Source organism: Pseudomonas sp. PDNC002, assembly GCF_016919445.1.
Taxonomy (GTDB): Bacteria; Pseudomonadota; Gammaproteobacteria; order Pseudomonadales; family Pseudomonadaceae; genus Pseudomonas.
Genome location: NZ_CP070356.1, coordinates 341,946 through 572,631, shown reverse-complemented (window position 1 = coordinate 572,631; position 230,686 = coordinate 341,946). Strand labels below are relative to the sequence as shown.

The following is a 230,686-nucleotide window of genomic DNA, read 5'->3' as shown; positions in this document are numbered from 1 at the left end:
CGCCTTTCTTCTTGCCACGGCCGCCGCGACGGCGGCGTTTGCCGGCGGGCTTATCGCCGTCGGCGGCTTCACCGCTGGCCGGTGCGGCAGCGCTTTGCTGTTCGTCGTCCTGCGACTGCTGCGGCTTGTCGCGATTGCGGTCCTTGCGCTCGCCACGCTTGGCCTTGTCCTTGCGCGGCTGGCGCTGGGACGCTTCCTTGGGCTCGGGCTGCTGGACTTCCGGCAGCACGGTGTCCGGGTCGAAGCCCTGCATGTCGCCATCGGGGATGCGCTGTTTGGTCAGGCGCTCGATGGCCTTGAGCAGCTTGTCCTCGTCCGGCGCCACCAGCGAGATGGCTTCACCGGTGCGACCGGCGCGGCCGGTACGACCGATGCGGTGAACGTAGTCTTCCTCGACGTTGGGCAGCTCATAGTTGACCACGTGGGGCAACTGGTCGATGTCCAGGCCGCGGGCGGCGATGTCGGTAGCGACCAGGATGCGCACTTCGTTGGCCTTGAAGTCGGCCAGGGCCTTGGTGCGCGCGTTCTGGCTCTTGTTGCCGTGGATCGCGGCGGCCGGCAGGCCGTGCTTGCTCAGGTACTCGGCGAGGCGGTTGGCACCGTGCTTGGTACGAGTGAACACCAGCACCTGTTCCCAGGCGCCCACGGTCACCAGGTGCGCCAGCAGGGCGCGCTTCTGTACGGCGGGGATGCGGAACACGCGCTGCTCGATACGCTCGACGGTGGTGTTCGGCGGGGTGACCTCGATCCGCTCCGGGTTGTGCAGGAGCTTGTTGGTGAGGTCGATGATGTCTTTCGAGAAGGTCGCCGAGAACAGCAGGTTCTGGCGCTTGGCCGGCAGCTTGGCGAGGACCTTCTTCACGTCATGGATGAAGCCCATGTCGAGCATGCGGTCGGCTTCGTCGAGGACGAGGATTTCCACGTGGGAGAGATCGACGCTGCCCTGGCCGATCAGGTCGAGCAGGCGACCGGGGCAGGCGACCAGGACGTCGACGCCCTTGGACATGGCCTGGACCTGGGGATTCATGCCGACGCCGCCGAAGATGCAGGCGCTTTTCAGCGGCAGGTCGCGGGCGTAGACCTTGAAGCTGTCATGCACCTGGGCAGCCAGCTCGCGGGTCGGAGTCAGTACCAGTACGCGGGCCTGGCGTGGGCCATGGCGGTGTTCGCGGTCCGGGTGGCCTTCGGGGAACAGGCGTTCGAGTACCGGGAGGGCGAAGCCGCCGGTTTTACCGGTGCCGGTCTGGGCGGCAACCATGAGGTCGCGGCCTTGCAGTACGGCGGGGATGGCGCGTTCCTGGACGGGAGTGGGGCGCGCGTAGCCAGCGGCTTCAACGGCGCCAGCCAGGGCCTCGGAGAGACCGAGGGAAGTAAAGGACATGCGGGGTTCCTGTAGGCCGGCGACCTGCCGGCTCGAGGGCGCGTGATTTCAAGCTCGGGGCGAGCGCTCAGCCTTGGGCTGGAAGCACTCCGCCCACGATACGCCGGCGTTGCGCTGGCCGGGATCGTGGACGGTAAGCCCGGAGCAATGATCCTCAGCGGGGGAGCTTGAGGTTGTTCCAGAGCGCCAGGCTGGGTTCAGCCTGGTTCAGGGTGTAGAAATGCAGACCGGGTGCACCGCCTTCGAGGAGGCGTTCGCACATGTCGGTGATTACCTGCTCGCCAAAGGCCTGGATGCTGGCGATGTCGTCGCCGTAGGCTTCCAGCTGCTTGCGAATCCAACGGGGGATTTCCGCGCCACAGGCGTCGGAGAAGCGGGCCAGTTTGGTGTAGTTGGTGATCGGCATGATACCCGGTACGACCGGAATACTGACACCGAGTTTCTCCGCACGCTCGACAAAATGGAAGTAGCTGTCGGCGTTGAAGAAGTATTGTGTGATGGCAGAGTCGGCGCCGGCTTTGACTTTGCGCACGAAATTGGCGAGATCATCCTCGAAATTGCGCGCTTGCGGGTGAACTTCCGGATAGGCGGCAACTTCGATGTGGAAGTGATCGCCGGTCTCGGTGCGGATGAATTCCACCAGTTCATTGGCGTAGCGCAGCTCGCCGCTGGCCATGCCCATGCCCGAGGGCAGGTCGCCGCGCAGGGCGACGATGCGGCGGATGCCGGCATCCTTGTAGTGGGCGAGCAAGGCCGAGAGCTCGGGCTTGGTGTCGCCGACGCAGGACAGGTGCGGCGCGGTCGGCACCTGTACGTCGCCATCGAGCTGCAGCACGGTGGTCAGGGTGCGGTCGCGGGTGGAGCCACCGGCACCGTAGGTGCAGGAGAAGAAGTCGGGTTTTTTCGCGGCCAGCTGGCGCGCGGTGGCCAGCAGTTTTTCATGGCCGGCTTCGGTCTTGGCGGGGAAGAACTCGAAGCTGAAGCGGCGTTCTTTCTGACTCATGGTCGTTCCTTCGGCGCCGCGTCATCGCGCAACTGCCGGCATGTGCCGTCGACTTCAGAAGTAACGGCGGTAGTTGTCTATCTTCGCGCGCAGTCGCTCGGCGCTGGGCTCGTGCGCATGGCCCAGAGCGGCCAGAATGCGCTGCGACTCCACATGGTATTCGGCGATCTTGCTCCGCGCCCAGGTCGAGGGTGGCGGCTGCAGGTTGGTGATCCGGTCGCACAGCTTGACGATGGCATATTGCGGCGCGCCGGTCGCCAGCCTTTCGAGGTAGGTATCGAAGGGCAGTTTGCCGTCTCCCACCACCTTGCTCAGTCGCTGGACGCCTTGGGCGACGAAATCGCCGAAACGCATCTGCAGTTCCTCGAAGGGCACCGAAGTGTCTTCGAGCACATCATGCAGCAGTGCAATCTGGACGGTTTCCGCCAGGCGCTCGATGGGCGCTTCGCGGTCGGCCGCCATCACTTCGTTGGCCACCATCGCCAGGTGGACCGCGTAGGGCAGCGTCGAGGCGGTCAGCGTCTGTCCGGCGTGCGCGCCTGCGGCGAAGAGCCAGGCCTGGTTGTAGCTGTCCTGCAGGTCCATGCGGTGGTCGTCCAGATGGCAAAGAGGGCAGACGATTGCTCGTCTGCCCTCTGGCACATCAGTAGCGGTAGGTGTCCGGTTTGAACGGGCCTTCCACGGTCACGCCGATGTACTCGGCCTGTTTCGGGGTCAGCTGGGTGACGACGCCACCGAAGCCTTTCACCATCTCCAGGGCCACTTCTTCGTCCAGTTTCTTCGGCAGCACTTCGACGGTCAGACGCTGGGCTTTCTTCTCGGCGGAGAGATCGGCGAACTTCTGCTCGAACAGGAAGATCTGCGCCAGTACCTGGTTGGCGAAGGAGCCGTCCATGATGCGGCTCGGGTGGCCGGTGGCGTTACCCAGGTTCACCAGGCGGCCTTCGGCCAGCAGGATCAGGTAGTCGTCATTGGCCGGATCGAAGTCGCCAGCGCCGGTGCGGTGGATCTTGTGCACCTGCGGCTTGACCTCTTCCCACGCCCAGTTCTTGCGCATGAAGGCGGTGTCGATCTCGTTGTCGAAGTGACCGATGTTGCACACCACGGCGCGCTTCTTCAGCGCTTTCAGCATGCCGGCGTCGCAGACGTTGACGTTGCCGGTGGTGGTGACGATCAGGTCGATCTTGCCCAGCAGAGCGGCGTCAACGCTGGCTTCGGTGCCGTCGTTCAGGCCGTTCTTGTAGGGGGAGACCAGCTCGAAGCCGTCCATGCAGGCCTGCATGGCGCAGATCGGGTCGATCTCGGAGACCTTCACGATCATGCCTTCCTGACGCAGCGACTGGGCGGAGCCCTTGCCCACGTCGCCGTAGCCGATCACCAGGGCTTGCTTGCCGGACAGCAGGTGGTCGGTGCCGCGCTTGATGGCATCGTTCAGGCTGTGACGGCAGCCGTACTTGTTGTCGTTCTTGCTCTTGGTCACAGCGTCGTTGACGTTGATCGCCGGGACTTTCAGGGTGCCGGCCTTGAGCATGTCGAGCAGACGGTGAACGCCGGTGGTGGTTTCCTCGGTCACGCCGTGGATGCGCTCAAGCATCTGCGGGTACTTCTTGTGCAGGATCTCGGTCAGGTCACCACCGTCGTCCAGCACCATGTTGGCGTCCCACGGCTGGCCATCTTTGAGAATGGTCTGCTCGATGCACCACTCGTATTCCTGCTCGGTCTCGCCTTTCCAGGCGAATACCGGGATGCCGGCGGCGGCGATGGCGGCAGCGGCCTGGTCCTGGGTGGAGAAGATGTTGCAGGACGACCAGCGCACTTCGGCGCCCAGGGCGACCAGGGTCTCGATGAGGACGCCGGTCTGGATGGTCATGTGGATGCAGCCCAGGATCTTTGCGCCTTTCAGCGGCTGGCTGGCGGCGTACTTGCGGCGCAGGCCCATCAGAGCCGGCATTTCGGACTCGGCGATGATCAGCTCGCGGCGGCCCCAGGCGGCCAGGGAAATGTCGGCGACTTTGAAGTCGGTGAAACCGGCAGGCGTCATGACAGCGCTCATGCGTAACTCTCCATTCGTTGTCTGCGAATGGGCGCCGTTGATGCGTTTGGCGATCGGCGGCTGCCGACCGTGACGCGCCCCATCCGAGCCTGACAAATCGAAGTGAATCGACCTGCTGCAGCGCCCCTCGGACAGGTGGCGGGAACGACCGGACAGTGCCGGCCGTTATTGAAGCTTGCGGATTATAGCCATGGCGCATGACAAGCCAAAGGCTTTTGGTCGCGTTCGCGCAGTGAGTCGCGGCCGGGATCCCCGTCGCGCCCGCGCCAGGGGCCGTGAAAACCCTGGCGCGGGCGTCGTTGCGGGGATCGGTGGCGTCCGCTGGAGCGGGCGCCGATGGTCAGTTGTAGGGCGCATAAAGCGGAACGCTTTATCCGCCGCTTCTGGCTTCAGAACCGACGGACGGCGGATAACGCTTGAGGCGTTATTCGCCCTACGGGAACGTCAAATCACGCCGCCGTCGCGCAGCTTGCCGATGGCTGCCTGGTCCAGGCCGAGCACGCCTTCGAGGATTTCCTGCGTGTGCTGGCCAAGGGTCGGCGGGGCGTTGCGGTATTCGACCGGGGTCTCGGACAGGCGGATCGGGCTGGCCACCTGCGGCACTGTGCCGGCGAGCGGATGCGGCAGGTCGACGCGCAGGCCGCGGGCGATCACCTGCGGATCGGCGAACACCTGCGCGAGATCGTTGATCGGCCCGCACGGCACGCTGGCCTGTTCCAGCACAGCGATCCACTCGGCGGTGGTACGCATCACGGTGGCCTGGCGGATCAGCGGGATCAGCACCTCGCGGTGCGCCACGCGCGCCTGGTTGGTGGCGAAGCGCTCGTCGGTGGCCCATTCCGGGTGGCCCGCCAGTTCGGCGAACTTGCGGAACTGGCCGTCGTTGCCGACGGTGAGGATCAGGTCACCGTCGGCGGTGGGGAAGTCCTGGTACGGCACGATGTTCGGGTGCGCGTTGCCCAGGCGACGCGGCGGGTTGCCGGTGGTCAGGTAGTTCAGGGTCTGGTTGGCCAGGCAGGCGACCTGCACGTCCAGCAGCGCCATGTCGATGTGCTGGCCAATGCCGCTGACATCGCGGTGGGCGAGGGCGGCGAGGATCGCAGTGGACGAGTAGAGGCCGGTGAGGATATCGGTCAGCGCGACACCCACTTTCACGGGGCCGGCGCCTTCTTCGGCGTCGGAGCGCCCGGTCAGGCTCATCAGGCCGCCCAGGCCCTGAATCATGAAGTCGTAGCCGGCGCGCTTGGCGTAGGGGCCGAACTGGCCGAAGCCGGTGATCGAGCAGTAGATCAGCTTCGGGTTCAGCGCTTTCAGCGACTCGTAGTCCAGGCCGTAGGCTTTCAGGCCGCCAACCTTGAAGTTCTCCAGCACGATGTCGGCCTTGGCGGCGAGCTCGCGCACCAGGCGCTGGCCTTCGGGCTGGGTGAAGTCGATGGTCAGGGACTTCTTGTTGCGGTTCGCTGACAGGTAATACGCCGCTTCGCTGGTGTCGCGGCCATCGGCGTCCTTGAGGAACGGCGGGCCCCAGGCGCGGGTGTCGTCGCCGCTGCCGGGACGCTCGATCTTGATCACTTCCGCGCCGAGGTCGGCGAGGATCTGCCCGGCCCAGGGGCCGGCGAGAACGCGGGAGAGGTCGAGGACACGGATGTGCGAAAGGGCGCCGGACATGCAATCACCTGCAGCTTGGATAGGGGCGGGGAGGACGCGGTGCGGGGACTCCACGGTCCTCCCCGGGGCCTCTCGGGCGAGAGGTAAAGCGTGCGCTGACCCGGGAGGGCCAGCGCGAGGCATTACTTAGAAGAACGCCTGGATGCCGGTCTGGGCGCGGCCGAGGATCAGCGCGTGGACGTCGTGGGTACCTTCGTAGGTGTTGACCACTTCCAGGTTGACCAGGTGGCGGGCCACACCGAACTCGTCGGAGATGCCATTGCCGCCGAGCATGTCGCGGGCCAGGCGGGCGATGTCCAGGGCCTTGCCGCAGCTGTTGCGCTTCATGATCGAAGTGATTTCGACGGCAGCAGTGCCTTCGTCCTTCATCCGGCCCAGGCGCAGGCAGCCTTGCAGGGCGAGGGCGATGTCGGTCTGCATGTCGGCCAGCTTCTTCTGGATCAGCTGGTTGGCAGCCAGCGGGCGGCCGAACTGCTTGCGGTCCAGGGTGTATTGGCGAGCGGTGTGCCAGCAGGCTTCGGCGGCACCCAGGGCACCCCAGGAGATACCGTAGCGGGCGGAGTTCAGGCAGGTGAACGGACCACGCAGGCCGCGCACGTCCGGGAAGGCGTTTTCTTCCGGGCAGAACACGTTGTTCATCACGATCTCGCCGGTGATCGAGGCGCGCAGGCCGACCTTGCCGTGGATCGCCGGGGCGGACAGGCCTTCCCAGCCTTTTTCCAGGACGAAGCCGCGGATCTGGCCTTCGTCATCCTTGGCCCAGACCACGAAGACGTCGGCGATCGGGCTGTTGGTGATCCACATCTTGGCGCCGGTCAGGCGGTAGCCGCCGTCGACTTTCTTGGCGCGGGTGATCATCGAGCCCGGGTCGGAGCCGTGGTCCGGCTCGGTCAGGCCGAAGCAGCCGATGTATTCGCCGCTGGCCAGTTTCGGCAGGTATTTCTGCTTGGTGGCTTCGTTGCCGAATTCGTTGATCGGCACCATCACCAGGGAGGACTGCACGCTCATCATCGAGCGGTAGCCGGAATCGATGCGCTCGACTTCGCGGGCGATCAGGCCGTAGCACACGTAGTTCAGGCCGCTGCCGCCGTATTGTTCGGGGATGGTCGCGCCGAGCAGGCCGGTTTCGCCCATCTCGCGGAAGATCGCAGGGTCGGTCTGCTCGTGGCGGAAGGCTTCCAGCACGCGCGGGGCCAGCTTGTCCTGGGCGAACTGCTGGGCGCTGTCGCGCACCATGCGCTCTTCTTCGGTGAGTTGCTGATCCAGCAGCAGCGGATCTTCCCAGTTGAAGCTTGCTTTGGTCGCCATGGAGAACCTCGAACGCAGACGGTGAATGACCCGCACAAGTCTAGGCGGGCTCGGTGTGGGCCATCCTAGTCAGCCGTCGGGAAGCCGGGCAACCGACTAATTCGCACGCTGTTGTGCTATTTTGTCAATCCGTAATCGCTTGGCTGTTGCTGGATTTTGCCTGTTCGCCTCTATTTCAGGCCTTTTTGGCGATTCCTGCGCATCACGATATTCCGAAGAGGCATTCGATGCGACGCAAGATCCCGACCACCGCGGCGCTGGTCGCCTTCGAGTCCGCCGCCCGTCATGAGAGCTTTACCAAGGCTGCCGACGAGCTGTCGCTGACCCAGAGCGCCATCTGCCGGCAGATCGCCACGCTGGAGGAGTTCCTCGGCGTCGAGCTGTTCCGCCGCTCGCGGCGCGGGGTGAAGCTGACCGAGGCCGGGCTGAATTACAGCCGCCGCGTCGCCCAGCGCCTGGACGCCGTGGAGCGCGACACCCTGGCGGTGATGGGCCAGCAGGGCGGCGGTACCCTGGAACTCGCAGTGGTGCCGACCTTTGCGACGCAATGGCTGCTGCCACGGCTGAAGGACTTCAAGCGCCTGCACCCGGAAGTCACGGTGAACATGACCAACCGCACTCGGCCCTTCCTGTTCGCCGACACCGAGTTCGACGCGGCGCTGTATTTCGGCGACGGCGTGTGGTCCGGCACGGTGGCCAACTTCCTCATGCACGAGAATCCGGTGCCGGTGTGCTCACCGGAATTGCTGGATGGCCGCACCGAGCTGTCCGCCGTGCAGATCGCCGAGTTGCCGCTGATGCAACAGACCACCCGGCCCTACGCCTGGCGCCAGTGGTTCGGTTCGCTCGGGATGAGCGTGGCGCACGACATGAGCGGCACGCGCTACGAGCTGTTCTCCATGCTCGCCCAGGCGGCGATGCACGGCATGGGCGTGGCGCTGATCCCGCCGATGCTGATCCAGCACGAGTTGGCGGATGGGCGGCTTATCGTGCCGATGCAACATGCCTATTTGAGCGAAAATGCCTATTACCTGATGATTCCCGAGCGCAAGGTGGAATCGGCGACCCTGGGCGCTTTCCGCGACTGGCTGGTCGACGAGGCGGCGCAGTACCGCGCCGAAGCCGGGCTCGGCTGAACATCTGCTGCGCGTCGGCATAACTGCGTTGGAAACAGGCTGAAAAATGCTCATTTACAGAACGTAAACTCCGCTTTTTCAGCCTGTTTCCGCCTTGTTCTGCTCTAGCTCGCAAGATGTTGAACAGGTCTGAGTCATGGCAAGTTATCTGGCACCGGCCGGGTCCAGACTTGCATAGCCGGCGGGGCTTTCCCCGTCATCGCGCTCACGAGGCGCAACCTCCCAAGAAGGAGCTTCCATGAATTTCCACACCCGCAAATGGGTCAAGCCTGAAGACCTCAACCCGAACGGCACCCTGTTCGGCGGCAGCCTTCTGAAATGGATCGACGAAGAGGCGGCGATCTACGCCATCATCCAGCTGGGCAACCAGCGCGTGGTCACCAAGTTCATCTCGGAGATCAATTTCGTCAGTTCCGCGCGCCAGGGTGACATCATCGAGCTGGGCATCACCGCCACCGAGTTCGGCCGCACCTCGATCACCCTGACTTGCGAGGTGCGCAACAAGATCACCCGCAAGAGCATCCTCACGGTCGACAAGATGGTCTTCGTGAACATCGGCCCCGATGGCCAACCGGCGCCCCACGGTCGCACCGAGATCAAGTACATCAAGGACCAGTTCAAGGACGACGCCATTCCCCAGCCCTGATGGCTGGCTCGCCAAGGTGATTGCCAGCGTGCCCGGAGCCAAGCCGAACCGCGGCGAAAACCTTTGCATTTGCGTCGATTGAATGTGAGCCTGTGCCCGCCCACGGCGGGCATGGGCCGACGCAAGCTCCCCGCCGATCCAGCAGTGCTCCATTCCCAGAGAATGCCGCTGCAAAACAATGACCGGGGAGAGACCATGCACACCACCTTCGCATCCGCACTGCGCCAACTGGCCGTCGCCACCTGCGCCAGCCTGCTGCTGGCCGGCGCCGCGCACGCCGCCGCGATCAAGGCCGACACCAAGCCTGAGGCCGGCACCTTCAAGATGGGCATGCAGCCCTGGCTGGGCTACGGCCAGTGGTACGTCGCCGAGCAGGCCGGCGCCTTCAAGGCCAACGGCCTGGAGCAGGTCGAGCTGGTCAACTTCACCGAAGACAAGGACATGAACGCCGCCCTGGCCAGCGGCCAGATCGATGGCGGCAACCTCGCTACCCACACCGCCATGGCCATGGTCGCCGCCGGCCTGCCGGTGAAGATCGTCCTGCTGCTGGACCAGAGCACCAGCGCCGACGCGCTGATCGTCGACCCGTCGATCAAGACCCTGACCGACCTCAAGGGCAAGCAGGTCGCCTATGAAGAAGGCACCACCAGCGACATCCTCCTGCACAGCGCCCTGCGCAAGGCCGGCCTGACCATCGCCGACGTGCAGCCGGTGCCGATGCCCGCCGCCAACGCCGGCAGCGCGCTGATCGCCGGCCAGGTCCCGGCCGCCGTCACCTACGAGCCGTACCTGTCCGCCGCCAAGCAGCAGAACCCCAAGGTCAACCTGCTGTACAAGGGCTCGGATGACCCGGGCATCATCAGCGACGTGTTCGTGGTGCGCGACGAGGTGCTGAAGGAGCGTCCCGGCCAGGTGCTGGCGCTGATCAAGAGCTGGGAAGCCGGTCTCAAGCACTACAACGAGAAGAGCGCCGAAGGCCGCGCCGCCATCGCCAAGGGTGTGGGTGCCGACGAGTCCGAACTGACCAGCGCTTTCGACGGCGTGCACTTCTACTCGGTGAAAGAGAACCAGGCCGAGCTGAAGGGCGCCTTCCAGAAGGGCTCGTTCGAGCACATCCAGAAAGCCGCCAGCGAAGCTGGCATCCTGCAGCAACCGGTGACCCCGGCGCAGGCCATCGACGCGCGCTTCGTCGAGGCACTCTGATCCTCTGATGCCTTGATCTTTTGATACATGGCGCGCGCCGGCCCCGAGCCGGCGCGCGTCTTTCTCCGTTCGACGAGCCCGACATGAAAGCCCGCAAATGCAACCCGCTGTTCACCATCGGCAAGCCGATCGCGCAGCGCCATTTCCTGCTTATCGGCGGCGCCGTGTTCGTCCTGCTGGCGCTGCTCTGGTGGCTGGCCGGCGCCAGCGGCGCGGTGCCGAAGATATTCCTGCCGGCGCCCGGCGACGTCTGGGCGCGCATGCTCAAGCTGGCCGCCGATGGCACGCTGTGGTCGGACCTCAAGGTCAGCGTGTACCGTATCGCCGTGGCCTTCCTAGTGTCCTCGGTGATGTCCATCGTGATCGGCGTGTTCGCCGGCTGCTACGGCTTCTGGAAGGCCGCCACCGAGCCGCTGGTGGACTTCGTGCGCTACATGCCGGTGGTCGCCTTCGTCCCGCTGACCATCCTCTGGGCCGGCACCAGTGACTTCCAGAAATTCCTCATCATCTGGATCGGCACCTTCTTCCAGCAGGTGCTGATGGTGATGGACGCGATCAAGCGCGTGCCGGCGGACTTCGTCGGCCTCGGCCGCACCCTCGGCATGCCGGATCGCCGCATCCTCCTGAAGATCGTCCTGCCCAGCGCATTGCCGGGTATCTGGGACGCCCTGCGGATCAGTCTCGGCTGGGCCTGGACCTGGCTGGTGCTGGCCGAGCTGGTGGCCGCGACTTCGGGCCTGGGCTACCGCATCACCGTGTCCCAGCGCTTCTTCCAGACCGACACCATCATCGGCTACATCCTGCTGCTCGGCTTCCTCGGCCTGATCACCGACCAGGCCATGCGCGCTGGCGAGAAGGTCCTGTTCCGCTACAACCGGAGGCGCAACTGATGGCGACTTTGGAAATCTCCGGCCTGAACAAGAGCTTCGCGGTCGGCAAGGAGCGCCGTGAGGTGCTGCGCAACATCGACCTGACGCTGGCGGACAACGAGTTCGTCTCCATCGTCGGCACCTCCGGCTGCGGCAAGAGCACGCTGTTGTCCATCGCTGCCGGCCTGGAAGACTTCGACAGCGGCAGCGTGAAGGTCGACGGCGTGCCGATCACCGGGCCCGGCCTGGACCGTGGCGTGGTGTTCCAGTCCTACACGCTGCTGCCCTGGCTCACTGCGCGGCAGAACGTCGAGTTCGCCCTCAAGGCCGCTGGCCTGTCCCGTGCGCAATGCCGCGAAATCGCCGACGAACACCTGGAGCTGGTGAAGCTGACGAAGTTCGCCGAGGCCTATCCGAACGAGTTGTCCGGCGGCATGAAACAGCGCGTGGCGATTGCCCGCGCACTGTCGTACCGGCCGAAAATCCTGCTGATGGACGAACCCTTCGGCGCGCTGGACGCGATGACCCGCCATCAGATGCAGGAGCTGCTCACGCGCATCTGGGAAACCCACCGGCTGACGGTGATGTTCGTCACCCACGACGTGGAAGAGGCGGTCTACCTGTCTGATCGCATCGTGGTGATGGGGCTCGGGCCGGGGCGGATCAAGACCACCTTCGACGTGAAACTCGGCCGCCCGCGCCACGAGGACATGGCCGCCAGCGCCGAGTTCATCGACCTGCAGCGCCAGGTGCTGCGCTCGATCCGCGAGGAAGAGCAGGGCGTCGCCGCCCTCTGAGGGCTCTGGATTACCAGCGGCCGGAGGCCCCGCCGCCGCCGCTGGAACCACCGCCGCCACGGAAGCCACCGCCACCGCCGCCTCCACGCCCGCCGCGGCCGATCGAGCTGATGATCGTCATGAGCAGTTGCAGCACGCCCATGGTCAGCCACATCGGCGGCAGGAAGAAGATGTACAGCACCAGCGGGATCGAGAAGGCGCCAATCATCTGTTGTTGCAGCGCTTCGGGATTAGCCTCGCTGAACAGCAGCACGCCGGCAGCAATACCGCCGACCAATACGCTGCACAGTAGGTAGCGGCCCATGCTGCGCTGGCGCATCCACGACACCGGCAGCAGCATGCCCAGCAGCGGCACGCCGACCAGCAGGCCCAGCATTGCCGCCAGGCGGGTGGGCGGGATTTCCTCGGCAGCGGTCGCGTTGCGGTTCGAGTAAGCGTCGCTGTAGTTCTCCGCCGGACCGGTTCGAGGCAGCTCGTCATCGGAGCTGTCCGGGGTGGCGGCGTTAACCGGGGGCTCGATCAGCGCGATCAGGCTGTTCACGCCGGCCTGGATACCGCCAGCGAAGTCACCCTTCTGGAAGAAGGGCACGATCTGTTCGCGAATGATCCGCCCGGCCTGCACGTCGGTGATGGTGCCCTCCAGCCCGTAGCCGACTTCGATGCGCAGCGTACGGTCATTCTTGGCGATCACCATCAGTACGCCGTCGTCCACGCCTTTGCGGCCCAGCTTCCACTGCTCGAAGGCGCGCACCGCGTAGTCCTCGATGCTGTCCTCGCCAGTGGTGGGGACTAGAAGTACGGCGATTTGCGCGCCCTTGCGTTGCTCCAGGCCGGCGAGCTGGTTTTCCAGCTGCGTGCGCTGCCCGGCATCGAGCGTCTGGGTGAGGTCGGTGACGCGGGCGCTGAGCGGCGGGATGGCCACCGGCGCCGCCTGCAGCATGACCGCCCAGCACAGCAGCAGGGCGGCCAGCAGCCAACGCGGCAGGGTCATTGCGCGGGTTGCGCCGGCGCGTTGCCGAAGTCCACCTTAGGCGCGGTGGAGATCGCAGCTTCGTTCTCCACGCTGAAGTTGGCCTTGGGCTGGTAGCCGAAGATTTTCGCGGTGATCACCTGCGGGAACTGGCGAATCATCACGTTGTACTCCTGCACCGCTTTCACGTAGCGGCCGCGGGCGACGGTGATGCGGTTCTCGGTGCCTTCGAGCTGGGTCAGCAGGTCCTTGAACAGGCCGTCAGCCTTGAGCTGCGGGTAGTTCTCGGTGACCACCAGCAGGCGCGAGAGCGCCGAGCTGAGTTCGCCCTGGGCCTGCTGGAAGCGCTTCACTGCCGCTTCGTCGCCCAGTTGGTCGGCATTGAGCGTGGTGCTGCCCACCTTGGCGCGGGCCTCGGTCACCTGGGTCAGCACGGCGGCTTCATGGGAGGCGTAGCCCTTCACGGTGCTCACCAGGTTGGGGATGAGGTCGGCGCGACGCTGGTACTGGTTGAGCACTTCCGACCAGGCGGCCTTCACCTGCTCGTCGCCGGCCTGCATGGCGTTGTAGCCGCAGCCGGAGAGGAGGGTGACGAGGATGTAAGCGGTCAGGAACTTGAACAGGCGTGGCATGGCAGGCGCTCGTGCTGGCGAAAAGGCCCAGTCTAGGCCAGTTCCGGCCGATGGGTCATACGGAAGTGTCCGAAACAGCTCACGCTTGCCGGCAACGGGGTGGCTCGGGGTAGAATCATCCTGGTCTATACCAGGAGTTCGTTTTCGTGCTCGCCACTACCCTGGTGCTGCTGGCCGCCCTGCTGCACGCCACCTGGAACACCCTCGTCAAATTCAGCAATGACCGCCTGCTGGTGGTTGCCTGCATGGATATGGTCGGCCTGGCCGCGGCGCTGGTCCTGCTGCCCTGGATCGAGATACCGCCCGCGGAAGTCTGGCCCTGGCTGCTGGCCGCCGTGGCGTTGCAACTGGTCTACCGCGTGTTGCTGATCCAGGCCTACAAGGTCGGCGACCTGGGGCTCGTCTACCCGCTGATGCGCGGCCTGTCACCGCTGGTAGTGCTGGCGCTGACCCTGACATTCGGCGGTGAGCACCTCACCGACAAGCAGATCATTGGCATCCTGCTCATCCCCATCGGCATGCTGTTCCTGCTCAAGGGCGGCGGCGGGTCGAAGCTGCCGTGGATCGCTTTCCCCACTGTGCTGCTGATGGGCTTGTGCATCGGCAGTTACACCTGGACCGACGGCAACGCGCTGAAGCTCTGGCCGCACCCGCTGGACTACCTGGTCTGGCTTTCGCTGCTGTCGGGCCTGCCGTTCCCGCTGGTGGCGCTGTTCGGGCGCACGCGCGCCTTTGCCAAGTTCTGGATCAACGACTGGAAGCTCGGGCTGAGCGTCGGCTTCTGCGTGCTGCTCAGCTACGGGTTGGTGCTCTGGGCCATGCAGCTGGGCTCCATCGCCGAGGCCGCCGCGCTGCGCGAGACCAGCGTGCTGCTGGTGGTGCTGTTTGGCATGCGCTTCCTCAAGGAACCCTTCGGCCTGCCGCGCCTGGCGGCCTGTACGCTCGTTCTTTTTGGCATATTGCTGATGAAGTTGTAGGGGGCTTCCCTTAAGTAGAGAGGGCTATTGGGAGGGGGAGCGTGAGTTGGTAAAAGGCGACTCACCTCCTCAAGCCGAAGGTTTTTCCAGTGCGCTACTTACTCTGTTCGTTCGCTCTGCTGGGCACCATGTCTGCCGCACAGGCTGCCGATGTCGAAGGCTCGGTCGACCATCCACTGATCGGGCGATTTGCCGGAGCGGAAATCGCTCGCTACCAGCAAGTCGATTTCGACGAGGTGTCGCTGCCCAAGGGCAAGATTGGCGATCTGAAAAACCTTCCCGACGATGCCGTGTTGAAGCTGGAAGGGCGGATTACCGCTATTGATTACCGAATCCCTGGGCAAAAGAGCGCGCTGGAAGTGTTGCGCAATTATCAACAGGCGACCGGCGCTAAGGGATTTGAAACGCTTTTCGAATGTCAGGGGTATGACGAGTGCGGGGACTCCGTGACCAACCTGCTGAGGCGGTCTGGGCCCGCAGTGAATTTCGATGCAAACATTTACAGTGACAGCCGACTGATTTTGAGCAAACGCCAAGCCTCGGACGGTGACAGCTATCTGTTGCTGATCGCCAGGCGCAATGTCGACCGAGGGGACACCGAGGTGTTTCAGGAGGTCGTCGATGTCCAGCCGATGGCGCAGAACCAGATCAAGCTCGAAGAGTCCTCCGAGCTGAAAAAAAATCTCGATGCTGCCGGCAGGGTCGCGGTCTATGGCGTGCATTTCGACTCCGGCAAGACTGAGATCAAGCCAGAGTCCAAAGCCACCCTCGAGCAGATCGCCAAACTGCTCAAGGATAATCCGGAGCTGAAGGTCTACATCGTTGGGCACACCGATAACACGGGCTCGCTCGACGGCAATCTCGACCTCTCGAAGCGGCGTGCGGATGCGGTAGTCCAGGCGCTAGGCAGCGGCTACGGTGTTGCTGCCGAGCGCCTTGCGGCCTACGGTGTCGCTTCGCTGTCCCCAGTCGCCAGCAATACCGAAGAAACCGGGCGGACACTCAATCGTCGCGTCGAGATCGTTTTGCGCTGAATCATTGACCGTGCTGTCGCCTCTGCCGGCTGCACGGTCAAGGACGCTTCTGGTTAGAGTGTCTAACCTACGCGCTTCCCCCTCCACGAGATCTGGGCCATGCCAATCGCTTTCTGGTGCGTATTGATCGCGTTCTTCCTGCCCTACGTGGGCACCAGCATCGCCAAGTTCACCGGCGGCGGTTTCGGCCCCCGGCAGAACCATGATCCGCGCACCTTCCTCGCCAGCCTGGAGGGTTACCGCAAGCGCGCCAACGCCTTCCAGATGAACAGCTTCGAAGTGACCCCGGCCTTCGCCGCGGCGGTGATCATCGCCTACGTGGTGAACAACGCCGAGCCCGCCACCATCGACCGCCTGGCCATCGCCTGGGTCACCAGCCGCCTGCTCTATCTGATCTTCTACATCGCCGACCTGGCGATGCTGCGCTCGCTGGCATGGTTCCTCGGCATGGCGCTGATCATCGCGATCTTCGTCGTTTCCGCCTGATCCGACGCTGTCTGAACGGCAGCTGAACGAATGGCGTGGCGCTGCGGCGGATGGCCGCAGCGACCGGCGTGCGGTCTGGATCATTCGGGGAACGGGGCGGATAATCCGGCGCTTCCGTGTCCAGCCGTCCTACAAGAGTCCCCCATGAAGTTGAAGACCCTGCTCGTTCTGCTGCTTGCCGGTACGGCGCTCGCCGGCTGTCATCGCCTGGACCCCAACTCGCCGGAGTACAAGCGCCAGGCGGTGTTCAAGGAAATGCTCAAGACCAGCGAGGACATGGGCGGCATGCTGCGCGGCCGTATTCCCTTCGATGCGGACAAGTTCCGTGCGAACTCGGCCAAGCTGGGTGAACTGGCGGACAAGCCCTGGCAGTACTTCCCGACCACCCAGCCGCCGGCTGACAAGGTGGAAAGCGACGACACCCGCGCCAAGGCGGAAATCTGGCAGCGCCAGCTGGAGTTCCAGGCCGACGCCAAGACCTTCGAGCAGGCCGTCCGCGCCCTGGGCGAAAACACCCGCCAGGTAGCGCCGACGCCTGAGAGCGTGCGCAAGGACTTCGCCGCGGTGGAAGACGCCTGCGAAGCCTGCCACAAGAAATTCCGCGCGCTCTGACGCGCGCGCTTTTGTAGGAGCGGATCTTATCCGCGAAGCTTTCAGACCGATCTATCGATCGGATCGCGGATAAGATCCGCTCCTACAGCGAGACGCTTACTCTTCCAGTTCGCGCTTGGCCTGCTCCAGCTCGGCGCGGGCCTCGGCCAGCTTGTCCTTGCGCTTCTCGATCTTCTCGGCGTCACCCTTGTTCATTGCCTTGCGCAGATCCTTCTCGCGCTGGGCAACTTCCTTCTCGGCATCCAGCACGTTCTGCTTGCGCTCCTGCGTGAGGCTGGCGTCGGTGCAATAGGTCTTCACCTTTTCCAGGGCGGTCTGCAGGCCGGCGACGCGGTTGCCGTTGCCCTGGGCCTTGGCCTGTTCGAGCTGGGTTTCGATGGCGGCGCGCTTGGCGGCACAGCCGGTCAGCGGTTGCCCGGCCGCATCGGCGGCGAGCAGCGGGCTGGCGCAGCCAAGGGCGAGGAGGGCGGCCGTCAGGGCAGAGCTTCGGAACATTTTCGGAATCCTTGGTTACCAAACACTATGACGTTGGAGTCAACGGCTAGAGTTTGCCATGGACGGGCGGCGTAGGGGCTGCCTCAGGACAATTGCCTCAGAACCAGGCCAGGACTCGCAAGGCCCGCCGGGCGGGCAAGGAGAAGCGGTATGCGGGTGGCGATACGGGTCGTGCAGACGCTGATCGCGCTGCTGGTGCTGGCACTGCTGGTCGGCGCCTGGTGGTATGTGCCTGGCGAGCTGAAGCAGTCGCCGGTGCTGACTGGCACCAGCGAGGACGCCTCGGTGCGGCAGGGCGAGCGGCGCCGCAGCTACGTGCTCTATGTGCCGCAGAAGCTGGCCGAACACCCGGCGCTGCTGGTGGTGCTGCACAGCTCGCAGAGCAACGGCCAGCGCATGCGCCGCGACAGCGGCTATCGCTTCGATGCGCTGGCTGACCGCGACGGTTTCCTGGTGCTCTACCCCGATGGATTCGAGGGACACTGGAATGACTGCCGGCGGGTTGCGTCCTACAGCGCCCGCGCGTTGAACATCGACGACGTCGGCTTTCTCTCCGGGATGATCGAGCGTTTGCAGCGCGAGCGCGCGGTGGACCCGGCGCGGGTGTTCGTCGCCGGATACTCCAACGGTGGCCAGATGGCGCTGCGCCTGGCAGCCGAAGCGCCGGACGTGGTGGATGGCGTAGCCGCGGTGGCCGCCAGCCTGCCCACCGCCGACAACGACGCCTGCGCGCCTGCCCGGCAACCCACGGCTGCCCTGTTGATGAACGGCACGCGGGACCCGATCAATCCCTACGCCGGTGGCCGCGTGACCCTGTTCGGCTTCGGCGATCGCGGCAACGTGCTATCCGCCGAAGACTCCGCGACGGCCCTGGCGCGGCGCAATGGACAGAACGGCGAGCCCGTGCAGGATCGCCTCACCGAGGCCGGGCCGGTCTGGACACAGCGGCAACGCTGGGACGCGAGTGGCGGTCCTCCCGTGGAGCTGCTGACGGTGCACGGCGGCGGGCATCTGCTCTCGCAGCCGGTTTACCGGCCGCCACGCCTGCTGGGCCAGGCCGATCCGCAACTGGATGGCCCCGCCGAGATCTGGCGCTTCTTCAGCGACCTGCGGCCCTGAAAGTCCTTCACTCCAGATCGATCACCCGGTAGGGATCGAAGCCGCTGTCCTCGCCCGGATATGCGCCGGGGTTCGCCACCACCCGCGCCTTGCCGATGCGGTAGTCCAGGCACTCGTGCACGTGCCCGTGGATCCAGAGGTCGCAGCGTTCCACCAGATGTTCCAGGTTCGAGGCGAAGGCCGGGGAGAGTGCGTCGCCGACATAGTGCGCCGGGATGGAGCGGGCACTGGGTGCATGGTGGGTGACGATCACCGTAGGGCCGGTGAAGGATTGCGCCAGCTCCGTCTCCAGCCATGCGCACGAGGCTTCGCACTGCTCGCGGCTCATCTCCGGGGTGAACGGCTGGGTGAAGTAGTCCACCGTGTTGAAATCCGGCATCAGTTGGCGGGCCTGCTCGCGGGCCAGTTCCGCCGCGCGTTCGCCGTAGAGCTGGAAGTCGGTCCACAAGGTTGCGCCGAGGAAGCGCACGCCGCCGATCGTCACGGCATCGTTCTGCAGGAAGTGGATATCCAGTGCCCGTGCCAGGTTGCGCATGGCTTGGGTCAGGTCGGCAAGGTCGGAGTGATAGAACTCGTGATTGCCGGCGACGTAGATGATCTCGCTGTCGGGAAACGCTTCGCGGGCCCAGTGCAGACCTTGCAGGTGCTCGTGGATGTCGCCGGCCAGGATCACCACATCGGCTGGCGCCGCCGGCAGCTCGCGGCGACCGTCGGGAAAGTGTTCGTGGTGCAGATCGGAAAGGACACGCAGGCGCATGGTATTGGCTGGCCGGAATGGAGGCGCCCGGGGCAGCAGAGCCCCGCGCTTGACCTGCGTCATGGTATCGCCAGTCCTTGTCCTATTCCCACAAGAAATTAAGGGATGATTCAGAAGAATCCTTCAGCTTCCGTCTGGGCCTGTCGTTTTGGCGCCCCCAAGGAGGACCTATGAAACTCATCTGGATCGTGCTGCTGGCCGTGGCTGCAAGCTTCGGCCTGGCACTCTACATCGACCCGCCAGCCGCGCTGGATATCTGGGTGCTGCGCAAGCAGGCCATTCTCTTCACCGGCGTCGCATCCTTTGCGCTGATGTCGCTGATCATGCTGCTGGCGGTGCGCCCGGTCTGGCTGGAGAAGCCGCTGGACGGCCTCGATCGCATGTACCGCGCACACAAGTGGGCGGGCATTCTCGCCATTGTGCTAGGCCTGCTGCATTACCTGATGGAGCTGGGCGGGCCACTGCTGGCCGAATACATCGCCAAGCCGGCCAAGGGGCCGCGGGTGGAAACCTTCCTCGACGTGTTCCGCGGCTCGGCCAAGGACCTGGGCGAGTGGTCGGCCTGGCTGCTGGCGGCGATGCTGGTCATCACACTCTGGCAGCGCTTCCCCTATCACTTGTGGCGCTATGTCCACAAAACCCTCGCGGTGGTTTACCTGGTGCTCGCCTTCCATGGCGTGGTGCTGGCGCCAGCGGGCTACTGGACGCAGCCGGTCGGCTGGCTGGTGGCGCTCTGCGCGGCGGCGGGCAGCCTGTGCGCGCTCTGGTCGCTGGCGGGGCAGATCGGCCGGCAGCGCACCCATGACGGCGTAGTGGTCGCCGTCGAACGTCCCGGCGATCGCATGCTGGAAGTCACCTGCAAGCTGCAGGGACGATGGCAGCACCGCGCCGGCCAGTTCGCCTTCCTGACCTGCGACCGCCTGGAAGGCCAGCACCCGTTCACCCTTTCCGGGGCCGACCAGGGCAACGGGGAAGTGCGATTCAGCGTGAAGGCGCTGGGCGACTACACCGAGCGCCTGCAGGACAGTCTGAAGGTCGGTGATCCGGTGAAGGTGGAAGGCCCTTACGGACGTTTCGACTTTCGCCGCGACAAGGGCGAGCGGCAGGTCTGGATCGCTGGCGGAATCGGCATCACGCCGTTCCTCGCCTGGCTCGAGTCGCTGCAGGAGCGGTCGGCAGATTGCCCGGACGTGACGCTGCTGTACTGCGTTCGGACACCGTCCGACGCCATCTACGCCGGCCGCTTGCGTGAGCTGTGTGCGACGCTGCCGCGGATCGACCTGCGCGTGCATTACAGCGAGACGGAAGGTCGGCTGCAGTCCGCCCATCTGGAGTTGCAGCCCGGTCCGCAGGGGTGCTGGCCCAGCGTGTGGTTCTGCGGTCCGCAGGGACTCGCCGAGCTGCTGCGCCGCGACCTGCGCCGCCAGGGCATGCCACGCAACCGCTTCCACCAGGAAGCCTTCCAGATGCGCTGAGGCGCTCAGAAGCCAGCGATACCCAGGTCGTGCAACTGATCTCGCAGTTGCGCGACCTGCGGTGCTGTGAAGAAGGCTTCCAGCTGCGCCGCTCGCACCTTGCCGATGCCGGGCCGCTCCTGCCACGCCGAGGCATGACGCGCGGCCAGGGTCGCCCAGTTCTCCCCTGTCGGCAGGGCGTCGGCGGAGGGAGCTCCCAGCGCGCGCAGCCAGGTGGCGAATGGGCGTTGGCGGGCCAGTTGGAACTGCTGGTGAAGATTCGCAGCGCTGCGTTCGCCCAGCCCCGGGAGTTGCGCCAATTGCTCCGGCGTCAATTCCAGCCAGTCGAGCAGGCCCGGCAACAGGCCGGCGTCGTGAAGGCGCCGCCAGGTTCCCGGCCCGACACCGGAAAGTGCCAGCCCCTGCTTGCCGCTCAACCATGCCAGGCGCGCGAGGAACTGGTCTTCGCAGCCGAGGCTGGGTTGCCAGCAGGTCAGGGCGCCGTATTGTCCGTCCGACGGTGCCGGCACCTCGGCGCGTGCCGGTGAGCGCCAGACCACGCCGTCCAGCCGGGGAATGGTCAACCCCGCCAGGGCGATGGCGACCTGGTCGCCGGGGTGGATGTCCAGCTCGCGCCAACGCTTCAGCGAGCCGGCGCTGACCCGCTGGATGTTTCGCCCATCGAGTTCGACCGGCGACAGGAGCAGGACCGGAGTGACCCGGCCAGTACGTCCGACCTTGAATTCGACCCGCCGCACCTCCGCCAGTGCCTGCTGGTGCGGGTACTTCCAGGCAATCGCCCAGCCGGGTGCCTGGGCGCTCCAGGCGCGGCCAGGCGGGCGGCGACCCTGGCGAATGACGATGCCATCGCTGGCGAAGGGCAGTGGTGACCGGTACCAGCGATCGCGCCAGCCGTCGATCATCGCGAAGTCCGATACCGGCTCGGTCAGCCGGGCGCTGTCTTCGAATCCCAATTGCCGCAGTCGTTGCAGGCGTGCGGGCATGTCCAGCGGGCCATCCGGCAGCTCCCAGACGAACAGTCCGATCCGATCGCCGTCCGTGCCGATTGCCTTGCGCGCCATCAGCCCGGCGACCTTGCCGCGCGCACCTTGCCCTCCTTGCCGCGCCTGTACGTGCTCCGGTAGGCGCCAGTACAGCTCGCCCTGCAGAACCAGTTGGCCCTCTGCGCCGGGCAGGCGATCCGGAATCGCCGCGATATGCCGGGCGTTACCGGTCCAGTCCTGACCGGCTGTGCCATCGCCGCGGCTGATTGCCTGGACGAGATGGCCGTTGCGATAGACCAGCGTGACGGCCACGCCGTCGACCTTGGGCTGCACCCACAGATCATCGCGCTGGCCCAACCATTCGCGCACGGCCGCCGCGTCCGGCAGCTTGTCGAGCCCTGTGTGGGCGTAGGGATGGACCGTCGTCCCGGCGCTGCTGGCCAGTGGCGTGTCAGGCGCCGAGGTGGACTGGGGAAAGCAACCGCGCCATTGCTGCAGGCGTTCGCGGGCCTGGTCGTAGAGTTCGTCGGCCACCGCCGAGCGTCCGTCCCGGTGGTAGGTCTCGTCCCAGCGGGCCAACTGGTTCTGCAGTTCGCCAATCTCGTTGGTGGCGCGTTCCGGCGGCCACTGCGGGCAGGCGTTCACGAGGATCGGGCAGTGGAGGAGGGTGGCGAGGATCAGGTGTTTCATGGCGAGCATCCGTGCTGCGAAAGCTCGCAAGGCTAGAAGCCGCAAAGACGCAGTGGCGCTCGAGTCGCTGTGGATTGTTCGGCAATCGGTGTCGGACGCCGGAAATGAAAAAGCCCCGCCGAGGCGGGGCTTTTCCTGCTGCCGGGTCTTACAGACCGGCGGCGTCACGCAGGGCGGCAGCCTTGTCGGTGCGCTCCCAGGTGAAGGCGGTGAAGGTGTCGTCACCGTAGGTCATTTCGAACGGGTTGCGACCGAAGTGGCCGTAGGCCGCGGTCGGCTGGTACATCGGGTGCAGCAGGTCGAGCATCTTGGTGATCGCGTACGGACGCAGGTCGAAGTGCTCGCGGACCAGCTGGATGATCTTGTCATCGCTGATCTTGCCGGTACCGAAGGTGTTGATCGAAATGGAGGTCGGCTGGGCCACGCCGATGGCGTAGGACACCTGGATCTCGCAACGCTCGGCCAGACCGGCGGCGACGATGTTCTTGGCCACGTAGCGGCCGGCGTAGGCGGCGGAGCGGTCGACCTTGGACGGGTCCTTGCCGGAGAACGCGCCACCACCGTGACGGGCCATGCCGCCGTAGGAGTCGACGATGATCTTGCGGCCGGTCAGGCCGCAGTCGCCCACCGGGCCACCGATGACGAAGTTGCCGGTCGGGTTGATGTGGAACTGGGTGTCCTTGTGCAGCAGTTCGGCCGGCAGCACCTGCTTGATGATCAGCTCCATCACGCCTTCGCGCAGGTCCTTGTAGCTGACTTCCGGGTTGTGCTGGGTGGACAGGACGATGGCGTCGATGCCGACGACCTTGCCGCCTTCGTAGCGGCAGGTGACCTGGGACTTGGCATCCGGGCGCAGCCACGGCAGCAGGCCGGACTTGCGGGCCTCGGCCTGGCGCTCGACCAGACGGTGGGAGAAGCAGATCGGCGCGGGCATCAGCACGTCGGTTTCGTTGCTGGCGTAGCCGAACATCAGGCCCTGGTCGCCGGCGCCCTGGTCTTCCGGCTTGGCGCGGTCGACACCCTGGTTGATGTCCACCGACTGCTTGCCGATGATGTTCAGCACGCCGCAGGTGGCGCCGTCGAAGCCGACGTCGGAGCTGTTGTAGCCGATGTCGATGATGACCTTGCGCACCAGCTCTTCCAGGTCGACCCAGGCAGAGGTGGTGACTTCGCCGGCGATGATCGCGACACCGGTCTTCACCAGGGTTTCGCAGGCCACGCGGGCGTATTTGTCCTTGGCGATGATGGCGTCGAGGACCGCGTCGGAAATCTGGTCCGCGATCTTGTCGGGATGGCCTTCGGAGACGGACTCAGAGGTGAAAACAGAGTATTCGCTCATCTAACGGTTCCTATCATTTACCGGTGGGTGAGGACGCTTCGCGAATCCGGTTTGGCGAAGTGCCGCACCTGGATCTGAAAGCCATTTCGTAAACCAATGTACAAACTTTCGCCGGGCGCGAGCCCCGCGGAGTCGGCCCAACGGGCCAGGTCTTCCTGTTCGAAACCCAGCCACAGATCACCGCAGGCCTCACGGGCCCAGCTCTGGTCGTGGCTGCAGAGCTCCGTCACCAGCAGGCTGCCACCGGGTTTCACCAGGTGCGCCAGTTGCTTCAGGGCTTCCGCCGGTGCGGCGAAGTGATGCAGCACCATGTTCAGCACCACGCAGTCCGCCGCGTCGTCGGCGTCCTGCAGGGCGTCGGCCAGCCGCAGCCGGACGTTATTCAAACCTTCGCTGGCGCAACGTTGCCGCGCCATGTCGAGCATCGCCTCGCTGTTGTCCAGCGCGGTGACCGCTTCGAAGCGACGGGCCAGTTCGGGGAGGAATCCACCGTCACCGGGGCCCACTTCCAGCGCCGTGGCGCCAGGGGCGAAGCTCAGGGCATCGAGCAGCGCCAGCACGCTTTCGCGGTATTGCGGCAGTCCTGCGATCAGGTCCTGCGTGGCCTGGAACTTCTCCGCACTGCGGGCGAAATAGTCGCGGCTCACGGCGGCACGCTGGGCATGCACGCCGGTGATTCGTGCGCTGACGTCGTCCGGCAACGCCAGTTCGTCGACCTCGTCGAGCAGCGCGCCGTGCAGCGTTCCACCCAGGCTTTCGCCCTGGGGCAGGGCGCGGCGATAGAAGATCGCGTTGCCTTCGCGGCGGGTGGCGACCAGGCCGGCCTGGGACAGCACCTTGAGGTGATGGCTCATGCCCGACTGGCGGACGCCGAAGATATGCGCCAGCTCGAGTACGCCGAACGAATCGTTGGCCAGGGCGCGCAGCACGTTCAGTCGCAGCGGATCACCGCCGGCCTTGCACAGGGCAGCCAACTGGTCGCAATCGTCGTGGCGGATTTCGGGCAGGCGCAGACTCATAGGTCGCGCAGTCTAGTCGCGGGTTTCGGGGTGGGCAATAGCTGTATCAAAAAGTTTTGATATTGGCTGATGAGTGGTTTTTGACCAGTCGGATGACTCAAGCCGGTGCCTTGCATCAGGCATCTGCCGATCTGTCATTGCCCCGCGGGGGCCGGCTGGGCGAAAATACCGGCCTTTTTTCATTCCCTTCGATCTTTCGAAGCAGCCCCCGCAGGAGATTCAGCGATGCCCAGCCGTCGTGAGCGAGCCAACGCCATCCGTGCACTGAGCATGGATGCCGTGCAGAAAGCCAACAGCGGCCACCCTGGCGCCCCCATGGGTATGGCGGACATCGCCGAAGTGCTCTGGCGTGACTACCTCAAGCACAACCCGAGCAACCCGCAGTGGGCCGACCGCGACCGCTTCGTGCTGTCCAACGGCCACGGCTCGATGCTGATCTACTCGCTGCTGCACCTCACCGGCTACGACGTCACCGTCGATGACCTGAAGAACTTCCGCCAGATGCACTCGCGTACCCCGGGCCACCCGGAGTACGGCTACACCGCCGGCGTCGAGACCACCACCGGTCCGCTGGGCCAGGGCATCGCCAATGCCGTGGGCATGGCGCTGGCCGAAAAAGTGCTGGCCGCGCAGTTCAACCGCGACGGCCACAGCATCGTCGACCACTACACCTACGCCTTCCTGGGCGACGGCTGCATGATGGAGGGCATCTCCCATGAAGTCGCCTCGCTGGCCGGCACCCTGCGTCTGAACAAGCTGGTCGCCTTCTACGACGACAACGGCATCTCCATCGATGGCGAAGTCCACGGCTGGTTCACCGACGACACCCCGAAACGCTTCGAAGCCTACGGCTGGCAGGTGATCCGCAATGTCGACGGCCACGACGCCGACGAGATCAAGACCGCCATCGAAACCGCCCGCAAGAGCGACGCGCCGACCCTGATCTGCTGCAAGACCATCATCGGCTTCGGTTCGCCGAACAAGCAGGGCAAGGAAGAAAGCCACGGCGCCGCCCTGGGCGTCGACGAAGTGGCCGCCACCCGCGCCGCGCTGGGCTGGAACCATGCGCCGTTCGAAATCCCGGCGGACATCTACGCGCAGTGGAGCGCCAAGGACACTGGCGCCACCCGTGAAGCCGAGTGGAACAAGCGCTTCGCCGCCTACCAGGCTGCGCATCCGGAACTGGCCGCCGAGTTCGAGCGCCGCGTCGCCGGTGAGCTGCCGGCCGATTTCGCCGAGAAGGCCGCTGCCTACGTCGCCGATGTCGCCGTGAAGGGCGAGACCATCGCCAGCCGCAAGGCCAGCCAGAACGCCCTGAACGCCTTCGGCCCGCTGCTGCCGGAACTGCTGGGCGGCTCCGCCGACCTCGCCGGTTCCAACCTGACCCTGTGGAAGGGCTGCAAGGGCGTGAGCGCCGACGACGCCAACGGCAACTACCTGTTCTACGGCGTGCGCGAGTTCGGCATGAGCGCCATCATGAACGGCGTGGCCCTGCACGGCGGCTTCATCCCCTACGGTGCGACCTTCCTGATCTTCATGGAATACGCCCGCAACGCAGTGCGCATGTCCGCCCTGATGAAGCAGCGCGTGCTGTACGTGTTCACCCACGACTCCATCGGTCTGGGCGAAGACGGCCCGACCCACCAGCCGATCGAGCAGCTGGCCAGCCTGCGTCTGACCCCGAACCTGGACACCTGGCGCCCGGCTGATGCCGTGGAGTCCGCGGTGGCCTGGAAATACGCCATCGAGCGCGCCGACGGCCCGTCCGCGCTGATCTTCAGCCGCCAGAACCTGCCGCACCAGCCGCGTGACGCCGCCCAGCTGGCCGACGTTGCCCGCGGCGCCTACGTGCTGAAGGACTGCGACGGCGAGCCGGAACTGATCCTGATCGCCACCGGCTCCGAAGTCGGCCTGGCCGTGCAGGCGTTCGACAAGCTCAGCGCCGAAGGCCGCAAGGTCCGCGTGGTCTCCATGCCGTCCACCAGCGTCTTCGACCAGCAGGACGCCGGCTACAAGCAGGCCGTGCTGCCGGTCCAGGTGGCCGCCCGGATCGCCATCGAAGCCGCCCACGCTGACTACTGGTACAAGTACGTCGGCCTGGAAGGTCGCGTCATCGGCATGACCACCTTCGGTGAGTCGGCCCCGGCCCCGGCGCTGTTCGAGCACTTCGGCTTCACCGTCGAGAACGTGCTGGAAGTCGCCGCCGAGCTGCTCGAAGCCTGACGAGCGCCTGAACCTGCCGGGGCCCATCACGCCCCGGCAGCGATCACCAAGGGATAACAATGTCCAAGCGCCCTTACCGAGTTGCCCTCAACGGCTACGGCCGCATCGGCCGCTGCGTGTTCCGTGCCCTGCACGAGCGCGGAGCCAAGGCCGGTTTCTCCATCGTTGCCCTGAACGACCTGGCGGACCTCGCCAGCCTGGAATACCTCACCCGTTTCGACTCCACCCACGGCCGCTTCCCCGGCGAGGTGAGCGTCGCCGATGGCTGCCTGCACGTCGGCGCCGATTGCGTGAAGGTGTTCCGCGAAGCCGAACCCGAGGCCATCGACTGGCGCGCCCTGGACGTCGACCTGGTGCTGGAATGTTCCGGCGTCTACAACACCCGCGCCGATGGCGAACGCTTCCTTGCGGCCGGCGCACCGCGGGTGCTGTTCTCCCAACCGATGGCCAGCGAGGCGGACATCGACGCCACCGTGGTCTTCGGGATCAACCAGCAGGGCCTCTCCGGCGCCGAAACGCTGGTGTCCAACGCCTCCTGCACCACCAACTGCAGCGTGCCGTTGCTCAAGTTGCTGAACGAGGCGGTGGGCATCGAGTACGTCTCGATCACCACCATCCACTCGGCGATGAACGACCAGCCGGTGATCGACGCCTACCACCACGAAGACCTGCGTCGCACGCGCTCGGCCTTCCAGTCGGTGATCCCGGTGTCCACGGGGCTGGCGCGGGGCATCGAACGCCTGCTGCCGGAACTCGCCGGGCGAATCCAGGCCAAAGCCATTCGGGTGCCGACGGTGAACGTCTCGGCCCTGGACATCACCCTGCAGGTCTCCCGCGATACGTCTGCCGAGGAGATCAACCGCGTGCTGCGCCAGGCCGCCACCGAGGGCCCGCTGAAAGGCCTGCTGGCGTACACCGAGCTGCCCCACGCCAGCTGCGATTTCAACCATGACCCACACTCGGCCATCGTCGATGGCAGCCAGACCCGCGTTTCCGGCCCCCGCCTGGTGAACGTGCTGGCCTGGTTCGACAACGAGTGGGGGTTCGCCAACCGCATGCTCGACACTGCAGGGCACTTCCTGCAGGTCGCCGCTACCGAACGTTAATCAAACAGCCCCTACAGGACTGACTGTCATGACCGTGTTGAAGATGACCGACCTCGACCTCCAAGGTAAGCGCGTACTGATCCGCGAAGACCTCAACGTTCCGGTGAAGGACGGTGTGGTCAAGAGCGACGCGCGCATCCTGGCTTCGCTGCCGACCATCAAGCTGGCCCTGGAGAAGGGCGCGGCAGTAATGGTCTGCTCGCACCTGGGCCGCCCGACCGAAGGCGAGTTCTCCGAGGAGAACAGCCTGCAGCCGGTCGCCGATTACCTGTCCAAGGCCCTGGGCCGCGCCGTGCCGCTGGTCAAGGACTACCTGGGTGGCGTCGACGTGAAGCCGCGTGAAGTCGTGCTGTTCGAAAACGTGCGCTTCAACAAGGGCGAGAAAAAGAACGCCGACGAGCTGGCCCAGCAATACGCCGCCCTGTGCGATGTATTCGTCATGGACGCCTTCGGCACCGCCCACCGCGCCGAGGGCTCGACCCACGGGGTGGCCAAGTTCGCCAAGGTCGCCGCGGCCGGCCCACTGCTGGCCGCCGAGCTGGAAGCCCTGGGCAAGGCCCTGGGCAACCCGGCCCGCCCGATGGCGGCCATCGTCGCCGGCTCCAAGGTGTCCACCAAGCTCGACGTGCTGAACAGCCTGGCGCTGATCTGCGACCAACTGATCGTCGGCGGCGGCATCGCCAACACCTTCCTCGCCGCAGCGGGCCACAAAGTCGGCAAGTCGCTGTACGAAGCCGACCTGGTCGACACCGCCAAGGCCATCGCCGCCAAGGTCAGCGTGCCGCTGCCGGTCGACGTCGTAGTCGCCAAGGAATTCGCCGAGACCGCTGTTGCCACCGTCAAGGACATCGCTGACGTGGCTGACGACGACATGATCCTGGATATCGGCCCGAAGACCGCCGCCCAGTTCGCCGAGCTGCTGAAGACCTCCAAGACCATCCTGTGGAACGGTCCGGTCGGCGTGTTCGAGTTCGACCAGTTCGGCGAAGGCACCAAGACCCTGGCCAAGGCCATCGCCGAAGGCTCTGCCTTCAGCATCGCCGGCGGTGGCGACACCCTGGCTGCCATCGACAAGTACGGCATCGGCGAGCAGATCTCCTACATTTCCACCGGTGGTGGCGCCTTCCTCGAGTTCGTCGAGGGCAAGGTCCTGCCGGCCGTGGAAGTGCTGGAACAGCGCGCCAAGGCCTGAGGAGCGCGACGGTAAAGCAAACCTCTCCGGCATCCTCGGGTCTCAAGCCTTGTACGGATGCCAAGGAGAAAGGTCATGCGAGCTGTCACGCCCTTGTTGTCGTTTTGCCTGGTTCTGGTGGGATGCGCCGGTGGCGGCGGTTCTCCCAGTACCTGTGAAGTGATGAGCCCGCCCGCGGTCATGGTGCCTTCTGACCAGAACCGCGAGCGGGTGGAAAGCCAGAGCAGCGGCGATCCGACGCCCGACCAGAAACCAGTGAATTGCCCTTGAGCAACCACTGACCGGTCGGGTTCACGATCCCGTGGTGTCGTCGGCGTGGAAGCGCCGGCGGCACTGGCGTTCCTGTGGCGGGACGGGCAATCTGGTGCATTGGATATCTGGCGGCGCGTCCGCCCGAATGGAGAATCGCCCGATGCTTCGTTATTTCGTCCCCGCGCTGGCGTTCGCGCTGGTGGCAGGCTGCTCCAGCCACTCGTCGCCCGACGGCAAGTCCGCTGAGAAGGGTGGTTGGAACCACTGGGTTTGCGACAGTCAGGCCGAAGTGCTGTGGCGTTATGTCGACCCCAGCAAGGCGGTTGTCGATCTGCGCCTGGGCGAGGATGACGTGGTGCATCACCTGGAGGAGGAACCCGGCGGCTCCGGCGCTTTCTATAGCGACGGGCTGATCGGATTGAGCATCAAAGGCGACCAGGGCCTGGTCTACTGGGTCGAGAGCAACGACCTCATTGGCCGTGGTTGCAAGGCGCGCTGAGCGCCGACTGTCCGGCATCTGCCGGAAGACTTGAACAGCGCCTGCCCCTACGGCAGGCTTTCAAATTATGTAATTGAGCCCGACTTCTGGGAGAAGCGAAAACCATGGCACTCATCAGCATGCGCCAAATGCTGGACCACGCCGCCGAGTTCGGCTACGGCGTTCCGGCTTTCAACGTCAACAACCTCGAGCAGATGCGCGCCATCATGGAAGCGGCCGACAAGACCGATTCTCCGGTGATCGTGCAGGCCTCCGCCGGTGCGCGCAAATACGCCGGTGCGCCTTTCCTGCGCCACCTGATCCTCGCGGCCATCGAAGAGTTCCCGCACATCCCGGTGTGCATGCACCAGGACCACGGCACCAGCCCTGACGTCTGCCAGCGCTCCATCCAGCTGGGCTTCAGCTCGGTAATGATGGACGGCTCGCTGAAGGAAGACGGCAAGACCCCGGCCGACTACGAGTACAACGTCCGCGTGACCCAGCAGACCGTTGCCTTCGCCCACGCCTGCGGCGTATCCGTGGAAGGTGAGCTGGGCTGCCTGGGCTCCCTGGAAACCGGCATGGCCGGCGAAGAAGACGGCGTTGGCGCCGAAGGCGTGCTGGACCACAGCCAGCTGCTGACCGACCCGGAAGAAGCTGCGGACTTCGTCAAGAAGACCCAGGTCGACGCCCTGGCCATCGCCATCGGCACCAGCCACGGCGCCTACAAGTTCACCAAACCGCCGACCGGCGACGTGCTTTCCATCGAGCGCATCAAGGAAATCCACAAGCGTATCCCCAACACCCACCTGGTGATGCACGGCTCCTCCTCGGTGCCGCAAGAGTGGCTGAAGGTGATCAACGAGTTCGGCGGCGACATCAAGGAAACCTACGGTGTGCCGGTCGAGGAAATCGTCGAAGGTATCAAGCACGGCGTGCGCAAGGTCAACATCGACACCGACCTGCGCCTGGCCTCCACCGGCGCCATCCGCCGCATGATGGCCGAGCAGCCGAGCGAGTTCGACCCGCGCAAGTTCTTCGCCAAGACCATCGTCGCCATGCGTGATATCTGCATCGCTCGCTACGAAGCCTTCGGCACCGCCGGCCATGCCTCGAAGATCAAGCCGATCTCCCTGGAAGGCATGTTCCAGCGTTACGCCAAGGGTGAGCTGGTGTCGAAGGTCAACTGATCTCGAGCCAGGTTCCCGCTCTCGCTCTGTTTCTGAAGAGCTGAAGAGCCCCGCCCTGCGGGGCTCTTTCGTATCCGCCAGAAGGAAATCGCCGATGCTGCGTGCCTTGTTTTCCGTCTTGCTGCTGGCGCTTCTCGAGGGTTGCTCGCTGCGCCCGGCACAGCCGCCCGCGCCACCGCCCAAGCCGCCTGTGGAGTTGCCCGTGGACGCGCAGAATTGCCTGACGCACCAGGAGTGCACGCTGAAGACCTCGCGCACCCTGCTGTTCGTCTTCGATTACGCCGAGGCGGGCGCCGCGCTGGTGGAAAATGAAAACCGCGTGCTCAGCACCCCGGAGAAGGCACCGAAGAAGGGCTGGCCGGCGATCCGCATCCAGTTGGCCGATCCGGACGGCGGCCGTTTCGAGTTTTCCAGCGAGTGCCGACAGAAACGCTGTCGTATCAAGGAATCGCGCCTGCTCAGCTGCTACCGTAGTTATCTTGACGGAAACACCTGCCGGTTCCGCTGAGCGCTGGTGCTCGGGCCGGCCGGAATCTGGAGGCACGATGACGGATGTACACGGCAGTGCGCAGGAAGGCTTTTCCCGCGAAGCGAAAACCTACTCCCTCGGTCGGCCCGATTATCCCGAGGAACTGCTGGGCTGGCTCGGCGGAGAGCTGGATATCGGAGCCGGAAAAGAGGTCGTCGACCTCGGTGCCGGCACCGGCAAGTTCACTGCGCTGCTGATGCGCACCGGCGCGCAAGTGACAGCCATCGAGCCGGTGGCGGCGATGCGTGAACAATTGAGCGAGAAACTGCCCGGTGCCAAGGTGCTCCACGGGACCGCCCAGGCCATGCCGCTGGCCGCGCAGAGCATCGATGCACTCACCTGCGCCCAGGCCTTCCACTGGTTTGCCAACGAGCGCTCGCTGCACGAGATCCATCGCGTCCTGCGTCCCGGCGGTCATCTTGGGCTGGTCTGGAACGTGCGCGACGAAAGCGTCGACTGGGTGGTCGAAATGACGCGCATCGTCGAACGCTACGAGGGCAGCACGCCACGCTTCCACACCGGGCTATGGCGCCAGGCCTTTTCCGGCGCGCGCTTCGAGCCGTTGCGCCTGCGCGAATTCAGCTACCAGCACGTGGGGCCGCCGGAGCAGGTGATTGTCGCGCGGGTGCTCTCGGTGAGCTTCATCGCCGCGTTGCCGGAGGAGCAGAAGCAACGTGTCGCCGAACAGTTGCGTGAGCTTATTGCCAGCCACCCGGACCTCAAGGGGCGGAGCGAGGTAGCGGTGCCGTACCGTACCGAGGCGTACAGCACCCGCGCATTAGGGTGAAGCGCGAATGGGGTAGACTGGCGTCCAGTTCATCCGCCAGTCGTTCCCCATGCAGCCGCTTCGCTATCTCCAGGCCTATCCTCCACAGCTCCAGGACCAGGTGCGCCAGCTCATCGAGCAGGACCGCCTCGGCGAGTACCTGGAGCGCCGCTATCCCGGCCGCCACGATGTGCAGAGCGACAAGGCGCTGTACGGCTACGCCATGGACCTCAAGCAGCAGTACATGCGTACCGCGCCGGCGGTGGACAAGGTGCTCTACGACAACAAGCTGGACGTGGTACAGCGGGCGCTTGGCCTGAACACCGCGATCTCTCGCGTGCAGGGCGGCAAGCTCAAGGCGAAGAAGGAAATCCGCGTCGCCTCGCTCTTCAAGGACGCCGCGCCTGAGTTCCTGCAGATGATCGTGGTTCACGAACTGGCGCATCTGAAAGAACGCGATCACAGCAAGGCGTTCTACCAGCTCTGCGAGCACATGTTGCCTGGCTATCACCAGCTGGAGTTCGACCTGCGCGTCTACCTGACCTGGCGCGATCTGCCTCAGTAGTACAGACGCCCCAGGTAGAGCAGGCCGAGGCTCCAGGGCAGCAGAGATGCCAGGCCCAGATAGCGAAGGACGGTGCGCGGCCCGCTCTCTCCGCGGTTCAGCCAATTGATACCCGCCAGCACCAGCGCGTAGAGCGCCAGCCCTGCCAACAGCAGCCGGTATTGCTCCGAGGTGGGGGACACCGGGCCAAGGTGCGTGTGGGTCAGGTGCCAGGCGCAAAGCGTCATCGCCGGTGCGAGCAGCAGGAGCGCTACCGAAACCCTACCCGCCAGGCGAAGCAGGAACGCGATCAGCAGCCCCGCCAGGCCTGCGCTGGCAATCAGCGCGGAGAGAAACTGGTCGAGATACACAAGGTCGGGAGCGGGGGCGAGCTGACGAGGTTGTGCCAGCAGGCGCAGCAGCGGGGCTGCGAGCAGGAGAGCAAGTAGACAGAACAGCCAGCCAAGCAGGATGCGCAGCATAGGGAGGTCCTGGAGACGTTGCTGCGGGAAGCCCCTGACGCGCCGGATGGGGTCGGAGGTCCGGGGTTGTTCGCCGCTGCAAACGTCAGGTTAATCAATGATTTGGCTAAATGCCATGATTTTGTTGAGAATCATTCCTTGGCATTCGTGCGTGAAAAGAAAAGGCCCCTCTACGAGGGGCCTTTTGGTCAGAACAGATCGATCGGCGCTTCTTCCTCCGCCGGCATGCCACTGCCAGGGGCGCTGCCAGGTGCCAGCTCGCTCATGGACGGCGGCGTGTCCTCGTTCTTGAACAGTTCGAAGTAGGCGCCCGGTGTTCCAGGCGGTGCAGCTCGGCCAGTGACCGGGTCGATGCGCAAGCTGACCATGCCGGCTGGCTCGGGCAGCAGGTGCGACGGCTTGTCCTTCAGCGCGGCCCCCATGTAACGCATCCAGATCGGCAATGCGACGTTGCCGCCGTATTCCGCACGACCGAGGCTTTCCGGCTGGTCGAAGCCGACCCAGACGGTGGTCATGTAGTCGGCGTTGAAGCCGGAGAACCAGGCGTCCTTCGATTCGTTGGTCGTGCCGGTCTTGCCGGCCAGGTCGTCGCGCTTGAGCGCCAGGGCCCGGCGACCGGTGCCGCGCTTGATCACGTCCTGCAGCATGCTGGTCATGATGTAGGCGGTGCGGGCGTCGATGACACGCTCGGCGGCGGCCGGCTCGATGGTGGTCTTGGCCTGGCCCGGATCGTCATTGCCGAAGGCGTTGGTGCTGGCCGGCTGGGCTTGTGCCTGGGCGGCCGGGTCCAGTTGCTCGTCATCGTTGGGCACGCGCGGCGGGTTGGCCTGGTAGAGCACCTGGCCGTCGCGGCTTTCGATGCGCTCGACGACATAGGGCGAGACCTTGAACCCGCCATTGGCGAAGACGGTCCAGGCGCTGGCGATCTCCATCGGAGTCAGGGTCGCGGTGCCCAGGGCCATGGACAGGTTCGGCGGCAGGTCATCCTTGTTCAGGCCGAACTTGCTGATGCAATTGCGCGCGCGATCGACGCCCAGCGCCTGCAGGATGCGGATCGACACCATGTTGCGCGACTTGTACAGCGCCTCGCGCATGGGGATCGGGCCGAGGAAGGTGTTGGTGTCGTTCTTCGGCCGCCATACCTTGTCGAGGTATTCGTCGTAGAACACCACCGGGGCGTCGTTGATCAGCGAGGCGGCGGTGAAGCCGTTGTCCAGTGCGCAGCTGTAGATGAACGGCTTGAAGCTGGAGCCGGGCTGACGACGGGCCTGGGTCGCGCGGTTGTAGTTGCTCTGCTCGAAGGAGAAACCGCCGACCAGCGCCATGATCGCGCCGTCCTGCGGATTGAGCGAGACCAGCGCGCTTTGAGCCGCCGGCACCTGGGTCAAGCGCAGCGACCCATCGTCGCGGCGCTGCACACGGATCACATCACCGGCCTGCACCACATCGCTGGGCTGGCTCGGCATGCGGCCCATGCTGTTGTTGCTCAGATAGGGGCGGGCCCACTTCATGCCGTCCCAGCTCAGCGCTTCTTCCTTGCCGTCGCGGGTCATCACCATGGCGCCGCTCTTCTCGACCTGGGTGACGATGGCCGGTTCGAGGCCGCCCAGCGGACGTTGCTGGGCAATGGCCTGGCGCCATGCGTCGCGAGTTTTGCCCGGCAGTCGGGTTTCGGGGCCCCGATAACCGTGGCGCTGATCATAGTCCTGCAGACCTTCGCGCAGGGCGGTGTTCGCGTCTTCCTGCAGATCACTGCGCACGGTGGTGTAGACGCGATAACCCTCGGTGTAGGCGTCCCCGCCGAAGCGTCCGACCAGCTCGGCGCGGGCCATCTCGGCAATGTAGGGGGCGGCCAGTTCCGGTGTCTGGACGTGGTAGGACGCGCCTACGGGCTCCTTGATCGCTGCCTCGTAGCGCGGCTGATCGATGAATCCAAGCTTGAGCATGCGCTCGAGGATCCAGTTACGGCGCTCCAGGCTGCGTGCTGCGTTGGCCAGCGGGTTGTAGCGCGAGGGCGCCTTGGGCAGGCCGGCGATCATCGCCATCTGGGCCAGGCTCAAGTCCTTGATGGATTTGCCGTAATAGACTTGAGCGGCGGCTTCCACGCCATAGGCGCGGTTGCCCAGGTAGATCTTGTTGACGTAGAGCTCGAGGATCTCGTCCTTGGTGAGCGAGCGCTCGATCTGCAGGGCGAGCAATATCTCATTGATCTTGCGGGAGAAACTACGCTCGTTGGTGAGGAAGTAGTTCTTCGCCACCTGCATGGTGATGGTGCTGCCACCGGTTTGGATGTGGCCTGTCTTCAATAATTGCGCGGCAGCACGCATCAGGCTCTTAACGTCGACGCCATAATGGTTGGCGAAATTGTCATCTTCAGCCGATAACAGTGCGTGAGTGAAATCCGGGGGGATTTCAGCAAATCGAATCGGCGTTCGGCGCATCTCGCCAAACTCTGCTATCAATTTGTTATCACTGCTGTACACGCGCAACGGCATCTGCAGCCGCACATTGCGCAAGGCCTCCACGGACGGGAGGTTCGGGCTGAGGTACAGATAGGCGCCGCTGAAACTGAGCAGCAATCCACAAATAATGGTGACGCAGGTCCACCACAAAAACTTCAGCAGGCGCATCGGAAGGTCTTGGATTTCCAGAGAAAAGAAAGAGTTAAGCGGATGGCGCGGTAAAAAGGGAAAAGCTGATCACATTATAAGCAGTTTTTTTGCTGGCGAGCCATTTGCGAAGCTGTCAAGTCTGGTATCTAATGTGGAAAAACATAAATCGTCCGTAAGTCTCGGATGCTGATAGGAAATCAGTCGTGCTAGGGCTCTTCAATAAGAAAGCGAACACGCTGCTGGGGATAGACATCAGTTCGACTTCGGTCAAACTTCTCGAATTGAGCCGCTCTGGAGGCCGCTACAAGGTAGAGGCCTACGCTGTCGAGCCGCTCCCGCCCAATGCAGTGGTAGAAAAGAACATCGCTGAGCTGGAGGGTGTCGGCCAGGCGTTGTCACGCGTGGTCGCCAAGGCGCGGACCCCCGTGAAAACGGCTGCGGTCGCAGTTGCCGGCTCGGCGGTCATCACCAAAACCATCGAGATGGACGGCGGCCTCTCGGACGACGAGCTGGAAAATCAGCTCAAGATCGAAGCCGACCAGTACATCCCCTATCCGCTGGAAGAAGTCGCGATCGACTTCGAAGTCCAGGGTACTTCTGCTCGCAACGCAGACCGCGTTGACGTACTCCTTGCTGCTTGTCGGAAGGAGAACGTCGAGGTTCGCGAGGCGGCACTGGCGCTTGCGGGGCTTACGGCGAAGGTCGTCGACGTTGAGGCCTACGCGCTGGAAAGAGCGTTTAGTCTGCTCGGACAGCAGTTGGGTGGCAATGCCGACGAGCTCACAGTTGCAGTAGTCGACATCGGCGCCACGATGACGACGCTGAGCGTCCTGCACCACGGTCGCACCATCTACACCCGTGAGCAGTTGTTCGGCGGCCGCCAACTCACCGAGGAAATCCAGCGTCGCTACGGCCTGTCGGTCGAGGAAGCCGGACTCGCCAAGAAGCAGGGCGGGCTGCCGGACGACTACGACAGCGAGGTGCTGCAGCCGTTCAAGGACGCCGTAGTCCAGCAAGTGTCGCGCTCCCTCCAGTTCTTCTTCGCAGCCGGTCAGTTCAACGATGTGGACTACATCCTGCTGGCGGGCGGCACCGCGTCGATTCCTGACCTCGATCGCCTGATCCAGCAGAAGATCGGTACTCCGACGCTGGTCGCGAACCCCTTCGCCGATATGGTGCTGAGTGGGAAGGTCAATGCCGGCGCGCTGGCAAGTGACGCGCCCGCGCTGATGATTGCCTGCGGTCTGGCGATGAGGAGTTTCGACTGATGGCACGCATCAACCTATTACCGTGGCGGGAACAGCTGCGGGAGGAGCGCAAGCAGCGCTTCCTGGTGACTCTGGGTGCGGTTTTTCTGGCCTCTGGTGCGCTGGTGTTCCTGGGTGACCAGTACTTCAATTCGGCCATCGAGAACCAGAACGCGCGCAATGATTTCCTGCGCAAGGAAATCGCCGTGCTGGACGCGCGCATCAAGGAAATCAGCGAGCTGAAGACCCGTCGTCAGCAGTTGCTCGAAAGGATGAAGATCATCCAGGACCTGCAGGGTAACCGGCCCATCATCGGTCGCGTGTTCGACCAGTTGGTTCGCACCTTGCCCGATGGCGTCTATTTCACCGAGCTGAAGATGAACGGCAACGCCATCTCCATCTCGGGGGCCGCGGAGTCGAACAACCGCGTATCCAACCTCATGCGTAACCTCGATGCCTCGGAATGGCTGGCTTCGCCGAACCTGACCGAAGTGAAGGCGGTTACCCAGGGAGCCCTGGACCAGGCCAACGTCTTCCAGCTGACCGTCAGGCAGACGCAGCCGGATGAGGACAAGCAGGACGACAAGAAGAACGCAGCGCAAGGAGCCAAGAAATGAGTCTGGCCAGTTCGCTGGAAAGCTTGCGCAAGATCGACATCAACGATCTTGATCTGAACAACATCGGCTCCTGGCCGGCGGCGGTCAAGGTCATCGCCTGCGTACTGTTGCTGATCCTCATGTTGGCGCTTGGTTACAACTTCCACCTCAAGGACCTCGAGGCGCAGCTTGATCAGCAGCGCCAGGAGGAAGTGACGCTCAAGGAGCAGTTCTCGGCCAAAGCCTTCCAGGCGGCGAACCTGGATGCCTACAAGGCGCAGATGAAGGAGATGGAGGAGTCGTTCGGTGCGTTGCTGCGGCAGCTGCCGAGCGATACCGAGGTTCCTGGCCTGCTGGAGGACATCACCCGCACCGGTCTGGGCAGTGGTCTGGAGTTCGAAGAGATCAAGCTGCTGCCGGAATCGGCGCAGCAGTTCTACATCGAGCTGCCGATCCAGATCAGCGTGGTCGGCGGCTATCACGACCTGGCGACCTTCGTGAGTGGCGTGTCCAGCCTGCCGCGGATCGTCACCCTGCATGATTTCGACATCAAGCCCGTGAGCCCCGACAGCACCTCCAAGCTGCGCATGAGTATCCTGGCGAAGACCTACCGCTATAACGACAAGGGCGTGAAAGTGAATGCGCCGGGAGCTGCCAAATGAGGGCTCGGCTGATCATTTGCAGTCTTCTGCTGCTGAGCCTGAACGGATGCGGATCGGGTAGTGATTTCGGCGATCTGCAGGCCTACATGGATGAAGTGCGCGCTCGCCCGAAAGGGGCTATCGAGCCGCTGCCGAAGTTCCAGCCTTATGAAGCCTTCACCTACAGTGCAGCGGCCCTGCGTAGCCCGTTCCAGCCGCCCGTGAAGATCGACCTGGCGGTCAAGCAGAAGGGGAACCGGGTCGTCAAACCCGATGAAACGCGGGTCAAGCAGTTCCTCGAGGGCTTCAACATCGAAACCTTCGAAATGGTCGGTACCTTGGCCAACGAGCAGGGTACGTTCGCGCTGGTGCGCGGTGCAGGAGGGGTGCATCGCGTGCGAGTCGGCGACTATCTGGGGCGCAACGACGGCAAGATCGTTGCGATCAGCGAAGGCAAGATCGACGTGGTCGAAATCGTTCCTGACGGTGAGGGTGGCTGGCTTGAGCGTCCGCGCAGCCTGACTCTCAAGGAACGCTCCTAAGGGCGGGGATGAACATGCATAACAAACAGCAGTCTGCACGACGGAATCAGACGATGAACAGAGTACTTTCTCGCCTGAGCATTTCCCTGCTCGCGGCAGTCTTCGCGCCGGCCCTGTTGGCGGCCAATCTTCAGAGTGTCGATGTGGCGGCGCTTCCGGGCGATCGCGTCGAATTGAAACTGGGCTTCGATGAGCCCATCGCCGCGCCGCGCGGCTACACGATCGAGCAACCGGCGCGAATCGCGCTGGACCTGCCGGGCGTACAGAACAAGCTGGGCAGCAAGAATCGTGAACTGGGTGTGGGCAATGCCCGCAGCCTCACGGTGGTCGAGGCCAAGGACCGTACGCGCCTGATCGTGAACCTGACCACTCTGGTTCCGTACAGCACCCGTTCGGACGGTTCGAACCTTTATATCGTGGTCGGTGGGGCGGGCTCCGCTGCCTCCGCCAACGCGTCGGCGGCGCCGACCTCCTCCGCATCGGTCGCCAGGCCGGCTGCGCCCAAGCCTTACATTCCGGCCGGCAAGGCCATCCGCAATGTTGATTTCCAGCGTGGCGAGCAGGGTGAAGGCAATGTCGTGATCGATCTTTCCGATCCGACCGTCAGCCCCGACATCCAGGAGCAGGGCGGCAAGATCCGTCTCGACTTCCCGCGGACCCAGCTGCCTGACAATCTCCGTGTCCGCCTGGACGTGAAGGATTTCGCGACGCCGGTGCAGTTCGTCAACGCTTCGGCGGCGGGCGACAAGGCCAGCATCACCATCGAACCTACCGGTCTGTACGATTACCTGGTCTATCAGACCGATAATCGCATGACTGTCAGCATCAAGCCGCTGACCCAGGACGATGCCGAGAAGCGCAAGAAGGATAACTTCGCCTACACCGGCGAGAAGCTGTCGCTGAACTTCCAGGACATCGACGTGCGCTCGGTACTGCAGTTGATTGCAGACTTCACCGACCTGAACCTGGTGGCTTCCGACACCGTTCAGGGCAACATCACGCTTCGTCTGCAGAATGTGCCGTGGGACCAGGCGCTGGACCTGGTGCTCAAGACCAAGGGTCTGGACAAGCGCAAGGTGGGCAACGTCCTGCTGGTTGCTCCGGCTGACGAGATCGCGGCGCGTGAGCGCCAGGAGCTGGAGGCGCAGAAGCAGATTTCCGAACTGGCACCGCTGCGTCGCGAGCTGATCCAGGTGAACTACGCCAAGGCCTCCGATATCGCCAAGCTGTTCCAGTCTGTCACTGGCGGCGCTCCGGGTGCTCCGACGGGCGGTCAGGGCGATGTCCGCGGCTCGATTACCGTGGATGATCGGACTAACAGCATCATCGCCTACCAGACTCAGGATCGCCTGGACGAGCTGCGTCGTATCGTTTCTCAGCTGGATATCCCGGTTCGCCAGGTAATGATCGAGGCACGTATCGTCGAAGCCTCCGTCGACTACAGCAAGAGCCTGGGCGTTCGTTGGGGCGGTGCCTTCACCTTCGGTAACTGGGCCGCTTGGGGTAAAGACGGCAACATCGGCACTGGCGGCTCCAACGGTACCAGTTGCGGCCCGTTCGGCGGTGGCGGATGTACGCTACCGACGACCAGCAACTCCCCGACCCCGTCGGTTGACCTGGGTGCTACCAACGCCACTTCCGGCATCGGCATCGGCTTCGTGTCCAACAACGCGATCCTCGACCTGCAGCTCTCTGCGATGGAGAAAGGCGGCAACGGCGAAGTGGTCTCCCAGCCGAAGGTCGTCACCTCCGACAAGGAAACCGCGAAGATCCTGAAGGGTTCGGAAATTCCCTACCAGGAAGCCAGCTCCAGCGGCGCGACCTCGGTATCCTTCAAGGAAGCTGCGCTGTCCCTGGAAGTGACCCCGCAGATCACTCCGGACAACCGCATCATCATGGAAGTGAAGGTCAACAAGGATGAGCCGGACTACGCCAACGCCCTGAACGGCGTGCCGCCGATCAAGAAGAACGAGGTGAACGCCAAGGTGCTGGTCAACGATGGCGAAACCATCGTGATTGGTGGCGTGTTCTCCAACACCCAGACCAAGGCGACCGACAAGGTTCCGTTCCTGGGAGACGTTCCGGTGCTGGGCCGACTGTTCCGTCGTGATTCGGTAACCGACAGCAAGAACGAGCTGCTGGTTTTCCTTACCCCGCGGATCATGAATAATCAGGCCATTGCAGTCGGCCGTTGATCAATGTCGTGTCCAATTTGATTCTGGTAGGCCCGATGGGGGCTGGAAAGAGCACCATCGGGCGTCTTCTCGCCAAAGAGCTTCACCTCGTTTTCAAGGATTCGGATAAAGAGATCGAGCAGCGCTGCGGAGCCAACATCCCCTGGATTTTCGATGTCGAGGGCGAGGCGGGCTTCCGCGAGCGTGAACAATCGATGCTCGCCGAGCTCTGCGCCGAAGGTGGCATGGTCATCGCCACCGGCGGCGGCGCGGTGATGCGTGACGCCAATCGCCTGATCCTCAAGGACGGCGGCAAGGTGATCTATCTGCACGCCTCGGTGGAGCAGCAGATTTCCCGCACGGCGCGCGACAAGAATCGCCCGCTCCTGCAGAAGCCCAATCCGGATCAGATCCTTCGCGATCTGATGCAGATGCGCGATCCGCTTTATCGCGAAATTGCCGATGTGATCATCGAAACCGACGAGCGGCCGCCGCGCCTGGTCGTTCTGGAGATCCTTGAGCGCTTGCGTGAGTTGGAGCGCCATTAACGGCGCTGCAATCTGCGGTATCCTAGTCCCCTTTCTTGCCTGGGGGTTTCATGCGCACACTCAACGTCGATCTGGCCGATCGCAGCTACCCGATCTATATCGGTGAAGGGCTGCTGGACGATCCGCGCTACTTCGAGCCGCACATCCGCGGCCGCCAGGTAGCCATCGTCACCAACGAAACCATCGCGCCGTTGTACCTGGATCGACTGCAGAAGACCCTCTCCGGCTACAAAGTCACTTCGGTCGTGCTGCCCGACGGCGAGGCCTACAAGCAGTGGGAAACCTTGCAACTGATCTTCGACGAGCTGCTCAAGGCGCGTCATGACCGCAAGACCACGCTGATCGCCCTTGGCGGCGGTGTCATCGGCGACATGACCGGTTTCGCCGCAGCCTGTTACCAGCGCGGCGTCGATTTCATCCAGGTGCCGACTACCCTGTTGTCCCAGGTGGATTCCTCTGTCGGTGGCAAGACCGGCATCAACCACCCGCTGGGCAAGAACATGGTCGGGGCGTTCTACCAGCCCCAGGCCGTGGTCATCGACACCGCCACCCTGCTTACCCTGCCGCCCCGCGAGTTGTCCGCAGGCCTGGCGGAAGTCATCAAGTACGGATTCATCTGCGACGAGCCCTTCCTCACCTGGCTGGAAGCGCGCATGGGCGACCTGCTGGCGCTGGAGTCCACCGCGCTGACCGAAGCCATCGAGCGCTCCTGCGCGGCCAAGGCACGCGTAGTCGGCGCCGACGAGAAGGAAACCGGTGTCCGCGCCACGCTGAACCTGGGCCACACTTTCGGCCACGCCATCGAGACCCACATGGGGTACGGCGTCTGGCTGCACGGCGAAGCCGTGGGTGCGGGAACCGTGATGGCACTTGAGATGTCGCATCGGCTGGGATGGTTGACGCGGGGCGAGCGTGATCGTGGCATCCGCCTGCTCGCTGCGGCAAAGCTGCCGGTCGTCCCGCCGCAGGAAATGAATGCCGAGCATTTTCTCGAACACATGGCCGTCGACAAGAAAGTGCTCGATGGCCGTTTGCGTCTGGTCTTGCTCCAAGGGCTGGGGGCCGCGGTCGTGACCGCCGAATTCCCCCGTGAGATTCTGGAAGAAACACTGCGCGCTGACTACCAGGCACTGGTCGGTCAGGCAGGAGAACACTGAGGTCCCATGTCCAGTTTGCATGCCGACGAGGCCTTTCTGGCCCACTACCAGTTCAGTCATGACCCGTTCGCACCGCGGGTTCCCGGCTTCAAGTTCTTCCCCGCCCAGCGCAAGCCGGTGCTGGGCCAACTGCACCACCTGGCTCGCTATAGCCACCTGCTGCTGGCGGTAACCGGCCCGCTGGGCAGCGGCAAGACGCTGCTGCGCCAGGCGCTGGTGGCCAGCACCAACAAGGATGCGGTTTCCAGCGTGGTCATTTCGGGCCGCTCGGTCACCGATGAATCCACCTTGCTGCGCCAACTGGCGCAGGGCCTGGGGATCACCCAGACCAGCATCGAGGCGATTCTGGCCAAGGTCGCGCAACTGGCGATCACCGGCCAGGACGTCTACCTGCTGGTGGACGATGCCGAGCAACTGCGAGACGACGCTCTGGAAGTCCTCCTGCTGCTGGCCGCGGGCAACAGCGAGGCGCGTCTGCATGTCTTCCTGTTCGGCGAGCCGGAAGTGCTGCAGCGCCTGGAGGTGCTGTCCGAAGGCGAGGAGCGCTACCACGCCATCGAGTTGCAGCCCTACAGCGAGGACGAGACGCGCGAATACCTGGCGCAGCGCCTGGAGGGAGCAGGGCAGGGCATCGAGCTGATCTCTGCCGACCTGCTCGCTGACATCCACGAGCAGTCCGGTGGTTGGCCGGGTGCGATCAACCAGACCGCCCGCGACGCAATGATCGAGGCAATGCTGGCTGACCGTGGCGGTGCCCGCAAAGCTGCCGGTCCGAGCTTCAAATTGCCGAAGAAACACCTGGCGATCCTCGGCGTGGTTGCCATTGGCGTCATCGCCGCCTGGTTCATGCAGGGCAAAACCAGCAAGCCGGAAACTGCGACCGGTACTGCCGCGCAATCTTCGTCTCAGCTGCCGCTGGGTGATGGCACGGCCGCGCAGCCAAGCGCGACGCCACAGCCGGATGCCCAGGGCAACGGTCCGTCGGTCGAGTTCGCCGGTTCCAACCAGCCGCTGCCGCTGCCGTTGGTGGGCGAAAGCCAACCGGTGATTCGTGAGCCGCTGGCCCAGGCCGGCGGACAGGAAGATGCCGACGAAGGCGGCATGCCGTCTGCTGCCATCCCGCCGACGGTGACCACCACTGCGCCGCCGGTAACGCCGCTGGCCAACAACGGCCCGAAACCGCTGAATCCGGTGCCGCCGGCGCCGAGCCAGTCCCAACCTGTTGCGCAGCCGGCAACCAAGCCTGCACCGACCCAGGCCGCCACGCCGCGTCCCGAGCCGGTCAAGCCTGCCGCCACTGCGCCGGCCAAGCCGGTTCAGGCCGCCAAACCGGTGGCCAGCAAGCCTGCCACTACCGTTGCCAGCGCCAAGCCCGCCAGCAAGCCCGCAGCGGCAACCGGTGGCAGCGCTGGCGGAAGCAGCTGGTACCAGTCCCAGGCTGGTTCGCGTTACTCCGTGCAGGTGCTGGGCACCGGTTCGGAAGCCAGCGCCAAGGCCTTCATCAGCCAGCAGGGCGGCGGTGACTACCGTTACTTCCGCAAGAACCTGCAAGGCAAGCCGTTCTACGTCGTGACCTATGGCAACTTCGCTGACCGCAATGCCGCCCAGGCCGCGATCAAGAAATTGCCGGCGAAGATCCAGGCCTCCAAGCCCTGGGCGCGTCCCTTCTCCAGCATCCAGCAGGACATCGCCGGAGCGCGCTGAAAGGTCGCACTGTCGCAATACTGAAAAAGCCGAGCCCCATACCCTGGGGCTCGGCTTTTTTATTGGCTTGTTTCTTTTGTCGCATTCTTATAAAAATGCGACATAGGGTGTCAGCAGTGCGTCAAAAAAATTCAGTGACGTCGCTTTCCCCGTGTGTACAATGACCTCCCTTTGCCTATCGGAAACTCGCCGCTTGAGCGGGTAGACAGGCGAAGTGCTTGAAGAGGGTCTGCTGACGTTTCGTCATGGCCAGGGCCGGAACCGCCGCTACGTTGGGTAAGACGTGGCAACTCGCGCGGAACGGTCATTCCAGGTGAACCAGGGGCGTAAGCGGCGCTGCACGATAGATGCGGCCCGAGCCTTTAGGGTGCGCGGGAAACGAGCCTGCACGGCGAAACAGGGCGATGGCGAAACGTCAGCAGACCCTGGAATTTATAAAAGTTTTGCCGGTGAGAGTTCCCTATGAAAGCAGGTCTGTACCATCCTGAGACGTTCAAGGATAACTGCGGATTCGGTCTGATCGCCCATATGACGGGCGAGGCAAGCCACGAACTTCTGCAAACCGCCATCGAAGCACTGACCTGCATGACCCACCGAGGTGGGATCAACGCGGACGGGAAAACCGGGGACGGCTGTGGGCTGCTGATCCAGAAGCCCGACCAGTTCCTGCGCGCCGTGGCCAAGGAATCCTTCGCGACCGAACTGCCCGGCCAATACGCCGTGGGCATGGTCTTCTTCAACCAGGACCCGGTGAAAGCCGAAGCCGCCCGCGCGAACATGAATCGCGAGATCGAGCGCGCCGGCCTGAAGCTGGTCGGCTGGCGCAAGGTGCCGATCGACACCAGCGTCCTGGGTCGCCTGGCGCTGGAGCGCCTGCCGCAGATCGAGCAGGTGTTCATCGGCGGTGAAGGCCTGTCCGACCAGGACTTTGCGGTCAAGCTGTTCAGCTCCCGTCGCCGCTCCTCCGTGGCCAACGCCGAGGACGCCGATCACTACGTCTGCAGCTTCTCGCACAAGACCATCATCTATAAGGGCCTGATGATGCCGGCGGACCTCGCCGCCTTCTATCCGGACCTTTCCGACGAGCGCCTGAAGACCGCCATCTGCGTCTTCCACCAGCGCTTCTCGACCAACACCCTGCCGAAGTGGCCGCTGGCCCAGCCGTTCCGCCTGCTGGCGCACAACGGCGAGATCAACACCATCACCGGCAACCGCAACTGGGCCCAGGCCCGTCGCAGCAAGTTCGCCAACGAGTGGATGCCCGATCTCGACGAGCTCGGCCCGCTGGTCAACCGCGTGGGTTCAGACTCCTCCAGCATGGACAACATGCTGGAGCTGATGGTCACCGGCGGCATGGACATGTTCCGTGGCCTGCGCATGATCATTCCGCCGGCCTGGCAGAACGTCGAGACCATGGACGCCGACCTGCGCGCGTTCTACGAATTCAACTCGCTGCACATGGAGCCGTGGGACGGTCCCGCCGGCGTCGTGCTGACCGACGGCCGCTACGCCGTCTGCCTGCTCGACCGTAACGGTCTGCGCCCGTCGCGCTGGGTTACCACCAAGAACGGCTACATCACCCTCGCCTCGGAAATCGGCGTGTGGGACTACAAGCCCGAGGACGTCATCGCCAAGGGCCGCGTCGGTCCGGGCCAGATCCTCGCGGTGGACACCGAGACCGGCCAGCTGCTGCAGACCGACGACATCGACAACCGTCTGAAGTCGCGCCACCCGTACAAGCAGTGGCTGCGCCAGAGCGCGCTGCGCATCCAGGCTACCCTGGACGATGACCAGGGCGTGGCCAGCTACGACGGCGACCAGCTCAAGCAATACATGAAGATGTTCCAGGTCACCTTCGAGGAGCGTGACCAGGTGCTGCGCCCGCTCGCCGAGCAAGGCCAGGAAGCGGTCGGCTCGATGGGCGACGACACCCCGATGGCGGTGCTGTCCAAGCGTATCCGCTCGCCCTACGACTACTTCCGCCAGGTCTTCGCGCAGGTCACCAACCCGCCGATCGACCCGCTGCGCGAAGCGATCGTGATGTCCCTGGAAACTTGCCTGGGCATCGAGCAGAACATCTTCGAAGAGTCCCCGCACCACGCCAACCAGGCGATCCTCACCAGCCCGGTGATCTCCCCGGCGAAGTGGCGGACCCTGATGAACCTGGAACGCCCGGGCTTCGACCTGCACCACATCGACCTGAACTACGACGAGTCCGTCGGCCTCGAAGCGGCCGTGCGCAACATCGCCGACCAGGCCGAGGAAGCCGTGCGCGCCGGCAAGGTGCTGCTGGTGCTGTCCGACCGTCACATCGCTCCCGGCAAGCTGCCGGTGCACGCGGCCCTGGCCGTTGGCGCCGTACACCACCGCCTGGTGCAGACCGGCTTGCGCTGCGACTCCAACATCCTGGTGGAAACCGCCACTGCCCGTGACCCGCACCACTTCGCGGTGCTGGTGGGCTTCGGTGCGTCCGCGGTCTACCCGTTCCTCGCCTATGAGGTGCTGGCCGACCTGATCCGCACCGGCGAAGTGCTGGGCGACCTCTACGAGGTCTTCAAGTACTACCGCAAGGGCATCTCCAAGGGGATGCTGAAGATCCTGTCGAAGATGGGCATCTCCACCATCGCCTCCTACCGTGGCGCCCAGCTGTTCGAAGCCATCGGCCTGGCCGACGAGGTCACCGGCCTGTGCTTCCCGGGTACCCCGAGCCGCATCCAGGGCGCGCGCTTCCTCGACATCGAGAACGAGCAGAAGCTGCTGGCCGGCGAAGCCTGGAACAGCCGCAAGGCGATCCAGCAGGGTGGCCTGCTGAAGTTTGTCTATGGCGGCGAATACCACGCGTACAACCCGGACGTGGTGAACACTCTGCAGGCCGCCGTGCAGCAGGGCGACTACGCCAAGTTCAAGGAGTACACCGGGCTGGTGGATAGCCGTCCGGTCTCCATGCTGCGCGACTTGCTCAAGGTGAAGACCGTCGACCAGCCGCTGAGCCTGGATGAGATCGAACCGCTGGAGTCCATCTTCAAGCGCTTCGACGCAGCCGGTATCTCCCTCGGCGCGCTGTCGCCGGAGGCCCACGAAGCGCTGGCCGAGGCGATGAACCGCCTGGGCGGCCGCTCCAACTCCGGTGAAGGCGGCGAAGACCCGGCGCGTTACGGCACGCTGAAAAGCTCGAAGATCAAGCAGGTGGCCACCGGCCGCTTTGGCGTGACCCCGGAATACCTGGTCAACGCCGAAGTCCTGCAGATCAAGGTGGCCCAGGGCGCCAAGCCCGGCGAGGGCGGCCAACTGCCCGGCGGCAAGGTCAACGGCCTGATCGCCCGCCTGCGCTACGCAGTCCCCGGCGTGACCCTGATTTCGCCGCCGCCGCACCACGACATCTACTCCATCGAAGACCTCGCCCAGCTGATCTTCGACCTCAAGCAGGTCAACCCGCAGGCGCTGGTCTCGGTGAAGCTGGTGTCCGAACCGGGCGTGGGCACCATCGCCGCCGGCGTGGCCAAGGCCTACGCCGACCTGATCACCATCTCCGGCTACGACGGTGGTACCGGCGCGTCGCCGATCACCTCCATCAAGTACGCCGGTAGCCCGTGGGAGCTGGGCCTCGCCGAGGCGCACCAGACCCTGCGCGGCAACGACCTGCGCGGCAAGGTCCGCGTGCAGACCGACGGCGGCCTGAAGACCGGCCTGGACGTCATCAAGGCGGCCATCCTCGGCGCCGAGAGCTTCGGCTTCGGCACCGCGCCGATGATCGCCCTGGGCTGCAAGTACCTGCGCATCTGCCACCTGAACAACTGCGCCACCGGCGTCGCCACCCAGAACGACAAGCTGCGCAAGGACCACTTCATCGGTACTGTGGACATGGTGGTGAACTTCTTCACCTTCATCGCCAGCGAAACCCGTGAATGGCTGGCCAAGCTCGGCGTGCGCAGCCTGGAAGAGCTGATCGGCCGCACCGACCTGCTGGAAATCCTGCCGGGCGAGACGCCCAAGCAGGGCAACCTCGACCTCACGCCGCTGCTGGGCAGCGACCTGATCCCGGCCGAGAAGCCGCAGTTCTGCGAAGTCGAGAAGAACCCGCCGTTCGACCAGGGCCTGCTGGCCGAGAAGATGGTCGAGCTGGCCCGTGGCGCCATCGAAGGCGCCAAGGGCGGCGAGTACGAACTGGATATCTGCAACTGCGACCGCTCCATCGGCGCGCGGATTTCCGGCGAGATCGCCAAGGTTCACGGCAACCAGGGCATGGCCAAGGCGCCGATCACCTTCCGCTTCAAGGGCACTGCGGGTCAGAGCTTCGGCGTGTGGAACGCCGGCGGCCTGCACCTGTACCTGGAAGGCGACGCCAACGACTACGTGGGCAAGGGCATGACCGGCGGCAAGCTGGTCGTCACCCCGCCCAAGGGCAGCCCGTTCAAGTCGCAGGAGTCGGCCATCGTCGGCAACACCTGCCTGTACGGCGCCACTGGCGGCAAACTGTTCGCCGCCGGTACCGCGGGCGAGCGTTTCGGCGTGCGCAACTCCGGCGCTCATGCCGTGGTTGAAGGCACTGGTGACCACTGCTGCGAGTACATGACCGGCGGTTTCATCTGCGTTCTGGGCAAGACCGGCTACAACTTCGGCTCCGGCATGACCGGTGGCTTTGCTTATGTCCTCGACCTGGACAACACCTTCGTCGACCGCGTGAACCATGAGCTGGTGGAAATCCAGCGGATCAGCGGCGAAGCGATGGAAGCCCAGCGCAGTCACCTGCGCAAAGTGCTGGTCGAGTACGTGGCGGAAACCGCGAGCGAGTGGGGCGCACATCTGCTGGAGAACCTCGACGACTACCTGCGTCGGTTCTGGCTGGTGAAACCGAAGGCCGCCAGCCTCGGTTCCCTGCTGACCAGCACTCGTGCCAACCCGCAATAAGCGCCTGAAGTTTGATGAGGTCTGAAAATGTCTGAACGTCTTAACAATGACTTCCAGTTCATCGAAGTCGGGCGCAAGGATCCGAAGAAGAAGCTTCTTCGCCAGCGCAAGCGCGAGTTCGTGGAAATCTACGACCTGTTCAAGCCGCAGCAGGCGGCTGACCAGGCCCACCGTTGCCTGGGCTGCGGCAACCCGTACTGCGAGTGGAAGTGCCCGGTCCACAACTTCATCCCCAACTGGTTGAAGCTGGTCTCCGAAGGCAACATCCTTGCCGCCGCCGAGCTGTCCCACCAGACCAACACCCTGCCGGAAGTCTGCGGCCGGGTGTGCCCGCAGGATCGCCTGTGCGAAGGCGCCTGCACCCTGAACGACGGCTTCGGCGCGGTCACCATCGGCTCGGTGGAGAAGTACATCACCGACACCGCGTTCGCCATGGGCTGGCGCCCGGACATGTCCAAGGTCAAGCCCACCGGCAAGCGCGTCGCCGTGATCGGCGCGGGCCCGGCCGGCCTGGGCTGTGCCGACGTCCTGGTGCGTAATGGCGTGACCCCGGTGGTGTTCGACAAGAACCCGGAAATTGGCGGCCTGCTGACCTTCGGCATCCCCGAGTTCAAGCTGGAGAAGCAGGTGCTGTCGCGCCGCCGCGAAGTCTTCACCGGCATGGGCATCGAGTTCCGCCTGAACACCGAGATCGGCAAGGACGTGACCATGGAGCAACTGCTCGATGAGTACGATGCTGTGTTCATGGGCATGGGCACCTACACCTACATGAAAGGCGGCTTCCCCGGCGAGGACCTGCCCGGCGTGCACGACGCGCTGGACTTCCTGATCGCCAACGTGAACCGCAACCTGGGCTTCGAGAAGTCGCCGGAAGACTTCGTCGACATGAAGGGCAAGCGCGTCGTGGTACTGGGCGGTGGCGACACCGCAATGGACTGCAACCGCACCTCGATCCGCCAGGGCGCCAAGAGCGTGACCTGCGCGTACCGCCGTGACGAAGAGAACATGCCCGGCTCGCGCAAAGAGGTGAAGAACGCCAAGGAAGAAGGCGTGAAGTTCCTCTTCAACCGCCAGCCCATCGCCATCGTCGGCGAGGACAAGGTGGAAGGCGTGAAGGTGGTCGAGACCCGTCTTGGCGAGCCGGACGCCCGTGGCCGTCGCAGCCCCGAGCCGATCCCGGGTTCCGAGGAAATCATCCCGGCCGAAGCCGTGCTGATCGCCTTCGGCTTCCGCCCGAGCCCGGCGTCGTGGTTCGACCAGCACCAGGTGGAAATCGACAGCCAGGGCCGCGTCATCGCTCCGGCTGCTTCGCAGTTCAAGCACCAGACCAGCAACCCGAAGATCTTCGCCGGCGGCGACATGGTCCGCGGTTCCGACCTGGTGGTGACGGCGATCTTCGAAGGCCGCACGGCTGCCGAAGGTATCCTCGACTACCTCGGCGTCTGATCGTGCCCCGGTAGGGCGAATAAGGCGGAACGCCTTATCCGCCGCGGCGGATAACGCCTCTGGCGTTATGCGCCCTACCAGGCTGACGCAGCGACAAACTGTCGCGATGGACAAAAGGCACGGCACCCGCCGTGCCTTTTCTTTTGGGCTTTGCGAAAATACCCGCACTTTTTTGCCGGATGCCGTTATGACTGCCTTGAAGAACGATCGCTTCCTCCGCGCCCTGCTCAAGCAGCCCGTCGATGTCACCCCCGTCTGGATGATGCGCCAGGCTGGCCGCTACCTGCCGGAGTACCGCGCCACCCGCGCCAAGGCCGGTGACTTCATGAGCCTGTGCATGAACCCGCAGATGGCCTGCGAAGTGACCCTGCAGCCGCTGGACCGTTACCCGCAGCTGGACGCGGCGATCCTCTTCTCCGACATCCTCACCATCCCCGATGCCATGGGGCAGGGCCTGTACTTCGAGACCGGCGAAGGCCCGCGTTTCAAGAAGGTCGTGAGCACCCAGGCCGATATCGACGCCCTGCCGGTCCCCGATCCGGAGAAAGACCTGGGCTACGTGATGGACGCCGTGCGCACCATCCGCCGCGAGCTGAACGGCCGCGTGCCGCTGATCGGCTTCTCCGGCAGCCCCTGGACCCTGGCCACCTACATGGTCGAAGGCGGATCCAGCCGTGACTTCCGCAAGACCAAGGCGATGCTCTACGACAATCCGCAGGCTCTGCACGCTCTGCTGGACAAGCTGGCGCAGTCGGTCACCAGCTACCTCAATGGCCAGATCCTCGCCGGCGCGCAGGCGGTGCAGATCTTCGATTCCTGGGGCGGTGCGCTGTCGGCGGCGGCCTACCAGGAGTTCTCCCTGGCCTACATGCAGAAGATCGTCGACGGCCTGATTCGCGAGCACGAAGGTCGCCGCGTGCCGGTGATCCTCTTCACCAAGGGCGGCGGCCTGTGGCTGGAGTCCATGGCCAATACCGGCGCCGAAGCCCTGGGCCTGGACTGGACCTGCGATATCGGCAGCGCCCGCGCCCGCGTCGGCGACAAGGTTGCCCTGCAGGGCAACATGGACCCGGCGGTGCTCTACGCCAAGCCGGACGCCATCCGTGCCGAAGTCGCGCGTATCCTCGGTGCCTTCGGTAACGGCAATGGCCATGTGTTCAACCTCGGCCACGGCATCACCCCGGAAGTCGACCCGGCCCATGCCGGCGCCTTCTTCGAGGCCGTGCACGAGCTGTCGGCGCAGTACCACTGAGCCTGACGCCGAACTGAAAAAGCCCCGCGTATGCGGGGCTTTTTCGTTTCTCGCTCCGGGGTTCGCGAACATACTCTCCTCCGCTGGGAAGAAGCTGCGATGTTCTTTGTAGGAGCGGACCTTGTCCGCGAAACCGCCCGGCTGCCGCCTGCCGCCTGCCGACGGATCGCGGACAAGGTCCGCTCCTACGAAAGCTCGGTCGCCGGAAACAAAAAAGCCCCGCCATAAGGCGGGGCTTTTCATTCCCTCATGGAGCATCAAGCCCCATCAGAGCGCATCACGCAGCGTCGCCCACCAGGCCGGCGGCGCGCTGGGCCTTGCGGCGGTTGGACACCAGCAGGCCGGAGCAGACGACCACGATGGTCAGCAGCGCGGTGGCGACCACTTCGATGCGGTGGTCCGGGCGGATCAGCATGATGATCAGCGCGGCGCTGATGAACAGGATCACCGCCCAGGTCAGCCAGGGGAAGAACCACATCTTCAGGGTCAGCTGGTGGCCCTGGGCGAGCAGTTTCTTGCGCATGCGCAGCTGCGATACGGCGATCACCAGGTACACCAGCAGGGCGATGGCGCCGGAGCTGGCCAGCAGGAAGTTGAACACTTCAGCCGGGGCCAGGTAGTTGGCGAAGGTGCACAGGAAGGCCATGGCGGTGGACAGCAGCACGGCGTAGATCGGGGTGCGGCTGACGCTGGTCACCTGGGCGATCTTCGGCGCGTCGCCGCGCTTGCTCAGCGAATACATCATGCGCGAAGCGGTATAGAGCGCCGAGTTCAGGCAACTGGTCACCGAGACCAGCACGATGATGTCGACGATCAGCTTGGCGTACGGGATGTGCAGATGCTCCAGCACGGTCTGGTAGGAGCCCATGCTCACCAGACGCGGGTCGTTCCACGGCACCAGGCAGACCACGATCAGGATCGACAGCAGGTAGAACAGCGCGATACGCCAGATCACCGAGTTGGTGGCGCGAGTGATCTGCTGCTCCGGGTCTTTGGACTCGGTGGCAGCGATGGTGACGATTTCCGAACCCATGAAGGAGAACATGGTGGTCAGCAGCGCGGCGAGTACGGCGCCCCAGCCCTTGGGCAGGAAGCCTTCGCTGGTCAGGTGGCTGATGCCGGAGACTTCGCTGTTGGGCGAGAAGCCGAAGATGGCCGCGCAGCCCAGCATGATGAAGGCGATGATCGAGCAGACCTTGATCAGCGCCAGCCAGAACTCGAACTCACCGTAGTTCTTCACGCTGAACAGGTTGGTCACGGTCAGCGCGGAGGTGATCACGAAGGCCAGGACCCAGATCGGCGCGCCAGGGAACCAGGCGTGGATGATCGCCGCGGCGGCGTTGGCTTCCAGCGGGATCACCAGGACCCAGAACCACCAGTACAACCAGCCGATGGTGAAGCCGGCCCAGTGACCGATGGAGCGGTCGGCGTAGGTAGAGAAGGAGCCGCTGTCGGGCTGCGCGACGGCCATCTCGGCCAGCATGCGCATGACCAGTACGACCAGCAGGCCGGCGATCAGATAAGAAACCAGAACGGCCGGACCGGCCTCGGCGATGGCGTGACCCGAGCCCACGAACAGGCCCGCACCAATGGCGCCGGCAATCGAAAGCATCGTGACGTGACGATTTTTCAAGCCCTGGGAGAGCTCGGAAGATGGGGTGCTGCTCATGCTTTACCTACAACTACGGAGGGAATTTCGTACTGCGGGAGTCGAGGTCCGTTTCAGGAATCCAACAAGTCGTTCGAAATAGTAAACGCAAGGATCGCGCCACATTCTGTTACGACTTAAGTCGTAGGTTGGGAATTTATCCTACAACGCCCGCCTGGCAGGCGTTATCTGATCTGAGATTAATGTCTTTGTACGACCGTTCCATGTCGTTTTTAGGTATGAAAATTTTTGCGTGTGTAGAAACTACCCATTTCTGCCGAGTGCGGGGAGATCGCGAGGTAACACTGGCAGCCGCGCCAGGTGCAGGGCCACCAGCAAGCCGATCCCCAGTAGGCTGGCGATAAACAGACCCACGCCGTTCCAGCCATAGTGGTGCCAGAACACCCCGCCGGCGGTCCCGGCGACGCTGGAGCCGACGTAGTAGCTGAACAGGTACAGCGACGAGGCCTGGCCCTTGGCCTTCAAGGCGCGGCGGCCGATCCAGCTGCTGGCCACCGAGTGCGCGCCGAAGAAGCCGAAGGTGAAGATCAGCAGGCCGACCAGTACCAGGGCCAGCGGTTGCAGCAGGGTGATCAGCACGCCGCCGAGCATCAGCGCGATCATCGCCCAGAGCACTTTGCGGCGACCGAGCTTGTCGGCCAGCGAGCCGACCCACGCCGAGCTGTAGATGCCCGACAGGTAGACCAGCGAGAGCACGCCGACAATGGCCTGGCTCAGGTGGTAGGGCTCAGCCAGCAGGCGGTAGCCGATGTAGTTGAACAGGGTGACGAAGGCGCCCATCAGCAGGAAGGCCTCGAGGAACAGCCAGGGCAGGCCGGCATCGCGGAAATGCCCACGGAAGCCTTCGGCCAGCTGGCGCGGCTTGAGCGGCGCCGGGCGGAAGTTCTTCGACTCGGGGAGGATGCGCCAGAACAGCAGCGCCGCGGCCAGGGCGAGCACGCCCAGGGTGGCCAGTGCCACGTGCCAGTTCACATAGTCCACCAGCACGCCGCTGATCAGCCGGCCGCTCATGCCGCCGATGGCATTGCCGCCGATGTACAGCCCCATGGACAGCCCGATGTGCTGCGGGTGGATTTCCTCGGAGAGGTAGGTCATGCCCACTGCGGCCAGGCCGCTGAGCGACAGGCCGAGCAGCGCGCGCATGGCCAGAACGCCGTGCCAGGTCGGCATCAGCGAGCTGCCGATGGTGAACAGGGCGGCGAGGACCAGCGAGGCGACCATGATCGACTTGCGCCCGATGGCGTCGGAGATCGGCCCGGTGACCAGCAGGCCGAAGGCCATGGTGATGGTGGAAATCGACAGCACCAGGCTGCTTTGCGCGGCGCTCAGGCTGAAGGCTTGGGACAGCACCGGCATCATCGGCTGCACGCAGTAGAGCAGGGCGAAGGTGGCGAAGCCGCCGGAGAACAGCGCCAGCGACGTGCGCATGAACGCCGGGGTGCCTTTTTCGATGTAGGTTTCGATTTCTTCGACGACGCGCACTACGTCGCTGTTGGCTTCGCGCGCGCTTTCTCGCAGATCAGGCAGCAGTTCCGCCGGATCGTTGGCGGCAGACGGCTCTGGTGCGACAGACGGCTCGGCCGCCATGGGATGTTCTTCCCGCAAAGCCCGCAGGGCAGGTTGACTCACGACACACCTCAGGTTGGTAACAGCAGGAGGGCCTGGAATGGCGGCAAGGGCCCGCGCGGCCAGGCAGGGAGCAGGTTGGTAGTCGTTATTGGGCTTGTGTGGAAAGGATAAGGAGCGGGCTTTATTATTTCCAATATATTAATCGACACGTTTGATTTGTTTTGCGAATCAAACGTCGGTAATGTCGGTTCAACACCTGGTTCGGGGCTCAACCTATCGCGGACAAGGTCCGCTCCTACCCAAGCACCAGCGCTTCAGCGGGGACACCATGGAACTGCGACACCTGCGTTACTTCATCGCCGTGGCGGAGGAGCTGCATTTTGGCCGTGCCGCCGAGCAACTGGGGATTTCCCAGCCGCCGCTGAGCCAGCAGATCCAGGCGCTGGAGGAAGAGATCGGCGCGCGCCTGCTGGAACGCACCAACCGTCGCGTAGCGCTCACCGAGGCTGGGCGGTTGTTTCTCGACGAAGCGCGGCAGGTCTTGCAGCAGGTGGACCGTGCCGTGCTCCTGGCCCGTCGCGCACACCAGGGTGAGATCGGCGAGCTGAAGGTCGGATTCACCGCTTCGGCGCCTTTTACCTCCAGCATCCCCCGCGCCATCCTGGCGTTCCGCCAGGCCTACCCGGACGTGCACCTGGACCTGCAGGAGCTGAGCAGCGGGCAGGCGGTGCAGGCGTTGCTGGAGGAGCGCGTGCAGGTCGGTCTGATTCGTCCGATCCCGCTGCCGGAAACCCTGGAAGCCGTGGAGCTATTCAGCGAACCGCTGGTGGCCGTGCTGCGCGCCGATCATCCGCTGGCGCAGGCCAGCCAGGAGGGCCTGGAGTTCGCCGCGCTGGCCGACGAGCCCTTCGTGTTCTTCCCGCGCAGCTACGGCACGGGGCTCTACAGCCAGTTGATGGCGTTGTCGCGGCAAGCCGGCTTCAGCCCACGCATCGCCCAGGAGGCGGGCGAGGCCATGACCATCATCGGCCTGGTGGCGGCGGGGCTGGGCGTGTCGATGCTGCCGGCGTCGTTCCGCCGGACGCGGGTGGATGGCGTCGTCTACCGCACCCTGAGCGATCCGGGCGCGACCAGCTCCGTGTGGCTGGTGCGGCGGCGCAATGAGTCGTCACGCCTGGCGCAGTCGTTCTTCGATCTGGTGACCCAGGAGGTCCAGGCCGGCAGGGCCGGCTGAGGGTTCAAGGGCGGAGGCTCGATATCGTAGGGCGCATAAAGCGGAACGCTTTATCCGCCGTTACCCGGAGGGAGGCCGGCGGATAACGCCTGAGGCGTTATGCGCCCTACAGCGAGGGCGCATCGCGGAGGAGGGGCTTACTTGGCGTAGTCCGCCTTCAGCGCAACCCCGGCGATGACCGCACCGGCGTGGCACTCGAACTGCTTGGCGTCCTTGTACTCGTTGCGCTTGTAGTAGCTGACGATGTTGGTCACGGCGGTGGCGCCGGCCTTCTTCGCCGAATCCTGCAGGGTGATCAGCGCCGATTGCAGTGCCCAGCGGCAGGCTTCCTCGTCGCTCTTGTTGAAGGCGTTGGTCTTCTTGTTGGTGATGGCGCCGGACTGGATCACCTTCAGCTTGTCACCAGCCGGGTTGCCCGCCAGGTAGAACTTCACGCTGCCATCGAGCTTACCGGTCTTCACCGCCTCGGCAACGACGTCGTCGAAGGGCAGGTGCAGAGTGGTGTCGCGAGCCTGGCTGATGCCGGGGATGGACGCGCAGAGGGCGAGGGCGAGCAGCCCGAGGGTCTTGCGTTGCATGGATCGACTCCTTGTCGATGGGGGAAATCAGTTGCTCGGCGGGGCGAGGTGCAGGTTCTGCAGGATCTTGTTGTTCAGGATGGCCACCCACTTGTTGTAGTTGCGGTGGATCTGCCCATCTTCCTCGTCCAGGCCGCTGCTGCTGCGCAGCTTGATCGAGTACTGCTGGCTGCTGTACGGAATGCTGATCTCGGCGTGGTGGCGTTCGCGCACGGTGATCGCGGCGTAGATGACGTTGCCGGAATCCTGCTGCACCTCCCACTTCTGTTCTTCCAGGGCGTCGCGGATGGCCGCCTGCACCTGCACCGACGTGCGGTTGCTGTCTGGCGGCAGACTCTGGTCGATGTTCTCCACGGGCTTGGTGGTACAGCCGACGGCCATCACGGTGGCCACACACAGCAGCAGGCTGCGGATCAGTCGGGACATGGCTTGCTCTCCTTGCAGTGTCGTTGGTCAGTAGCGTTGTGCAGCGAAACGGTTCAGCGCCAGCGGCGGAAGATCAACGAGGTGTTGATCCCGCCAAAGGCGAAGTTGTTGTTCATCACGTACTCGTTACTCATCTTGCGCGGCTCGCCCCGCAGGTAATCGAGATCGCCACAGCGCGGGTCGATGTCGTCCAGGTTCAGGGTGTGCACGTAGCGATCGCTGTTCATCATCTCGATGCTGAACCAGGACTCCAGCGCACCGCACGCTCCCAGAGTGTGGCCCAGGAAACTCTTCTGCGAGCTGATCGGCATGCGGCTGCCAAACAGCTCGCTGGTGGCCAGGGTCTCGGCGATGTCGCCCTGCTCGGTGGCAGTACCGTGGCCGTTCACATAACCGATGGCGTCGGCGTGCAGTCCGGCGTCCTCCAGCGCGAGCTCCATCGCCCGGCGCATGGTCGTCTGCTCGGGGCGGGTGGTGTGCTGGCCGTCGGCGTTGCTGCCGAAACCGACGATCTCGGCGTGGATATGCGCGCCACGGGCCAGGGCGTGTTCCAGTTCCTCCAGCACCAACATGCCGGCGCCTTCGCCGATCACCAGGCCATCGCGGCCGCTGTCGTAGGGCCGCGGTGTGCTGTGCGGGGCGTCGTTCTTCAGGCTGGTGGCGTAGAGCGCGTCGAACACCATGGCTTCGGTCGGGCACAGTTCCTCGGCGCCACCGGCGAGCATCAGCGGCAGGCGGCCGAAGCGGATCGCCTCGTAGGCGTAGCCGATGCCCTGGCTGCCGCTGGTGCAGGCGCTGGAGGTCGGGATCACCCGGCCCTTGAGGCCGAAGAAGATGCTGATATTCGCCGCCGTGGTGTGCGGCATCATGCGCACGTAGGAGTTGGCATTGAGGCCGTCGGCCACCGAGTTCAGCAGCATGTTGCCGAACGCCTTGATCTCGTCGGTACTGCCGGTGGACGAGCCGCAGGCCACGCCCATGCGCCCATCGCGGATCGACTCGTCGCCCAGCAGCCCGGCATCGGCCAGCGCGCGCTCGGCGGCGCCCACCGACAGGCGCGAGACGCGGCCCATGCTGCGCAGCTGCTTGCGGGTCCAGTGCTTGGGTACGCTGAAATCCAGCACCGGGCCGGCCAGGCGGGTATTCAGTTCGGTGAAGCGGTCCCAGTCGTCCATGCGGCGGATGCCGCTCTGGTTGGCGCTGAAGTTCGCCTCGATGCTCGCCCAGTCCGAACCCAGGGAGGTGATGCCGGACATGCCGGTGATGACCACGCGCTTCATCAGCACAGCCCTCCGTTGACCGCCAGCACCTGGCGGGTGATGTAGCCGGCCTCGGCCGACATCAGGAAATTCACCGCGCCGGCGACTTCTTCCGGCGTACCCATGCGTTGCGCGGGGATCATCTTGAGGATTTCCTCCACTGGCACCTGCTCGTCGAGCATGGCGGTGTCGATCAGCCCAGGCGCGACGCAGTTCACGGTGATCTTGCGTTTGCCCAGCTCGATGGCCAGCGCCTTGGCCGCGCCGATCACGCCAGCCTTCGAGGCGCTGTAGTTGACCTGGCCGCGGTTGCCGATCAGCCCGGACACAGAGGTGATGCAGACGATGCGCCCCGGCTGGCGGCGGCGGATCATCGGCATGATTACCGGGTGCAGGACGTTGTAGAAACCGTCCAGGTTGGTGCGCAGCACCTGGTCCCAGTCCTCCTCGGTCAGCGCCGGGAAGGCGCCGTCGCGGGTCAGGCCGGCGTTGCATACCACGCCGTAATACGCGCCGTGGGCTTCCACGTCGGCTTCGAGGATGGTGCGCGCGGCCTCGCGGTCGGCCACGTCGAATTGCAGCACGCGGGCGCTGCGGCCCAGCGCCTGGATCTCGGCCTGCGCAGCGTCGGCTTCGGCGCGGCCGCTGCGGCAATGCAGCACGATGTCGTGGCCGGCCTGGGCCAGACGCAGGGCAATGGCGCGGCCGATGCCGCGGCTGGAGCCGGTTACCAGAATGGGGTCAGTCATACGCTTGGCTCTTTCACAGCAGGTTCTTGTAGATAGCTTGCGACCTCTGGCGGGCGGAACACGGTCAGGCGCGCCAGCGCCTTGATGCCCGGCCCTTGCAGATGGCATTCGAAGACACCCATGCCGTTGTCGTCCTGCAGGGTGCGGATGGCATGGATGGTGATTTCGGACCCGGCGGGGAAGCTCGCCACGTCGCACTGGTACTGGCGGGTGCCGAGCAAGAAGCCCAGTTCCACCGGCTCGCCGCGCACGCGCGCCTGGCAGCCGGCATAGGCGGCGACGCTCTGCGCCATCAGCTCCACGCCGACCCAGGCCGGCAGGCTGCCATCGGCCTCGTTGAACAGCCCGCCCGGGCGCACCGTCAGGCGCGTGCGGATGTCTTCGTCGCCGAAGTCGAGCACTTCGTCGATGAGGATCATGTCGCCCGCGTGGGGCAGCAGGGAGGCGATCGGCCAGTCGATCATCGGGTCACTCCAGAATCTTTGCTCATCTCGCCCAGGATCAGGCTGATGTTGTTGCCGCCGAAGGCGAACGAATTGCTCATCAGGTAGCGCGGGCCTTCGGCGGGCAGCCGCGGTGCGTCCTCGCCGACCAGTTGCAGCACCGGCAATTGCGGATCGGCGACGCCATCCCAGCGCTGCGGCGGCAGGCGGTTGTCGGGGTTGTGCTCGCCCAGCAGCAGCCAGCAGAACGCCGCCTCCAGCGCACCGGCGGCGCCGAGGGTATGCCCGGACAGTGGCTTGGTCGAGGAGCACGGCACGCCAGCGGGAAACTCGGCGCTGACGGCGAGGCTTTCCATGGCGTCGTTGTGCGCAGTCGCGGTGCCATGCAGGTTCAGGTAGGCGATCCGGTCGGCCGCCAGTTTCGCTTCGGTGAGCGCCTTGCGCATCGCCTCGCGGGCGCCACGGCCTTCGGGCTCGGGCGCGGAAATATGGTGTGCGTCGGAGCTGGCGCCGGCGCCGAGCAGGGCAATGCGGGACGGCTCGCGAGTCATCAGGAACAGCGCGGCGCCTTCGCCGATGTTGATGCCCTGGCGGTTGGCCGAGAATGGATTGCAGCGTTCGTCAGAGACGGCTTCCAGCGCGCCGAAGCCGTTGAGCGTCAGCTCGCACAGGCTGTCCACGCCGCCACACAGCACCGCGTCGCACTGCCCCAGGTTCAGCAGCCGCCGCGCACTCTGCAGGGCTCGCCCACTGGAGGTGCAGGCAGTTGAAATCACGTAGCTCGGCCCGGCCAGCTCATAGTGTTCGGCGAGGAACACGGCCGGGTCGGACAGCTCCTGATGCGAGTAGTGGAAGCCTTCGGGCAACTGACCGTGCAGGGTGTGATGACGGATGCCCTGGGTGGTTTCCTGGATGCCCGAGGTACTGGTGCCCAGCACTACCGCCACGCGCGCGGCGCCATAGCGCTGGACGGCGGCGCGGATGGCCGGGTCGATCTGTGTCGCGGCGGCCAGCAGCAGGCGGTTGTTGCGGGTGTCGTGGCGCTTGTCGGGAATGGCCGCCATGCGCGCCTTCACCGTGCCGACCGGCAGGCTTCTGCCCGGCACCCAGCCCGCCTGCACCTGCATGCCGGCGGATTCACCGGCGAGCAGCGCGGCGGCCACTTCGCGGCAGTCGTTGCCCAGGGCGCAGATCAGGCCCAGCTCGTTCAGGTAGGTGGCGGTCATGGCGCGGCGCTCTCGGCGTTCAGGGGCGTCACCTGGTAGCGGGTGTCGGCGGATTGCAGGGTGAAATCCTGCGCCGAACGGTAAGTGATCTGCCAGCGCTGTTGCAGGTGGCGCGTGGCGCCGTCCGTCTGGTAGTCCGCGGCCTGATAGCGCGCGGCGAGATCGGCGTCCGGCGTCAGGGCGAACAGCAGCACGGCGAACAGCTCGCGAGCCTCCGGATTGGGCGGCAGCAGGCCGTCGTTGCTCCATTCTCCGTCACGCAGCAACTGGCGTGACAGCGGGATGCCGAGCGGATCGATCAGCGACCAACGCAGCGCCCCGCCTTCCTGCTGGATCACCAGCAGCCAATCCTGTGTGGACAGTTGGCCGGCCTGCGTCTGCTCGCGCTGAATGTGCAGCTGCAACGGCGTGGCCAGCGGCGGCAACGCGGAGGGCAGCGGCGCGTGCTGGGCGCAACCGGCCAGCAGCAGGAACAGGGCAAGGCTCAGCCAGCGGATCATGCGGGGCGGTTCTCCAGAGGCTTGCGCACTACGGCGTTGACCAGGGTTTCCTCGCGCAGACCGAACGGTTTGGGTTTGCGCAGACCCCAGCGTTCCAACAGGCCGAAGTCCTTGGCGCGGCTCCACCACAGGTAGGGGTACGAGACGTTCTTCTCGCTGAATTCGAAGCCCTGCTCGCGGAGCATTTGCAGGTACTGCGCGGCGCTCTTCTGCACGTGCATCGGGTGGCGGAAGAACCAGCGGATGACCCAGGTATCGATGTACGCCTCGGTGGATTCGGCGAACAGCAGCAGGCCGCCCGGCTTGAGCACGCGCCAGAACTCTTCCAGGGCGCGCTCCTGTTCCACCAGGTGATGGAAGGTCTGGTGGCAGAACAGGATGTCGACGCTGGCCGAGGGCAGCATCAGGTCGGCGCAGTCGGCGCAGTTCAGCTCCACCTCGATGTTCTCCCGCGCGGCTTCCACCGCCGAGCAGTCGAGGCTGTGCGGGTCGGCGTCGAGGCCGATCATGCGGCCGGGTTTGAACGCATCGCGCAGCAGGCGGAAGGAGCGGCCCTGGCCGCAACCGGCATCCAGCAGTACCGGGTTCTGCGGGATGTCCCAGCTGATCAGGCGCTTCAGGTCGTTGATCGCCACGCGCAGCACATGGTGCTGCCAGGTGTGGCTTTGCAGGAACCAGAAACCGAAGCGGGTTTCTTCGACATAGGTGGAGGCGGGGCGGGTCATGACAGTCCTTGTCCTTTAGCTGGCGCAGATTTCGGAGAGCACCCGCAGGCGACGCTGCGGTTCGGCGACGAAGGGGTTGCGCGTGTCCCAGGCGTAGCCGGCGAGGATGGAGCAGATCATCCGGCGGATATCCGGCGAGGCCTTCTCGTAGAAGATCACGTCCTGGAAGCTGCCGTCGTACCACCCCTCGACATAGGCGCGGAAGGTATCGACACCGTGCTTGAGCGGCTGGGCGAAATCGCCTTCCCAGTCCACTGCCTCGCCCTTGAGCTGACGGTCAAGCAGGTTGGCCGCCATGCTGGAGGAGCGCATGGCGATGGTGACGCCGGAGGAGAACACCGGGTCGAGGAATTCCGCCGCGTTGCCCAGCAGGGCGAAGCCCGGTCCGGCCAGGCGCTTCACGTTCGCCGAGTAGCCGCCGAGGGTGCGCGCCGGGGTGTCCCACACGGCGTTCTTCAGCAGCGGGCGCAGGTTCGGCGCAGCGTCGAAAAAGTCTTTCAGGCAGGCGTCCAGGTCATCCAGCTTGCCTTCGAAATGGCGGTCCTCGGCGACCACGCCAATGGAGGTGCGGCCATCGCTGAAGGGGATGGTCCAGTACCAGATGCCGCGTTCTTCGGGGTGGATACTGATGAGGATCTTCTCGCGGTCGAAGTGCGGCGCGTCGATGCGGTCCTCGATATGCGTGAACACCGCGCGGCGCACCGGGAAGCCGGACGGCGCTTCCAGGTCGAGCAGGCGCGGCAGCACGCGGCCGTAGCCACTGGCATCGAGGACGAAGGCGCATTCCACGTCGTACTCGCTGCCGTCCAGGCGGCGCACGCGCAGGCGCGGGCAGGCTCCGTCGAAGTCGGCTGCGACGATCTCTTCCTCGTAGCGGATTTCCACGCCCTGCAGCTCGGCCTGGTCGGCCAGCAACTGGTCGAAGCGCGCGCGCTGGACCTGGAAGGTCGAACCCTTGCCGTCGGTGAATTTGTCGCGGAAGTCGAACGCCGTATAGCGGTCACCCCAGCCGAACGCGGCGCCGTGCTTCACCTGGAAGCCGGCGGCCAGCACGGCGTCGAGCATCCCGGCCTCCTCGACGAAGTCCAGGCAGTGCGACAGCAGGCTTTCGCCAATGGAGAAGCGCGGGAAGCGCTGGCGCTCGAGCACCAGCACGTCGTGGCCCTTGCGCTTGAGCAGGGCGGCGGCGATGGCGCCGGACGGACCGGCGCCGATGACGACGACGGTGCGTTGTTGCAGATCAGGGGCGGGCATCAGTAGGGCTCCTTGCCGGGGCAATGTCCTGGGAATCGGGCTGGGAAACAGTGGCGCCGTGCGGTCGTCGTATTCCGCAGAGCGCGGGCAGCAGGGTGGCGAACAGGCTCATCAGCAGCAGGCTGAAATACAGCAGCGAGTCGATGTGGCCCTGCTGGAACAGCAGATTGAGAAAGACGATCTCGGTCAACCCGCGAATGTTCAGCAGCAGACTTTCCGTCCATAACGTGCGCCGATCCGTGCCGGGCAACGCCCAGCGCAGGCCGAGCCAGCTACCCACCAGCTTGCTCGCCACCGGCAGCACCAGCAGCGCGCCGAGGTAGAGCCAGGAGTAACCGGAGAGGGCGTTGTGGAAGTCGATCTGCAGGATGCCGAAGGCCAGCACCAGCGGTACCAGCAGGTAGTTCTGCAACGCCTGCGCCACCTGTGGGGACGCGGGCAGGCGGAACGGCTGGTGCACCGCCGCCTGGGCCATCAGCCAGGTGATGGCGAACACCAGGGTGTTCAGGTGCCAGTGCTGGAAGGCGATCATCAGGCCGAAGAACGGCACGCTGTAGGCCAGCGCATGGCGCACGCGCAACAGATGCAGGAGCAACGGCGCGCCACCGGCCAGCAGCGGCCATACCAGCTTGCTGGGATCGCTGCTGCTCTGTGCCAGGCCGAACAGGCTCCAGCACCACAGGTCCATCAGCACCGCCGCGTGCATCAGCCGGCGCGTAGCGTCCTCGGGGTAGTCGATATTGCGCAGGAACAGGTAGAGCACCGGGATCGCCGTGATCGAGAACAGCAGGCCGATGCCCAGCACGTTCATGCCCTCGCGCACGCCCAGCAACCACCAGGCGCTGGCCATGCCGCAGACCAGTGGCACGGCGAAGCTGGGCAGGGCGATCTTCAGGCTCTGGCGGCTGACGTCGAGGTCGATCACATCGCTGAGGATGTGTCCCAGCAGCAGTGCGAAACCGATGTCGTAGAGCAGCCTGAGCCAGGGCGCGGTGACTAGCGTGCGCACTTCGAAGCCCTGGCCCTGCAACGCCACGAACAGCGCCGGCAACAGCAGTCCCGCCACCAGCAACTGGCTGACGATGGGCAGCAGACGCAGGCGGCGTCCGCCGATCACCGCGAGGGCGAACAGCGGCGGCATCGCCAGCCAGAACAGGACCGTCAGCACGCCGGAACTCCTTCCCGGTGACTCTCACCCGCCCAGGGGCAGAACAGGAAACAGAACGCCAGGCCGAGCCCTACGGCCAGGCCGAAGTTGCTGATCACCGGCGTACTGGAGAGCGCCAGCAGGCCGAACGACAGCCAGGTGGTGATGGCCGCCAGCAGCACGCCGACCAGGCTCACCGCCGCGCCGCCGACGCGTTCGCGCATGAGGATCGTGTAATCCACGCCGATGGCGGTCACCAGCAGCAGGCCGAACAGGCTGAACAGCGTCAGCGGCTGGCCCAGCCAACCCAGGCTGGCGAGGCTGCACAGCGCGGCCAGCAGCGGCAGCAGGACGATGCGCAGGGCACCGCGCGGACCGAAGGGTTTGAGCAGCAGGGCGAAGATCAGCACGCAGGAGAGCAGCTTGAGTTCGGTGGCGCTGACCTGGGTGGCGGCGAACAGGCGGTTCAGCTCGCCGAGGCGATCCACCAGCTGCACGCCGTCCAGGCCTTTCGCCTGCTCGGCCAGCACGCCGGCATCGGACAGCCCTTGCAGGCTCACCAGTCCGGCCACGCCGCCGTCCACCGTGCCCAGCCAGAGCGGCCGCCAGGGTTCGCCCAGCGGGCCTTTCAGGGCTTGGTCGAGGGATTGCTGCGGGAGTTTTTCCAGCTGTTCCAGCTCGGCTTGCAGCGCGGCTTGCGGAATGCCCAGGTCAATCAGTGCCTGCCAGTGCTGCGGCAGTTGGCGCAGGGCCTCACGGGCCTTCTGTTGCTGGGCGGCGCTGGCGAGCAACTGGTTGAGCGCGAGGTAGCCCTTCAATTGCCCGGAGGCGACCAGCTTGTCCAGCCGCGCGGCCAGATCGGCCTGACGTTGCAGCAGCTGGGTCTCGTCGGCGGCGCGGACCAGGAAGAACTGGCTGGTGGGCTGGTAGCCGGTGATGCGCGCGGTGGCCTGGGCTTCGGCGAGCAATTGCGGCTGGCTGCCGAGCCATTGGCGCAGGTCGTTCTTGATCTGCAACTGCCACAAGCCGCCTGCGCAGAGCAGCGCCACCACGGCGAGCAGCGGCCAGCTTCCGGTACGTTTGATCAGTGCTTCACGCAGGCGGATCAGGCGTACGCCGAATCCGAGCAGACGCGGTTGCGGAGAGAGGGCATCGCCGCGCAACAACAGTGGCAGTAGGCCGATCACGCAGAGGTAGGCGGCGAGCAGCCCGGCCACCGAGAAGGTCGCCACCTGGGTCAGCGCCGGGAAGGGCGTGCAGGCCAGGGCGAGATAGCCGATCAGGTTGGTCGCAAGGCTGAGGAACAGCCCGCGCTGGCTCAGCTTCAGCGCGCGCCAGGGCTGCCACGGATCGAGACTCCAGGCTTTCGACAGGTAGTGCAGTGGGTAGTCCGAAGCGACGCCGATCAGGCTTGCGCCTAGCACCAGGGTCAGCAGGTTGACCTTGCCGAACAGCGCAATGCACGCCGTGGCGCCGGCCAGCACGCCGACCAGCACCGGCAGGAAGGCCAGCAGTGCGCGAACGCGGCGGAAGGCGAGCAGCAGCAGGAGCAACGTGCCCAATGCGGCGCCGCCGCCGACCCAGGTCATTTCCCGGCTGGCCTGGCGCTGGCCATCGGCGGCGTAGAGCAGGCCGCTGGCAGCGACGAGTTGTCCGTCATCGGCGGCCAGTTGCTGGCGCGCCTCGGCGATCTGCGCCGCCACCGCGCGCGGCAGGTTCATGTCGAAGGCATCGGCGCGTGTGCGGGCGCGCAGCAGCACCCAGCTGCGGCCGTCTTCCTCGGCGACCAGCGCGCCGCTGCCGATGTCCAGCTGCACCTTCGAAGGCAGCGGCTGGTGCTGCTGGATGCGCAGGGCGAGGCCGAACCAGTCCTGATCGTTGGGCACCAGGCCGAAGCCGGAGAACGGATCGAAGAGTTGTTCCACGCGCTGTTGGATGAACGTGGCGGGGTCGTTTGCGAGTTGCCGGCGGTCGTCGTCGCTGAGCAGCGCCAGGCGACCCGCGCGCAGTTGCTCGCGCAGCGCGGGCAAATCGGCCTGCACGCCCCATTGCACCTTCTCGTAGAGGCCGCTGGCTTGCCAGCGCTCGGCCAGCTCGCGGGCGTGGGCGATGGCCGTGTCACGCTCGGGGTAGCCAACCAGCACGATCAGCTCGCGATTAAGCGGTTCCTGCATGCGCTGCTCGGCCTGCTTCTGCAAGGCGTCACGGCTGCTGCCGGGCACTAACTCCAGCAGATCGGTGCTCAGCGGCGGGCCGTGGCGCCATTGCCAGGCCGCGAGGGCGAGCAGCGCCAGCAGCCCGGCAATTACCAGGCGTGGCAACCACTGCGGCCGCTCAGCGGGCAAAGTCGCTTCGCTCCGCATCGGTCAGGCTGTCGCCGGGTTGGCTGCTGCTCATGCGCAGCACGGTGCGGTCGCCCTGCGCTTCGTGCAGCTCGATGCGCTGCACCAGCTCGCCGCCGGCGATCTCGATGCTGTCGAAGATCTGCTTGAGCAGCACGGCGCGCGGCGTGAGGGTAAGTTTCCAGTCGTTCGACTCGCCGCTCAGCGCGAGGTCGAAATCCCGTTGCAGGCCGCTGCTGTCGCCTTCCAGCACAGCGAGGAACAGGCGGTTCTGCTGTGCGCTGGCGCTGCGTTGCGGCAGTTGCTGCCAGCCGTTGACGTCGCGCCGGGCGATGCCCTGGTCGTCAATGCGGTAGTCCTGCTTGAGCGGCGTCTGCAGCAGCCAGAGCAGACCGTGCTGCTTGGCCAGGACGAAATGTCCCTTGCTCACCAGCGGCTGCGGCAGGGAGCGCAGATGTTTCTCCTGGACGAATTCGCCCCGCACCACCGCCGGCTTGCCCAGTTGCGCGGCCAGTTGCGGCAGGTTGAAGGCGTGGGCCAGCGGAGCCAGCAGCAGACCCCAGGCAAGCAAGACGCGCTTCAGCATGCTTCGGCCTCCAGCGCGCGCTGCACGGCGGCGATGAACACCGGCGGGGAGACCATCTGCATCTCGCGGCTGGCGATTTCCACTGCCACCTGGCTGCTGCTGGCGCGGGTCAGGCGCTCGCCGGTTTCGGCGTCGCTGATCAGGTAGTTGATCTTCAGGCGGTTCTCCCACTCCACCAGGTCGGCGCGCACGCTGATGCGCTGGCCGAAGCGCGCGCCGCGCACGTAGCGCAGCTGCAGGTCGATCACCGGCCAGGCGTAGCCCGCCTCGCGCATCTGCGCGTAGTTGTGGTCGAGCTTGTCGAGCAGGGCGCAGCGCGCCACTTCCAGATACTTGACGTAGTGGCCGTGCCAGACCACTTCCATCATGTCCACGTCGAAGAACGGCACGAGGATTTCCACCTCGGCCTGCAACACCCCGGCCTTACGCATAAAGCCCCCAGTGGCGCGCGCGGATGCGCTCCAGGCACAGGCGCAGTTCGCCTTCCAGGGCGCGATCCTCGATCAGCGGCGGGAAGTCCTGCGCCAGTTGTTCGTGCATGCCGCCCAGCGGTGCCGGCAGCGGACGCGCGCCGGCCTCGTTGCAGCGCAGCCAGACGCCCTGTTGCGCGGCCAGCAGCGTCGCAGCGGCAACCTGCTCGGTGAGCTCCAGGCTGCGCAGGGCATCGCGCGCGGCGATGGTGCCCATGCTCACCTTGTCCTGGTTGTGGCACTCGGTGGAGCGCGAGAACACGCTGGCCGGCAGGGTGTTCTTCAGCGCCTCGGCGGTCCAGGCGCTGGCGCCGATCTGCACGGCCTTGAAGCCGTGGTTGATCATCGTGCGATCGGCCGGCGCGCCCGAGAGGTTGCTCGGCAGGCCATGGTTGTAGCGGGTGTCCACCAGCAGCGCGAGCTGCCGGTCGAGCAGGTCGGCGACGTTGCCGACCAGGTTCTTCAGGCTGTCCATGGCGAAGGCGATATGGCCGCCGTAGAAGTGCCCGCCGTGGAGGACGCGTTCGTCCTCGGCGTCGATGATCGGGTTGTCGTTGGCGCTGTTCAGTTCGATCTCGATGAACTGCCGCAGCAGGCCCAGGCTGTCGGCCAATACGCCCAGCACGTGGGGCGCGCAGCGCAGCGAGTAGCGATCCTGCAGGCGGTGCAGCGGTGGCGTCGGCGCATCGATGGCGAGGTCCTGGCGAATCCACGCGGCGACCTGCATCTGCCCCGGGTGCGGCTTGGCAGCGAACAGGCGTTCGTCGAAGTGTTCCGGGTTGCCTTGCAGGGCAATGACGTTGAGCGCGGTGATGCGGGTGGCGAGCTTGAGCAGGTAGTCGGCGCGCACATAGGCGAGGCAGGCGAGGCCGGTCATCACCGCGGTGCCGTTCATCAGCGCCAGGGCTTCCTTGGGGCGCAGCACCAGCGGCTGCCAGCCCAGCTCGGCGTGGACTTCGGCGGCGCTGCGGCGCTCACCACGCCAGAGCACGTCGCGCTCACCGGCGAGGGTGGCGGCGACGTAGGACAGCGGCGTGAGGTCGCCGCTGGCGCCCACCGAACCCTCTTCCGGAATCAGCGGCAGGATGTCGTGTTCGAGGAAGGCATGCAGGCGCTCCAGCAGTTCCAGGCGCACGCCGGAAACCCCGTGGCTCAGCGAGCGCAGGCGCGCGGCCAGCACGGCGCGGGTGGCCTGCGGATCGAGCAGCTTGCCCAGGCCGCAACCGTGGAAGGTGAACAGGTGCTGCGGCAGCGCCTCGACGTGCTCAAGCGGCACGGCGACCACGCAGGAATCGCCATAGCCGGTGGTCACGCCGTAAATCACGCCTTCCTTGTCCAGCAGGGTATCGAGGAACTGCGCGCCACGGGCGATGCGTGCGCGGAAGTCGGTGTCGTCGTCCAGGCGGCTTTCGACGCGGCGCTCGGCGAGGGCGACGATCTGTTCGATGCTCAGGTGGCCTTGGCCGAAAACCGGCGCTTCAGTGGCTGTCGTCATGGGCTTTCCAGAACGGGTAGAAGTTGAACCACTGCTGCGGCGCGCGCAGGCAGTAGTGTTCCAGGCGTTGGGCGTAGCGCTGGGTCCAGTGTTTCAGGACCTCGGCGCGGTCGCTGCGGCGCCACTGGATGTGCTCGGCGAAGGGCTCCAGGTGCACGCGGTAGCGGCCTTCTTCCTTGAGGCAGAACATCAGGTTGGCCGGGCATTGCAGCAGTCCTGCGAGTAGCCAGGGGCCTTGCGGGAAGGCGGCCGGCGCGCCGAGGAAATCCACCTCGACATTGCGTCCGCCGTGCAGCGGAATGCGGTCCCCGGCGATCGCCAGCCACTCACCGGCGTCGAGGCGCTGGGAGAGTTGCAGCATGATCGCCGGGTCCAGCTCGCTCACCTGGATCAGCCGCAGGTGACTGGCGCCGGACTCGCCGAGCAGCTTGTTGAACTGCTCGGCGTGGCGGGTGTGCACCAGCACGTTCATCCGTACCTTTTCGCCCAGCTCGGCCAGCGCCCGGCAGACTTCGAGATTGCCCAGGTGCGCGCCCACCAGCAGTTGACCCCGCCCGTGGCGCAGTTGTGCTCGGAGGTTGTGCGGGTCGTTCAGCTCGATGCTGGAGAGGTCCAGCCGGCCGGCCCAGACGTCGAGCTTGTCGAGGATCGCATCGGCGAAGGCCATGAACTGGCCGAACACGCGGCCGGTGCTCGGGCGCAGCGCAGCATTGCCGCTGTGCTGCGCCAGGCGCTGCTGGTACTCGCGGATGGCCCCGCGGGCACGGGCGCCGAAGAGGAAGAAGTACAGCACGATCAGGTGCAGCAGCGGCGACAGCAGGCGCCGGCCCAGCGTGCGTGCCGCCCAGGCGGTGAAGCGCATCAGCAGCAGGCTGCCGCGCTCGCGCTGTTGCGCCCAGTGCTGTGCGCTCACGTGTCGCTCCCAGAGCCCGCATCGCCTCTGCTGCGCGTCGGCATCACGGCGTTAAAAGCTGACTCGGAATGCTCATGTGCAGTTGCACACTCCGCTTCCTCGCCAGCTTTGACTCGCTGCGCTCGCCCTTCGGGCCAGCCTTTGGCTGTTACTCCCGTTGGTCGTTGCACCTTGTGCTGCTCTAGCTCGCGAGAGGCGAAGCAGGTTCTGCGGCGGCGCCAGAGGATCGCGGGCGAGCGCCAGAGCATGCCGAGGAACAGCCGGGCATGCATGGATGAAATCAGTGCGTTGTCGTGGAACAGGCGGAAGTGCGAGAGGCCGTCCAGCGGGTAGTGCACCCTGGTCGGCAACCATTGCATCGGCTGGTTGCGCCAGGCCAGGCGCACGAGGATTTCCGGATCGAAGTCCATGCGCTTGCCCAGCGTGGTGCTGTCGATCAGCTGCAGCGTGGGAGCGAGCGGGTAGACGCGGAAGCCGCACATACCGTCGCGGATCGACAGCGACAGGCTGTTGATCCACACCCACACGTGGGTCAGGTAGCGCGCATAGAGGCGGCCCTTGGGCACGCTCGCGTCGTACTGCGGGTAGCCGCAGATCAGCGCGCCGGGGTGTTCGCGTGAGGTGTCGAGGAAGCGCTGCACGTCGCCCAGGTCGTGCTGGCCGTCGGCGTCCACCTGCAGTGCGTGGGTGAAGCCCAGACGCGCGGCTTCGCGCAGGCCGGCCATCACCGCACCGCCCTTCCCCTGGTTCACCGGCAGGCGCACCAACCAAGTGTCATGAGCTTCGGCGAGTTGGTCCATGACCACCGCGCACTCGCGGCTGGAGGCGTCGTCCACCAGCACGCAGGGCAGGCCAGCGGCGAGCAGTTCGGCCACGACCTTGGGCAACGCGTGCTCGTGGTTGTAGACCGGGATCACCGCGCAGGGCCGCACACTCATGCCTCGGCCCCCAGCAGGATGCGCCCGGAGGAGCAGGCCGCGTCACCGCGGGTGAAGGCGAAGTACAGCTTGCCGCGCTCGGCGTCCCAGCGCAGCGACAGCTGGCAGAGATCACCCGGCCGCAGCAGTTGCTGGAACTTCAGCACTTCCATGCCACCGAAGCGTGGCGGCAGGTCGAATACCTGGCGACCCAGTTGCTGCGCCCACTGCACCTGTACCACGCCGGGCAGCACGGGAGCCTTGGGGAAGTGGCCGGGGAAGTAGGCGAGGTCCAGGGGGATTTCCAGTTGGAAGTGCTGCTCGCCTTCCGCTTCGCTGTGTGCCAGCACTTCGGGGTCGCGACTGCGCGGCGCGTGCAGCAGTTCGTCCACCAGGCTTTGCGGCAGCTTGCCCTGGGCATTGCCCGGCAGGCGCCGCAGCAGGCGCCAGCGGCGTGGCAGGGCGAGGGCTTCGCAGTGGTCGGCGAGGTGTTCGCGCAGGCGTTGGGTCAGCGCGCGGCGGCCGCCGTTACGCAATTCATGCAGGCCCGCGTCACTGAGGGCGACCAGTGCGCCGAGGCTGGCGCGGTTCTCCTGCACCACGCCCAGGCGGGCTTCGCTGACGAAGGGATGCTTCGCCAGTGCGGCTTCCAGTTGCGGCAGGGAGATGCGTTTTTCTTCCAGTTTGACGATGCGATCCAGCCGGCCCAGCAGCTCGAAGCGGCCGTCGGCGCAAAGGCGCGCGGCGTCAGCAGTCTGCTCGGTTTCTCCCGGCGGCAGGTAGGTCGATTCGATGCGCAAGGCGCCGTGCTCGTCCTGGCTCAGCTTCACGCCGTCGAACGGCTGCCACAGCTGGCCGCCCTGGCGCCAGGCGATGCCGCCGGTCTCGGAGCTACCGTAGATTTCCGTCGGTGCCTGGCCGAGGCGTTCATGCAGCAGCTCGCCAGCTTCAGCCAGCAGCGGGCCGCCGGAGGAGAACACCCGCACCACCGGGCGCAGCGCTGGCCAGTCGAGGTTGTCGCCCATGCGCTTGAGCAGTGCCGGGCTGCCTACCCAGGCGAAGCGGGGTTGTTCCAGGCTGTGGCGTTGCAGATCTTCGGGGAAGGCAATCTGACGGCGCAGGAAGGCACGCCCGGCGGACAGCGGCCAGAGCACGCGGAACAGCAGGCCGTAGATGTGTTGCGCGGCGACGCTGCCGAGGATGCGCGCCTCGCCCAGTTCGGCGCCCCAGAGGGCTTCCAGCACTTGCACTTCGTTGCTCAGCTGGCGCAGGGACTTGCCGATCAGCTTGGGTTCGCCGGTGGAACCGGAGGTGCTCAGTACGAGGTGGCAGCTCTCGATATCCAACTCGGTGGGCTCAAGCGCGGGGCCATTCAGTTCGGCCAGCATCAGGTCGCCCGGTTGATCGCCAATCCAGGCATCGATCCGCGCGGCCAGACGCTCGCGGCTGTGGGCAAGGTTATCCGCCGGCAGCACAGCTTCGGCGCCAGCGAGCCAGGCGGCATAGAGGGCGATGGCGAGTTCGGCGGCGTCTTCCAGGTGGATCGCCACGCATTGGGCATTGCGCTGGCGCAGGGTGCCGGCGACGTTGCAGACGCGCTGCACGAAATCGCCGGCGGGCAGCGATGGTTCCAGCGCCAGAGCGCGTTCGGCGGGCAGTTCGAGCAGCAGCCGGGCGAGGGAAATCGGTTTCATCCTTGACTCCTGACCCGCTGCCGCACCAGCCACTCGACGGCGAACAGCACGCCCATCAGCAGGTAGGAAATCAGGCCGTTGTACAGCGTCCACCAAGCCAGTGGCGCCCACAGCGTGAGGGCCGCGGCGATCAGGCCGTTGCCCAGGAAAAACAGCACCCAGACCTGTGTCACCTGGCGCGTATAGCGCACCGCGTGGGGCGGCAGCTCAGGCTCGCGCAGGCGCGCCAGGCGCTCCACCAGCGGTGGGCCGAACTTCAGGCTGAGGGCGAACAGGCTCAGCAGGCCCGCGCTGATCAGCACCGGGTACCAGCGCAGCAGGTGCGGCTCGTTGACCAACCACAGCGCGATGCAGAAGACCACGGCGGCCAGGGCCATCCAGCGTTGTCCCGGACGTTGCCCGCTACCCAGGCTGCGGGCGAACCACAGGCCGCCCAGCAGCAGCGCGAAGAATTTCGGCGACAGGTGATCGATGCCGAAGTAGATCGCGAACGGGTAGAGCAGCCCGGCCAGCAGCAGGCCGAGCCCGACCAGGCGTGTCATGGGTTGGCCAGGCGATAGACCGCTTCGACCACATCGCCCACGGTACGCACCGACTTGAATTCCTCGGCGGCGATTTTCTTGCCGGTCTGGCGCTTGAGGTGGTCGATCAGGTCGACGGCGTCGATGCTGTCGATCTCCAGGTCCTCGTACAGGTTGGCGTCGAGGCTGATCTGCTCCGGCTCCAGTTCGAACAGTTCGACCAGGGCGTCGCGCAGGGTGTTGTAGATGTCCTCACGGGTTTGCATGGTCGGCGTTCTCAAGCGGCTTTCTGGGCGGTCACGAAGGCGGCCAGGCTCGCCACGTTGGCGAAGTGCTGGCGGGTGTCCTTGGCATCGGCGTCGATCTTGATGCCGTAGCGTTTCTGGATGGCCAGGCCCAATTCCAGGGCGTCCACCGAATCCAGGCCGAGGCCGTCGCCGAACAGCGCGTCGTCGGCGCCGATGTCATCAGGGCCGATATCCTCGAGCCCGAGGGCGTCGATGATCAGCTGTTTAATCTCCAGTTGCAGATCGCTCATCTCTTGCGAGCTCCTTGGTGAAATGCTGGTGCAGGAAGGCATTTAGCCGGCGTGAGGCCACCGGGGCCGGGCCCTGGCTGGCAAAGACCTGGGGGGCCAGGTCGTCGCCGACGCGCAGGCGGAAGTGCACGCGGCGGGTTGGAATGCTGTACCAGGGCTCGGCCTTGGTCAGGGTGGTCGGGGTGACGGTGATGGTCACCGGGGTGATGACGCTCGCGCCGCGCAGGGCGATGGACGCCGCGCCGCGATGGAATTCGGGGGCCTTGCCCGGCGTGGTGCGGGTGCCTTCGGGGAAGACGATCAGGGTCTGGCCCTGCTGCAGCGCGTCCACGGCTTCATCGAACATGTCCATGCTGCCGTTGTTGCTGATGTACTGCGCCGCCGTCACCGGGCCACGGGTGAAGGGGTTGGCGAACAGGCTTTCCTTCACCACGCAGTTGGCGTCGCGGATCAGGCCGATGAGGAACACCACGTCGATCAGAGAGGGATGGTTGGCGATCACCATCTGTCCCGGGCGGCCAAGGCGCTCGATGCCTTCCACTTCGTAGGTAAGCACGCCGCTGCGGTGCATGATCTGCACGAACAGCCAGAACAGCCGGCTGACCGTCCGGCGTGCACGGGCGCGGCGGTGCAGGGCATCGCCGGGCAGCAGCGACAGCAAGGGGAACACCAGCACCCGCAGCAGCAGGCCGCCGATGCCGAAGAGGGCGAAGCACATCCCGGTGGCGAACAGGCGCCACAGGTAAGCGTCGGAGCGCTTGCTCAGTGGTTGCGTTGCCAGGTCCATAGACGCTTCTTCCAGGGATGGTGGATCAGGTCGGTGCGCTCGATCAGTGCGCGCACCAGGTTCAGGGCATTGGGGTGGGACGGAGGAGCAAGTGCCGTGCCGTTTTCCGACAGGTCCAGCGACCAATCGCTGCCGGCGCTCAGGCGCAACGCCACGGCATAGGGGAAGGGCACGTCATCGATCCAGGGCGAATACAGCTCGGGCGGTAGCTCCTCAGTGACCACCAGCAGCACCTCCGGCGCCCCTTCGGCGAGCAGTGCCGCGGCTTCCAGCAGCCCGTGCTCGAAGCCGTCACGTTCGCCGGCGATCGCCGACATTTCGCTGGTGTCCTGCCGCAGGATGGACCACAGGCCGATCACCGCGTTGTGCACGGAAAGGCTGAATTGGGTCGGGGAAAGCGGTTGTTCGACGGCCAGCTCGCGCAGCAGTTCCAGGCTGCGGCCGGTTTCGCCGTGACGGGAGACGAAGATGAGCGGCATCGGCGACCGCCCGTCGGCCAGGGGCCAGGCGACGCTGAACACCATGCGCGCCAGAGGGCTGAAACGGCGGCGCTGCATGGCGGGGAGGAAGGCGACATCCGGTTGGCCGGCGGCGTCAGGAAGGCGTTCTTCCCGTACCCAGCTCTGCCAGTCGGCAATCGTGGACAGGCCGGGGGCCCAGGCGCTCCACTGGTCGATGTTGAATTGAATCACGCTGCGAGCTCTTGTTGGCCCTTTTGGGCATTCCTGTCGACTAATGGGTCGTCCTTGATCCACCAAGAGCTTCGTCGACACGTGCCATGGCGCAGGGCCGGTATTATCCCGGTCACGCTGCTGTCAAGCAAACTTTTGCTTACAAAAGGGATGATGTTGGAAATCAGACATTTCTAAAACTAATGCCGACTGTATGACGATGTGCCGTCTGAAATATCCTCGCCTGCCGAGCGGTAGCGAAACCAAAGGGCGCGCGCCGCTCGCCCTTGTCATGGGCTTTGCATAGAATCCCCCAGCACTCGAATGTTCCTGGAGGGATGGCTGATGCGACGCGTGGTGTTCAATCAGAAGGGCGGGGTCGGCAAGTCGAGCATCGCTTGCAACCTGGCGGCAGTGAGCGCGGCGGAGGGCTATCGGACGTTACTGGTGGACCTGGACGCCCAGGCCAACTCCACTCATTACCTCACCGGCTTGACCGGCGAGGACCTGCCGGTAGGCATCGCTGACTTCTTCAAGCAGACGCTGGCCTCCGGCCCGTTCAGTCGCAAGGGCAAGGTGGATATCTACGAAACACCCTTCGACAATCTGCACATCGTCACCGCCAGCCCCGAACTGGCCGACCTGCAGCCCAAGCTCGAGCAGAAGCACAAGATCAACAAGCTGCGCAAACTGCTGGACGAACTCTCCGAAGACTACGACCGGATCTACCTGGATACGCCGCCGGCGCTGAATTTCTACACGGTTTCCGCGCTGATCGCGGCTGACCGCTGTCTGATTCCCTTCGATTGCGACAGCTTCTCCCGCCAGGCCCTCTACGGCCTGCTGCAGGAGATCGAAGAGCTGAAGGAAGACCACAACGAAGACCTGGAAGTCGAAGGCATCGTGGTCAACCAGTTCCAGCCGCGCGCGACGCTGCCGCAGCAGCTGCTGGATGAGTTGATGGCGGAGGAGTTGCCGGTGCTGCCGGTGTACCTGATGAGCTCGGTGAAAATGCGCGAGTCGCACCAGGCCTGCACCCCGCTGATTTTCCTCGAACCCCGGCACAAGCTGACCCAGCAGTTCGTCGAGCTGCACAACCTGCTGGAAGCCTGACCCGGCTACTGGCTGATCAGCACGTCGCAGGGCGGCCGGCGCAGGTAATGGCGCGTCGAGCTGCCCAGCATGGCCTGCTCGATGGCGCCGCGGCTGCGACTGCCCAGCACCAGCAGGTTCGGCGTCCATTCCCGCAGGGCCACTTCCAGCGCCTGCACGACCGTTCCCTGCTGCACGGCGCACAGCAATTGCGGGCCCTCGGGCGGCACCTGCGCGCGCTCATCCTGTAGCGCCTGGCGAAGCAGTTCGCGTTGCGTCTCGAGATGCCCGGCGGCCCGATCAGCCTTCTTGCCCGGCTGATAGGCGTTGAGCGCCAGCAACTCGGCATCGGTCGACAGCAGTCGGTAGCCGGCACGCCACGCCTGGTAGGAGCAATGCGACAGGTCCAGCCCGACCAACGCCTTGGCGTAGGGCGCGGGGGATTCCTCGACCGCCAGGAGGATCGGCGCGCGACAATGCCGTGCGATGCGCTCCAGGGTGGTGCCGTCGAAGCGCTCCAGAATCTGCTGATGATGCGCACCGATCACCAGCAGATCGGCGCACAGTTCCTGCACCGCCTGGGTGACCGTGTTCGCCGCGCGCCCCTGGCGAATGACCAGCTGATAGTCGGTGATGTCATTGGCGCGAGCCGCGTCGCGCAGCGCCACCTCGGCGGCTTCGCGCACCGTGTCCATCATGCGGTCGGGAAAGTATTCCTCGATGACGTGCAGCAGCGTGACGCTGGCCCCGTGCTGACGTGCGAGCTGGGCGGCGCGCCGCACCGCGATGTCCGCCTCGACACTGAGGTCATGGGCGACGAGCAGATTCCTGTACATGGTGAGTTCCCTCTGTGGCGCTCCCACTGTCGCGCCACGTAGGAAATTTCACCTTGATGCAGGGCAACGGCGCGGGTTTAGCGGCTGCGCAGTTGATAGATGGCGTGGCTCTCGGCGACCACGTTGCCGTCGGCATCCTTGAGTTGCAGATCGAGCACGAACTCCGACTTGCCGTGGTGTGTGGCCTCGTCGCCGATACGCTGGATCTCCGCTTCGCTGAGCTGCGCGTCCACGGTCACGTCACTGGCGGCCGGGCGCAGGAAGCGCAGGCCTGCCTCCTTGACGATGGGATAGAAGCGCCGGGCGTCGAAACTGGTCAGCATCAGCACGCCCCCGGGCAGCTCGGCCACGGTGAACAGCGCCCCGGCATACATGTTCTGGATGTGGTTCTCGTTGCCCTTGAGCGGCATGCGCAGGCGCACGTGACCGGGTTCCAGCACCTCAGCCTTGAGGCCGGTGCGCTTGACGAAGGCGATGTGGTCTTCGGTGAGCTGGCGAATGAAGTCTTCGGGGTAGGAAGGCATGGGCGTGCTCCATTGTTTTTTGCCCAAGCCTAGCCCGTGCGTGCGGCCTGGCAATGACCGCACCGATTGACCGAAACGCTCGCCGTCAGACGCCCTGGCGCGACAGCCAGTCCAGCAACTGCGGCAGCGGCATCGCACCGCTCTGGCGCGCCACTTCCTGGCCATTGCGCAGCAGGATCAGGCTGGGAATCGAGCGGATGCCCAGGCGCGTGGAGAGGTTCGGGTTGGCATCGCTGTCCAGCTTGGCGAACCGTACCTTGCCCGACAACCGCGCCGCGGCCTGCTCGAATACCGGCGCAAAGCCCTTGCACGGCCCGCACCATTCGGCCCAGACATCTACCAGTAACGGCAGATCGCCTTTGGCCTGGGCGGCGAAACCGGCTTCGTCGAGGTCGAACGGTGCGCCCAGCACGATGGGCGACTGGCAACGCCCGCAACTGGGCGAGTCGCCCAGGCGCGTGGCGGGTACTCGGTTGAGGCCGTTGCAGTTTGGGCAGGGGATGATCAGGGGATCGGACATGGTGGGGCTCCTCGGGGTGTGAGGACTTAAGTGGAGGTGGGTCGCGAAATAGTCAAGCTGGCTGCTGTTCCTGCCTCCACGGTCGTGAGGATTGTTTATTTCAATCTAAGAGCTTATCGGGTCTGCCGGAAGTACATATAAATTCCTGCTAAAAATACTACCAAGCCGATTTTGTTTGTGATCCAAGCTATTTCGGTGGTGCTTGGCAGGATGTAATGAAGAGGGATTGTTGTGGAGAATAGTAGAAAGCCGAGCGTCATTGTCTTGGTGCTAGTGGTAAAGATATATCTATCTCTCGGGTAGGGATTCCAAACCATCAGTGTTATGCCTAGCATTGATAGGTAGAATGAGAAGATCATTATCCTTATTACAAAGTCTTTGAATTGACCTGGCTCGACATGAGGTGGTTTGAAGAATGCGGAGGTACCGGCTGCAGTGAAGAGAAGTGCTCCCACTAGCGCGAGCCAGACGTGCTTTAGAGTCAGAATGCGCATTTTACTGTTTTTAGACATGCTTTTACTCCTGCGGCAGCACCTTCTCCGATACCGATTTCCAGTGATCCAGAGGTGTCTTTTCCGTTTGTCGTATAGTCGCCAGTAACACTCGCTCCAGCACCACCGCGGGCGAACAACCCTCCGGATACATCATTGTTGACTGGGCAAAGATCCTGACTTGATCCAGACGCTGCTATTCCTGCGCCTCCTGCCAATCCAACTCCGGTGGCTGCACAGGTTTCCACAATTAAACAGATATTTCCACTGCCATTACCAGTTCCGACTGCAAGCTGGACTTTTCCGTCACCGCCGAGCCCGTTTGCGAATACGCCACCGCCGAGGCCAATTGCTATATATTCTGTTCCCATTGGGTCGATATTTCTAATTGGGTTTCCTGCTACATATCCGTAAGTATTATTTCCGCCATTTAGGCCAACTGGATCGCTTTCCACATATCGGCCAGCCTCCGGATCGTAATCCCGGAAGTAGTTGTAATGCAGCCCACTCTCCCCGTCGAAATACTGTCCCGGGAATCGCAGATTCAACACCGTCTGTTGTCCGTTCCCAAGCGGATCCTGATTCGCCGCACCGTTGCCAAAGGCATCCGACTGCCACTGCCACACAATCTGCTGAGTCGCTGAGGTCGCCAGGCGCGGCGTGTTCAGGTGGTCGCTGTGCAGGTAGAGCACGCGCGGTGCGTTGCTGCCCTGCTTCTCCACAGTGGCCAGCGGCATGCTGTCCAGCCAGAGATACGCCTGGCTGCGCTGCTGAACGCCGGCGCTGTTGTAGTCGGATTCCGCCAGCAGTTGGCCGTCAGGGCCATACAGGTAGGTGGTAAAGCCCTGGTCGGTGAGCTTGGCCACGCGCTGGCCGAGGCTGTTGTAGCGGTACTCGGCGACCTGCTGGCCGTTGATCTTCACAGTGGCCAGACGGTTCTGCGCGTCGTAGCCGAGCAGTCGGCTGGCGCGGTCCTGGGTCAGGTTGCCGGCGGCGTCGGCGCTGACGGTTTGCCCGTTGATGGCGGTCAGGCGGTTGCTGTCGCTGGCGTACTGGTAGATGGTGGTCGCCGTGGCGCCGCTCTCGGTAACTTGCCGTTGTGTGCGGTTACCCACCGCGTCATAGCTGTAGCTGCCCTGCTTGCCGGTGGTGTTCTCGCTGGTCAGGCGGTCCAGCGCGTCGTAGCCGTAGGTCAGCGTGCCCCAGAGGTTGTTCGCCAGTTCGGTGATGTTGCCGTTGGCGTCACGCTGGTAGTCGTTGCGCCACGGTCCGACGTCCTGGCGGGTCAGTTGATAGTCCTGGTCGTACTGACGCGAGAGCTGGATGCCATTGGCCCAGGTCAGTTGCTGCAGCGGACCGAAGGGCAGATAGCTGATGCCGCTGGCCAGATTGGTGGCGCTGCCAGTTGGCGTCGGTGACAGGGCTCCGTACTTACGACCGCTCGTGTGAGCGACCTGATGTGGTGCCGATTGATCCTGCGTTCTTTTCCGTAGTCTCCACAGCCCTCGCCTTTTACCGAGGGCCGCAGTTGTCGGTATTAGCGTCCGTTATCGAGTAGTTCGTGACCCGCCTGATAAAGCGAGCGCGCATCCGAAGCCAACAACAGAAGCGAACGGCTGATCTGCAGGACATTGCGCATCGGCTGGGCGTCGAGGGTGGAGAGGGAGAGGATGCCGAGAAGGTCGATGACGGCGCTCAGGCGGTCTTCGGCGGCGTTGTAGAGTTCGTCGGCGGGGGCGTCGGCGCGAAGGTAGAGCGTGGCGTTGCGGGGATGGGTGTGGTGTTGTGAGTCGGTTCCCAGGGGGATGAAGCGGTCGGACTCGGGGCGAGCGGGTGACGTAGTATGGGCGTTAGCCATGGTCAGTTCCTGCTTAGCTGATAGTGGTTAGCGGGCCCTCGGTGTTGGTAGCACCGGGGGTTCGCGTCTTTTGGGGTTGCCAAAATCCTGGGTGATCCGCGCCGTTCGGCACGTCTGGATCACGATTCTCTTCTTGAAAAGCTGCTGGTAACGTCCCGGAAAATCCAGGGATCGCGCTGCTTATGCTCGCGAAGATGACGCTATTTTACGGCTTTAAAATGCGTTGGAACCCAGCGGGAAGGTGATTCCACCGTGTCTGGCAGGGGCTTGCGAAAAGGCGGTTGGGGAAGGGGTAGGAAGGCGGGAAAAAGGTGTAGGCCCGCCTGACGTCGGCGTCAGGCGGGTTCGCGAGCAAGCTCGCTCCTACAGGGTGGGGTTACACGCGGAAGTGGCTCACCAGGGTTTGCAACTGCCCGCCCAGGCGGGCGAGTTCAACGCTGGAGGCGGCGACTTCTTCGTTGGCCGAGGCGGTCTGTTCGGAGACGTCGCGCACGTTCACCACGCTGCGGCTGATTTCCTCGGCCACGGCGCTCTGTTCCTCGGCGGCGGTGGCGATCTGCTGGTTCATCGCCTGGATGTTGGAGACCGTGCGGGTGATTTCGCCCAGTGACTCGCCGGCCTGGCGGCTGAGGGCGACGCTGCTGGCGGTGAGTTCGCGGCTGCCGAGCATGACGCTGGAGACCTGGCGGGTGCCGCTCTGCAGGCCGGCGACCAGGGCTTCGATCTCTTCGGTGGATTGCTGGGTGCGCTGGGCCAGGCCGCGCACCTCGTCGGCGACCACGGCGAATCCGCGACCGGCTTCGCCCGCGCGGGCGGCTTCGATGGCGGCGTTGAGGGCCAGCAGGTTGGTCTGTTCGGCCACCGATTTGATGACGTCCATGACCTTGCCGATCTTCTCGCTTTCCTGCTCCAGGCGCTGCATGGCTTCGGCGGAGCGTTCGACTTCCTCGGCGAGGCGCTCGATCTGCTCGACGGCCTTGTTCACCACGCGGTCGCCATCCTGGGCCTGGTGGTCGGCGGCGGAGGCGGCCTGGGAGGCCTGCTCGGCATTGCGCGCGACTTCCTGCACGGTGGCGGACATCTCGTGCATGGCGGTGGCGACCTGGTCGGTCTCGACCTTCTGGGTGTTGGCGCCGGCGCTGGTCTGCTCGGTGACGGCGGAGAGTTCCTCGGCGGCGCTGGCGATCTGGGTGACGCCGTCGCGGATGCCACCGATGAGCTCGCGCAGGCTCTGGCTCATGCGCTGCATGCTTTGCTGCAGGCGGCCGAGTTCGTCGCGGCGGGTGACCTGGACGGTCTGCGACAAGTCGCCGGCGGCGATGCGGTCGACCACGGCCATGGTTTCCTGCAGGGGGCGGGTGATCTGGCGGGTGATGATCAGCGCGGCTATGGCGCCGAGGACCAGCGCGAGCAGGGTGAAGAGGGTCTGCAGGGTGCGGGCGCGGGCGCTTTCAGCGTCGCGGCGATCGAGCTGCAACTGGTAGAGATTTTCGCTGATCTTGACGATGTCCTGGCCCTGGGTGGTCATTTCCTTGCGCGCCTGGACGATGGCGGCCATGTTGCCGCGCAGGGTGGTGACGGCGTCGCGGTAGGCCCGCAGGGCGGTGCCCAGTTGCTGGACGTACTGCGCTTCGGCGACACCGAGCACGCTTTCCAGGTTGGGCAGGCCGGCGATGCTTTCGTCCAGGCCGCGGGTTACGCCGTCGCCGTTACTGGTGAGCGCAGTGGCGAGGTAGTCGCGCACGTCGTAGCGCGCTTGCAGCAGCTCCTCGCGGGTGCCGGTGATGGCCTGGAAGCGGGTGGCGCGCTCTTCGTCGGCGGGGGCCTTGAGGATGTCCTGCTGGATGGTGGCGGTCAGTTCGGCGGCGCGGGCGGCGTTGTCCTGCAGGGTGCGGCGGGTGATGCCGGCGCTCTGGTAGCCAGCGCGCATGGCGGCCAGGGATTTTTCATAGTCGGCGATGATGCCGCCGAGCTGGTCGAGCATGCGCACGTTCTCGGGGCTGACGAAGGAGGCGCGCAGCTTCTGCTGTTGAGCCTTGAAGTCGGCCAGGGTGGACATGACGTTGGCGGCTTCCTGCTCGGCGCCGTCGGCGATCATGTATTGCAGGCGGGTGATGCGCAGCTTGGTGAGGCGCGAGTTGAGCTCGGTGATATCGCTCATCCAGTTGCTGCGGTCGATCAGCGAGCCTAGGCCGACCCAGCTGACGATGGCGAGGATGGCGGTGAAGGCGAGGACGAGGCCGAAGCCCAGGGCCAACTTGAGGTTCACGCTCAGGTTGGAAATCCAGGTGTTCATTGACGATCTCCAGGAAAGGTTGTGTGAAGTCAGGCCGTTCGGAGATTGTTCTTGTTGGTGGCCAGGGTGGCGAACCACGTCCCAGCCCTATCGGCAGGATCGGGCGGAACCGTATGGTCACGGGCGAAAAAAGTTATCCGCCGGCCGGCGCCTGGAAGGCGGGTCGGAAAGGAATGGGCAGGGGAAAGGCGGACGAAATCCCTGTTCGCTGGCGTGTCGCGCGCTGGCTTGCGGCGCTGCGCGGCATTTTACGGAAAGGCAGGCGGGCTCGTCTGCAAGTTGATGGCAAAGAGATATTACTGGCATTTGCTGAAGCGCGAATGAGGCGCCGGTGTGGCGCCTCATTCGGCTAGTAAGGGATCAGGCCTTGGCAGCTTCCAGCGCCTGGGCGAGATCGGCAAGGATGTCGTCGATGTGCTCGATGCCAATCGACAGGCGCACCATGTCGCGCGGCACGCCGGCCTTCTCCAGCTCCTCGTCGTTGAGCTGGCGGTGGGTGGTGGAGGCCGGATGGCAGGCCAGGGACTTGGCGTCGCCGATGTTGACCAGGCGCACGACCAGGTTCAGCGCGTCGATGAAGCGCGCGCCGGCTTCCTGCCCGCCCTTGATGCCGAACGAGAGGATCGACGCGGGCTTGCCGCCCATGTAGCGCAGCGCCAGTTCCTGTTCGGGGTGGTCGGCGAGACCGGCGTATTTCACCCAGCTGACTTGCGGGTGGTCCTGCAGGTATTGCGCGACTTTCACCGCGTTCTCGCAGTGGCGCTCCATGCGCAGGGCGAGGGTTTCCAGGCCTTGCAGGATGAGGAAGGCGTTGAACGGCGAGAGCGCGGCGCCGGTGTTGCGCAGCGGCACGACGCGGCAGCGGCCGATGAAGGCGGCGGGACCGAAGGCTTCGGTGTAGGTGACGCCGTGGTAGGACGGGTCCGGTGTGTTGAGCAGCGGGAAGCGCGCCTTGTTGTCCGCCCAGGGGAATTTGCCGGAGTCGACGACGATGCCGCCGATGCTGGTGCCGTGGCCGCCGATGTACTTGGTCAGCGAGTGCACGACGATGTCCGCGCCATGTTCGAACGGGCGGCAGAGGATCGGCGTGGCGACGGTGTTGTCGACGATCAGCGGCACGCCGTGGCGGTGCGCGGCGTCGGCCAGGGCCTGCAGGTCGACGATGTTGCCGGCCGGGTTGCCGATGGACTCGCAGAATACCGCCTTGGTGCGCTCGTCGATCAGCGCTTCGAGGGCGGCGATGTCGTCGTGCGCGGCGAAGCGGGTCTGGATGCCGAAGCGCGGCAGGGTGTGGGCGAACAGGTTGTAGGTGCCGCCGTAGAGCTTGGCCACCGAGACGATGTTGTCGCCGGCTTCGGCGACGGTCTGGATGGCGTAGGTGATGGCGGCCATACCGGAGGCCACGGCCAGGGCTGCCACGCCGCCTTCCAGTGCGGCCACGCGCTCCTCCAGCACCGCGTTGGTGGGGTTCATGATGCGCGTGTAGATGTTGCCGGCGACCTTCAGGTCGAACAGGTCAGCGCCGTGCTGGGTGTCGTCGAAGGCGTAGGAGCTGGTCTGGTAGATCGGCACGGCCACGGCCTTGGTGGTCGGGTCGGGGCTGTAGCCAGCGTGAATGGCGAGGGTTTCCGGTTTCATTGTTCGAGCATCCTTGTGGCAGAAAGGCCCGAGGATGCGAGCGGCGACCGCGCCCGGTCAATGACCGGGCGCAATGTCGTCGGGGCAGTGCTAGATCGCTTTTGGCTGAGCTTATAACCGGCTCAGGAGGAACAACTGATCTCCAGATGCCTGCCCCAGTCCGGCGGACGGCGGGTGAAGACCTCGGCATCGGGCTGCTCTTCGAAGGGCCGGCTGAGCACTTCGTGCAGGCGCCGCACCACGCTGTAGTCGCCCTGCTCGGCGGCCGTGATGGCTTCCTGGGCGAGGTAGTTGCGCAGCACGTAGAGCGGGTTGGCGGCGTGCATGCGCGCACGGCGTTCGTCCTGGCTGCCGCCTTCGCGTTCGACGCGGGCGCGGTAGTCGGCGGCCCAGGCGTCGAAGCCGGCGAGGTCGACGAAGTCTTCGCGCGCCACGGCCAGCGCCTGTTCCGGTGCTTGATCGCCGAGGCGTCGGAAGAACAGCGAGTAGTCCACCGCGCCTTTCTGCATGGTTTGCAGCAGGCGTTGCACCAGTTCCAGGTCGCCATCCTCGGTAGTGATGAGGCCCAGGCGGCGACGCATCAGGTCCAGGTAGTGCGCCTGGTACAGCGGCAGGAACAGGTCCAGCGTGGCGCGCAGGTCATCGACTTCGACGAAGTGGGTCAGCGCCTGGCCGAGCGCGGCGAGGTTCCAGTGGGCGATGGGCACCTGGTTGCTGAAGGAGTAGCGGCCGGTGTCGTCGGAGTGGTTGCAGATGTGGTTGGCGTCGAAGTCGTCGAGGAAGGCGTAGGGGCCATAGTCGAAGGTGATGCCGAGGATCGACATGTTGTCGGTGTTCATCACGCCGTGGCAGAAGCCGTAGGCCTGCCAGTAGGCGATCATCTGCGCGTTGCGCTCGACGACTTCGCGGAAGAAGGCGAGGTAGGGTTTCTCGTCCTGCAGGCAGTCGGGGAAATACTCGTGCAGGACGAACTCGCCGAGCGTGTTCAGGTGCTCTTCCTGCTTGGTGTAGTAGAAGTATTCGAAGTGACCGAAGCGCACGTGGCTGGGGGCCATGCGCAGCAGCATGGCGCCGGTTTCCTTGGTCTCGCGCCACACCGTGGTGCTGGAGCCGGTGACGCACAGGGCGCGGCTGCTGGGGATGCCGAGGGCGTGGAGGTATTCGCTGGCGAGGAATTCGCGGATCGACGAGCGCAGCACGGCGCGGCCGTCGCCCATGCGCGAGTAGGGCGTTTGCCCGGCGCCCTTGAGGTGCAGGTCCCAGTGCTGGCCGGCGTCGTTCACCACTTCGCCCAGCAGCAGGCCGCGGCCGTCGCCCAGGCGTGGGTTGTAGGAGCCGAACTGGTGACCGGAATAGACCATGGCGCGCGGCTGCGCTTCCGACCAGAGCTTGTGGCCGGCGAAGATTTCGGCGAAGACCGGGTTGTCCGCCTCGCTGGGGTCGAGGTCGATAAGCGCCATGGCCGAGGGACTGGCGACGACCAGATGCGGATCGGCGATGGGGTCGGGCAGGACTTCGGTGGAAAACACGTCGCCCAGGCGGGCGAAGCGGTTATCGAAGGTCAGTTCGTCGAGCTTTTTCACACGCATCTCCAATAGGGCCTGTTCCCGTTTCGGCGCGACCGCGACGGAGCCATTTTTTGCGCGGGGTTAGGCGCGAGGAGGGTGGTTTGGTCATTCCAAATGAACGACGAGTAACGCAGCACCGCGCAAAAAAGGGCCCGTCCCTTCGGGTTGCGCGTCAAATGGCGCCATGCGTCGTTGCGGGACTTGGAAAGGGAATGCCATTCCCTGCGTCCCCCGCCTAGCCTGGCGCCATTTGACGCGGCAACGCGGCTCGCGCCGAAACGGGAACAGGCCCTTCGTCGGAGCATTGTGCTCGGACTTGTCCGAAGGCGTCCAGCCTCAGGCCTTGTCGCTGTCGGGCTTGGCCGGCAGCTTCACCGGTGTGGCGGCGGGTTGCTGCTGCCCGACGATCACCTGGGCTTCCTGGCCCTGGAAGTTCTTCAGGAACACGTCGACCTGGTTGAACGCCATGTCGATGCCGGCCTCGCGGAAGGCCAGGGCGATGCGGGTGAGGGTTTCGTCCACCGCCGGGTTGCGGTCGCCCAGCTCGCGCACGTGGAAGCGCAGTTCGTAGTCGAAGGTGCTGGCGCTGATGGTGGTGAAGTACAGCACCGGCTCCGGGTCGCGCAGGATGCGCGGGTTGGCGTGGGCGGCGTCGAGCATGATCTTGCGCGCCAGCGGCAGGTCGCTTTCGTAGGCCAGGCCGATCTTGATGGTCACCCGCGTCACGGTATCGCTCAGCGACCAGTTCACCAGTTGCCCGGTGATGAAGGTCTGGTTGGGAACGATGATTTCCTTGCGGTCGAAGTCGGTGATGGTGGTGGCGCGGATGCGGATGCGGCTGACGGTGCCGGACAGCGCGCCGATGGTCACCACGTCGCCGATGCGCACCGGGCGTTCGAAGAGGATGATCAGGCCGGAGACGAAGTTGGAGAAGATCGCCTGCAGGCCAAAGCCCAGGCCGACCGACAGCGCGGCCACCAGCCATTGCAGCTTGTCCCAGCTCACCCCGAGGGTGGACAGCGCGCTGACGATGCCGACGCCGCTGATGGTGTAGGAGAGCAGGGTGGTGATGGCGTAGGCGCTGCCCTGGGCCAGGGTCAGGCGTTGCAGCACCAGGACTTCGAGCAGGCCGGGCAGGTTGCGCGCGAGGGCGACGGTCACGGCGGCGATCACCAGGGCCATGAGGAAGTCGCTGAGGCTGATGGGCGTGGTGGAGGCCGCGTCGCCTGTGCCGCTGGTGTATTGGTAGAGGGTTACGTTGTCGAGGTAGGAGACCACGCTGATCAGGTCGGCCCAGACCCAGTACAGGGTGACCACGAAGCCGATCAGCAGGCCCAGGCGGATCAGGCGCATCGACTGTTCGTTGATCTGCTCGATGCCCAGGGTCGGTTCTTCCACAACGACTTCGGCGCCTTCGATGCCTTCCTTGGGCGCGTTCTGGCGCTTCGACAGTGCGCGCTGGTATGCCAGGCGACGGGCGGCGACGCCCATGCCGCGGACGAAGGTGGCTTCCACCACCATCCAGAACATCAGCAGGAACAGGGTGTCGATCAGCCGGTCGGTGAGCTTGAGCGCGGTGTAGTAGTAGCCGAAGCCCACGGCGAGGAACAGCGCCACCGGCAGGGCGGTGAAGCCCAGGCCGACGATCATCTTGATCATCGACGGACGCTCGCTGGAGGGGCTGTTGAACAGTAGTTGGGCGAGCAGCCAGGTCATGGCGCCGTAACCGAACAGCACCACGGCGATGCCGATCACGTCGTCAGCCAGGGATGCCGGCTGGTGCTCGGCGACGGTGACCACTGCGACCAGCGACATCACCACCAGGCCCAGTCGGCGCATCAGCTTGCCGAGGAATTGCACCTGCGCCTGGCTCCAGTGGAAGTGCCGCTCGGCGATGCCGCCGGGGCGCAGGATGCGGTGGGCGGTGTAGAACACCAGCCAGACTTGCGCCATTTCCAGCAGCGCGCTGCCCAGGGTGGCGTTCTGGCCGCGGGCGTCGAGCAGCAGGGCGAGGCCGCCGATGGCCAGCGCGAGGGTGCCGGGCAAGGCCAGCAGCACGGCCAGCAGCAGGGCGAGCGGGGTGTGCGCCTGGCTGTCACGCTTGAAGTGGCCGATGTCGTCGTTCAGCGATTCGAGTTTGTCGTAGAGGAACTTGCGCTTCCACAGCAGGCCGGCGACCAGCAGGAGCAGCGGCAGGAACAGGAACGGCCGGTCGATCAGGCCTTCGCCCAGCTCCTTCACGCCCGAACCCCACGGCACTTCGGACAGCTGGTGGTGCAGGAGCTGCGGGGTCATCTTGAACCAGGACAGGTCCAGCGGGCGGTTGCTGGGAATCCAGAACATCTGCTCGTCGAGGGTGGCGCGCAGGCTGTCACTGGTTCCCTTGAGCTGCTTCTGGTTCAGCTGCAGGGTGATGGCTTCGTTGAGCAGCGCGTTCAACTCATGGTTGAGGCGCTCCATCAGCTCCAGGCGGGTGTCGACCAGCTCGCCGAGGTCGTGGCGCAACTGCGGCGTGACGCTTTCCTGCGGTTGCTGGGCCAGCAGGTTGTCGAGGTAGACCTGGGTGTTGTTGATCTCGTCGCGCTTCTGGTTCAGCTCGAACTGGTACAGGCGCAGGTCGGCGATTTCGTCGGCGAGATCCTGGTCGGTCTTGATCACCGGCAGCGATTGCTTCTGCTGGTAGAGGATCTTCGACAGCAGCAGGCTGCCGCGCAGGACGTTGATCTGCTCGTCCAGGGCCTGTTCGCCCTGGGTCAGGTTGTCCAGTTGCTGCTTGGCTTCCAGGTTGCGCCGGGTGAGCGTGTTGAGGCGGTCGGTGGTGCGCAGCAGGTAGTCGGAGAGCTTGAGGTTGGCGGCGCTCTGCTGGCTCAGCAGGCTGTCGGTGCCGGCGGCCTGGCTGTCCTTGGACAGCTCGGCGACGGTTTTCTCCGACTGCTCGCGCCGTTTGTCGCTGATCATTGCCTGCAGTTCGAGGGTTTCGCGCTCCTCGCGGCCGATCCGCTCGGCCAGTAGGTCGCGCTGACTGGAGGCGAGATCGAGCAGCAGGTTGTTGCCGGCCAGTTGCTGGCGCAGCAGGAGGTTCTGCGAGATGAGCATGGCCTGTTCGGCCAGCAGCTCGTTACGGCGTTCGTCGGCGATCGGCTTGGCGCCTTCCTTTCCGGCCTTGATCAGGCCGGTGATTTCCAGCAGGCGTGTCTGGTTCTTGCTCAGGTCGGCCTGGGCTCGCTCCGGACGGGTCTGCGCGGTGAGGATGTCGCTCTTGGCGTCGACCATCTCCTTCTGCCAGGCGGCGAGCTGGGTGGACTGCTCGTTGAGGAGCATTTCCAGCTGGGTGGTGCTGGAGTCCTTGTAGCGTTGGGTGGCGGGCTTGTCGCTGCTGCCCTTGAGGCGGCTGAGCGCCTTCTGGTTCTCGTTGATCAGCTTGGGAGCATCGGCCAGGCGGCCCTTGAGCTCGCTCAGCTGTTTCTCGCTGTCGGCCTTGGCCGCCAGAAGCTTCAAGGTGTTTTCCAGACTGGCCTTGATCGGCTTGGCCTCGGCATCGGCCAACTTGCGGTCGGCGAGGCTGTCCAGGCTCTGTTGCACCTTTTCGGCGCTTGGCGGAGTCATGTCGGCGGCCAGCACAGGCAGGCCGATGAAGGTGCCGCCCAGCAGGACGGCGGTCAGAAAGGTACGCAGCAGGAATGACATGGTCGCGGGCGGCGGCTCGTGCGGAAAGTGGGCAGAGGGTAGTGCTGGCGGGCCGGCGCCCGCAAGCGGGCACCGGTAGGCGGTCAGAGGAACAGACCGGGGCCGGGACGGCCTTCCGGGAATTTGACCCCGACCTTGCGGATCTTGTTCCCGTCCAGGGCAGCGACGGTCCAGGTCAGACCGTTCCATTCCACCTGGTCGCCGATGATCGCCTGGCCGCCGATCTCGTGGGCGATGAAGCGGCCCAGGTTCTGCTCGCCGTCCACGCCTTCGAGCTTGAGGCCGTAGAGCGAGGCCACGGCAGCGAGTTGGGCATCGCCTTCGAGGACGAAGTCGCCGAAGAAGCGCGCGCTCAGCCCGCGATCCGGCGCCTGGCTGAACAGTTTGCCCAGCGGCGAGAGGTCGTGCTCGTGGCCGATCACGCAGAGGATGTCGTCGGCTTCGAGGATGGTACTACCGGACGGGTGGAGCAGTTGGGTGCCCCGGAACAGTGCGGCGATGCGGGTGCCTTCGGGCATCTTCAGCTCGCGCAGGGCGGCGCCGATGCACCACTTTTCCTTGCTCAGGTGGTAGACGAACAGCTCCCACTCGCTGGTCGGGTGGACTTCCAGGCCGGCGCGGGAGATCGGCGCCGGGTCCGGCGGCACTACCACGCGCAGCAGCTTGGCGGCCCAGGGCAGGCTGGTGCCCTGTACCAGCAACGAGACCAGCACGATGAAGAAGGCCACGTTGAAGAACAGCTGGGCGTTGGGCAGCCCGGCCATCAGCGGGAACACCGCCAGAATGATCGGGACCGCGCCGCGCAGGCCGACCCAGGCGATGAAAGCCTTCTCGCGGCCATGGAAGGCGCGGAACGGGAACAGGCCGACCAGCACCGACAGCGGGCGGGCGAAGAGGATCATCCACAGCGCCAGGCCCAGGGCGGGCAGGGCGATGGGCCAGAGGTCGTGGGGCGTGACCAACAGGCCCAGCACCAGGAACATGCCGATCTGCGCCAGCCACGCCATGCCGTCGAGCATGTGCATGATGCCGTGGCGCGAGCGGATCGGCTGGTTGCCCAGCACCAGGCCGCACAGGTAGATGGCGAGGATGCCGCTGCCGTGCACGGCGTTGGCCACGGCGAAGATCAGCAGGCCGCCACTGATGGCGAGCAGCGGGTACAGCCCGTTGGCCAGGTGGATGCGGTTGATTACCTGCAGCAGCAGCCAGCCACCGCCCAGGCCGAGCACGGAGCCGATGCCGAACTCGCGCAGGAAGTGCCAGAGGAAGCTCCAGGACAAGCCGCTTTCGCCGTGGGCGAGCATGTCGATCAGGGTGACGGTGAGGAACACCGCCATGGGGTCGTTGCTGCCCGACTCGATTTCCAGGGTGGCGGTGACCCGTTCGTTCAGGCCTTTGCCGCCGAGCAGGGAGAACACCGCCGCGGCATCGGTGGAGCCGACGATGGCACCGATCAGCAGGCCTTCCATCCAGCTCAGCTTGAACAGCCAGGCGGCGGCGACACCGGTCAGCCCTGCGGTGATCAGCACGCCGGCGGTAGCCAGCGATAGCGCAGGCCACAGCGCCACGCGGAAGCTCGACACCCGCGTGCGCAAGCCGCCGTCCAGCAGGATCACGGCCAGCGCCAGGTTGCCCACCAGGTAGGCCATGGGATAGTTGGAGAAACCGATGCCGCCGGGGCCGTCGGTGCCCGCGATCATGCCGACGGCGAGGAAGATGACGAGGATCGGGATGCCCAGGCGCGAGGACAGCGAGCTGACCAGGATGCTCATGCCGATCAGCACAGCAGCGATCAGGAAATAGCTGTTGATGGCCACGGCATCCAAAGTGTCGATCTCCTGGGAAGTAGGGGAGTGGCGACGCTACGTGGAATCGGATGCAGGCCGCATGCCAATCGATTCTAACCTGCGGATTTACAAGGCTGTCAAAGGTTTGTTGAGGCCTGCTCTACAGTCTACTGGGGCCACGGAAGGGCAAGCTGCCAGCGAGGTGCCGCATCGCTGAAGGAGAGCAGCGCTGGCGCCCATCGGGAGGTATTTTCCGCCCCTTCGCTGGCCGCCTGCAGGCAGGCCACGCGGTCACTTTGCAGGATGGCGCTGGCCTGGGACAGTTCGCTGTGCAGGTCGTTGTGATCTTGCCCGTTCATGGCACGCAGGCGCACATGCCAGAGGTGCCTGGCGGAACTGCCGGCGACGCCGCAGCTGCCCAGCGGCTCGTAATAGGACGAACCGAACTGTGCGTAGCCGGAATTGACCAGTGCGTTGAAGTAGCGAGCCTGCGACAGGATGGACTGGTTATCGCCGCCGCGCAGGACGGCCTGGCCGTCGGCGCCGGCCTTGTCGATGGCCGTGAGGTAGTCGTTGGCGTGGCGCAACGCTTCGTCTCCGGGCTCGACGTAGATCGGGGTGCTGCTCATCAATGGCGAAAGGGCCCTGGACGCGCTGTCACCGGCTGGCGCGTCGGAGGAGCGTGGTTGTACCAGGCGGGTAGTGCAGGTCAGCGCCGTGGCGATAGCGAGCAACGGCAGTAGGACCTTCAGGCGGAAGGGCTGGAGGTACCAGCGGGAGATCAATGGGTATCTGGGCATGCTGTCGAATGGCCAAGGTTGCGCGGGCGTCATTCAAGGGCATTGCCTGGATGTGCTCCATCGGCGGAGTTGGCAGCCTGTGTCGGACTCTTCCTGGATTTTCATCGCCTTTCTACCAGGCATAAAAAAGCCCCGGACGTGACCGGGGCGAAAGGGACATACGGGACGCTTAGAACCAGGCGTCCTGCATGGTGGAACAGGTGTCGTCGCGGGCTTCGAGCAGGGCCAGGTCGTGGTGGCAGGACGGCACTTCCCAGGTCAGGAAGTAGCGCGCGGCCTGCAGCTTGCCGCGGTAGAAGTCCGTGTCGGCAGCGTTGCCGCGCGCCAGGCCTTCCTCGGCGCGAATCGCCTGCTCCAGCCAGCGCCAGCCGATCACGGCGTGGCCGAAGACCTTCAGGTACAGCGCGGAGTTGGCCAGGCCCTGGGCCACGCGGCCCTGCATCAGGTCGCCGAGCAGGCTCAGGGTGGTCGCCGAGAGGCGTGCCATCAACTGCTCCAACGGCTCGCGCAGCTTGTCCAGCGAGGCGTGTGCCTGGGCGCGCTCGCAGGCCTGGTTGATCAGGCGGGTCAGTTGCTTGAGGCCGGCGCCGTTGTTCTGCGCCAGCTTGCGGCCGAGCAGGTCCAGCGACTGGATGCCGTGGGTGCCTTCGTGGATCGGGTTCAGGCGGTTGTCGCGGTAGTACTGCTCCACCGGATATTCACGGGTGTAGCCGTGGCCGCCAAGGATCTGGATCGCCAGTTCGTTGGCCTTCAGGCAGAACTCCGAGGGCCAGGATTTGACGATCGGGGTGAGCAGGTCGAGCAGCTCGTGGGCCTGCTTGCGCTCTTCCTCTGTGGGCAGGGTTTCGCAGTCGTCGACCAGGCGCGAGGCGTACAGGCCGAGGTCGAAGGCGCCCTCGACGTAGGCCTTCTGGGTCAACAGCATGCGCTTGACGTCGGTGTGCTGGACGATGGACACCGGCGCCGAGGTCGGGTCCTTGGCGTCCACCGGGCGGCCTTGCGGACGTTCGCGGGCGTATTCCAGGGAGTACAGGTAGCCGGCGTAGCCGAGCATGATCGCGCCCATGCCGACGCCGATGCGCGCCTCGTTCATCATCTGGAACATGTAGGCCAGGCCGTGGTGCGGCTTGCCGACGAGGTAGCCGACGCACTCGCCGTTGTCACCGAAGTTCAGTGCGGTGGAGGTGGTGCCGCGCCAGCCCATCTTGTGGAACAGGCCGGCCAGGGTCACGTCGTTGCGTGCGCCGAGGGAGCCATCGTCGTTGACCAGGAACTTCGGCACGATGAACAGGCTGATGCCCTTCACGCCGGGCGGGGCATCCGGCAGCTTGGCCAGGACCATGTGCACGATGTTGTCCGACAGCGGGTGGTCGCCGCCGGAGATGAAGATCTTGTTGCCCTTGATCCGGTAGCTGCCGTCGGCGGCCGGTTCGGCGCGGGTGCGGATGTCCGCCAGGGACGAGCCGGCGTGGGGCTCGGTCAACGCCATGGTGCCGAAGTAGCGCGCCTCGATCATCGGCTGGAGGAACAGACGCTTCTGCTCGTCGCTGCCGAAGGTCTCGATCAGGTGGCTGGCGCCCATGCTCAGCATTGGATAGGACGAAGTGGCGATGTTGGCCGACTGGAAGTGCGCGAAGCAGGCGCGCGACAGCAGGTGCGGCAACTGCATGCCCCCCTGTTCGAAGCTGCGCGAGGCGTTCTGGAAACCGGCTTCGTTGAACGCATCGACCGCCGGTTTCACTTCCGGGATCAGCACCGCGCCGCCGTCGACGTACTGCGGTTCGTTCTCGTCGTTCTTGCGGTTGTGCGGGGCGAACAGTTCTTCGGCGATGCCGCGCGCCGTGGACAGGGCCGCATCGAAGGTCTCGCGGTTGTGGTCGGCGAAGCGTTCGCGCTGGGTCAGGGCCTCGGCGTCGAGCACTTCGTAGAGTTCGAAAGCGAGGTTGCGGGAGCTGAGCAGGGTCTCGGACATGGATCGACCTCCGTGGGAATCGCCGCAGTCTAGTCTGGTGAATGAAGCGCGCACAGAATCATCCATGAGCGTGATAAAGGGCTAAAACGCGCCGATTCCCGGTCGCGCCCGCAACGCCATGCCGGCTCGCGCCAGGCGGCCACAGGCCTTAAACTGCGCGCCTTGAGGAGCCTGCCATTCATGAACTACCGCCACGCCTATCACGCCGGCAACCATGCCGACGTGTTCAAACACATCGTCCTCGCGCGCCTCTTCGCGCTGATGGCGCGCAAGGACACGCCCTTCGCCTACCTCGACAGCCATTCGGGCATCGGCCTGTACGACCTGCTGGGCGATGAAGCCAGCCGTACCGGCGAGTGGGAGTCGGGCATCGGTCGCCTGTGGGAGCGCGAGGACCTGCCGGAGCTGCTACAGGATTACCTCGACGTGGTGCGCGCGCTCAATCCCGATGGCGGCCTGGAGTACTACCCCGGCTCGCCCGAGCTGGCGCGTCGCCTGACCCGCCCGCAGGATCGCGTGCTGCTCAACGAGCTGCACCCGGAAGATGGCCGCCTGCTCAAGGCCAACATGGGGGGCGAGCGTCGTATCTCGGTGCACCAGGGCGACGGCTGGCTGCTACCGCGGGCCTTCCTGCCCGTGGCGGAGAAGCGTGGCGTGCTGCTGATCGACCCGCCCTTCGAGCAGCCCGACGACCTGGAGCGCTGCGTGGCCGCGCTGGACGAGGCCATCGGCCGGATGCGCCAGACCGTCGTCGCCATCTGGTACCCGATCAAGGATCGCCGCCAGCTCAAGCGCTTCTACCAGCGCCTGGAGAAGAGCTCGGCGCCGAAGATGTTGCGCGCGGAGTTGTGCGTACACCCGGCGGACAGCGCCGACCGCCTGAACGGCTCGGGCCTGGTCATCGCCAACCCGCCATGGCCGCTGGACGAGGAACTGCGCGGCCTGCTGCCGTGGCTGGCGGACACGCTGGCGCAGAGCGAAGGTGGCTGGCAGCTCGATTGGCTGATTGCCGAGCAATGAATGTCCCGAGTGGAATCTGAAATTTCACTCGGATTCATGCGCTAATTCATACAAATCAGCCTGCTGATATCTCTGTACGTTGCGCGGATTGGGTCGGTTTCGGCCTGCGTTGATCCTGGATCTATCTGATCCATGGCTTCCACTCTGCCTGCACCGTTTGGAGCAATTTCATGCGAAAAATCGTTCGGCTTTCATGCTTCGTGGGATTACTGCCTTTCGCCGCCTCCGCCTCGGAGGCACTGGAGGGCAGTTGGAACATCGACTGGAGCCTGACCTTTCCCGACCTGCTCGACCGCTTCGAGGTGCGCGACGGCTACTACGCCTGCCTGACCTGCGCACCCGAAATCCGCATCAGGGCCGATGGCAAGGATCATCCGATCCGGGGTTACCCGGACTTCGATTCGCTGGCGGTGCAGATCAAGGACGACCATCAGCTGCGCACCGAGAAGAAGCTCGCCGGCAAGCTGGTCGAGACGGTGGTGATGACGGTTTCCAACGATGGCAACCTGATGCGCTACAACAGCTACACCGGGGCGGGACAGGGCGACGTGCAAGGCGGCGACCGTATCCGGCTGGGGCAGGCAGTGAGCGGCGTGCATGCCCTGACCGGCACCTGGATAACCCAGGGAATGTCGCAGCCCAAGGCTGACTCGGGCTTCAGCTACCACTTTACCGATGGGCAACTGGCGGTGCGCATGAGCAACGGCGAAGCCTATGAGGCGCCGCTGGATGGAACGCGGGTGCCCTATCGTGGGAGCCAGGAGATCAACCAGGTATCGGTGCGGCAGTTGTCCGACCGGGTGCTGAACATCCAGTTGTTCAAGAACGATGCATTCGTTCGCCAGATGCAGGTGACTGCTTCCGAGGATGGCGAGGCGATGTCGATCTATTTCGTGTCCTATGCCATGAGCGGAAACCTGATCGCCCGCCGGAGTGGGACGAGTCAGGCTCGGTAGTCAGGGGCGCGCCCCCGGGAGGCGGGTGCGCGCTGGTCGTCATGCCCGTGGTGGAGAAGCGTGGCGTGCTGCTGATCGCCCCGCCCTTCGAGCAGCCCGGCGATCTGGAACGCTGCGTGGCCGCACTGGCCGAGGCCATCGGCCGGATGCGCCAGACCGTCGTCGCCATCTGGTATCCGATTAAGGATCCCCGCCAGCTCAAGCGCTTCTACCAGCGCCTGGAGAAGAGCCCGGCGCCGAAGATGTTGCGCGCGGAGTTGTGCGTACACCCGGCGGCCAGCGCCGACCGCCTGAACGGCTCGGGCCTGGTCATCGCCAACCCGCCATGGCCGCTGGACGAGGAGCTGCGCCGCCTGCTGCCGTGGCTAGCGGACACGCTGGCGCAGAGCGAAGGTAGCTGGCAGGTGGACTGGCCGGTGAAAGGAGGCGCCAACAGTAAACGCTGAGCGCCTCGCGGAAGGTCCGATGGACGGTCAACGCATCGCTTTCTCGATATCTTCGGCCGAAAGACTGATCTGTGAGGTTGGTCCAGTGTCTTCCAAAACCTTGCGTGCGATTACTCGATTACTGGCGCCCAGGCCAGAGAAGTGGTCGGCGCCAGCTATGCGGATGAAGTGCACATGGGGATTTTCGGAGGCCCCCCTCATCTGTTCGAGGTCGTAGCTCATTCCTTCAATGCCTTCGATGACAAAGACAGGCGTTTTGATCGACGACAGCCATAGAATCGGGGCGCGTAGCCTGATTTCTTGTGGGGCCAGCTTCATTAGATCTACCTTGCTGAAAAAAGTCGGCGACCCGCTGCCGAAGGCACGAGGGCCAAACGAAAACGTCGCGCGAAAACGCGATGAGCTTTCCGCCGTCAGTAGGGTCAAGACCCCACCGGTGCTGTGTCCCCCCAGATAGATTCGCTGCGGGTCGACATAGGGTTGCTGGGCTAAAAAATCGGCCGCTGCTATGACGTCGTCGACTTCGCCATAGAAGCCTTCTGTATGACCCGGATTGCTGTTACCGCCGCGTAGCGAGGGATACATAGTGATGATGCCAGCGGCGCGATAGGCTGAGGCGCTCTGGTCGTTATCTGCCGGTTGCTGACTCCAGACATCGCCAATGGAGTTTGCGTCGCCACCGGTGATCCAGATTATGGCTGGATGACGCTTCCCATCGCCCGGATCGGCGCTCAAATAGGCTGGGAGTTTGCCTACGGCGGATGGATAGGTAATGAGCTTCAGGCTGGGATCAGGGGGAACCTCGACTGGATCGTTGCTGAGATGGCCGAGATTGACTTGGGTCGCGAACGCTTTTCTAGCCTGAGCCAAGGCGTTTGATTTGGGATTGCTGTCCGCACTCAGCGTCGCGGCGACGCCTAAGGGGGATATGAGGCAGGAGGAGATGAGAACACCAGTGGTAAACAGGCCAACTAATATTTGTTTGTTCAGGGACATGACATTACTGAAAGTGTTGAAGGAGGTTGAAAGTGTTACAGACCTCTTCAAAAGACGCCCTCTGACGCTTCCTTGATGGCTGCGGAATTCGAGGCTTCTCCCTGTCGAAATGGCCCATGTACTGGGCCAAAGTCGAATTTTGCTTACGCCGGCAGGCAGACGCCCGTGCCACCCAGGCCGCAGTAGCCGTAGGGGACTTTCGCCAGGTACTGCTGGTGGTAGGTTTCGGCGTAATAGAACGGCGGCACCTCGCGGATTTCCGTGGTGATATCGCCGTAGCCCTTGGCGCTCAGCTCCTTCTGGAAGGCCGCGCGGCTGGCATCGATGGCGGCTTTCTGCGCTTGGTCGTACCAGTAGATCACCGAGCGGTACTGGGTGCCGGTGTCATTGCCCTGGCGCATGCCCTGGGTCGGATCGTGGGATTCCCAGAACACCTTCAGCAGCGCCTCGGTGCTGGTCTCGCGCGGATCGTAGACCACCAGCACCACTTCGCTGTGGCCGGTGAGCCCGGAGCAGACTTCGTCGTAGGTCGGGTTCGGCGTGAAGCCGCCGGCGTAGCCCACCGCCGTGACCCATACGCCCGGCTGCTGCCAGAAGCGCCGTTCGGCACCCCAGAAGCAACCCAGTCCGACGACGATCTGCTGCAGGCCGGCCGGGAACGGCGCGGCCAGCGGGTGGCCATTGACGTAATGCGCTTCGGGCACTGGCATCGGGCTTTCCCGGCCTGGGAGGGCCTGGGCGGAGCTGGGCAGTTCCAGCTTGTGGGCAAGAATTTGCGAGCGCAGGGTCATGGCATTCGTCTCCTCTGAATAGGGGCGGCAATAGACTCGGGTACTCGCCGAAGATTACAGCCTTTTTTCCTACAGCGGGGATGGCTGCGGGCACGCCGTATGGCAGGCCTTCAATGGGGGCGGCAGGGATAGCGTTGCAGGCTGGAGGACAGGTCGTTGCTGGGGATGGGCTTGTCGAACAGGTAGCCCTGGCCGATGTCGCAACGGTTGCGCCGCAGGAAGGCCAGTTGCGCGGCGGTCTCGACGCCTTCGGCGACCACCTGCAGCTTGAGGTTGTGGGCCATGGCGATCACCGCCGAGGTGATTTCCATGTCGTCCTGGTTGTCCGGGATGTCCTTGATGAAGCTGCGATCGATCTTGATCACGTCGATGGGGAATTTCTTCAGGTAGCTCAGCGACGAGTAGCCAGTGCCGAAGTCGTCCATGGCCAGGGTCAGGCCGAGGTTCTTCAGGCGTTCCAGTTGCTGGCGGGTGTCGTCGGTGGCGTCCAGCAGCAGGCTTTCGGTCAGTTCCAGTTCAAGCTGCGAGGCCGGGATGCTCTCCTCGTGGAGGATCGCGGCGATGGAGCCGACCAGGTCCGGGTCGCTGAATTGCTTGGGCGACAGGTTGATCGCCATGTGCAGGTCGCCCAGGCCCTTGGCGGCCAACTCGCGCACCTGGCGGCAGGCCTGGCGGATCACCCATTTGCCGATGGGAATGATCAGGCCGGTTTCCTCGGCGACGCTGATGAACTGGTCCGGGCGGATCATGCCCTTTTCCGGGTGCTGCCAGCGCAGCAGGGCTTCCAGGCCCAGCAGTGCGCCACTGCGCAGGCACAGCTTGGGCTGGTAGTGCACGGCCAGTTCGTCCTGCACCAGCGCGCGGCGCAGGTTGCTCTCGACGAACAGCTTGTAGCTGGCCTCGGCGGTCATCGCCTCGGTGAAGGTCTGCACCTGGTGCTTGCCGTTGGCCTTGGCCTTGTGCAGCGCCAGGCCCGCGTGCTTCATCAGGGTCTGCGGGTCCTGACCATGCTGCGGTGCGTAGGCGATGCCGATGGAGCCGGTGATGCTGATCAACTGGTTGTCGACGAACAGCGGTTTGTCGAGCACATCGAGGATCTGCGCGGCGGTCTTCTCGCCGCGGCCAACCACGGATTCCTCCAGCAGCACGGCGAATTCGTTGCTGGCGAAGCGCGCCAGGGTGGTGCTGTCGCTCAGGCTGCTGCGCAGCCGCCGGGCGAGGTTGGCCAACAGTTTGTCGCCGGTCTGGTGGCCGAGGCTGTCGTTGATCCGCTTGAAGTTGTCGATATCCACCAGTAGCAGGCTCAGCGAATGTCCGCTGCCCGCCTGCAGGCGCTCCTCCAGGGCGCTGATGAAGAAGTGCCGGTTGGCCAGCCCGGTGAGGTTGTCGCGGTAGGCGAGCTTCTCGATGTGCTGCTGGGCCAGCTTGCTCTGGGTGATGTCTTCGTAGATGCCGATGTAGTGCGTCAGCTCGCCCTTGTCGTCGTAGACCTTGGACAGCGACAGCTGGCCCCAGTAGGGCTCGAGGTTCTTGCGCCGGCTGCGGAATTCGCCCTGCCAGCTGTTCTGCGTGACCAGCGTGGAGCGCGCGTCGAACAGCAGTTCGCTGAGGTTGGCCAGCGCCGGCAGCTCCGGCAGGCGGCGGCCACGGACTTCGTCGGCGCCGTATTGGGTGATGGCCGTAAAGCTCGGGTTGACGTACTCGACCAGGCCGTCGCGGTCGATCAGCAGGAAGGCGCTGGCGCTCTGCTCGACGGCGCGCTGGAACAGGTGCAGGGCGCTGGAGACGTTGCGCCGCTCGTGGTTCATCAATACCTGGGCGTACTGGTCAGCCAGCTCGCCGGCGAAGGCGATCTCGTCGCTCTGCCACATGCGCACTTCGCCGACATGTTCCAGGCACAGCACGCCGACCACTTCGCCGCCGACACGGATGGTGGCATCGAGCATGGCGCTGATGCCCTGCGGGCGCAGGTAGCGCTTGGCCAGTTCCTGAGTGCGCGGGTCCTGCTGGGCGTTATGGGCGTCGATGGCGCGGCCGCTGTGGACCGCGTCGAGATAGTTGGGGAAGTGGCTGGCGTCGATGTCCTGCGGCTTTTCGTACTGGTCGGTGTCGCGGCGGTAGGTGGTCACCGCCTCCAGGCTATTGTCCGGGTGCAGGCGCCAGATGCCGGCGCGGGCCACGTCGTAGGCTTCGCAGGCGGCCTGGGCGATCAGCTGCGCAGCCTCCAGCAGCGGATCGCTGGACAGGTAGCGGTGCCGCGCCAGGCGCACGATGAGATTCTGCTGGGTGCGCGAGCGCACCAGGTGTTGCAGGTGTTCGTCCTGGGAGCGCTGGTACATCTCCAGGGACATCTTCAGGCGGATGTTCTGGGCTTCCAGGTCGAGCAGGCGCGGGTCAAGCTCGGTGGCCTGTTCGTCGCCATCGTCCTGCAGCAGGTAGCCGTGGAGCAATTGGCGGCCGTGCTGCTGGAAGGCCTCGCCGACTTCCAGCACGTTCAGCGTGCCGCGCGGCGAGTGGAGCAGGTAGCGCACCCGGTAGCGGCCGTCCTTGACCAGTTGCTGCTGCACCTGTTCATGCAGGCGATGGCGCGCTTCGGGTTCCATCAGGCTGGCATAGGGGGCGTCGAGGATGCCGCAGAGGTCCTGGGCCGGTACGCCAATCTGGCGCTCGCAGCCCGGATCGAGGAACAGCAGTGTCCAGCTGGGCTCGTTCAGGCGCTCGAAGCGCAGCATCCCGAGCCTCGAAGGGACGGGAAGCTGCGTGACAACCTCGGCCGCCTGACGGCTGGCGGCATCGGGATGACTCTTCATGCGCGGCGGAATTCCAGGGTGCTGGACGGGGTACATGGCCCCGCCCGACTTCTATGGGCGTGGGCAAGATTTGCATGAGGCACGGGGCCATGACAAGCCAAGACTGTATCGGCTGGCGCCGGGGGAAGTTGAGCGCTGCGCGGGCACGCTGGCAGTCCGCCGGTCAGCGTTGCGCATACCGGCCTGGTGGCCAGGCAAAAAGAAGCCCCGCCATCCGGCAGGGCTGGAGAGTACGAGCGTGGCGTGCTCGTCGAGAGGAAGGGCCGGCGCGGGCCGGCCCCTTACAACACTTACAGCAGCAGGGTGCGGATATCACCCAGCAGGTCGGACAGGCGCTTGGTGTAGCGCGCGGCAGCAGCCCCGTTGATCACGCGGTGATCGTAGGACAGCGACAGCGGCAGCATCAGGCGCGGCTGGAAGGCCTTGCCGTCCCACACCGGCTGCATGGTCGCCTTGCTGACACCCAGGATCGCCACTTCCGGCGCGTTGACGATCGGCGTGAAGCCGGTGCCGCCAATGTGGCCGAGGCTGGAGATGGTGAAGCAGGCGCCCTGCATGGCGTCGGCGGAGAGCTTCTTGGTGCGCGCTTTCTCGGCCAGTTCGGCGGCTTCGGCGGCGAGCTGCAGGAGGCTCTTCTGGTCGACGTTCTTGATCACCGGGACCAGCAGACCGTCCGGCGTGTCCACGGCGAAGCCGATGTTCACGTACTTCTTGCGGATCAGCGCCTTGCCGCTGGGGGCCAGCGAGCTGTTGAAGTCCGGCATTTCCTTGAGCAGGTGGGCACAGGCCTTCAGCAGGATCGGCAGCACGGTCAGCTTGACGCCGGCCTTTTCCGCGACGGCTTTCTGGGCCACGCGGAAGGCTTCCATCTCGGTGATGTCGGCCGAGTCGAACTGGGTCACGTGCGGCACGTTCAGCCAGCTGCGATGCAGGTTGGCAGCGCCGACCTGCATCAGGCGGGTCATCGCCACTTCTTCCACTTCGCCGAACTTGCTGAAGTCGACTTCCGGGATCGGCGGAATGCCTGCGCCGCCCGTTGCGCCGGCCGGAGCCGACTTGGCGCGCTGCAGTTGCTCCTTGACGAACAGCTGCACGTCTTCCTTGAGGATGCGGCCTTTCGGGCCGGAGCCTTTCACTTCGGAGAGCTCGACGCCGAACTCGCGGGCGACCATGCGCACCGCCGGGCCGGCGTGAACCTTGGCGCCGTCACGGCTGGGCGCGCCCACCGGAGCGGCTTCCGCAGCCTTGGCCGGGGCGGCGGCAGCCGGTGCGGGAGCGGCGGCAGGAGCGGCAGCGGCCGGAGCCGGAGCCGGAGCAGCAGCCGGAGCTTCTGCGGCGGCTGGGGCAGCGGCGCCCGCGACCTTCAGCTTGAGGATCAGGTCGCCGGTGCCGACTTCGTCACCGATCTTGATCGACACGCTTTCCACCACGCCGGCAGCCGGCGAGGGGATTTCCATGCTGGCCTTGTCCGATTCCAGGGTGATCAGCGACTGGTCGGCTTCGACCGTGTCACCAGCTTTCACCATGACTTCGATGACGTTGGCCTTGCCGGCGGAGCCGATGTCCGGGACGTGGATGTCCTGGACGCTGGCGCCGGCGGCTGGCGCGGCGGCTGGCGCGGCGGCCGGCGCCTCTGCCTTCGGAGCCTCGGCAGCCGGGGCCGGAGCTTCGGCCTTGGGCGCTTCGGCGGCAGCCGAACCACCCTCGACTTCCAGCTCGAGGATCTCGTCGCCTTCCTTCAGGGTGTCGCCCACCTTGACCTTCAGGCTCTTCACCACGCCGGCTTTCGGCGAGGGGATTTCCATGCTGGCCTTGTCGGATTCCAGGGTCAGCAGGCTCTGGTCGGCCTCGACGGTGTCGCCGACCTTGACCAGCAGTTCGATGACTTCACCCTGACCATTGCCGATGTCGGGTACACGAATCAGTTCGCTCATCGTGCCTCTCCTCAGCAGTCCAGCGGGTTGCGTTTTTCGGGGTTGATGCCGAACTTGGCGATGGCCTCGGCCACCACTTTGGGTTCGATATCACCGCGATCGGCGAGGGCTTCCAGCGCGGCCAGCACGACCCAGTGGCGATCGACTTCGAAGAAGTCGCGCAGCTTGCGGCGGCTGTCGCTGCGGCCGAAGCCGTCGGTGCCCAGGACCTTGAATTCCTTGCTCGGAACCCACTGGCGGATCTGCTCGGCGTAGAGCTTCATGTAGTCGGTGGAGGCGATCACCGGGCCCTTGCGGCCGGCGAGGCACTCTTCGACGTAGCTCTGCTTGGGCTTCTGACCCGGGTGCAGGCGGTTCCAGCGCTCCACGGCCAGGCCGTCGCGGCGCAGTTCGTTGAAGCTCGGAACGGACCAGACGTCGGCGCCGATGCCGAAGTCCTTGCGCAGGATCTTCGCGGCTTCCTCGACTTCGCGCAGGATGGTGCCCGAACCCAGCAGTTGCACGTGGTGCGCGGCGTCCTTCTTGTCCTCATCGAGCAGGTACATGCCCTTGATGATGCCTTCCTCGGCGCCCTTGGGCATGGCCGGCTGGACGTAGTTCTCGTTCATCACGGTGATGTAATAGAAGATGTCCTGCTGCTCTTCGATCATCTGGCGCGAGCCTTCGCGGATGATCACCGCCAGCTCGTAGGCGTAGGTCGGATCGTAGGTGCGGCAGTTCGGGATGGTCGCCGCCAGCAGGTGGCTGTGACCGTCTTCGTGCTGCAGGCCTTCACCGTTCAGGGTGGTACGGCCGGCGGTGCCACCGATCAGGAAGCCGTGCGCGCGGCTGTCGCCAGCGGCCCAGGCCAGGTCGCCGATACGCTGGAAGCCGAACATCGAGTAGAAGATGTAGAACGGCAGCATCGGCTGGTTGTGCGTGGAGTACGAGGTACCCGCGGCGATCCAGCTGGACATGGCGCCGGCTTCGTTGATGCCTTCCTCGAGGATCTGACCTTTCTTGTCCTCGCGGTAGAACATCACCTGGTCCTTATCCACCGGCTCGTACAGCTGGCCGACGGAGGAGTAGATACCCAGCTGACGGAACATGCCTTCCATACCGAAGGTACGGGCTTCGTCCGGGACGATCGGGACGATGCGCGGGCCGAGTTCCTTGTCCTTGACCAGCTGCGAGATGATCCGCACGAAGGCCATGGTGGTGGAGATTTCGCGGTCGCCCGAGCCGTCGAGCATGGCCTTGAGGGTTTCCAGCGGGGGAACCGGGACCTGGAAGCTCTTCTCGCGGCGAACCGGCATCACGCCACCCAGCGCGGCACGGCGCGAAGCCAGGTATTTGGCCTCGGCGCTGCCTTCTTCGGGGCGGTAGAACGGCAGGTTTTCCAGGTCGGCATCCTTGATCGGGATGTCGAACTTGTCGCGGAACGACTTCAGGGACTCGACGTCGACCTTCTTGACGTTGTGCGCGATGTTCTTCGCTTCGCCGGAACCGGTGCCATAGCCCTTGATGGTCTTGGCCAGGATGACGGTCGGCTGGCCCTTGTGGTTGACCGCCTGGTGGTAGGCCGCATAGACCTTGTAGGGGTCGTGGCCGCCACGGTTGAGTTTCCAGACTTCCTCGTCGGAGAGGTCCTTGACCATCTCCAGCAGCTCCGGACGTGCACCGAAGAAGTGCTCACGCACATAGGCGCCGTCTTTGGCCTTGTAGTTCTGGTACTCGCCGTCGATGACCTCGTCCATGCGCTGCTGCAGCAGGCCGGCGGTGTCCTTGGCGAACAGCGGGTCCCAGAAGCGACCCCAGACCACCTTGTTGACGTTCCACTCGGCGCCACGGAACACGCCTTCGAGTTCCTGGATGATCTTGCCGTTGCCGCGAACCGGGCCGTCGAGGCGCTGGAGGTTGCAGTTGATGACGAAGATCAGGTTGTCCAGCTTCTCGCGGCCGGCCAGGGAGATCGCCCCCAGGGATTCGGGCTCGTCGCACTCGCCGTCGCCCATGAAGCACCAGACCTTCTGCTTGCCGGCGGGGATGAAGCCGCGGCTTTCCAGGTACTTCATGAAGCGCGCCTGGTAGATCGCCTGGATCGGGCCCAGACCCATCGAAACGGTCGGGAACTGCCAGAAGTCCGGCATCAGCCACGGGTGCGGGTAGGAAGACAGGCCGTTGCCGTCCACTTCCTGGCGGAAGTTGTTCAGCTGGTCTTCGGTGATGCGGCCTTCGAGGAAGGCGCGGGCATAGACGCCGGGGGAGGCGTGGCCCTGGAAGAACACCAGGTCGCCGCCGTGTTCGTCGGTCGGGGCCTGGAAGAAGTAGTTGAAGCCAACGTCATACAGGGTCGCCGAGGAGGCGAAGGAGGAGATGTGGCCACCCAGATCCGGGTCGTTCTTGTTGGCCTTCATCACCATCGCCAGGGCGTTCCAGCGCACCAGGGAGCGGATGCGGCGTTCCATGAACAGGTCGCCGGGCATGCGGGCTTCGTGGGTGACCGGGATGCTGTTGCGGTACGGCGTGGTGATCGCGTAGGGCAGTTGGGTGCCGGACCGGCTGGCCAGCTCGCCCATACGGGTCATCAGGTAATGGGCGCGGTCTTCACCTTCACGGTCCAGGACCGATTCCAGGGCGTCCAGCCATTCCTGGGTTTCGACGGGATCGAGGTCTTGCATGGCTTGCTCCAGGGCGGAAAGGCTTCCAGAATCGGAAGCCAGTAGATCGTTGCCGATAGCTGCGCCAACCTCGTGGGCGACGCGGCGAATTCTTGGAAGTGCTCCGGGGGTACGCCCGGCGGGTTGTAGTTTTACTACAAATCGCCAGCGGATACACCCCTCCGCCAGAAAAAGTTAGTAGTAAAACTACAGGGGCGCGAAAGACGGGAATGCCGGCGCCTCGCCGACCATTCAGGATAGACCATGAGCCTGCCGTCCCTGGCCGCTTTGCCGGCCACTTTGAAGCCCCTCGCCGAGCGGGCCGAACAGAATTTCCGCGCTGCCATCGCCGAGTTTTCCGCCGAGCAGATCGCCAGCTTCGACAGCTGGTCCGACGAGCGGCACGCGGATTTCGCCCGCGTGACCGCCGGCAGCGATTTCGTCGCCGAGCAGGTCCAGCGTGATCCCGCTTTTCTATTGGAGCTGGCCGCGACCGGTGAGCTGGAGCGCGGCCTGCAACCCGGCGAGATGGGCGCGCAGCTGGAAGCGCTGCTGGCCGATTGCGCCGATGAAGACGAGCTGGGCCGCCGCCTGCGCCGCTTCCGTCGGCGCCAGCAGATGCGCATCATCTGGCGCGACCTGAGCCGTCGCAGCGACCTGGCCGGCACCTGCCGCGACCTGTCCGACCTCGCCGACGCCTGCATCGACCAGTCCCTGTCCTGGCTTTATCAGCGCCACTGCCAGCAGTTCGGCGTGCCCATCGGCAATCGCTCGGGCCTGCCGCAGAAAATGATCGTGCTGGGCATGGGCAAGTTGGGCGCGGGCGAGCTGAACCTGTCCTCCGACATCGACCTGATCTTCGGCTACCCCGAGGGCGGCGAGACCCAGGGCGCCAAACGTGCGCTGGACAATCAGGAGTTCTTCACTCGCCTGGGGCAGAAGCTGATCAAGTCGCTGGATGCGATCACTGTCGAGGGCTTCGCTTTCCGCGTCGACATGCGTCTGCGCCCCTACGGCTCCAGCGGTCCGCTGGTACACAGCTTCGCTGCGCTGGAGCAGTACTACCAGGACCAGGGGCGCGACTGGGAACGCTACGCGATGATCAAGGCGCGCGTGGTTGGCGGCGACCAGGAAGCCGGCCAGCGTCTGCTGGAGTTGCTGCGTCCGTTCGTCTACCGCCGCTACCTGGACTTCTCCGCCATCGAGGCGCTGCGCACCATGAAGCAGCTGATCCAGCAGGAAGTCCGGCGCAAGGGTATGAGCGAGAACATCAAGCTGGGCGCCGGGGGCATCCGCGAGGTGGAGTTCATCGCCCAGGCCTTCCAGCTAATCCACGGCGGCCGGGACCTGAGCCTGCAACAGCGGCCATTGTTGCGCGTGCTGGCGATTCTCGAAGGGCAGGGCTACCTGCCGCCGCAGGTGGTCGCCGAGCTGCGCGAGGGCTACGAATTCCTGCGTTACGCCGAGCACGCGCTGCAAGCCATCGCGGACCGGCAGACGCAGATGCTGCCGGAGGACGAGTTCGAGCGTATTCGCGTGGCCTTCATCATGGGCTTCGCCAACTGGTCCGCGTTCCACCAGGCGATCAACCAGTGGCGCGAACGCATCGACTGGCATTTCCATCAGGTGATCGCCGACCCGGATGAAGATGAGGACGGCAAGGTCGACACCACCATCGGTGGCGAGTGGATTCCTATCTGGGAAGAGGCGGTGGACGAGGAGTCCGCCTGCCGGCAGTTCGCCGACACCGGGTTCGCCGACCCGGCCCTGGCCTGGAAGCGCTTGACCGACCTGCGTCACGGCCCGCAGGTGCGTGCCATGCAGCGCCTGGGGCGCGAGCGTCTGGATGCCTTCATGCCGCGTCTGCTGAACATGATCGCCGAGCGTGGCCCGGCGGATGTGCTGCTGGAGCGCACGCTGCCGCTGATCGAAGCGGTGGCGCGGCGTTCTGCTTATCTCGTGCTGCTGACCGAAAACCCCGGCGCGCTGGAGCGTCTGCTGACGCTGTGCGCGGCCAGCCCGATGGTGGCCGAGCAGATCGCTCGCTTCCCGATCCTGCTCGACGAGCTGTTGAACGAAGGGCGCCTGTTCCGCCCGCCGCAGGCCGCTGAACTGGGCGCCGAGCTGCGCGAGCGGCTGATGCGCATCCCCGAGGACGACCTCGAGCAGCAGATGGAAACCCTGCGTCACTTCAAGCTGGCCCACGCCCTGCGCGTGGTGGCTTCGGAGATCGCCGGCACCCTGCCTTTAATGAAGGTGAGCGATTATTTGACCTGGCTGGCCGAGGCGATCCTCGAGCAGGTACTTGTCCTGACCTGGGACCAGTTGGTGCAGCGTCATGGCCGGCCCACTCGTGTGGACGGCACGCCGTGCGATCCGGACTTCATCATCATCGGCTACGGCAAGTCCGGCGGCCTGGAGCTGGGCCACGGCTCGGACCTGGACCTGGTGTTCATCCACGACGGCGACCCGCAGAGCGAGACCGACGGCGAGAAGTCCATCGACGGTGCGCAGTTCTATACGCGCCTGGGGCAGAAGATCATCCACTTCCTCACCGCGCAGACGCCCTCGGGCATGCTCTACGAGGTGGACATGCGCCTGCGTCCGAGCGGCGCTTCCGGCTTGCTGGTCAGCTCGTTGCGCGCCTTCGAGGCCTATCAACTGGGCGAGGCCTGGACCTGGGAGCACCAGGCGCTGGTGCGCGCCCGCGTGCTCGCGGGCTGCCAGCGGGTGGCCAGGGCTTTCGAAGCGATCCGCGCGAAAGTCATCGGCCAGCAGCGCGACCTGGCCGAACTGCGCAAGGAAGTCAGCGAGATGCGCGCCAAGATGCGCGACAACCTCGGCACCCCGAGCACGGCGGCAGGCACGGCGCCGAATGCCTTCGAGGCCGCGGCCCCGTTCGATCTCAAGCAGGATGCCGGTGGTATCGTCGATATCGAATTTATGGTGCAATACGCGGCCCTGGCCTGGTCGTGGCAGCACCCGGAGCTGGTGGAGTTCACCGACAACATCCGCATTCTGGAAGCGCTGGAGCGGGTCGGGTTGATGTCCGGCGAGGATGTCCTGAAGTTGCAGGACGCCTACAAGGCTTACCGGGCGGCGGCGCACCGATTGTCCCTGCAGAAGCAGCCGGGCGTGGTGAGCGGCGATCACTTCCATGCCGAGCGACGCATGGTGATGCAGATGTGGAAGGCTTTCGAGCTGTCCTGAATCGCTGCGATTTCCCCTGAAGTAGCCAGCATCCGGCGATGATGTTCGCCGGAGCGCCCCGCGCTGTCAGTTGCGTTGCGCGGGTATATAGATGTCAGGAGCGAGGCGCGTGATGCCATTGCGCCAGGTCACAGGGAGTGACGAAATCCGCCCGGCCGGCTGATCGGCTGGGCTAGACTGCCGGCATTCGATGCTCGGCACCCGACCGTAAAGGCCCGCGCCGTACGGTTGGATGAATGGAGTACGGGGAGGCGAGAGCCTCCCCGGTCGTTTCTGGAAAAGGCATGAGAATTCTGATCGTAGGCCCCTCCTGGGTGGGCGACATGGTGATGGCGCAGACACTCTTCCAGTGTCTGAAGCAACGGCATCCGGACTGCGTGATCGACGTGCTGGCGCCCGACTGGAGCCGGCCGATCCTCGAGCGCATGCCCGAAGTACGCCAGGCCTTGAGCTTCCCGCTCGGCCACGGCGTGCTGGACATCGCCTCGCGCCGCCGTATTGGCAAGACCCTCAAGGGCCAGTACGACCAGGCGATCCTCCTGCCCAACTCGCTCAAGTCGGCGCTGGTGCCGTATTTCGCCGGCATTCCCAAGCGCACCGGCTGGAAGGGCGAGATGCGCTACGGCCTGCTCAACGACATCCGCGCGCTGGATAAAGAGCGTTACCCGCTGATGATCGAGCGCTTCATGGCCCTGGCTTTCGAGCCGGGTGCCGAGCTGCCGCAGCCTTATCCACAGCCGCGCCTGGCCATCGATCCGCAGAGTCGCGAGGCCGCGCTGGCCAAGTTCGGTCTGAGCCTGGACCGCCCCGTGCTGGCGCTGTGCCCGGGCGCCGAGTTCGGCGAGGCCAAGCGCTGGCCGGCCGAGTACTACGCCAAGGTCGCCGAGGTGAAGATCCGCGCCGGTTGGCAGGTATGGATCTTCGGCTCGAAGAATGACCACCCCGGCGGCGAAGACATCCGCATGCGCCTGATTCCGGGGCTGCGCGAAGAGTCGGTCAATCTGGCGGGCGAGACTGCCCTGTCCGAGGCCATCGACCTGATGTCCTGCGCCGGCGCCGTGGTCACCAACGATTCCGGCCTGATGCACGTGGCCGCCGCGCTGAACCGCCCGCTGGTGGCGGTCTACGGCTCCACCTCGCCGCAGTTCACGCCGCCGCTGGCTGATCAGGTGGAGATCGTCCGCCTCGGCCTGGAGTGCAGCCCCTGCTTCGACCGTGTGTGCCGCTTCGGCCACTACAACTGCCTGCGCGAGCTCAAGCCACGCCCGGTGATCGAAGCGCTGGACCGACTGGTCGCCGACCCGGTGGATGTGGATAGCGCGGAATGAGGGTGCTGCTGATCAAGACCTCGTCCCTGGGCGATGTCATCCATACCCTACCGGCGTTGACCGACGCCGCCCGCGCCATTCCCGGCATCCAGTTCGACTGGGTGGTGGAAGAAGGCTTCGCCGAGATTCCCGCCTGGCATCCGGCCGTGGCCCAGGTGATCCCGGTGGCCATTCGCCGCTGGCGCAAGAATCTCTGGCAGACGATCAAGAGCGGCGAGTGGAGCCGCTTCAAGCGTCGCCTGAAAGAGGTCGACTACGACCTGGTGATCGACGCCCAGGGCCTGCTCAAGAGCGCCTGGCTGACCCGCTACGCGCGCCGCCGTACGCCGATCGCTGGACTGGACAAGGAGTCCGCGCGCGAGCCGGCCGCCAGCCGCTTCTATAACCGCACCTACCCGGTCGCCTGGGGCCAGCACGCCGTCGAGCGCGTGCGCCAGCTGTTCGCCCAGGCGCTGGACTATCCGCTGCCCGCCGGCACCGGCGATTACGGTCTGGACCGCAATCGCCTGCTGGATGCGGTGGAGACCGAGCCCTATCTGGTGTTCCTGCATGGCACCACCTGGGTGACCAAGCACTGGCCCGAGATCTACTGGCGCGAGCTGGCTCAGCGCATGGGCGAGCGCGGCTGGAAAGTCCGCCTGCCCTGGGGCAACGATGCCGAGCGGCAACGCGCCGAACGGCTGGCCGAAGGCTTGGAAAACGCCTCGGTGCTCCCCAAGTTAAGCCTCGCAGGCATGGCCAAGGTGCTGGCCGGTGCTTCCGCCTGCGTGGCGGTCGACACTGGGCTCGGACACCTGGCCGCTGCGCTGGATGTGCCGACGCTGTCGCTGTTCGGCCCGACCAATCCCGGTCTGACCGGCGCCTACGGGCGCTCGCAGGTTCACCTGGCCAGTGACTGGCCCTCGTGCGCGCCCTGCCTGCAGAAGACCTGCACCTACCAGCCGACGGCCGAAGACAAGCGCCAGTTCGACCTGCGGCATGAACAGCCTCTGTGCTTCACGCGCCTGAATCCGCAGCGCGTGGCAATCCAGCTGGAGGCACTGCTGCTGGCCCCGGAGACGCTTCGATGACCCTGGCTTTCGTCCTCTACAAATACTTCCCGTTCGGCGGGCTGCAACGCGACTTCATGCGCATCGCCCTGGAATGCCAGAAACGTGGCCACTCCATCCGCGTCTACACACCGATCTGGGAAGGCGAAGTGCCGCCCGGTTTCGACGTGCGCGTGGCACCGGTGAAGTCGCTGTTCAACCATCGCCGCAACGAGAAGTTCAGCGCCTGGCTGGAGGCGGACCTCGCCCGCGATCCGGTGGACCGGGTGATCGGCTTCAACAAGATGCCGGGCCTGGATGTGTACTACGCCGCCGACGGCTGCTTCGAGGACAAGGCGCAGACCCTGCGCAATTCCTTCTACCGCCGCTGGGGTCGCTACAAGCATTTCGCCGACTACGAGCGCGCGGTGTTCGCGCCGGAGTCCAAGACCGAGATCCTGATGATCTCCGAAGTCCAGCAGCCGCTGTTCATCAAGCATTACCGCACCCCTGAGGCACGCTTCCACCTGTTGCCGCCGGGCATCGCCCAGGACCGCCGCGCACCGGCCAATGCCGCCGAAATCCGCGCCGAGTTCCGCCGCGAGTTCAAGCTGGGCGACGATGACCTGCTGCTGGTGCAGATCGGTTCGGGCTTCAAGACCAAGGGCCTGGACCGCAGCCTCAAGGCGCTGGCCGCGCTGCCGCGCTCGCTGCGCAAGCGCACCCGCCTGATCGCCATCGGCCAGGACGATCCCAAGCCCTTCCTGCTGCAAGTGAAGGCGCTGGGCCTGTCGGACAACGTGCAGATTCTCAAGGGGCGCAGCGATATCCCGCGCTTCCTGCTAGGCGCCGACCTGCTGATTCACCCTGCGTACAACGAAAACACCGGCACGGTGTTGCTGGAGGCGCTGGTGGCGGGGCTGCCGGTGCTGGTCACCGACGTCTGCGGCTATGCGCACTACATCGACGAGGCAAAAGCCGGCCGCGTGGTGCCGTCGCCCTTCGAGCAGGAACGTCTGAACACCATGCTCCAGGACATGCTGGAAGACGATGCCGCGCGCGCCGACTGGTCGCGCAACGGCCTGGCCTTCGCCGACACCGCTGACCTCTACAGCATGCCGCAGCACGCGGCGGATGTGATCCTGCGGGAGCGCGCATGAAGCTCGAACTGCACGAGCCCTTCAAGACCCTCTGGGCCGGCAAGGACCCGTTCGCCGAAGTCGAGCGCCTGCAGGGCAAGGTCTACCGCGAGTTGGAAGGCCGCCGCACGCTGCGCACCGAAGTCGACGGGCGCGGATTCTTCGTCAAGATTCACCGTGGCATCGGCTGGGGCGAGATCGTCAAAAACCTGTTCAGCGCCAAGCTCCCGGTGCTTGGCGCGGGCCAGGAGCAGCGCGCCCTGGAGCGCCTGCACCAGGCTGGTGTAGCGACCATGACCTCGGTGGCCTACGGCGAGCGCGGCGGCAATCCGGCCAGCCAGCATTCGTTCATCGTCACCGAGGAACTGGCGCCGACCATCGACCTGGAAGTCTTCTCCCTCGATTGGCTGCAGACGCCGCCCGAGCCGCGCCTCAAGCGCGCGCTGATCGCCGAGGTGGCGAAGATGGTCGGCACCATGCACCGCGCTGGCGTGAACCACCGCGATTGCTACATCTGCCACTTCCTCCTGCATACCGATCGCCCGGTGAGCGCTGACGACCTGCGCCTGTCGGTGATCGACCTGCACCGCGCCCAGACCCGTGCCGCCACGCCGCGCCGCTGGCGCAACAAGGACCTCGCGGCGCTGTATTTCTCCGCGCTGGATATCGGCCTCACACGCCGTGACAAACTGCGTTTCCTGCGCGGTTACTTCCAGCGGCCCCTGCGTGACATCCTCCGCGAAGAAGCCGCGCTGCTGGCGTGGATGGAGCGCAAGGCGGCCAAGCTCTACGACCGCAAACAACGATACGGAGACCTGCTCTGATGGCCGGCTGGGTACTCGAAGCCGACTACCAGCATCTCGCCGCCGATTTCGGCAGCCTGGATGCCGTGTTCGCCCTCGAAGGCGAGCGCATCACCAAGGATGCGATGTCCGACGTCGTACGCGTGGAGCGCGACGGTGTGCGCTACTACGTCAAACGCTATCGCAAGCCGGGCAAGGGCTTTCGGCGTTACCTGTCGCGTCCGCGCGTGAAGGCCGAGTGGCAGAACCTCAAGCAGTTCGCCAAATGGGGCATTCCCACCGCCGACGTGGTTGCCCATGGCCTGGAGCGAGAGCATGGCGCGCTCAAGCGTGGCGCGCTGATCACGCGCGAGCTGGTGGATACCGTTGACCTGGCCCATCTGGCGAAGAAGCGCGACCCGCGTCTGAAGGATCGTGCCTGGGTCGAGCACGTCATGCGCCAACTGGCCAGCTACACACGGACCATGCATGACCACCACTTCACCCACAACGACCTGAAGTGGCGCAACGTCCTGGTCGATGGCGAGGGCACGGTGTACTTCATCGATTGCCCCATCGGCGACTTCTGGATCGGCTTCATGCTGCGCTACCGCATCACCAAGGACCTGGCGACCCTCGACAAGGTCGCCAAGCGCCAGCTGTCCGCTACCCAGCGGCTGCGCTTCTACCTGTTGTACCGTCGGCGCGAGCGCCTGAACGCTTCGGACAAGAAGCGCATCCGCCACATCGTTCATTTCTTCGAGGGACGCGAGTGAAGGATTTCATCGCCAGCGACGACCAGGCCCTGCTCGAACGCAACGCCCTGGCCGATTTCGATGCCCTGTGGGACCTGCAGCTGGAGGCCGTGGACGAGCCCAACACCGAGCGTGGTGGCTGGAGCAGCGTCTACCGTCTGGAGCTGGATGGCACCGCCTACTACCTCAAGCGGCAGAGCAACCACCTGACGCGCAGCCTGAAGCGCCCGCTCGGTGAGCCGACCTTCAGCCGCGAGTTCCGCAACATCCAGCGCTACCACCAGCTCGGCATTCCCTCGATGCAGGCGGCCTTCTTCGGCGCGCGGCAGGTGGGCGGCGAGCGCCGGGCGATCCTGATGACCCGCGCCCTGGAAGGCTGGCGTGACCTGGACAGCCTGCTGCAGGGCTGGTCGAACCTGCCCGCCGAGCGTCGCCAGGCGATCCTGCGCGCGTGCGGCATGCTTGCCCGCCGCCTGCACGAGGCCGGGCAGATGCACGGTTGCTTCTATCCCAAGCACATTTTCCTGCGCGAGACCGACGACGCCTTCGAGGCGACCCTGATCGACCTGGAGAAGACCCGCCCGCTGTGGTTCGGCCAACGCGACCGCGTGCGCGATCTGGAGCCGCTGCTGCGCCGCGCGCCGGACTGGAACGAGACCGACGTGCGCAACCTGCTGGCGGCCTATCTCGGTACGGCGTCCAGTGGTCCGGAGGTCGACGACTGGTATCGCCGCCTGGGCGCGCGCCGCAAGAAGAAGGAAAACCGCGCATGAGGTTGTCCGCCCTGCGCGATACCGGTCGCACGCCATCGCTGCCCCTGCGCATCGAGCTGGAGGATGGCGCCGGTGCGGCCGAATTGCGCCTGGACAGCCTGTTGCGCGTACTGCCCGGCCAGCGCTATGTCGGTGCGGCCAATTGGCGCGGCCGCCCGGTGCTGGCCAAGCTGCTGGTTGGCGGCAAGGCCGCCCGGCACTTTCAGCGCGAGCGCGAAGGTGTGCGTCTGCTGGCCGAGCAGGGCCTGACCACGCCGGCGTTGCTGGCCGACGGCCTCAAGGACGGCGAGGGCGGCTGGTTGCTCTTCGAGTTCCTCGACAACGCCCAGAGCCTGTGGGACGCCTGGCGCGCCGTGGAGGGCGAGCCACTGCTGTCCGACGGGCAGACCGTGGTCATTGCCGAGGCGCTGACCGCCATCGCCCAGTTGCACGCCAAGGGCTTGTGGCAGGAAGACCTGCACCTGGACAACCTGCTGCGCCATGACGGCAAGCTGTACCTCATCGATGGCGCCGGCATCCGTGCCGAGACGCCCGGCCAGCCGTTGTCGCGCAAGCACGTGCTGGAGAACCTCGGCGTGTTCTTCGCCCAGTTGCCGGCCAGTCTCGATCCTTTCCTCGAAGAGCTGCTGATCCACTACCTGCTGGCCAATGGCGAGCACGCGCTGCCGCTGGAAGCCCTGCAGAAGGAAATCGCCAAGGTTCGACGCTGGCGCGTCGGCGACCTGATGAAGAAGATCGCCCGCGATTGCAGTCTGTTCAGCGTGTTCAAGGGGCCGTTCGGCCTGCGCGCGGTGCGCCGCGAGCAGGAGGAAGGCCTGCAGCCGCTGCTGGCCGACCCTGACGCCTTCATTGCCAAGGGCCATATTTACAAGACCGGCGGTGCGGCGACAGTCGCCAAGGTCGAGGTGAACGGCCGGCCGCTGGTCATCAAGCGTTACAACATCAAGAACCTGCTGCACTGGTTCAAGCGTTTCTGGCGCCCGAGCCGCGCCTGGGCCTCCTGGCGCGAGGGCAACCGCCTGGACTTCCTCGGCATCGCCACGCCAAGGCCGCTGGCGGTCATCGAGCGCCGCTGGCTGTGGCTGCGCGGCCCGGCCTTCCTGATTACCGATTACCTGGCGGGTCAGGATATAATCGCCCGTTTCAAACCCTACCTGGATCAACCGGAGGGGGGCGGCCTGCCGCCGGAAACGGATCTTGTGGCCCTGGACAGACTGTTCGCGGCGCTGGTGCGCGAGCGCATCAGCCACGGCGACCTGAAAGGGCACAACCTGTTCTGGCAGGAGCAGGGCGAAGGCGGGCAGTGGTCGTTGATCGACCTCGATGCCATGCAGCGCCACTCGCGAGAAGTGAGCTTCGCCCGCGCCTATGCCCGCGACCGTGCGCGCTTCCTGCGCAACTGGCCAGAGGGCAGCGCACTGCACCGGCTGCTCGACGAACGTTTACCGCGGGTGCCCGGCACCCGCCCAGATGAAAGAGGCTAGACCCTGTGGCATTGACCATCCTCGGCCTGTCCGGCGCCGTAAGCCATGACCCTTCCGCCGCCCTGTACATCGACGGCAAGCTGGTCGCGGCCGTCGAAGAAGAGCGCTTCGTCCGCGACAAGCACGCGAAGAACCGCATGCCCTACGAGTCGGCCAAGTTCTGCCTGGAGCAGGCTGGCATCAAGCCGTCCGACGTTGACGTGGTGGCCATTCCCTTCGCCCCCATCAGCATCTTCGACAAGGCCCGCTGGCACTACGCCAAGCGCTACGCCTACGCGCCGGACCGCGCGCTGGACGCCATCCTGCTCGGCAACCGCCGCTACCACCGCTACTACAAGCGCATCCAGTGGTGCCTGCAGCAGCTCGGCTTCGATCTGAAGAAGACCAAGATCCAGCCGGTCGAGCACCACCTGGCCCACGCCTCCAGCGCCTACCACTGCTCGGGCTTCAAGGAGAAGACGGCGATCCTCGGGATCGACGGCAAGGGCGAGTACGCCACCACCTTCTTCGGCTACGGCGAGAACGGCAAGATCCACAAGATCAAGGAGTTCTACGATCCGGACTCCCTGGGTGGCCTGTACGGTGCGCTGACCGAATACCTCGGCTTCGACATGCTCGACGGCGAGTTCAAGGTCATGGGCATGGCGCCCTACGGCGACGCCAGCAAGTACGATTTCTCCCGCCTCGCCAAGTTCGAGAACGGCGAGCTGATCATCAACACCGACTACGCCAACGTCATCGGCTTCCGTCGCTACAAGGAAAAGGGCAAGGGCTACTACTTCTCGCCCAAGCTGATCGAGTGGCTCGGCCCGAAACGTGAAGGCGACATCGCCGACGATCCGTACATCCACTACGCCGCCAGCATCCAGGCCCTGTTCGAGAAGCTGGCGCTGGAGATGATGGATTACTACCTGGGCGACATCATCCGCGAGACCGGCAAGATCGCCTTCGCCGGCGGCTGCGCGCTGAACGTCAAGCTCAACCAGAAGATCATCGCCCGTCCCGAGGTCAAGGAGCTGTACGTGCAGCCCGCGGCCAGCGACGCCGGCACCGCCGTTGGCGCCGCTGCGTACGTATCCTGGGAGCGCGGCGTGCCGGTCGAGAAGATGGAGCACGTCTACCTCGGCCCGGAATACAGCAACGAAGACGTCATCGCCGCCTGCGCCCGCCACGAAGCCAAGCCGCAATGGCGCAAGATCGACAACGTGCCCGAGCACATCGCCAAGGTGCTGGTCGAAGGCAATCCGGTGGCCTGGTTCCAGGGTCGCCTGGAGTTCGGTCCGCGCGCCCTCGGCGGTCGTTCGATCATCGGTTGCCCGAGCATTGCCGGCGTGGCCGATCGCATCAACGCGCAGATCAAGTTCCGCGAGCGCTGGAGGCCCTTCTGCCCGTCGATGCTGGATACCGTCGGCCCGCAGATGTTCAAGATCGACCACCCGGCGCCTTTCATGACCTTCACCTTCGAAGTCAACGAAGAGTGGAAGACCCGCGTGCCGGAAGTCGTCCATGAAGACGGCACCTCCCGCGCCCAGGTCCTCAAGCGCGAGTTCAACCCGCGCTACTACGACATGATGAAGGAGCTGGAAAAGCTCACCGGCAACGGCGTGGCGCTCAATACCTCGCTGAACCGCCGTGGCGAGCCGATGGTTTGCTCGCCGACCGACGCGCTGAACATGTTCTACGGATCGGACCTGCAATACCTGATCATGCAGGACATCCTCGTGGTAAAGGACGGCGTGCAGTGACCGGCGGAGCGCCAGCATGCGTGTTCTGATCATCAACCGGCAGGAGCGCGCGCGCTCGCTGGACACCCTCTACGAAGGCCTGATCGCCCTGAACCCCGGTTCGCGGATGATCAAGCTGAGCAAGGAGGAGATCCGCGACCTGCCGCGTACCCTGGCCAACCTGGACACCAGCGGGTACGAACGGGTCCTCTTCGACATCCCCCTGCGCCGCGCCGCGCACGCCTTCGATAGCGTGCGCGCCTTGCCAGGGCTGGTGTACTACGAGGAGGACGCGTACCAGGAGTTCATGGGCGAGAGTAAGTTCTACGGCAAGTTCCTGCGTTTCTTCCATTCGCTCCAGGGCGCGCCGGTGATCTACACCAGCGAGTCGGTACGCGCCTATTTCGCCAAGCAGGACGTCAACGCGCATTTCGTCGCCAAGGCCTTCGACGATCGCCAGCTCAGCGACCTGGGCCTGCCGCGGGATATCGACCTGGCCTTCGTCGGCCGGGTGAAGAGCAAGGTCTATGGCCGCCGCAAGGAACTGCTCGATCAGGTGACCGAGCTGACGCCGTTGCAACTGCTGCGCACCGAGAATCCCGACGAATACCTGACGGTACTCAACCGCATCCGCTTCTTCCTCAGTGCGGACATCGGTTTCAACGAGTACATGGCCAAGAACTTCGAGGCCATGGCTTGTGGTTGCGTGCTGGTCGCCAAGCGTCAGCCTACCGAGGATGACCTGCTCGGTCTGGTCGACATGCAGAACGTAGTGCATTACGACACCCTCGAAGAGCTGATGGATAAGTACCGCCAGCTGTTGGCCAATCCGCAGCAGGCCGAGGCCATTGCCCGCGCCGGGCATGACCTGGTGTTCGAGCGGCATCGCTTGAGCCAGCGCGCCGAGGAGTTCTCCCGGGTTCTCGCGCTGCCTCACCCGAATCCCCAAGGAATCAGTCGTCCGGGCCTGTTCCGGCGGCTCGGGTCGCTGTTCTCCCGCGCGTGATGCGCGGGCGGCGACCTCGCAACAGCAGGGTCTGAGCATGAAAATCACGATCTTCGGAAGCGGTTACGTCGGTCTGGTGACCGGTGCCTGCCTGGCCGATGCCGGCCACCAGGTGATCTGCGTCGACACCAACAGCGAGCGCACGCAGATGCTGTGCCAGGGACAGATCCCGATCTATGAGCCGGGCCTGGACGTCATGGTGCGCAACAACCTCGCCGCCGGGCGCATCAGCTTTACCGAAGACGCGGCCGATGCCATCGCCTTCGGTACGCTGCTGTTCATTGCCGTGGGCACGCCGCCCGACGAGAACGGCTCCGCCGACCTCACCTACGTGCTCAACGTGGCGCGCACCATTGGCCAGCACATCGACGGCTACAAGGTGGTGGTGAACAAGTCCACCGTACCGGTCGGCACCGCCGACAAGGTTCGCGCCGCCGTGCTCGATGAGCAGGGCAAGCGCGGCACCGATTTCCGCTTCGATGTCTGCTCGAACCCCGAATTCCTCAAGGAAGGCGCGGCGATCGAGGACTTCACCCGCGGCCCGCGCATCGTCGTCGGGACCGATTCGGAAGACGTGCGCACCCTGATGCGCGAGTGCTACGCCCCGTACAACCGCAACCACGACAAGCTGTTCTTCATGGGCGTACGCGCCTCCGAGCTGACCAAGTACGCCGCCAACGCCATGCTGGCGACCAAGATCAGCTTCATGAACGAGATCGCCAACATCGCCGAGCGCGTGGGGGCCGATATCGAGCAGGTGCGCCTGGGGATCGGTTCCGACCCGCGCATCGGCTACCACTTCATCTACCCCGGCTGCGGCTACGGCGGCTCCTGTTTCCCGAAGGACGTGCAGGCGCTGGCGCGCACGGCCGAGGAGATCGGCTACGACGCCGAATTGCTGCGCGCGGTCGAGCAGGTCAACGACCGGCAGAAGAACATCCTGGTGCAGAAGCTCGACCAGGCCTTCGACGGCCACCTCGCCGGGCTGACCGTGGGTGTCTGGGGCCTGGCCTTCAAGCCCAATACCGATGACATCCGCGAAGCGCCCAGCCGTGTGCTGATGGAAGCCCTGTGGGAGCGCGGTGCCCGGGTGCGCGCCTACGATCCGGTGGCGTCCCACGAGATCGGTCGTGTGTACGGCGAGCGCGCCGACCTCGAGCTGGTCGGCAGCCGCGAAGCGGTGGTGGAGGGCGCCGACGTGCTGGTGATCTGCACCGAGTGGAAGGAGTTCCGCGCCGTGGACTTTGCCTGGCTGGCCAAGACCCTGCGCCGCCCGGTGATCGTCGATGGTCGCAACCTGTACAACCCCGATGAAGTGCGCGCCGCCGGCCTGCTCTACTACGCCGTGGGTCGCGGAGATTCGCTGGAGAAGGACGTCTGATGGGGCGTCGCTCGGAGGGCTCGAAGCTCGCCCGCAAGGTCCGCAAGTACCGCACCCGTCTGCAGCGCAAGTGCCTGTTGCTCAGGTACGCCCTGGCCAATCGCTTCGCCTCGCACAAGGTGGTGGCGCAGGGCGGCCCGGTGGTGTCGCTGACCAGTTACTCCACGCGCCTGCGCAAGGTGCACATCACCCTCGAATCCATCGCCGCCGGACGTCTGCTGCCCTCGCGGCTGATCCTCTGGGTGGACGAGGAGAAGGTGCTGGCCGATTTGCCCGCTCCGCTACGCCGCCTTCAGGCGCGTGGGCTGGAAGTAAAGCGCTGCAATAATTACGGGCCGCACAAGAAGTATTTTCCGTACGTCCAGGGTGAGAGAATCGCCGCGCCGCTGGTGACCGCGGACGATGACGTGCTCTATCCCGAGGACTGGCTTGCCGGCCTGCAGGCGGCCCACGAGCAGACTCCTGCGCAGGTGGTGTGCTACATGGCCAAGCGGATCGGTATCGAAGCCGGCGTGATCCAGCCCTACCACGGCTGGGCGACCCAGCTGGGCAAGGCTGCCAGTGTGCGCAACTTCGCCATAGGGGTTTCCGGGGTGCTCTATCCCGCGGTGCTGCAGGAAGTCCTCAAGCGTGAAGGCGAGGCGTTCGTGCAGGTTACGCCCAAGGCCGACGACATCTGGCTGCACTGGCATGCGCTGCGTGCGGGCGTGCCGGTACGGCAGATTTCCGACAGCGACGAGCACTTCCTCAGCGTGCCCGGCACCCAGGACATCGCCCTGTATAGCCAGAATCTCAAGCAGGGCGGCAACGACCAGGTCATCGCGAAGCTGTACACGGCAGACGATATCGCCACGATGTTAAAGGACTGAAGACCGATGCTGTCGGCCGCCCAACAAGCACTGGAACACCTGTCGCCGGAACTGCTGGCGCGTATCGAGCGATCGCGCCGGATCATCCTGTTGGCGAACAATCCGTCGATCACCCGCGAACATATCGATGCCCTGGCCCTGGGGCCCGATGATCTGGTGGTCAGCTTCAACAAGTGCCGCAACCGCACCTTGCTGCGCCGACAGCTGCATAACCTCTTCATCCACCGCCACAACTACCGCAAGGGCGGCTATTTCGGCTTCCCCTACAAGGGCTGGCTGCGCCTGTTCCCGTGGTTCAACGCGCGCTTCCATAGCGTGCTGCTGGGCGGTGACCAGGCGTCGCTGCCGGCGTCGCACCGCAGCGCTTCGTTCCTACCGCTGCGCCAGCCTTTCCCGGCGCTGGAGGGGTATCCGTACGAGCGGCTGCCCACCCGCGGCGGCCCGTCCACCGGCTTCTACGCGGTGGCCTTCTTCGACTACGTGAAACGCCTGCGGCAGGCCGACTACGAGATCGTGCTGGTGGGCTTCTCCGACGAGGGCGGCTCATTCTGGGATGGCCATGCCTGGGATTTCGAGCGGGAGTGGACCCGCTCCTCCGGCGTCACCGTCATCAAACTTTAATTCCCGGTGGTGGCACAGCCCGCCCCTGCTCACTGACTTGCCAGCGTGGTGTTATGCAACTCGAAAGACGGTCGGATTGGTTGAAACTGGTGGGGCTGGCCTTTGCGGTCGTCACGCTGAGCATGCTGGTAGTGGGGCGTTTCTGGTGGCCTACGGAGAACGGTGACTGGCTCAAGAGCATCCGTCTGGGTGCTTTCCTCGCCATCATCTTCCTGTCGCTGCAGTTGTTCCGTGAGCGGGCGCGGTTGGCGACCGTGCCCTTCCTGCTCTACCTGGTGTTCTGGGTGGGGCTGCTGCTCAACTCGATACTCACCGACTCGCCCAGTTCGGTGAAGCAGTTGCTGGTGATCCTGTTCTTCACCTGGGTGGTGATGGTGATGGGTGGCCGGGAAAGCCGCCCATGGCTCTTCGTGCTGGGGCTCGATGCCTTGGCTGGTGCGGCCTTCGCGGGCTTCTCGCTGGCCAACAAGGCGCTCCTCGGGCAGTTCGACGTCGGCTACCGGATGATGAACATCAAGGACTCTGGCGTGCCCGGCATCGCCGACTTCGGCATCACCATCGAAGCGGGCATGCACTACGCGTTCTGCTTCATCGTTGCCATGTGGTTACTGCTGCGCGCCCGCCACTGGGGTATGCGCGCGGTCTGGCTGGTCTGCTCGCTGGTGCTGTTCACCTACCTGTACTTCACCTTTGCCCGCTCGGCGTGGGTGGCTGGCCTGATGGGGGCGGGCGTTCTGGTGCTGTGCATGACGCAGGGTCGCCAGCGCGCCATTGCTGTCGGTCTCGCCGCGCTTTTCGGCATCGCGGTGCTGATCTTCGGTTTTGAGCAGGTGGCATACGAATTCGGCTCGCGCGGGCTGACCCATCGCGATCAGATCTGGCGCGTGGTCTTCGAGCGCATCGGCGAGGCCTGGTGGTTCGGCCATGGCTCGCATACCGAGCTGGGCAAGGTCACGCTGTCCACCGGCCAGATCGTGCGCAATCCGCACAGCCTCTATCTGGAGGTGCTTTACCAATTCGGCCTGGTGGGGCTGTTCAGCATGCTGCTGGCCATGGCGGCGTGCATCTGGGGAGCCTGGAAGGCACAGTCGGAGTTCGCGCGCCTGTGGTTCGCGGTGATGGTGTCGGCGGCGGTAGTGATGAGCGTCGAGCTGCACTTCTTCGTGGCGGCGCCGAACCTGGTCTGGATGTGGTTCTGGCTGCCGATGGCCGGCTGCCTGGCGGTGGCGACCCAGTATCGGGTCGAGCGAAGCGCCTGAGGGGAACGGCCATCACGCCGGGCGTGATGGCCGCCGCGATCAGCGGCCGAACAGGCGGCTCAACAGTCCGCCGCTCTTCTTGCCACGGGTGACGTCGTTGCCCTTGTAGTTCTTCTGCGATGCCTTGGTGATGGTGCCGAAGCGCTGCTTCACCTTGTAGGTGTCCAGCGAATAGCCGGCGGCCAGGGCCTCGGCCAGGTAGCTGTCGAACAGCTCGATCAGGTCCGTGCGCGGGTGGTCGAACACGGCGCCGTCGAACCAGTGCTTCTCGCCGTTGCTTTCCAGGCGCTTGAACGAGTGCTTGTGCGAAAGCTGGGTGCCGATATCCGAGTAGTGCAGGATCTTGATCGCGTTGATCGGGTGCCCTTCGCCGTCGATATTGTTGAACTGGGTGTCGAACGCCTGGATCAGCTGGGTGTGCTCGCGGAAGTAGTCGCGCAGCTTGTGGTGGGCCTTGCGATCACTCTTGATCTCCGTCAGCGGCAGCAGGTGGCCCTTGGTCGCGGCGCAATCCCACATCGACACGCAGAAGCGCCAGGACTCTTCGCCGCCCTTGGCCATCACGATCTTGCCCGGCTCGAAGGGGGTGTTCCACAGTTCGGCGATGTCGCTGAGGATCACCACGTCGGCGTCCATGTAGATCGCCCGGCCTTCGAAATTGCAGAACGCCGGAATGCTCCAGCGGAAGCCCGAGAAGGGCGTGGTCCAGTCGTCGCTACGCCAGCCTTCGCCGGCCTCGGGGCGCGAATACCAGAAGCTTTCGGGGTCTCGGGACAGTTGCATCCAGTGGATTTCCACCGGCTGCGAAGCGTGTTTTCGCAGGCTGTACTCGAGAACCATCATCTGCTCGAGATCGCAGTCGTTCGGATCACATCCGACGAAGATCTTTACCGTTTCGTTCATTTCCGGGCATTCCCTGATCTGGGTGGAGCCGTGCTCCCATTGTCTGTTTACGCCCTGGAAACGTCGTACTCGGAAGCGATCTCCCGGCCATCCAAGGGCGTAGTCGAATTCTTGTTGTAGTGGTCGAAGAAGGCTTCCAGACCCAGTTTTCGGATCAGGGCGATGTCCTTCTTGTAGCGCAGCAAGTGCTTGAAATTACGTTTTCGCTTGGCTCGCGACAAGGGCGCAGGGCTGGTCCGCAGGTCGGAAAGATCGATCAATCCGTAAGCACCCGACGGCGTCAGGATGACGTTGCCCAGGTGCAGCGAGCGGAAGTAGATGCCCTTGTCGTGCAGTTGGGCGATGAAGGCCGCCACGTCGCGGAGGATCTCCAGCTGGCGCTGCGGCTCCTGCGCTGGAATGTAGCTGCGCAGCGTATGGCCGGGCAGCGGCTCATAGCGCACCGCGGTGCGTTCGATCTCAGGGAAATTGTAGGTGCGCAGCGCCTGCGGGCAGGGGATACCCTTCGCGGCGATTGCCGCACAGTTGTTCAGGAAGCGCTTTTCCGGTGGCGAGATGATCGCCGTGGACAGCAGGCGCTTGCGCCGGAACAGCTTGAGGAAGCTGCCGTCGCGCAGGTGCAGGACCTTGTCGCCGTGCGGGTCGCGCTCGATGACTTCGGCGCCTTCGACAAGCGAATGATAGGAAGAGTCGTCGAGGGCATTCATCCGGAGAGACTGTCAGACCTGGGGGCAACATGGAGTGGGACGGCGGTGGTATCATCCGCAGTCTTCTTACGACAAGGCAGCTTGCACTTCATGAGTGATTCTCCCCGGAGCGCCCAGCCGGTGTCCAGCGTCAAGATCTACTTCCGCCTGCTCTCCTATGTGCGCCCGTATGCGGGTCTGTTTGCACTGAGCATCGTCGGCTTCCTGATCTTCGCGGCCACCCAGCCGATGCTTGCCGGCATCCTCAAGTACTTCGTCGACGGCCTGACCAACCCGGACGCCGCGCTCTTCCCAGACGCCCCCTGGGCCTGGCTGCGCGATCTGGAGCTGCTTTACGCGGTGCCCCTGCTGGTGGTGCTGATCGCGGTCTGGCAGGGCGTCGGCTCCTTCCTGGGCAACTATTTTCTGGCCAAGGTTTCCCTGGGCCTGGTGCATGACCTGCGGGTGGAGCTGTTCAACAACCTGCTTACCCTGCCCAACCGCTATTTCGACCGGCACAACTCCGGACACCTGATCTCGCGCATCACTTTCAACGTGACCATGGTCACCGGCGCCGCTACCGACGCCATCAAGGTGGTGATTCGCGAAGGCATGACCGTGGTGTTTCTGTTCGCCTCGCTGCTGTACATGAACTGGAAGCTGACCCTGGTGATGCTGGCGATCCTGCCGATCATCGCCGTCATGGTGACTAGCGCCAGCCGCAAGTTCCGCAAGCAGAGCAAGAAGATCCAGGTGGCCATGGGCGACGTCACCCACGTCTCCTCAGAAACCATCCATGGCTACCGCGTGGTCCGCAGCTTCGGCGGCGAGCCCTACGAGAGCAAGCGCTTCCTCAAGGTGAGCAGCGAGAACACCAAGAAGAACCTGCGCATGAACAAGACCTCCGCGGTCTACACCCCCATGCTGCAGCTGGTGATCTACAGCGCCATGGCCGTGCTGCTCTACCTCGTGCTGCTGCTGCGCGGCGACGCCACCGCCGGCGAGCTGGTCGCCTACATCTCCATGGCCGGCCTGCTGCCCAAGCCGATCCGCCAACTCTCGGAAGTCAGCTCGACCATCCAGAAGGGCGTGGCCGGTGCGGAAAGCATCTTCGAGCAGCTCGACCAACCGCAGGAAGTGGATAACGGCACCGTCGAGCGCGAGCGCGTCAGCGGCCGCCTGGAAGTGAAGAACCTCAGCTTCACCTACCCCGGCACCGAGAAGCAGGTGCTCAACGATCTCAACTTCAGTGTTGAGCCGGGCCAGATGGTGGCCTTGGTGGGTCGTTCCGGCAGCGGCAAGTCGACGCTGGCCAACCTGATTCCGCGCTTCTATGCCCATAACGAGGGGCAGATCCTGCTCGATGGCCTGGATGTCGAGGACTACAGGCTGCGTAACCTGCGCAAGCACATCGCGCTGGTGACCCAGCAGGTCAACCTGTTCAACGACAGCGTGCTGAACAACATCGCCTATGGCGATCTCGCCAGCAAACCGCGCGAGGCGGTGGAAAAGGCCGCCGACGATGCCTTCGCCCGCGAGTTCATCGACCGCCTGCCCGAGGGCTTCGACACCGAGGTTGGCGAGAACGGCGTGATGCTCTCCGGTGGTCAGCGCCAGCGCCTGGCGATTGCCCGCGCGCTGCTCAAGGACGCCCCGGTGCTGATCCTCGACGAGGCCACCTCGGCGCTGGACACCGAGTCCGAGCGGCACATCCAGGCTGCCCTGGAAAAAGTGATGGAAGGCCGTACCACACTGGTTATCGCCCACCGCCTGAGCACCATCGAGGCGGCGGACCTGATCCTGGTGATGGACCAGGGCCACATCGTCGAACGCGGCAGCCACGACGAGCTGATCGCGCAGAACGGCTATTACGCCCGCCTGCACGCCCGTCAGTTCGCCGACGATCCGGTCGACGGCACCGAAGAAGCTCCGCTCGAGCAACCGGTATGACGGCAGTGGGGAACCGCCGTCCATGCTGAACCGCCTGCGAGTCTTCCGCGAACGCGGCTGGACATCCATTGCGGCGGCCGACTATGCCGCCGCCTGGCAGCGCTTCGGCGGCAGCGTCGCCACCCACCCGGACGTGGTCGAGCGCCTCGCCGGCCTGGCCGGTATTCCAGTGCGTTACCTGGGCTGGTTCGAGGGTGACGAACTGTGCGCCGCCGTGCCGACCTGGGGGCGCAACCTGGCGCTGTCCAAGGACGTGCTCAAGCGCGAAGGCAAGAAGGCGCTGTTCGACCTGGGCAATGCCGAGATCATCCTGCCGATCGCCGAGGGCGCGCGCATCGAGTTGCGCCACCAGGTGCGCTACCTCTCCGAGCTGAATCGCGAGCAGGTGAGCGATGCCCGCGAGCAGCCCGAGCAGTTGGCGATGAACCGCGCGCCGGCCGATTTCTCGAAGAAATTTCGCTACAACCAGCGTCGCGAGCAGCGCCTGCTGGAAGAGGCGGGCGGCGTGCTGCAGCCCATGAGCGAACTGAGCCCCGAGGAACAGGCGCGCATCTACGCCGACCTGTTCCAGCGCCGCTGGGAGTTCGAGGTGCCGGGCAAGGCGCGGTTGGCCGACGTCTTCACCCTGATGCGCGAGTTCATGCGTGGCTCCGTGGTGCGCCTGGACGGCGAGCCGGTGGCGATCCAGATTCTCTATCGGGTCGAGGCGCCGAAATGGGTCAGCGTGGAGTACATCAACGGCGGCGTCGCCCCGGAGAATCGCAACTTCAGTCCCGGTAGCGTGCTCAGTTTCGTCAACACGCAAGAGGCCTGGGCCGAGGCGGAGGCGCTGGGCAAACCGCTGCGCTATTCCTTTGGCCGGGCCGACCGCGAATACAAGGACCGATGGTGCCACCGCGTGCCGGTGTTCCAGGTCTGAAACGCCCTCTCCCTGAAGGGAGAGGGACTGGATCGGCGCTGTATGAAGGTGTGGTGTCAGCCGGCACGGAATGCTCCCTCTCTCTTCAGGGAGAGGGCGGCAAGAGTGTCGATCTTTCCCGTAAGCGGACTTCGTCCGCGATTGGTCTTGAGGGAGAACCGGCGTGACCGGGCGTAAACAGCAACTGCTCAAACAGCACCGTCGCAAGAAGCGCGTGGTCCTGCTCGTCGCCCTGCTGGCGCTGATCCTGCTGGGTATCTTCGCGCCCTGGTGGAGTGTGCCGCTGGCCGTGTTGCTCGGCTGGGTCGCCCATGAGGCGTGGTTCGCCGATCACCTGTTCTACTCGCCGCGCGACGACTACCGCTACGACTTCCCCGAGGGCTCCGTCGCCCTGCCGGTATTCCTTGGTCCGCACGGCCTGCACATTGCCGCCGATGCGCTGCCGGGGGACGAAGAGACGCTGGTGCTGGAGATCGAGGTGAAGGCCTCGCTGCTGGGGAGCTGGCTCGATCCGCAGGTGCTGATCGAAGGCGTCGGGAGTGACCGCCAGGACTTCGAGCGCGGCGTCAGCGGCAAGCGCTATATCAACCTGTCCGGCCAGGGCGAAGCTCTTCGCAGTGGCCATCTGCGCATTCGCAGCCGGCATTGCCGCCTGGCGCAGCAGGGCGTGCTGCACGCCTTCCACAATCCCGATTACGCCCGACAACGCCTGCTGATCATCGCGCCCCACGCCGACGATGCCGAACTGGCTGCCTTCGGCCAATACAGCCGTTGCCCCGACGCCTGGATCGTCACCCTGACCCAGGGCGAGATCGAAGCCGAGCATTATCAGCGACTGGGCCTGGACAAGGCCGCTGCCGCGCGCCTGAAAGGCCGCCTGCGCACCTGGGACAGCATTGCCGCGCCGCTGTGGGGCGGCGTGCCTGCCGAGCGTTGCGTGCAGCTGGGCTACTACTGCCTGCAACTGCCGGCGATGGCGGCGGAACCGAGCAAGGCATTCGGCTCTCGTGAGTCGGGCGAGAACGATATCCGGCCGGCTCGTGGCTTCAATGCGCTGACCCTGCCGGGCGATTCCGATGGCGCGCCAACCTGGCTCAACCTGGTGGCTGACCTGACCTCGCTGATCGAGCACATCCGCCCGGAGGTCATCCTCACCGCCCATCCGGAGCTGGACCCGCACGCCGATCACGTCCACGCCACCCGCGCGACGCTGGAGGCCATCGAGCGCAGCAGCTGGAAGTCGCAGACCCTGCTGCTCTACGCCAACCATCTGCACGACAACGACCGCTGGCCCATGGGCCCGGCCGATGGTGGCATCGCCCTGCCTCCTTGTATCGAGGCATTGCCGGCCGACCCGCTGTGGAGTCCGGTGCTGGATGCCGCGACGCGCATCGACAAGGCCCAGGCGCTGGCCCTGCAGCATGACCTGCAGACCCCGCTCACCGGCAAGAAACGCCTGCGCCGGCTGATCCAGCGCGTGCTCGCCGGGCGCCAGTGGCCGGCTACTGGCGACGACGAGTTCTTCCGCAAGGCGGTGCGTCGCCACGAGCTGTTCTGGGTGCGCAAACTGCCCTGACCGGCGCAAGTCGCACCGGGCGGCTATGGTATTATCCGCGGCGATTTCGACCTGCGGAGTTCCCATGAAATTGACCATGCCCCGATTCGATCAGGCCCCTGTGCTGGTGGTAGGCGACGTGATGCTCGACCGCTACTGGCACGGCGCGACCTCGCGCATCTCGCCCGAGGCGCCGGTGCCCGTGGTGCGGGTCGAGCAGCATGAGGACCGCCCCGGTGGCGCCGCCAACGTCGCGCTGAACCTCGCTGCCCTGGGCGCTCCCGCCTTCCTGGTCGGCGTCACTGGCGTCGACGAAGCCGCCGACAGCCTGAGCGACAGCCTGCAGGCCGTGGGTGTGACCACCCGCTTCCAGCGCATCGCCGGGCAGCCGACCATCGTCAAGCTGCGGGTCATGAGCCGCCACCAGCAACTGCTGCGCGTGGACTTCGAGGAAGCTTTCCGCACTGACGCCGTGGCCTTGTCTGCCGATGTCGAGGCGCTGCTGGACCAGGTCCGCGTGCTGGTGCTTTCCGACTACGGCAAGGGCGCGCTGAAGAACCACCAGGCGCTGATCCAGGCCGCCCGCCAGCGTGGCATTCCGGTACTGGCCGATCCCAAGGGCAAGGACTTCGCCATCTACCGTGGCGCCAGTCTGATCACCCCGAACCTCTCCGAATTCGAAGCCATCGTCGGCCGCTGCGTCGACGAGGCCGACCTGGTCGCCAAGGGCCAGCAACTGATGACCGAGCTGGAGCTCGGTGCGCTGCTGGTCACCCGCGGCGAACACGGCATGACCCTGCTGCGCCCCGGCCACAGCGCCCTGCACCTGCCGGCCCGCGCCCGTGAAGTGTTCGACGTCACCGGCGCCGGCGACACCGTGATTTCCACCCTGGCCGGCGCCATCGCCGCCGGTGAAGACCTGCCGCAGGCCGTGGCCCTGGCCAACCTCGCCGCCGGCATTGTCGTCGGCAAGCTGGGCACCGCCGCCATCAGCGCCCCGGAACTGCGCCGCGCCGTGCAGCGCGAGCAAGGCTCCGAGCGTGGCGTGCTGAGCCTTGACCAGCTGCTGCTGGCCATCGAGGACGCCCGCGCCCACGGCGAGAAGATCGTCTTCACCAATGGCTGCTTCGACATCCTCCACGCCGGTCACGTGACCTACCTGGAACAGGCGCGCGCCCAGGGTGACCGCCTGATCGTCGGGGTCAATGACGACGGTTCGGTGACCCGCCTGAAAGGCCCGGGCCGCCCGATCAACAGCGTCGACCGCCGCATGGCCGTACTCGCCGGCCTCGGCGCAGTGGACTGGGTCGTCAGCTTCGGCGAAGACACCCCCGAGCGTCTGCTTACTGAAGTCCGTCCGGATGTGCTGGTGAAAGGTGGCGACTATGGCGTCGAGCAGGTAGTCGGTGCCGACATCGTCAAGGCCTACGGCGGCGAAGTCCGCGTGCTGGGGCTGGTGGAGAACAGCTCCACCACCGCCATCGTCGAAAAGATCCGCCACCAGGGTTGATCTCTTGAATCCATGGCGTCCCCCCACCCCAGCCCTCTCCCGGGGGGGAGAGGGAGCTGACCGTGCCGACTGACGCTACTACCTCATCCTGCACCGAACGGTCCCCTCTCCCCCCGGGAGAGGGCTAGGGTGAGGGGGAGTCCCGGGCACCCATCGTCCCGGTTGCTCCCCACTGACCGCTCTGCCAGCGACCAACGGCAAAGCGGTCATGGTTCCCCCGCCATTTCCCGGCGCATGATCGGGGCATCCACCCTCCGCGGAGCGAGATGCCATGACCACCGACGTGCAGGGCCGCGCCCTGGCCGTGCTGAACCGAGTTGCCCAGGCCGACTGGCCGGATCGACTCAAGCTGCGCAAACCTTTCGAAAGACTGCTCTACAGCGGCAGCCGCACCGGCTTCCGGCTGGCCAGCGAGCGCGCTGCCAAGCAGCCCAAGACCCCGCGCAAGGCCGACCCGGACGGGCTGTTCGACCTGTCGCTGTCTGACGAGCAGCAGATGCTGGTGGAGATGCTCGAAGGCTTCGCCGCCGAAGTGCTGCGCCCGGCCGCCCACGAAGCCGATGCCAAGGCCAATCTCAGCCTTGAGCTGCTGGCCCAGGCGCAGGAGCTGGGGCTGACCCACTACGGTGTCAGCGAAGTGCACGGCGGCATGGCCGGAGAGCGCACCGTCGTGACCAATGCGCTGATCGCCGAATCCCTCGCCCGTGGCGACCTGAGCCTGGCCGCCGCATTGCTGGTGCCGCTGTCCGCCGCCAACTGCATTCGCCGCTGGGCTTCGCCGGAGCAACAGGCGCGTTGGCTGCCGGCCTTCGTTGCCGACGAAGCGGCGCCGCTGATCGCCATTGCGGTGAACGAGCCGCAGCTGCTGGCTGACCCGCAGCGCCTGTCCACCAAGGCCCGCAAGCGCGGTTCGAGCTACACGCTCTCCGGCGAGAAGTGCCTGGTCGTTCGCGGCGTGGACGCACAGAAGCTGATCGTTGCGGCCGATGCCGGCGACGGCCCGGCGCTGTTCCTCGTCGACACCCGCGCCAAGGGCGTCGAAGTGCGCCCCGAGCCGGCCATGGGTCTCAAGGCCACCGGCACCGCGCGAGTTCGCTTCAAGAGTGTGAAGGTCCCGGCCGAGCAACGGCTGGCGGCGGAGCGCTTCGACTATCAATCCTTCCTCGATTACACCGCGCTGGCCTGGTGTGCGTTGGCCGTGGGCACCGGGCAGGCTGCTCTGGATTACGTGATCACCTACTGCAACGAGCGCGAAGCGTTCGGCGAGCCGATCAGCCATCGCCAGGGTGTGGCCTTCATGGTCGCGGACATCGCCATCGAGCTGGACGCCATGCGCCTGATGGTCTGGCGCGCCTGCGCGCTGGCCGAGCGCGGCCAGGCGTTCCACCGCGAGGCCTACCTGGCCAAGCTGCTCTGCGCCGAGAAGGCGATGAAGATCGGTACCGACGCCGTGCAACTGCTCGGCGGCCACGGTTTCACCCAGGAACATCCGGCCGAACGCTGGTACCGCGACCTGCGCGCGATTTCGCTGATGGCTGGCGGCCTGCATCTGTAAGGAGCTTTGCATGTATCTCGAGACACCGAAGAAATTCCGCACCTTGCAGAACCAGGCACGCCAGGTCGCCGAGAACTACCTGCGGCCGATTTCGCGCAAGTATGACAAGGCCGAGCACGCCTATCCCAAGGAACTGGACCTGCTCGCCGCACTGCTGGATGGCATGAACGCCGGCTCGCCGGACGCCGTCGGCGCCACATCGGCCAGCAAGCGCAAGGCCGGCGCGGAGGAGGGCGTGAAGAACGGTGGCAACCTCTCCGCCTGCCTGGGCGTGATGGAAATGTGCTGGGGCGACACCGGCCTGTTGCTGGCCATGCCGCGCCAGGGGTTGGGCAACGCCGCCATCGCCGCGGTAGCCAACGAGGAGCAGCTCAAACGCTTCTCCGGCACCTGGGCGGCCATGGCCATCACTGAGCCGGGCTGCGGCTCGGACTCGGCAGCGATCCGCACCAGCGCCACTCGCGATGGTGATCACTATGTGCTCAACGGCGAGAAGATCTTCGTTACCTCCGGCGCTCGCGCCGATGCGGTGGTGGTCTGGGCGACCCTGGACAAGAGCCTGGGGCGCGCGGCGATCAAGTCCTTCGTGGTAGAGAAGGGCACGCCGGGCATGACCGTCACCCGGCTGGAGAAGAAGCTCGGGATCAAGGCCTCGGACACCGCCTCCATCAGCTTCACCGATTGCCGCGTGCCGGCCGCCAATCTGCTGGGCAATGCCGAGATCGACGTGCAGAAGGGCTTTGCCGGGGTGATGGAAACCTTCGACAACACCCGTCCGCTGGTGGCCGCCATGGCTATCGGCGTGGCCAAGGCCTCGCTGGACCGCACTCGCGAGTTGCTGAAGAGGGCCGGCTGCCGATTCGACTATCGCCAGCCGCTCCTCAGCGCCAGCCACGCCGAGGCCACGCTGTATCGCCTGGAAGCCGAATGGGAAGCGGCGCGTCTGCTGACCCTGAAGGCGGCGTGGATGGCTGACAACCGCCAGCCCAACTCCAAGGAGGCTTCGATCGCCAAGGCCAAGGCCGGGCGGGTGGCCAACGAGGTGACGCTCAAGTGCGTCGAGCTGGCGGGGGCGTTGGGGTATGGGGAAGAGGATTTGCTGGAGAAGTGGGCGCGGGATTCGAAGATCCTCGACATCTTCGAGGGTACCCAGCAGATTCAGTTGCTGATCGTGGCGCGGCGGTTGCTGGGCAAGAGCTCCAGTCAGCTGAAATAGAACGGTCTTTGACCGTTTATCGCGGACAAGGTCCGCTCCTACGAGATGCTTCTGCGCTTGGGTGAGGGGAAAGTATTCACCGGAAGAAGACAGTTGCTCCTACGGTCGTAGCGTTCGCCCGTAGGAGCGGACCTTGTCCGCGATCCGGCCGGAAGGCCGGCTAAGTCGGCTAGCGCCAATTCATCCGTTACCCGGCCGGATCAGGTACGGCCTCAGGCCGTGCGTCGCCCGCTGCCGGCATTGCCGGCGGCGGGCGGCCACTGCTCCATCCATTCGCGGAAACGGATGCGCTCTTCGCGCACCAGCCAGCCATCCTGCTCGGCGAAGCTTTCCGATAGCCACAGGCCACGGGTGCCGGCCTTGCGCAGTTCGCCCTTGCTCAAGGTGAACAGCTCACCGGTCGGCTGGCCGTGTTCCAGCGGCAGTAAGTAGAGGTCCGGACGACGGCGGTCCAGGCGCGCCACCAGCGGCCCGCTTTCGAGTTTCTCGTCGACATGGAACAGGCTGACCTCGCGGGCATCCTTGGGCAGTTCCATGCGCAGGTCATAGACCAGCTGCAGCGACGCAGTCGGCAAGTGCACATAGGCTTGCGGGCGCTCCAGCAGGCGCAGTGCGCCGGCCTGTACGGGGCGCGAGGCGCCGGACAGCGGGGTGAGCGAGAAGTGACTGCTTTCGCGGTAGCGCAGGATGCCCTCGTAGGGCGTTGGCAGCCAGGTGTCGCCGAAGCGCCCGCCGAGCCAGCCGTCGGCGGTTTCCACCAGGCATTCCTCGGCCACTTCCTGGATCGCGGTGAGCAGCGGCAGGTTCAGTTCGTGGGCCGGTACGTAGCCGGAAATCAGCTTGAGCACGGTGTCGCCACGGTCCAGGCGGCGCTGGCGCACCAGGATCCAGTGGTCGCGGCCCTGGTAATTCAAGGTCAGGCGCACCGAGACGCCGAGATTGGCCAATTCGGTGGTAAAGCGTTCGGTCTCGTGGATCTCGATAGGGCGGCGTTTCTCCAGGACCTGGGCGAAGTTCAGGGGCTTGCCGAGGGTCTGGTAGGTGATGCTTTCCGCGCTGGCTTCCACCAGCAACGGCAGGGTCTTGAAGGCGGTCGGGTCCTTGCGGGCGAGCGTACGGGGCATGTGGGCTTCCTTTTCTTGCAGGGCCTAGTCGTACAGGGCACCGGGTTGCGCTGGCGCGTCCCTTTCTAGTGGCAGCTAGTGGGCGACGCCGACGCGAACGCTGACCGTCTGGTGGGGACGGTCCGGCCGATCGTTCTTTACGGGGTCGCTACAACCTAGACAGCCTGACACCGATCCTGGTGTCATCGAAAATCAAAAGGATTTCCGGATTTTTCCCTGAAAGGCTTGGCGATTCCGGATGTTTTGTCTGGGAATCGCCGGCTGGCGACATTTTCTATGCCCACGGTTTTCGCCGGGGGATCTGGAGCATGGCACAGGAATACGCAATCCACATGACCGTACAGCGTCTGCCGATCAGCGGTCGAGCACCTCGGCGGCGACGTTCACGTTGTGGGCAAGATGCAGCGGATTGATGGTGCCGACGATGGCGCTGGCGACACCGGGATGGCCCAGCACCAGCTCGAAGCTGGCGCGTACCGGGTCGACACCCGGTGCCAGGGTGGCATGGCCGCTGGCCAGGGCCTTCTTGATCAGGATGCCGCGGCCATGGGCCAGGGCATGGTCGATCACTGGCTTTTCCGCCTGCTCGTTGAGGTTATAGGTGACCATCGCGCAGTCGCCGCGCTCCAGGGCCAGCAGGCCACCGTCAGCGGTCTTGCCGGAGAAGCCGAAGCCGCGGATCAGCCCTTCGTCCTTAAGGCGCTCCAGGGTCGCGTAGACCTCGGTGCCGCGCAGGATGTCCAGGTCGTTGCCGTCGGAATGCACCAGCACCAGGTCGATGTAGTGGGTCTCCAGGCGCTGGAGGCTGCGTTCGACCGAGCGGCGCGTGTGGGCGGCGCTGAAGTCGAACTGCGACTGGCCGCCGACGAACTCTTCGCCGGTCTTGCTGACGATCACCCATTGGTCACGCTGGCCGCGCAGCAGCGGGCCGAGGCGCTCCTCGCTGCGGCCATAGGCCGGTGCGGTGTCGATCAGGTTGATACCCAGGTCGCGGGCCAGGGCGATCAGGTCGGCGGCCTCGCGGTCATCGGGGATGCGAAAGCCGGCGGGGTACTTCACGCCCTGGTCGCGGCCGAGCTTCACGGTGCCCAGGCCCAGCGGCGAGACGTTCAGGCCGGTGCTGCCCAGCGGGCGGTGCAGGTGGTGCAGGGTTTTCATCCGAACAGTTCCTCCCAGACCGGACGAGCCGGGGCCGGCCGCGGCAGTTCGGGCAGCGTGGCGCTGGCCTGCGGGCGGAGGCCGCTCTTCTCCAGGGATTCCAGCACGCGATCGGCGAAGTTCGGCGCCAGCGCCAGCTTGGTCGGCCAGCCGACCAGCAGCGCGCCGTCCTCGGCGAGGAAGGCGCTGTCCGGACGCAGCAGGTTGTTCTGCGAGGGCTCGGCGCGGTCCACGCGCAGGGTGGCCCAGCGTGCGGCGGAGAGGTCGATCCAGGGCACCAGTTTGTGCAGCTCGCGCTGCGCTTCAGCAATCTGCTCGGTCTCGCTACGTGCCACGCCGCCGGCTTCGGCGATGTCGCCGCCCAGGTACCAGACCCAGTCGCCATTGCTCAGCGGATGGGTGGTGACGGTGACGCGCGGTTTCGGCCCGCCGCCGAGACAGTGGGCGTAGAGCGGTTTCAGGGTCGGCGCGGTGACCAGCACCATGTGCAGCGGGCGGCGTTGCATCTCCGGGCGCTCCAGGCCCAGCTCGCGCAGCAGCGCCTCGTTGCCGGCGCCGGCGCTGAGCACCACGCGCTGGGCGCGGATCTCACGGCCGTCTACGCGCAGGCCGACCAGCTTGTCGCCTTCGCGCAGGGCTTCGATACGTTCGCCGGCCAGCAGGCTGTCACCGGCCAGTTCGGCGAGGCGCGCAACCAGGCTGGGCACGTCCAGCACCAGTTCGGTGAGGCGGTAGGCCTTGCCCTTGAAGGCTTTGTCCTGCAGCGCCGGCGGCAGGTCGCTGCCTTTTACCTGGGCGACGCGGCTGCGTACCGCCTTGCTGGCGAAGAAGCTGGTAAGGTTGCCGGCGAGGCCGCCCGGGGACCACAGGTAGTGGGCGTCGGAGAGTACCCGTACGCCACGCAGGTCCACTTCACCAGTGCCGGCCAGGCAGTCGCGCCACAGTGCGGGCATGTCGGCGATGGCTTCCGAGGCGCCGGTCAGCGCGCCGTGCAGCGCGTACTTGGTGCCGCCATGGATGATCCCCTGCGAGCGCATGCTCTGCACGCCGCCCAGCGCGGCGTTCTCCACCAGCACGGTGGAAAAGCCGGCGCGACGCAGGCGGGCATTGAGCCAGAGACCGGCGATGCCGCCGCCGACGATGAGGATGTCGGTGCTCAGGGATTCGGACATGAAAGCGCCTCGTGGGGAAAACGAAGCGCGCAGTATAACCCTTGTAGGCCGCGACCAGCCGTCGTTGCCCTCACCCCAGCCCTGGCTGCGCGCCCCGCTCCTCAGAGAGAGGGAGCCGTCTGTGCCGGCTGATACCGAGTTTTCACTTCGTGTCGAACGGTCCCCTCTCCCGCTTGAGGGGCGGGGCGCGCAGCCAGGGTTAGGGTGAGGGGCTCTTCAGAGCTGGCCGTCAGCTACTCAGCCTCTTTAATGGCCTGCGGTGCGGGAGAACAACTGGATGACCACCACGCCGCTGACGATCATGCACATCCCCAGCACGGCGGCGGTATCGAGTTTCTGCTGGTAGAGGAACAACGCGGCAACGCTGACCAGCACGATCCCCAGGCCGGCCCAGATGGCGTAGGCGATGCCCACGGGAATGCTGCGCACCACCAGGGTGAGCATCCAGAAAGAAATCGCATAGCCGACGATCACCAGGATCAGCGGCAGGGGCGTGGAAAGGCCTTTGACCGACTTCAACGAAGCGGTGGCAACGACTTCGGCGACGATGGCGATAGCAAGATAGAGATAGCCGGGCATGGTGGGTGCTCCCCGGAACGACACGCCGCTCGGTATGAGCGACACGCTGCTGACGTTCGATTCTGCCGGGCATTCTAGTCTTCCTGGCGATGGGATAAAGTCATTACCCATCTGTATTGGAGATAGGCTGGAGAGATAGGCGATGCAGTGGAACCTGGACCAATTGCGGCTCTTCGTCAGCGTCGCCGATCAGTCCTCCTTCTCGGCGGCAGCGCGCCAGTTGCAGCGCGTGCAGTCGGCAGTGAGTTCATCCATCGCCCTGCTGGAAAGCGACCTGGGCGTAACCCTCTTCGAGCGCAGCAGCGGCCGCCAGCCAGTGCTGACCGCCGAAGGGCGCGCGCTGCTGGACGAGGCACGGGAGGTGCTGCGCCAGTGCGAGCGCCTGGAGAGCCGTGCACGGTCGCTGGTTTGCGGCACCGAGCCGCTGTTGCGCCTGGCGCAGGACGAGGCGATGCCCTACCAGCCGGTACTGTCGGGCCTGGAAGCGCTGGCGCAGGAATTCCCCAGCGTGGAGGTGCAGCTCTCCAGCAGTGCCCAGGGCGACGTCGCGCGCAAGCTGCTGGAGCGCCGTGCGGACCTGGGCTTGCTGTTCCATCACGAGGGCATGCCGGAGCAACTCGAGCGGCAGCGCCTGGGCACCATCGAGATGGTCACCGTGTGCGGCGCCGGCCACGAGCTGGCCAAGCTCGACTATGCCGACCGCCGTGAGCTGGCGCGGCATCGCCAACTGCTGATGGCCCCGCAGGACAGCCACTACCCCGGCGGTGAGCAGATCAGCCCGCTGGTCTGGCGCGCGGACAGCTTCTACGCCATGGCCGAACTGCTGATGCGCGACCTCGGTTGGGCCTGGTTGCCGACCCACGTGGCGCAGTACCCGGCGTACCAGCCGCTGCTGGTGGAGCTCGCCAGCGACTGGACGCCGCCGCCGCTGGTGGTGGAGCTGGTCTGGCGCCGCGACGAGCCGCTGGGACCGGCGGCGAACTGGCTGGGCGAGTGCTTCGCCGAACACCTCGCCTCACCGGTGTAATCGCCTTCGTAGGAGCGGACCTTGTCCGCGAAGTCCCGATGCTGTGCCATGGCTATCGCGGATAAGATCCGCTCCTACAAGTGCTTGGCGCTTCGGTGCCACGGTCGAGCGAGACGTGCCCGCGCAAACGGTTTGCACCCCATGGGGCAGCAGCGCGGGCGGGTAATTTGCTACTCTCCGCCGCCATGAACCGGACCCTCTATACCCTGCTGTTCCACCTGGGCCTGCCGCTGGTCGCGCTGCGCCTGTTCCTGCGTTCGCGCAAGGCGCCGGCCTACGCCCAGCGCGTCGGCGAGCGCTTCGCCTTCGGCCTGCCGGACCTCAAGCCCGGCGGCATCTGGGTGCACGCGGTGTCGGTGGGCGAGAGCATCGCCGCCGCGCCGATGATTCGCGCGCTGATGCAGCGCCATCCCGGCCTGCCGATCACCGTGACCTGTATGACGCCCACCGGCTCCGAGCGCATCCGCGCCATGTTCGGCGACGAGGTGCAGCACTGCTACCTGCCGTACGACTTGCCGTGGGCGGCGTCGCGCTTCCTCGACCGTGCGCGGCCGGTGCTGGGCGTGATCATGGAAACCGAGCTTTGGCCGAACCATATCCACCAGTGCGCCAAGCGCGGCATTCCGGTGGCGCTGGCCAACGCGCGGTTGTCCGAGCGCTCGGCGCGCGGCTATGCGCGCTTCGCCGGGCTGACCCGGCCGATGCTGGAAGAGATGAGCTGGATCGCCGTGCAGACCGAGGCCGAGGCAGAACGCTTCCGCCAGCTCGGCGCGCGCTCGGACTGTGTGAGCGTGACTGGTTCGATCAAGTTCGACCTGACCATCGATCCCGAACTACTGATTCGCGCCACGGACCTACGCGGCCAGTGGCAGGCGCAGCAGCGGCCGATCTGGATCGCTGCCAGCACCCATGCCGGCGAAGACGAGATCGTTCTGGCGGCGCATCGCCAACTGCTGGAAAAACATCCGGACGCCTTGCTGCTTCTGGTGCCGCGCCATCCGGAACGCTTCAATCCGATGTTCGAGCTGTGCCAGCGTGAAGGCTTCCGTACCCAGCGTCGCTCTTCCGGCGAGTTGGTCGCTGCGGATACCCAGGTGCTGCTGGGCGACACCATGGGTGAACTGCTGTTCCTCTACGCGCTGGCCGATGTTGCCTTCGTCGGCGGCAGCCTGGTGCCCAATGGCGGGCACAACCTGCTGGAGCCGGCGGCACTGGGCAAGCCAGTGCTATCCGGTCCGCACCTGTTCAACTTCCTGGAAATCGCCGCGCAATTGCGCACCGTCGGCGCACTGCGCGAGGTGGCCGATGCGCCTTCGCTGGCGGTGGCTGTGGCGGCGCTTTGGGATGAACCAGATGGTGCTGAACGCATGGCCGAGGCGGGGCTGGATGTGATGAAGGCCAACCAGGGCGCGCTCGGGCGTTTGCTGGATGGCCTTGGCAGGTTGATCAAGGGCTGATCGGGTCTCGGTGCGGGGGCGTTCCCTCACCCTAACCCTCTCCCAGGGGGAGAGGGGACCGCTCGGTGTCAGGCGGCACATCGAGTCAGCCGGATGCTGCAGCTTTCAAAAAGCCCGCCGACATGATGCTTACCTGCTTACCTGCTTACCTGCTTACCTGCTTACCTGCTTACCTACCTGCCTGCTACTCGTCGGCGCGCCGATCCGCCCCCTCTCCCTCCGGGAGAGGGCTGGGGTGAGGGGCAGGCGTGGCACCCAGAGCTTCCCGGTATCTTGTCTGTAGGAGCGAGCTCGCTCGCGAACACTCTTCCGGCAGTACCGGCATCAGGCAGGTTCGCGAGCAAGAGCTAGGCGCCCCCCCTCGCTCCTACAGAAAAACGGTGAGCCGCCGGCGCAACCGACTCAGAACGTCGGCGGCGTAATCACCCACAGCACCACGGCATCCACATCCCCCGGATTGCCATAGCGGTGCGGCTCCTGGCTGGAGTAGCTGAAGCTGTCGCCTTCATTGAGCAGGAAATAGCGCTCGCCCACCCACAGCTCGAAAGTGCCGCTGAGCAGGTAGCCGGCTTCCTCGCCCTCGTGGCTGTAGCTCTGCTGGCTGTAGGTGCCGGGCGGGAACTTCGAGTGGAGGATTTCCAGCTGGCGGCTGGGCTGCGGGCTGAGCAGTTCATCGACGATGCCATCTTCGTAATGCACGCTGGTGCGGGCATTTCGCCGCACCACGTAGCCGGCGTCGGCCGGGTCGACCTGCACTTCGCTGGCGAAGAACCACTGGATGGTCACGCCCAGGCTGCGGGCAATGTTGAACAGCGCCGGGATCGACGGGTAGGCCAGGTTGCGTTCCAGCTGGCTGATGTAGCCGGCAGTCAGCCCGCTCTGCTCAGCCAGCTCCGCCAGGGTCATGCCGCGCCGCTTGCGCAGGCCGCGGATGCGGGTGCCGAGGAACTGCGCTTCGGCGTTGGCGGGTGCTTCCTGCGGGGCTTTGCGGCTCATGCGGCGAGGGTCCTGGCGAATGTCGTCGTGGAGCATTCTAAACAATGCGCCGGGGCTGTGGACGCTTTGCTCTGCTGCACGGGCATGAGGCTTCCGCTATGAGTCCGCTCCATGCGTGACCGTAGGGCGGATAACCCGTTCCGGGTTATGCGTCCTACGGTTTGATCCAGTGGGCGATCAGATCGCCCAGCCTACCTTCAGCCCTTCGTAGATCGCTTCCTCGGCCGTACGCGGTGCCAGGCAGTCACCGATGCGGCGCACGTCCGCGAGATCGGCAATCTCGTCGGCCAGCTCATCCACCGGCTGGTGGCCCTGGCAGAGCACGAGGGTGTCGATGTTTTCCACCAGCATTGGCTCGCCGCTGGCGGTGTGTTGCAGGTAGACGGTGCTGTCGTCCACGCCGTACAGGCGTGCGTAGGTTGTGATGCTGATGCCCAGGCGGTGCAACTCGCCGGCCATGTGGTCGCGTACGTAGAGCGGCAGGCTTTCGCCGGCGTGGGTGCCGTTCACGGCGAGTTGCACCTGGTGGCCGTCGCGCACCAGGCGCTCGGCGATGCCGGGGGCGATCCAGTCGGCGCGCCAGTCGGTGACCAGCACCGAGCGGCCGAGCTTCACTTCGCCGCGCAGCACCTGCCAGGCGTCCACCACCTGCAGTTCGCCGGCTTCTTCGTAAGGGGGGCGATAGGGTTTGGCGCCGGTGGCGACGATCACCACGTCCGGGCGCTCGGCTTCCACCAACGCGCGGTCGACGCGGGTGTTGCGGCGCACTTCGACGCCGGCCAGTTGCATCTCCCGCTGCAGGTTGGTGGACGCACCACCGAACTCCGCGCGGCGCGGCAGCAACTGGGCGAGGTTGACCTGGCCGCCCAACTGCGCGGTGGCTTCACAGAGGGTGACGTCATGGCCGCGCTGGGCGGCGACCGCGGCGGCTTTCATCCCCGCCGGCCCGCCGCCGACCACCAGCACGCGCTTGCGCTGGGCAGCCGGATTGCGTTCGGCATAGATCAGTTCGCGGCCGGTTTCCGGGTGCTGGATGCAGGAGATCGGGTAGCCGCGGTGGAAATGGCCGATGCACGCCTGGTTACAGGCGATGCAGGCGCGCACGTCCTCGACGTGGCCGCTTTCGGTCTTGCTCGGCATCTGCGGGTCGCAGATCAGCGCGCGGGTCATGCCGCAGACGTCGGCCTGCCCGCGGGCGACGATCAGCTCGGCCTCCTGCGGCTGGTTGATGCGCCCGGTGACGAACAGCGGGATGTCCAGGTTGCGCTTGAAGGTGCCGGCTTCGTTGGCCAGGTACGCAGCTTCGATGGCCATCGGCGGCACGATGTGGATGGCGCCGCCCAGTGAGGCGGAGGTGCCGGCGACGATATGCACGTAGTCCAGGTCTTTCTGCAGCCCTTTGACGCCCTGCAGTGATTCGTCTTCGGTGAGGCCTTCGGGATCGCGTTCGTCGGCGGAGATGCGCAGGCCGATGATGAAATCCTCGTCGGTGGCGGCGCGGATGGCGGCGATCACTTCGCGGGTGAAGCGCAGGCGCGCGTCGAGGTCGCCGTTGTAGCCGTCGCTGCGGCGGTTCACCCGTGGATTGAGGAACTGCGCCGGCAGGTAGCCGTGGCTGGCGACCACTTCCACGCCGTCGATGCCGGCAGTGTGCAGGCGCCGTGCGGCGGCAGCGTAGCCTTCGATGATCTCGTCGATCATCGCCTGGCTCAGCTCGCGGGGCATGACGCGGAAGCGTTCGTTGGGCGAGGCGGACGGCGCATAGGCCACGGCCAGCAGGCCGTCGCTGGATTCCATGATTTCGCGGCCCGGGTGGAACACCTGGGACAGCACCACCGTGCCCTCGGCGTGGCACGCCTCGGCGATGCGCCGATAGCCGGGGATGCACTCGTCATCGGTGGCCATCAGCACATGGGAGGTGTAGCGGGCGCTGTCGTGCACGCCGGCGACCTGCAGCACGATCAGGCCGACGCCGCCCTTGGCGCGGGCGGTGTGGTAGGCCACCAACTGGTCGTTGACCAGGTTGTCGGTGGGCATCGAGGTGTCGTGCCCGGTGGACATGATGCGGTTCTTCAGCGCCTTGCCGCGGATCTGCAGCGGGCTGAACAGGTGGGGAAACTGGCTCATCGGGCAACTCCGGATTCTTGTTGTAGATACAGCGCTAAACATCGACCGCGCGAGCTGGAGCGCAACAAGGCGGAACCGGAGAGGCAGCGGTATTTACTCCAGTAAATGAGCATGCCGAGCCGGTTTCCAACGCAGTTGCGCCGACGCGCGGCCGGTCGATCAGCTAGGCGTTGCGCGCCTGCCAGTCCACCGGATAGAGGGCGTAGAACACGCAGGCTTTCTCGCCTTCGTAGGCCAGGGGCGTGCGCTCGGGTACCCAGATCACATCGCCCGGCTTGGCCTCGATCACCTGGTCGGCAAGGCGCAGGCGGAAGTTGCCCTCCAGCACCACGATCAGCTCGTCGTAGAGCACCGTCCACTCGATGGAGACGCCGTCGAAGCGGGCGAGGCCCGCGCCCATGGTTTCGCTGTCCGCAGGGCCGATCAGCCGACAGATGGCGGCGCGCTCGATGGCTTCGCCACCGTAGGACTGGAACTGCAGGGCGGACTGCTGGAAATGGCGGACCTGGGACACGGCACTTCTCCTGGAACGGGCAATGTTGTCTAAGCGAGTATTGATTAAGTTCTTTCTATGGAAATTTACCGACAGTAAAAAATCAACTTGTTTTTTTAAAAGTGACTGAGTAGTTTCATTCACGCCCGAGGTCTTTCGGGTGCAACGCGACGTGCTCCACAACAACTACAAGAGGAGAGGCGCATGAACCGTCACGTACGGTCCCCCCTCGCACGGCGGGCTTACCCGCTGGCAATCGATTTCCCTCTGCCCTGTCTCTCTTGCAACGTGGTTCCGGCGCGCCCGTCCTGCGTGCGCGCAGCCTTTGCGGCTGTGCGCGTGGTCTCCTACGACATGGGGTATGCCCGATGACTTTCCGCAAGAACGCTCTGCATCCGCTGCTGCTGGCCCTTGGATTGTGCTGCGCCGGTGCCCAGGCCAACGAGAACATGGTGGTGGTCGGTTATGGTGGTGCCGGCCAGAAGGCCCAGGAAGCGGCCTTCTTCCAGCCCTTCAGCAAGCAGTCCGGGGTCGGCGTGACCCAGAGCGAGTACAACGGCGAAATGGCCCGCATCAAGGTCATGGCCGACACCGGCCACGCCGACTGGGACGTGGTGCAGATCGAGGGCCCGGACCTCGCCCGCGGCTGCGACGAAGGCCTGTTCGTGCCGCTGGACTGGCAGCAGATCGGTGGCCATGACCAGTTGATCGCCAACGCCGCCAAGGACTGCGGTTCGGCCGCCCTGGTGTGGGGCGTGGCCATCGCCTACGACGCCGACAAGCTGAAGCTGGCGCCGCAATCCTGGGCGGATTTCTGGGACGTGAAGAAATTTCCCGGCAAGCGCGGCCTGCGCAAGCGCGCCATCTACAACCTGGAGTTCGCCCTGATGGCCGACGGCGTGAAACCCGCCGACGTCTACAAGGAGCTCGGCACCAAGGCCGGCGTCGACCGCGCCTTCGCCAAGCTGAACCAGATCAAGCCGTACATCCAGTGGTGGGAAGCCGGCGCGCAACCCGCGCAATGGCTGGCCGCCGGTGACGTGGTGATGACCTCGACCTACACCGGGCGCATCGCCGATGCCTACAAGGGCGGGCGCAACCTGCAACTGGTCTGGCCGGGTAGCCTGTATGGGATGGACTACTGGGCAATCATCAAGGGCTCGCAGCATGTGGATGCCGCCAAGCGCTTCATTGCCTTCGCCAACCAGCCCGATGCGCAAGTCGACTACGTGAAGCACATTGCGTATGGTCCGACCAACAAGCAGGCCGCCGAACGCCTGCCATCGGACCTGGCCAGCTGGGTACCCACCTCGATGCAGAACCTGCCCCAGGGGCTGGCGATGGACGATGAGTTCTGGGTTGACCACGGCGAGGAACTGGAAGAACGCTTCAACGCCTGGGCCGCGCAATAATCAGAGCGTGACCGTGGCGCCGGGGCCTTTGGGCTCCGGCGTCCCTGCCTGTGAAGAGGAGAGCACCATGACGTCGCTACAGGCGCCGGCACCGAGCCGCGCCACCTGTTCGCCCGAGGAGTGGAAGCTGCGCGAGGAGCTGGCGGCCTGCTACCGGCTGATCGCGCATTTCCGTATGTCCGATCTGATCTTCACCCACATTTCGGTGCGTATCCCTGGTCCCGAGCACCATTTCCTGATCAACCCCTACGGGCTGATGTTCGATGAGATCACCGCGTCGAGCCTGGTGAAGATCGATCTGTCCGGCCATGCCGTGGAGCCGACGCCGTACAAGGTCAACCCGGCGGGCTTCGTCATCCACAGCGCGATCCACGGTGCCCGTGAGGATGCGCAGTGCGTGCTGCACACCCATACCCGCGCCGGCTGCGCGGTGGCGGCGCAGGCCTGCGGGTTGCTGCCGCTGAACCAGATGTCCATGGAGTTCTATGGCCGCCTGGGCTACCACGATTACGAAGGCATCGCGCTGTCGATGGATGAACAACAGCGGCTGGTTGCCGACCTCGGTGATCACCTGGGCCTGATGCTGCGCAACCATGGGCTGCTGACGGTCGGACAGACCGTGCAGCAGGCGTTCCTGCGCATGTACTACCTGGAGAAGGCCTGCGATATCCAGCTGGCGGCCCAGGCGGGCGGCGAACTGGTGATTCCCCCGGACGAGGTGTGCCGTCACACCGAGCAACAATTCAACGCCCCGGCGCGGCCCCTGGCCGAAGGCGAGCTGAGCGATCCGGATGGTTATGACCTGGCGTGGTCTGCGCTGCTGCGGATGCTGGATCGCGTGGCGCCTGGGTATCGCGATTGATCAGTTGGTCCCTCTGTTGGTGGGCTTGGCGTGTGGGGCTGCCAATCGCGGACAAGGTCCGCTCCTACAGAGTGGCATGAGGTTTGTGTAGGAGCGGACCTTGTCCGCGATGTCTTGCCTGCGGTTCTGTTGGTGGGCTTGGCGTGTGGATCGGCCAATCGCGGACAAGGTCCGCTCCTACAGAGTGGCATGAGGTTTGTGTAGGAGCGGACCTTGTCCGCGATGTCTTGCCGGCGGCTCTGTTGGTGAGCTTGGCGTATGGATCAGCCGATCGCGGACAAGGTCCGCTCCTACGCGTGGCATGAGGTTTGTATGGGGGTGGACTCCATCCGCGATGTCTTGCCGGCGGCTCTGTCGATGGGCTTGGAGTGTGGATCAGCCAATCGCGGACAGAGTCCACCCGTACGCCCGGCGTGAAGCGGGGCGCGATCTGGAGGAACGCAGGTCTTGTCCTGCTGACAGGCCAAAGAAAAAGCCCCGCGATGCGGGGCTTTTTCATGGGGCCGGATCAGTACTTGGGATTGGACTTGAGCTGCTCTTCGGCGGCCTTGGCCAGGTCCGGCGGCAGGAAGTCCTTGTCCGGGTTGTAGTCCGGCTTCAGGTAGGCGCTCAGCGCCTGCAGGTCGGCCGGGCTTAGGGTGCCGGCGGTCTGCTTCAGGCGCAGGTTGTCGAGGATGTAGTCGTAGCGGCTGTTGTTGTAGTCGCGCACGGAGTTGTACAGCGAACGCTGGGCATCCAGCACGTCGACGATGTTGCGGGTACCGACCTGGTAACCGATCTCGGTGGCTTCCAGCGAGCTCTGGTTGGAGATGATCGCCTGACGCCGCGCCTTCACCGTTTCCACGTCGGTATTCACCGCGCGGTGCTGGTTGCGCGCGTTCTGGACTACCTGGCGACGCTGGCTTTCGCGCAACTGCTCGCTCTGGTTCAGGCGCTGGTAGGACTCGCGCACCTGGGAGCTGGTCAGGCCGCCGCTGTAGATCGGCACGCTCAGTTGCAGGCCGATGCTGGTCTGGTCCACGTACTTGCCGTAGTGCGGTTCGCCCGGCACGCCGGTGTTGGTGAAGCCCAGGGCGTCGTTGTCGCCCTTCTGGTACTGCGCCACGGCGTCGAGGGTCGGCAGGTGGCCGGCCTTGCGCTGGCGCAGGGTTTCCTCGGCGGCGTCGACCGCGTAGTTGCTGGCCTGCAGTTGCAGGTTCTGCTGGACCGAGGTGTCGACCCAGGCCTTGGCGTCGTTGGGCACCGGCACCACGACGGGCATCGAGTGCAGGATGCCTTCGATGGCGCTGTATTCGCGGTTGGTCAGCGTCACCAGGGCCTGGAAGGCATCGTCAACGCGCTGCTCGGCGACCAGGCGGTTGGCCCGTGCGGTGTCGTAGCTGGCCTGGGATTCGAGCACGTCGGTCTTGTCGGACAGGCCGACGTCGAAGCGCTCGTTGGACTGGTCGAGCTGGCGCTTGAACGCCGCTTCCTCGGCCTTGCTCGCCGCCAGGTTGTCCTGGGCGCGCAGCACGCCGAAATAATTTTCTGCCGACTGCAGGATCAGCTGCTGCTGAGTCGCGGAGAACTCCAGTTGCGCCTGCTCGGTGACGTTTTCGGCCGCCTTGAGCTGGAACCAGCGGTCCGCGCGGAACAGCGGCTGGCTGAGGCTCGCCTGCACCAACTGGGTGTTGCGGTTCAGCGTGGCGGAGGGCTCGTCCAGCGCGGTACGGGTCTGCCCGGTGCTGGCGCCGGCGTTGATCTGCGGCAGCAGGCCGGAGCGCGCCTGGGGCACGGCTTCCTTGCGCGCCAGGTAGTCGGCCTGGGCGGCGGCGAGGTCGGCGTTGTTGTCGACGGCATCTTTATAGACGCTGATCAGGTCCGTCTTGGTGGGCAGAGGAATAGCGGCCGGAGCGGGCTGTGCAGCCCAGGCAAAGCCTGTCGTAGCGGCAACAGCGACAGCCAGAGAGAGTCTGCGCAGCATTCGTTCATCCTGGAAAGTGATGCGAGGTGGGGCAAGGCTACGGTCGCCGCCGGTGGCGGTCAAGGCACGTTCGTACGAGCCTTCCGAGGCTGGAGTGTAGCTGCGTGTAGGCGATTGCGCGTTTTCGGCCGGATGGCGTTGGCTAATCTCTGCGCACTTGATTAGACTGCGGGCGTTCTTGTCGGGGTGCCCCATTGCGAGGGGCTGAGATCGGATAGTTCCGGATCCCGTTGAACCTGATCGGGTTAATACCCGCGTAGGGAACAAGAAGTACGCATCCCGCGGCGCATTCCGCCCCGGCCCCAGCCCTTCCCGGGGTGCGTCCCTTCGCTGCGGCAAGCAGCTCCTCTCGTCCCAGGTTCTCCCCGGCAATCAACCCCAGGAGAGCCAGGATGAGCACCCAGAAAAACAACGTCACCCGCCTTGAGCAGCTGGACCGCCAGTCGACCCAGCCCTTCCCGAATTCGAAGAAGGTCTACCTGACCGGCTCGCGCCCGGACATCCGTGTCCCCGTGCGGGAAATCGCCCTCGCCGATACCCCGACCGCCTTTGGCGGCGAAAAGAACGCCCCGGTGATGGTCTACGACACCTCCGGCCCCTACACCGACCCGGATGTGCGCATCGACCTGCGCAAGGGCCTCCCGGACGTGCGCTCGCGCTGGATCGACGAGCGCGGCGACACCGAGATCCTCCCCGGCCTGACCTCCGAGTTCGGCCAGTCGCGCCTGGCCGACGCCAGCCTCGACGCCTTGCGCTTCGCCCATGTGCGTACCCCGCGCCGCGCCAAGGCCGGCCGCAACGTCTCGCAGATGCACTACGCGCGCCAGGGCATCATCACGCCGGAGATGGAATACATCGCCATCCGCGAGAACATGAAGCTGCAGGAAGCCCGCGCCGCCGGCCTGCTGGACGCCCAGCATCCGGGTCAGAGCTTCGGTGCCAGCATTCCGAAGGAGATCACCCCCGAGTTCGTCCGTGACGAAGTGGCCCGTGGCCGCGCGATCATCCCGGCGAACATCAACCACACCGAACTGGAACCGATGATCATCGGCCGCAACTTCCTGGTGAAGGTCAACGGCAACATCGGCAACAGCGCGCTGGGTTCCTCCATCGAGGAAGAAGTGGAGAAACTCACCTGGGGCATCCGCTGGGGCGCCGACACGGTGATGGACCTGTCCACTGGAAAGCACATCCACGAGACCCGCGAGTGGATCCTGCGCAACAGCCCGGTACCGATCGGCACCGTGCCGATCTACCAGGCGCTGGAGAAGGTCAACGGCATCGCCGAGGACCTGACCTGGGAAATCTTCCGCGACACCCTGATCGAACAGGCCGAGCAGGGCGTGGACTACTTCACCATCCACGCCGGCGTGCTGCTGCGCTACGTTCCGCTGACCGCCAAGCGGGTCACCGGCATCGTTTCGCGCGGCGGTTCGATCATGGCCAAGTGGTGCCTGGCCCATCACCAGGAGAATTTCCTCTACACCCACTTCGAGGAAATCTGCGAAATCATGAAGGCCTACGACGTCAGCTTCTCGCTGGGCGACGGCCTGCGTCCGGGCTCCATCGCCGACGCCAACGACGCCGCGCAGTTCGGCGAGCTGGAAACCCTCGGCGAGCTGACCCGCATCGCCTGGAAGCACGACGTCCAGGTGCTGATCGAAGGCCCCGGCCACGTGCCGATGCACCTGATCAAGGAGAACATGGACAAGCAGCTGGAGTGCTGTGACGAGGCGCCGTTCTACACCCTCGGCCCGCTGACCACCGACATCGCGCCGGGCTACGACCACATCACTTCCGGCATCGGCGCGGCGATGATCGGCTGGTTCGGCTGCGCCATGCTCTGCTACGTCACGCCCAAGGAGCACCTGGGCCTGCCGAACAAGGATGACGTGAAGACCGGCATCATCACCTACAAGATCGCCGCGCACGCCGCCGACCTCGCCAAGGGCCATCCGGGCGCGCAGATCCGTGACAACGCCCTGTCCAAGGCGCGCTTCGAGTTCCGCTGGGAAGACCAGTTCAACCTCGGCCTCGACCCGGACACCGCCCGCGCCTTCCACGACGAGACCCTGCCCAAGGACTCGGCCAAGGTCGCGCACTTCTGCTCCATGTGCGGGCCGAAGTTCTGCTCCATGAAGATCACCCAGGAAGTCCGCGACTACGCCAAGGAGAACGGCCTGACCGATGAGCAGAAAGCCATCGAGGCCGGCTTCCAGCAGCAGGCCGCGCGCTTCAAGGATGAAGGCTCGGTGATCTACAAGCAGGTGTGACCGGGTAGCCCCCGTAGGAGCGGACTTCGTCCGCGATTGGCATCCGCCTCCACAAGAGCGTCGCGGATGAATCCGCTCCTACAAACAGCCAAAGCAAAAATAAAACCTAATCCAACCTTCGAGCCTTGCACGCATCGTGACCACTACCGCCATCGACTATTCACCGACATCCGCCGTGGGCAGTGCCCAGCGCGTGCTCGGCCTGCGCGACCTGTTCTCCCTCTGGTTCTCCCTGGGCATCGGCCTGATGGTGCTGCAGACCGGCGCCCTGCTGGCGCCGGGCCTGGGCCTGGCCGGCGCGCTGGGCGCGATCCTGCTCGGCACGCTGGTCGGCGTGCTGTTGCTGGCCAGCGCGGGGGTGATCGGCACCGATACCGGGCTGTCCGCCATGGCCTCGCTCAAGCTCAGCCTGGGCAGCCACGGCGCCGCGCTGCCGGCGCTGCTCAACCTGTTGCAACTGATCGGCTGGGGCGCCTTCGAGATCATCGTCATGCGCGATGCCGCCAGCCTGCTGGCCACCCGCGCGTTCGGCGACGGCGCCTGGACCAATCCGGCGCTGTGGACCCTGGTGTTCGGCGCGCTGGCGACCCTGCTGGCCGTCGCCGGCCCACTCGCCTTCGTGCGCCGCGTGCTGCGCCGCTGGGGCATCTGGCTGCTGATCGCCGCGTGCGTCTGGTTGACCATCGACCTGTTCCAGCGCGCCGACCTGGCTGCGCTGTGGGCCAAGGCCGGTGACGGTTCGCTGTCCTTCGCCGTGGGCTTCGACATCGCCATCGCCATGCCGCTGTCCTGGTTGCCGCTGATCGCCGACTACTCGCGCTTTGGCAAACGCGCCGGGCAGACCTTCACCGGCGTGGCGCTGGGCTTTTTCATCGGTTGCTTCTGGTTGATGGGCCTGGGCGTGGCCTACACCCTGGCATTCGCCGAGGGCAGCGATGCCAATGCGCTGCTGCTGGCGCTGGCCGGCGCCGGGATGGGCATTCCGCTGTTGCTGATCCTGCTGGACGAGTCGGAAAAGGCGTTCGCCGACATTCATTCGGCGGCGGTGTCCAGCGGCATCCTGCTGCCGCTCAAGGTCGAGCACCTGGCGCTGGCCATCGGCGTGATCTGCACGCTGATCGCCTGGTTCGCGCCGCTGGCGCAGTACCAGAACTTCCTGCTGCTGATCGGCTCGGTGTTCGCGCCGCTGTTCGGCGTGGTGCTGGTGGACCACTTCGTCCTGCGCCGCCGCGCGCCGAGTGAGATCCCCCAGGGCCTGCGCTGGGGCTCGCTGCTGGCCTGGGCTGGCGGCGTGGTGGTCTATCACCTGCTGGCGAACTACCAGCCGGACCTGGGCGCGACCCTGCCGGCGCTGGTGGTGGCGGGTGTGCTGCAGCTGTTGCTGGGGCGTGTTGGAGCGAAGGTGACAGCTTCGGCTTGAGGTTGGTCGCGGACAGGGTCCGCTCCTACAAAGGCACTCCGTGCCCCGTCTGTAGGAGCGGACCCTGTCCGCGAAATCCCGCCGACTACGCCGGCGCTGAAGAAGGCTACTGCGCCCCGCGCCCCGGGAAGTAGTACGGTTTCACGATGCCATTCAGGCGCGGGTACGGAATCTTCAGCTCCGGATGGCCGACCGAGTGCGGGGCGATGCGGTCGATGTCGTACTTGAGCGTCAGCGAGCCGAACGTCAGGGCGAAATGCTCGGTCGGCTGGAACGGCCAATCCTTCGAGAAGTTCGCATCCTGCTCGTTCAGCTTGTTCTGCAGGATCCACGCCTGGTGCGCCATGCGCGCCACTTTCCAGAAGTTGTCCTCCTGGCCGGGCAGGAGAATGTCCTGCAGGGTGAGCACCTTGTGGATACGTCGATCATAATTGATGAACGCGCGGCCCGGCTGGCCGTACTCGCCGCCGGTGAAGCGGTAGCTGGACAGCTCGATGATCACCAGACCGTCATGCTGTTCGCGGATCTTCGCTTGCAGGTAGCTGTTCCAGCCCGGTTGCGCCGAGTCGAGGAAACGCTTTTCGTAGACCTCGAGATTGGCCGGTGCCGCTCCCTCGCCATCGCGGGCCAGCTGGAGCAACTGGGCATTGATCGCGTCATTGAGCGCCGGCTCGTCGTCGAAGCTCAGCGTGTCCAGGTTGAACAGCGGGCATTGCTCGCCCTGGCAGCCAGGCTTGAGGTGTTCGAAGGTGATGTGACGGGCGGCGAGCGGTTCGTCGAGCGCGGGCTTGAACAGACTCTGGCAGGCCCCCAATAACAGGCAGAGGCTGCCCAGGGCAGCGAGTTTCAGAAGTCGCATGGGATTCCTTGTCGTTGACGTTCACCGGCAGTGGAGTGGTTCGACCGCCATCGGCGCTACCGGTTCGGCGGGTGAGTATGAACCACTTTGGCGGAACGACGGCACCGTGCGATGGTCACAGCCAGCCTGGCCGCCAGGCGGCCGCGAAAGAGGCTGCGCCGCTACCGGCGGCGCGATAGGATGGCGCGAAGTCAAACGTACAGTGAGTGGAACGGGATGTCGGAAGCGTTCAAGCCAGGCCCCCAGGACATCGAGATCCAGAAGCGCGAGCAGTGCTTCAAGGGCTTCTACAAGGTCGACCGCCTGCACCTGCGGCACCGCCAGTTCGCCGGCGGCATGGGCCCGGTGCTGACCCGCGAATTGTTCGTGCGTCACGATGCCGTGTGCGTGCTGCCCTACGACCCGCAGCGCGATGAAGTGGTGCTGATCGAGCAGTTCCGCGTCGGCGCCATGGACGCCGGGGTCAATCCCTGGCTGATGGAACTGGTCGCCGGTCTGATCGACAAGGACGAGGAGCCCGAGGAGGTCGCTCGCCGCGAAGCGGTGGAAGAGGCTGGCCTGACCCTCGGCGCGCTCTGGCCGATCGCCCAGTACCTGCCGTCACCCGGCGGCAGCAACGAACTGGTGCACCTGTTCGTCGGCCGCTGCGACAGCAGCACCGCGTCGGGTATCCACGGCCTGGAAGAAGAGGGCGAGGACATCCGCGTCCACGTCATGCCGTTCGAGGAAGCACTGCAGGCTGTGCGCGACGGGCGCATCAACAACGCGGCGAGCATGCTCGCCCTGCAATGGCTGGCGCTCAATCGCGCCGAGGTAAGGGGGTTATGGGTGTGAATCTGTTGCGCGAGCGCTATCGCGTCGACCTGGCGGGTCTGCAGGCGACCTGCGAAGCGAACTACTTGCGCCTGATGCGCCTGTTGCCCGAGATGCGCGAAGCCCAGGTTTCCCGCCGCGTGGCGCTCAGCGAGGGCGAGCGCCTGCTCGGCGTGCTGGTGCTGGATGTGGTGGAAGCCTGCCCGTACACCACCGTCCTGCAGGTGCGCCAGGAGCTGGGCCTGCCCTGGCTGCCGGCGCCCAAGCTGGAGGTACGGGTGTACCACGACGCGCGCATGGCCGAAGTGGTGGGCGCCGAACAGGCGCGCCGCCTGTTGGCGATCTACCCCTATCCGAACCAGGCGATGCACCAGCCGGACGAGAAGAGCCAGCTCAACCTGTTCCTCGGCGAATGGCTTAGCCACTGCCTGTCTTGCGGCCACGAACTCGAGCCGGTGCTGCAGCGCTGATATTACCGTGATGGCGACATGCCATGATAGGCTGCCCGCCCATCGAACTCTGCGTGTCCCTAACTGTGATCTGTGACGCTTTCCCGGTTTGCTCGGGGTTGCGCCTGTCACCATACTCATCACGATTTCCCGGACGCCCGCCTCACAGGAGAAGGCGCATTGCCCACCCAGCCCACTGCCTCCGATTCCGTCCTGGTCATCCAGCTCTCGGATAGCCACCTGTTCGCCGAAGGCGATGGCCGGCTGCTGGGGATGGATACCGCCGACAGCCTGACCCAGGTGGTGCGCCTGGTTGTCGAGGAGCAGCCGCGGATCGACCTGGTGCTGGCCACGGGCGACCTGTCGCAGGACGGCTCGCTGGAGTCCTACCAGCGCTTCCGCAGCATCTCCGCGCCGATCGACGCCCCCAGCCGCTGGTTCCCCGGTAACCATGACGAAACCGCACCGATGCGCGAGGCCGCCGCGGGCAGCGATCTGCTCGATCCGGTGGTCGATCTGGGCGCCTGGCGCGTGATCCTGCTGGACTCCACCATTCCCGGCGCGGTGCCGGGGCAGGTGACCGACGAGCAGGTCGCATTGCTGGAGAGCGCCATCCAGGCCGCGCCGGACAAGCACCTGCTGATCAGCTTCCACCACCATCCGGTACCCATCGACAGCCAGTGGATGGACCGTATCGGCATCTATAACCCGGAAAAGCTCTTCGCCGTGCTGGATCGCTACCCGAACGTACGTTGCCTGCTCTGGGGCCATGTGCACCAGGAAATCGACCGGATGCGCGGCGATGTGCGCTTGCTGGCCTCACCGTCGACCTGCGTGCAGTTCACACCGGGCAGCGAGGATTTCTGCGTCGACAGCCTGGCGCCCGGATACCGCTGGTTGCGCCTGCAGCCCGATGGTGAAGTGCAGACCGGCGTATCGCGGGTGACCGACATCGAGTTCGAGGTCGACTACAGCATCAAGGGCTATTGATCCGCCCCATGGTGCGCCTTGCGACGCTGCCCCACTTGCGGCATGCCACTTGCAGCTTGTAGCCTCCCGGCCCATGACCGCATTCCTCTATATCCACGGATTCAACAGCTCGCCCGGTTCGCAGAAGGCCCGGCAGTTCACGGCCGCCCTGGAACACCTGGGCCTGGCCGGGAACATTCGCGTGCCGGCGCTGCACCATCATCCGCGCCAGGCCATGGCGCAGCTGGAATCCGCTATCGCCGAACTGGGCCGGCCGCTGCTGATCGGCAGCTCCCTGGGCGGCTACTACGCCACGTATCTGGCCGAGCGACTTGGCCTCAAGGCCGTACTGATCAATCCGGCAGTGGCGCCGCACAGGCTGTTCGATGGCCAACTCGGTCCGCAGACCAACTATTACAGCGGCGAAACCTGGGAACTGACCCTGGACCACGTCGCCGCCCTGGCGGAACTGGAAGTCCCGGCTCCCACCGACGGCTCGCGCTACCAGGTGTGGCTGCAGACCGCCGACGAAACCCTCGACTACCGCGCCGCCGAACGCTATTACCGTGCCTGCGCGCTGCGCATCGAGGCCGGTGGCGACCACAGCTTCCAGCGCTTCATCAGCCACCTGCCGGCACTCCTGGCCTTCGCCGGCGTGCCGTCCAGCCAGTGGCGCGACGTGGATTTCTCCACCTTTGAAGCCATCACCTCTTCGACTGATTAAGCAGGAACCCCATGGCCCAGCAGAACGCCTATAACGCAGACGCCATCGAGGTTCTCTCCGGCCTCGATCCGGTGCGCAAACGCCCGGGCATGTACACCGACACATCGCGGCCCAACCACCTGGCCCAGGAAGTCATCGACAACAGCGTCGACGAGGCGCTGGCCGGCCACGCGAAAAGCGTGCAGGTGATCCTCCACGAGGACAACTCGCTGGAAGTGATCGACGATGGCCGCGGCATGCCGGTGGACATCCACCCCGAAGAGGGCGTGCCCGGCGTCGAACTGATCCTCACCAAGCTGCACGCCGGCGGCAAGTTCTCCAACAAGAACTACCAGTTCTCCGGCGGCCTGCACGGCGTGGGCATCTCGGTGGTGAACGCGTTGTCGACGCTGGTCGAGGTCCGCGTCAAGCGTGATGGCAACGAATACCGCATGACCTTCGCCGACGGCTTCAAGTCCAGCGACCTGGAAGTCATCGGCACAGTGGGCAAGCGCAATACCGGCACCAGCGTGCACTTCTGGCCCGATGCCAAGTATTTCGACTCCCACAAGTTCTCCGTCAGTCGCCTGAAGCACGTGCTCAAGGCCAAGGCCGTGCTGTGCCCCGGCCTGCTGGTCAGCTTCGAAGACAAGTCCAGCGGCGAGCGCGTCGAATGGCACTACGAGGATGGCCTGCGCTCCTACCTGGTCGACTCGGTCTCCGAGAACCTGCGCCTGCCCGACGAGCCGTTCTGTGGCTCGCTGGCCGGCAACAAGGAGGCGGTGGACTGGGCCCTGCTGTGGCTGCCCGAGGGCGGCGAGTCCGTGCAGGAAAGCTACGTCAACCTGATTCCCACCGCCCAGGGCGGCACCCACGTCAACGGCCTGCGCCAGGGCCTGCTGGACGCGATGCGCGAGTTCTGCGAGTTCCGCAACCTGCTGCCGCGCGGCGTGAAGCTGGCGCCCGAAGACGTCTGGGAGCGCATCGCCTTCGTCCTCTCGATGAAGATGCAGGAGCCGCAGTTCTCCGGCCAGACCAAGGAGCGCCTGTCCTCCCGCGAGGCCGCCGCGTTCGTCTCCGGCGTGGTCAAGGACGCCTTCAGCCTGTGGCTCAACGCCCACCCCGAGCTGGGCCTGCAACTGGCCGAGCTGGCCATCAGCAACGCCGGCCGCCGCCTCAAGGCCGGCAAGAAGGTCGAGCGCAAGAAGATCACCCAGGGCCCGGCGCTGCCCGGCAAGCTGGCCGACTGCGCTGGGCAGGACCCGATGCGCTCCGAGCTGTTCCTGGTGGAAGGTGACTCCGCCGGTGGTTCGGCCAAGCAGGCGCGCGACAAGGAATTCCAGGCAATCATGCCGCTGCGCGGGAAGATCCTGAACACCTGGGAAGTGGACGGCGGCGAAGTGCTCGCCAGCCAGGAAGTCCACGACATCGCCGTGGCCATCGGCGTCGATCCGGGCGCGGCGGACCTCACCCAGCTGCGTTACGGCAAGATCTGCATCCTCGCCGACGCCGACTCCGACGGCCTGCACATCGCCACGCTGCTGTGCGCGCTGTTCGTCCGCCACTTCCGTCCGCTGGTGGACGCCGGGCACGTCTACGTCGCCATGCCGCCGCTGTTCCGTATCGACCTGGGCAAGGAAGTCTTCTACGCCCTGGACGAGGCCGAGCGTGACGGTATCCTCGACCGCCTGGCCGCCGAGAAGCGCCGTGGCAAGCCGCAGGTCACCCGATTCAAGGGCCTGGGCGAGATGAACCCGCCGCAGCTGCGCGAAACCACCATGGACCCGAATACCCGTCGCCTGGTCCAGCTGACCCTGGAAGACACCGAGGGCACCGTGGAAATGATGGACATGTTGCTGGCCAAGAAGCGTGCCGGCGACCGCAAGTCCTGGCTGGAATCCAAGGGCAACCTGGCGGACTTCGCCTGATGCGCTGGCTGCTGGCCGCCTTCGGCCTGTTCGCCGGCCTGGCTGGCGCCGTCGAGGCAACCAGGCCCGCGGCCCCCTCCGCTGCGCCGGTCACTTTGCAGTTCGTCGCCGAGCATCCCGTCGAAGGCATGCCCAGCGGGAACCTGTCCGGCCTGGCAATGTGCGGCGGCGAAATGTGGACAGTGTCCGACCGTGATGACGACCGCATCTACCGCCTGCTGATCGACGAGCAGCCGGGCAAGGCCTGGCAAGCCACCGCCGAACCTTTCGTGGTGCCTGGTGTGCCGGACAGCGGCCTGTCCTGGGGCGCCCGTGCGCGGGTGAGCGTCGGCGGCCTGCTGCGCGGTGGCGCGATGGATTTCGAAGGCATCAGCTGCGACCAGGCCGGTAACCGCTACGTGGTCAGCGAAGCCTATGCCGCCGTCCTGCTGCTGCCGGCCACCGGCGAGCCGACCTGGCTGCCGTTGCCCCAGAGCCTGCTGCGCCAGGCGCGCGCCAGCGGGCTGCTGATGGAATTCAATGCGCTCTACGAAGGCATCGCCGTGAGCGCCGATGGCAAGGAACTGTGGCTGGCCGCCGAGCGCCAGCGCCGCGGCCTGCTGAAGGTGCGCAACGAGAATGGCACGTGGAAGTGCGACGGCAACTGCGTGATGCTCAGCGAAGGCGGTACGGCGTTGCCGCCCCCGGAGCTGGGCGCTGAACGCGCGCTACCGATCGATTTCTCCGACCTCGTGCTCTACAAGGACAAGCTGTTCACCCTCGAGCGCCTGGCGCATCAGATCTGCCGCCGCGACGCGAAGACTGGCGCGCAGGAGCAATGCTGGTCCGTCGCCGCCGGCATGCTCGCCCCGGAGCGACGCTACGACCTGCCATACGGCGTGGCCGAAGCGCTGATCCTCGACGACAAGGGCGCCTGGATCGGCCTGGACAATGGCGAGCACGCCCGCGCCGATGGTGACGGGCGTCCCTACGTGCTGCGCTTCGCGGCGCCGGCCGGTGGCTGGCTCGGTGGCAAATGAGCGACGCGGTGCCGGGGCGGCGGATCGGCAAGATCATGATGTTCCTCGCCTGGGGCGCGGGCATCCTGCTCGCCACCCACTATTTCGGCGCCTGGGAAACTCGCCAGCACAACCCCAATCCACAACCGCAGTCGACCCGCGGCAGCGGTTACGTGGAAGTGCGCCTGCTTGGCAATCGCGCCGGACACTACGTGGTCGACGGGCGGATCAAGGGCGAGACGGTAACCTTCATGGTCGATACCGGTGCCACCCAGGTGGCCATTCCGCAGCGGCTGGCCCAGCGCCTGGACCTGCCGCGCGGCCTGCCGGTCACCCTGGACACCGCCAACGGCCGCAGCGAGGGCTGGCGCACGCGCCTGCCCAGCCTGCAGCTTGGCGACATCCGCCTGACCGATGTGCCGGCGCTGGTCGCGCCGGGCATGGAAGGCGACGAGGTGCTGCTCGGCATGAGCGCACTCAGACAACTGGATTTCACCCAGCAGGACGGCACCCTGGTGCTGCGCCAGCGATCTACACCGTGAGGCACGCATGAGCGAAACCCTCGATCTGAGTCTGGAGGGCGTGGAGCGCCGGTCACTGGCCGACTTCACCGAACAGGCTTACCTGAACTATTCCATGTACGTGATCATGGACCGAGCCCTGCCGCATATCGGCGACGGCCTCAAGCCCGTACAGCGGCGCATCATCTACGCCATGAGCGAGTTGGGCCTGGATGCGGACTCCAAGCACAAGAAATCGGCGCGTACCGTCGGTGACGTGTTGGGTAAGTACCATCCCCACGGCGACTCGGCGTGCTACGAAGCCATGGTGCTGATGGCCCAGCCGTTCTCCTACCGCTACCCGCTGGTGGACGGCCAGGGCAACTGGGGTGCGCCGGACGATCCCAAGTCCTTCGCCGCCATGCGTTACACCGAGGCCCGCCTGTCGCGCTATGCCGAAACGCTGCTGTCCGAGCTGGGCCAAGGCACCGCGGACTGGGTGCCGAACTTCGACGGCACCATGGACGAGCCGGCCGTGCTGCCGGCGCGCCTGCCCAACCTGCTGCTCAATGGCACCACCGGCATCGCCGTGGGCATGGCCACCGATATTCCGCCGCACAACCTGCGCGAAGTGGCTGCCGCCTGTATCCGTCTGCTGGATGAGCCCAACGCCACCGTTGGCGACCTGATCGAGCACGTGCAGGGCCCGGATTTCCCCACCGAGGCGGAAATCATCACCCCGCGCGCCGACCTGCAGAAGATCTACGAAACCGGCCGTGGCTCGGTGCGCATGCGCGCCGTTTACCGCGTCGAAGACGGTGACATCGTGGTCACCGCGCTGCCGCACCAGGTCTCCGGGGCCAAGGTGCTGGAGCAGATCGCAGGGCAAATGCAGGCCAAGAAGCTGCCGATGGTGGCCGACCTGCGCGACGAGTCGGACCACGAGAACCCGACCCGCATCGTCATCATTCCGCGCTCCAATCGCGTGGATGCCGAAGAGCTGATGACCCACCTGTTCGCCACCACCGACCTGGAAAGCTCGTACCGGGTGAACATGAACGTCATCGGCCTGGACGGCAAACCGCAGGTGAAAGACCTGCGCCAGGTGCTCAGCGAGTGGCTGACCTACCGCACCGACACCGTGCGCCGCCGCCTGCAGTTCCGCCTGGACAAGGTCGAGAAGCGCCTGCACCTGTTGGAAGGCTTGCTGGTCGCCTTCCTCAACCTCGACGAAGTCATCCACATCATCCGCACCGAGGACCAGCCCAAGCCAGTCCTCATGCAGCGCTTCGAGCTCTCCGAGCTGCAGGCCGACTACATCCTCGACACCCGCCTGCGTCAGCTGGCGCGCCTGGAAGAGATGAAGATCCGTGGCGAGCAGGACGAGCTGGCCAAGGAGCGCGCCAAGCTGCTGTCGATCCTCGGTTCCCCCGCCAAGCTGCGCAAGCTGGTGCGCGATGAGCTGATCGCCGACGCGGAGACCTACGGCGATGACCGCCGTTCGCCCATCGTCGCCCGCGCCGAAGCCCGCGCGCTGTCGGAAACCGAGCTGATGCCGACCGAGCCGGTGACTGTGGTGCTGTCGGAGAAGGGTTGGGTGCGTTGCGCCAAGGGCCATGACATCGACGCCACCGGCCTGTCGTACAAGGCCGGTGATGGCTTCAAGGTGTCCGCGCCGGGACGCTCGAACCAGTATGCGGTGTTCATCGATTCCACCGGCCGCAGTTACTCGCTGGCCGCTCATAGCCTGCCGTCGGCCCGTGGCCAGGGCGAGCCGCTGACCGGCCGCCTGACGCCGCCGCCGGGCGCGTCCTTCGACCGCGTGCTGCTGCCTGAGGACAGCGCGCTGTACGTACTGGCCTCCGACGCCGGCTACGGTTTCGTCGCCAAGGGCGAGGACATGCAGGCCAAGAACAAGGCTGGCAAGGCGCTGCTCAGCCTGCCCAATGGTGCGCAGGTCATGGCGCCGCGGCCGGTCAACGACCTGGAGCAGGACTGGATCGCCGCCGTCACCACCGAGGGCCGACTGCTGCTGTTCAAGGTCTCCGATCTTCCGCAGCTGGCCAAGGGCAAGGGCAACAAGATCATCAGCGTGCCGGGCGACCGCGTGGCGAGCCGCGAGGAGTACCTGACCGATCTGGCCGTGCTTCCGACGGGGGCGACCCTGGTGCTGCAGGCTGGCAAGCGGACGCTCTCCCTCAAGGGCGATGACCTGGAGCATTACAAGGGCGAGAGGGGCCGTCGCGGGAACAAACTGCCGCGCGGTTTCCAGCGAGTGGACGCCTTGCTGGTAGAATCGCTGTCTCAGGATTGAAACGCGGTTCGATACATTCTGCCTCTGGAGCTGAAGCGCCGGTTAGGGGATGATACGTCCCTTTGGCAACCGGCGCCTCGGCGCGTTGCCTGTAGTCATAGTGAATTTGTTGGATGTAGCGCCGAATTTCGGCGAATGACGGTGATCCAGATGAGCGCGTGGCGCGTCTTGGCCTTGTTTTCCCTCGTCAGCCTCCTGGGGCTGACGGGCTGCACAGTGAATCGGCCGACCCAGTTGTACCAACTGGATGCAGGTGCGGTTCCTGTCCCGACCCGTGATAACGGTGTCGCTGTACTCCTCGGTCCGGTGTCCCTGGCCGATTACCTGAAGCGCGAGACGATGGTTCAGCGCCAGGCCGACGGTATCCTCAACCTGTCCACCGAAGCCCGCTGGGCCGGCAGCCTGGAGACCAATGTCAGCCAGCAACTGATGCGCCTGCTCTCGGGCGAGCTGGATAGCACCCGCCTGGCGCTGTTCCCGGAGAAGCCCGGCTTCACCCCGCAGGTGCAGGTCATGCTGACCATCAGCCGCCTGGACTCCGGCCCGAAGGAGCCGGCGGTGCTCGAGGCACGTTGGCGCTTGCTCGACCAGAAGGGCGAGCTGCGCGACAGCCGCGTGTTCCGCGAAGAAGAAGCGCATTCGGGCAGCGTTCAGGACCAGGTGCGTGCCCAGGGTGACCTGCTGCGCAAGCTCTCGGTCCAGTTGGCCCGTGACGTGCGACCGGTCGCCACCGCCGTGGCCGAACAGCAGGCCGCTCCGCCACGCAAGCCGACGGTCGCCAACACTGAACAGGCGGCCAAACCCAAGGAAGAAGGTCCGAAGATCCCGCTGGTGGTGCCGATTCGCACCGACGTCGAGGTTTATCGGTTCTGATTTCGGGGCGCTCCCCCTCCTGACATCGACGCCCGGGCCAACCTCGCTGGCCGGGGCGTTTGCATTTTTGTCGGGGAAATACGCGCGTTTGACATCTTCTTGACGGCGCGGGTGGTATCCAGAGGTCCGTGTGCAGGTTGTTGGCGCCCGGACGTTTTCCGAGCGAAACCTGCGAGAGGCTTCGTGTGCCGTCAACTTCCCTTGCCCCCGTCGTTCAGGCGGACTCCGCCCTGAGCCGGCAGACGCTGTGCGTCATGCTGGCTGCGCTGCTGTTGTTCCTGCTCGGCGTGCAGGGCGATGCGTTCGTGGGATTCGATTCGCGCTTCGTGCTCTTCGCGCGGGAAATGCTCCGCCATGGCCCGAGTCTGTTCCCGACCACCTACGGCCAGCCCTACCCGGATTACCCGGCCACCTCGACCCTGTTCATCTACCTGTTGTCGCTGCCGCTGGGCCGGGTAACCGCGTTCACCGCGTGGCTCCCGACGGCGCTGGCGGCAGCATTGTGCGTGGGCATCGTCTATCGCCTGGTGGCGCCGTTCTCCCGTGCCTGGGCGCTGGTCAGCGTGGCAATGCTGCTGCTCACCGCCACCTTCCTCAGCGAGACGCGTGCCGTATCCCTCGACCTGATGGTTGCTGCGGTCGGCATGCTGGCCTTCGAGATCGCCTTCCATTCGCGGCGTTTCGGCCTCGCCGGATTGCTCCTGCGCCTGCTGCCGCTGCTGCTTGTGGGCTTTGCCCTGCGCGGGCCGCTTGGCCTCGTGGTGCCGGCAGGCATGGTGTGCAGCCAGTTGCTTCTGGACCGGCGCTGGAAGCCGCTGCTGGTCTTCTCCGCTAGTGCGGCGGCGTTGTTGGCTGCCTGCGTCGTGCTGCTGATCGAGGCGGCGCGCGCTGCTGGTGGCGATGCCTTCGTCGCGGACGTGCTGCGCATGCAGGTCATCGGTCGCCTGGACGGTTCGGCCGGCTCCAGCGATGCGCTTTATTACTTCCGCAGCTCGCTGGGCAACTATGCCCTGGCGTTCCCGCTGGCGCTGCCGGCACTGGCGCTGCTGTGGCACGCCCGGCGCGAGCCGGCTGCTCGACTGGTGGCGGGCTGTGCGCTGGCGGCGTTGGTGGTGATGGCCGGTTTGTCGGTGCCGCAGGCGAAGAAGGCGCGTTACATCGTGGCGATGGCGCCCTTGGCGGCGATCATCGCCAGCTATCCGTTCATGCTCGCCGGCAACCGTCTGGCCCGCCTGTTGCGCGTTGCGCTGCAAACGCTGTGGCTGGCGCTGCCGGTGTTGTTGATGGCTGGGCTGTGGTTGGTGTGGAAGCGCTACCCGCAGGAGCTCGCCGGAATCGGCTGGCGCTTGCCGGTCTGTATCGTGGCGCTGGGCCTGCTGCTGGTGCTGGGAGCGCTGCAGTGGCGCCGCCCTCCGGTCATGGCACTGAGCGCTGCATTGGCCTTGTGGGCCGGCTACATCCTGGTCTTCGAGCCGGTCGAGCGGAATCGCTACGATACCCAGGAGTTCTCCGCCGATCTGATCCGCCAGCTCGACGCCCAGCCCGCCCCCCTGGTGCTCTTCGGTATGGCGCGCGATGCGCGGGCGATCAAGCTGATGGTCAACCTCGATCGTGACCTGCAGCCGCTGTTCCTCGACCGCCCCGAACAGCTTGCCGCGCTGGATACGCTTTTCTACCTGATGATCGAGGAGCGCGATGTGCAGCATCTCGCGGCTGTGCTCCCCGCCCATTCCGAACTGTTGTTCGGCGGCCGCTTCGACAATGACAACTATCGCCTGCTGCGCCTCCAGCGCGCAGGCACTTCGCCGTGATGAAACCGATACCCATCCTTCTCGCTTGCAGTCTGCTGCTCAATGGTTGCGACAACACCGACACCCAGGACCAGGTGGAGCGCAACCAGGCCTTCTTTCGCCAGCATCCGTTGCCGCCGCTGCAACTGGTATCGGGCTCCGGCAGCTTCATCCTGCCCTTGCTGCCGGATACCCAGTTCTATGCGGAGAACAACCACCGCGAGCGCCACCTGTTCCGCAGCGAGCAGCGCTATCCGGACCTGCCGTATCCGCCGGCGCTGGCCTTCTATGCGCAGACCTACTGGCTGGCGAAGTACGCCGAGGCCTTGCAGGTGCCGCTGGTCGTGCACCTGGGGGATGTGGTGGAGAACGCTGGCGCCGCCAGTCAGTGGCAGACCGCCAGCGGTGCCATGCGTACGCTCGAGGAGCGCGGTGTGCCCTACAGCATCGCCACTGGCGAGCGGGATGTGCACGAGGAGACCAGCAATGATGACCAGCGCTCCTTCCTGGACCGCTTCAAGAGCCACTTCGGTCCCGAACGTGCGGCGTGGCAGAGCACCTATGTTGGCAGCGATCCGAAGGGGCTGAGCCAGGTCCACCTGTTCCAGCGTTATGGCCAATCCTTCCTGCTGCTGGCGCTGGACTGGAGCCCGTCGGAGGCGACCCTGGACTGGGCTCAGGGCGTGCTCGACACTCATCCCCATGTACCGGTGATACTCGCCTCGCACAGCATCCTGCGGCTTAACGCCAAGGGTGTCGTCGAACTGTCCCACGATGGCAGCGCCAGTGGCCCGCGCCTGTGGGATCGGCTGATCCGCCACAACGACCAGGTATTCCTCACCCTCAGCGCGCACGTCGATGGCGCCGCGCATACGCGGATGTTCAATGACCTGGGGCACAGCGTGGACATGGTGATGGTCGACTACCAGCACCAGTACCTGGGCGGCAACGGCCTGATGCAACTGCTGGAGCTGGACTTGCGGCGAAGCCGGCTGGGCGCGCTGTCGCTGTCACCCTGGGTGTTGTGGAAGCGCCAGGTGTATGCGCAGGCCTATCATCCGTGCGCGACGCCGCAGGCATTGCACGATTGCGACCAACTGATGCCGGCGGTCTCGCCGGGGTGGGACAATCGCTTCCTCGTCGATCTGGACTATCGCGCGCGCTTCGCCAGCTTCCAGGGTTATACCGCTCAGTTGCCGGTCCAGGGCGGGCAGACTTCCCTGCTGGAACAGCTCCAGGCGCAGCTCGGCGCCCACTGAATCAGCTGTCGCGGCGCACCAGGCGGCGCAGCCCCATGCCGCCCAGTGCCACGGCGAGGCACGGTATCCAGACCCAGCGCGCTTCCGAGAGCAACACGTCCATTCCGCGCGCGCTGAGGAAGCGCGACAAACCGATGGGTGAAACCTCGATGGGATGGAACGGCAGGAAGTAGCGCTGTTCGCTCCACGGCCAGAGCCAGGCAACGCCCAGGCCGCCGTCGGTCATCGCATCCAGCACGCTGTGGGACGCGGTCGCCAAGCCGATCCACAGGCCGGCTTTCAGCGGGCCGCTGCCCAGCAGGCGGCAACACAGCGCGCCGAGCACGCTCATGCAGGCAGCGAACAGCAGCGAATGACTGAAGCCGCGATGGCCAAAGGCGTCGTGATAAGCGATGCCCAGCTTGAAGGCGACCACATCGAGGTCGGGCAGGCAGGCGGCGAGCATGCCGGCCAGCAGCAGGCGAGGGGGAATGACGCGCGCGCCGAGCGCCAGACCGACGGCCAGCACTGGCAGCGGATGGGTGATCAGGGTGGTCATGGAATCCGTTCCAGAAGGGGCCTTTCGGCCCCGCGAATCAGGTGGTGCGCAGGGCGCGCATGCGCGAGAGCTGGCGCTCCAGCATCGACGGGTAGGGTTCCTTCAGCCATTCCACGCAGCAGGCGTTTTCCGGGCTGGCGATGGGGCGGATGCGCGCCCGCTCGCGGACTTTCTCGTCGTCGCCGATGGATTTCTCCACCAGCAGCAGGTTGCGGCTGTGCTGGCTGAGGGCCAGAGCGTCCTGGGCGGAGGAATCCTGCAACAGTTCGGCTTGCTCCAGGTCGGCGACGTCTTCGCCCAGCACCAGGCCCAACTGCAGTTGCAGGGTGATGCCGCTGTCGGCGACTTCGATCTGCAGAGCGTGACCCAGGGCGCGCATCAGCTCGCCGCAGCACAGCGCGTTGGTGAGGAATTCCTCGTCCTGATCGCGGCTGTGGAAGAGGATCAGGCTGCCGCCGTCATTGAGGGTGTACAGCGTGCCCTTGTAGAGGCGCGCGGCCTGTTCCAGGCAGTCGCGATAACGCTGCAGCAGGTCGACCAGGCGGGCCCGTGGCAGGCGGCGCAGCTGTTCCTGGGCGCCCAGTTGGACGGCCAGCACGGCGCTGGTGCCGGAGGAAAGCGGTTCTGGCTCGGCTTCGGGCTCTTCCTCGACGCCGATCTCGTCGTCCGCTTCCTCGTCGACCGCGGTCTCGAATTCTTCCTCGGGGAAGTCATCGTCACCGTTTGCTTCGTTGCGGCGGCGTGCGGTGGGCGCGGGCAGTTCGTCGTCGGAGAAGATGTTCTCGTCGAACTCGTGCTCGTCGCCGGCCTCGTCCTCATTCAGGGAGGGTTCCTTGGCGGCCGGCTTGGCGGCGGCTTTCGGGCGTGGCGGGGGAGCGCTGACGACCGGCTCCGGCGCGGGCGGCTTCTCGGGCACCAGGCGTGCCTGGAGTTGGCGCGCGAGGTCGCCGATCTCGTTCTGCAGGCCGGCGCCGGGCGCAGGATCGTCCGGATCGCGCAGCCAGACACGAAGCTGTAACAAGGGTGTGGAAATCTGCCGGCCCAGACGCAGGCTCAGCGTCAGGGTGAGCAGCAGCAGGATCAGGCTGATCAGCCCCATGCTCTGCAGGCTGACGGTCATCGGTTGCTCGAATTGATGCATGTCGAGACTGATGCGCAGATGGCCGGCGATCACTTCCTGGAAGGTGATCGGCGTGGAGTAGAGGCCCTCGGCATCGCCCAGCAGGCCCTGCTTGGGCCGGGTGCCGGCCTCGGCGAGGATGCGATTGTCCACGCTGTAAATCGCCGCATGGGCGACCAGCGGGTTCTTGGTCAGGTTGTTGAGCAGCACGTTGAGGCTGAGGATGTCGTTGGACACCAGCAGCTCGGTGGCGGATTGCGCCGTCTGGGTGGTCAGGCTCTGGCCCAGGGCGTCGGCCTGCTGCTGCATGGCCTGCTTGAACTGCATGCCCATCACCCAGGCGTAGATCACCAGTGCCGCGGCAACCAGCAGCAGGCTATGGATGGCGATCTTCAGGGCGACCGGTACGCGACGCTGGCGCAGGGCGTGGAAGAGCAGCAGGAAGAAATTGTCGGGCTTGACGGAGGTGGGCCGGGTCACAGCGGGCTCGGTCTTCTTCAGGGCAGATGCGGGGCAGTATAACGAGGCCCTACTGAGGGGCAAAGCGCCGCGCGGCCTGTCAAGGCGGCGAAAGTCGGCGTGCCGGTGCCATTCGCGGGCCATTCCGATCGACGGCGCCGCCCGCGAGGAGGCGAGCGGGGCATCCCGGCATGGCGAAAGCAGGTAGAATGGCCGCCATTTTTTCAATGGCGGAGACAGCGCCTTGCGCGAGATCGTCCTGATCAACATCACCGGGGAAGACCGCCCCGGCCTCACCGCGGCCATTACCGGCGTCCTGGCACAGGGTGGCGTGAACATCCTCGACATCGGCCAGGCGGTGATCCACGACACCCTGTCCTTCGGCATCCTGGTGGAAATCCCGGGCACCGAGCAGGCCTCGTCCGTGCTCAAGGACGTGCTGTTCACGGCCTACAAGCTGGACCAGCAGGTGCGCTTCACGCCGGTGTCGGAAGACGATTACCGGCTGTGGGTCGGCGGCCAGGGTAAGCCGCGCCACATCGTGACCCTGCTGACTCGCCGAGTGACCGCCGAGCAACTGCAGCGGGTCAGCTCGATCACTGCCAAGTATGGTCTCAACATCGACCAGATCGACCGCCTGTCCGGGCGCATGCCGCTGGACATGCCGGCCGACCAGGGCAAGGGCTGTATCGAGTTCTCGGTGCGCGGCGAGCCAGCCGATCCGGTGGCCCTGCGTGCGGAGTTCCTCAGCGTGGCCCAGGAACTCAACGTCGACATCGCCTTCCAGCAGGACTCGGTGTTCCGCCGCAACCGTCGCCTGGCGGTGTTCGACATGGACTCGACGCTGATCGAGGCCGAGGTGATCGACGAGCTGGCCAAGGCCGCCGGCGTGGGCGAGCAGGTCTCCGAGATCACCGAGCGCGCCATGCGCGGCGAGCTGGACTTCCGGGCCAGCTTCAAGGAGCGCCTGGCACTGCTGCAGGGGCTCTCCGAGGATGTGCTGGAAGAAATCGGTGCCTCGCTGCGCCTGACCGAGGGTGCCGAGACGCTGTTCGCCGAACTCAAGCGCCTGGGCTACAAGACCGCGATCCTGTCCGGCGGCTTCAGCTATTTCGCCAAGCAACTGCAGGCCAAGCTGGGCATCGACTACGTGTTCGCCAACGAGCTGCAGATCGTCGACGGCAAGCTGACCGGCGTGGCCATCGAGCCCATCGTCGATGCCCAACGCAAGGCCGATCTGCTGCGCGAACTGGCGGCGAAGGAAGGCCTGCAGCTTGAGCAGACGATTGCCGTGGGGGATGGCGCCAATGACCTGCCGATGCTCGGTCTGGCCGGCCTGGGCGTTGCTTTCCGCGCCAAGCCGCTGGTCAAGCAGTCGGCCAAGCAGGCGATCTCCACCCTGGGCCTGGACGGCATTCTTTACCTGCTCGGTTTCCGTGACCGCGAGGGTGTGGACGGTCTCTGATCCGCAGCAGAATGAAAAAGCCGCCCCCAAGGGCGGCTTTTTTGTTTTCGCCTGCACTGGATGGCGTGAAGCGGATCCGATCGCGGACAGGGTCCGCTCCTACATGATGGTCCTGCGTGCGGGAGCGGCCCTCACCCTGACCCTCTCCCGGAGGGAGAGGGGACCGGTCGGTGCAGGTTGGAACCCTTGGCATCAGTCGGCGCGATCTGCCCCTCTCCCTTTGAGCGGGGCGCGCAGCCAGGGCTGGGGTGTGGGGAGTTCAATGGCACGGAGTGACCGAAGAAGACGGTTTCTCCTACCCCGGCTTGGGCGTAGGAGCGCACTCTGTCCGCGATGGATCACCCCTAATGCCGGAACTCCGCCGTGACTCCCGCTTACTCGTCCGAGGCGAAGTCGTAGTCCATTGCCTGGCTCGGGCCCTGCAGGTAGCGGCCCTGGATGTAGTTGGCGCCGGCCTGCCACAGGGTGGCGAGGGCGCTGGCACTTTCCACCATCGGCACGATGGTCAGCTTCGCCTGGGCGTGCAGGCTGGCCATCAGGGTCTTCAGGTTTTCCTGGTTCTCCGGATTGTTCAGGTCCTGCACGTAGGAGCCATCGACCTTAACGAAGTCGACGTTCATGTGCTTGAGCGTGTTGAACGGGTTGAGCGCGCAGCCGAACTGGCACAGCGCGACCTGGCAGTGCAGTTCCGCCAGACCTTGGCTCAGCGCCTTGGCCTGACGCAGGTAGGCGATGGCGTCCGGTTCGCTGACCTGGATGATCAGCGCGTCGGCCGGCAGGCGCGAGGCCTTCAGTGCCACGCTCAGCCACGACAGCAGTTCCGGGTCCTGCAGGCTCGGGCCGGAGATATGCACGAAGAGCTTGGTCTCGTGGCCCTTGGCGCGGTGTTCGGAGAGCAGCTTGATCGAGTTGAGCAGCACCCAGCGATCGATCTTCTCGGCCAGCCCGCCGGCTTTCGCCGCATTGAGGAAATCCGCGGGCGGCACTTCCTCGCCCTGCGGGTTGAGCAGGCGCAGCAGTACTTCGTAGTGTTCGTGGGTATCGCCACGCAGGCTGATGATCGGCTGGAACAGCAGCCGGAAGCTGTTCTGCTCCAGGGCCTGGCGGATGATCGCGGCGATGTCGCCACGGTAGGCCGCGGCGGCGAGTTCATCGGCCGGGTTGTAGGCCTTCAGGCCATTGCCGTCCTTCTGCGCGATGTCGTCGGCGCTACGGTGCGCGCGCTCGATGACGTCCTGGGCGCGGGTGGTCTTCTCGTCCAGGCCTGCGAGGCCGATGGACAGCGTGACCTGGGCGGTGCGGCCATGGATGTCGAACAGATGGCTTTCGACTTTCTTGAGCAGGGCGCTGAAGCGCGGCGCGGATTGCTCCGGTGCCTCGCCCGACAGCAGTACGGCGAAGACGTCATCGCTGAAACGGGCCAGTTGCGCCTGCTCGGGGAACTGGGCGCGCAGCAGGTTGCCCAGATCGGCCAGCAGCAGGTCGATGCTGGCGACGCCGAGGTTAAGCTGCAGGTTCTGCGCGCGGTCGAGCAGCATGTAGGCGAAGGTCGCCGGCTGGCCGGCGGTGACGGCGCGCTCCACCGCGCTGTCCATCAGGTCGAGGAAGTGCCCGCGGTTGTACAGGCCGGTGACCAGGTCCTGGCTGCTGACTTCACGCAGTTTCTCTTCGAGCTGGGCGTTGTCGGATTCCGCGCGGATCACCACCTGAATGCAGGGCTCGCCGTCGTAGGTGGCGGGCGAGAAGCTCATGCGCGCGGCGAAGGCCTGGCCGTCGCTGCGGATGCCGCTGCAGGCGAGATCAGCGTTGTCCTCGGTGGTCTGGTAGCCCTTGAGGAAGTCCTTGAAGTTGGCCTGGTCGCAGCCGGCGATCAGGTCGATCATCGGCATGCCTTCCAGTTCCTCGGCATCCTCGTAGCCGAACAGGCCGACGTAGGCGCGGTTGGCATAGATGTGCATGCCGTCGTGGACGTAGGTGATGGCGTCCACCGAGCTGTCGAGCAGCAACTGGCAGCGTTTTTCCGCTTCGCGCAGGGCGACTTCGGCGGAGCGGCGCGCACGGCGCTCCTCGAGGTTGGCCAGTTCGCGATTGGCGACCAGGATCAGGCGCTCGTCTTCACCTTGCGGCAGCGCGTCCTGCGCACCGAGCGCCAGGGCCTCGGTCACGGCATCGGAATCGTTGCCGCTGACCAGTTGGATGAACGGAATGTCCTTGGCCTGGCGGCGGATGGCACCGAGCGCTTCGCCCGGGTCCAAGGCTTCGCTGTCGGGGGCCGCGATCAGCAGGTCCCAGCCCTGGGGAAGGATGTCCGTCAGGTCTTCGCTGGAGGTGATGCGATGCACGCGGGTCGCACGACCGGCGTTGCGGAACAGGCTGACCAGGCGCTCGGCTTCGTTCTGCGAGTCTTCCAGGATCAACAGGCGGATAGTTTTCTTTTCATTGGCCATGAGGAAGGCTGCTTATACCGCGCTGGACGGCAGCAAATAGGCGACGAATGGGAATTCTCCCGAATCTACAGAGACTTCCAGAGTGAGTCAAAGTCTTCCTCCCCGCCATTCCCGCGAGCATTCGGCGCTGTGATGGGCTTATCGCTCGGGGCGGTTCCCACGTCCTGTGCCTGGTACTCGAACTGGGTGAAGCTGGCAGTGGCGGTGACTTTGCGGGTCAGCGTGGCGCGACGCTCCTCGCCGTGCAGGTTGATCTGCACACGGTTGCCTTCCTGGAAGGGCAGGCGTGGGGTGATGACGGTTGCCGGGCGCGAGATTGCGGCGATCTCCGGTAGCAGAAGGGCGCGCAGGTACTGACTACCTTGTTCGGTCTTGCGCAACAGTTGCAGGCCGCAGGGCTGTGCCATCGGCGCGATCAGTTCGATGCCCATCTGCGTTCCGCCGCCTCGCACCTGGCGAATCCAGCGGACCACGGCGATGCTCCAACTGTGTTCCGGGGTGTCCTGGATGCCAAGCAGTTCGCCGGCTTGCAACTGGCTGGGGATTTCCTTCGGCCAGGTCAGGCAATAGCCGCCCGGACTGTGGTTGACGATGGAGAGGGTGAATATCGGGTAATCGTCGCGCGGGTTTTCCGGCGCCGCGCCCACGTTGCCGCCTTCGGTTGGGGCGTTCGGCGCGGTGTACTCGATCTCTTCCAGCGGCATGCCGGGTTGCCAGTCGTTGACCTTCTGCGCGTCGAAGGCGCCGGACCAGGCATCGTTGACCTCGGCCTTGAAGGTCGGCACGTGCTCCTGCACCTGGATCTTCAGGACGTCGGCGAAACTCCGGCGGCCGGCGAGGAAGTAATGCAGCGCGCTCATGCCGATGCACAGGGTCAACTGGCCCTGGCCGGGGGTGCGCTGGAAGGTCCGTTCGGCGATGTCGCCCCAGGCGGCGCCAAGGTGCTGCAGCAGGTCGACGCTGACGCCGTCGGGCACCTTCAGGCGGGCCTGGGCGCGGTTTTCCGGTGGCAGCAGCAGGTATTCGCGGATCACATCCACCAGCGGCTGCGGGTCGATGCCCAGGCCGCCGGAGAGGTCGCTGTCCTTGAACAGGGTGCGATAGCGCGGCGGCCCGTCGACCTGCGGCATGACCACGAAGAGTGTCGAAGGCTGCTGGGCGGGCTGCACCTTCACCAGCTCACTCCAGCTTTCCAGGACCTCGGCGACGCGGGCGATGTTGTTCTGGCGCATCTGGTTGCAGCGCGCCGAGCCGAGCATGACGGCGACCAGATATGCGTGCTCGATGGACAACCCCGGCGCGTGACGCGCCAGCGCATCGCGCACGGGCGAATGCTGCAGGCCGTGTTGGCAGGCGAGCTGGTAGAGCTGATGAAGCTCCAGCCAGAGGTGTTCGGGCACCGGGCAGTAGAGCTGCGATGCGCGCACCAGCGGCCCGCAGAGGCTGCGGATGGCGCGCTGGATGGCGGCGGTCATCACCTGCGCACGCTCGCGGGTGAAGCGCGAGGCTTCGCGCACGACGATCAGCTTGTAGCCGATGGCCAGGTGGTTCTGCAGGGCCTGGCAGAGGTTGGCGACCTTGCGCGGGCGCTCGTCCAGGACGATGGATTGGTTGAGGAAGTGCCGTTCCAGATTGTGGCAGACGAAGTGGACTTCCGGGCGGAACAGCTCCAGCAGTTGCAGGCGTGACTCCACCGGCAGCTTCAACTGGTTGAGCTCGATGAGGCCCTGATACAACTGGCGCGCGGTCTCCCCGAGGTTGGCCTTGGGCAGATGGTCCAGCCAGTTTTTCAGCTCGCGCGGGTTGGCGTTGCAGAAGCTCAGGCTCTCGTGCGTCGGGGTGGGGACGCGTAGAAACTGCTGGGGACTGTTGTCCATGGTTGGATCTGTTTCTCCACAATCTGGGCCGTTTGGCGGACCAGCCGGTCATAGCTGTCGGCTTTTTCCGAACTCTAGCAGCATCCGCCGCACACCGCAGCCCATCGCCCGGCTGGTGCGCGGACAGGTCACGCTTGCGAGCGTCCGCCTGTGATCTGCCGTTGCAGAGCGTCCTTGGCCGAAGCCTGCGCGGTGACGCGCACCCAGCCATCACCCTGGGCCATTACCGGGTGGGCTGCCCAGGCGAGCAAGTCCTGGCGCCGGCAGGCACCGGTGTTGCCCTTGCCGGCTCCGGCGACCACCTTGTAGACCAACTGATCCTGGCGGCCCTGTTTGCCGGGATGGTCGTCGATCACCTGGCGCACGGCCCAGGCGTCACCGCTCAGGGCGTTGCTGTAGCAGGCGCCGAGGAGGATGTCGTCGAGTCCCAGGCGCTGCGCCTGGGCGTGTTCCTGGGCGAGCTGGAGGATCTTCAGCAGGTCGTCGAACTGCACGTCGATGTACGAGTCCATCTTGCGCAGCGCGTGGTACAGGTCCTCGGGCGCGGGGCCGGCGGGCAGCTTCGGCGTGGCCGGCAGGCGCGCCAGCGGTGCGGGATAGCGGCGCCAGGCGAACAGGCCGTTGAAGGCCACGGCAACCGCCAGGATCAGCACCACGTTGAGCAGCACAGGGCTGAGCGCGTAGTGGAAGCCCAGGGCAGTGATGGCTGGCCCGCCGGAGACTGCCGCCAGTGCGGTGGCGCCGCCCGGCGGGTGGATGCAGCGCGCGTAGTGCATGACCAGGATCGCCGTGCCCACCGCGAGGGCAGGGGTGAAGGGCTGGTCAGGGAAGAGTTTCTGGCAGCTCACGCCGACGATGGCCGACAGCACCTGGCCGCCGAGTACCGCCCAGGGCTGTGACAGCGCGCCGTGGGGGACGGCGAACAGCAGGACGGCACTGGCGCCCATCGATGCGACGACCCAGATGGCCGCTTCGCTGGGCAGGACCCAGTGGGTGACGGCATAGATGGCGGCGATGCCGCACAGCGCTCCGATTGCGGAGAGCCACTTTTCAAGATGGCTGGTGGCGTTGGCACGCCAGCCCATCAGATGCAGGAAGCGTTTCATGGCAGGGAACTAGCACGATGAGGCGAGAAGCGGTGGCGGGCGGCTCATTGGCCGTCCGCCTTATAGAAAGCCGGCGTTGGAGTCTGTTTACGATCCTTGCGAGCTGGCGCCGTCGTAGGCGCAAAGCACCCGAGGAGCGGAGTTTACGCGCTGTAAGTGAGCCTCCGAGGGCGCTTTCCTGCGCCCTACGGCTGACGCGCAGCAGATCGTAGACAGGTTCCTAGCCCTGGCGCGCACCACCCAGGCGCTCGCCCATGCGCACGGCGCTGGTGGCGGCGAGGTTTTCCGCCCAGCTCACCTGCTCCGGTCCGAACAGCACGATGGCGGTCGAGCCCAGCTTGAAGCGGCCCAGCTCGGCGCCTTTCTCCAGGTGGATCGGCGCGCGAGCGGCCTCGCCGTAGGAGAAGGATTTCAGCTCACGCTTGGGCGGCGTGACCAGGCCGGCCCAGACGGTTTCGATGGAGGCCACGATCATCGCGCCCACCAGCACCACGGCCATCGGCCCGCGCTCGGTGTCGAAGATGCACACCACGCGCTCGTTGCGGGCGAAGAGTTCCGGCACCTGTTCGGCAGTCAGCTGGTTCACCGAGAACAGGCGGCCCGGCACGTAGACCATCTCGCGCAGGGTGCCGGCCAGCGGCATGTGCACGCGGTGGTAGTCCTTGGGCGACAGGTAGACGGTGGCGAATTCGCCGCCCATGAAGGGCGCGGCGCGCTCGGCGTCACCGCCCAGCAGTTCCATCAGGCTGTAGCTGTGGCCCTTGGCCTGGAATACGCGGCCGTGCTCGATCGGGCCGAGCTGGCTGATGGCGCCGTCGGCGGGGCAGAGCACCGCGCCATCGGTTTCGTCCAGCGGGCGTGCACCGTCTTTCAGGGCGCGGGTGAAGAAGGCGTTGAAGTGCTCATAGGCGCGCAGGTCCTCGACCTGGGCTTCGCGCATGTCCACCTGGTAGCGGCGGGCGAACCAGGGGATCAGGCGGTCCTTGAACCAGGGGGCGCGGCACTCGGCCGCGCAGCCGATCAGGCGCGACAGCAGGTGATGCGGCAGCAGGTACTGGCTGAGGATGAACAGACGATCTTTGAACGACATTCCTTAAACCTCTACGGGGGTGTCGGGATGGTTGCCCCATTCCGACCAGGAACCGGCATAGCCCTTGACCTTCGGATAGCCGAGGGCCTTGGCCACCAGGTAGGTGAAGCCGGAACGGTGATGGGTCTGGCAGTGGGTGATCACTTCCTTGTCAGGGGTGATGCCCAGGTCCTTGAGGATCTGCGGCATATCGGTACGGATGCGCAGCGCGCGGGCCGGGTCCATGCCGGCGGTCCATTCGAAATTGACGGCACCGGGCACGTGCCCGCCTTTGGCGGCGAGGACTTTCTGGCCGCTGTACTCGCTGGGGTTGCGCGCGTCCCAGATGGCCAGGTCGGCGGCGCCCAGGCGGCTCTGCAGGTATTCGCGGGTGGCGGTCGGCTCGTCGTGCAGGGTCAGTGGCAGCGCGCCACCGGCCGGCGCGGGGACTTCCTGGCTCAGCGGCAGGCCGTCGGCGAGCCAGGCGTGCAGGCCGCCGTCGACGTAGTGGTACGTGTGGTGGCCGATGACATCCAGCAGCCAGATGAAGCGACCGGCCCAGCCGCCGCCTTCGTCGTCGTAGACCACGTAGACGGCGTCAGGGTTGTGGCCCAGCTCGCCGAACAGCGCTTCGAGGTCGGCCTTGGCCGGCAGCAGGCCCGGAGCCGGCGTGCCGCCCAGCTGGGTGCGCGCGGGGGCGACGAAGCGGGCGCCGGGGATATGGCCCTGGGCGTAGCGCGCGGCGCTGGTCAGGTCGACCAGGATCAGTTCGGGGGCGTCGAGGCGGCTGGCGAGGTCAGCCGGTTCGATCACCAGGGGCAGGGTGGAGAAGGCGGACATGTCGGAGTCTCCCGGCGGGAACGGTGGGGAGCAACGTGAGCGGGTGCCCTGGATTACCCCATGAGGGCCGCTAGTTTAAAGGGGACGCGCCGGTGCGCAAACCTTTCGCGGTTCAGGCGCCCCGCGCCATCTGCTTCACGGCGTGCTCGATGCACTGTGCGGTGCGCCCGAAGGCTTGGGCGTGCAGGTCCGCCAGGGGGTGTCCGTGGCGATCGGCGGCGAGCAGCATGACCACCCGCGAGCCGTTGCCCAGCGAGCGCAGCAGCAGGTGCTCGCTGGGAATCAGCGCTTTCAGTGCGCCGGGAATCACGGCCGAGAACTCGGCCATGTTGGCCGGGCTCAGGCGCAGTTGTCCGGGTTGTTGCAGGAGTTTGCGCAGCAGCGGGCTGGCGGCAACTTCCAGCTTGAAATCGCCGATTTCGCTGTCCAGGCCGAAATGCCGGCGTGCCTGCAGCCAGCTGCCGCCCTTGTCGGCCAGCAGGATCAATCCGCGCTGCAGTCCGCAGGCCTGGAGCGCGGCGCTGGCGCAGTCGAGCAGTTGCACGGCGTTGCCGAACGGGCTGGGCGTCTGCATCAGGTGGGTGCAGTGCTGGCGCCACTCGGCCAGGGTATCCGGCGCCTTGGCCGGCTCGTCCGCCTTCGGACCGTTGTTCCAGCGGCGCGCATCCCAGGGCCAGAGCAGCGCCTCGGCCGGGTGCCAGAGCTGGGGCCGGGCGTGGCGGCGGGCGCTTTGCGCGGCGAGGCCATGGACGGTCTGCTGCAATTCTTCCAGCGGCATCTGCAGATAGAGGCTGGTCAGGCGTTGCCAGCGCAGCATGTGCACGCCGCCCCAGGACTGGTGGGCGGCCGTGGCGAGGCTATTGGCAAGGAGGATGGTATTGGCCGGACGGGTCAGCCAGCGCTGCAATTCCGGATCGGCGTCCAGGCGCTGCTGCTGCCCCAGTGGTTCGGGCTCGGTATGGGCCACATGCAGGGCACGCACCAGCAGGCGCTTGTCGTCGCTGAGCAGGGCGTAGCCCTGGCCGACCCAGTCGGGCAGGCGCCAGCGCTCGGCCAGCTCGCGGCACAGCGGCAGCAGCCGGGTGCCGAGCAGTTCTTCTTCAACTTCGCTGCTGCAGCGACCCAGCCCGTAAACCTGGCGCTGCCAGGTTTCCAGCAGTTCCGGCCTGGCGGTCGCCAGCGCCCATAACGGCGCGAGGGTGAACAGGCTGCCCCAGTGGATTTCCTGCCAGAGTCGCGCCAGGCGGTTGGCGAACAGGCCGCTGGCCTGCTGCATGGCGTGGCGGCTGATCAGCAGCAGTTGGCTCAGCGCGCGAGGCATCTGCGCTTCGGGCATTGCCGGCAGGCTGTCGAGCAATTGAGTGACGCGGGTCAGGCCCAGGCGGTTGAGGGCGACTTCCAGGCTTTCCGCCGGATTGCTGCGCGCGCTCTCGGCGCGGTTGGCTTCGCGCAGGATGGCGAAGGCCAGGGTCGGGGCGTCCTGCAACAGATCGGAGATATCGCGGATGGAGCGGCGGCTGTCGTTCAGCGCCCGGCGAATGTCGTCGCGTTGCTCCAGAGGAACGGGCAATGGCAGATCTTCCAGCTGGGAGAGCCAGGCCTTGAGACGCTCTGGATGAAGCACTTGGTTAGACATGCGAGAGGCGCCGAACTGGTTTTTAGTGTTTTCGGCCTATAGTCTTGCCCGAAATCTCCGATAACAACAGGGAGGCGGGAATCATGCCTCCTTTCTGTTCACAGTTTCAGTCCGGTCCCCATGGCAAAAATCATCGGCATCATCGTCATTCTGGGTAGCGTGCTCGGCGGCTACATGCTCTCCGGCGGCAAGATCGCGGCCATCATCCAGCCGTTCGAAGTGCTGATCATCGGCGGCGCCGCGCTGGGCGCGTTCCTCCAGGCCAACCCTGGCAGCACCTTCATGACCGTGCTGAAGAAGGCGCCGAAGATGTTCGGCAACCGCTTCACCCACACCTTCTACCTGGAAGTGCTGGGCATGCTTTACGAAGTGCTCAACAAGAGCCGCCGCGAAGGCATGATGGCCATCGAGGCCGACGTCGAGGACCCGGCCGCCAGCCCGATCTTCAGCAAGTACCCGGCGGTGCTGAAAGACGAGCGCATGACTGCATACATCTGCGACTACCTGCGCATCATGTCCTCCGGGAACATGGCCCCCCACGAACTGGAAGGCTTGTTCGACATGGAGTTGGGTAGCCTGAAGGAAGACCTCGAACACCCGGCCCATGCCGTGACCCGTGTCGCCGACGCCTTGCCAGGCTTCGGTATCGTCGCCGCGGTGCTTGGCATCGTGATCACCATGGCCCTGCTCGGCCAGGGCAGCCAGGCCGAAATCGGCCACCACGTCGCCGCGGCGCTGGTGGGCACCTTCCTCGGTATTCTCGCTGCCTACGGCTTCGTCGGTCCGCTGTCCAACGCTCTGGAGCATGACGCCAAGGAAGAGCTGAACCTGTACGAGTCGATCAAGGCCTGCCTGGTGGCGTCCGCCTCCGGCATGCCGCCGTCGCTGGCCGTTGAGTTCGGCCGCAAGGTGCTGCTGCCGGCGCACCGTCCCAGCTTCAGTGAGCTGGAACAGGCGGTACGTGGGCGCTAAGCATGGATAACAACCAGCCGATCATCGTCAAGCGCGTCAAGCGCTATGCCGCCGGCCACCATGGCGGTGGCTGGAAGATCGCCTTCGCCGACTTCGCCACCGCCATGATGGCGTTCTTCCTTGTGCTCTGGCTGCTGTCGTCGGCCACGCCTGAGCAGAAGAAGGCCATCTCCGGCTACTTCCAGGACCCCATCGGCTTCACCGAGAGCGCCAGCCCCTACGTCATCGACCTGGGCGGCACGCCGACGCCGGCGCCGGACAAGACGCTGAACCCGCAGATCCAGGCCCAGCCGGACGCCGACGAGACGCGGATCAACCCGGACGAGAACGCCAAGATCAACGAACAGCAGGCCGAGGACGTCGCCGAGAAGGTCGAGAAGGAGCGCCTGGAGCTGCTGCTGCAGGAATTGCAGAACAAGGTCGACGAGAACCCGACGCTCAAGCGCTTCAAGGACCAGATCCTGTTCGAGATCACCCAGGACGGCCTGCGCATCCAGATCGTCGATTCGGACAACCGGCCGATGTTCGACCTGGGCAGCGCGCGCTTGCAGCCGTACTTCGAGGACATCCTGCTGGCGCTGGCGGAGACCATCAAGCAGGTGCCGAACAAGATCAGCATCAGCGGCCACACCGACGCCAAGCCCTACGCGGGCAACGGCGATTTCGGCAACTGGGAGCTCTCGGCCAACCGCGCCAACGCGGCGCGCCGTACGCTGGAAGCCGGCGGCTACCCGGAAGACCAGATCGCCCGCGTGGTCGGCTATGCATCCTCGGCGCTGTTCGACCGGGATCAGCCGCTGAACCCGGTGAACCGCCGCATCGACATCATCGTTCTGACCAAGAAGGCCCAGCGCGCCATCGAGGGCCAGGATGGCGGCAGCGACAAGCCCGCCGATGGCGGGGCTCCCGCTGCTCCGGGCGCCGCTGTGCCCAGTGGTTCGCCTGCCCAGCCGACGGCCGGGCAGACCGATCCGCTACCGCCGGACCAGCTCAAGCAGAAGCTCAATCTCTTTGACGACGGCGGCACGCTGAAGCTCGACGAGCTGAACAAGCAGCAGTAGCAAACGAAAAAGGCCAGCGGATCCGCTGGCCTTCTTCATTGCGCCCTAATGCACCGCGAACACCAGGCGGGCTTTCGTAGGAGCGGACCTTGTCCGCGATCCGGCCGATAGGCCGGCGATTTGGTTGCAATGTCGTCCCGGCTTCGCCGGGATTTCGCGGAGAAGCTCCGCTCCTACAGTCAGGTGCGGGCAGTCAGGTGCAGGCTTGAGGCGTTATGCGCCCTGCGGCTCGGCTAGTACTCGTCTTCCGGCAGGCTGGCGAGGATGTGCCGGTAGCTGTTCATCCGCTGCGGCGAGATACGTCCGTCCTCCAGCGCCTTGAGCAATGCGCAGCCCGGTTCGCGGTCGTGCTTGCAGTCACGGAAGCGGCAGTGGCCGAGCAGGTCGTGGAATTCGATGAAACCGGCTTCCACGTCGTCGCGGCTGACATGACCGAGGCCGAATTCGCGGATGCCGGGGGAGTCGATCAGGTCGCCGCCGGCGGGGAAGTGGAACAACCGCGCGGTGGTGGTGGTGTGGGTGCCCTTGCCGGTGACTTCCGACAATTCGCCGACACGGGTGTCGACGCCCGGCAACAGTGCGTTGACCAGCGAGGATTTGCCGACGCCGGACTGCCCGACGAACACGCTGACATGCTCGTTCAGCGCGGCGCGCAGGGCGTCCATCGCCAGGCCGTTGAAGGCCGAGACCTCCAGCAACGGGTAGCCCAGCTCACGGTAGGTGCCCAGCAGCGAGTCGAGGAACGGCGCGTTCTCGTCGTCGATCAGGTCAGCCTTGTTCATCAGCAGCAACGGCTTGATGCCGGCGTGTTCGGCGGCCACCAGGTAGCGGTCGATCAGGTTAGCGTGGGGTTCCGGGCGCGGCGCGAAGACGATGACGATGCGGTCGACGTTGGCCGCCACTGGCTTGAGCACACCGCGCATGTCCGGGCGGCACAGCTCGGAGGTCCGCGGCAGCTGCGCGACGATCACGCCGATGCCCTGGTTGCCCGGGCGCCAGACCACCTGGTCGCCGGTTACCAGTGTCGGCAGGTTGGCGCGCAGGTGGCAGCGGAATACCTGGCCGGCGTGGTCGCCTTCCTGGGCCTCGACCTCCACCTGCACCCCGAAGTGGGCAATCACCTGCCCGGTCTGCTCCGGACCCAGGTCGCCGCCTTCCAGCTCTTCCAGGGCGCGTGACTCACGCTTGGCGGCGCGGGCAGCGCGCTCTTCCTGGACTTTTTCGATCCGCCAGCTCTGCCGGCGGGTGAGGTGACGCTTGGCCATAGGGTATCCACAGGGAAAATCGCGCCGCAGTTTAGCATGCACTGGTGCGCTTCCCGCTAAACTAGAGGGCTGAGCTGAGGAGCCCCATCATGCAGAACCCGCAGAACCTGATCTGGATCGACCTGGAAATGACCGGCCTCGACCCGGACAAGGACGTCATCATCGAGATGGCGACCATCGTCACCGACAGCGACCTGAACATCCTCGAAGAAGGCCCGGTGATCGCCGTGCACCAGAGCGAGGAGCTGCTCGCCGGCATGGACGAGTGGAACACCCGCCAGCACGGCCAGTCCGGCCTGACCCAGCGCGTGCGCGAAAGCACCATCTCGGCGGCCGAAGCCGAGGCGATGACCATCGCCTTCCTGGAAAAGTGGGTGCCCAAGCGCAGCTCGCCGATCTGCGGCAACAGCATCTGCCAGGACCGCCGCTTCCTCTATCGCCACATGCCGAAGCTGGAAGGCTACTTCCACTACCGCAACCTGGACGTCTCCACCCTCAAGGAACTGGCCGCTCGCTGGGCGCCGCAGGTGCGTGACGGCTTCAAGAAGGGCAACACCCACCTGGCGCTGGACGACATCCGCGAATCCATCGCCGAGCTGCGCTACTACCGCGAGCACTTCATCAAGCTCTAGTCTCTCGCCAATCTCGGCCTGTTATCACACTGGTCTGGCCTGCCCTCTCCCTAACCCTCTCCCTGAAGGGAGAGGGGACTGAACGGTGCAGGATGGGGTTATGGCGTCAGCCGGTGCGAGCTACTCCCTCTCCCTGAAGGGAGAGGGGACTGAACGGTGCAGGATGGGGTTGTGGCGTCAGCCGGTGCGAACTACTCCCTCTCCCTGAAGGGAGAGGAACTGAACGGTGCGGGATGGGGTTGTGGCGTCAGCCGGTGCGAACTACTCCCTCTCCCTGAAGGGAGAGGAACTGAACGGTGCGGGATGGGGTTGTGGCGTCAGCCGGTGCGGACTACTCCCTCTCCCTGAAGGAGAGGGAACTGAACGGTGCAGGATAGGGTTGTGGCGTCAGATGGTGCGGACTACTCCCTCTCCCTTCAGGGAGAGGGCAGGGGAGAGGGGCTTTCAGGCTCCGTGCCGGTGAAGCGCCCACTCCACATGCTCGCGCACCAGTTCCGACGGGAACTCCCGCCGCGCGCGCAGTGCCTCGATCACCGGAATAGTCGACGGTGCATTGCCCAGTCCAACCGCAAGATTCCGCAGCCAGCGCTCATAGCCGGCGCGCCGCAACGGCGAGCCTTCGGTGCGACTGAGGAATTCGTCTTCCGTCCACAGGAACAGCTCCGCCAGCGCGGCGTTGTCCAGACTATGGCGCGGCTGGAAGTCGTTCTGGTCGGTGGCGCGGGCGAAGCGGTTCCATGGGCAGACCATCTGGCAGTCGTCGCAGCCGAATACACGGTTGCCGATGAGCGGGCGCAGATCTTCGGGAATCGGGCCTTTCAGCTCGATGGTCAGGTAGGAAATGCAGCGTCGCGCATCCAGCACATAGGGCGCGACGAAGGCGGCGGTGGGGCAGATGTCCATGCACGCCGAGCAGCGCCCGCAGTGCTCCGTACCGTGCGGCTCGTCCACCGGCAGCGGCAGGTCGGTGAACAGCTCGCCGAGGAAGAAGTAGCTGCCGGCCTTGCGGTTGAGTACCAGGGTGTTCTTGCCGATCCAGCCCAGCCCGGATTGCTCGGCGATGGCCTTTTCCAGCACCGGTGCGCTGTCGACGAAGGCGCGAAAGCCGAACGGCCCGACCTGCTGCTGGATACGCTCGGCCAACTGCTGCAGGCGCTTGCGGATCAGCTTGTGGTAGTCGCGGCCCAAGGCGTAGCGCGAGACATAGGCCTTCTCGGCATCGCCCAGCACCTGCGCCATACGGGTGTCGCCGGGCAGGTAATCCATGCGCAGGGAAACCACCCGCAGCGTACCGGGTACCAACTCGTCCGGCCGCCAGCGCTTGCTGCCGTGGGCGCCCATGTAGTCCATCTCGCCGTGATAGCCGGCCTCCAGCCAGCGCTGCAGGTGCGCGCCGTGCTCCTCCAGGTCGAGCCCGCTGATGCCGACCTGCTGGAAGCCGAGTTCGCGCCCCCAGTCCTTGATGGAGCGGGCGAGATCGTCATAGTCGAGCGTTGAATCGTGCATGGAAGGCGGGAAACGGAAGTCGGGGTGCGTATAATTCTGCCAGACCTTGCCGGCGTCGGCCCGTCCGTACGCCAAGGCGACACATTCTGCCGCCCGGAACCGCGATGACTGCCCACGACGATCTGCCCCTGAACCTCTACAGCGCCCAGCAGGTGCGCGACCTCGACGCACGCCTGATCGCCGCCGGCACGCCCGGCTTCGAGCTGATGCGCCGCGCCGCCCATGCCGCCTGGCGCGCCCTGCGCCGCCGATGGCCGGACGCTGGCGAGATCACCGTGCTGGCCGGCCACGGCAACAATGCCGGCGACGGCTACCTGATCGCCGCCCTGGCCTTGCGCGCCGGCTGGCGCGTGCGCGTGCTGGCGGTGGGCGATACCTCGCGGCTTTCCGGAGACGCCGCCTCGGCCCATGGCGAAGCGCGTTCCGTCGGTGTGGATATCACCCCCTGGACCGAGCGCGCCGAGCTGCACGGGGTGCTGGTGGACGCGCTGCTGGGCACCGGCCTCGGCGGCGAAGTGCGCGATCCCTATGCTTCGGCCATCGCGGCGATCAATGCCAGCGAGCGGCCGGTCCTGGCGGTGGATATTCCTTCCGGCCTGAGCGCCGATACCGGTCAGGTGCTGGGCTGCGCGGTGAACGCCGACCTGACGGTCACCTTCATCGGCCTCAAGCTCGGCCTGTTCACCGCCCACGGCCCGGACCAGTGCGGCGAGCTGGTTTTCGACGATCTGGACGCCGATTCCACGCTGCTTCCTGAAGACTGCATGGCGCGCAGGCTGGCTCCGGCCTCTCTGGGCCGCCTGGCCCCGCGCCCGAAAGCCGCGCACAAGGGCCAGTTCGGTCATGCGCTGGTGATCGGCGGCGATACCGGCATGGGCGGCGCCGTGCTGCTGGCGGCGGAAAGTGCGTTGCGCTGTGGCGCCGGGCTGGTTTCCCTGGCGACGCGCGCGGCCCATGTGCCTGCCGCGCTTGCCCGCCGGCCTGAATTGATGGCGCGCGGGGTTTCCTCCTCGGCCGAACTGCTGCGCCTGGCCGAGCGCGCCGACGTGCTGGTGGTCGGCCCTGGTGTCGGTCGCGAAGCCTGGGGGCGCGTAGTGGTCAGCGCGGCGGCCAGCCTGGAGCGGCTGCAAGTCTGGGATGCCGATGCGCTCAACCTGCTGGCCGAAGGGCTGGTTTCGCGCCCGGCCGGCGACTGGGTGATCACGCCGCATCCCGCCGAAGCGGCGCGCTTGCTGGGTATTTCCACCGCCGAGGTCCAGGCAGACCGGCCCAGGGCCGCGCACGAACTGGCGCAGCGGTACCGGACGGTGGTGGTGCTCAAGGGTGTCGGTAGCCTGGTCGCTTCGCCCGATGGCCGGCTGGCGCTGTGCAGCCACGGCCACCCGGCCATGGCGGGCGCCGGCCTGGGCGACGTGCTCTCGGGGATTATCGGCGCGCTGCTGGCGCAGGGTATGCCTGGCTATGAGGCCGCTTGCCTGGCCGTCTGGCTGCATGCTCGCGCTGGCGATTCGCTGGGCCCGCAAGGTCGCGGACTGGCTGCCGCCGATCTGATTTCTGCCGTTCGTCAGTTGCTCGAGGAGTTGTCCCCATGCCTGAACTGAATCTGTTCGCCGAGGGCGAAGAGGCCATGTACGACCTCGGTCGCCGGATCGCCGAGGCCACTGGCGGACGCGGGGTGATTTACCTGCATGGGGATCTGGGAGCGGGCAAGACCACGCTGTCGCGCGGCATTCTGCGGGGATTGGGTCATGGTGGAGCGGTAAAGAGTCCGACCTTCACCCTGGTCGAGCCCTACGAAATCGGCGATATCCAGGCCTTCCACTTCGACCTTTACCGCCTCGCCGACCCGGAGGAACTGGAGTTCCTCGGTATCCGCGACTACTTCGAGGGTGATGCGCTGTGCCTGATCGAGTGGGCAGAGCGTGGCAAAGGCATTTTGCCAAAGGCCGACATGGACATTACCATTGTTCCGCATGCGGGCGGACGCATGCTGCGCCTCTCCCCGCAAGGAACACGGGGCGAAGCCTGGTGTGCCGCCCTGGCCACGGGAGCATAGAAAAAAGATGGGTTGGGGGTTGCGCCTTCGGGCGTTGTTTATCGGGGTGTCCGTTCTGCTGGCATTCTTTGTCGGCGAGGTTTCTGCCGCCACGCAAATCAAGAGCGTGCGCATCTGGCGCGCGCCGGACAACACACGCCTGGTGTTCGATCTGTCCGGCCCTGTGCAGCACAGTCTGTTCACCCTGAGTGCGCCCAACCGCATCGTCGTCGACATCAACGGCGCACAGATGTCCGCCGCCCTCGACAAGCTCAAGCTGAGCAATACGCCGATCACCGCGATGCGCTCCGCCCAGCGCTCGCCCACCGACCTGCGCCTGGTGCTGGACCTGAAGAACCAGGTCACGCCCAAGAGCTTCGTCCTGCCGCCGAACCAGCAGTACGGCAACCGCCTGGTCGTCGACCTGTATGACCAGGGCGCCGATATCGCTCCGGAAGTCCCCGCGACCCCGACGCCCAGCGTGCCGGCTACGCCCGTCAGTCCCGCCCAGTCGGTGGCCAAGATTCCCGCGCCCAGCAGTGGCGGCAAGCGCGACATCGTCATTGCCATCGACGCCGGTCACGGTGGTGAAGACCCCGGCGCCCTTGGCCCGAATGGTCTCCATGAGAAGAACATCACCCTGTCGATCGCCCGTGAGCTGCAGCGGCAGATCAACCAGATGAAAGGCTTCCGCGCCGAACTGACGCGGACCGGCGACTACTTCATCCCGCTGCGCAATCGCACCGTGATCGCCCGCAAGAAGGGCGCCGACCTGTTCGTCTCCATTCACGCCGACGCCGCGCCCAGCCGCAGTGCCTTCGGGGCCTCGGTGTTTGCCCTGTCCGACCGTGGCGCCACGTCCGAGACCGCGCGCTGGCTGGCCGACACGGAAAACCGTTCCGACCTGATCGGCGGTGACGGCGGCGTGAACCTCGACGACAAGGACAAGATGCTCGCCGGCGTGCTGCTCGACCTGTCGATGACCGCCACCATGTCTTCCAGCCTGGATGTCGGCCACAAGGTGCTGACCAGCGTCGGTCGCGTCACCCCGCTGCACAAGCGCCGCGTGGAGCAGGCCGGCTTCATGGTGCTGAAGTCCCCGGACATCCCGTCGATCCTGGTTGAAACCGGCTTCATCTCCAACCCGAACGAATCGGCCAAGCTCGCCAGCGGCTCGCACCAGCAGGCCCTGGCACGCTCCATCGCCAGTGGCGTGCGCCAGTATTTCGTACAGACGCCGCCGCCGGGCACCTATATCGCTTCGCTGCGCGACGGCGGCCAACTGGCTTCCGGTCCGCGTGAGTACGTCGTGCGCAGCGGTGACAGCCTGGCGATGGTTGCCAGCCGCTTTGACGTCAGTACGTCCTCGATCCGTAGCGCCAACTCGCTCAAGAGCGACGAGCTGAAAATTGGCCAGGTGCTGAAGATCCCGGGCACTTCCCTGGCGTCGCAGCAATGAGTGACGTTCGCCGAATCCAGCTGCTGACCCCGCGGCTGGCGAACCAGATCGCTGCCGGCGAAGTGGTCGAGCGGCCCGCCTCGGTCATCAAGGAGCTGCTGGAAAACTGCCTGGACGCCGGTGCCAAGCGCATCGACGTCGAAGTCGAGCAGGGCGGCGTGAAGCTACTGCGGGTGCGGGACGACGGCAGCGGCATCCCGGCCGACGACCTGCCGCTGGCTCTGGCGCGCCACGCCACCAGCAAGATCCGCGAGCTGGAAGACCTGGAGCGGGTGATGAGCCTGGGCTTCCGTGGCGAAGCGCTCGCCTCGATCAGCTCCGTCTCGCGCCTGACCCTGACTTCGCGCACTGCCGACGCCGAACAGGCCTGGCAGGTGGAGGTCGAGGGCCGCGACATGGAGTCCACGGTAAAGCCGGCGGCTCACCCGGTGGGCACCAGCATCGAAGTGCGCGACCTGTTCTTCAATACCCCGGCCCGCCGCAAGTTCCTGCGCGCCGAGAAGACCGAGTTCGACCACCTGCAGGAAGTCATCAAGCGCCTGGCCCTGGCCCGCTTCGACGTGGCCTTCCATCTGCGCCACAACGGCAAGACCATCCTCTCGCTGCATGAAGCCAAGGATGAGGCGTCCCGCGCCCGCCGCGTCGGCGCCGTGTGCAGCGCCGGTTTCCTCGAGCAGGCGCTGCCCATCGAGGTGGAGCGCAACGGCCTGCACCTGTGGGGCTGGGTGGGTTTGCCGACCTTCTCGCGCAGCCAGCCGGACCTGCAGTATTTCTATGTGAACGGCCGCATGGTGCGCGACAAGCTGGTCGCCCACGCCGTGCGCCAGGCCTACCGCGACGTGCTGTACAACGGCCGGCATCCGACCTTCGTGCTGTTCTTCGAGGTCGATCCCGCGGTGGTGGACGTCAATGTCCACCCGACCAAGCACGAAGTGCGCTTCCGCGACAGCCGCATGGTCCACGACTTCCTCTACGGCACCCTGCATCGGGCGCTGGCCGAGGTGCGTCCGGACGATCAGTTGGCGCCGCCGGGCGCCACCACCCTGACGGTCCAGCGCGCCACAGGCGCGGAAGCCGGCGAGTTCGGCCCGCAGGGCGAGATGCGCTTGTCCGAAACCGTGCTGGAGGCTCCCACCGCCGCACGCGCCTGGCAGCCGAGCCCGTCGTCGGGCGGCTCGGGCGGTGGCGGTTACAGCTATCAACCGACGCGCCCGGACATGCCGCCGGTCCAGGAGGCCCAGGGGGCCTACAAGGCGTATTTCGCGCCGCTACCCGACCAGGCGCCGCAGGCGTTGCCGGAAAGCAGCCAGGACGTGCCGCCGCTGGGCTATGCCCTGGCGCAGCTCAAGGGCATCTACATCCTCTCGGAGAATGCCCACGGTCTGGTGCTGGTGGATATGCACGCCGCCCATGAACGCATCATGTACGAGCGCCTGAAGGCCGCCATGGCCAGCGAAGGCCTGCGCGGCCAGCCGCTGCTGGTGCCCGAGTCCATCGCCGTCAGCGAGCGTGAGGCGGACTGCGCGGAGGAACACGGCAGTTGGTTCTCCAAACTCGGCTTCGAATTGCAGCGGCTCGGTCCGGAAACGCTGGCGATCCGCCAGATTCCCGCGCTGCTCAAGCAGGCCGAGGCCACCCAGCTGGTGCGCGACGTACTTGCCGATCTTTTGGAATATGGCACCAGCGACCGCATCCAGGCGCACCTCAACGAATTGCTCGGCACCATGGCCTGCCACGGCGCCGTGCGCGCCAACCGGCGTCTGACCCTGCCGGAGATGAACGGCCTGCTACGTGACATGGAAGTGACCGAGCGCAGCGGCCAGTGCAACCACGGCCGGCCGACCTGGACGCAGTTGGGGCTCGACGAGCTGGACAAGCTTTTCCTGCGCGGGCGTTGATTTCCGTAAGGTTGCGTTCAGGAAAGTGCAGTAAACTGCGCGCCAATCGATTCAGCAACGCGCAATAACGAGCTCCCGATGTCCCCCCGTCCTCCCGCGATCTTCCTCATGGGCCCCACCGCCGCCGGCAAGACCGACCTGGCGCTGGAGTTGGCGCGCCTGCTGCCCGTGGAACTGATCAGCGTGGACTCGGCGCTGATCTACCGCGACATGGACATCGGCACCGCCAAGCCCTCCCGCGAGGTGCTGGCCGAATTCCCGCACCGCCTGATCGACATCCGCGACCCCAGCGAAGCCTATTCGGCAGCTGAATTCCGCACTGATGCCCTGGCGGCAATGGCCGAGATCACCGCGGCCGGTCGCATTCCGCTGCTGGTCGGCGGCACCATGTTGTATTTCAAGGCGTTGCTGGAAGGCCTGGCCGACATGCCCAGCGCCGATCCCGCTGTGCGTGCCGAGCTGGAAGCCTGGGCGGCTGCCGAAGGCTGGGGTGCCCTGCACGAGGAGCTGGCCCGCGTCGATCCGGAGTCGGCGGCGCGCATCCATCCCAACGACCCCCAGCGCCTCATCCGTGCCCTGGAAGTCTACCGTGTGAGCGGTATGTCCATGACTGCACACCGACTGCGGCAGGCGAGTGAAAATGCGGGTTTCGGCGCGCAAGGCGGTGGACAATTACCGTATACTGTGGCCCATCTGGCTATTGCGCCTCTGCAGCGCCAGGTGTTGCACGCGCGTATCGCGCAACGTTTTGACCAGATGCTGGAACAGGGCTTCATCGCCGAGGTCGAACGCCTTCGCGCAAGGACTGACTTGCACGCGGGGCTACCGTCCATTAGAGCGGTGGGTTACCGACAGGTATGGGATTACCTTGAGGACAAACTGTCCTACGCTGAGATGGTAGAGCGCGGCGTCATCGCCACGCGCCAGCTTGCCAAGCGCCAGTTCACCTGGCTGCGGAGCTGGAGCGATCTACACTGGTTGGACAGCCAGGCTAGCGACAATTTGCCGCGTGCCTTGAAATACCTTGAGGCGGTCTCCATATAGGCTCGAGACCTTAATTCCGGCCGTCTATCCTTGGGGTTCAGGACGGCGTTAAGCCAAATTCGACTACTACTAAATCAGTTTTTTACCCTTACAAGGAGTGCGGCATATGTCAAAAGGGCATTCGCTACAAGACCCTTACCTCAATACCCTGCGCAAAGAACGCGTTCCGGTTTCCATCTACCTGGTCAACGGCATCAAGCTGCAGGGTCAGATCGAATCCTTCGACCAGTTCGTCATCCTGCTGAAGAACACTGTCAGCCAGATGGTCTACAAGCATGCGATCTCCACCGTGGTCCCCAGCCGCCCCGTGCGTCTGCCCACCGGTGATCAACCGGCCGAGCCGGGCAACGTTTGACGGGAGTCCGCCTTGTTCTTTGAGCGCCCGGGTGGTGGGGAACGGGCCATTCTGGTCCATCTGGAAGGTCAGGACCCCGAGGCGCGCGAAGATCCGCAGGAGTTCCAGGAACTTGCTCGTTCGGCTGGCGCGGAATCCGTAGCCTTCATCAGCATTTCGCGCCATCAGCCCTCAGCCAAGTACCTTATCGGTAGCGGGAAGGTCGAAGAGTTGCACGACCTCGTCCGCGCCGAGAAGGTCGAGCTGATCATCTTCAATCACACCCTCACGCCGAGCCAGGAGCGCAACCTCGAGCGAGCGCTCGAATGCCGCGTGCTCGACCGTACGGGGTTGATCCTCGATATCTTCGCCCAGCGCGCCCGTACCCACGAGGGCAAGCTGCAGGTGGAGCTCGCCCAGCTCGAACACATGAGCACGCGCCTGATCCGCGGCTGGACTCACCTTGAGCGCCAGAAAGGCGGTATCGGCCTGCGCGGCCCGGGTGAAACCCAGCTGGAAACCGACCGTCGCCTGCTACGTGGGCGTATCCGTCAGATCAAGTCGCGCCTGGAAAAGGTCCGCAGCCAGCGCGAGCAGGCTCGTCGCGGCCGTCGTCGCGCGGAGATTCCGGCGGTATCTCTGGTCGGCTACACCAACGCCGGCAAGTCCACGCTGTTCAATGCGCTGACCACTTCCGAGGTCTATGCGGCCGACCAGTTGTTCGCCACCCTCGACCCGACCCTGCGCCGACTGGTGCTGGATGATCTGGGACCGATCGTGCTGGCCGACACCGTGGGCTTCATTCGTCACCTTCCGCACAAGCTGGTGGAGGCGTTTCGGGCTACCTTGGAAGAGTCCAGCAACTCCGATCTGCTGCTGCATGTGATCGACTCGCACGAGCCGGACCGCGATGCGCAGATCGAACAGGTGCTGGCGGTGCTTCAGGAAATCGGCGCAAACGAGTTGCCGATGCTCGAGGTGTACAACAAGATCGACCTGCTGCCGGACATGCAACCCATGATCCAGCGCGACGAGCTCGGCAAGCCGGTGCGTGTCTGGCTGTCGGCGCGTGAGTCGCGTGGGCTGGAACTTCTGGAGCAGGCGGTCGCCGAGTTGCTGGGGGAAGATCTTTTCGTAGGGACGCTCTGCCTTCCGCAACGCCTGGGACGACTTCGGGCTCAGTTCTTCGAGCTGGGTGCTGTACAGTCCGAGGGGCATGATGAACATGGACGCGCCGTTTTGCAGGTTCGCCTGCCGCGTGTCGAGTTGAACCGACTGGTGAGCCGCGAAGGCTGGCAGCCGGCAGAGTTCATTGCGCAACACACTTTGCAATAAAGCCTGGCACTCTGCTTTTGGCAGGGTAAAGGGCATTCGGTAGCATAGGTGGGCGCGCCGTAGGCGCGTTTTCGCGTTATCAGATGGAGAGCGCTATGGCTTGGAATGAGCCGGGTGACAACTCGAACAAGAACGACCAGGACCCCTGGGGTGGACGCCGTGGTGGTGGTCGCCAGGGTCCTCCTGATCTGGATGAGGCCTTCCGCAAGCTGCAAGACAGCCTGAACGGAATTTTTGGCAAACCCAAGCGCGGCAATGGTTCGGGCGGTGGCGGCGGTGGTCGGGGCGGTAGTCTCGGTCTGTTCGGTATCGGCCTGGCGATCCTCGCTGTGCTGTGGCTGTACAACGCCATCTACGTGGTGGACGAGCAGGAGCAGGCAGTGATCCTGCGCTTCGGCCAGTACCACGAGACCGTGGGCCCCGGCCTGAACATCTACTTCCCGCCGATCGACAAGAAGTTCCAGGAGAACGTCACCCGCGAGCGTGCCTACAGCAAGCAGGGCCAGATGCTCACCGAGGACGAGAACATCGTCGAGGTTCCGCTGACCGTGCAGTACAAGGTCAGCAACCTGAAGGACTTCGTGCTCAACGTCGACCAGCCGGAAGTGAGCCTGCAGCACGCCACCGAAAGCGCCCTGCGCCACGTGGCCGGCTCCACCACCATGGACAAGATCCTCACTGAGGGCCGTGAACAGATGGCCACCGAGGTGCGTGATCGCCTGCAACGTTTCCTCGATACCTACAAGACCGGTATCACGGTGACCCAGGTGAACATCCAGAGCGCCGCCGCGCCGCGTGAAGTACAGGAAGCGTTCGACGACGTGATCCGTGCCCGCGAGGACGAGCAGCGCGAGAAGAACCAGGCCGAAGCCTATGCCAACGGCGTGGTGCCTGAAGCCCGTGGCCAGGCGCAGCGCATCATCGAGGAAGCCAACGGCTACCGCGACGAAGTGGTTTCCCGCGCCCAGGGTGAGGCGGATCGCTTCGCCAAGCTGGCCGGCGAGTACCACAAGGCTCCGGAGGTCACCCGTCAGCGTCTGTACCTGGACACCATGCAGGACGTCCTGAGCCAGACCAGCAAGGTGCTGGTCACCGGCCAGCAGGGTCAGAACAACCTGATCTACCTGCCTCTGGACAAGATGATGGACGGCCGTGGTTCGGCAGCTCCAAGCAGCGCACCCAGCGCGAGCAGCAGCACGCCGGATATCGGTTCGCGGGTCGCCAACGACCTGCAGCAGCGTGACACGCGTACCCGGGAGAGCCGCTGATGAGTAACAAGTCCCTGATCGCCCTCATCGCGGGTGTGGTGGTTGCTGTTGCCGTCTGGAGCAGCGTCTACGTGGTGCAACAGACCGAGCGCGCCGTGCTGCTGCGCTTCGGTCGCGTGGTCGAGCCGGACGTGAAGCCCGGCCTGCACTTCAAGATTCCCTACGTCAACACGGTGCGCAAGTTCGACGGCCGCCTGCTGACCCTGGACTCGCCGACCCAGCGCTTCCTCACGCTGGAGAAGAAAGCGGTGATGGTCGACGCCTACGCCAAGTGGCGCGTCTCCGATGCCGAGCGCTTCTACACCGCGACTTCCGGCATGAAGCAGATTGCCGACGAGCGTCTGTCCCGTCGTCTGGAAGCCGGCCTGCGTGACCAGTTCGGCAAGCGCACCCTGCACGAAGTGGTGTCGGGTGAGCGTGATGCGCTGATGGGTGATATCACCGCTTCGCTGAACCGCATGGCGCAGAAAGAGCTGGGGATCGAGGTGGTCGATGTTCGCGTCAAGGCCATCGACCTGCCCAAGGAAGTGAACCGCAGCGTGTTCGAACGCATGAGCACCGAGCGCGAGCGGGAAGCCCGTGAGCACCGTGCCAAGGGTCGCGAGTTGGCCGAAGGTATCCGTGCGGATGCCGATCGTCAGCGCCGCGTACTGCTGGCCGAGGCTTATCGCGAATCGGAAGAGACCCGTGGTGACGGCGATGCCAAGGCGTCGGCGATCTACGCCAAGGCCTACACCGCCGATCCGGAGTTCTACGCCTTTACCCGCAGCCTCAAGGCTTACCGCGAGAGCTTTGCGGACAAGAAGGACGTGCTGGTGCTTGATCCCAGCAGTGAGTTCTTCCGCTATCTGGAAAAAGCTAAACCCTGAGTCAAACTCTCCGGCGGGCGGCAGCGCCCGCCGGAGAAATCGTGTTATCATGGGTCAGCCGGGAAATCCCGGCTTTTTTGCGTCCGCGAGAATGATCTACGAGAGCCATGTGGCAGGAATTCGGCAAAGCGTTCTGTCTGTTGCTGGTGCTGGAAGGCATCCTTCCATTCCTGTATCCGCGTGGTTGGCGCGACGCCGTGAGCGGGCTCGGGCGCCTTGGCGACCGCAGTCTGAGACTCATCGGGCTGGGCAGCATGCTGCTCGGCACCATCCTTCTTTACTGCATTCATTGAAGTGCCGCCCGGCTGAAAGGGGAGAGGCGACATGGCAACGGTAGATCGCTGGCTACTGCCAGATGGGATCGAAGAAGTGCTGCCACCGGAGGCGGCGCGCGTTGAAGCAGCCCGCCGTCAGGTGCTGGACCTGTTCCAGCGCTGGGGCTACGAGTTCGTCGTCACCCCGCATATCGAATACCTGGAATCCCTGCTGACCGGTGCCGGCCAGGATCTGGACCTGCGTACCTTCAAGGTCACCGACCCGGCTTCCGGGCGCCTGATGGGCTTCCGCGCGGATATCACGCCGCAAGTCGCCCGCATGGACGCTCATAGCCTGCGTCGCGAAGGTCCGAACCGCCTGTGCTACGCCGGTAGCGTGCTGCATGCCCGTCCGCGTGCGCTGGCCACCTCGCGCAGCCCGATCCAGTTGGGTGCCGAGCTTTACGGCGATACCGGTTCGGCCGGTGACGTCGAAGTCATCAGCCTGCTGCTCGACATGCTCGAGATGGCCCAGGTGCCGGACGTGCACATGGACCTCGGTCACGTCGGCATCTACCGTGGCCTGGCGCAGGCGGCCGGACTGTCCGGCGAAGTCGAGCAACTGCTCTTCGATGCCCTGCAGCGCAAGGCCGTGGATGAAGTTGCTGCACTGACCGAAGGCCTGCCGGTGGAACTTGCCGGCATGCTGCGTGCGCTGGCCGAGCTGTGCGGCAGCCGTGATGTGCTGAATCAAGCGCGCGAAGTGCTCGCGGGTGCGCCGGCTCCGGTGCAGGCCGCGCTGGCCGACATCACCGCCATCGCCGATTCGCTGGCTGCGCGCTTCCCGCAATTGCCGCTGTACTTCGACCTTGGCGAATTGCGCGGCTATCACTATCACACGGGCGTGGTGTTCGCCGCGTTCGTGCCTGGCGTTGGCGAGTCCATCGCCCAGGGCGGTCGTTATGACGACATCGGTGCCGATTTCGGCCGTGCGCGTCCGGCGACTGGTTTCTCTACCGACCTCAAGACCCTGGTCACTCTCGGCCGCGCCCAGCTCGATGAGCCGCGCACTGGAGTCTGGGCGCCGGCCGATGGGGCTGGCTTGTGGCAGGCGGTGCAGCAGTTGCGCCGTCAGGGCGTGCGCGTCGTACAAGCGCTGCCCGGGCAGGATGCGGCTTCGGCCACCGAAGCGGGCTGCGACCAGCAACTGCTGGCTCGCGATGGCAATTGGCAGGTGGTCGCGCTCTGAGGTGCGCCACTTCGAGTTTTCGCCGGCCGCGGCCGGCACCGAACATCCACGATGGGGACAAGAGTTATGGGTAAGAATGTCGTAGTCCTGGGCACCCAGTGGGGTGATGAGGGCAAAGGCAAGATCGTCGACCTGCTGACCGACCAGGCTGCTGCCGTGGTGCGTTACCAGGGCGGCCACAACGCCGGTCATACCCTGGTCGTCGCAGGCGAGAAGACCGTACTGCACCTGATTCCGTCGGGCATCCTGCGCGAAGGCGTGCAGTGCCTGATCGGTAACGGCGTGGTGCTGGCACCCGATGCGCTGATGCGCGAGATCGCCAAGCTGGAAGAGAAGGGCGTACCGGTGCGCGAGCGCCTGCGCATCAGCCCGTCCTGCCCGCTGATCCTGTCCTTCCACGTAGCCCTGGACCAGGCTCGCGAGAAGGCCCGTGGCGACGCGAAGATCGGCACCACCGGTCGCGGCATCGGCCCGGCCTACGAAGACAAGGTGGCCCGTCGCGGCCTGCGCGTCGGCGACCTGTTCCACCGCGAACGCTTCGCCGCCAAGCTGGGCGAGCTGCTGGACTACCACAACTTCGTCCTGCAGAACTATTACAAGGAGCCGGCCGTCGACTTCCAGAAGACCCTGGATGAGTGCATGGCCTACGCCGAAGAGCTGCGTCCGCTGATGGCCGACGTGACCTCGACTCTGCACGACCTGCGTCGTGCCGGCGAGAACATCATGTTCGAAGGCGCTCAGGGCTCGCTGCTGGATATCGACCACGGTACCTACCCGTTCGTCACCAGCTCCAACACCACCGCTGGCGGCACCGCTACCGGTTCGGGCTTCGGTCCGCTGTTCCTGGATTACATCCTGGGCATCACCAAGGCCTACACCACCCGCGTAGGCTCCGGCCCGTTCCCAACCGAGCTGTTCGATGACGTCGGCGCGCGCCTGGCCAAGGTTGGTCACGAGTTTGGCGCCACCACCGGCCGCGCCCGTCGTTGTGGCTGGTTCGATGCCGTCATCCTGCGTCGCGCCATCGAGATCAACAGCCTGTCGGGCCTGTGCCTGACCAAGCTGGACGTCCTCGACGGCCTGGAAACCGTGCGCATCTGCACCGGCTACCAGAACGCCGATGGCGAACTGCTGACCGACGCCCCGACCGATGCCGACAGCTACATCGGCCTGCAGCCGGTCTACGAAGACCTGCCGGGCTGGAGCGAATCGACCGTTGGCGTCCAGTCGCTGGACGGCCTGCCGGCCAATGCGCGTGCTTACATCAAGCGCATCGAGGAGCTGGTCGGTGCGCCCATCGACATCATCTCCACCGGCCCGGATCGCGCCGAGACCATCGTCCTGCGCCACCCGTTCGCCTGATCCATACGCTGTACCGCAACGGGCCGCTCATGCGGCCCGTTGTCGTTTCTGTCCTCCGCGGTTTGCGGCTCGGCACGCGCTTTGCTGGTGAAACGGATCGGCGCGCTGTCTGCGCCAGAGATCCGTTGCCTACCGGAGGAAGCCCGCCGTGTCCGCCGTCCTGTCTCTCCTGCGCAGCCGCCTGCTGCGCCCCGCTTTCATCGCCCTCGGAATCGCGCTTCTGGTGCAGCTGGTCATCGCCCTCTGGCTAACCCGCACCACGGTCGATGGGCTGGTCAACAACCTGGGTGCGCACCTGGGTAACGAATCGCAACGCCTGGCTGGCGAGCTGGAGCAGGCGGGCAAGGAAGTTTCCACGGGTCTGAACGACCTGTCGGCCCGCACTCGTGAACGGCTGGGGTCAGCGCTTTCAGCTCGCCTCGAAGAAGAGCAGGGCGAACTGCGCCAGAGTCTGGAGCAGGGCTTGCGCCAGTCCGCCACCGAATTGGCGCAACTGCTGGCTGCCGTGGCGCCCAAGGCCATGTGGGACAACGATGTGCCGACGCTCTCCGACTATGCGCGCCGCGCCCAGAGCAATCCCAATGTGCTGTTCGTGATCTATGACGATCCGCAAGGGCAGCACCTGACGCGCTATCTCAATCGCGAGGACGCACGGGTCAAGGCGCTGCTGGAAAAGGGCAAGGGTGAGCGGGCCCTGGACAAGGTGCTGGAAGCCGCCAGTCATGACAGCTCGGTGTTTCTCGTCGAGGCGCCCATCAGCCCGAATGGCGTGGAAATCGGCAAGGTGCGTCTGGGTGTTTCCACCGATGCCATCGAGAAGCAGATTGCTGCGCTGGACCAGCGCTTCTCCGCCCTGGTCGCCAGCGGCGATCAACTGGTGGGCGACAGCCTGGCCGGCGCTGCCGCCGATAGCACCAAGGCGCTGACCGCGCGCCTGCAGGCGGCGAAGCAAGCCGCAGAAGGCATGAGCCAGGGCGCGAAGGTTTCCATCGAAGAAGCGGCCGGCACGCTGCGCTGGCGGATCGGCATGGGGTTGGTGCTGGTCGGGCTGGGCGTACTGCTGTGCCTGGCGATCGTGCTCGGTCATCGTGTGGTGAATCGCCTGCGTCTGCTGATCAACGCATTGAATGACCTGGCGGCCGGGGAGGGTGACCTGACTCGCCGGGTGCGCCTGGACAGCCGCGACGAGTTGGGTGAAATGGCGACGGCGGTGAACCGCTTCGTCGACAAGCTGCAGCCCATCGTGCGAGAGGCCGGGCAGGTCGCTCAGCAGACCGGCAGTGAAATTGCCGCGCTGGCCAGTCGCAGTGCCAGCGCCGAGGCGGCGGCGGATCGACAGCGCAACGAGGTGGCGGGCAGCCTGGAGGCGCTCTCCGGGATGGCGGCGGAAGCGGAAATGGAAAGCCGCTCCATGCAGGCAGCTTTGGCGCGGGTCGGCGAGATCCGTAAGGCGGCGCAGGACAATGCAGCCATTGCCCGCAAGGTCGGTGGCCTGATCGAAACCCTGGAGTCGCGCGTGCAGAGCGGCGCTGGCGTGATCGAGCGCCTCGCGCGGCAAAGCGAGCAGATCGAAGTGGTGCTCTCGGTGATCCATGGCATCGCCGAGCAGACCAACCTGCTGGCACTGAACGCCGCCATCGAAGCGGCGCGCGCGGGTGAAAGTGGGCGCGGTTTCGCCGTGGTGGCGGACGAGGTGCGGGCGCTGGCGAGCAAGACCCAGCAGTCGACTGGCGATATCCAGTCGCATATCGGTGCGTTGCAGCAAGGGGCGCGGGAGGCAGTCTCCGCTATCGGGCAGGCTCGTGAGCAGGCTGTTCAGGGGCTGGCCGCGTTGCAGGATAGCGAGCGGCTGCAGCGTGAAGTGCAGAGTGCGGTGGAGGAAGTGCATGGTGCCATCGAGGCGGCGACCCATTCGGCGCAGCAGCAGGCGGCTGGCGCTGCGGCGGTGCGTGGCCGGGTCGAGGTGATCCATGCTGAGGCGAGTCGCGCAGCGGAGGCGGTGAGTGCGACGGCCAGCAGTGGGCGCGTGCTCGATGGGTTGGCGGAGCAGTTGCGCGCCAGTCTGGGGCAGTTCAAGGCTTGAAGGTATTTTTGTAGGAGCGGACCCTGTCCGCGATAGGTCCGCATCGCGCCGGAAGCCATCGCGGACGGAGTACGTTGGGTTCCGGATGGCAGAAAGCCGAAAACGAAAAAGCCGAGCAGTGCTCGGCTTTTTCGTTTGAAGATGGTGCCCAGGAGAAGACTCGAACTTCCACGGTGTTGCCACCGCTAGGACCTGAACCTAGTGCGTCTACCAATTCCGCCACCTGGGCATGCTTTTCAGCATGGGGTGCGATGATCGCTCATCGTCTTGCGGTGATGCAACCTTGGGTTGCATCGGGCGGTCTATCGTTCGGTTATCAGGGTTCCGAACCCGCCGGGATAAAATCTGTCAGTGACTGACTTTATCCTTGAATAAGTGGTGCCCAGGAGAAGACTCGAACTTCCACGGTGTTGCCACCGCTAGGACCTGAACCTAGTGCGTCTACCAATTCCGCCACCTGGGCACTGGAGTCGATGATTGCTCATCGTTTCCGTGTTACAACGTCTGTCTGACGCTGTGGGCGCGAACTATACGGAGAGCGTTTTCGCTTGTAAACCCCTGATGCGATAAAAAATTTATTCTTGCCCAAAGCTGACCGACGAGCGGATTTCGCGCTTCAATAAGCAGATGGCGAACCATACCCCTATATATAAGGTGACCGCACTTTAATGGCCGATTGGCAAAACCTCGATCCCGAGGCCGCCCGCGAGGCGGAAAAATACGACAACCCTATTCCCAGCCGCGAACTGATTCTGGCGCACCTCGCCGAACGCGGCGCGCCCGCCACGCGGGCCCAATTGCTCGATGAGCTCGGCCTCTCCGGCGAAGAGTCGGAAGAAGCGCTGCGGCGTCGTCTGCGCGCCATGGAGCGCGACGGCCAGCTCATCTATACACGCCGTGGCGCCTATGCGCCTGTGGACAAGCTCGACCTGATTCTCGGCCGCATCGCTGGCCACCGCGACGGCTTTGGCTTCCTGATCCCCGACGATGGCAGCGACGACCTGTTCCTCAGCCCGACGCAGATGCGCCTGGTATTCGATGGTGACCGGGCCCTGGCGCGCGTTTCCGGCTTCGACCGTCGTGGTCGCCGCGAAGGCGCCGTGGTGGAAGTGGTCGAGCGCGCCCACGAGACCATCGTCGGCCGCTATTTCGATGAAAGCGGCATCGGTACGGTCGTGGCCGATAACCCGAAGATCCAGCAGGAAGTGCTGATCCCACCGGGCAAGGCTGGCAAGGCCAAGCACAATCAGTTCGTCCAGGTGCGCATCGATGTCTGGCCGAGCGTGCATCGCCAGGCCCAGGGCGAAGTGGTGGAAGTGCTCGGCGACTACATGGCGCCGGGCATGGAAATCGAAGTTGCGCTGCGCAGCTACGACATTCCCCACACCTGGCCCGAGGCCGTGGAGAAGGAAGCGGCCAAGCTCAAGCCTGAAGTGCTGGAGAAGGACAAGGAAAAACGCGTTGACCTGCGTGCCCTGCCTTTCGTCACCATCGACGGCGAGGATGCCCGCGACTTCGATGACGCGGTCTATGCCGAGAAGCGCAAGGGCGGCGGCTGGAAGCTGTTCGTCGCAATCGCTGACGTCTCTCATTATGTGAAGGTCGGTTCGGCCCTGGATGAAGAAGCGGCCAAGCGTGGCAACTCGGTGTACTTCCCCGAGCGCGTGATTCCGATGCTGCCGGAGATTCTCTCCAACGGCCTGTGCTCCCTGAATCCGCTGGTGGATCGCCTGGCCATGGTCTGCGAGATGAATCTCTCCAAGGCCGGCAAGATGACCGACTACCAGTTCTACGAGGCGGTCATCCATTCCCACGCGCGACTGACCTACACCAAGGTCAGCCAGTACCTGGAAACCCCCGACAGCCCCGAAGGCCAGCGCCTGAAGGAACAGCTGCCGGCGGTGGTGCCGCACCTCAACACGCTGTATGACCTGTACAAGGTCCTGGTCGGCGCGCGCCATGTGCGCGGAGCCATCGATTTCGAGACCCAGGAAACCCGCATCGTCTTCGGCGCGGACCGCAAGATCTCGGAGATCCGCCCGACCCAGCGCAACGATGCGCACAAGCTGATCGAGGAATGCATGCTGGCGGCCAACGTGGCCACCGCCAAGTTCCTCGAGAAGCACGGCATTCCGGCGCTGTACCGCGTCCACGACGGCCCGCCGCAGGAGAAACTGAACAACCTGCGCCAGTTCCTCGGCGAACTGGGGCTGACCCTTTACCGCGGCAAGGGCGACCCGACCCCGGCGGATTACCAGAAGCTGCTGGAGTCCATCCAGGGCCGCCCGGACCTGCAACTGATCCAGACCGTGATGCTGCGCTCGCTGAGCCAGGCGGTGTACAGCCCGGAGAATGCCGGTCACTTCGGCTTGAACTACGAGGCCTACACCCACTTCACCTCGCCGATCCGCCGTTATCCGGACCTGCTGACCCACCGCGCCATTCGTGGTCTGATCCGCTCCAAGGCGGCGTCGGAGCACGTGCAGCGCGTCGGGGCGGCGAGCATGCCGAAGGCGCGCATCTATCCGTACGACGAGGCGCGTCTGGCGCAACTGGGCGAGCAGTGCTCGATGACCGAGCGCCGCGCCGACGAAGCGACCCGTGATGTCACCAACTGGCTGAAGTGCGAGTTCATGCGCGAGCGCGTGGGCGAGACTTTCCCGGGTGTGATCACCGCAGTGACCGGCTTCGGTATCTTCGTCGAACTGACCGATATCTATGTCGAAGGTCTGGTACATGTCACCGCGCTGCCGGGCGACTACTACCACTTCGACGCCGTGCATCACCGCCTCGCAGGTGAGCGTACCGGCCGCAGCTTCCGCCTTGGCGATACCGTCGAAGTGGTGGTTGCCCGTGTCGACCTGGACGAGCGCAAGATCGACTTCGAACTCTCGGATAACGTGCTCAGCGCGCCTATCGGCCGCAAGAAGCGCGGCGAGAAGGCTGAGCCGGTCGCCAAGGGCAAAGCGGCCAAGGGCAAGGCGCCCAAGGGTGTGATTGCGAAGGACAAGCCGGCCAAGGCTCCTCGTGCCGTCGCGGACGATCCGTATCTCGCTCCAGATGTCGCTGTGCAGCCGCGCAAGCGCAGGGTTGGCGTGGTCCAGGCGCTGCCGTCGGTGGCGCCGGAGATGCTCGCCAAGGCTGAGGAAATGCTTGGCAATACCGATGTGCGCAAGAGCCGCGAAGTGAAGAAAGCGCTGCTCGAAGAGGCCAAGGTCGGCGGCAACAAGCCTGCCGCTGGCAAAGGCAAGGGTGGGCCTGCGGCGGGTAAGCCGCGCAATCCTTCGAAACAGAAGGCCCGCTCTGGCAAATCGACCAAGCATCGCAAGGGGGCGTCGCAGCCTAAGGCGGGTGCATCGACTGGCGCTCCGGCAGGCAAGGGTAAGGCGAAGAAATGAGTCAGTGGGAAAAGGTCTACGGGGTCCATGCCGTAGAAGCGTTGCTGCGCCACCACCCCAAAAGGGTCAAGCAGCTCTGGCTGGCTGAAGGCCGGCATGATCCGCGCGTCCAGGCGCTGGTCGAGCTGGCTGGCCAGGTCCGCGTGCCGGTGGGCACGCGCGACCGCAAGGAACTGGATGAGTGGGCCGAAGGCGTGCACCAGGGCGTGGTCGCCGAGGTCAGCCCGAGCCAGGTGTGGGGCGAGAACATGCTGGAGGAGCTGCTGGAGCGCTCCACCGGCCCAGCCCTGCTGCTGGCGCTGGACGGCGTCACCGATCCGCACAACCTTGGCGCCTGCCTGCGCACCGCCGATGCGGCCGGCGCGCTGGCGGTCATCGTGCCGAAGGACAAGTCCGCGACCCTCAACGCCACCGTGCGTAAGGTCGCGTGCGGCGCCGCTGAGGTGATCCCGCTAGTGGCGGTTACCAACCTTGCGCGCACCCTGGAGAAACTCCAGCAACGTGGCCTGTGGATCGTCGGTACAGCCGGCGAGGCGACCCAGATGCTCTACGAGCTCGACCTCACCGGACCGACCGTGCTGGTGATGGGGGCTGAGGGCAAGGGCATGCGCCGCCTGACCCGCGAGCACTGCGACTATCTGGCCAAGCTACCGATGCAGGGCAGCGTCAGCAGCCTGAACGTCTCGGTGGCCACCGGCGTCTGCCTGTTCGAGATCGTCCGCCAGCGCCAGCTCAAGGCCGGCGCCTGACGTCCCCACGCGAGGCGGCCTGTGCCGCCTCGCGCTGTTCAAAGTTTCACCAGTTTTCCTTGCGCCACCCGGCGCGCTTCTCTAGAATGTCGGCCCTTGTCGTCCGGGCAGGCGTTTGCGCGTCCTTCCGAGCGGCAAGGAAAAAATCATTCACTCCTTGTCTGACCGCTTAGTCGGCAGGCTGCAATCCGTAAGGAGCATTTATGCGTCATTACGAAATCGTGTTCCTGGTTCACCCGGACCAGAGCGAACAAGTCGGTGGCATGGTCGAGCGTTACACCAAGGCCATCGAAGAAGACGGCGGCAAAGTCCACCGTCTGGAAGACTGGGGCCGTCGTCAGCTGGCTTACGCCATCAACAACGTGCACAAGGCTCACTACGTTCTGATGAACGTCGAGTGCACCGCCAAGGCCCTGGCAGAGCTGGAAGACAACTTCCGCTACAACGACGCCGTGATCCGTAACATGGTCATCCGTCGCGACGAAGCCGTTACCGGCCAGTCCGAAATGCTGAAGGCCGAAGAGAGCCGCAACGAGCGCCGTGAGCGCCGTGAGCGTCCCGAATCGAACGAGGGCGAGTCCGCTGACGGCGATGATAGCCGCGACAGCGCTGACGAGTAATCCCGGACCAGTATTGAGGAGCCACACACATGGCACGTTTCTTCCGTCGTCGTAAGTTCTGCCGTTTCACCGCTGAAGGCGTGAAAGAGATCGATTACAAAGATCTCAACACCCTGAAGGCCTACGTTTCCGAAACCGGCAAGATCGTTCCGAGCCGTATCACCGGCACCAAGGCCAAGTACCAGCGTCAGCTGGCGACCGCTATCAAGCGCGCCCGCTACCTGGCCCTGCTTCCCTACACCGACAGCCACGGCCGTTGATCGGGCAGTCGACTGGAATTGATGGATAGATCGCATGCGCGCATTGGCTGAATTTGTCATGCGAGGCCGCATGCAGGCGACCCTGGTGGTCGTCGCAGCCGCGGTACTGCAGCCGTTGTTCTGGCTCGGTGCCGCAGCAGGCAGTCTGGTGCTGTTGCGCCGCGGCGCCGGTGATGCCTTTGGCATCCTGGTGTGGGCGATGCTTCCGGCACTGGCCTGGTGGTACCTGGGTGACCCCAGCGTAAGTCTGGTTCTGATGGGTAGTGCCGTGCTGGCGCAGGTTCTGCGCAGCAAGGTGTCCTGGAACCAGGTGATGCTGGCGAGCGTTGTGCTCGGTGCGGTGTTCGTGCTGCTGCTCAGCACGGTGTCGGCCGGGTTGGTCGTGGGTCTTGCCGATGCATTCGGCAAGGCGCTGCCGCAGGTTCTGGCCGAAGCCAAGCTTTCGCCGGAACAGATGGCCGCCCTGCAGGCGGAGATGGTTCCGACCATCACCGGCCTGATGGCAGCCTCGCTGCAGACGATCAGCCTGTTGTGCCTGATGCTGGCGCGTTATTGGCAAGCAGTGCTGTACAACCCGAAAGGGTTTGGCAGCGAATTCCGCGCCTTGCGCCTGTCGCCGGGCACGGCCATCGCGCTGTTGGTTGGCGTTGTGGCACTGCCCTTTGCAGGGCCCGCGGCCACGATGTTGGCGCCGCTGTGCATGATCCCGCTGCTGTTCGCCGGGATCGCACTGGGGCACGGCCTGGCCGCGCTGAAGAAGCTTCCGGGCTTCTGGCTGGCACCGCTGTACCTGCTGGTATTCGTACTGGGCAATGTGATCTGTCTTGTCGCCGTAGTCGACAGTCTGTTTGATTTTCGCGGTCGTCTGGCGAAGCGCCAGAAAGCTGCGAACGGTGAAGGTTAAAAGTTAAGAGGTAAGACTCAAATGGAAGTCATCCTGCTGGAAAAGATCGCCAAACTGGGCAACCTGGGCGACAAGCTGAACGTAAAGGGCGGTTACGCTCGTAACTACCTGCTGCCGCAGGGCAAAGCCACTGCTGCCACCGCTGCCAACGTCGCTGCTTTCGAAGAGCGCCGTGCAGAGCTGGAAAAAGCCGCTGCTGAGAAAAAAGCCGTTGCTGAAGCTCGTGCTGCCCAACTGGCCGAACTGATCGTGACTATCGGCGCCCACGCTGGCGACGAAGGCAAACTGTTCGGTTCGATCGGTACCCGCGACATCGCCGACGCCGTTTCGGCTGCCGGCTACCCGCTGGAAAAGAGCGAAGTTCGCCTGCCCGACGGCGCCCTGCGCGCTGTAGGCGAATACAACATCGAAGTGCAACTGCACATGGATGTTGATGCAACCCTGCACGTGGTTGTAGTCGCCGAGTAAGCGATCCGTCGCTAGGACGTTTCGCACGGCTTGCCTGTACGAAGCTGTCCGCTAACAATGGGCACGGCACCGAATCTCGGTCCGTGCCCTTTGTTTTTTCCGCCGTTTGATTCTCTCCTACGAAGAGCCAACACGAAGAGCCCATGAACGACATCACCATTCCCGAGCAATACGACCTGCAGACCGCTTCCCTCAAGGTGCCGCCGCACTCGATCGAAGCTGAACAGGCGGTGCTGGGCGGCCTGATGCTCGACAACAATGCATGGGAACGCGTCTCCGACGCCGTGTCCGATGGCGATTTCTACCGCCATGACCATCGCCTGATCTTCCGCGCCGTCTACAAGCTCGCCGAAGGCAACCAGCCGATCGACGTGGTGACGCTCTCCGAGATGCTCGAGCGCGAAGGCCAGTTGTCCCAGGTAGGCGGCCTTGCCTATCTCGCCGAGTTGGCGAAGAACACGCCCTCCGTGGCGAACATCAAGGCCTACGCCAACATCATCCGTGAGCGCGCCACCCTGCGGCAGTTGATCGGCATCAGCAGCGACATCGCCGACAGCGCCTTCAACCCCGAAGGGCGCAGCGCCAACGAAGTGCTCGACGAAGCCGAGCGCAAGATCTTCGAGATCGCCGAAGCGCGTCCCAAGAGCGGCGGTCCGGTGGGAATCGGCGACATCCTGGTCAAGACCATCGACCGCATCGACCACCTGTTCAATACCGCGGACGCGCTGACCGGTATTTCCACGGGCTTCACCGATCTGGACGAGAAGACCAGCGGTCTGCAGCCGTCCGACCTGATCATCGTGGCCGGTCGACCGTCCATGGGTAAGACCACCTTCGCCATGAACCTGGTGGAGAACGCCCTGATGCGCAGCGACAAGGCCATCCTGGTGTATTCCCTGGAGATGCCCTCCGACTCCATCGTGATGCGTATGCTCGCCTCGCTCGGGCGCATCGACCAGACCAAGGTGCGTACGGGCAAGCTGGACGATGAGGATTGGCCGCGACTGACTTCGGCGGTCAACCTGCTCAACGATCGCAAGCTGTTCATCGACGACACCGCCGGTATCTCGCCCTCGGAAATGCGCGCGCGTACCCGCCGTCTGTCCCGAGAGCACGGCGAGATCGGCCTGATCATGGTCGACTACCTGCAGCTGATGCAGATTCCTGGCTCCGCCGGTGACAACCGGACCAACGAGATCTCCGAGATCTCCCGCTCGCTCAAGGCGCTGGCGAAGGAGTTCAACTGCCCGGTGGTTGCGCTCTCCCAGCTCAACCGCTCGCTGGAGCAGCGCCCGAACAAGCGCCCGGTGAACTCCGACCTGCGCGAATCTGGAGCGATCGAGCAGGACGCCGACGTGATCATGTTCGTCTACCGAGACGAGGTGTATCACCCGGAGACCGAGTTCAAGGGCGTCGCCGAGATCATCCTCGGCAAGCAGCGTAACGGTCCCATCGGCACCGTGCGCGTGGCCTTCCTCGGCCGCTACAGCCGCTTCGAGAACCTCGCGCCCGGCATGTACAACTTCGAAGACGAGTAACGATGCCGCATTCCGCGTGACCGACGGGCGCCTTAAGATAGGCGCCCGTTTTCATTGCAGAGGCCGCCATGCGCCCGCTCGTCGCTTACGTCGATCTAGCCGCCATTCGCCACAACTACGCCGTCGCCAAGCGCTGCGCGCCCGGGCGCGAGGCCTTTGCGGTGGTCAAGGCGAACGCCTACGGGCACGGTGCGCGGGAAGTGGTGAGCTGCCTGCACGACGAGGCCGACGGCTTCGCGGTGGCCTGTCTGGAGGAGGCCGCCGAGGTGCGCGCCCTGCACGCCGGCGCGCGCATCCTGCTATTGGAAGGCTGTTTCGAGCCGGCGGAATACCTGATTGCCGCCCAACTGCGCCTGGACGTGGCAGTGCAGGGGCCGGAGCAGGCCAAGGCGCTGCTCGCCGCGCAACTGCCGACGACGCTGAACGTGTGGATGAAGCTGGATTCGGGAATGCACCGCCTGGGCTTCTCGGCGGATGCGCTGCGTGACTGGCATCCGCGCCTGCGTCAGGCGCCGCAGGTGGCCGAGCTGAACCTGATGAGCCACTTCGCCAACGCCGATGTGCGCGGCGACGAGCTGACCGAAGACCAGGTGGCCTGCTTCCTCAGCATGCTGGATCTGGATTTCGACCAGCGCTCGCTGGCCAACTCGGCCGCCGTCCTGACTATTCCTGCCGCGCATATGGACTGGGTTCGCCCCGGCATCATGCTCTATGGCGCCACGCCCTTCGCCGACATCGGCGCTGCCGAACTGGGTCTGCGCCCGGCCATGAGCCTTGAGGCCCAGCTGATCGCCGTGCGCAATGTGGAGATCGGCGACAGCGTCGGTTACGGCGCCACCTGGGTGGCCGAGCGACCATCGCGTATCGGTACGGTGAGCTGCGGTTATGCGGATGGTTATCCGCGCCATGCGCCGGCCGGTACGCCGGTCCTGGTCGAGGGCCAGCGCGTGCCCCTGGCCGGGCGCGTCTCGATGGACATGCTGGCGGTGGATCTCACCGACCTGCCGAATGCCGCCGTGGGCGATCGCGTCGAGCTGTGGGGCGTCAACTTGCCAGTGGATGAGGTGGCAGCCCATGCGGGGACCATTGGCTACGAGCTGCTGACCAAGGTCACCGCCCGCGTGCCGCGCCGCTATCGCAGCTGATCAGACGCGGTCTTCGCTTTCCAGCCATTAGCTTTCCAGCCAGAGCTCGCTGGTCTCGCCGCTGCTTTCGCTGGCGATGGCATAGCTCGCCCGGCCGTTGCCCTTTACTTCGTAGAGCGCCTGGTCCGCGGCCTTGTAGAGCTTGCTGAACTGTATGGCATGGCTGGGATAGATGGCGACGCCGATGCTCGGCGTGACGCGCAGCTCCAGGCTGTCGAACTTCACCGGCCGCGACAGTTCGTTGAGGATGCGGCAGGCGATCTCCTTGGCGTGTCCTTCGGCATCCGGGCCGGCAATCAGCGCGGCGAATTCGTCTCCGCCCAGGCGCGCCACGCAATCGCTGCCGCGCACGCACTGGCGCAGGCGGTTGCCGACGTTCTGCAGCATGAAATCACCGGCGTCATGACCGTGGCTGTCGTTGATCGGCTTGAAGTGGTCGAGGTCGATCAGCATCAGTGCCAGGGTTTCGCCGTTCAGTTGGGCATGGTTCAGTGCGTGTTCGGCGTGTTCCACCAGGTAGCGGCGATTCGGCAGGCCCGTGAGCGGGTCGTAGTGCGCGGCGTGTTGCAGCTGCACTTCGCGTTCGCGCAGTAGCTGATTGCTCTGGGTCAGTTCGGCGGTGCGCTCGGCGACGGCCTTGGCCAGGTCATGCTGCGCGCTCTGCATCAGCGTCAGGCGTGCGCTCTTTTCGCGGTCGGCCTGCTCCAGTGCCACGGCGCGCTCGCGCTTGAGGCCCTGGATGCGCGAGGTGAGGGCGAAGGAGAACAGTACCGATTCCATGGCCACGGCGATGGGGAAGATGTACGAGGTCAATGGCGAGGGCTGCACTACGCCGGTGGCGCGCATTACCGAGATGCTCACGCTGGTCAGCACCAGGCCGAAGCCGAGCATGTAGAGGAAGGCCGGGAACGAACCCTGGCGCCAGCGCACCACGGCGCCGCCGAGTGCTGCCGGGACGCCGATTAGGGTGATGACGACCAGCATCCAGCCGGCGGGGCCGCGCAGTTGCAGGGCTCCGAGGGCGATGGTCAGCACGTACAGCACGCAGTTGAGGTTCAGCAGCCAGTGCGACCAGCGCACGTGCCGGCGAGTCTGCAGCAGGGTGATGGTGAAGCGGTGCACGCACAGGCCCCAGAACGAGGGCAGCGTGATGCGGTCCAGCCACCAGGGCACCGGATGGTCCGGCCAGAAATACTCGAAGCCATGCCCGGTCATGCCCAGGCTGAAGAGCAGCGCGCTGGCGGTGGTCAGCACGTACCAGAAGTACGCCGGGTCGCGCAGGGTCAGCAGGATGAACAGGTTGTACAGCAGCAGCGCGGCGATCAGGCCGTAGATCACGCCGAGGAACAGGTTGGTGTCGGCGCGGTGTTCCTGCAGGTCGTCCAGCGACCAGATGCGCAGCGGGAAGGAGTTGCCGGCGGGGTCCTGGACGCGCGCATAGAGGCGCACCGGGCCAATACCTTCGGGCAAGTGGAACAGCGGCCGGCGGTACTGGCGGTCGCGGCCCTGGGCAAAGGGCACGGCCTCGCCGGAAAGCACCTCGCGGTAACCGCCTTCCGAGTCCGGTAGATAGACGCGAAGGTCCTGCAGATTGACCGCGTCCACTTCCAGCCACCAGCCGCCCAGCGGCGTTGCCTGGCGATCCAGGTCCAGGCGCAGCCACCAGCCGTCGGGGCTCTGGCCGACGCTGGTACGGCCATTGGCCGGCACGAAGTCGCGGCTGGACCGCACGGCGTCCAGCGTCAGTGGGCCGTCGCGCTCCTGCAGCAATTCCAGGTGATCATTGAGCCACGCGCCGCTGGCCTTGTCGTCCAGCTCGAAGGCGAGCGCCGTGTGGCAGAACAGCAGGGTGAGCAACAGCACGAAGGCACGACGCACGACAGGCACTCCCTGGCCTGGCGGGATGGCCAGGCGTACTGCGGATAGTGGCTGAAGTATAGCCAGATGATGGCATTGGCAATCTACCGTGTGCCGGTTAGATCGCCGGCTAAATCTGAGCTCACTAGTCGGATTTGTACACTTTTTGTGCTATATTCCGCGCCCGCGTTTTTCCGCGATACCTACTTAGAGATACCCGGTGCCCGTGATGCAAGCCGCCAAGCCGTTGTTCGACTATCCCAAGTTCTGGGCCGAGTGTTTCGGCCCGGCGCCGTTCCTGCCTATGAGCAAGGAAGAGATGGATCAGCTGGGCTGGGATTCCTGCGACATCATCATTGTCACCGGGGATGCCTACGTCGACCATCCGTCGTTCGGCATGGCCATCATCGGTCGCCTGCTGGAAGCCCAGGGCTTCCGCGTCGGGATCATTGCCCAGCCGGACTGGCAGTCGAAAGACGACTTCATGAAGCTGGGCAAGCCGAACCTGTTCTTCGGCGTCGCCGCCGGCAACATGGACTCGATGATCAACCGCTACACCGCCGATCGGAAGATCCGTTCCGATGACGCCTACACCCCAGGCGGCAACGCCGGCAAGCGCCCGGACCGTGCCAGCATGGTCTACAGCCAGCGCTGCCGTGAGGCGTACAAGGGCGTGCCGATCGTCCTCGGCGGCATCGAGGCCTCGCTGCGCCGCATCGCGCACTACGACTACTGGCAGGACAAGGTCCGCCATTCGATCCTGATGGATGCCAAGGCCGACATCCTGCTGTTCGGCAACGCCGAGCGCGCTGTGGTCGAAGTGGCCCAGCGCCTGTCCGCCGGTGAGTCCATCGAGTCGATCACCGACGTGCGCGGCACCGCGTTCGTCCGTCGCGACACCCCCGAAGGCTGGTTCGAGCTGGATTCCACCCGCATCGACCGCCCGGGCAAGATCGACAAGATCATCAACCCCTACGTGAACACCCAGGACACCGCCGCCTGCGCGATCGAGCAGGGCAAGGGCCCGCAGGACGATCCGAACGAAGCCAAGGTGGTGCAGTTGCTGCCCAACCCGAAGCTGACCCGCGAGCGCACGGTGATCCGCCTGCCGTCCTTCGAGAAGGTGAAGGGCGATCCGGTCCTCTATGCCCACGCCAACCGCGTGCTGCACCTGGAAACCAACCCGGGCAACGCCCGTGCGATGGTCCAGCGCCACGGCGAGACCGACGTATGGTTCAACCCGCCGCCCATTCCGCTGACCACCGAGGAAATGGACTACGTCTTCGGCCTGCAGTACGCGCGCGTCCCGCACCCGGCGTATGGCGGCGAGAAGATTCCGGCGTACGAGATGATCCGCTTCTCGGTGAACATCATGCGTGGCTGCTTCGGCGGCTGCACCTTCTGCTCCATCACCGAGCACGAAGGCCGGATCATCCAGAACCGCTCGGAAGACTCGATCATCCGCGAGATCGAGGAAATCCGTGACAAGGTGCCGGGCTTTACCGGCGTCATCTCCGACCTCGGCGGCCCGACCGCGAACATGTACCGCATCGCCTGCAAGGACCCGGAGATCGAGCGTCACTGCCGCAAGCCGTCCTGCGTCTGGCCGGGTATCTGCGAGAACCTCAACACCGACCATTCCTCGCTGATCCAGCTGTACCGCCGCGCCCGCGACCTGCCGGGGGTGAAGAAGATCCTCATCGCCTCGGGCCTGCGCTACGACCTGGCCGTGGAATCCCCGGAGTACGTCAAGGAGCTGGTGACGCACCACGTCGGCGGCTACCTGAAGATCGCCCCGGAGCACACCGAGGAAGGTCCGCTGTCGAAGATGATGAAGCCGGGCATCGGCAGCTACGATGCCTTCAAGCGGATGTTCGAGAAGTTCTCCAAGGAGGCGGGCAAGGAGCAGTACCTGATCCCGTACTTCATCGCCGCGCACCCGGGCACCAGCGACGAGGACATGATGAACCTCGCCCTGTGGCTCAAGCGCAGCGGTTTCCGCGCCGACCAGGTACAGGCCTTCTACCCGTCGCCCATGGCCACCGCCACGGCCATGTACCACTCGGGCAAGAACCCGCTGCGCAAGGTCACCTACAAGAGCGATGGTGTGGAGATCGTCAAGGGCGAGCGTCGTCGCCGCCTGCACAAGGCCTTCCTGCGCTACCACGACCCGAACAACTGGCCGATGCTGCGCGAGGCCCTGAAGGAAATGGGCCGCGCCGATCTGATCGGCAACGGCAAGCACCAGCTCATTCCCACGCACCAGCCGACCGGCGACAGCGGCTACCAGAGCGCGCGCCGCAAGAACTCCACCCCGGTGGGCAGCAAGAAGGCCGGCAAGCCGTTGCTGACCCAGCACACCGGCCTGCCGCCGCGCGCCAGCGATGGCTCCAAGCCGTGGAACAAGGCTGCCGAGGACAAGGCGACCGGCTACGCCAAGGGCAAGAAGCGCACCACCAAGCGCCAGCCGAATATTCCGCGCTGATCGTCCGGCGCTGAGCCTTCGAAAAGGCGTGACCGCTGCTAGGCGGTCACGCCTTTTTCATGGAAGAAGCCGACGTAGGCCTTGTCCACCTTCAGGATGTGGTGGGTCAGCCAGCCCTTGAGCAGCTCCAGCGCCTCGACCGATACCACTTCGCCGTCCTCGTGGCGGTACAGCAGGTCGATGATCTGCCGGTTGAAGCGGTCGTGCTCGGCCTTGTGCGCCTCCTCCTCGGGATAGCCCAGGCGCTGGAATAGCACTTCCTCGACGATGAAATGGTTCATCGTGTATTCCACCAGTTGCTCCAGCAGTTCGCCCATTGGCGGGCCCTGGTCGTCCAGGCCGCGCAGGCGGTCATACAGCGCGTTGGTCAGGTCGACCAGCCAGCGGTGCTGCTCGTCGATCCGCTCGATTCCAATCACGAACTCGTCGTTCCAGGGCATGAAGCTCATCCGTGCACTCCTTGGGTTGGAAGCGCAGATCATCCCGATCCGCCGGCGCGAAGCCGTGACGTCAATCAATCAAAGTGCGAAGTGACTGAGGGGCTGGCGTGGCGCGGGATGTAGGAGTATTCTCGGCTTTATTTGGTACGATAGTTCCATATCATAAAAACAAGACCGGAGCCCGCCATGCGTCTCGCTACCCTCTCTCTTCTCGCATTCTCCGTTGCACTGGCCGCCTGCGGCGAAGGCGACAAGCCCACCGCCGCCGTCAGCAGCGACTTCCAGAAGGACTTGCAGGCGCGCCTGATCAAGGCCAAGACCGGCGATGTCATCGATATTCCCGCCGGCACCTACCACCTGGACCGCAGCCTGAGCCTGAAGGTGGACGGCGTGACCATCCGTGGCGCCGGCATGGACAAGACCATCCTCAACTTCAAGAACCAGAAGGCTGGCGCCGAGGGGCTGTTCGTCGACGCCTCGGACTTCACCATCGAAGGCCTCGCCATCGAGGACACCAAGGGCGATGGCCTGAAGGTGATCGGTGGCAAGAACATCGTCATCCGCAACATCCGCACCGAATGGACCAACGGCGCCTCCACCGATAACGGCGGCTACGGCATCTACCCGGTGCAGACCGAAAACACCCTGCTCGAAGGCAACGTCGCCATCGGCGCCTCCGACTCGGGCATCTACGTCGGCCAGTCGCGCAACGTGGTGGTGCGCAATAACCGCGCCGAGCGCAACGTCGCCGGCATCGAGATCGAGAACACCATCGGCGCCGACGTGTACAACAACGTCGCCACCGACAACACCGGCGGCATCCTCGTCTTCAACATGCCCAACCTGCAGCAGCCGGGGCGTGGCACCCGCGTCTTCGACAACGACGTGCAGGGTAACAACCACGAGAACTTCGGCCACAAGGGCACCCCGGTGGCCAGCGTGCCGGCAGGCTCGGGCGTGGTGGTGAACTCCAACGACGACGTGGAGATCTTCAACAACAAGATCGGCAACCACAAAACCGCCAACGTCATCATCAGCAGCTACTTCAGCACCAACTATTCGCAGAAGGCTACCCAGCCGAACTTCGACCCGTATCCCGAAGGCATCTTCATTCACGGCAACACCTTCGGACCCGGCGGCGACAGCCCTGACCACCTGGAGCTGAAGGCGCTGAAAGTCGCCAAGTTCGGTCTCACCGGGCACCTGCCGGATATCCTCTGGGACGGCTACTTCAACGAGAAGAAACTGGTCGACGGCAAGCTGCCCGAAGCCCTGGCCATCTGCATCGACAACGGCAATGCCGGCATCGTCAACGTCGACGGTCCCAACGGCTACAAGAACATCAGCACCGACATCAGCTCGCACCAGTGCAAGCTAAAGCCGCTGCCGAAGATCGAGCAGGCCGGCCTGGGTGAAAAGGGCAACAAGGCATGATGAAACCCGCTTCGTTCCTGTTGTCGCTCGCCCTGGCCGCTGCGGTGGCCGGGTGCGGGCAGGAGAGCAAGCCGCGTTATCAGCCCGACGGCGACGACTACCCGGAAAAGCTCAGCGGCTGGGGCATGCTGCACCTGGCGGACGGTCACCTGACGCCGGCCGCCGAGGTGTTGCCCTATGACCTGAACACGTCGCTGTTCACCGACTACGCGCACAAGCTGCGCACCGTGTGGATGCCCGAGGGCCAATCGGCGCAATACGCCGAGGACCGTTTCGACTACCCCGTCGGCACCGTACTGACCAAGACCTTCTATTACCCGAAGGACGCCCAGGGCAACCTGTTGCAGAACAGCCAGGACGACCGCGATCCCAAGGTCGGCCTGGACATGTCCCGTGTTCATCTGGTGGAAACCCGCGTGCTCGTGCGGCAGAAAGACGGCTGGGCCGCGTTGCCCTATGTCTGGGACGCCGACCAGCGCGAGGCGCGCCTGGAAGTGGCCGGTGACAGCCCGGCGCTGGAGCTGACCGCCGAGGACGGCAAGAAGACCGCCTTCACCTACATAGTCCCGGACGCCAACCAGTGCTCCGAATGCCACGCCGAGCAGAAGGGCGCCGGCATTGCGCCGTTGGGGCCCAAGGCGCGTCACCTGAACAAGGACTTCGCCTACGCCGACGGCAGCGAGAACCAGCTGCAGCACTGGCAGGCGCGCGGCTTCCTCAAGGGTCTGCCGGCGCTGGCGCAAGTTCCGCAGAACGCCCTGTGGGGGCATCCGCGCCCTGGTGAGGATCTGGAAAAGCAGGCGCGCAGCTACCTCGATGCCAACTGCTCGCACTGCCACAACCCCAAAGGCGCGGCGCGCACATCGGGTCTGTACCTCGATCCGCATACGCCGGTTTCCATTGCCTATGGCATCTGCAAACCACCGGTGGCGGCGGGTGGCGGCACGGGCGGACGGCTGGAGGATATCCACCCCGGCAGCCCCGAGAAGTCCGTGCTCAGCTACCGTGTCGGCAGCGATAAACCGGGCGACATGATGCCCGAGCTGGGCCGCGCGCTCGTGCACCATGAAGGCCTGGAAATGCTCAACCGCTGGATCAGCTCGCTGCCCGGCGACTGCTGAGGGAAACCGCCCGGAGCCCGCCAGGGCTCTGGGCTGCGCGTTGCGACGAGCAAACCGCTGGGGCCGTGCTAGCGTTCATCTGGTCCCTTTCTCTCGCAGGTGCGCTTCCATGGACGATACGAACATCATCAATGTGGGTACGGAGAAGATCAACGCACTGTGGGCGACGGTTTCGCAGTACGCGCTCGCGTTCGGTGTGAAGATCCTCGTAGCCATTCTCTTCTGGGTACTCGGTCGCTGGCTGATCAGCTTCGCCGTCGGCATGGTCGAGAAAGCCCTGGCGCGACAGAGCGTCGACCCCACGGTCCTGCGCTATGTCGGGTCCTTCATCACCGTCACCCTGAACATCCTTCTGGTCGTCGGCATCCTCGGCTACTTTGGCGTCCAGACCACCAGCCTCGCGGCGCTCATCGCAGCCATCGGCCTGGCCATCGGCATGGCCTGGTCTGGCCTGCTGGCCAATCTGGCGGCCGGCGGCTTCATCATCGTGCTGCGGCCCTTCAAGGTTGGCGATTTCATCTGCGCCGGCGGTGTGACCGGCACCGTGAAGGAAATCGGTCTGTTCGCCACCGCGATCAACACCCCGGACAACGTCCTGACCCTGGTGGGCAACAACAAGATCTTCAGCGACAACATCCAGAACTTCACTCATAACCCCTTCCGCCGCGTGGATCTCAAAGCCCAGCTCTCCGGCGCCGCCGACTGGCAGGCCGCCGCCGCCGTCCTCAAGCAGCGCATCGCGGCGGTTCCCAATGTGCTGAGCGATCCGCCGGTGGACGTGGAGATCCTCGAGTTCAACCTGGTCGGCCCGGTGCTCGCGGTGCGTCCGTACTGCCATAACGACGCCTACTGGCAGGTCTACTTCGATACCAACCGCACCATCAAGGAAGCGCTCGGCACCGACTTCCCGGCGCCGATGCCGGCGCAGACGGTAATCGTGCAGCAATCGGGGAGCTGACGAGCCCCATGCAGAAGAAAGGCCACCGCGAGGTGGCCTTTGCATTTCTGCGCTGGAAATCGCGTTCGGCGGGATCGGTGGCAGGCTCTTGTGGATGAGCGGCACGATTGCTTGCGCGTCTTCCGAACACCCCGTCCGATCATGGTTTGCCGGAGGAATTTTCCCTGGAAACTCCCGGAACCGGTCTGGCTGACCTTGCCGTGAATGGCCCTGCACTCTTGCAGAACGACCCATCACCGGCGAGGCGTTACGCATGGACAGCCGCTTGCGGGGCAAGGGATTCACCTTGATCGAGCTGCTGGTTTCGCTCGTCATTCTTTCCATCGGCCTGCTCGGGTTGGCGGGGTTGCAGAACGTCGGCATCGCCGCCAACTACAGCTCGCTGCAGCGCTCCCAGGCCTCCTGGCTGGCCAGCGAGATGGCCGAACTGCTGCGCGCCAATCCCGTTGCCGCGCGTGCCGGTTCCTATGACACAGGCTTCAGCGCAACGGCTGGCGGATGCCCGTCGCTGTCCGGCTCGACACGCGCCCAGCTCGACCTCAGCCAATGGCTTGGCAGCGTCTGCGAAGCGCTTGGCGGAACGGGCAGCGGATCGGTGCGGGTGGTGCGCAACGGCGACTTGTACAGCGCGATCATTGCCGTGCGCTGGGACGATGGTCGTGCCCGTCGACGCCTGACTGACAGCGGCGAGTCATGGGAAATCTTCACTTTTCACGCGGGACTGTGACATGCGCCCGTCCGCGCAGCACGGCATCTCGCTGGTGGAATTGCTGATCGCGATGGCGCTCAGCCTCGTACTGCTGGTTGGCGTCATCCATGTCGTGCTCGCCAGCAAGCGCAGCTATCAGTCCGCCGTTGCCTTGTCCGAACTGCAGGAGGGCGGGCGCTTCGCCTTGGAGAGCATCGGGCAGGACTTGCGCAACGCCGGCTTCATCGGCGCCTGTTCCGGCGGCCTGGTGAATGCCAGCGGTTCCGCCAGTGCGCAGTACGCGCTGGAGAAATCGGGCGTGGAAGGATTCGGCAGTGGCATGCCGACACCGGCCTGGGTGCCCTCCGGGCGCGTAGCGAATACCGATGCCCTGCTGCTGCGGTACGCCACCGAGCCCGCGCTCGAAGCACGCGCGATCGCCGGCAGTACCTTGGCGCTCGCAGCAGGTGGCGCGGCGTCGGGCGCCTATTACCTGATCTCCGATCAGCAGTCGTGCCTGTTGGTGCGTAACACGGGAAGCGCGACGGCGCTGGTCGCGGACCGCTCGCTGGAGCGTTTCCTCCCGCCTGCGACCCGTGCCTATCCCTACCGCTACCTCATTTACTGGATTGGCCGTGGCGTGGATGGCAATCCCGGATTGTTCGTCACCGACAACAGCGAGAACAGCGGGGTCGCGCAAACCAGCGAACTGGTTTCCGGCGTTGCCGGCCTGAGCCTGCGCTATGGCGTGGCCGCGGGCGACGCAAGCGTGGTCACCGCCTACAAGGCCGCGCGGGAAATGTCCGCTGGTGAATGGCGCACGGTGCGCACGGTGCGCGTCAATCTCCTGCTGCAGAGTCAGGCGCGAGGTGTCGACGAGGTTCCGACGAGCCTGGTCTTTGACGGGCGGACGCTGCCGCTGGACGCGGAGCGCCGGCTGCGCCGTGCGATGGGCAGCACAACGGCGCTACGCAATGTCGCGCCATGAAGAGGGTCATGACGATGCGTAATCAGTCCCAGGGCGGCGCGGTGCTGCTGGTCTCGTTGGTCATGCTGTTGCTGCTGACGATCGTTGGTCTTGCAGGCTTGCGCATGGCGCAGTTGGAGGAACGCATGGCCGGCAACCTGCGTGATCGGCAGGTGGCGTTCCAGGGCGCGGAAGCGGCGTTGCGGGCCGGGGAACTGGCTGGCCAGGAGGTCTACCGGCGAATGGGCGCCGACATTGCCGCCTACGATGTCGGCGCGGAGATCGAGTGGAGCGATCCGGTCGCCGATGCCGTGCCGCCGGCACGCAAGCCGGCCTATCGACTGAAGTTTCTGCGTGCGCTGAACAGCGAGGGGCTGGAGGTCGGCAAGGGCCTTTCGACCTACGGCGTGGCCATCGAGGTGAGTGCGGTCGGCTACGGCCAACGTCGCCAGCCTTCGGGCGAGCCGGTTTCGCACGCGAAACTGGGCGGCATCTTCGTGATTCGCTGAGGACGCCGGGAGGTGGCGATGGAATGTGGGTGGCTCTGCACCGGGATGATATTGCTGGTACTCGCTTGCCCGGCAGAAGCCGGCCCGGTCAGCCAGACGCCGTTGCAGATCGGCAGCGGCGCTCCCGGCAACCTGGTGGTGCTGCCTTCGACTGCGCACGCGGCGACTGCGGCGGCAGCCAATCCGGCCACGGTCTACGCCCCGGGAGAGGCCTACATCGGCTATTTCGACGCGGAGAAGTGCTATGCCTTCCGCCCGGCGGAACGCTACTTTCAGCCGTCCGGGGCGGCAGTCGGACATGCCTGTTCGCGCGCCTGGAGCGGCAATTTTCTCAATTGGGCCAGCGCGCAGGCCGTCGATGTCTTTCGCGCCGTGATGACTGGCGGCGATCGACTGATCGACAGTGCCGACACCACGGTGTTGCAGAAGGGCAGGAACCTGGCGAGCGACGCATCCTTCCCCGACCGCGGCGTGCCTGCCGAACACGTCGGGGGCGCGACGCCATACAGTGGTTTCCCGCTGTACATCCGCATCGCAGGGCAGGACCGCAGCCTGTTGCTCAGCCGCAGTCCGGAGTTTCCCGGGGAGCCGCAGGACTTCGAGCCTGGTGCGCTGCTGGAGCCGCCAAGGAGCTACCGGATACCCGTGCGAGTGCAGGTCTGTGTCGACGGGCAACTCGAGGACAACTGCCAGCGCTACGGTGCGCACTTCAAGCCCGAAGGGCTGCTGCAGCAGTTTTCGGAGGGGCTGCGATTCAGCGTTTTCGGACGCTCCAGCAGCGCCGCCGAGGCGCTTGCCGCACTGCGTGTGCCGCAGAAATTCGTCGGGCCGCAGCTGGATGATGGTCGAGTTAACCCGGAGGCGGAGTGGTCGCCACGCACGGGCGTCTTCGTGGACCGATTCTTTGCCGAAGCGCCCGACGCCACGGGTCGGGGCGGTGGTGCCATCAACTACCTGAACCGCTTCGACGAGATTCAGCCGCGGACGTTCGACGATGTTGGCGAGCTGTTCCATGCCGCCACGCGCTACCTCGGAAGCCAGGAAAGCGGACACGTGGACCCGCTGATCTATGCCTGCCAGCGCAATGCAATTCTTGGTGTGGGCAGCGATGGATCGGGGAACGTGGGTGAATCGCTCGCCGGCCTCGCCGCCGATGACCCCCGTGTGGACTTGAAGCGCGCCGCGCAACGCGTGGCGATTCTCGAGGGAGCGTCACGTTCCGGGGCGGCCCTTGCTCTCGCAGGCCTTGCGTATGACACCCATGTGGGCGATCTGCGTCCCGAGCTGCCGGGCCGGCAGAGTGCGTCCACTTACTGGCTGGCCTCACCGGGCTACGCGCCGCACGTCGATGACGCGCTCTGGCTGGCGACGAAGTACGGCGGATTCCTGGCGCCACAGGACTATCGTGACGAGCACGTCGCGCCGCTGGCCGAGTCCTGGTGGAAAGGACCGGCAGGTCGTCCCGCCAATCTCTTCCTGCTTTCCGCGCCCCAAGCGTTGCGCGCAGAACTGAAGCAGGCCTTCGCACATGCGGCCAATGCTGAACGGGAGAGCATCGGCAACCTCAGCCATGGCGGTGGAGCCGGCGAGCTTTTCAGTGCGGCGCTGGAGCCGAAGTTCTGGAGCGGCGACCTGTCGCTCTGGCGCGATCAGCAGCTCGTGTGGTCCGCCGCCGAAGGGCTGGACCGCCTGACGGAGGCTCAACTGACATCGCGCAACATCCTCACCGTGCGGCCCGTGCAGAGCGAGGGTGCGGCGGTCGCACGGCAAGGTGTGCCATTCATCTGGAGCGCCCTCGACGACGAGCAACGTCGCAGGCTGGGTGTCGAACCGACCGATGGCCCGGCGTTGCTGGCTTTCCTGCGGGGCTCGAGGGCACTGGAGCGCAATGGGCTGGACGGCACCCTGCCGTATCGTCAGCGGCGCGGTCGGCTGGGCGACATCGTGAATTCCCGGCCCGTCCATTCGTGGCATGACGCCCAGCCCTATGGCTCGTTGTCGCTGGCGCTGGGCGAGGGACGAACGCTGGGAAGCACCTACCGGGAGTTCCTCGACAGCGCCACCTACCGCGAGCGGACACCACTGGTGGCCGTGGGCGCCAACGACGGCATGTTGCATGGCTTCGATGCCAGCGATGGCAGGGAGTTGTTCGCCTATGTGCCGGCGGCCATCTTCGCTCATCTGCGCGAGCTGGCCGATCCGGGCTATGCCCATCGTTTCTACGTGGATGGGTCGCCCAGCGTCGGCAATGCGTGGGTTGCCGGGCAGTGGCGGACCTTGCTGGTGGGAAGCACTGGCGCTGGCGGGCGGAGCGTGTTCGCGCTGGACGTCACCAATCCGCAGGCCGTGCAGCCCGGCAGCGTGCTGTGGGAGTTCACTCACCCGGACCTCGGTTACACGCTTGGCCGCCCGGCGTTGGTCGCGCTGGGTTCGGGACGCTTCGTGGTGATCGTTTCCTCCGGGGCTCGGGAGCCTGAAGGGCAGGGCGGGGACATCTGGCTGCTCGATGCGGCGGATGGCCGCCTGCTCAAACGCATCAGCCTGCCCGGCGCCGGAGACCTGGGGGCCGTGACGGCGATCAGCAGCGTCGGCGACGTGACCGCCAATCGGCTCTACGTGGGCGATAGCCGCGGCAATCTCTGGCGCGTGGACCTGGCCGGTGAGGACGGGCGTGACTCAGTGATCCCCTCTTCGCTGGCAGGCAAACCACTGTTCCGCGCGCAGGCACCGAGAGGGGCGGCGCAGGGTATTTCCGCACCCGTGGCCGCGGCGCTGGATCGAAACGGGCAGGTTCGGCTGATCGTTGGCACCGGGCGTCTCTATCGGGTCGGCGACAGTGAGCCGCCGCTGCGCCAGGAGGTGGAGAGCCTCTACGGCGTGCTGGACGAGGGCCGCCCCATCGCCGGACGTTCGCAGCTTCAAGCGCCGCGCCAGGGCCCGTCGTCCAGCCCGCCGGGCAGCGGCAGCCACGGCTGGTACCTCGACTTGCCCGCCGACGGCACGCGGGTGATCGAACAGCCACAGCTGCGCGATGGGCAGTTCGCGCTGTTCAACCTGCTCAGGCCGGGCGACGACCCTTGTGGCGATCCTTTCCTGCACCGCTCCATCGCACTGGATTTGGACGATGGCGGCGCCCTGAATGCCCCTCTGGCGGACCTGGCGGGCGATAGCGAGAGTGATCAAGGGAGCGGCGCACTGGTGCGCTCCGATGGGAACGGCGACCTGCGCGTTTCAACCCTCGATCGGGAAGGGCGTCCGCAGGTACGAACGGTCGAGCTGCCCCATGGCAGCGAACGCAGGGGCTGGTGGGAGTCACGCTGAGATGAAACGGTGCAGTGAACGCAGTGACGGTTTCACGTTGGTGGAACTGCTGGTCGGCGTGGCGTTGATCGGCATCCTGGCGAGCGTTGCCTTGCCGGTTTACCAGGAGCACATCCAGCGAGTACGACGCACGGACGCGGAGAAGTCGCTGATGGAGCTGGCCCAATATCTGGAGCGCTTCTACACGAGCCGAGGTTCGTACGTCGGCGCAGTGCTGCCGTTCACCATCGCGCCACGTGACGGCGCGCCGGTGCAGTATCGATTGAGCTTCGCCAAAGCGCCCGAGGACTCGAGTTATGTCCTCCAGGCCGTGCCGGAGGGGGCGATGGCGCGGGACGGCTGCGGGGTACTGACACTGGCCAGCAGCGGGCTCCGTGGCGCGGCCGCGGAGCACTGCTGGTAGTCGCGGGTCAGGTTGGCGTGCGATCCACCCATTTCGGCGCGGCCAGGGGCTTCCAGGCGGCGAGGGCCTCGATCAGCGCAGCCGGCGAGTCGGCTCGCTGCAGCATGTCGCGGTGCGGCTGGCGGACGAAGCGCTCCTGCACCAGATGGTCGAGGAAGGTCAGCAGCGGGTCGAAGAAGCCGTTCACCTCCAGCAGGCCCAGTGGCTTGCCGTGGTAGCCAAGCTGGCCCCAGGTCCAGACCTCGAACAGTTCCTCCAGGGTGCCCAGGCCGCCGGGCAGGGCGATGAAGGCATCGCTCAGTTCGGCCATGCGTGCCTTGCGCGCATGCATGCCATCCACCACTTCCAGGCGGGTGAGGCCGTGGTGGCCGACTTCGGCATCCTTCAGGCTCTGCGGGATGATGCCGATGACTTCGCCGCCGGCGGCCAGCGCCGCGTTGGCGACCATACCCATCAGGCCGACGGCGCCACCGCCATAGACCAGTTGGATGCCGTTTTCGGCGAGATAGCGGCCCAGGGCTTCGGCTGTTTCCTGGTAGATCGGGGTGGCGCCGGGGCTGGCACCGCAGAACACGCAGATGGAACGCAAGGTCATGGATCACTCCTCGTTTTGCAGGCCGTCAGGGTAGCGGCAGTCCGAGCAGCGACCAAGTCCGAAAAGTCCTACTCCAATTCCACCAGCCCGCAGCCTCCGGCGCACGACGCCAGGGCGTAGCATGCCAGCAGTTTTTGTAACAACGGGTACCGATTCATGGCGCGAACTCCTGTTGGGCCGGGGTGTGGCGTCTATGCTAGGCGGGGTGCGCTGATCTGCCTCGTTGAAGATGTGGATCGGCCTGATAGACAGTTCCAGGCTTCGCCCGTGGCCATTCGCCAGTGGGCTGTTGATTTGGATCAGGGGAACCGGATCGCCGATCCGGCAGTCTTCCCTTTTAGGATTCTCCGCCCAACCTGCCTAGGAGGCTTGTATGTTCCGTAAACTCGCTGCTGTATCCCTGCTTGGCCTGTTCAGTGCCCCGCTACTGGCCGCCGAATGCTCCGTGGATATCCAGGGCAACGACCAGATGCAGTTCAGCACCAACGCCATCAGCGTCGACAAGAGCTGCAAGACCTTCACCGTCAATCTGTCCCACCCGGGCAGCCTGCCGAAGAACGTCATGGGCCATAACTGGGTGCTGACCACCGCCGCCGACATGCAGGGCGTGGTGACCGATGGCATGGCCGCCGGTCTGGACAAGAACTACGTGAAGGATGGCGACACCCGCGTAATCGCCCACACCAAGATCATCGGTTCCGGCGAGAAGGACTCGGTGACCTTCGATGTTTCCAAGCTGAAGGAAGGCGAGCAGTACACCTTCTTCTGCTCCTTCCCGGGCCACTCGGCCATGATGAAGGGCACCCTGTCCCTGAAATGATCCGGGCTTCCTGAGAAAGGGAAAACCGGTACACGAAAAGCCCGACCCATGGTCGGGCTTTTCATTTCACGCTTTTTATTTCACGAAAGGGCGCTAGGGTGTTCCTGCTTGAAATCGCAACGGGGGACCCATGTACCACGGTGAACGCTTCAACGCCTGGACCCATCTGATCGGCGCAGTGCTGGCGCTGGTGGGCGGCATCTGGCTGCTGGTGGCCACCAGCCTGGTCGGTGAGCCACTGCGCATCGTCAGCGTGGCGGTGTATGGCACGACGCTGACCATGCTCTACAGCATCTCGACGCTCTACCACAGCGTGCAGGGGCGGGCGAAAGTCATCCTGCGCAAGCTCGACCACCTGTCGATCTACCTGCTGATCGCCGGCAGCTACACGCCGTTCTGTCTGGTGACGCTCAAAGGGCCCTGGGGCTGGACGCTGTTCGGCATCGTCTGGTCAATGGCGGTGATCGGTATGCTGCAGGAAATCAAGCCGCGCTCCGAGGCGCGGGTGCTGTCGATCATCATCTACGCGGTGATGGGCTGGATCGTGCTGATCGCCATCGGCCCGCTGTACCGCGCGCTGGGCGGCGCGGGCTTCGCCTGGCTGGTGGGCGGTGGCGCCTTCTACACCATCGGCATCATCTTCTTCGCCTATGACAGCCGCTTCCGCCACTGGCACGGCATCTGGCACCTGTTCGTGATCGCCGGCAGCCTGCTGCACTTCATCGCCATCTGGCGCTACGTCATTCCCCAGCATTGAGCCGGGCGGCGCGGGATCGCTCCCGCGCCGCTGGTTGCAGACTGCTTACGGCGCGGTCGGCAGGGCGCGCTTGTGGCGGGTCTTCTCGAAGGTGCGGACGATGATGTCGAAGGCCTCCTGGCTGACCTCCTGGCCGTGCAGGAAGGCGTCGATTTCCTTGTAGGTCACGCCGTGGGAATGCTCGTCCGGCTTGCCGGGGGCGAGGTCCTCGAGGTCCGCCGTCGGCACCTTCTCCACCAGATGCTCCGGCGCGCCCAGGCTGCGGGCGATGCTGCGCACCTGGTTCTTCACCAGGCCGGTGAGCGGGGCGAGGTCGCAGGCGCCGTCGCCGAACTTGGTGAAGAAGCCCATCACCGCCTCGGCGGCGTGGTCGGTGCCGACCACCAGGCCGGCGCGGGCGTTGGCGATGGTGTACTGGGCGACCATGCGAATGCGCGCCTTGGTGTTGCCCAGGGCGAAGTCGCGGGTGGCTGGCGCCAGGCCTTCCAGCGCCTGGGTTTCGGCTGCCAGCGCCTGCACCGATGGGCCGATGTTCACGGTGTGGCGTTCGTCGGGGGCGATACAGTCCACCGAGTCCTGGGCGTCCTGCTCGTCGCCCTGGACGTTGTAGGGCAGGCGCACGGCGAGGAAGCGGTAGTCCTGGTTGCCGGTCTCGGCGCGCAGGCCCTCCACGGCGCGCTGGCAGAGCATGCCGGCGGTAAGCGAGTCGACGCCGCCGCTGATGCCCAGCACCAGGGTCTTCATCCCCGAACCCTTCAGGCAGTCCTGGATGAAGCGAATGCGCCGCTGGATCTCGGCCTGCAGCTCGGCGTCGGACTGGAAGGGCGGCTGCACGTTGAGTTCTCTGGCGATGGCGGCCTGTCTGTCTTTCATCTGATGGGCTCCTGGTCGGATGCGAAAAGGGTTACACCGGCACCTTGAACACATGGCGCAGGTAGGCGACGAAGTTCTCGTCGCGGCATTGGGTCTTGCCCGGGGTGTCGGAAATCTTCGCCACGGGGTGGCCGTTGCAGGCCGTCATCTTGATCACGATGTTCATCGGTTCCACGCCCGGAATGTCGCAGGTCAGGTTGGTACCGATGCCGAAACTGACGTTGATCTTGCCACGCAATGCACGGAAGAGCTGCAACGCCTTGGGCAGATCGAGGCCATCGGAGAACACCAGGGTCTTGGTCATCGGGTCGATCCCCAGGCGGCGGTAGTGGGCGATGGCCTTCTCGGCCCAGACCAGCGGATCGCCCGAATCGTGGCGCAGGCCATCGAAGAGCTTGGCGAAGTACAGGTCGAAGTCGCTGAGGAAGGCGTCCATGGTAATGCAGTCGGTCAGCGCGATGCCCAACTGGCCGCGGTACTCGCGCACCCAGCAGTCCAGCGCGGCGATCTGGCTGTCGATCAGCCGTGGGCCGAGCTGCTGGTGCGCCATCAGCCATTCGTGGGCCATGGTGCCGATGGGCTTCACGTCGAATTCGCGGGCCAGGTGCACGTTGCTGGTGCCGACGAAGCGGCCGGGGAAGTCGCGTTTCAAGATGTGCACGACTTCTTCCTGGGTGCGGTAGGAGAAGCGCCGGCGGGTGCCGAAGTCGGCGACCTGAAATTCCGTCAGTTCGTCCGCGCTGGCGTTGCCGGCGAGCCAGTCGAGCTTGCGGTAGAGCTGCTCGCCGACCTGCTCCAGCACCACTTCACGGTAGCGGTAGCGGTTGCGCACCTCGCTGACGATGGCCAGCAGCGGTACCTCGAAGAGGATCACGTGCAGCCATGGCCCGCGCAGGCGGATGGCCAGTTGGCCATCCTCGATGCTGGTGTGCACGTAGCGCAGGTTGAAGCGGAACAGGCTGAGGAAGCGGATGAAGTCCGGCTTGATGAACGGGATGCGTTCGAGGAAGGCCAGTTGGTCCGGCGTGGCCTCCAGTTCGGCCAGGCGCTCGATCTGGTAGCGGATTTCCGCCAGGTACGGGCGCAGATCCTCGGCGTTGCGGCAGCGGAACTCCCACTCCACTTCGGCGTTGGGGTAGTTGTGCAGCACCGCCTGCATCATCGTCAGTTTGTAGAAGTCGGTGTCCAGCAGGTTCTGCACGATGCTCTCGGCAAATACGCTCTCGGCCATGATCAGTTCTCCCTGATGCCCATGAGGGCCTCGTCCAGCTCGTTCTCGTCCGCGCAGAGGATCACTCCGGCGTCGCGCATCTCGGTGCAGGCGGTCTTGGCGGTTTCCTCCGCGATGGCCCGGCAGGCCGGCAGGTACAGCAGCACCTGGAAGCCGGCGCGGCGCAGTTGCAGCGCGGTGGTCTTCACGCAGTAGTCCAGCGCCAGGCCGCCCACCAGCACGTGGCTGACCGCGTTCTGCCGCAGGTATTCGATGGCCCCGGTGCTGCGTCGTTCCGCCAGGTCGTGGTAGCACGCACCGTAGGGGTGCAGGTCCGGCTCGACGCCCTTCCAGATGAAGAAGTCGTACTCCATCGGCTGCGGCAGTTCGTCCAGCAGTTCGAAGCCCGGCGTGCCCGGCACGCAGTGGCTGACCCAGGTGAGGTCGGCGTTGGGTAGGGACAGCGGTTGCAGCATCTGTGCCGGCTCGCTCACGACCCAGGGCGCTTGCGCGGTGTGCGCATCCTTGCTGCCCAGGCGCAGGCTGGCGCGCTCGGCCAGCAGATTCAGCGCGCCGCCGATGGCATCGCCGCCGGGCACCGGCAGTTCGTTGGGGCAGAGCGGGGTGAAGCCCTTCTGGGCGTCTACGTCGAAGCTGGCGATCAGGTTCATGGGAGCCTCCGCTTGACCGTTGGTGGCCTGTCGTGGCTACATAATTCACGACGTGAAATAAGTCGTCAAGTAAAAAGAACGGAAATGGGTGGCAGTGGAAGATGCTTTCTATGCGTGGTGAAATAAGTCACAGGATTTTCCCGGCGAAAGCCTATTCGAGGAGCTTCGATGAGTACCGCTGAAGTGCTGGCGACCGTGGATATCGTGGCGCTGCGCCTGAATCCCGAGCGCGGGTTGGAGCTGCTGCTGATCCGCCGCGCCCACGGGCCGTTCGAGGGGCAATGGGCATTGCCCGGCGTGCTGATCAACGGCCGTTGCGCGGATCACGGCCTGGACGATGCGGCTTTGCGCGCGTTGCGCGAGAAGGCGCGCGTACAGCCGGCCTACATGGAGCAGGTGGCCACGGTCGGCAACGCAGTGCGCGACCCGCGCGGCTGGTCGCTGAGCGTGTTCTATCTCGTGCTGGTGGCGCCGGAGACCGAACTGGCCGCCGACGATCTCGACTTCGTGCCGCTCGACGCCGTGCGCGGCGAGCGCCTGGCCTTGCCCTTCGACCATGCCCATCTGGTGCAGCAGGCCTGTGAGCGGCTGGCCAGCAAGTCGGTGTACAGCGCATTGCCGCTGCACCTGTTGCCGGAGCGTTTTACCGTGGCGGAAGCGCTGAAGGCGTTCGAGCTATCCATCGGCGAGGAGGTCCAGCATTCCAGTCTTCGCGGGCGCCTGGAGCGGATGAAGGCGGCGGGCTGGGTGGAAGACACCGGCGAGCGCCACCAGCCGCCAATGGGGCGGCCGCAGCATGTGCTGCGCTTTACGCCGCAGGGGGATGGGGCGTTTGTGTTTGATCGGAGTTTGTTGGTCTGACGCTCCGGCGCTCGGGCATTCCCCCTCACCCCAGCCCTCTCCCGGAGGGAGAGGGAGCCGTCTGTGCCAGTGAGAGCAGTGGTGTACGCCTGCACCGATCAGTCCCCTCTCCCTTTGGAGCGGGGCGCGCAGCCAGGGTTAGGGTGAGGGGCTCTTGGCGCCGCGCTGAACTCACCCCTCCATCCGCTCCCCAATCCACTCCACGAACGCCCTGACCTTGGGCACCGCCGCCGCATGCTCGGGGTACGCCAGGTAGTAGCCGCTGCGGCTTGCCAGCCCGTGCTCCCAGGCGATCACCAGCTTGCCCTCGCTCAGTTCTTCCTCCACCAGGAAGCGCGGCAACAGCGCCACGCCGCAACCGGCCTGGGCGGCGCGGATGCACATGTAGAAAGTGTCGAAACGCGGTCCGTGGTAGCTGTGCTCGCTGTGCTGGCCGAGGCTCAGGAACCACTCGTGCCAGGCCTCCTGGCGCGTGGCGTTCTGCAGCAGGACCAGATCGGCCAGTTGCGTCGGCTCGCTCAGCGGCTGCGCTGGCAGGATCGCCGGGGAGCACACCGGCACCATCTCCTCGCCGAACAGCGCCACGCATTCCGCGCCGGGCAGGGTGCCGGCGCCGAAGAAGAAGGCGATGTCGCAGCGCGATTGCAGCAGGTCGCCGGGTTCCAGTTCCTGGCGGAGGTCCAAGTGGATGTTCGGGTGGCGATGGCGCCAGCCGTTCAGCCGCGGGATCAGCCAGCGCGCGCCGAAGGTCGGCGGCGTCGCCACGCGCAGTACTTCGGTTTCGCCGCCGTAGGACAGCAGGTAGTGGGTGGACATCTCGACCTGGGTGAGGATCTTGCGCACTTCCACCAGGTACAGGTCTCCCGCAGGCGTCAGTTGCAAGCGGCGGCGTACGCGGCGGAACAGCAGGTGCTGGAGCATTTCTTCCAGCTGCGCCACCTGCTTGCTGACTGCGCTCTGGGTCAGGTTCAGCTCTTCGGAGGCGCGGGTGAAACTCAGGTGCCGCGCCACCGCTTCGAAGCATTGCAGGGCGGTCATGGACGGCAGGTGGCGTTTGCTCAGCATGGTGGGCAGTTCATGAATTTACGGAATGATGTGCATAGGAAACGTCGTTTGTTGTGCCCAGGCAAGCCGTTTATTACTGCTGGCATTCCAACTGGTTCTGAACCTATTCAGGAGTCCGCATGATTTCCGCACTGCTCGAATCCCTCGGCGTCGACGCCCGCCTGGTCACCGGTGGCGATCAGGTCATTCACACTCCCATCGACGGCAGCCGTCTGGGCGCGGTGCGCCTGGAAAGCGCCGCCGAGGTGGAGCAGAAGATCGGCCGCGCCGCCCACGCCTTCGAGGCCTGGCGCAAGGTGCCGGCGCCGCGTCGCGGTGAGCTGGTTCGGCTGTTCGGCGAGGAGCTGCGGGCAAGCAAGGCCGCCTTGGGCGAACTGGTGTCCTGGGAGGCCGGCAAGATCACCCAGGAAGGCCTGGGCGAAGTGCAGGAGATGATCGACATCTGCGACTTCGCCGTCGGCCTGTCGCGCCAGCTCTACGGCCTGACCATCGCCTCCGAGCGCCCCGGCCACCACATGCGCGAGACCTGGCATCCGCTGGGCGTGGTCGGGGTGATCAGCGCCTTCAACTTCCCGGTCGCCGTCTGGTCGTGGAACACCGCGCTGGCGCTGGTGTGCGGCAACTCGGTGGTGTGGAAACCGTCGGAGAAAACCCCGCTCACCGCGCTGGCCTGCCAGGCGCTGTTCGAGCGCGCGCTGAAGAAATTTGGTGATGCGCCGGAGCACCTCAGCCAGGTGGTGATTGGTGACCGCAGCGCTGGCGAAGCGCTGGTGGACGACGTGCGCGTCGCCCTGGTCAGCGCCACCGGCAGTACCCGCATGGGCAGCGAAGTCGGCCCGCGCGTGGCGGCTCGCTTCGGCCGCAGCATTCTCGAGCTGGGCGGCAACAACGCGATGATCCTGGCGCCCAGCGCCGACCTCGACATGGCCGTGCGTGCCGTGCTGTTCAGCGCCGTCGGCACTGCAGGGCAGCGTTGCACCACCTTGCGCCGGCTGATCGCCCACGAGTCGGTGAAGGACGAGTTCGTCAGCCGCCTGAAGACTGCGTATTCCAAGGTGCGCATTGGCCATCCGCTGGAAGGCAATCTGATCGGCCCGCTGATCGATGAGCGCAGCTTCCTGGCCATGCAGGGCGCGCTGGAGCAGGCGCGCGGTGAGGGCGGCGTGGTATTCGGCGGCGAACGCCAGCTGGCCGACAAATTCCCCAATGCCTACTACGTATCGCCGGCCATCGTCGAGATGCCTGAGCAGAGCGACGTGGTGCGCAGCGAGACCTTCGCGCCGATCCTCTACGTGGTGCCCTACAAGGACTTCAACGACGCGGTGGCGCTGAACAACGGCGTACCGCAGGGCTTGTCCTCGTGCATCTTCACCACCGATCTGCGCGAGGCGGAAGCCTTCATCTCGGCGGTGGGCAGCGACTGCGGCATCGCCAACGTCAACATCGGCCCCAGCGGCGCGGAGATCGGCGGCGCCTTCGGGGGCGAGAAGGAAACTGGTGGCGGCCGCGAGTCCGGCTCCGACGCCTGGAAGGGCTACATGCGCCGGCAGACCAACACCGTGAACTACTCGCGGGAACTGCCGCTGGCGCAGGGCATAGT

The 230,686-nt window shown here is 65.3% G+C and carries 191 protein-coding genes, 2 tRNA genes, 3 pseudogenes and 2 riboswitches (2 of these 198 only partly in view); of the genes and pseudogenes, 111 read left to right on the top strand and 85 right to left on the bottom strand.

Annotated features, from left to right (window positions below; all coding sequences use genetic code 11):
* The 6 genes from JVX91_RS02665 to JVX91_RS02640 all read right to left on the bottom strand — a co-directional run.
* Positions 1-1,381, bottom strand: the 5' portion of a protein-coding gene (locus JVX91_RS02665; RefSeq protein ID WP_205337904.1) for a DEAD/DEAH box helicase. 698 nt of this gene lie to the left of the window's left edge; only the first 1,381 of its 2,079 coding nucleotides appear in the window; its start codon is at positions 1,379-1,381; its stop codon lies off the left edge, out of view.
* A 154-nt stretch (positions 1,382-1,535) separates the two neighbouring features.
* Positions 1,536-2,384: a methylenetetrahydrofolate reductase [NAD(P)H] gene (metF, locus tag JVX91_RS02660; protein ID WP_205337903.1), complete on the bottom strand. Its 849-nt coding sequence runs from the start codon at positions 2,382-2,384 to the stop codon at positions 1,536-1,538.
* A 54-nt stretch (positions 2,385-2,438) separates the two neighbouring features.
* Positions 2,439-2,969, bottom strand: a complete 531-nt coding sequence (locus JVX91_RS02655; RefSeq protein ID WP_205337902.1) for an HD domain-containing protein — start codon at positions 2,967-2,969, stop codon at positions 2,439-2,441.
* A gap of 58 nt (positions 2,970-3,027) precedes the next feature.
* Positions 3,028-4,437: an adenosylhomocysteinase gene (gene ahcY / locus JVX91_RS02650; RefSeq protein ID WP_205337901.1), complete on the bottom strand. Its 1,410-nt coding sequence runs from the start codon at positions 4,435-4,437 to the stop codon at positions 3,028-3,030.
* A 22-nt stretch (positions 4,438-4,459) separates the two neighbouring features.
* A riboswitch (S-adenosyl-L-homocysteine riboswitch) is annotated at positions 4,460-4,572 on the bottom strand.
* Positions 4,573-4,881: 309 nt separating this feature from the next.
* Positions 4,882-6,105, bottom strand: a complete 1,224-nt coding sequence (locus JVX91_RS02645) for a CaiB/BaiF CoA-transferase family protein (protein WP_024764175.1) — start codon at positions 6,103-6,105, stop codon at positions 4,882-4,884.
* A 126-nt stretch (positions 6,106-6,231) separates the two neighbouring features.
* Positions 6,232-7,413 (bottom strand): acyl-CoA dehydrogenase, encoded by a 1,182-nt coding sequence (locus JVX91_RS02640; RefSeq protein ID WP_192435917.1) that lies wholly within the window; start codon positions 7,411-7,413, stop codon positions 6,232-6,234.
* Positions 7,414-7,640: 227 nt separating this feature from the next.
* Between JVX91_RS02640 and JVX91_RS02635 the strand changes: the two genes are divergently transcribed.
* The 5 genes from JVX91_RS02635 to JVX91_RS02615 all read left to right on the top strand — a co-directional run bounded on the left by JVX91_RS02635 (position 7,641) and on the right by JVX91_RS02615 (position 12,064).
* On the top strand, positions 7,641-8,549 hold the full coding sequence (locus JVX91_RS02635; protein ID WP_205337900.1) for a LysR family transcriptional regulator: 909 nt from the start codon (positions 7,641-7,643) through the stop codon (positions 8,547-8,549).
* A gap of 238 nt (positions 8,550-8,787) precedes the next feature.
* Positions 8,788-9,195, top strand: a complete 408-nt coding sequence (locus tag JVX91_RS02630) for an acyl-CoA thioesterase (protein ID WP_169935900.1) — start codon at positions 8,788-8,790, stop codon at positions 9,193-9,195.
* A gap of 195 nt (positions 9,196-9,390) precedes the next feature.
* Positions 9,391-10,398 carry an ABC transporter substrate-binding protein gene (locus tag JVX91_RS02625; RefSeq protein ID WP_169935902.1) on the top strand — a complete coding sequence of 336 codons (1,008 nt, stop codon included), beginning with the start codon at positions 9,391-9,393 and terminating at the stop codon, positions 10,396-10,398.
* An 83-nt stretch (positions 10,399-10,481) separates the two neighbouring features.
* Positions 10,482-11,288, top strand: a complete 807-nt coding sequence (locus tag JVX91_RS02620; protein WP_205337899.1) for an ABC transporter permease — start codon at positions 10,482-10,484, stop codon at positions 11,286-11,288.
* A complete protein-coding gene (locus JVX91_RS02615; protein WP_205337898.1) occupies positions 11,288-12,064 on the top strand; it encodes an ABC transporter ATP-binding protein in 777 nt (258 codons plus the stop codon). The genes JVX91_RS02620 and JVX91_RS02615 overlap by 1 nt, the downstream gene beginning before the upstream one ends.
* A 10-nt stretch (positions 12,065-12,074) precedes the next feature.
* On the opposite strand, the gene JVX91_RS02610 is transcribed toward JVX91_RS02615, so the two are convergent.
* Entirely contained in the window at positions 12,075-13,055 is a 981-nt protein-coding gene (locus tag JVX91_RS02610) for a YgcG family protein (protein WP_205337897.1), read from the bottom strand.
* Positions 13,052-13,666, bottom strand: a complete 615-nt coding sequence (locus JVX91_RS02605) for a LemA family protein (RefSeq protein ID WP_205337896.1) — start codon at positions 13,664-13,666, stop codon at positions 13,052-13,054. Before JVX91_RS02605 ends, JVX91_RS02610 begins: the two co-directional genes overlap by 4 nt.
* 146 nt (positions 13,667-13,812) lie before the next feature.
* Here JVX91_RS02605 and JVX91_RS02600 point away from each other — a divergent pair, with 146 nt between their 5' ends.
* The 4 genes from JVX91_RS02600 to JVX91_RS02585 all read left to right on the top strand — a co-directional run bounded on the left by JVX91_RS02600 (position 13,813) and on the right by JVX91_RS02585 (position 16,775).
* Positions 13,813-14,643 (top strand): EamA family transporter, encoded by an 831-nt coding sequence (locus tag JVX91_RS02600; protein WP_205337895.1) that lies wholly within the window; start codon positions 13,813-13,815, stop codon positions 14,641-14,643.
* A gap of 89 nt (positions 14,644-14,732) precedes the next feature.
* Positions 14,733-15,677, top strand: a complete 945-nt coding sequence (locus JVX91_RS02595) for an OmpA family protein (protein WP_205337894.1) — start codon at positions 14,733-14,735, stop codon at positions 15,675-15,677.
* Positions 15,678-15,776: 99 nt separating this feature from the next.
* Positions 15,777-16,163 carry an MAPEG family protein gene (locus JVX91_RS02590; RefSeq protein ID WP_205337893.1) on the top strand — a complete coding sequence of 129 codons (387 nt, stop codon included), beginning with the start codon at positions 15,777-15,779 and terminating at the stop codon, positions 16,161-16,163.
* 144 nt (positions 16,164-16,307) lie between these two features.
* On the top strand, positions 16,308-16,775 hold the full coding sequence (locus JVX91_RS02585) for a cytochrome c (RefSeq protein ID WP_205337892.1): 468 nt from the start codon (positions 16,308-16,310) through the stop codon (positions 16,773-16,775).
* A gap of 96 nt (positions 16,776-16,871) precedes the next feature.
* On the opposite strand, the gene JVX91_RS02580 is transcribed toward JVX91_RS02585, so the two are convergent.
* Entirely contained in the window at positions 16,872-17,270 is a 399-nt protein-coding gene (locus JVX91_RS02580; RefSeq protein WP_205337891.1) for a DUF1090 domain-containing protein, read from the bottom strand.
* A gap of 150 nt (positions 17,271-17,420) precedes the next feature.
* On the opposite strand from JVX91_RS02580, the gene JVX91_RS02575 reads away from it, so the two are divergent.
* Positions 17,421-18,389, top strand: coding sequence for an alpha/beta fold hydrolase (locus tag JVX91_RS02575; RefSeq protein WP_205337890.1), 969 nt, complete (start codon positions 17,421-17,423; stop codon positions 18,387-18,389).
* Between the two features lie 7 nt (positions 18,390-18,396).
* Here JVX91_RS02575 and JVX91_RS02570 read toward each other — a convergent pair whose 3' ends face one another.
* Positions 18,397-19,146, bottom strand: a complete 750-nt coding sequence (locus tag JVX91_RS02570) for a metallophosphoesterase (protein WP_205337889.1) — start codon at positions 19,144-19,146, stop codon at positions 18,397-18,399.
* A 170-nt stretch (positions 19,147-19,316) separates the two neighbouring features.
* On the opposite strand from JVX91_RS02570, the gene JVX91_RS02565 reads away from it, so the two are divergent.
* On the top strand, positions 19,317-20,621 hold the full coding sequence (locus tag JVX91_RS02565) for a ferric reductase-like transmembrane domain-containing protein (protein ID WP_205337888.1): 1,305 nt from the start codon (positions 19,317-19,319) through the stop codon (positions 20,619-20,621).
* A gap of 5 nt (positions 20,622-20,626) precedes the next feature.
* On the opposite strand, the gene ligB is transcribed toward JVX91_RS02565, so the two are convergent.
* The 3 genes from ligB to JVX91_RS02550 all read right to left on the bottom strand — a co-directional run bounded on the left by ligB (position 20,627) and on the right by JVX91_RS02550 (position 24,652).
* Entirely contained in the window at positions 20,627-22,294 is a 1,668-nt protein-coding gene (gene ligB, locus JVX91_RS02560; protein ID WP_205337887.1) for an NAD-dependent DNA ligase LigB, read from the bottom strand.
* Positions 22,295-22,442: 148 nt separating this feature from the next.
* Complete coding sequence (gene metK / locus JVX91_RS02555; RefSeq protein WP_169935922.1) at positions 22,443-23,633, bottom strand: methionine adenosyltransferase; 1,191 nt, start codon at positions 23,631-23,633, stop codon at positions 22,443-22,445.
* Between the two features lie 17 nt (positions 23,634-23,650).
* A complete protein-coding gene (locus JVX91_RS02550) occupies positions 23,651-24,652 on the bottom strand; it encodes a metalloregulator ArsR/SmtB family transcription factor (RefSeq protein ID WP_205337886.1) in 1,002 nt (333 codons plus the stop codon).
* A 225-nt stretch (positions 24,653-24,877) separates the two neighbouring features.
* Here JVX91_RS02550 and tkt point away from each other — a divergent pair, with 225 nt between their 5' ends.
* The 9 genes from tkt to JVX91_RS02505 all read left to right on the top strand — a co-directional run bounded on the left by tkt (position 24,878) and on the right by JVX91_RS02505 (position 32,953).
* Positions 24,878-26,875, top strand: coding sequence for a transketolase (gene tkt, locus JVX91_RS02545; RefSeq protein WP_205337885.1), 1,998 nt, complete (start codon positions 24,878-24,880; stop codon positions 26,873-26,875).
* A gap of 59 nt (positions 26,876-26,934) precedes the next feature.
* The gene (gene epd, locus JVX91_RS02540) at positions 26,935-27,981 is read left to right on the top strand and encodes an erythrose-4-phosphate dehydrogenase (protein WP_205337884.1); all 1,047 of its coding nucleotides are present in this window, start codon (positions 26,935-26,937) and stop codon (positions 27,979-27,981) included.
* Positions 27,982-28,009: 28 nt separating this feature from the next.
* Positions 28,010-29,173, top strand: a complete 1,164-nt coding sequence (locus tag JVX91_RS02535; protein ID WP_205337883.1) for a phosphoglycerate kinase — start codon at positions 28,010-28,012, stop codon at positions 29,171-29,173.
* A gap of 75 nt (positions 29,174-29,248) precedes the next feature.
* On the top strand, positions 29,249-29,443 hold the full coding sequence (locus JVX91_RS02530; RefSeq protein ID WP_205337882.1) for a hypothetical protein: 195 nt from the start codon (positions 29,249-29,251) through the stop codon (positions 29,441-29,443).
* Between the two features lie 142 nt (positions 29,444-29,585).
* Positions 29,586-29,924, top strand: coding sequence for an MliC family protein (locus JVX91_RS02525; RefSeq protein WP_205337881.1), 339 nt, complete (start codon positions 29,586-29,588; stop codon positions 29,922-29,924).
* A 104-nt stretch (positions 29,925-30,028) separates the two neighbouring features.
* Positions 30,029-31,093 (top strand): class II fructose-bisphosphate aldolase, encoded by a 1,065-nt coding sequence (fba, locus tag JVX91_RS02520; protein ID WP_024764154.1) that lies wholly within the window; start codon positions 30,029-30,031, stop codon positions 31,091-31,093.
* A gap of 94 nt (positions 31,094-31,187) precedes the next feature.
* Entirely contained in the window at positions 31,188-31,601 is a 414-nt protein-coding gene (locus JVX91_RS02515) for a hypothetical protein (protein ID WP_205337880.1), read from the top strand.
* A gap of 37 nt (positions 31,602-31,638) precedes the next feature.
* Positions 31,639-32,409 carry a class I SAM-dependent methyltransferase gene (locus JVX91_RS02510; RefSeq protein WP_205337879.1) on the top strand — a complete coding sequence of 257 codons (771 nt, stop codon included), beginning with the start codon at positions 31,639-31,641 and terminating at the stop codon, positions 32,407-32,409.
* A 49-nt stretch (positions 32,410-32,458) separates the two neighbouring features.
* On the top strand, positions 32,459-32,953 hold the full coding sequence (locus JVX91_RS02505) for a M48 family metallopeptidase (protein ID WP_081515415.1): 495 nt from the start codon (positions 32,459-32,461) through the stop codon (positions 32,951-32,953).
* Here JVX91_RS02505 and JVX91_RS02500 read toward each other — a convergent pair.
* Positions 32,947-33,414, bottom strand: coding sequence for a hypothetical protein (locus JVX91_RS02500; RefSeq protein ID WP_205337878.1), 468 nt, complete (start codon positions 33,412-33,414; stop codon positions 32,947-32,949). The two genes, JVX91_RS02505 and JVX91_RS02500, sit on opposite strands and share 7 nt — an antisense overlap.
* A 188-nt stretch (positions 33,415-33,602) precedes the next feature.
* Entirely contained in the window at positions 33,603-36,044 is a 2,442-nt protein-coding gene (locus JVX91_RS02495) for a penicillin-binding protein 1A (protein WP_205337877.1), read from the bottom strand.
* A 185-nt stretch (positions 36,045-36,229) separates the two neighbouring features.
* Between JVX91_RS02495 and JVX91_RS02490 the strand changes: the two genes are divergently transcribed.
* The 11 genes from JVX91_RS02490 (at position 36,230) to hemE (ending at position 52,241) form a co-directional block, all read left to right on the top strand.
* Positions 36,230-37,294, top strand: coding sequence for a pilus assembly protein PilM (locus JVX91_RS02490; protein WP_205337876.1), 1,065 nt, complete (start codon positions 36,230-36,232; stop codon positions 37,292-37,294).
* Positions 37,294-37,890 carry a type 4a pilus biogenesis protein PilN gene (gene pilN / locus JVX91_RS02485; RefSeq protein ID WP_205337875.1) on the top strand — a complete coding sequence of 199 codons (597 nt, stop codon included), beginning with the start codon at positions 37,294-37,296 and terminating at the stop codon, positions 37,888-37,890. Before JVX91_RS02490 ends, pilN begins: the two co-directional genes overlap by 1 nt.
* On the top strand, positions 37,887-38,531 hold the full coding sequence (gene pilO / locus JVX91_RS02480; RefSeq protein ID WP_205337874.1) for a type 4a pilus biogenesis protein PilO: 645 nt from the start codon (positions 37,887-37,889) through the stop codon (positions 38,529-38,531). The genes pilN and pilO overlap by 4 nt, the downstream gene beginning before the upstream one ends.
* Positions 38,528-39,052: a type 4a pilus biogenesis lipoprotein PilP gene (gene pilP / locus JVX91_RS02475; protein ID WP_205337873.1), complete on the top strand. Its 525-nt coding sequence runs from the start codon at positions 38,528-38,530 to the stop codon at positions 39,050-39,052. Before pilO ends, pilP begins: the two co-directional genes overlap by 4 nt.
* A 53-nt stretch (positions 39,053-39,105) precedes the next feature.
* Positions 39,106-41,247: a type IV pilus secretin PilQ gene (gene pilQ / locus JVX91_RS02470; RefSeq protein ID WP_205337872.1), complete on the top strand. Its 2,142-nt coding sequence runs from the start codon at positions 39,106-39,108 to the stop codon at positions 41,245-41,247.
* An 8-nt stretch (positions 41,248-41,255) separates the two neighbouring features.
* Entirely contained in the window at positions 41,256-41,774 is a 519-nt protein-coding gene (aroK, locus tag JVX91_RS02465; protein WP_205337871.1) for a shikimate kinase AroK, read from the top strand.
* A 50-nt stretch (positions 41,775-41,824) separates the two neighbouring features.
* Positions 41,825-42,931, top strand: a complete 1,107-nt coding sequence (gene aroB / locus JVX91_RS02460; RefSeq protein ID WP_205337870.1) for a 3-dehydroquinate synthase — start codon at positions 41,825-41,827, stop codon at positions 42,929-42,931.
* A gap of 6 nt (positions 42,932-42,937) precedes the next feature.
* On the top strand, positions 42,938-44,635 hold the full coding sequence (locus JVX91_RS02455; protein WP_205337869.1) for an AAA family ATPase: 1,698 nt from the start codon (positions 42,938-42,940) through the stop codon (positions 44,633-44,635).
* Between the two features lie 462 nt (positions 44,636-45,097).
* Positions 45,098-49,543 (top strand): glutamate synthase large subunit, encoded by a 4,446-nt coding sequence (gene gltB / locus JVX91_RS02450; protein WP_205337868.1) that lies wholly within the window; start codon positions 45,098-45,100, stop codon positions 49,541-49,543.
* Positions 49,544-49,570: 27 nt separating this feature from the next.
* Positions 49,571-50,989: an FAD-dependent oxidoreductase gene (locus JVX91_RS02445; RefSeq protein ID WP_205337867.1), complete on the top strand. Its 1,419-nt coding sequence runs from the start codon at positions 49,571-49,573 to the stop codon at positions 50,987-50,989.
* Between the two features lie 187 nt (positions 50,990-51,176).
* Complete coding sequence (hemE, locus tag JVX91_RS02440) at positions 51,177-52,241, top strand: uroporphyrinogen decarboxylase (RefSeq protein ID WP_205337866.1); 1,065 nt, start codon at positions 51,177-51,179, stop codon at positions 52,239-52,241.
* A 277-nt stretch (positions 52,242-52,518) separates the two neighbouring features.
* Here hemE and gabP read toward each other — a convergent pair whose 3' ends face one another.
* Both gabP and JVX91_RS02430 read right to left on the bottom strand, forming a co-directional pair.
* A complete protein-coding gene (gene gabP / locus JVX91_RS02435; protein WP_205337865.1) occupies positions 52,519-53,910 on the bottom strand; it encodes a GABA permease in 1,392 nt (463 codons plus the stop codon).
* Positions 53,911-54,153: 243 nt separating this feature from the next.
* Positions 54,154-55,497 (bottom strand): MFS transporter, encoded by a 1,344-nt coding sequence (locus JVX91_RS02430; RefSeq protein ID WP_205339913.1) that lies wholly within the window; start codon positions 55,495-55,497, stop codon positions 54,154-54,156.
* A gap of 310 nt (positions 55,498-55,807) precedes the next feature.
* Here JVX91_RS02430 and JVX91_RS02425 point away from each other — a divergent pair, with 310 nt between their 5' ends.
* Positions 55,808-56,713, top strand: coding sequence for a LysR family transcriptional regulator (locus JVX91_RS02425; protein WP_205337864.1), 906 nt, complete (start codon positions 55,808-55,810; stop codon positions 56,711-56,713).
* A 137-nt stretch (positions 56,714-56,850) separates the two neighbouring features.
* On the opposite strand, the gene JVX91_RS02420 is transcribed toward JVX91_RS02425, so the two are convergent.
* The 22 genes and pseudogenes from JVX91_RS02420 to JVX91_RS02315 all read right to left on the bottom strand — a co-directional run bounded on the left by JVX91_RS02420 (position 56,851) and on the right by JVX91_RS02315 (position 75,975).
* Positions 56,851-57,291 (bottom strand): excinuclease, encoded by a 441-nt coding sequence (locus JVX91_RS02420; RefSeq protein WP_205337863.1) that lies wholly within the window; start codon positions 57,289-57,291, stop codon positions 56,851-56,853.
* Positions 57,292-57,318: 27 nt separating this feature from the next.
* A complete protein-coding gene (locus JVX91_RS02415; protein ID WP_205337862.1) occupies positions 57,319-57,717 on the bottom strand; it encodes a hypothetical protein in 399 nt (132 codons plus the stop codon).
* A gap of 53 nt (positions 57,718-57,770) precedes the next feature.
* Entirely contained in the window at positions 57,771-58,997 is a 1,227-nt protein-coding gene (locus JVX91_RS02410) for a beta-ketoacyl-ACP synthase (RefSeq protein WP_205337861.1), read from the bottom strand.
* On the bottom strand, positions 58,997-59,725 hold the full coding sequence (gene fabG, locus JVX91_RS02405; RefSeq protein WP_205337860.1) for a 3-oxoacyl-ACP reductase FabG: 729 nt from the start codon (positions 59,723-59,725) through the stop codon (positions 58,997-58,999). Before fabG ends, JVX91_RS02410 begins: the two co-directional genes overlap by 1 nt.
* The gene (locus JVX91_RS02400) at positions 59,722-60,189 is read right to left on the bottom strand and encodes a hotdog family protein (protein ID WP_205337859.1); all 468 of its coding nucleotides are present in this window, start codon (positions 60,187-60,189) and stop codon (positions 59,722-59,724) included. Before JVX91_RS02400 ends, fabG begins: the two co-directional genes overlap by 4 nt.
* Complete coding sequence (locus JVX91_RS02395) at positions 60,186-61,394, bottom strand: beta-ketoacyl-[acyl-carrier-protein] synthase family protein (protein WP_205337858.1); 1,209 nt, start codon at positions 61,392-61,394, stop codon at positions 60,186-60,188. Before JVX91_RS02395 ends, JVX91_RS02400 begins: the two co-directional genes overlap by 4 nt.
* Positions 61,391-61,894, bottom strand: a complete 504-nt coding sequence (locus JVX91_RS02390) for a hypothetical protein (RefSeq protein WP_205337857.1) — start codon at positions 61,892-61,894, stop codon at positions 61,391-61,393. The genes JVX91_RS02395 and JVX91_RS02390 overlap by 4 nt, the downstream gene beginning before the upstream one ends.
* Entirely contained in the window at positions 61,891-62,619 is a 729-nt protein-coding gene (locus tag JVX91_RS02385) for a class I SAM-dependent methyltransferase (RefSeq protein WP_205337856.1), read from the bottom strand. Before JVX91_RS02385 ends, JVX91_RS02390 begins: the two co-directional genes overlap by 4 nt.
* Positions 62,620-62,634: 15 nt before the next feature.
* Positions 62,635-63,873, bottom strand: coding sequence for an NAD(P)/FAD-dependent oxidoreductase (locus JVX91_RS02380; protein WP_205337855.1), 1,239 nt, complete (start codon positions 63,871-63,873; stop codon positions 62,635-62,637).
* Entirely contained in the window at positions 63,860-65,041 is a 1,182-nt protein-coding gene (locus JVX91_RS02375; RefSeq protein WP_205337854.1) for a sodium:proton antiporter, read from the bottom strand. Before JVX91_RS02375 ends, JVX91_RS02380 begins: the two co-directional genes overlap by 14 nt.
* A complete protein-coding gene (locus tag JVX91_RS02370; RefSeq protein ID WP_205337853.1) occupies positions 65,035-67,365 on the bottom strand; it encodes a hypothetical protein in 2,331 nt (776 codons plus the stop codon). Before JVX91_RS02370 ends, JVX91_RS02375 begins: the two co-directional genes overlap by 7 nt.
* A complete protein-coding gene (locus JVX91_RS02365) occupies positions 67,355-67,948 on the bottom strand; it encodes an outer membrane lipoprotein carrier protein LolA (RefSeq protein WP_240201691.1) in 594 nt (197 codons plus the stop codon). The genes JVX91_RS02370 and JVX91_RS02365 overlap by 11 nt, the downstream gene beginning before the upstream one ends.
* Entirely contained in the window at positions 67,942-68,379 is a 438-nt protein-coding gene (locus JVX91_RS02360; protein ID WP_205337852.1) for an acyl-CoA thioesterase, read from the bottom strand. The genes JVX91_RS02365 and JVX91_RS02360 overlap by 7 nt, the downstream gene beginning before the upstream one ends.
* Positions 68,372-69,913, bottom strand: coding sequence for an aromatic amino acid ammonia-lyase (locus JVX91_RS02355; protein ID WP_205337851.1), 1,542 nt, complete (start codon positions 69,911-69,913; stop codon positions 68,372-68,374). Before JVX91_RS02355 ends, JVX91_RS02360 begins: the two co-directional genes overlap by 8 nt.
* Entirely contained in the window at positions 69,897-70,775 is an 879-nt protein-coding gene (locus tag JVX91_RS02350; protein WP_240201746.1) for a glycosyl transferase, read from the bottom strand. Before JVX91_RS02350 ends, JVX91_RS02355 begins: the two co-directional genes overlap by 17 nt.
* A 254-nt stretch (positions 70,776-71,029) precedes the next feature.
* Positions 71,030-71,764: pseudogene (locus JVX91_RS02345) on the bottom strand (glycosyltransferase family 2 protein); the annotation flags it as partial.
* Positions 71,761-73,437 carry an AMP-binding protein gene (locus JVX91_RS02340; RefSeq protein WP_205337849.1) on the bottom strand — a complete coding sequence of 559 codons (1,677 nt, stop codon included), beginning with the start codon at positions 73,435-73,437 and terminating at the stop codon, positions 71,761-71,763. The pseudogene JVX91_RS02345 and the gene JVX91_RS02340, both read right to left, overlap by 4 nt.
* Complete coding sequence (locus JVX91_RS02335) at positions 73,434-73,979, bottom strand: hypothetical protein (protein ID WP_205337848.1); 546 nt, start codon at positions 73,977-73,979, stop codon at positions 73,434-73,436. The genes JVX91_RS02340 and JVX91_RS02335 overlap by 4 nt, the downstream gene beginning before the upstream one ends.
* Positions 73,976-74,224 (bottom strand): acyl carrier protein, encoded by a 249-nt coding sequence (locus JVX91_RS02330; protein ID WP_205337847.1) that lies wholly within the window; start codon positions 74,222-74,224, stop codon positions 73,976-73,978. The genes JVX91_RS02335 and JVX91_RS02330 overlap by 4 nt, the downstream gene beginning before the upstream one ends.
* Before the next feature lie 11 nt (positions 74,225-74,235).
* Entirely contained in the window at positions 74,236-74,496 is a 261-nt protein-coding gene (locus JVX91_RS02325) for a phosphopantetheine-binding protein (protein WP_205337846.1), read from the bottom strand.
* Positions 74,471-75,283, bottom strand: coding sequence for a lysophospholipid acyltransferase family protein (locus tag JVX91_RS02320; RefSeq protein ID WP_205337845.1), 813 nt, complete (start codon positions 75,281-75,283; stop codon positions 74,471-74,473). The genes JVX91_RS02325 and JVX91_RS02320 overlap by 26 nt, the downstream gene beginning before the upstream one ends.
* The gene (locus tag JVX91_RS02315; RefSeq protein ID WP_205337844.1) at positions 75,259-75,975 is read right to left on the bottom strand and encodes a beta-ketoacyl synthase chain length factor; all 717 of its coding nucleotides are present in this window, start codon (positions 75,973-75,975) and stop codon (positions 75,259-75,261) included. The genes JVX91_RS02320 and JVX91_RS02315 overlap by 25 nt, the downstream gene beginning before the upstream one ends.
* Before the next feature lie 324 nt (positions 75,976-76,299).
* On the opposite strand from JVX91_RS02315, the gene JVX91_RS02310 reads away from it, so the two are divergent.
* The gene (locus JVX91_RS02310; protein WP_205337843.1) at positions 76,300-77,067 is read left to right on the top strand and encodes a ParA family protein; all 768 of its coding nucleotides are present in this window, start codon (positions 76,300-76,302) and stop codon (positions 77,065-77,067) included.
* 5 nt (positions 77,068-77,072) lie between these two features.
* On the opposite strand, the gene JVX91_RS02305 is transcribed toward JVX91_RS02310, so the two are convergent.
* The 11 genes and pseudogenes from JVX91_RS02305 to JVX91_RS02250 form a co-directional block, all read right to left on the bottom strand.
* A complete protein-coding gene (locus tag JVX91_RS02305) occupies positions 77,073-77,882 on the bottom strand; it encodes a universal stress protein (RefSeq protein ID WP_205337842.1) in 810 nt (269 codons plus the stop codon).
* Between the two features lie 77 nt (positions 77,883-77,959).
* Positions 77,960-78,406 (bottom strand): YiiD C-terminal domain-containing protein, encoded by a 447-nt coding sequence (locus JVX91_RS02300; RefSeq protein ID WP_205337841.1) that lies wholly within the window; start codon positions 78,404-78,406, stop codon positions 77,960-77,962.
* An 85-nt stretch (positions 78,407-78,491) separates the two neighbouring features.
* Entirely contained in the window at positions 78,492-78,926 is a 435-nt protein-coding gene (gene trxC / locus JVX91_RS02295; RefSeq protein WP_205337840.1) for a thioredoxin TrxC, read from the bottom strand.
* Between the two features lie 481 nt (positions 78,927-79,407).
* Positions 79,408-80,993: pseudogene (locus JVX91_RS28955) on the bottom strand (RHS repeat-associated core domain-containing protein); the annotation flags it as partial.
* A 658-nt stretch (positions 80,994-81,651) separates the two neighbouring features.
* Positions 81,652-83,571 (bottom strand): methyl-accepting chemotaxis protein, encoded by a 1,920-nt coding sequence (locus JVX91_RS02280; protein WP_205337838.1) that lies wholly within the window; start codon positions 83,569-83,571, stop codon positions 81,652-81,654.
* A gap of 360 nt (positions 83,572-83,931) precedes the next feature.
* On the bottom strand, positions 83,932-85,209 hold the full coding sequence (locus tag JVX91_RS02275; protein WP_205337837.1) for a bifunctional O-acetylhomoserine aminocarboxypropyltransferase/cysteine synthase: 1,278 nt from the start codon (positions 85,207-85,209) through the stop codon (positions 83,932-83,934).
* 122 nt (positions 85,210-85,331) lie between these two features.
* On the bottom strand, positions 85,332-86,792 hold the full coding sequence (locus JVX91_RS02270) for a protein adenylyltransferase SelO (RefSeq protein ID WP_205337836.1): 1,461 nt from the start codon (positions 86,790-86,792) through the stop codon (positions 85,332-85,334).
* Between the two features lie 321 nt (positions 86,793-87,113).
* The gene (mscK, locus tag JVX91_RS02265) at positions 87,114-90,464 is read right to left on the bottom strand and encodes a mechanosensitive channel MscK (protein ID WP_205337835.1); all 3,351 of its coding nucleotides are present in this window, start codon (positions 90,462-90,464) and stop codon (positions 87,114-87,116) included.
* Between the two features lie 83 nt (positions 90,465-90,547).
* The gene (locus JVX91_RS02260; RefSeq protein ID WP_205337834.1) at positions 90,548-92,290 is read right to left on the bottom strand and encodes a potassium/proton antiporter; all 1,743 of its coding nucleotides are present in this window, start codon (positions 92,288-92,290) and stop codon (positions 90,548-90,550) included.
* Between the two features lie 128 nt (positions 92,291-92,418).
* On the bottom strand, positions 92,419-93,051 hold the full coding sequence (locus tag JVX91_RS02255) for a hypothetical protein (protein ID WP_205337833.1): 633 nt from the start codon (positions 93,049-93,051) through the stop codon (positions 92,419-92,421).
* A 169-nt stretch (positions 93,052-93,220) separates the two neighbouring features.
* Complete coding sequence (locus tag JVX91_RS02250) at positions 93,221-95,023, bottom strand: acyl-CoA dehydrogenase (RefSeq protein ID WP_205337832.1); 1,803 nt, start codon at positions 95,021-95,023, stop codon at positions 93,221-93,223.
* Positions 95,024-95,203: 180 nt separating this feature from the next.
* Between JVX91_RS02250 and JVX91_RS02245 the strand changes: the two genes are divergently transcribed.
* The 3 genes and pseudogenes from JVX91_RS02245 to rlmJ form a co-directional block, all read left to right on the top strand.
* Positions 95,204-96,043 (top strand): 23S rRNA (adenine(2030)-N(6))-methyltransferase RlmJ, encoded by an 840-nt coding sequence (locus tag JVX91_RS02245; protein ID WP_205337831.1) that lies wholly within the window; start codon positions 95,204-95,206, stop codon positions 96,041-96,043.
* 200 nt (positions 96,044-96,243) lie between these two features.
* Positions 96,244-96,999, top strand: coding sequence for a hypothetical protein (locus JVX91_RS02240; RefSeq protein ID WP_205337830.1), 756 nt, complete (start codon positions 96,244-96,246; stop codon positions 96,997-96,999).
* A gap of 38 nt (positions 97,000-97,037) precedes the next feature.
* Positions 97,038-97,445: pseudogene (gene rlmJ, locus JVX91_RS02235) on the top strand (23S rRNA (adenine(2030)-N(6))-methyltransferase RlmJ); the annotation flags it as partial.
* Between the two features lie 27 nt (positions 97,446-97,472).
* Here rlmJ and JVX91_RS02230 read toward each other — a convergent pair.
* From JVX91_RS02230 to aceE, 5 genes are all read right to left on the bottom strand, one after another.
* A complete protein-coding gene (locus JVX91_RS02230; RefSeq protein WP_205337829.1) occupies positions 97,473-98,441 on the bottom strand; it encodes a prolyl oligopeptidase family serine peptidase in 969 nt (322 codons plus the stop codon).
* 143 nt (positions 98,442-98,584) lie between these two features.
* Positions 98,585-99,232, bottom strand: coding sequence for a peptide-methionine (S)-S-oxide reductase MsrA (gene msrA / locus JVX91_RS02225; RefSeq protein WP_205337828.1), 648 nt, complete (start codon positions 99,230-99,232; stop codon positions 98,585-98,587).
* Positions 99,233-99,342: 110 nt separating this feature from the next.
* The gene (locus tag JVX91_RS02220; RefSeq protein WP_205337827.1) at positions 99,343-102,042 is read right to left on the bottom strand and encodes an EAL domain-containing protein; all 2,700 of its coding nucleotides are present in this window, start codon (positions 102,040-102,042) and stop codon (positions 99,343-99,345) included.
* A 290-nt stretch (positions 102,043-102,332) separates the two neighbouring features.
* On the bottom strand, positions 102,333-103,976 hold the full coding sequence (gene aceF / locus JVX91_RS02215) for a dihydrolipoyllysine-residue acetyltransferase (protein ID WP_205337826.1): 1,644 nt from the start codon (positions 103,974-103,976) through the stop codon (positions 102,333-102,335).
* 11 nt (positions 103,977-103,987) lie between these two features.
* Positions 103,988-106,636: a pyruvate dehydrogenase (acetyl-transferring), homodimeric type gene (gene aceE / locus JVX91_RS02210; RefSeq protein WP_205337825.1), complete on the bottom strand. Its 2,649-nt coding sequence runs from the start codon at positions 106,634-106,636 to the stop codon at positions 103,988-103,990.
* 243 nt (positions 106,637-106,879) lie between these two features.
* On the opposite strand from aceE, the gene glnE reads away from it, so the two are divergent.
* From glnE to JVX91_RS02140, 14 genes are all read left to right on the top strand, one after another.
* A complete protein-coding gene (gene glnE / locus JVX91_RS02205; protein WP_205337824.1) occupies positions 106,880-109,825 on the top strand; it encodes a bifunctional [glutamate--ammonia ligase]-adenylyl-L-tyrosine phosphorylase/[glutamate--ammonia-ligase] adenylyltransferase in 2,946 nt (981 codons plus the stop codon).
* A gap of 284 nt (positions 109,826-110,109) precedes the next feature.
* Entirely contained in the window at positions 110,110-111,153 is a 1,044-nt protein-coding gene (waaF, locus tag JVX91_RS02200) for a lipopolysaccharide heptosyltransferase II (protein WP_205337823.1), read from the top strand.
* A complete protein-coding gene (waaC, locus tag JVX91_RS02195; RefSeq protein ID WP_205337822.1) occupies positions 111,150-112,223 on the top strand; it encodes a lipopolysaccharide heptosyltransferase I in 1,074 nt (357 codons plus the stop codon). The genes waaF and waaC overlap by 4 nt, the downstream gene beginning before the upstream one ends.
* Positions 112,220-113,341: a glycosyltransferase family 4 protein gene (locus JVX91_RS02190; protein WP_205337821.1), complete on the top strand. Its 1,122-nt coding sequence runs from the start codon at positions 112,220-112,222 to the stop codon at positions 113,339-113,341. The genes waaC and JVX91_RS02190 overlap by 4 nt, the downstream gene beginning before the upstream one ends.
* A complete protein-coding gene (gene rfaP, locus JVX91_RS02185) occupies positions 113,338-114,144 on the top strand; it encodes a lipopolysaccharide core heptose(I) kinase RfaP (protein ID WP_205337820.1) in 807 nt (268 codons plus the stop codon). Before JVX91_RS02190 ends, rfaP begins: the two co-directional genes overlap by 4 nt.
* Positions 114,144-114,878: a lipopolysaccharide kinase InaA family protein gene (locus JVX91_RS02180; RefSeq protein WP_205337819.1), complete on the top strand. Its 735-nt coding sequence runs from the start codon at positions 114,144-114,146 to the stop codon at positions 114,876-114,878. The genes rfaP and JVX91_RS02180 overlap by 1 nt, the downstream gene beginning before the upstream one ends.
* Positions 114,875-115,630, top strand: coding sequence for a lipopolysaccharide kinase InaA family protein (locus tag JVX91_RS02175; RefSeq protein WP_205337818.1), 756 nt, complete (start codon positions 114,875-114,877; stop codon positions 115,628-115,630). Before JVX91_RS02180 ends, JVX91_RS02175 begins: the two co-directional genes overlap by 4 nt.
* Positions 115,627-117,114, top strand: a complete 1,488-nt coding sequence (locus JVX91_RS02170; RefSeq protein WP_205337817.1) for a lipopolysaccharide kinase InaA family protein — start codon at positions 115,627-115,629, stop codon at positions 117,112-117,114. The genes JVX91_RS02175 and JVX91_RS02170 overlap by 4 nt, the downstream gene beginning before the upstream one ends.
* A gap of 5 nt (positions 117,115-117,119) precedes the next feature.
* The gene (locus tag JVX91_RS02165) at positions 117,120-118,859 is read left to right on the top strand and encodes a carbamoyltransferase (protein WP_205337816.1); all 1,740 of its coding nucleotides are present in this window, start codon (positions 117,120-117,122) and stop codon (positions 118,857-118,859) included.
* A 16-nt stretch (positions 118,860-118,875) separates the two neighbouring features.
* Positions 118,876-119,844 carry a glycosyltransferase gene (locus JVX91_RS02160; RefSeq protein ID WP_205337815.1) on the top strand — a complete coding sequence of 323 codons (969 nt, stop codon included), beginning with the start codon at positions 118,876-118,878 and terminating at the stop codon, positions 119,842-119,844.
* A 37-nt stretch (positions 119,845-119,881) separates the two neighbouring features.
* On the top strand, positions 119,882-121,225 hold the full coding sequence (locus tag JVX91_RS02155; RefSeq protein WP_205337814.1) for a UDP-glucose/GDP-mannose dehydrogenase family protein: 1,344 nt from the start codon (positions 119,882-119,884) through the stop codon (positions 121,223-121,225).
* A complete protein-coding gene (locus JVX91_RS02150) occupies positions 121,225-122,094 on the top strand; it encodes a hypothetical protein (RefSeq protein WP_240201690.1) in 870 nt (289 codons plus the stop codon). Before JVX91_RS02155 ends, JVX91_RS02150 begins: the two co-directional genes overlap by 1 nt.
* Positions 122,095-122,100: 6 nt before the next feature.
* Positions 122,101-122,715 (top strand): hypothetical protein, encoded by a 615-nt coding sequence (locus tag JVX91_RS02145; protein ID WP_205337813.1) that lies wholly within the window; start codon positions 122,101-122,103, stop codon positions 122,713-122,715.
* A gap of 53 nt (positions 122,716-122,768) precedes the next feature.
* A complete protein-coding gene (locus tag JVX91_RS02140; RefSeq protein WP_205337812.1) occupies positions 122,769-123,974 on the top strand; it encodes an O-antigen ligase family protein in 1,206 nt (401 codons plus the stop codon).
* Positions 123,975-124,013: 39 nt separating this feature from the next.
* Here JVX91_RS02140 and JVX91_RS02135 read toward each other — a convergent pair whose 3' ends face one another.
* Both JVX91_RS02135 and JVX91_RS02130 read right to left on the bottom strand, forming a co-directional pair.
* The gene (locus JVX91_RS02135) at positions 124,014-124,877 is read right to left on the bottom strand and encodes a glycosyltransferase (protein WP_205337811.1); all 864 of its coding nucleotides are present in this window, start codon (positions 124,875-124,877) and stop codon (positions 124,014-124,016) included.
* A gap of 47 nt (positions 124,878-124,924) precedes the next feature.
* Positions 124,925-125,584 carry a phosphotransferase gene (locus JVX91_RS02130; RefSeq protein ID WP_205337810.1) on the bottom strand — a complete coding sequence of 220 codons (660 nt, stop codon included), beginning with the start codon at positions 125,582-125,584 and terminating at the stop codon, positions 124,925-124,927.
* Between the two features lie 90 nt (positions 125,585-125,674).
* On the opposite strand from JVX91_RS02130, the gene msbA reads away from it, so the two are divergent.
* The 6 genes from msbA to JVX91_RS02100 all read left to right on the top strand — a co-directional run bounded on the left by msbA (position 125,675) and on the right by JVX91_RS02100 (position 134,268).
* Positions 125,675-127,513, top strand: a complete 1,839-nt coding sequence (gene msbA, locus JVX91_RS02125; protein ID WP_205337809.1) for a lipid A export permease/ATP-binding protein MsbA — start codon at positions 125,675-125,677, stop codon at positions 127,511-127,513.
* A gap of 22 nt (positions 127,514-127,535) precedes the next feature.
* Positions 127,536-128,432, top strand: coding sequence for a GNAT family N-acetyltransferase (locus JVX91_RS02120; RefSeq protein WP_205337808.1), 897 nt, complete (start codon positions 127,536-127,538; stop codon positions 128,430-128,432).
* 163 nt (positions 128,433-128,595) lie between these two features.
* Positions 128,596-130,008, top strand: coding sequence for a PIG-L family deacetylase (locus JVX91_RS02115; protein ID WP_205337807.1), 1,413 nt, complete (start codon positions 128,596-128,598; stop codon positions 130,006-130,008).
* A 64-nt stretch (positions 130,009-130,072) separates the two neighbouring features.
* Positions 130,073-131,497, top strand: a complete 1,425-nt coding sequence (gene hldE, locus JVX91_RS02110) for a bifunctional D-glycero-beta-D-manno-heptose-7-phosphate kinase/D-glycero-beta-D-manno-heptose 1-phosphate adenylyltransferase HldE (protein WP_205337806.1) — start codon at positions 130,073-130,075, stop codon at positions 131,495-131,497.
* 271 nt (positions 131,498-131,768) lie between these two features.
* Positions 131,769-133,052: an acyl-CoA dehydrogenase family protein gene (locus tag JVX91_RS02105; protein ID WP_205337805.1), complete on the top strand. Its 1,284-nt coding sequence runs from the start codon at positions 131,769-131,771 to the stop codon at positions 133,050-133,052.
* A 10-nt stretch (positions 133,053-133,062) separates the two neighbouring features.
* Positions 133,063-134,268 carry an acyl-CoA dehydrogenase family protein gene (locus tag JVX91_RS02100; RefSeq protein WP_205337804.1) on the top strand — a complete coding sequence of 402 codons (1,206 nt, stop codon included), beginning with the start codon at positions 133,063-133,065 and terminating at the stop codon, positions 134,266-134,268.
* A 212-nt stretch (positions 134,269-134,480) separates the two neighbouring features.
* On the opposite strand, the gene JVX91_RS02095 is transcribed toward JVX91_RS02100, so the two are convergent.
* The 4 genes from JVX91_RS02095 to JVX91_RS02080 all read right to left on the bottom strand — a co-directional run bounded on the left by JVX91_RS02095 (position 134,481) and on the right by JVX91_RS02080 (position 138,301).
* Positions 134,481-135,392, bottom strand: a complete 912-nt coding sequence (locus tag JVX91_RS02095) for a metal ABC transporter ATPase (RefSeq protein ID WP_205337803.1) — start codon at positions 135,390-135,392, stop codon at positions 134,481-134,483.
* Positions 135,393-135,746: 354 nt separating this feature from the next.
* The gene (locus tag JVX91_RS02090; RefSeq protein ID WP_205337802.1) at positions 135,747-136,550 is read right to left on the bottom strand and encodes an aldo/keto reductase; all 804 of its coding nucleotides are present in this window, start codon (positions 136,548-136,550) and stop codon (positions 135,747-135,749) included.
* Positions 136,547-137,722: an FAD-dependent oxidoreductase gene (locus JVX91_RS02085; protein ID WP_205337801.1), complete on the bottom strand. Its 1,176-nt coding sequence runs from the start codon at positions 137,720-137,722 to the stop codon at positions 136,547-136,549. Before JVX91_RS02085 ends, JVX91_RS02090 begins: the two co-directional genes overlap by 4 nt.
* 246 nt (positions 137,723-137,968) lie before the next feature.
* Positions 137,969-138,301 carry a multidrug efflux SMR transporter gene (locus JVX91_RS02080; RefSeq protein WP_045216137.1) on the bottom strand — a complete coding sequence of 111 codons (333 nt, stop codon included), beginning with the start codon at positions 138,299-138,301 and terminating at the stop codon, positions 137,969-137,971.
* A gap of 142 nt (positions 138,302-138,443) precedes the next feature.
* Between JVX91_RS02080 and JVX91_RS02075 the strand changes: the two genes are divergently transcribed.
* Both JVX91_RS02075 and waaA read left to right on the top strand, forming a co-directional pair.
* Positions 138,444-139,328, top strand: coding sequence for a LysR family transcriptional regulator (locus JVX91_RS02075; RefSeq protein WP_205337800.1), 885 nt, complete (start codon positions 138,444-138,446; stop codon positions 139,326-139,328).
* A 185-nt stretch (positions 139,329-139,513) separates the two neighbouring features.
* On the top strand, positions 139,514-140,785 hold the full coding sequence (waaA, locus tag JVX91_RS02070; RefSeq protein WP_205337799.1) for a lipid IV(A) 3-deoxy-D-manno-octulosonic acid transferase: 1,272 nt from the start codon (positions 139,514-139,516) through the stop codon (positions 140,783-140,785).
* Positions 140,786-141,187: 402 nt separating this feature from the next.
* Here the strand turns inward: waaA and JVX91_RS02065 are convergent, their stop codons facing one another.
* From JVX91_RS02065 to JVX91_RS02055, 3 genes are all read right to left on the bottom strand, one after another.
* Positions 141,188-141,781, bottom strand: a complete 594-nt coding sequence (locus tag JVX91_RS02065; RefSeq protein WP_205337798.1) for a cupin domain-containing protein — start codon at positions 141,779-141,781, stop codon at positions 141,188-141,190.
* A 177-nt stretch (positions 141,782-141,958) separates the two neighbouring features.
* Positions 141,959-143,908 (bottom strand): FAD-dependent oxidoreductase, encoded by a 1,950-nt coding sequence (locus tag JVX91_RS02060; RefSeq protein WP_205337797.1) that lies wholly within the window; start codon positions 143,906-143,908, stop codon positions 141,959-141,961.
* A 163-nt stretch (positions 143,909-144,071) separates the two neighbouring features.
* Entirely contained in the window at positions 144,072-144,422 is a 351-nt protein-coding gene (locus JVX91_RS02055; protein WP_205337796.1) for a cupin domain-containing protein, read from the bottom strand.
* Positions 144,423-144,769: 347 nt separating this feature from the next.
* Here JVX91_RS02055 and JVX91_RS02050 point away from each other — a divergent pair, with 347 nt between their 5' ends.
* Entirely contained in the window at positions 144,770-145,813 is a 1,044-nt protein-coding gene (locus JVX91_RS02050; protein WP_205337795.1) for an ABC transporter substrate-binding protein, read from the top strand.
* Positions 145,814-145,880: 67 nt separating this feature from the next.
* Entirely contained in the window at positions 145,881-146,675 is a 795-nt protein-coding gene (locus tag JVX91_RS02045; RefSeq protein WP_205337794.1) for a class II aldolase/adducin family protein, read from the top strand.
* A 508-nt stretch (positions 146,676-147,183) separates the two neighbouring features.
* Here JVX91_RS02045 and JVX91_RS02040 read toward each other — a convergent pair.
* Positions 147,184-148,638: a TolC family outer membrane protein gene (locus JVX91_RS02040; RefSeq protein WP_205337793.1), complete on the bottom strand. Its 1,455-nt coding sequence runs from the start codon at positions 148,636-148,638 to the stop codon at positions 147,184-147,186.
* A 172-nt stretch (positions 148,639-148,810) separates the two neighbouring features.
* Positions 148,811-148,918, top strand: a riboswitch (TPP riboswitch).
* Between the two features lie 112 nt (positions 148,919-149,030).
* Here JVX91_RS02040 and thiC point away from each other — a divergent pair.
* Together thiC and cytX are read left to right on the top strand one after the other, a co-directional pair.
* The gene (thiC, locus tag JVX91_RS02035) at positions 149,031-150,911 is read left to right on the top strand and encodes a phosphomethylpyrimidine synthase ThiC (RefSeq protein ID WP_205337792.1); all 1,881 of its coding nucleotides are present in this window, start codon (positions 149,031-149,033) and stop codon (positions 150,909-150,911) included.
* Positions 150,912-151,047: 136 nt separating this feature from the next.
* Positions 151,048-152,331: a putative hydroxymethylpyrimidine transporter CytX gene (gene cytX / locus JVX91_RS02030; protein ID WP_205337791.1), complete on the top strand. Its 1,284-nt coding sequence runs from the start codon at positions 151,048-151,050 to the stop codon at positions 152,329-152,331.
* A gap of 106 nt (positions 152,332-152,437) precedes the next feature.
* Here the strand turns inward: cytX and JVX91_RS02025 are convergent, their stop codons facing one another.
* On the bottom strand, positions 152,438-153,190 hold the full coding sequence (locus JVX91_RS02025) for an RsiV family protein (RefSeq protein ID WP_205337790.1): 753 nt from the start codon (positions 153,188-153,190) through the stop codon (positions 152,438-152,440).
* Positions 153,191-153,406: 216 nt separating this feature from the next.
* Between JVX91_RS02025 and JVX91_RS02020 the strand changes: the two genes are divergently transcribed.
* The 11 genes from JVX91_RS02020 (at position 153,407) to JVX91_RS01970 (ending at position 165,786) form a co-directional block, all read left to right on the top strand.
* Positions 153,407-154,024, top strand: a complete 618-nt coding sequence (locus tag JVX91_RS02020) for an NUDIX domain-containing protein (protein ID WP_205337789.1) — start codon at positions 153,407-153,409, stop codon at positions 154,022-154,024.
* Positions 154,015-154,473: a DUF1249 domain-containing protein gene (locus tag JVX91_RS02015; RefSeq protein WP_205337788.1), complete on the top strand. Its 459-nt coding sequence runs from the start codon at positions 154,015-154,017 to the stop codon at positions 154,471-154,473. Before JVX91_RS02020 ends, JVX91_RS02015 begins: the two co-directional genes overlap by 10 nt.
* 159 nt (positions 154,474-154,632) lie before the next feature.
* A complete protein-coding gene (cpdA, locus tag JVX91_RS02010; RefSeq protein ID WP_205337787.1) occupies positions 154,633-155,442 on the top strand; it encodes a 3',5'-cyclic-AMP phosphodiesterase in 810 nt (269 codons plus the stop codon).
* Between the two features lie 73 nt (positions 155,443-155,515).
* Entirely contained in the window at positions 155,516-156,145 is a 630-nt protein-coding gene (locus tag JVX91_RS02005; protein WP_205337786.1) for a YqiA/YcfP family alpha/beta fold hydrolase, read from the top strand.
* 11 nt (positions 156,146-156,156) lie between these two features.
* Complete coding sequence (gene parE / locus JVX91_RS02000; protein WP_205337785.1) at positions 156,157-158,052, top strand: DNA topoisomerase IV subunit B; 1,896 nt, start codon at positions 156,157-156,159, stop codon at positions 158,050-158,052.
* Positions 158,052-159,071: an esterase-like activity of phytase family protein gene (locus tag JVX91_RS01995; RefSeq protein ID WP_205337784.1), complete on the top strand. Its 1,020-nt coding sequence runs from the start codon at positions 158,052-158,054 to the stop codon at positions 159,069-159,071. Before parE ends, JVX91_RS01995 begins: the two co-directional genes overlap by 1 nt.
* Positions 159,068-159,592, top strand: a complete 525-nt coding sequence (locus tag JVX91_RS01990) for a TIGR02281 family clan AA aspartic protease (protein WP_205337783.1) — start codon at positions 159,068-159,070, stop codon at positions 159,590-159,592. The genes JVX91_RS01995 and JVX91_RS01990 overlap by 4 nt, the downstream gene beginning before the upstream one ends.
* Before the next feature lie 7 nt (positions 159,593-159,599).
* A complete protein-coding gene (gene parC, locus JVX91_RS01985) occupies positions 159,600-161,864 on the top strand; it encodes a DNA topoisomerase IV subunit A (protein ID WP_205337782.1) in 2,265 nt (754 codons plus the stop codon).
* A gap of 150 nt (positions 161,865-162,014) precedes the next feature.
* The gene (locus JVX91_RS01980) at positions 162,015-162,737 is read left to right on the top strand and encodes an ABC-type transport auxiliary lipoprotein family protein (protein WP_205337781.1); all 723 of its coding nucleotides are present in this window, start codon (positions 162,015-162,017) and stop codon (positions 162,735-162,737) included.
* 185 nt (positions 162,738-162,922) lie between these two features.
* Positions 162,923-164,548, top strand: a complete 1,626-nt coding sequence (locus JVX91_RS01975) for a glycosyltransferase (RefSeq protein ID WP_345890272.1) — start codon at positions 162,923-162,925, stop codon at positions 164,546-164,548.
* Positions 164,548-165,786 (top strand): calcineurin, encoded by a 1,239-nt coding sequence (locus JVX91_RS01970; protein ID WP_205337780.1) that lies wholly within the window; start codon positions 164,548-164,550, stop codon positions 165,784-165,786. The genes JVX91_RS01975 and JVX91_RS01970 overlap by 1 nt, the downstream gene beginning before the upstream one ends.
* A 1-nt stretch (position 165,787) precedes the next feature.
* Here JVX91_RS01970 and JVX91_RS01965 read toward each other — a convergent pair whose 3' ends face one another.
* Together JVX91_RS01965 and JVX91_RS01960 are read right to left on the bottom strand one after the other, a co-directional pair.
* Positions 165,788-166,324, bottom strand: coding sequence for a metal-dependent hydrolase (locus JVX91_RS01965; RefSeq protein ID WP_205337779.1), 537 nt, complete (start codon positions 166,322-166,324; stop codon positions 165,788-165,790).
* Positions 166,325-166,361: 37 nt separating this feature from the next.
* A complete protein-coding gene (locus JVX91_RS01960; protein WP_205337778.1) occupies positions 166,362-167,924 on the bottom strand; it encodes an AhpA/YtjB family protein in 1,563 nt (520 codons plus the stop codon).
* A 223-nt stretch (positions 167,925-168,147) separates the two neighbouring features.
* Here JVX91_RS01960 and serB point away from each other — a divergent pair, with 223 nt between their 5' ends.
* Positions 168,148-169,368 carry a phosphoserine phosphatase SerB gene (serB, locus tag JVX91_RS01955; RefSeq protein ID WP_205337777.1) on the top strand — a complete coding sequence of 407 codons (1,221 nt, stop codon included), beginning with the start codon at positions 168,148-168,150 and terminating at the stop codon, positions 169,366-169,368.
* 374 nt (positions 169,369-169,742) lie between these two features.
* Here the strand turns inward: serB and JVX91_RS01950 are convergent, their stop codons facing one another.
* The 6 genes from JVX91_RS01950 to JVX91_RS01925 all read right to left on the bottom strand — a co-directional run bounded on the left by JVX91_RS01950 (position 169,743) and on the right by JVX91_RS01925 (position 178,343).
* The gene (locus JVX91_RS01950) at positions 169,743-171,815 is read right to left on the bottom strand and encodes an EAL domain-containing protein (RefSeq protein WP_205337776.1); all 2,073 of its coding nucleotides are present in this window, start codon (positions 171,813-171,815) and stop codon (positions 169,743-169,745) included.
* 65 nt (positions 171,816-171,880) lie between these two features.
* Complete coding sequence (locus JVX91_RS01945; RefSeq protein ID WP_205337775.1) at positions 171,881-173,692, bottom strand: molecular chaperone; 1,812 nt, start codon at positions 173,690-173,692, stop codon at positions 171,881-171,883.
* A gap of 128 nt (positions 173,693-173,820) precedes the next feature.
* Positions 173,821-174,798, bottom strand: coding sequence for an HPP family protein (locus JVX91_RS01940; RefSeq protein ID WP_205337774.1), 978 nt, complete (start codon positions 174,796-174,798; stop codon positions 173,821-173,823).
* A gap of 220 nt (positions 174,799-175,018) precedes the next feature.
* Positions 175,019-175,888 (bottom strand): archaetidylserine decarboxylase, encoded by an 870-nt coding sequence (gene asd, locus JVX91_RS01935; RefSeq protein ID WP_205337773.1) that lies wholly within the window; start codon positions 175,886-175,888, stop codon positions 175,019-175,021.
* A gap of 3 nt (positions 175,889-175,891) precedes the next feature.
* Entirely contained in the window at positions 175,892-176,707 is an 816-nt protein-coding gene (gene rhdA, locus JVX91_RS01930) for a thiosulfate sulfurtransferase (protein ID WP_205337772.1), read from the bottom strand.
* A gap of 112 nt (positions 176,708-176,819) precedes the next feature.
* Positions 176,820-178,343: an HDOD domain-containing protein gene (locus tag JVX91_RS01925; protein WP_205337771.1), complete on the bottom strand. Its 1,524-nt coding sequence runs from the start codon at positions 178,341-178,343 to the stop codon at positions 176,820-176,822.
* A 120-nt stretch (positions 178,344-178,463) separates the two neighbouring features.
* Between JVX91_RS01925 and motA the strand changes: the two genes are divergently transcribed.
* Positions 178,464-179,315, top strand: a complete 852-nt coding sequence (gene motA, locus JVX91_RS01920) for a flagellar motor stator protein MotA (RefSeq protein WP_205337770.1) — start codon at positions 178,464-178,466, stop codon at positions 179,313-179,315.
* A 2-nt stretch (positions 179,316-179,317) separates the two neighbouring features.
* Positions 179,318-180,376 (top strand): flagellar motor protein MotB, encoded by a 1,059-nt coding sequence (gene motB / locus JVX91_RS01915; RefSeq protein WP_205337769.1) that lies wholly within the window; start codon positions 179,318-179,320, stop codon positions 180,374-180,376.
* A gap of 233 nt (positions 180,377-180,609) precedes the next feature.
* Here the strand turns inward: motB and rsgA are convergent, their stop codons facing one another.
* Positions 180,610-181,641 (bottom strand): small ribosomal subunit biogenesis GTPase RsgA, encoded by a 1,032-nt coding sequence (rsgA, locus tag JVX91_RS01910; protein WP_205337768.1) that lies wholly within the window; start codon positions 181,639-181,641, stop codon positions 180,610-180,612.
* A gap of 89 nt (positions 181,642-181,730) precedes the next feature.
* Here rsgA and orn point away from each other — a divergent pair, with 89 nt between their 5' ends.
* Positions 181,731-182,273 carry an oligoribonuclease gene (gene orn, locus JVX91_RS01905; RefSeq protein WP_205337767.1) on the top strand — a complete coding sequence of 181 codons (543 nt, stop codon included), beginning with the start codon at positions 181,731-181,733 and terminating at the stop codon, positions 182,271-182,273.
* A gap of 444 nt (positions 182,274-182,717) precedes the next feature.
* On the opposite strand, the gene queG is transcribed toward orn, so the two are convergent.
* A complete protein-coding gene (gene queG / locus JVX91_RS01900) occupies positions 182,718-183,779 on the bottom strand; it encodes a tRNA epoxyqueuosine(34) reductase QueG (RefSeq protein ID WP_205337766.1) in 1,062 nt (353 codons plus the stop codon).
* Positions 183,780-183,883: 104 nt separating this feature from the next.
* On the opposite strand from queG, the gene JVX91_RS01895 reads away from it, so the two are divergent.
* The 13 genes from JVX91_RS01895 to JVX91_RS01835 all read left to right on the top strand — a co-directional run bounded on the left by JVX91_RS01895 (position 183,884) and on the right by JVX91_RS01835 (position 198,969).
* The gene (locus JVX91_RS01895; RefSeq protein ID WP_205337765.1) at positions 183,884-185,380 is read left to right on the top strand and encodes an NAD(P)H-hydrate dehydratase; all 1,497 of its coding nucleotides are present in this window, start codon (positions 183,884-183,886) and stop codon (positions 185,378-185,380) included.
* Complete coding sequence (gene tsaE, locus JVX91_RS01890; RefSeq protein ID WP_205337764.1) at positions 185,368-185,835, top strand: tRNA (adenosine(37)-N6)-threonylcarbamoyltransferase complex ATPase subunit type 1 TsaE; 468 nt, start codon at positions 185,368-185,370, stop codon at positions 185,833-185,835. The genes JVX91_RS01895 and tsaE overlap by 13 nt, the downstream gene beginning before the upstream one ends.
* Before the next feature lie 7 nt (positions 185,836-185,842).
* Complete coding sequence (amiB, locus tag JVX91_RS01885; RefSeq protein ID WP_205337763.1) at positions 185,843-187,273, top strand: N-acetylmuramoyl-L-alanine amidase AmiB; 1,431 nt, start codon at positions 185,843-185,845, stop codon at positions 187,271-187,273.
* On the top strand, positions 187,270-189,171 hold the full coding sequence (gene mutL, locus JVX91_RS01880; RefSeq protein WP_205337762.1) for a DNA mismatch repair endonuclease MutL: 1,902 nt from the start codon (positions 187,270-187,272) through the stop codon (positions 189,169-189,171). Before amiB ends, mutL begins: the two co-directional genes overlap by 4 nt.
* A gap of 78 nt (positions 189,172-189,249) precedes the next feature.
* Positions 189,250-190,215, top strand: coding sequence for a tRNA (adenosine(37)-N6)-dimethylallyltransferase MiaA (miaA, locus tag JVX91_RS01875; RefSeq protein ID WP_205337761.1), 966 nt, complete (start codon positions 189,250-189,252; stop codon positions 190,213-190,215).
* A 106-nt stretch (positions 190,216-190,321) separates the two neighbouring features.
* Positions 190,322-190,570 (top strand): RNA chaperone Hfq, encoded by a 249-nt coding sequence (hfq, locus tag JVX91_RS01870; protein WP_017520393.1) that lies wholly within the window; start codon positions 190,322-190,324, stop codon positions 190,568-190,570.
* Positions 190,571-190,582: 12 nt separating this feature from the next.
* A complete protein-coding gene (gene hflX / locus JVX91_RS01865; protein ID WP_205337760.1) occupies positions 190,583-191,884 on the top strand; it encodes a ribosome rescue GTPase HflX in 1,302 nt (433 codons plus the stop codon).
* A 95-nt stretch (positions 191,885-191,979) separates the two neighbouring features.
* Complete coding sequence (hflK, locus tag JVX91_RS01860; RefSeq protein ID WP_205337759.1) at positions 191,980-193,152, top strand: FtsH protease activity modulator HflK; 1,173 nt, start codon at positions 191,980-191,982, stop codon at positions 193,150-193,152.
* On the top strand, positions 193,152-194,021 hold the full coding sequence (gene hflC / locus JVX91_RS01855) for a protease modulator HflC (RefSeq protein ID WP_205337758.1): 870 nt from the start codon (positions 193,152-193,154) through the stop codon (positions 194,019-194,021). The genes hflK and hflC overlap by 1 nt, the downstream gene beginning before the upstream one ends.
* 107 nt (positions 194,022-194,128) lie before the next feature.
* On the top strand, positions 194,129-194,314 hold the full coding sequence (locus tag JVX91_RS01850; protein WP_205337757.1) for a DUF2065 domain-containing protein: 186 nt from the start codon (positions 194,129-194,131) through the stop codon (positions 194,312-194,314).
* Between the two features lie 31 nt (positions 194,315-194,345).
* Entirely contained in the window at positions 194,346-195,524 is a 1,179-nt protein-coding gene (locus JVX91_RS01845; RefSeq protein WP_205337756.1) for an ATP phosphoribosyltransferase regulatory subunit, read from the top strand.
* Between the two features lie 66 nt (positions 195,525-195,590).
* Positions 195,591-196,886 carry an adenylosuccinate synthase gene (locus JVX91_RS01840; RefSeq protein WP_205337755.1) on the top strand — a complete coding sequence of 432 codons (1,296 nt, stop codon included), beginning with the start codon at positions 195,591-195,593 and terminating at the stop codon, positions 196,884-196,886.
* A 148-nt stretch (positions 196,887-197,034) separates the two neighbouring features.
* Positions 197,035-198,969: a methyl-accepting chemotaxis protein gene (locus tag JVX91_RS01835; protein ID WP_205337754.1), complete on the top strand. Its 1,935-nt coding sequence runs from the start codon at positions 197,035-197,037 to the stop codon at positions 198,967-198,969.
* A 142-nt stretch (positions 198,970-199,111) separates the two neighbouring features.
* Here the strand turns inward: JVX91_RS01835 and JVX91_RS01830 are convergent.
* Positions 199,112-199,198, bottom strand: a tRNA-Leu gene (locus tag JVX91_RS01830).
* Positions 199,199-199,345: 147 nt separating this feature from the next.
* Positions 199,346-199,432 (bottom strand) — tRNA-Leu (locus JVX91_RS01825).
* Positions 199,433-199,637: 205 nt separating this feature from the next.
* On the opposite strand from JVX91_RS01825, the gene rnr reads away from it, so the two are divergent.
* From rnr to alr, 8 genes are all read left to right on the top strand, one after another.
* On the top strand, positions 199,638-202,367 hold the full coding sequence (gene rnr / locus JVX91_RS01820) for a ribonuclease R (protein ID WP_205337753.1): 2,730 nt from the start codon (positions 199,638-199,640) through the stop codon (positions 202,365-202,367).
* A complete protein-coding gene (gene rlmB, locus JVX91_RS01815; protein WP_205337752.1) occupies positions 202,364-203,116 on the top strand; it encodes a 23S rRNA (guanosine(2251)-2'-O)-methyltransferase RlmB in 753 nt (250 codons plus the stop codon). Before rnr ends, rlmB begins: the two co-directional genes overlap by 4 nt.
* 203 nt (positions 203,117-203,319) lie before the next feature.
* Entirely contained in the window at positions 203,320-203,736 is a 417-nt protein-coding gene (gene rpsF / locus JVX91_RS01810; RefSeq protein ID WP_205337751.1) for a 30S ribosomal protein S6, read from the top strand.
* A 29-nt stretch (positions 203,737-203,765) separates the two neighbouring features.
* On the top strand, positions 203,766-203,996 hold the full coding sequence (gene rpsR / locus JVX91_RS01805; protein WP_003095634.1) for a 30S ribosomal protein S18: 231 nt from the start codon (positions 203,766-203,768) through the stop codon (positions 203,994-203,996).
* A 34-nt stretch (positions 203,997-204,030) separates the two neighbouring features.
* Entirely contained in the window at positions 204,031-204,900 is an 870-nt protein-coding gene (locus JVX91_RS01800; RefSeq protein WP_205337750.1) for a hypothetical protein, read from the top strand.
* Positions 204,901-204,921: 21 nt separating this feature from the next.
* Positions 204,922-205,368: a 50S ribosomal protein L9 gene (gene rplI / locus JVX91_RS01795; protein ID WP_205337749.1), complete on the top strand. Its 447-nt coding sequence runs from the start codon at positions 204,922-204,924 to the stop codon at positions 205,366-205,368.
* Positions 205,369-205,511: 143 nt separating this feature from the next.
* Positions 205,512-206,906: a replicative DNA helicase gene (dnaB, locus tag JVX91_RS01790; RefSeq protein ID WP_205337748.1), complete on the top strand. Its 1,395-nt coding sequence runs from the start codon at positions 205,512-205,514 to the stop codon at positions 206,904-206,906.
* A gap of 68 nt (positions 206,907-206,974) precedes the next feature.
* A complete protein-coding gene (gene alr / locus JVX91_RS01785; RefSeq protein WP_205337747.1) occupies positions 206,975-208,051 on the top strand; it encodes an alanine racemase in 1,077 nt (358 codons plus the stop codon).
* 27 nt (positions 208,052-208,078) lie between these two features.
* Here the strand turns inward: alr and JVX91_RS01780 are convergent, their stop codons facing one another.
* Positions 208,079-209,929, bottom strand: coding sequence for a diguanylate cyclase (locus JVX91_RS01780; protein ID WP_205337746.1), 1,851 nt, complete (start codon positions 209,927-209,929; stop codon positions 208,079-208,081).
* Between the two features lie 208 nt (positions 209,930-210,137).
* On the opposite strand from JVX91_RS01780, the gene JVX91_RS01775 reads away from it, so the two are divergent.
* Positions 210,138-212,393, top strand: a complete 2,256-nt coding sequence (locus JVX91_RS01775; RefSeq protein ID WP_205337745.1) for a YgiQ family radical SAM protein — start codon at positions 210,138-210,140, stop codon at positions 212,391-212,393.
* Between the two features lie 38 nt (positions 212,394-212,431).
* On the opposite strand, the gene JVX91_RS01770 is transcribed toward JVX91_RS01775, so the two are convergent.
* The gene (locus JVX91_RS01770) at positions 212,432-212,842 is read right to left on the bottom strand and encodes a bacteriohemerythrin (protein WP_205337744.1); all 411 of its coding nucleotides are present in this window, start codon (positions 212,840-212,842) and stop codon (positions 212,432-212,434) included.
* Between the two features lie 177 nt (positions 212,843-213,019).
* Between JVX91_RS01770 and JVX91_RS01765 the strand changes: the two genes are divergently transcribed.
* From JVX91_RS01765 to JVX91_RS01730, 8 genes are all read left to right on the top strand, one after another.
* Positions 213,020-214,267: a parallel beta-helix domain-containing protein gene (locus JVX91_RS01765; RefSeq protein ID WP_205337743.1), complete on the top strand. Its 1,248-nt coding sequence runs from the start codon at positions 213,020-213,022 to the stop codon at positions 214,265-214,267.
* On the top strand, positions 214,267-215,388 hold the full coding sequence (locus tag JVX91_RS01760) for an SO2930 family diheme c-type cytochrome (protein WP_205339909.1): 1,122 nt from the start codon (positions 214,267-214,269) through the stop codon (positions 215,386-215,388). The genes JVX91_RS01765 and JVX91_RS01760 overlap by 1 nt, the downstream gene beginning before the upstream one ends.
* Before the next feature lie 109 nt (positions 215,389-215,497).
* Positions 215,498-216,346, top strand: a complete 849-nt coding sequence (locus JVX91_RS01755) for a mechanosensitive ion channel family protein (protein ID WP_205337742.1) — start codon at positions 215,498-215,500, stop codon at positions 216,344-216,346.
* A gap of 253 nt (positions 216,347-216,599) precedes the next feature.
* Complete coding sequence (pilV, locus tag JVX91_RS01750) at positions 216,600-217,073, top strand: type IV pilus modification protein PilV (RefSeq protein WP_205337741.1); 474 nt, start codon at positions 216,600-216,602, stop codon at positions 217,071-217,073.
* A 1-nt stretch (position 217,074) separates the two neighbouring features.
* Positions 217,075-218,022: a PilW family protein gene (locus JVX91_RS01745; protein ID WP_205339908.1), complete on the top strand. Its 948-nt coding sequence runs from the start codon at positions 217,075-217,077 to the stop codon at positions 218,020-218,022.
* Between the two features lie 8 nt (positions 218,023-218,030).
* On the top strand, positions 218,031-218,510 hold the full coding sequence (locus tag JVX91_RS01740) for a PilX N-terminal domain-containing pilus assembly protein (protein ID WP_345890269.1): 480 nt from the start codon (positions 218,031-218,033) through the stop codon (positions 218,508-218,510).
* Between the two features lie 51 nt (positions 218,511-218,561).
* Positions 218,562-221,831, top strand: a complete 3,270-nt coding sequence (locus tag JVX91_RS01735; RefSeq protein ID WP_205337739.1) for a PilC/PilY family type IV pilus protein — start codon at positions 218,562-218,564, stop codon at positions 221,829-221,831.
* Position 221,832: 1 nt separating this feature from the next.
* Positions 221,833-222,234 (top strand): type IV pilin protein, encoded by a 402-nt coding sequence (locus JVX91_RS01730; protein ID WP_205337738.1) that lies wholly within the window; start codon positions 221,833-221,835, stop codon positions 222,232-222,234.
* A gap of 7 nt (positions 222,235-222,241) precedes the next feature.
* On the opposite strand, the gene JVX91_RS01725 is transcribed toward JVX91_RS01730, so the two are convergent.
* Entirely contained in the window at positions 222,242-222,829 is a 588-nt protein-coding gene (locus tag JVX91_RS01725; RefSeq protein ID WP_205337737.1) for a TIGR00730 family Rossman fold protein, read from the bottom strand.
* 373 nt (positions 222,830-223,202) lie between these two features.
* Here JVX91_RS01725 and azu point away from each other — a divergent pair, with 373 nt between their 5' ends.
* Positions 223,203-223,649, top strand: a complete 447-nt coding sequence (azu, locus tag JVX91_RS01720) for an azurin (RefSeq protein WP_205337736.1) — start codon at positions 223,203-223,205, stop codon at positions 223,647-223,649.
* Between the two features lie 130 nt (positions 223,650-223,779).
* A complete protein-coding gene (locus JVX91_RS01715; RefSeq protein WP_205337735.1) occupies positions 223,780-224,406 on the top strand; it encodes a hemolysin III family protein in 627 nt (208 codons plus the stop codon).
* Positions 224,407-224,451: 45 nt separating this feature from the next.
* On the opposite strand, the gene nadE is transcribed toward JVX91_RS01715, so the two are convergent.
* Genes nadE through JVX91_RS01700 form a run of 3 tightly spaced genes read right to left on the bottom strand, consistent with a single transcriptional unit; the run spans position 224,452 to position 227,160 of the window.
* Complete coding sequence (gene nadE / locus JVX91_RS01710; protein ID WP_205337734.1) at positions 224,452-225,279, bottom strand: ammonia-dependent NAD(+) synthetase; 828 nt, start codon at positions 225,277-225,279, stop codon at positions 224,452-224,454.
* Between the two features lie 31 nt (positions 225,280-225,310).
* Positions 225,311-226,510 (bottom strand): nicotinate phosphoribosyltransferase, encoded by a 1,200-nt coding sequence (pncB, locus tag JVX91_RS01705; protein ID WP_205337733.1) that lies wholly within the window; start codon positions 226,508-226,510, stop codon positions 225,311-225,313.
* A 2-nt stretch (positions 226,511-226,512) separates the two neighbouring features.
* Positions 226,513-227,160: a nicotinamidase gene (locus JVX91_RS01700; RefSeq protein WP_205337732.1), complete on the bottom strand. Its 648-nt coding sequence runs from the start codon at positions 227,158-227,160 to the stop codon at positions 226,513-226,515.
* 168 nt (positions 227,161-227,328) lie between these two features.
* On the opposite strand from JVX91_RS01700, the gene JVX91_RS01695 reads away from it, so the two are divergent.
* The gene (locus JVX91_RS01695; RefSeq protein ID WP_205337731.1) at positions 227,329-228,021 is read left to right on the top strand and encodes an NUDIX domain-containing protein; all 693 of its coding nucleotides are present in this window, start codon (positions 227,329-227,331) and stop codon (positions 228,019-228,021) included.
* A gap of 171 nt (positions 228,022-228,192) precedes the next feature.
* Here JVX91_RS01695 and JVX91_RS01690 read toward each other — a convergent pair whose 3' ends face one another.
* Positions 228,193-229,086, bottom strand: coding sequence for a LysR family transcriptional regulator (locus JVX91_RS01690; protein ID WP_205337730.1), 894 nt, complete (start codon positions 229,084-229,086; stop codon positions 228,193-228,195).
* Between the two features lie 119 nt (positions 229,087-229,205).
* Here JVX91_RS01690 and JVX91_RS01685 point away from each other — a divergent pair, with 119 nt between their 5' ends.
* On the top strand, positions 229,206-230,686 hold the 5' portion of the coding sequence (locus JVX91_RS01685; protein ID WP_205337729.1) for an aldehyde dehydrogenase family protein. It continues 10 nt past the right edge of the window; only the first 1,481 of its 1,491 coding nucleotides appear in the window; the start codon lies at positions 229,206-229,208; its stop codon lies off the right edge, out of view.

Bases quoted from the DNA above. Each gene is read 5' to 3' on its own strand.
- JVX91_RS02220 (WP_205337827.1), bottom strand. From the start codon at position 102,042: ATGAAGAGTCATCCCGATGCCGCCAGCCGTCAGGCGGCCGAGGTTGTC.
- rhdA (WP_205337772.1), bottom strand. From the start codon at position 176,707: ATGTCCGCCTTCTCCACCCTGCCCCTGGTGATCGAACCGGCTGACCTC.
- hflC (WP_205337758.1), top strand. From the start codon at position 193,152: ATGAGTAACAAGTCCCTGATCGCCCTCATCGCGGGTGTGGTGGTTGCT.
- JVX91_RS02280 (WP_205337838.1), bottom strand. From the start codon at position 83,571: ATGAACACCTGGATTTCCAACCTGAGCGTGAACCTCAAGTTGGCCCTG.
- ahcY (WP_205337901.1), bottom strand. From the start codon at position 4,437: ATGAGCGCTGTCATGACGCCTGCCGGTTTCACCGACTTCAAAGTCGCC.
- aroB (WP_205337870.1), top strand. From the start codon at position 41,825: ATGCGCACACTCAACGTCGATCTGGCCGATCGCAGCTACCCGATCTAT.
- JVX91_RS02620 (WP_205337899.1), top strand. From the start codon at position 10,482: ATGAAAGCCCGCAAATGCAACCCGCTGTTCACCATCGGCAAGCCGATC.
- JVX91_RS02365 (WP_240201691.1), bottom strand. From the start codon at position 67,948: ATGCTGAAGCGCGTCTTGCTTGCCTGGGGTCTGCTGCTGGCTCCGCTG.
- pilP (WP_205337873.1), top strand. From the start codon at position 38,528: ATGAGGGCTCGGCTGATCATTTGCAGTCTTCTGCTGCTGAGCCTGAAC.
- dnaB (WP_205337748.1), top strand. From the start codon at position 205,512: ATGAACGACATCACCATTCCCGAGCAATACGACCTGCAGACCGCTTCC.
- rpsF (WP_205337751.1), top strand. From the start codon at position 203,320: ATGCGTCATTACGAAATCGTGTTCCTGGTTCACCCGGACCAGAGCGAA.
- JVX91_RS02605 (WP_205337896.1), bottom strand. From the start codon at position 13,666: ATGCCACGCCTGTTCAAGTTCCTGACCGCTTACATCCTCGTCACCCTC.
- asd (WP_205337773.1), bottom strand. From the start codon at position 175,888: ATGTCGTTCAAAGATCGTCTGTTCATCCTCAGCCAGTACCTGCTGCCG.
- JVX91_RS02075 (WP_205337800.1), top strand. From the start codon at position 138,444: ATGCAGTGGAACCTGGACCAATTGCGGCTCTTCGTCAGCGTCGCCGAT.
- JVX91_RS02515 (WP_205337880.1), top strand. From the start codon at position 31,188: ATGCTGCGTGCCTTGTTTTCCGTCTTGCTGCTGGCGCTTCTCGAGGGT.
- waaF (WP_205337823.1), top strand. From the start codon at position 110,110: ATGAGAATTCTGATCGTAGGCCCCTCCTGGGTGGGCGACATGGTGATG.
- msrA (WP_205337828.1), bottom strand. From the start codon at position 99,232: ATGACCCTGCGCTCGCAAATTCTTGCCCACAAGCTGGAACTGCCCAGC.
- JVX91_RS02395 (WP_205337858.1), bottom strand. From the start codon at position 61,394: ATGACCGCCACCTACCTGAACGAGCTGGGCCTGATCTGCGCCCTGGGC.
- JVX91_RS02400 (WP_205337859.1), bottom strand. From the start codon at position 60,189: ATGATCGACTGGCCGATCGCCTCCCTGCTGCCCCACGCGGGCGACATG.
- JVX91_RS02510 (WP_205337879.1), top strand. From the start codon at position 31,639: ATGACGGATGTACACGGCAGTGCGCAGGAAGGCTTTTCCCGCGAAGCG.
- glnE (WP_205337824.1), top strand. From the start codon at position 106,880: ATGAGCCTGCCGTCCCTGGCCGCTTTGCCGGCCACTTTGAAGCCCCTC.
- JVX91_RS02645 (WP_024764175.1), bottom strand. From the start codon at position 6,105: ATGTCCGGCGCCCTTTCGCACATCCGTGTCCTCGACCTCTCCCGCGTT.
- JVX91_RS02320 (WP_205337845.1), bottom strand. From the start codon at position 75,283: ATGGACCTGGCAACGCAACCACTGAGCAAGCGCTCCGACGCTTACCTG.
- JVX91_RS02360 (WP_205337852.1), bottom strand. From the start codon at position 68,379: ATGCGTAAGGCCGGGGTGTTGCAGGCCGAGGTGGAAATCCTCGTGCCG.
- JVX91_RS02570 (WP_205337889.1), bottom strand. From the start codon at position 19,146: ATGCGCCTGCGTGTCCTTTCCGATCTGCACCACGAACACTTTCCCGAC.
- JVX91_RS01700 (WP_205337732.1), bottom strand. From the start codon at position 227,160: ATGAACCTGATCGCCAGCTTCGACGTAGACGCCCAGAAGGGCTTCACC.
- JVX91_RS02090 (WP_205337802.1), bottom strand. From the start codon at position 136,550: ATGAAAACCCTGCACCACCTGCACCGCCCGCTGGGCAGCACCGGCCTG.
- amiB (WP_205337763.1), top strand. From the start codon at position 185,843: ATGGGTTGGGGGTTGCGCCTTCGGGCGTTGTTTATCGGGGTGTCCGTT.
- thiC (WP_205337792.1), top strand. From the start codon at position 149,031: ATGAGCACCCAGAAAAACAACGTCACCCGCCTTGAGCAGCTGGACCGC.
- JVX91_RS02580 (WP_205337891.1), bottom strand. From the start codon at position 17,270: ATGTTCCGAAGCTCTGCCCTGACGGCCGCCCTCCTCGCCCTTGGCTGC.
- JVX91_RS02630 (WP_169935900.1), top strand. From the start codon at position 8,788: ATGAATTTCCACACCCGCAAATGGGTCAAGCCTGAAGACCTCAACCCG.
- JVX91_RS01970 (WP_205337780.1), top strand. From the start codon at position 164,548: ATGAAACCGATACCCATCCTTCTCGCTTGCAGTCTGCTGCTCAATGGT.
- JVX91_RS02160 (WP_205337815.1), top strand. From the start codon at position 118,876: ATGCGTGTTCTGATCATCAACCGGCAGGAGCGCGCGCGCTCGCTGGAC.
- JVX91_RS02635 (WP_205337900.1), top strand. From the start codon at position 7,641: ATGCGACGCAAGATCCCGACCACCGCGGCGCTGGTCGCCTTCGAGTCC.
- JVX91_RS02505 (WP_081515415.1), top strand. From the start codon at position 32,459: ATGCAGCCGCTTCGCTATCTCCAGGCCTATCCTCCACAGCTCCAGGAC.
- JVX91_RS02525 (WP_205337881.1), top strand. From the start codon at position 29,586: ATGCTTCGTTATTTCGTCCCCGCGCTGGCGTTCGCGCTGGTGGCAGGC.
- JVX91_RS02085 (WP_205337801.1), bottom strand. From the start codon at position 137,722: ATGTCCGAATCCCTGAGCACCGACATCCTCATCGTCGGCGGCGGCATC.
- ligB (WP_205337887.1), bottom strand. From the start codon at position 22,294: ATGAAACACCTGATCCTCGCCACCCTCCTCCACTGCCCGATCCTCGTG.
- JVX91_RS01690 (WP_205337730.1), bottom strand. From the start codon at position 229,086: ATGCTGAGCAAACGCCACCTGCCGTCCATGACCGCCCTGCAATGCTTC.
- tkt (WP_205337885.1), top strand. From the start codon at position 24,878: ATGCCCAGCCGTCGTGAGCGAGCCAACGCCATCCGTGCACTGAGCATG.
- rpsR (WP_003095634.1), top strand. From the start codon at position 203,766: ATGGCACGTTTCTTCCGTCGTCGTAAGTTCTGCCGTTTCACCGCTGAA.
- JVX91_RS02140 (WP_205337812.1), top strand. From the start codon at position 122,769: ATGCAACTCGAAAGACGGTCGGATTGGTTGAAACTGGTGGGGCTGGCC.
- JVX91_RS02445 (WP_205337867.1), top strand. From the start codon at position 49,571: ATGTCTGAACGTCTTAACAATGACTTCCAGTTCATCGAAGTCGGGCGC.
- JVX91_RS01965 (WP_205337779.1), bottom strand. From the start codon at position 166,324: ATGACCACCCTGATCACCCATCCGCTGCCAGTGCTGGCCGTCGGTCTG.
- JVX91_RS02310 (WP_205337843.1), top strand. From the start codon at position 76,300: ATGCGACGCGTGGTGTTCAATCAGAAGGGCGGGGTCGGCAAGTCGAGC.
- JVX91_RS02380 (WP_205337855.1), bottom strand. From the start codon at position 63,873: ATGCCCGCCCCTGATCTGCAACAACGCACCGTCGTCGTCATCGGCGCC.
- JVX91_RS01990 (WP_205337783.1), top strand. From the start codon at position 159,068: ATGAGCGACGCGGTGCCGGGGCGGCGGATCGGCAAGATCATGATGTTC.
- rsgA (WP_205337768.1), bottom strand. From the start codon at position 181,641: ATGGCCAAGCGTCACCTCACCCGCCGGCAGAGCTGGCGGATCGAAAAA.
- JVX91_RS02060 (WP_205337797.1), bottom strand. From the start codon at position 143,908: ATGAGCCAGTTTCCCCACCTGTTCAGCCCGCTGCAGATCCGCGGCAAG.
- JVX91_RS02535 (WP_205337883.1), top strand. From the start codon at position 28,010: ATGACCGTGTTGAAGATGACCGACCTCGACCTCCAAGGTAAGCGCGTA.
- gltB (WP_205337868.1), top strand. From the start codon at position 45,098: ATGAAAGCAGGTCTGTACCATCCTGAGACGTTCAAGGATAACTGCGGA.
- mscK (WP_205337835.1), bottom strand. From the start codon at position 90,464: ATGTCATTCCTGCTGCGTACCTTTCTGACCGCCGTCCTGCTGGGCGGC.
- azu (WP_205337736.1), top strand. From the start codon at position 223,203: ATGTTCCGTAAACTCGCTGCTGTATCCCTGCTTGGCCTGTTCAGTGCC.
- JVX91_RS02005 (WP_205337786.1), top strand. From the start codon at position 155,516: ATGACCGCATTCCTCTATATCCACGGATTCAACAGCTCGCCCGGTTCG.
- JVX91_RS02590 (WP_205337893.1), top strand. From the start codon at position 15,777: ATGCCAATCGCTTTCTGGTGCGTATTGATCGCGTTCTTCCTGCCCTAC.
- JVX91_RS01925 (WP_205337771.1), bottom strand. From the start codon at position 178,343: ATGTCTAACCAAGTGCTTCATCCAGAGCGTCTCAAGGCCTGGCTCTCC.
- rplI (WP_205337749.1), top strand. From the start codon at position 204,922: ATGGAAGTCATCCTGCTGGAAAAGATCGCCAAACTGGGCAACCTGGGC.
- aceE (WP_205337825.1), bottom strand. From the start codon at position 106,636: ATGCAAGACCTCGATCCCGTCGAAACCCAGGAATGGCTGGACGCCCTG.
- JVX91_RS02300 (WP_205337841.1), bottom strand. From the start codon at position 78,406: ATGCCTTCCTACCCCGAAGACTTCATTCGCCAGCTCACCGAAGACCAC.
- rlmB (WP_205337752.1), top strand. From the start codon at position 202,364: ATGAGTCAGTGGGAAAAGGTCTACGGGGTCCATGCCGTAGAAGCGTTG.
- JVX91_RS01895 (WP_205337765.1), top strand. From the start codon at position 183,884: ATGACTGCCCACGACGATCTGCCCCTGAACCTCTACAGCGCCCAGCAG.
- JVX91_RS02095 (WP_205337803.1), bottom strand. From the start codon at position 135,392: ATGCCCCGTACGCTCGCCCGCAAGGACCCGACCGCCTTCAAGACCCTG.
- motB (WP_205337769.1), top strand. From the start codon at position 179,318: ATGGATAACAACCAGCCGATCATCGTCAAGCGCGTCAAGCGCTATGCC.
- JVX91_RS02585 (WP_205337892.1), top strand. From the start codon at position 16,308: ATGAAGTTGAAGACCCTGCTCGTTCTGCTGCTTGCCGGTACGGCGCTC.
- JVX91_RS02230 (WP_205337829.1), bottom strand. From the start codon at position 98,441: ATGTCCCTGAACAAACAAATATTAGTTGGCCTGTTTACCACTGGTGTT.
- JVX91_RS01745 (WP_205339908.1), top strand. From the start codon at position 217,075: ATGCGCCCGTCCGCGCAGCACGGCATCTCGCTGGTGGAATTGCTGATC.
- JVX91_RS01695 (WP_205337731.1), top strand. From the start codon at position 227,329: ATGAGTACCGCTGAAGTGCTGGCGACCGTGGATATCGTGGCGCTGCGC.
- orn (WP_205337767.1), top strand. From the start codon at position 181,731: ATGCAGAACCCGCAGAACCTGATCTGGATCGACCTGGAAATGACCGGC.
- JVX91_RS01950 (WP_205337776.1), bottom strand. From the start codon at position 171,815: ATGGCCAATGAAAAGAAAACTATCCGCCTGTTGATCCTGGAAGACTCG.
- hemE (WP_205337866.1), top strand. From the start codon at position 51,177: ATGACTGCCTTGAAGAACGATCGCTTCCTCCGCGCCCTGCTCAAGCAG.
- JVX91_RS02340 (WP_205337849.1), bottom strand. From the start codon at position 73,437: ATGAAACCGATTTCCCTCGCCCGGCTGCTGCTCGAACTGCCCGCCGAA.
- JVX91_RS02610 (WP_205337897.1), bottom strand. From the start codon at position 13,055: ATGACCCTGCCGCGTTGGCTGCTGGCCGCCCTGCTGCTGTGCTGGGCG.
- miaA (WP_205337761.1), top strand. From the start codon at position 189,250: ATGTCCCCCCGTCCTCCCGCGATCTTCCTCATGGGCCCCACCGCCGCC.
- pilN (WP_205337875.1), top strand. From the start codon at position 37,294: ATGGCACGCATCAACCTATTACCGTGGCGGGAACAGCTGCGGGAGGAG.
- JVX91_RS02135 (WP_205337811.1), bottom strand. From the start codon at position 124,877: ATGAACGAAACGGTAAAGATCTTCGTCGGATGTGATCCGAACGACTGC.
- JVX91_RS02065 (WP_205337798.1), bottom strand. From the start codon at position 141,781: ATGAGCCGCAAAGCCCCGCAGGAAGCACCCGCCAACGCCGAAGCGCAG.
- hldE (WP_205337806.1), top strand. From the start codon at position 130,073: ATGAAATTGACCATGCCCCGATTCGATCAGGCCCCTGTGCTGGTGGTA.
- JVX91_RS02420 (WP_205337863.1), bottom strand. From the start codon at position 57,291: ATGCAACGCAAGACCCTCGGGCTGCTCGCCCTCGCCCTCTGCGCGTCC.
- waaA (WP_205337799.1), top strand. From the start codon at position 139,514: ATGAACCGGACCCTCTATACCCTGCTGTTCCACCTGGGCCTGCCGCTG.
- hflK (WP_205337759.1), top strand. From the start codon at position 191,980: ATGGCTTGGAATGAGCCGGGTGACAACTCGAACAAGAACGACCAGGAC.
- JVX91_RS02155 (WP_205337814.1), top strand. From the start codon at position 119,882: ATGAAAATCACGATCTTCGGAAGCGGTTACGTCGGTCTGGTGACCGGT.
- JVX91_RS02245 (WP_205337831.1), top strand. From the start codon at position 95,204: ATGAACTACCGCCACGCCTATCACGCCGGCAACCATGCCGACGTGTTC.
- fba (WP_024764154.1), top strand. From the start codon at position 30,029: ATGGCACTCATCAGCATGCGCCAAATGCTGGACCACGCCGCCGAGTTC.
- JVX91_RS02640 (WP_192435917.1), bottom strand. From the start codon at position 7,413: ATGGCGACCAAAGCAAGCTTCAACTGGGAAGATCCGCTGCTGCTGGAT.
- JVX91_RS01840 (WP_205337755.1), top strand. From the start codon at position 195,591: ATGGGTAAGAATGTCGTAGTCCTGGGCACCCAGTGGGGTGATGAGGGC.
- JVX91_RS02025 (WP_205337790.1), bottom strand. From the start codon at position 153,190: ATGCGACTTCTGAAACTCGCTGCCCTGGGCAGCCTCTGCCTGTTATTG.
- JVX91_RS02325 (WP_205337846.1), bottom strand. From the start codon at position 74,496: ATGAGCGATCTGCAACTGGAGATTAAACAGCTGATCATCGACGCCCTC.
- JVX91_RS02500 (WP_205337878.1), bottom strand. From the start codon at position 33,414: ATGCTGCGCATCCTGCTTGGCTGGCTGTTCTGTCTACTTGCTCTCCTG.
- JVX91_RS02335 (WP_205337848.1), bottom strand. From the start codon at position 73,979: ATGACACGCCTGGTCGGGCTCGGCCTGCTGCTGGCCGGGCTGCTCTAC.
- JVX91_RS01850 (WP_205337757.1), top strand. From the start codon at position 194,129: ATGTGGCAGGAATTCGGCAAAGCGTTCTGTCTGTTGCTGGTGCTGGAA.
- JVX91_RS01765 (WP_205337743.1), top strand. From the start codon at position 213,020: ATGCGTCTCGCTACCCTCTCTCTTCTCGCATTCTCCGTTGCACTGGCC.
- JVX91_RS02255 (WP_205337833.1), bottom strand. From the start codon at position 93,051: ATGCCCAGATACCCATTGATCTCCCGCTGGTACCTCCAGCCCTTCCGC.
- JVX91_RS02565 (WP_205337888.1), top strand. From the start codon at position 19,317: ATGAAACTCATCTGGATCGTGCTGCTGGCCGTGGCTGCAAGCTTCGGC.
- JVX91_RS02145 (WP_205337813.1), top strand. From the start codon at position 122,101: ATGCTGTCGGCCGCCCAACAAGCACTGGAACACCTGTCGCCGGAACTG.
- JVX91_RS02350 (WP_240201746.1), bottom strand. From the start codon at position 70,775: ATGCGCTTCACCGCCTGGGCGGCACGCACGCTGGGCCGGCGCCTGCTG.
- JVX91_RS02410 (WP_205337861.1), bottom strand. From the start codon at position 58,997: ATGAAGCGCGTGGTCATCACCGGCATGTCCGGCATCACCTCCCTGGGT.
- JVX91_RS01775 (WP_205337745.1), top strand. From the start codon at position 210,138: ATGCAAGCCGCCAAGCCGTTGTTCGACTATCCCAAGTTCTGGGCCGAG.
- rfaP (WP_205337820.1), top strand. From the start codon at position 113,338: ATGAAGCTCGAACTGCACGAGCCCTTCAAGACCCTCTGGGCCGGCAAG.
- JVX91_RS02045 (WP_205337794.1), top strand. From the start codon at position 145,881: ATGACGTCGCTACAGGCGCCGGCACCGAGCCGCGCCACCTGTTCGCCC.
- JVX91_RS01760 (WP_205339909.1), top strand. From the start codon at position 214,267: ATGAAACCCGCTTCGTTCCTGTTGTCGCTCGCCCTGGCCGCTGCGGTG.
- JVX91_RS01740 (WP_345890269.1), top strand. From the start codon at position 218,031: ATGACGATGCGTAATCAGTCCCAGGGCGGCGCGGTGCTGCTGGTCTCG.
- JVX91_RS01715 (WP_205337735.1), top strand. From the start codon at position 223,780: ATGTACCACGGTGAACGCTTCAACGCCTGGACCCATCTGATCGGCGCA.
- JVX91_RS01995 (WP_205337784.1), top strand. From the start codon at position 158,052: ATGCGCTGGCTGCTGGCCGCCTTCGGCCTGTTCGCCGGCCTGGCTGGC.
- JVX91_RS02550 (WP_205337886.1), bottom strand. From the start codon at position 24,652: ATGAGTCTGCGCCTGCCCGAAATCCGCCACGACGATTGCGACCAGTTG.
- JVX91_RS02040 (WP_205337793.1), bottom strand. From the start codon at position 148,638: ATGCTGCGCAGACTCTCTCTGGCTGTCGCTGTTGCCGCTACGACAGGC.
- JVX91_RS02130 (WP_205337810.1), bottom strand. From the start codon at position 125,584: ATGAATGCCCTCGACGACTCTTCCTATCATTCGCTTGTCGAAGGCGCC.
- JVX91_RS01725 (WP_205337737.1), bottom strand. From the start codon at position 222,829: ATGACCTTGCGTTCCATCTGCGTGTTCTGCGGTGCCAGCCCCGGCGCC.
- aceF (WP_205337826.1), bottom strand. From the start codon at position 103,976: ATGAGCGAACTGATTCGTGTACCCGACATCGGCAATGGTCAGGGTGAA.
- JVX91_RS02150 (WP_240201690.1), top strand. From the start codon at position 121,225: ATGGGGCGTCGCTCGGAGGGCTCGAAGCTCGCCCGCAAGGTCCGCAAG.
- alr (WP_205337747.1), top strand. From the start codon at position 206,975: ATGCGCCCGCTCGTCGCTTACGTCGATCTAGCCGCCATTCGCCACAAC.
- JVX91_RS02425 (WP_205337864.1), top strand. From the start codon at position 55,808: ATGGAACTGCGACACCTGCGTTACTTCATCGCCGTGGCGGAGGAGCTG.
- JVX91_RS02170 (WP_205337817.1), top strand. From the start codon at position 115,627: ATGAGGTTGTCCGCCCTGCGCGATACCGGTCGCACGCCATCGCTGCCC.
- JVX91_RS02390 (WP_205337857.1), bottom strand. From the start codon at position 61,894: ATGATCCGCTGGCTGAGCCTTGCCCTGTTCCTGCTGCTGGCCGGTTGC.
- motA (WP_205337770.1), top strand. From the start codon at position 178,464: ATGGCAAAAATCATCGGCATCATCGTCATTCTGGGTAGCGTGCTCGGC.
- hfq (WP_017520393.1), top strand. From the start codon at position 190,322: ATGTCAAAAGGGCATTCGCTACAAGACCCTTACCTCAATACCCTGCGC.
- JVX91_RS02120 (WP_205337808.1), top strand. From the start codon at position 127,536: ATGCTGAACCGCCTGCGAGTCTTCCGCGAACGCGGCTGGACATCCATT.
- metF (WP_205337903.1), bottom strand. From the start codon at position 2,384: ATGAGTCAGAAAGAACGCCGCTTCAGCTTCGAGTTCTTCCCCGCCAAG.
- JVX91_RS02020 (WP_205337789.1), top strand. From the start codon at position 153,407: ATGTCGGAAGCGTTCAAGCCAGGCCCCCAGGACATCGAGATCCAGAAG.
- parC (WP_205337782.1), top strand. From the start codon at position 159,600: ATGAGCGAAACCCTCGATCTGAGTCTGGAGGGCGTGGAGCGCCGGTCA.
- JVX91_RS02615 (WP_205337898.1), top strand. From the start codon at position 11,288: ATGGCGACTTTGGAAATCTCCGGCCTGAACAAGAGCTTCGCGGTCGGC.
- pilQ (WP_205337872.1), top strand. From the start codon at position 39,106: ATGAACAGAGTACTTTCTCGCCTGAGCATTTCCCTGCTCGCGGCAGTC.
- waaC (WP_205337822.1), top strand. From the start codon at position 111,150: ATGAGGGTGCTGCTGATCAAGACCTCGTCCCTGGGCGATGTCATCCAT.
- msbA (WP_205337809.1), top strand. From the start codon at position 125,675: ATGAGTGATTCTCCCCGGAGCGCCCAGCCGGTGTCCAGCGTCAAGATC.
- JVX91_RS02455 (WP_205337869.1), top strand. From the start codon at position 42,938: ATGTCCAGTTTGCATGCCGACGAGGCCTTTCTGGCCCACTACCAGTTC.
- JVX91_RS01770 (WP_205337744.1), bottom strand. From the start codon at position 212,842: ATGAGCTTCATGCCCTGGAACGACGAGTTCGTGATTGGAATCGAGCGG.
- JVX91_RS02015 (WP_205337788.1), top strand. From the start codon at position 154,015: ATGGGTGTGAATCTGTTGCGCGAGCGCTATCGCGTCGACCTGGCGGGT.
- JVX91_RS02415 (WP_205337862.1), bottom strand. From the start codon at position 57,717: ATGTCCCGACTGATCCGCAGCCTGCTGCTGTGTGTGGCCACCGTGATG.
- JVX91_RS02180 (WP_205337819.1), top strand. From the start codon at position 114,144: ATGGCCGGCTGGGTACTCGAAGCCGACTACCAGCATCTCGCCGCCGAT.
- pilV (WP_205337741.1), top strand. From the start codon at position 216,600: ATGGACAGCCGCTTGCGGGGCAAGGGATTCACCTTGATCGAGCTGCTG.
- queG (WP_205337766.1), bottom strand. From the start codon at position 183,779: ATGCACGATTCAACGCTCGACTATGACGATCTCGCCCGCTCCATCAAG.
- JVX91_RS02430 (WP_205339913.1), bottom strand. From the start codon at position 55,497: ATGGCGGCCGAGCCGTCTGTCGCACCAGAGCCGTCTGCCGCCAACGAT.
- JVX91_RS02385 (WP_205337856.1), bottom strand. From the start codon at position 62,619: ATGACCCGCCCCGCCTCCACCTATGTCGAAGAAACCCGCTTCGGTTTC.
- trxC (WP_205337840.1), bottom strand. From the start codon at position 78,926: ATGTCCGATCCCCTGATCATCCCCTGCCCAAACTGCAACGGCCTCAAC.
- JVX91_RS02355 (WP_205337851.1), bottom strand. From the start codon at position 69,913: ATGACGACAGCCACTGAAGCGCCGGTTTTCGGCCAAGGCCACCTGAGC.
- rnr (WP_205337753.1), top strand. From the start codon at position 199,638: ATGGCCGATTGGCAAAACCTCGATCCCGAGGCCGCCCGCGAGGCGGAA.
- metK (WP_169935922.1), bottom strand. From the start codon at position 23,633: ATGAGCGAATACTCTGTTTTCACCTCTGAGTCCGTCTCCGAAGGCCAT.
- nadE (WP_205337734.1), bottom strand. From the start codon at position 225,279: ATGAAAGACAGACAGGCCGCCATCGCCAGAGAACTCAACGTGCAGCCG.
- JVX91_RS02625 (WP_169935902.1), top strand. From the start codon at position 9,391: ATGCACACCACCTTCGCATCCGCACTGCGCCAACTGGCCGTCGCCACC.
- JVX91_RS02330 (WP_205337847.1), bottom strand. From the start codon at position 74,224: ATGCAAACCCGTGAGGACATCTACAACACCCTGCGCGACGCCCTGGTC.
- JVX91_RS02050 (WP_205337795.1), top strand. From the start codon at position 144,770: ATGACTTTCCGCAAGAACGCTCTGCATCCGCTGCTGCTGGCCCTTGGA.
- JVX91_RS02575 (WP_205337890.1), top strand. From the start codon at position 17,421: ATGCGGGTGGCGATACGGGTCGTGCAGACGCTGATCGCGCTGCTGGTG.
- JVX91_RS02655 (WP_205337902.1), bottom strand. From the start codon at position 2,969: ATGGACCTGCAGGACAGCTACAACCAGGCCTGGCTCTTCGCCGCAGGC.
- epd (WP_205337884.1), top strand. From the start codon at position 26,935: ATGTCCAAGCGCCCTTACCGAGTTGCCCTCAACGGCTACGGCCGCATC.
- JVX91_RS01940 (WP_205337774.1), bottom strand. From the start codon at position 174,798: ATGAAACGCTTCCTGCATCTGATGGGCTGGCGTGCCAACGCCACCAGC.
- gabP (WP_205337865.1), bottom strand. From the start codon at position 53,910: ATGAGCAGCACCCCATCTTCCGAGCTCTCCCAGGGCTTGAAAAATCGT.
- mutL (WP_205337762.1), top strand. From the start codon at position 187,270: ATGAGTGACGTTCGCCGAATCCAGCTGCTGACCCCGCGGCTGGCGAAC.
- JVX91_RS02105 (WP_205337805.1), top strand. From the start codon at position 131,769: ATGACCACCGACGTGCAGGGCCGCGCCCTGGCCGTGCTGAACCGAGTT.
- JVX91_RS01755 (WP_205337742.1), top strand. From the start codon at position 215,498: ATGGACGATACGAACATCATCAATGTGGGTACGGAGAAGATCAACGCA.
- JVX91_RS02100 (WP_205337804.1), top strand. From the start codon at position 133,063: ATGTATCTCGAGACACCGAAGAAATTCCGCACCTTGCAGAACCAGGCA.
- JVX91_RS02530 (WP_205337882.1), top strand. From the start codon at position 29,249: ATGCGAGCTGTCACGCCCTTGTTGTCGTTTTGCCTGGTTCTGGTGGGA.
- pncB (WP_205337733.1), bottom strand. From the start codon at position 226,510: ATGGCCGAGAGCGTATTTGCCGAGAGCATCGTGCAGAACCTGCTGGAC.
- JVX91_RS02080 (WP_045216137.1), bottom strand. From the start codon at position 138,301: ATGCCCGGCTATCTCTATCTTGCTATCGCCATCGTCGCCGAAGTCGTT.
- pilO (WP_205337874.1), top strand. From the start codon at position 37,887: ATGAGTCTGGCCAGTTCGCTGGAAAGCTTGCGCAAGATCGACATCAAC.
- JVX91_RS02190 (WP_205337821.1), top strand. From the start codon at position 112,220: ATGACCCTGGCTTTCGTCCTCTACAAATACTTCCCGTTCGGCGGGCTG.
- JVX91_RS01845 (WP_205337756.1), top strand. From the start codon at position 194,346: ATGGCAACGGTAGATCGCTGGCTACTGCCAGATGGGATCGAAGAAGTG.
- tsaE (WP_205337764.1), top strand. From the start codon at position 185,368: ATGCCTGAACTGAATCTGTTCGCCGAGGGCGAAGAGGCCATGTACGAC.
- JVX91_RS01730 (WP_205337738.1), top strand. From the start codon at position 221,833: ATGAAACGGTGCAGTGAACGCAGTGACGGTTTCACGTTGGTGGAACTG.
- JVX91_RS01980 (WP_205337781.1), top strand. From the start codon at position 162,015: ATGAGCGCGTGGCGCGTCTTGGCCTTGTTTTCCCTCGTCAGCCTCCTG.
- JVX91_RS02305 (WP_205337842.1), bottom strand. From the start codon at position 77,882: ATGTACAGGAATCTGCTCGTCGCCCATGACCTCAGTGTCGAGGCGGAC.
- fabG (WP_205337860.1), bottom strand. From the start codon at position 59,725: ATGACTGACCCCATTCTGGTAACCGGCTCCAGCCGCGGCATCGGCCGC.
- JVX91_RS01800 (WP_205337750.1), top strand. From the start codon at position 204,031: ATGCGCGCATTGGCTGAATTTGTCATGCGAGGCCGCATGCAGGCGACC.
- JVX91_RS02250 (WP_205337832.1), bottom strand. From the start codon at position 95,023: ATGTCCGAGACCCTGCTCAGCTCCCGCAACCTCGCTTTCGAACTCTAC.
- JVX91_RS02495 (WP_205337877.1), bottom strand. From the start codon at position 36,044: ATGCGCCTGCTGAAGTTTTTGTGGTGGACCTGCGTCACCATTATTTGT.
- parE (WP_205337785.1), top strand. From the start codon at position 156,157: ATGGCCCAGCAGAACGCCTATAACGCAGACGCCATCGAGGTTCTCTCC.
- JVX91_RS02275 (WP_205337837.1), bottom strand. From the start codon at position 85,209: ATGAAACCGGAAACCCTCGCCATTCACGCTGGCTACAGCCCCGACCCG.
- JVX91_RS01945 (WP_205337775.1), bottom strand. From the start codon at position 173,692: ATGGACAACAGTCCCCAGCAGTTTCTACGCGTCCCCACCCCGACGCAC.